The organism is Prolixibacter denitrificans (assembly GCF_003014495.1).
In the GTDB taxonomy this organism is placed as follows: Bacteria; Bacteroidota; Bacteroidia; order Bacteroidales; family Prolixibacteraceae; genus Prolixibacter; species Prolixibacter denitrificans.
The window spans coordinates 57,672-288,357 of record NZ_PYGC01000003.1; the positions used below are offsets into that span (position 1 = coordinate 57,672).

Sequence of the window (230,686 nt, forward strand, 5' to 3'; positions counted from 1 at the left end):
TTGCTTCTCCGCCTGTTCGTGGTAACCGTGTTGGGCCAGTACCTTCCGAAGTGTTCCGACGATATTTTGCACATTGCCTTTTCCACCGAACTCGGCCACCAGGCGGCCGCCCGGTTTCAGGTTGCGGTACATGCATTTAACGGCTCCCTCGTAATCGGTTACCCAGTGAAGCGCCGCATTCGAGAAGATGGCATCAAACCGTTGGTTGAACTCAAAATCGGACGCATTTCCCACCTCGAAATCGATGCTGGGATATTTGCTTCGTACGTCGGCGATCATTTCAGGCGAGTTATCCATTCCTACCACCCATGCAGCACTCTCTTTAATCTGACTGGTAAGCTGTCCCGAGCCGCATCCCACGTCGAGAATACGTTCATTTGCTTTGGGTTCCAGCCAGCTGAGGATTCCCTGGCCATATTGGTACACAAATGCGTGCTTGTCGTTGTATAATTCAGGATTCCAGTCTTTTGCCATGTTGTTATATCCCGTTACTGTAGAGACGTAGCATGCTACGTCTCTACCACCACCTAAACAAATAAGCACGCATTGGGTTGAGAGTTTTTGTACTTGCCGGTTATTTACCACCTGTTTTCGTCCGTCAGTCGTTCGACATTTTCCTGGTGTAGATGTTTTTACCCAATGAAACCGGGCGTTATTTGTCATAATTCTACGGATTTTCGCCGGTGACACAGTTTAATGAATACTCCCGAATACTCCCAAGGTTAACAACAAAAGGAATGTCTTTTCCCACAAAAGGAACTCCTTTAACAACAAAAGGAACGTCTTTTCCCACAAAAGGAAGACCTTTAACTACAAAAGGAACGTCCTTTCCCACAAAAGGAAGACCTTTAACTGCAAAAGGAACGTCCTTTCCCGCAAAAGGAAGACCTTTAACTGCAAAAGGAACCCGTTAAACGTGAAAAGGAAGGCATGGATCGCCAAAAGAGTCAGCTATAATACCAAAAGAATGTCGTTGAATGACAAAAGAGAGCAGTTAAATTTAAGATGAACCCGAGCAAATAGCAAAACAGACAGGGGCATTGAGCCGTAAAGACGCCCGAGTCGGGCGTCTTTACGGGCGCATTGATGGTGAATAATTGTCTGAACCTGGATTACGCAGATTAACCAGATTACACAGATGGGGGCGGCGGCGGTGTTTGATGGGTGAATCATTAGGGGAATGTTTTTTGAGGCGCAAGGCGTTGCGGCTCTGCGGTGCGTTGTTCATGGGTGTCAATAAATTGAAATTAACGGAAACGTTGTTGGGTGTAGCGCGTTCATCATCCGGGAAATCCATTAATCTGCATAATCCGGGTTCTGACGGTTTTTGAGACGCAAAGCATTGCGTCTCTACGGCGTGTTGTTCACGGGTGTCAATTAATTAAAATTACCGAAAACGTTTTTGGGTGTAGCGCGTTCATCATCCGGGTAATCCATTAATCTGCGGTTTCCGGGTTCTGACGGTTTTTTGAGACGTAGCATGCTACGTCTACGAGCACATTAATGGGGGTTTTTGAGACGCAAGGCATTGCGTCTCTACGTGCGCGTTGATGGAGGGCGGGATGAGGGCACCGGCGGTAGAGACGCCCGAGTCGGGCGTCTCTACCGTTAAAAATCGTCAATGCGTCCACACCCAACGTTATTCTGGTTATCTTTGCCGATGATATTTCAACCGTTTGCCTCATGATTCAGGATATTTTTCCCCACCGTTTCGACAATCAATACCGCGCTGAACAACACATCGGAGACGAGGACATTGTGCTTTGTTACCGGGACAACACGTTGTTGCTGAAAACCGACGGGGAGACATTCGGGCTACCGCGAAAGAAGGATTTCCCGGAGATTTCGGAGCAGACGGAAAGCACGTTCCTGTTTTCGCTGAACGATGTTTCGTGCTTCCTGGTGTGGGATGAGCTGGCCGCGAAGGAACCGGATTTTGCTTACCAGGAAATCAGTTTCTTCCGGACGATTGAACAGCCGGAAATCGCGTGGGTGAGCATTGCGGGGTTACACCTGGTGAACTGGTACACGCAGAACCGTTTTTGCGGGAAATGCGGGAGCCGGACCGAACACAAGTCCAACGAACGGGCGCTGGTGTGTCCGAATTGCCATACCACCGTTTATCCCAAAATTTCGCCGGCCATTATTGTGGCCATTGTGAGCGGCGATAAACTGCTGCTGGCGCGCAATGCGAATTTCCGCGGCAACTGGTTTTCGCTGATTGCCGGGTACGTGGATGTGGGCGAAACGCTCGAGGAGGCGTTGGCACGCGAGGTGAAAGAAGAGGTGGGCCTCGATGTGACAAACATTCAGTATTACAAGAGCCAGCCCTGGCCGCTGTCGGGTTCGATGATGATTGGTTTTGTGGCGGAGGCCGACGAACACCAGCCCATCCGCGTCGACGGCAACGAGATTGTGGAAGCCGCCTGGTTCTCCCGTGGTAACCTGCCCAACCACTCCTCCACCATCAGCATTGCCGGCGAGATGATCGCCCAATTCGAGAAAGGCGAACTGCAGGGATGCGGAGCTGTGAAGAAGGTTAGCGTTTGATGAGGTTGCTGTAACAGTTTGGCTATGTGGAGTGCAGGAACTGAGGAAATTCAATTTCAAACTGCGCAGAGCCAACTCGTTTATTCAGATTTTCATTTTTATAGCCAAATCGTCAAAGACGAATTGGCGGTGTTCCAACAGAGAGCTGCGCTTGAATTACCCATGAACTTATACTACGTATACCTTTTGTTAGGCGATGTATTTTGACGAAGGCGCCGATAAATTATTTTTTACATTTTACAAATCAGACAGGTCATAATTATGTTGAAATATTTCGTCAGAATCATCAAAATCATTTTCAAATTGTTGTCTTGCTGCAATGAGTGAAAATAGTTCATTTGCAGATATCTGCACAGAACCTACGGCTTTGGTTTGTTTTTCTTTGCTAAATTTCAATTCCATATATGCTTTTTGAAATGGGTTACTGAAAAAATATTCTTTTGAATCAGCATTTACTCTCAGTACCTCTTCTCTATCAATGGATGTTAGATGATTCAAATATGTTGTTAAGGTATTTGATGGGTAATCGTGTATGTCATTTCGCAACTCATCTAATATTTCTTCACTACTTACTTCACTTTTGTTAAGTCTGATAATAGCTTTTAAAATCTCTTTTGTTCCATATTTACTCTTTTTAGATGTTTTAGTCGCTTTTTCGTAAGCTGATTTAAGAGTTGCATATTTTTGGTTCAAATAATCCTCAATTGATAAATCTAAATCTGTCTCTAGAAATTTATGTCTACTTTCTGCAGTTTCGTAAATATTATTATTAGTACACATTGAAAGGCAAAGTTGATGGCATATAGCCCCTAAACCATTTGAATATGCAATAATTTTATTTTTCAAATATTTAGGAAAATGAACATTTAAAAGCTTTTCTCCCTTTGTTATAATATTTTCAAGTTCTTTAGGGGACATAAGAGGGACAAATATTTCTGAAATTCTTTCGCTCATTTCATTGTCGTACTCAACTATCTCTTTGCCTGTGCCAACCGCACCTATTGCAATAATCTTAGTAGTTTTGTATACTTGGGAAGTATCCATGAAAACTTTCATTATTTGCGCTAACCTCTGCTTATGTTCTTTACCTACTTTGTGAAAGTCTTCAATTTTCCAGCAAGCATTAGATTCACCAATAAATTCAGCTAATCTTTTATCTGTTAATTGTAAAGGTACAACTCGTGTATATTTTTCTCCTTTTTGAACCTTTGATGCTGCCCTAATTTCTGCATATACAGATTTCAAACTAGCTGAAATCTCAGAGCCATTCGTGTTAGATACTTCTGATATGTAATATTTATCTAACGCATCAAAAGCTTCTAGCTTTAGTTGGTCAATTGTTGTCCCCTTTGTACACTGAGATTCAATAACTTCAGAATAAAGCTGATTTAATTTGTTATTTATTAGTGTTGTTTTCCCCGAACCGCTAAATCCAAAGATTACTAATTGTCTGCCGGGAGTTCTAATGGAATCAACTAATTGCTTATTGACCTGCTCTCTGTCAACAAAGGTTAGCTCAGCGGGTTGCGAGGGAGTAAAAACACTATATGTTTCATAATTCTTTCTCATGGCTCATTGTTTTTGTATTGTCTCTTTTCCTTTTTTGCCTGTGAATATTTTAAGCTCCAATTAACATATTGCTTAATCGCCAAGTGTATAGCAAAGCAGTAGATTACGGCTTCAATATTTTCAAACCGCAAGAAGATCTGAAGCAGATTACATCTCTTGATTTTATTACTATTTCGCCTATTTTACATATCCAAAGCTATTAATCTGCAAATTGAAAACAATCTATCGGGACCTTTCGAATATATCCCTCTTCTGTTTCTATAACCACAATTGTTCTATTTCTCCAATTTCATTCTAAATGATTCTATTGATAACCTAAATAAATGTTTGATTTCTGTTAATGCTGTCTCTGTGAATCCTTCAACGTCGGCAACTGAACCATTGTAGTATGTATGAAATTCGTCATTATCTATTTTATACATTAAAGCTATCTCGCTCAAAGTAGCTTCAATTTTATGATGGAGAACCACAACTGGTTTCGGTATTTCTGGTCGATGGATACCGAAATGAACTTTATGTATAAGGTCTGTTTCTTGAAATCCACTGCTGCCATATGCTACTAAACCAGCTTGAGATAAATATTTACTGAATTCACCACTCAGTTTCTCTGTCAGTTTTGATATTTTGTTACTTATCTCAGTTCTATAAGCAACATCAGAGTTCTCAATTGTGGCCCTGAGATTCTCGATGTCATTAATAAATTCATCACCTTCATTTTCATTTGGGTCAATATTCATAATCGCATTTCTTAAGGATTCACAGTTTTGAAAACGAAGTTCTAACCTAGGTTGAAAACCTACATAAAATATTCGTTTCAGCTTACTCCATCTTAAATCAGATAATGTGTCCTCTGTGAAAATACTAAGGTTTCTTTCATGAGGTAATTTACCTTCAAAATCCTGGAGTTGTCTTGGTGCAACTCCCGTTAGCACATAAAAAAGAACACCTAAAAGCATTGTTAGATCTGTTGCTTGTGCCTTAATTGAACTGCCTGCGCTTAATTCAGGCATTCTCAAAAAACGATTACCCAATTCTTGACCTAGTTTGCTTTTAAAATCCTCTTCATCGAAATATGCTAAACCAAAATCAACCAGAACAGGATTATTTATATTTTGATTTAGAAGGATAATATTGTCAGGCTTTATATCTCTATGAAGCACATTTAACTTATGAAAACTATTTAAGGCATCAATTAATTCCAACGTAACACAAATAGCATCATCTAAACATAAATTCCCATTTCTTTGAATAAATTCAGTTAATGTTGGACCTTCAATCCATTGCATTATAACCCAAAGTTTTTCCGATGCGTCTTGCCAAGAATTTACATTATGCTCAATAACCTTTGGAGTATACTTACCATCAAGCATCAACAGAACATTCGTTTCTCTGTGGAATCTAAATCTTCTTTCGGTTGACTTCAAATGCTCAGGATGTAATTCTTTTAAAGCACCAACACTTTCATTATTGATGTTAATAACCTTTCTTATCGAACCTTGTCCACCCGAAAAAACTTTATCATCTTTAATTTTCCAATTTTCTTCCCAATTCATTTTCTGTCTTCATGTTGTTGGATTTTATGGTGCATCCAAGTTAACAAAATCTTTTCGGTTTTCGATGGATGGAGTTTTGGAGTGGTGAGATGGTTGGCGTTTACGATTGACGATTCTTCGGAGCCGTTTGATAGATAACGGGCATTTGTCCCTTCCACTTACTCCATACGTCATTGTTGGTAATCAGTTCAGCCATAAAATGACCGACATTGATCCGGCTGACCGTTCCGGCATTAAAAATCGCACTTCGTGTGGGTGAAGGATGAACCTCGTATCCGGTGACCTGGTCTTCGTTTACCAAACCATCGGGACGAACCGCTACCCACTCGATGAAACTGTTTATTTGCCCCATCTTCGTCCGTAAATAATCGGCTGCCTTTTCATTATCGACATGTGGAGGTAACAATAACCGGAGGATGGCGATGACCAACCGTTGCCCCATCGAAACGGGTTCGTTTAAGTCGCGGTTCCGGTTGCCGGTCGTGTTCATCAATACAAATTTCACGGGCTTACCCGGTGCGTTCTTTTCAATGGCATGACAAAGGAGGATGACAGCGTCGGTCACCAGTCGTCGGGGTTTTCCGTATATCCCTTTCCAATTCGGATGATGGCCTAAACACGAAGCGACGGCATCACAATCGCGGATGTATCCGGCCATTTCATCTACCGTGATTTCGGATACGCTGGCTTGAATGACGGACAGTTGGTCGTTGGTTTTCCATGTCTCGGGCAATTTCTCAGGCGAACGAACAATCACCTTTACTTTTTGCCGGGAATTGAGCAGTTGCTCCACCAGATGTTTTCCGGTTGCTCCCGTTGCTCCAACGACTAATGTTGTCATATCGTATGTTTATTCATTCATTGAAATAAGCGTCCTATTCTACCAGACACCATCAAGTTAAGGAAATTTGCCGGGTTTTGGGTGGGTGGGGGTTTGGAGGGAGCGGTGTAGGTTGGCAGTGATAAATTGTAAGTTGTCGTTGCCATTCAAAGCCTAGGGTACGAACGCTGCAAGACAACTTACAAGCAATTTTATTCTTTTATTTCGGCTATAATATCTTCAGGCCAAACAATGAATTTTCCATATGCACCTTCTTTTTGTTTTGCTCCAAGCTCATTCCCTTTTTTTGTAGCAAACCAATCTTCTTCCTTTTTATACATTAATTTATTGTCCACTAGCCATGAATTAATTTTTCTACTACTAATTCCAATTGCTTGAGATATTTCTTTAGTTGTTAACAATTTTGAATTTGAGAAGACTTTCTTGATTTCAGAATCATTTTGTCCATTCATAATTCCGTCAGGTTCATTCTGATCAAGTGTCTTTTGCGGAGCTTGCACGTAAGAAAAATCTTCACTGTTATGCATAATTGACTCAATATCATTTGAGGCATCTTCATAAACTTCTTTATCATTCTCATTTGCTGTATCAATCAAAATCCCCATTTCTCTATTATGTTGCTGAGAGAACTCATATAAATTCATTGAAGCAATTATCATTTTATTCTCATTTAAGTAACATTTTGCATGAAGATTCTTTGAAAAATATAGTCGAACATATTTTAATTTTTCCAAATAACTCATTTCCGCTGGGGCAAGTTCTTGTTTGCCAAAAATAATTCTAACGTCTACTTTCTCTCTTTCCTTATCATTTAGTAACTCTTTCATGTTGTCAGAGAGTTTTAAGTACGGACTTATTATATACAATTCTTTTCGTGCTTCTCTAATTAAGTTTTCTAATTCTGCCGTAATACTAGAGGTTCTTAAATACTTTGCCATTTTTTAGTTTTTTATCTGATTTTATTTTTAAACCTTATCTGTTATTGAATTTAGCGATTTGTCAATTTTCTTGAAATACACTGGTCCACTTAATAGATTAGCTCTCACTGCAAAATTGTTTACACCGATGTGGCAAATCGTCGTGCACTTATTTTTCTTTTAGCTAGATGAAAAGATCTTCGTTCAATGCAAATGGGAAATTCTTTTTCTGTAGTAAAGATCGGATGTTGAGTGGTCAGATTCTCTATCTTCATTTTGTTGGCTGTTAGGGCTCGCTATTTAACAAAATATTTTGGGTTTTCGATGGCTGGGGTTTCGGGGTGGAATGGGTTCGGTTGATAGATCGAAAAAAGCTTCGCTGTATATGACAATTTGTTTTGCATAACTTATTAATCATGTTGTATAGAAGAAATACCAACCATCTTTAAATTTAATCAGTCGAACAATTACAAATCCATATGGTGGCAATTCATCTCCTACTTTTAATTTCTTTTTAAAGGATTTAACGTAACCATATTCGTTATCAACAAATCCGTCTACTGTCAAGATTAAATAATCATCTGTCCGATTCAGTGAAATTATATCTGAATCGATCATCCTCCTTTGAATATCTACAATCTCATCAATATTCAGGTTCTGTTTTTTGATATAACCTCCAAACGCATTTTCAATCTCTTTCTTCGTTATATATTTTAAGTCATTTGATAATGATTCATCATTTAAGCTTTTTTGGTAACGAAGCATATCAGTTAAATCATACACATTAGCTTTAGTACTTTCTTTTTCAATAACTTCTAAATTGCCCTTATTCATCAAATAATGAATATGGTGCCCCAAACTGAGCTTAGGAAATGCAGCAGTAAAGCTAAAAGCAACAATAATCAAAGAGAGTGGTAGATATGAATAAAGTTTCTTTGAGCCATTCAGTGGGATGGTAACTATGGATAAAATCATCCCAATTACCGTTAATCCCATTAGCAACAATACATCTAAAAAAGGTCCAATAAGTATCGAATATTGTAAATCAAAAACACAAGCCAACAAAATCACCAGGCTTACTGCCATTGCCATAGATTTTACAATGTTACTAATCACTTTTCTTATGGTCATATTTCATTGTTCATTAATAATTACACACAACGGTTTGTGTAAGTTGCGGGGCGGATTTCGGAAAGCGTCCCTGTCCGAAGGACACGGAACTGCGAAACGAGCCCCGAAGCCTCGGGGCACAGTTGGCGCACCACTGAACCCCGACCTGCAATATGTACTGTGTTAGACATAGTTTTTTTATTTTGTCACGGTAAATTCTTTATAAAACTTAAATCTTTCAAGTTCTCCACTTGAATTAGGTATCTGAACTACTCCTTTGAATCCATGTTTTCCTAGTTTATTAATTTTCTCTCTGTAAATACCTTTACCGTCAATCGCATCAAGATAAAATGTTCTTTTATTGTCTGGTCTTATTGCATTTAGCACACTGTCTGGCTGTGAAAAGTCTGTAACTATCATAGATGGACAAATTGTTGTGTCTTCGGCTGCAAGAATTATACTGGCTTGATATATATCGCCAACTTTAATATTGTCCGAAGAATCTACGACAACTACACTTAGTTTATTGAATTTATAATAATCAGCTTCAATTCTATTAAATAAATAACTTACAAGTTCATTCTCTAGGTTGAGAAGGTCTAATCTTATTATTTTTTTATTGTCTAATGATTTGAATGTTTTGAATCGATTAGGGATAATAATCTCTTTGATGTATTCAGAATTGAAGTATGAAATCGATTTTATGGATTCATTCAAATTTATTAAGCCATCATTAATTGCTTTCAAATTTCCTTGGTCAACAAAATGCAGTAAGGAATCAAATGTCGTGTCCAAAAAAGAAGCGACCTCAAAATATGGTCTAGCCATTTCAGGATTTAATAGTAATTTCTTCTGAATCTTTGAAAGATTATACTTAATCTTCTCATTTACAATCTTCGATTCATTTTGAAAATACCGACTCTTATTATTCTTACACGAATAAAAAATTGTGAATCCGATTGTCAATATTAAAATATACTTTTTCATGTATGTTCTTTCAAAATTATGGCTTACTAGTGTGTATCAACATTGCTGTTACGCGCCCTTATTGGGAAGTATTGCGTACGTTATAATTTGGCGTTGCCAAAAGCATTATTGATTGCTGCTTCCCCATACAATCAGGAAGCAGTCCTGCTACGTCACAAGCCTGATGGTAATTGGTCGAAATTACTGTCTTCATTTTGTTGGATGTTTGGTGCATCCAAGTTAACAAAATCTTTCAGGTTTTGATGGGTGGGGATTTAGGGAAAGGGAACAGCTTGAATTAGCAGAACCGGAAGCACGGGCAGAACGCTTCATTGTTGACATCAGTCTACCTACCTATGCCTTTTATTCAATAATTAGTTCAATCCTAAAAAGCCGCGCCACAACTTTTGTTGAAGATCAGTTTTACCCAACTCATGAATTAATCGCAATTGTTTATTATTGGTACTTGCCTGAATTCCGGCAAACTCCAGGTATTTATTTAATGGAACTTCGTCTGTTCCATTTATATAGGCATTCATAAATCCAGTGAAGTCAGTATGAGCAAGTAAATTGGCTTGATTTAGTATGTCCTGGTTGCCAATTAAGGTATCGGTTCCTGCTGTTTCTTTGTAGAAAAATTGCATCAGGTTATCTAAACTGTGAGCATTCTCGGTGTTATGCCTAATTTGCATATCGATACAGATTCCGGCAAACAGACCACCTCCATAAACAAGTCCCCAATGGTTATCCTTATCAAAACCTGAAGCAGCATCAGCCGGAGCAATCTTTCCCAAACCTTTGTCATTGATATATCGCTTATAAAACAATTGATTCAAGACGCCTTTAATTGCTTCTTCATTTACTAGTTTGGCATTATATAGTGCTTTGAGTGTGTAGTAATTTGTGATCCCTTCCTTAAACCAATCCGTACGGGTGTCTTTAAATCTAATTGATTTGCCATTCCAAAGGTGAAAGAATTCATGAGCAAACAGAAACCAGCTTATTATCTGTTCTTGTGGAGCAGCTTCCGGGTTTAGAAACAGACTAATGTTATCACCGATTACTTCACCATCCATTTCTTTTGATTGATTGATGACGACCAATACATTGGATAATTTACCCCCGGAGGAATTTTTGGGTAAACCTCCCATAAGATTTATGTAATAATCTAATATTTTGTTAGCCGCATCAACATAGTGCTCTTTATTCTTTGCAATGGTATCACCTCCAAGTACAAAGTTTAGATTAAATTCATCGCGGGCAATTTTAACTTCCTGTTGAGTACCGGCAACTATGAATGATTCTAAAAGTTGGGTTTGATTGGCGACCATATAGGTTGTGTTCTCCGGATCTACGCTTTCCCAGGGAGTGGATATCTCCCAATCGTCAGGTTTCTTAAAGAGCACTTCTATATCTGTTTTAACGTCACCATTGATAATAAACAAAGAGCGACCAGATGCCGTGATACCCCAATCTCTTACGAATGCCACCCCATCGATTCCACCAGGCCAATTTTGTTTTTCATGATCAATAAGTACATGATAACGGATGATGATTTCCTGCCCCTTATGCACATTATTCACTATCCAGGCAGTTGAATCTCTTTTGTGTAATTTAAGCTGCTTTCCATTTTTAACATAAGCACACAAATCATGAATATACTGGGGCCATCTATAGGGCATTGGTCCATTATCACTCATTTTCAAGAGTGAATCCTTAAGTGTTATTTGTGCTTCAATTTTTACAAGTTTCGGGGTTGTTTCAGAAAACTCCAGACGATATTGGTCAGGTGAATTATTGGGTTTTTGCACCGAATGGGAACCATTATGCGGCACTAAAATCACATTTGCCTCCGCAAAATGGGTACTCAAGGCAAACCCGCTTAGAATCATTAGAAATAGTAATTTCGTTTTTTCCATTTTCGGTAGATTAGCATTTCTTACTTAGACCACGTAATTGGAAAAATGGTTACAGCATTTCTTGTTAATTGTTGCACAACGGTTTATATCTACTAAAACGACGCTATATCTTCCATATGGGCGTGATTGGTGTACCACTGGTGCTGAATTGTCAAGTAGTCAGTTTTTCAATTCTCATTTTGTTGGTTGTTAGGATACATCCAAGTCCAGGAAATCTTTCGGGTTTCCGATGGATGGGTTTCGGGCTGGGGAGATGGTCAAAAGAGGGAGTTCCCAACCCCCAAATTGATTGGGGGTGAAGAATGATTTATCCGGCGTTGCCGGAAAAGGACTACAAAAGAAATAGTTGTTTTTCAATGTGGCTAAACCACCATTGCGCTCGAAACAGCAAATGTATTTCAATCATGTCCGTCACACGATCGCAATCTCACGCACGTTTCCCTACCCGGGGCTCATCCCTCCGGGATTTAGTCACCTAATTGGCAGGTATGTTTACAGTTCATTCAACACCGATACCTTTCAAAAATGTATTCCAATCCCAATAATCCCGGTTTTTACTGATTCGGTTATTTTCTATGTCCATTACCGATACGCCTCTCACTTCGAAATGCTTATTGGTGGCCGGAATATTCATATTCGCCCACCCCACGGTATTGGTACCGGTCCAAACCCATTCCACCATCGCCATATTTTCACTGGCTATCACATCAACTATTTCGAAATCAGAATCAGGAACTCCTGCTATCGTGCGATCAAAATAATCAGCGATTGCTCTTTTCGTATTAAATTTCCTTCCGGTAGCCACTTCTTCATACAAACAACTGTCGGCAAAAAGAGCGGTCAGGTTACCCGAATCGTGGCTTGACCAGGCATCAAGAGCGGCTTTGGCTAAAGCTTCATTATCACGAATCTTCTGACTACTTTCATTACACCCGAACAAAAACATCAGTATGACAACAGCGATGGGGAAACTAATTTTTCTTTTCATTTTATTATCGTTTTAAGTTAGGATTCACGAAAGCTTGTTAACCAGCATGTATCACACACAGCTGCGATTTTTCTTTTAACCAACTTTTGGGTGTCATGCTACTGTCAGAACCAAGGGCACGACAACACCTGGTATGCTGAGTGGTAAAAAACGATGGGAATGGCTGCTCCTCCACGCCAACGGGAAGGAGTTCTGCCAGGTCGCAATCCCAGTGATGAATGGTTGGTTTTTCTGCTCTCATTTCACTGGCTGTTAGTACAGTTACAAGTTAACGAAATTTCTCCGGTTTTCCGATGGGTGGGCGGGAAAGGGATGGTGAGGATGGCCAAAAGGGGGCGTTCCCAACCCCCAAATTGATTGGGGGTGAAGAATGGTTTATCCAGCTTTGCCGGAAAAGAACAAGCCAAAAGAAATAGTTGTTTTTCAATGTGGCTACACCACCATTGCGCTCGAAACAGCGAATGTATTTCAATCATGTCCGTCACACGATCGCTATCTCACACACGTTTCCCTACCCGGGGATTTAACTCAGGCGGCGCACTACCCCACCCCGATATTTCGGGGCCTAAAGGGGCTTTTGGCATTTCATATCAATGCCATTACGTGCCGCGCAGGGAAATACAAGCATTATTCGGTTTGGAACATGCGCCTCTTTTCCATTAGGGGCAATGACTCAGGTGGCGAAAAATGCGTGAGTCAGTTCCGGATGCACATCCCGGGCAGGAGGAACACTTTGACTTGTTCCGACAGCTATCGGGGTGAACACTAGGCAACGGTGTTCCTTAGTAGATTCCCGGAAACAAGCGGTAACGTACGCGGCGGGTATAATCGCGATATCCCGGCAGTTCTTCCTGTAGCGTCCGGTCTTCCAGGCGGGTCCGTATCACGGCAATGATCAGGGCCACTATCACTGGAATGATGGTCCAAACGGAGCCCAATGCCAGTACCATGCCGGGCAGCGCCAGGATATTCCCGGCATACCCCGGATGCCGCACAAAGCGGTACGGACCGCTGTCACACACCCGGTGTCCCCGGTCGGTCTGAATACGTACCATGGTTGAAAAGAATCGGTTTTCGACCATGGCCCATCCCCCGAATGCGTAACCCAACGCAACCAGGAGGAAGCCTATGATGTTGAGCCATACCGGAAACTGGGGTGACCACCCTAAGCGGTGATCGAGTCCCGCCACGATGTATAAGGGGAATGATATGGTCAGTATCATTAACGGAGCCAGTACTTTGTCCCATGATTTCACATCCTGGTCTTTTCCAAATTTGCCCCGTTCGGCCAGCAATCCCGGATGCTTTCTTTCTGCCCACAACCGCGGACCGATGGCCGCTACCGTTATCAGCGCTGAATACAACCACCCCTGCCACCACCCCCAATCCCATCCGCTTATCATGAGCACCAGCGGTACCAGGAGATACGTGATGATTAATCCAGCCAAATACTGGGGGCTTACTGATTGAGGTGCCTTTTGATCGACTGTTTTCGGTGCCATAGCGATTCCTCCTCATTCAACGGTGTGTCTTTGCAATCCAGACAGAACGATAACCGGTCAGTTTTTTCGTTCTCATTTCGCTGGTTGTTAGGACATAACTAAGTTAACGAAATCTTTCGGGTTTTGGGAGGAGGATTGGACTGGTGAGATGGGGAAGATTGTGAATATAGCATCCTAAGATGGCAGTACGGTCCCAACGCTGACCAAGAGAATTTTGTTCCACGCAAAGGACGCCAAAGAAATTCGCAGAGAAAAGAAATATCCATGGATACACTCGGTTACGATTTTCTTTGTCTTCTGATAATCCTGACAACACGGTTGTAGATAATTTCCGCTAAATTCCAGTCATATCCATCAAAGTTAGTCGTATTATTGAATTGAATGACCACCGTGTCGATGTCTTTGAAGTATTTGGCAATCGTCTGGTAGCCGGGAACCAGACCAGTATGGTTATAACGATAAATGGAGGAATAGATTTCCTGCTCCTTTTTATCGGTAAACAGAGAGCCATCGTTTAACGCCCGTAAGAATGTTCCCACATCCTGTGCGGTAGCTATCATGGAGCTATAATCGGTATCTTTTATATCCTGCTTGACACCGACATAATAACCACTCATCAAATCGTTCATATTCACATCATGAATTGAACCGAACGTGTGTTTTAATCCGAGCGGATCCAGTATGCTCTTCTTGATGTATTGGAATTTGCTCTCTCCCGTCACCTTTTGAATGATTTCACCTATCAACAGATAATTGGTATTGGAATACTCATAGTCTTTTCCCGGTTTAAAGTCTGCCGGCAAGTCGAGTACCCTTTGAAGCGCTTCCTCACTGGTTTTGGGTGGATTGGTCCAAAAATTAGGCGTGCTGGTCAGGTTGGGAATTCCACTCCGATGCTCCACCATCATTCGTAAGGTAATTTTATCGGCATATTGAATTCGTCCCACCAGTTTGGGCATGTAATAAGCCAACGTACTGTCCAATGACAAACGTCCGGCATATACCAATTTCGTGATAGCAACGGCATCATATAATTTCCCGACGCTGGCAATCTTGAACAGGGCGTGCGGGTCGGCCGGTATCTTCTTTTCCCTGTCCTTCCAGCCGGCTGCATAAAATGCCGGTGGTTTGCCTGCCTCGTCCACATAGGCAATCATCCCGTCAAATCCATATTGAATGCCCTCCTCCAGCTGTTCCTGAATGGTGTCGGGCAGCGGTCTTATCCAGGCTCTGACCAAAATCCAGGGTACAAAAAACAAAGAGATCGCGGTTCCGACAAATAATAGGATTCTGATAATTCGTTTGGTTTGTTTCTTTGTCATGTTGTCAAATTGGTCAGTTATTGAATTGCCTCAAGATAAAACATTTTTGCTTATGAATGCTGAATACCCTGCGTTCCGACCATTTCAGCAGTAACAATAGTAACAATCATCCCTTTCGCCTCCAGCAAGTCAATCTGATTCTTTGGCACCGGATTTCCAATCAGGTTCACATACTCCAGATTTTCTAGTTCCAAAAGCGGCGATATATCATCAATCTGGTTTCCTGACAGGTCAACCACTTTCAGATTGACCAGGTTGCTTAGCGTATCGATATATCCAATCTGGTTATTGGCCAAATACAATTCTTCCAGACTTTTTAAATTCCAAAGATTTTCAATATCGGATATCGAGTTGTTGGAAACATCTAGTATTTTCACATGAATACAGTGTTCGACACCATCCAGCGTCTCCAATCCACTGTAAGCCATTTCAAATTCTTCGAAATCTTCGAGGTAATAAAACGGAAATTCGATGTTTACCCTTCCATACTCGCGCATCTTCACCAGGTTGTAAAACGACCTTTCGTAGTCAGCGGTCCCGACTTCATACGCTTCCTCATTCTCCTCATCGGCATCTTCAAAACCAAAACCTTCGTCCGGATTCACATCCCAGGCATATTCCGGATGGTAGTCAATATCTTCATCGATTTTTGTAACGACAACAGAATCAATATCGTCCATCAATAGGATATGAGAATGTCTGCGGAGCCTCGCGTAGTCGTTTTGCTCGTACAGTTTTTTAATCTCCCGGCGAAACTGCTCTCCTCTGTCGGGATGATACAACATGACCAGTATGGAGAAACACCGGGCATCTTTCTCCTCGTCAATGGAAACATATTCCGATATCCGGTTGGCCATTTCCCGGATCTTACGGTAATTCCGGTTTTTATAAAGCACAATGAGTTTCCCTGTAATGACGTTCAGGTTTTCGTTGGAATATGCTTTTACCAAATTGTGATAGAGTTCTTTTATGTCCATATTTGGCTGTAGGTTGCGGGTTGGGTTGGTCTTCGGGCCGGTGGAACGATTGAAGTCTACTTTTCTAAGTTATCTTTGTCAATCTGCTCTTTGATACTATTCTGAAGTCGCTCCTTCAAATCTTCATTTCTCTTCATCAAGGATTTCGTCTTTTCAATCTCTTTGTCATCCTTCAAGTCCTTCAGTTTATCTTTTAATGCTTCCTGCTTTTTCTCTATCTCTTTAATATAGTCCTTTTTAGTTTCAATTTTTCCCGATTCGATGGCTTCATCAAATATCAAATCTTCCGGAGATTTTTCTTTAACCGGTTCTATTTTCTTAATAACCTGCGTAGGGATGAATTCTTTTTCGTCCACACGTCGTTGGTTCATAAAAGTCGGTGATACAATTTCTATTTTTTCTTCGTGAAGTCTATCCATGACATGCGCGTTAAGAAGTGAACTCGTGCTGAAATAGCTACTACTGTCCTCTAAAAAACCATGAATTTTGTATACGACTGAAAAATCCCCCAAACTGGTAATATAGACATAAGGGTCAGACAGTCCGGCTGAAATCGCTGCCTCTTTTAGTGCCTTTTCAATATTATCCCGCGATATATCGTATCCTAATGAAACGGACGCGGAAATCACAGTGTTTGTCTTGCGTATCAATTTAACAGGATTGCTGGCAACATAGAGATTGGGAATCGATATAAAATTGCTGTCTTCGAGTTGGATTTCCGTATGAAAAACACTTTTCTTAATCACCCTACCCTGTAAGTCTCCAATTTTTATCAGGTCTCCATTCCTAAAACGGTTCATGGATTTGTTCATAATCCCAGCTATCAGGTTGCCTAAAACGGTGGTTGAACTTAAAGCAATCCCTGCACTAATAATTATTCCAAGAAAGCCCAAGATTTGTCCTTTCAGTGATTTATCAATTGGCAAGACCAGAATAAAAACCAACAGACCGATGAGAACCAGGAAAAATGAAATAGCCCCTCTGGTAATATTTCCATTTGATGCCGTTGATTTCATTCTCTTAAAAATCCACGAGTTGAAAACCAAAAGGACGACTAAAATCAGTAAAACAACTGTCGGTTCAATAAATGATTCAAATATGTTTTCCATCTTCTCCATTCTTTTTTACTACTGTGTCCCTTTTCCTTCAACGCACCTGTTCATACCAATCAAAAGTTTTCTTTTCTTATATCTTGGATGTTAGGGTTGTAACAAGTTACCAAAATCTTTTCAATTGAAGGATATTGGGTATTTCAGGTAAAACAACGGTTGGCGATTTATTTTTCGATATGATTTACATCCTGCTTTATGTTGTTATCAGGGTGATACCGTTTACATCGGCTTTCCCGTTTTTCAGGAATGCATAGGTTATTGGATCAGCCTGGCAGTCAACAAACTGAATCCTTTTCAAGCTTCGGTTTTTAAAGAACGTGTTGACGATGGTTACGTGCTCGAATTTTACATTTTTAAAGTGACAGTTTTCAAAGGAGCAATCCTCCATAGTGCCATCAAAAACGATATTCGTCAGTGATGTATCGTGAAAGGACGTACGACTCCAGCGAGCATGAGAAACCGTATTTTTTTGGAAGTCGCATGATTTCATCGTCGTTCCTGACATATCAGCGCCGGAAAAATCGCAGCCGCTGATGTGGCATCCTGAAAATTCAGCTTCTTTCAGCACACAACGATTAAAGATGTTGTTATCCAAGTGGGAACCCCGGATATGACTGCTGTTGAAGTCTGAATCAGAAAAATCGCATCCAACAACATGATTGCCTTTCAGGAGAAGTCCTGACAAATCGGAACCATTAAACATACAGCGCTGCATGTTGGAGCCACTGAATTTCTCGTGCAGATTCTTTAATCCCGAAAAGTCAGCGTCAACCCAGTTGCCTCGTGACATATTCCAGCCAGGCTTCTTCTCAGGCCCACCAGATGAGGTTTCGTGCGATGAATCCCCCGTTGCTGTTTCCGTTTCTCCCACCGGGAAGCTTTCTGAAAAGTAATTCAAGTCGACACCCAGAATCACTGCCAGGCGGTTCAGTGTAACAATGTCGGGCATCGATTCACCACGTTCCCATTTCCCAACGGCCTGTGCGCTGATAAACAATTGTTCAGCAAGTTGGGCTTGCGAAATGTTTAGCTTCTTTCTGGCTTCAGCAATCTTGTTGCCAATCATCTTTGTTTCCATTTGTGTCATTTTTATTGTTTTTAATCGACACCACAAAGATATTTTGCGTTATCTCCGGAATCAGCCAAAATATAGCTACTATTCGTTGTAATGACACTACTTCTGGTTGTTATTCAGCAACCCTTGGTTGTTTGTGTAGAATTGGACAGTGCAAAACAGTTATTTCCAGATGGTCGGCTATTGGTGGTTCAGAGATTGAATATGGGCATTTATGAATTCATCTAATGAATCGTATTTTCGGTTGGTACCGAGCTTCCTTTTCTTCCTTGATTCGAATGGAGTTGATGATAATCAGAATGAAGTTGTAGGTATACAGGAAGCCGTACACGACATATTTGATGGTTGGATTGATCATCAGCGCGGGCGACATATCCTGGGCTTGAGCAAACCGGTAGATCGTTATGCCCGTAAAGGTTACAAAAGCCAATACCAACAACAGCGTCCAGGTTATCTGGAAGTTTAGTATCTCCCGGATCAGGCTTTTCAGTCCGGCGATTTTCCCTTTTTTGAAAATCCACAGGAACAGCGGGATGATAATCCCCAGTAAGGGAAAAAGGATAAACCCCAGCGACGAAGCGTTCAAAGCTGACAAAAAGCTTTTATCTGTCTGTTCTTCCCAATCGATTATCTCGTCAGGGGTCACTTTTAATGTATTGGCCAGCTTCTTTAACGTGTCGCCTCTTGGCTCGGTCTGCCCGCTTTCAATTCGTTGAATGGTTCGAAGGCTTAACCCGGTTTCGTCCGCCAGCACTTCCTGCGACAACCCGCTTTTCATTCGAATCTCTTTAACTCTTTCCGACAAATTCATGTTTTTCATTTTCATTGATTTGGTTCAGCTTAAAAATAGGTTGGAACCCTTACGCTGCTTGCGACTATCATGTGACATGTTTACGACAAGGGTGTCATTTTTATTAGCGATAAAGACTACTTGTCTGTAGTTGCACTTATTTTATCATATTCACGTTTCGTCATTCGGTAAATCACTCCTTTTTGCCCGTTGAAGTCAAATTGTTGCTTGAATGTCATTCCTATTTTTTCGAGCACCTGGATTGATGCCTTGTTTTCCGTCATGGCCCGTCCGACTATCTCCTCAATATTCAAGTCTGAGAAACCAAACTCCAGGCACCTGCCGGCAGTCTCGGTGGCGTATCCTTTGTTCCAAACGTCTTTGAAAAACCGAAAGCCAATATCATACTCATCGATATCAGGACTGTATTTCAGCCCGCACCACCCGATAAAAGCATCTGTTTCTTTATCAATGACCGCCAATCGCCCGACTCCATATTTTTCATACTGTTCGTATTGTTTCAAAAATCGCCGGGCCCCATCAACGGTTTGGAAAGGAACATCTCCAGTATATTTCAACACATCCGGGTCCAGATTCAGACGATAGAAATCTACTGCATCATTGACCGTCAGATTTTGCAAATAAGTTCTTTCTGTTTCAAGTTTTATCGTTTTCAATAGGCTTATTTATGTTTGTTCATAGACCTCAAAGACTGGTTAGTAGTTGTCATCCTATGAGACATCACCATCCATTATCTTTCGGCCAGTACTGCTCTTATTTTATCAAATCAAGATATCTACTACTCATCCACCCCAGAGAATAAGTGGGTTCCTTATTATTATCTCCAACTGCATTCCAATCTCTATGAACACCCGAAGTATTGTTATCTATTTTCACAAACCACCAAATCCGGCCAGTAACATCTTTTCTCTCAGCTATTGCATAACCTATTGTGTTTTTGGAATAAACATCTATCGTATTACCATAAGCATCAAAGGGTCTGACAATCTCTGTCGTATCATCAATTACAGGTGAGAATCTAAGTTTGTATTCCTCATTTCGGATTTTGAACGCAATGGGTCTATCAAAAAAAACGGTTGGAAAAACCATTTCAGGGACATACTCTTCTTTTGACTGTAATGAGTATTTTATTTTTCCTCCCTGAAGAGTTAGTACGTAGTTTTCGAATACATTGGTGAAGCCTCCACAGCAAGCATAATTATTTATTCTAAGTACCATTTTCTCTCCTGGCTGGTAGGTTGATACATCACAAAGTTTGCCAATAACAGAGAGAATACATTCAAAACTGACACCATTTGAGCGGTAAACCTCAGTTATCCCTCCATCTATACCTCCCTCTCCTGAAAATAATATATCTTTCAATCCATCCTGGTCAACATCAACGATGTGCAACTCGTTTAGATCAAAAAACCTGAAAATATTCTCGGACTCGGTTAATGATTTTATTCGTTCTACATATTCTTGTTTTTCATTCTTATCAGAAATCAATTCCCAGTCTTTAAGTTTAGATAGCGTTTCGCCATAGTTAAATTGAGCGAAGCAGTTAGTGCTGACCAGAGTTAATAAGATGAATAGTTTTGTCCTCATAGTTTGGCCTTTAACGGTCGCTTTACTTGGCAAAGATTATTGACTTCCGGCGCATTATACATGCGCGATACAATATACAAATTGTGGACGTATGATGATTCACTCTCCCTTCAAATCAAAGTTTACCGGCTTCTGTTCTAGTCCATCAACTCCAGGTAATTTCTCACAAAATATACCCAATTATCCAGACGATCGTATAATTGTTCCGTTGTAGGATAGGGTATCATCACATCCGGCGAGATTCCGATGTTATCAATGGGATGTTCGGGTAATCTTTTTGAGCGAGTCAATGGATACGTCAGTTTGTAATTCCCGGAAGGGAGTATGACCGGCACTGCGTTTGAATAATCCAGAACGCCGGCCGTATGTTGATTTCCAAATAACGTCACTTTTTTGCTGTTTTGGGCAGCCAGGAGAAATTGTTCGGCAGAAGACGCATTTCCATCGTTAATGATGATTCCCACCTTCCGGGGATACCGGTATACTGTATCCCTGATTACTTCTTCATCTCCGCCGTATATGGCGTCGGTTACAAAACCACCCACATTTTTCTTCATGGCCCGAAGCAAGGCTTCTGCCCATTTGATTCCTTCTTCTCCATCCCTGATGTCCCCATTTTTCAATTCATCTTCGAAAAACTGTATATTTCCTTTGGTTGCATAATACTCAACATCCTTGCTTTCATATGGATGGGTGTAAATCAGCTCGGCCAGTTTCTGGTAATAGGTGTCCTGACCACCTCCATTGTACCGGAGATGTCGATGATTAAATTGGGACGGCTTGTGATCTCGTTCCAATGCCGGATAACCACATTATTTGACTCCTCCGTTTCAAAACCGGGAATGCGCAAATAATAGGTACTGTCGTTTAACGCGGTAGCTACGGGATAGATATTCATCCCGTTGGGATATTCAGCGACATAAGAGTAGAGAAGCGCCCGGTCTGATATTTCATTGGACGTCTGCCTGACAAACTTCGTATTGTCGTGTATTTCCAGGACGTTGTTATTGATATGCAACGATGCTTTCCCTTTCAGGGTACGGGAATTAGTTGGATTAAAGGAAGTCATTTCAAACTCATTATTTTCCTGTTTCGAAAATTCAAACATCACCTGATTGCGCTCGTAGTTTCGATACTGAACTGCCACTCCAACGTAACGGCCCTCTTCTTTTTGAACGATGGCTATCTTTCCCCGAAAGCCGATCCAAATTCCTTCGATTGATTGGCCGGTGTTATTGATACTGTCCAAATGAACCGGATAAAAACGGATTTGCGTCTCTGCTTTTTCGTTGTTTTTTCGATGCATATTCGCCCGGGTACCGCTTACCCGCAAATGATAGTCTTTGAACCATTCGGTATAAAGATTGAAATATTTCCGGCAGGAATCGGGATACTGAACAATCCGTTTTCGCAGGTTTTGCTCCAGCTGCTTCAGGTCCGGCAATGTTTCTTTGTTCACTTTATCGTTGTAACCCGGATAATCGTTTTTAATCTTTTCAACGAGGTAATCGAAGTCTTTTAAGCATTCATTTTTCTGTGCGTGTACAACAAATGAGGTTAAAATGCCCATCATTAAAAACAATACTTTTTTGGTCATAGTTTGGTGGTTTGAAAGTTGTCGAAAGTCTTTTTTGTCGTCTGTTAGTTAAATGAATATCAGGGCTGTCAATCCATCCCAAAACTTCGAGGGATTCCTGACTTTCATTGGCTGTACTGACTTCTGCCCAGACTCCTTATTCTATTTTTAATGGAAATGTCAAGATGGTATTCACTTTATCTTTTCCTATGATTAATGGTTCAAAACGTTCTTTCATCACACTGTTAGCTATATTCAACTCATTCTTTTTCCCGAGGCTGCCAAGCCATCTAATCCTAATTGGTTCTCCCCCCTTATCGACGAATATTTGAATATGTGCTTTTCCCTCGTTCAATTCATCCAGCGCATTTATCACTCTCGATATCTTTTTAGCATTTATTCGAAGAAGTGCAGAGTCCGTCAGATTGAAGAATTCACTTCTAAATCTGGGCCTGTCAAATGGGTTCGCCGGGTAATCAATAATCTCGTTCTTAAACTTCACTCTCACAGCGCTATCCATTACAGCTCTGTAGCATTCAATCCCTGCTGTTACAGTACACCCCCGATAAATAAGTTCAATCCCCAGTTGCCTGATTATTAATCTATTTGTGTCAGGTGAAGAAACAATCCCAAATTCATATAATTTGTATTTTCCTGCTTTCAGGTCGTTAATCGCCTGAAGCTTCATTTTATTGCAGATGCTATCATCCGAATTCGTGATAACGGATTTTGTTGTCACATTTTCCTGTGAAGAATTCGCGCAAGACAAAACAATCAGAAAGGCAAGTATTATATTCAAGTATCTTCTCATTTCTTATCATTGGTCGAATTCGTGTGAACCAACATGATTGTTATACCCTCATTCTGAGTTGCATTGAATGTCTTTTTGTGTTGAGTTGTCAAAAACCTTATCCGTTGTTCTTCTCCAATACAGGTGGGAAACTCTTCATCTGTTATAAAGAGCGAATGATAGCTGTTCAAATTTTTAGTCTTCATTTTGTTGGTTGTTAGGTCAGTCCCAAGTTACCAAAATCTTTCAATTTTTTGGTCGTTCAATACGAAATTTGGAGATGAGATCTTGTTTTCTCCTTTAGATAAAACACTGCTCAATCTTCGGGGGCTATTCCGCTTGAATTTCCCCTTATTATTTACATCCTTCTAATTCACAGTCTTTCCAATCGATGGGTTGACATTCGCCTCTGATGAGCTTTTTTATCCGTTCCACTCTTTCCCTGTTTCTTTCCGGGTACTTGTCGATCCTATAGCGGTTGGGATTTAACAACATAGCGGTTAACGATAGGTATTCGTCGTGTGTTAGTTCACTGAAATTCTTTCTAAAATAGAATTTAGCGCCATTGGAGAAACCGTGTATCTCGCTTCCGTCATTGTAATTCCCCAAATACGCGTAGCTATAAAACAATTTTAATTGGTCTGCTTTCGAAACGGAAGGATCGAATACCAGCCGCGTGATGAGCATCAACCGGATTTTCGACAATCCGGGATGGAACTGCTTAAAGTAGAACAGCTTGACCAATCCCTGACTTATCGTCGTCCAACCGGCACCCGGAGAACGAAAGTCCAGGCCTTTATGCGAATAAAAGCCGGGGTCTTCCACCATTAGCATATCAGCAATTCGCTGTTCACCTATGGAATCAAGTTCGAGCGTACAGTTTTTGGAGTTCAGCAATCCCTGAACCAGACGATCGGTTTTGGATTTGGCAATGATTAAGTCTATTCCCGGAATTCCGATGATCAAAAGTCCGAGGACAACAAGCGATATTTTTAACCGTTTGTTTTTCATATGAAGTAACTGGTTGTTAGGCTTCACAACAAGTTAAGGAAAATTCTTCAAGGACCGCTCATTGTTAGCTCCGAGACGCTTATACCCTATACCTTACGCCGTAAACCAGACAGAACGCCACGGTCGCTCATGCTATGCGATCTCACAATGACAGCGGTTGATCGATTCTCTCAACACTTAAAACTTATTCTCCACAACAATAAAACACTGCATCTCAACGTTTTTACATCAAAATATCCGGAATATAGTTATTAGGAAGTTGCGAAAGCAACCATAGCAAGATTTTAACCGGTACCGGTCGTCGGGCGATCTAACCCCCCAGGTCTTTCGTTTAAGATGAAAGGGCTGCTGAAGAACGCGAAGAAGGTGGACTTTGCAGCATGTCCCCGGCGACCGGCCGGTTTCCGGATACTCTCCTGGCATTTTCAACTGAATTATTTTGGTTTCTTATACCTTGGGTAGCATTTCCAACAGTGAAGGAACCTGTATAAAGGGCATAAATTCCTTCCATCCCAGTAACGAATAGAGTATGTGAGACACCGGCGCCGCCAGGATCGTGAGCAAAAAGTAGGTAAGGGCTTCACTTCGTTTCATACGGAACCAGAAAATGGGAAACAACAAGGTCAGTAGTAACGGAACCGGGTAATATATCCACCAGGGCAGTCCAAAACCGGTTGTGTATCGTTCCCATGCCATGCAAACTATGGCCAACAAACTTAAGACCAACAATACCATCAACTGCTTCGTTGGATTGGGATACCGCTGACGCAACGAGAATCGTACCATCAGGATGATGACGATGACAGATACAATGGTGAGCGAACTGAATTCCATACGGTTGGTTTTTGGTTAATGGTCATTTGAAATCCTGCCTCGTTGAATAAGTTACGGAATTTCAATGAAACGTTGTATGAAAGTCACTCTTGGGATCGTCTTTGTCACGATTTGATCATATTACGTAAAGAAACCGGTTGCCTATTTCCGGATGGAGATCACGATGCAGAAACCATCTGGATCGACATACGTCATTCCGTTTGCTTTCCAATAAGGGTTGGCCGGTTCTACCGGGTGAAAACCTTTGGTTTGGATTTGTTGGTTCAACTCTGTGTATTCCTGCCCCGTTTCTACATAAAATACCAGCAGGTCATCATCGTCGGGATGATGGTTGGGCGCCTCACCTGATTTCGTGTATTCGAGGTGCCAATCGGCTCCGTCCTTTCCCAGGAAGATGCCATCGTATCCATCGTGATCATGGAATCCCCCTAATTGTGCCAATCCCACCGCATCGCAGTAAAATTCAATAAGCGGTGCAAAATCGTTCGTGTGCCGGGCTACGCGTAGTTTCATCTGTTGCTAAGTTATTTTATGGGAGTAACAGATGAGAGAGTTGGAGGTTTCAGGTTATGCTTCGCTGTTTTTATTGTTCCTGTAGTTTCTGTTGCTAGAAGAGTTTTAAGTTTTAGGAGTTAAGTTTTAAGACCAGAGACGCCAGAGGAAAGACATTAGACTTTAGACCTCTTTATTGTTCATTACTCATTGCTTTGAGTGTTTTACACCTTTTCCTTCTCCAGCTTAAATAATTGAAATTCCAGCAAATCGACATTGTAATTCGGATTGTACGGATTACTCAATGACAAATACAATCCATCTTTCGTGATGAAATACCCATTCATATCGTATACATCGGTCGGGAAAACCGTTTCCCCGATGACGTTCATATCTTTGTCCAGAATGATAATGGAAAAATCAGGAGGATACCGGATGAGGTCCGTAGACGATCGTTCTTCGGTTACGCCATGTTCCTGCACCGCAAACCGGTAAAAGACATCCCGGTAGGGATCGGCCACCAATTTTGAATAATGAGGATTCAGTCCTTTCATGAAACGATATTTACCTTTTTCCACATCGATGTATTTGCTTTTGGCCGGATATGACTTCCAGTTTTTCGCATCATCGGAGACGAACACATCGTCATAATACATGAAATTCAGATAAAATCTGCCCTTCTCAATAAAGAACCCAAAGAACGGCGGATAATATTTGCTGGTCCAAAAGTCTTTCGGTAAACCAACATCCACCATCCGGGCAGTCTTCGCAGCCGTATCGAGCTCAGCAACCATCCGGACTTTTTCCGGCGCAATGCTTTTATAATTGCTTTCGTCAAAACCCGGATAAAAAGGGATATATAATTTCGAATCCTTAAAGCCCATGCGCATATTCTCCAGCGAACGAGAATTGGGGGCATACACCATTTGGTCCTGCTGATACTTTGAATAGTCAATCGTCGAAGTTCGCTTCCCTTCCTGGTTGATGATGAACAGCCTTCTCTGGAAATTGGATGTTACGCAGATACTGTCATAACTCAGTACCTCGAAGCCATTAGCATCTCCCACGCCATTAGGTCCCCGTGGTTGCAGCTTAATGATGTTGACCAGCTTTTCCGAGTCGAGATTAAAAACGCAGATCTGGCTGGTATAACCGCTCAGGTAAAACAGGTAGTGGGAAGAATCGGGCGAGGTGTAGGGCTGTAAACAAACGGACCGATTAACTATCCATTTGTTCAGTTGAAAGGTGAGCTTTTTATCGGCCGCCTTCAGCTTAGCGACATAATGAGCATTCTCCGAAGCATCATTCTTTCCTGCCCGATTTGAATGGCACGAAACAAAAATCAAAAGGATTAGGATGATAAATAATGGTTTCATTGGTTTTCTGGTTTGAGGTTATATGTTGGTAATTTCACGGTTACACCATTTCAGGTTTCAAGTTTCAGGTTGCGCTTCGCGGTTGCAAATGTTCCTGTGGTTCCTATTGTTACTGTTGTTCGGTTCTTACCATTAGCATTGTTATTGCGGTCGCAAACAACACCTGTTTTTCAATCCACACCATCTCACGACTGCTTCCCTGGGTGCGTAACTTCTTTTTCTACAATCCTGCCATCCCATCGGGATTTCTCACTTTCCCATCTTCTCTCCCTCTCAACTTCTCCTATTCAGCGTTTCGTGGTTCTATAATTCCGCTAAGGAAATACCCAACAATACATGGCTGTGTTGCGCAAAATACATCTCTACTTCGTCGCCTTCGCTGACTTTATCGAAAAATTCTCTGGAAACATCATAAGCTGCCTGGTTGATAATCAACTGAAATTTATCGATGGATTTCATTTCCTGATTCGATAACGTACCACTTCCGGCTTCATGACCGGTATGTTTCATTTTTCCGGTGACTTTCTCTATCCTGACGGTTCGGTAGCCCGCTTCCAGGTCCCGGTTCAAATCACGGTTGACCCGATGCAATGTCATCCAGCTCAATCCGATAATAACCATATCAACAGCTACTAACACGGTATGCTGATGAATGATATCTGTCATCGACAAATCAATGAAGTTAAACAGGATTCCTGCCAATAAAATCATCCCGGCAAAAACATAGCCGTTTCGTTTTTCATACTTCAAAAAGCGGATGTCTTCTTTGGTTAGTCTTCTTTTCATGGGTTAGCAATTAGTTGGTTTCTTGATTGAATATTTATAAAACTGCTCTTCTGGATTTCGGCAAAGCTTGTACCCGTTTATCTTTTTCTATTATCTCAGAGAATTGCTCAAAGAGCTTCCTTAGATTTCTGGCTGCTTTAGTTTCCGACCAGGTGTTTTCCTCCCAATTAATTGTGCACGTAACGGTGTCAAGTGTAAATTTCAGGTTAAAATCCGGACTTGGATCGACAATCACCTTTGAGGTTGGTCCATAGTCTTGAGGATATTGATAGATATCAATATCACACATCACATCGTAGATATGCTTCTTTTCTTCATTCGTCAATCGAAAGGGAAGAACTGTATCCTTATTCCAGTCCAACGCAACAGTTAACTTTTGATGATAGGTATCGAGAATGTATGCTCCCTCGTAGTAGTTCGCTACAAAATTAAAGTCTTTTGGCATTTGTGACTTGTAGTCAAAACTTTTCTGTTCCACTAAGAGGAGTGCGATGCCGAACAACGTAAGGATGCTAATCAAAATTATAAGCCAACGTTTTCTTGCCCTGGAATTCATAGTTGGTTAGTTTAGGCTATTGAAGATAATAAATTTTGAGAAATACATGCGACTTCTCGTGAAAAATAGTACTTCGGCCACAGCCTCCAGACGACGAGATACATGTGCTGCAGTACTTTTCTATTGAAAGCGATAGATTACCAGCAGCAGTATCACAATTCAATTTGACAAGCAAAAGAGTAATAAGTTGGCAAGCGGTCTCCGTTAGACGGGGAATAAAAGGGGAATCAATCAACACGCTTCTTTCAATTCACATTCCGGTACTCCGCCGGGCTCATTCCGGTTTTGGACTTGAATATCTTGCTGAAATGTTGCGGGTATTCGAAACCGAGACTATAAGCTATCTGGCTGATGGATTCCGTCGAATTGAGTAAGCGGGTTTTCGCCTTATCGACCACGAAATAGTGAATGTGTTCCTGCGCGTTACGGCCGGTTTCTTTCTTTAATAAGTCACTCAGGTAGTTGGGCGACATGCCCATTTCGGTGCCACAATACCTGACCGTCGGGATACCTCCCTCAACCGGTTTCTCTTCATTGAAATAGCTTTTCAGCAATTGCTCGAAACGGGTCACGATATCTTTGTTCAGGTTGGTTCGAACGTAGAACTGCCGATCGTAATACCGTGTACAGTAATCCAGTATCAACTGAATGTTGGAGATAATCAGCTTCTGGCTATGTTTGTCGATGTTTTGCTGATACTCTTTTTCGATTTTGCTCACCAGCTCCTGAATCGTTTTCTTTTCATCATCCGAAAGGTGCAGGGCTTCGAACACATCGTAGGAGAAAAAGGAATAATCATCGATGCTTTTGCCCAGTTCCGACTTCCGTATCAAATCGGGATGAAACAGGAGCGTCCATCCGTCGGCGGCATCACCCTCCCTAATTTCATGAATGGTAAAGACTTGTCCCGGGCCGGTGAAGATCATTGTTCCTTCCCGGAAATCGTACGAATTACGTCCGTACTCAAACGAGCCGGGCGAACACATCTTCAGGGTCACCTGGTACATATCGAGCGACACGCGCTGGTTGGCGTACTGATTCTCCCGCCACTCGGTATCGTGGTGATGCAGCACCGAAACCAACGGGTGTTTCGGCTTGTCGATTCCCAGCAGCTCGTGTACCTCACTTTTCGTCTTTACATGGATGATGTCTTTCATTGGGCGGCTAATTCGTTCAAATCCTTATTCGTCAAATATTTATTTTCCCGGGGAAACCGAAGCGTATTGATCATCGCTTTCCCAAACTTTGTGGTCGTGGTGATGTTTTTGGATTTCTTCAGCAATGGAAAAAACGGGCTCAGGATGACATGCATGTAACTGTACCAATTCGTCCTCGATTTGATGCCTTTTTCAGGCAAAATGGTTCCCAACCGCACAGCGTAAGCATCCTTAAATCCTTTACCCAACACCATGTTCTCGGTTTTCCCCTTCACCCGTGCCCACATGATCTTTCCTTTTTCGCTGCTGTCGGTACCGGCACCTGAAACGTAATTAAAAACCATGCCGGGATTAATTTCATACAACACATCAGCGAAAGCTTTGGTGACGTTAAAAGTAATTTGATGATAAGCTTCTTCACTCATACCCAGCGCCGAAACACCCATGCAAAAGAAACAGGCATCATAACCGTTGAGCTGGCCTTTGATGGTTTCCACCCGCAGAAAATCCGGTAGCAACAGCTCTTCCAGTTTTGGGTGCTGCATCTCCAGCGAATGCCGGTTAACGACCAGCACCTTTTCAATATGCGGACTTTCGAGGCATTCCAGCAAGACAGCCTTACCGACCATGCCCGTGGAACCGGTGATGATAACGTTCATTATCTTTTCTGTTTTTTCATCTTAAAGATCGTTTATTTCAGGGTAACCTGAAAACAGTTACTTCACCTCCTGCATCTGGCGGATTTGTTTCAATACCATCTTTTTGGGCAAAAAGGGAATCATGGGCAGCATCATTCTCATGGTAAACGGCAGTCCCGAAACAACATCCAGCTTACCCTTTATCATTCCGCTGTAACCATCTTCCGCTACTTTCCGCGCACTCGTTGCATTTTTGAACATCTCCGTTTTTTCCAGTCCCGCAACTCGCCCAAATTCAGTTTCGGTAGCACCGGGCATCAGGGCGGTGACCGTAATGTGGGTATCACGCAGTTCTTCGGCTATCGCGTTGCTGAAGAACGTAACATAGGCTTTGGTAGCAAAATAAACGGCTTGCATCGGACCGGGCATGAAGCTGGCCGTTGACGATACATTCAAAATCTTACCCTCGTTTCGCTTGACAAATTCCGGTAAGAAAAAGCGGGTTAAGGTGGTGAGAGCAACGATGTTCAGGTTAATCATCGACAAGTCCTTCTCCCACTCCCGCTCGTGGAATTTACCTCGTCCGCCAAAGCCGGCATTGTTGATTAAATAATCGACTTTCCATCCGGCGCTTCTCACCTCTTCGTACACTTCCTCCGGTGCACCGGGTTGCGTCAGGTCCTTTGCTATGACCAGCACATTGCTCTGGTGTTTCAGTTCCAGGTCACTTTTCAGTTGTTTCAGCTTGTCCTTGCTACGCGCTATCAGAATAACGTCGCCGCCTTTTTCGGCGTGAATGGTTGCCAACTCTTTTCCAATACCTGTCGACGCTCCGGTTATTAAGGCTACTTTCTTCATCTCGAATTCTTTTTAATGATTACAATACAAAAGTAGCCCAGCCAAATTTTTGACGACGTATACGTATTCCTGATTGATGAATATATTTTACAGATGTGAAGAGGTTTTCAGGTTGGGCTTTGCAGTTTCAGGTTGCGCTCTGAGGTCACTGTCGTTGAATTTGTCTATGTAGCTTCTGTTGTTCGGATTCGATGGCAGATTCTTCACGAAATCTTCCCGAACCATCGGTGCTTCCTTTCTCATCTTCTCCCCCTCTCATTTTCTCAAATCCATGTTTTCCGCTCAATTTGCATTCACCAAATGACTGGTTTCCCGAATCGATTTAATGGTACTGATGAATTCCTCTTCGTATTTGGGCGCAACACTTTTGGTCATATCCATGTAAATCTGAACTCCTTTATTCTCCTGCGTGATAATGTATACCATGTAGAGTAAATGTTCGAGTTCCGCGCTGGACGCATCGGTATAATGGCATTTGAAGATGTATGAATTTTTAATCGACAAAGGATAGTCTGCGTCATTTTCCTGGGTTAGTATTTCTTCGGTTTCAACACCCTGCTCCTTTATCGGTGTTTGCTTTTCGATGGAGAATTGGGTGACATCCTGTTTGTACTGACTGGCGTCTTCTATATAAACCATTATCGAAGGAGTGATGGGCCTACCGACCGAATCAATAACGGCTTCCCTTCTGAAAACATATTGTGTTTTAACACCCGAACGCTTATCAGCCAGACTCCAATGCGAATTGGGAAGCTTGATGTATAGCCCCGCTTCCTCCAACTGATACTCTGTTTTAAATTCATGGGTACCGGCCATATCTCCTGCTTCAGTAAAAAATTTCCAGGTTCCCGTGCGGTCCCCATCCCTAAATTCTCCTTCGGCGAACAAACTACCTTCATGCCGGTAAATCCGGGTCAGGCCTTCCTGCAAGTCGTTCCGGAAAAAGGTTTCCATCGAAAGCTTTCCGTTGTCGTAATACTCCTTGTATTCCCCTTCCAACTTACCGTTCTCATAATTCTCGATAGCTTCCAGGTTGCCGTTTTCATAATACCAGGTATGTTGGCCCACCTCTTTATTGTCGTCATAATTTCCTTTGTGCAAAAGCTTTCCGTTGGGATAGTAATATTCAAAAAACCCGGTCTTTATCTCTGGCTCGCGGGACGACACGTGCCCAACCATCTGCACTTGGTTATTTTCGCGGTAATAATCAGTGCGCAGCCATCCATTCTTCTCTTTCTTATCGATTCGGTAAAAGGCGCTGTTGTTGTGGTTGGATACCTTCCAGTTGGCATCGAAATAGATGGTATCTGCCTCCTGCCCCGACGCCCAGAGGCTCGTAACAAATAACAGCAATAGGGTTATTAGGCGGTTCATGTTGTTTCACAATTAGGTGATAGGTTCATTGACACACTTGCCGACAGAATCGGATTTGCTTCTTTATCGTCGCACACTTAGGTTTTCACTCCTTAAGATACTAAAATATTGAGGGGAATAACAGACGAGAGTGACTGTTTTACAATATGATAAGATAACCAAGAGAGGTTTCTGTTGGTTCTGTTCTTCGGAAGGATGCGCACTTTTCATCTCATAGTCCTTTTGGTTTCAGACCAGATTCAGGGTCTAATGAAGGACATTATCTGCCTTTTGGGTGATGAGCGTCATCGCTTTGTTCTCCTCCTGAATGTCCACCACTTCGAAACCGGTGAGTTTCAGGAAGAGCAGGATTTCGTCTTTGGTGAAGGCCCGCAATGTGGTCTGGTCATCATGTTCGGTCTTTTCACCGTTACTCTCGATGATGTACCGGGCCTGCCAGTTCCAGGTCCAACCGGTTTCGAGGTTCTTTTCGAGCTTGCTGATTCGCTGAATCGTTTTGTTCGGCAACTCGATGGTTTGCTCAAAATCGCCGAAATTCTCGAAGATACCTTGGGCTTCGAAGACACCGAAGACGAACAGCCCATTTTCTTTCAGTGCGCTGTGAATTCCGGTAAGAGTGTCGACGATTCCCTTGTTGTCGGTGACATAGGCCAGCGAGCGGCCAGTGATAAGCACCGCGTCGAACTGTTGGTCAAAACGGAGGTGGCGCATGTCGCTTTGAACGAAAACATCCTGCTGCACTTCTTCCCGGGCAATGTCCAGCATCTCTTTGGCTACATCCAATCCGGTGTAATCGTATCCGTTGGCTAGGAACCGGCGGGCCAGCATGCCCGAACCGCAGCCTACCTCGAGAATCTTTTGGCAATGATTCTTTCGCAGGAGGTCATCGTAGAAACGAAACTCTTCATCGTAATCGAAGATGTGTTGGTACATCTCGTGGTACACGCGGGCCAGTGTGGTATAGAGTTGGGTCATGGTTTTTGGGTTGTTCTTCCTGGGAAGGAGAATAAAAAGCATAATATCCTGTGCAATTAAGTTGTAATTGCACAGGATATTACAGTTGAAATAAGATACTATGAAATAGTCTCCTACTTTAATCGAAATTGATAAATTTTGACTTGTCTGTCATACAGAAGGCACATTTATCATCCACATTTGCCATATCGTATGTGTTACCACAAACAGGACAAACAGCGTACCCCGTAGGCAAACCGCTTTCCGATTCCGCGTTTAAAGCGCTCAGTGCATTGGAATAAAAATCATTGTGTTTCTTTTCCGTGTCCAACGCCCAGGTAAACGACTGTTCCGCTTTCTGAACTTTTTCGGCTTTTGCATCGGCCAGAAATTGAGGATACATTGTGGCGACTTCATACGACTCGCCTTCTATCGCTGCCTGTAAGTTCTCTGCCGTTGTTTTCACTTCAAATTCCGGTGTAAAATCATCCATCTTTTCGCCTAATGATTCCAAAACCTTGGTATGATTGGCTGCATGTACTGCTTCCGCGTTTGATGCGGCACTAAAAAGCATCGCAATTGCATCATGACCTTCTTCTTTTGCTTTCTGAGCAAAGGCTTCATACTTTTTGCTTGCTGTTGTTTCACCGATTATACCTGCTTTGAGGTTTTCTATTGTTTTAACCGGCTTGGATTGATTACAACTTGTAAAAGCTATTAGACTTGTAATAGCCAATACTAAAAATATGCGTACTTTTTTCATTTGAGTTTGAATTTATATTGTTTATTAAAGGGGCATCATATAGTTATAAACCAGCGTTCCGCCAAAGAAACCTGTTATACCGACTGAAATGGCGCCAAGTCCGTAAAGCGCAAAGGCAAGCCATTTTAAGTCTGAATGTTCTCTTTTCTTAACAACAAGAAAAATCCGAATAACGGAAGTAAGAAATAATAAACCCAACGTTATCCAGGCAAACAACTCGTGGGTAGCCTTAACTTCTCCTGCGGCACCTGACATATCGGAGGTAAATAAAACACCGGCCAGCAAAGCAAAAACGGCCGAAAGTGTACCAACGATTAGCAAGTAAAAACCGGTCTTCGATAAACATGCTTCTTTCTTAAAGACCAGCGAAGCAAAATCGGCAATAAATCCAATCAAAATTAGTGCGATTGGAAAATGAACTAACATTGGATGAATGTGGCTTACTGAAATCATAGTTAATTAGTTTTTAAGTAAATATAACAAATATACTTGTCTAAAGACGGTGATGAATCAGGTTAGTTTTTTATTTAAAATCATTCTTCATTTACCAATGTCCGATACAGGAAACACTCGTTGACACCGGGGTGCTGCCAACGAGTGTAGCGGGTTATTTCAAGCGGCAGGTTGCTCTAAAAGCGAAACGCTGCATCGTCATTGAAGATGTGTTGGTACACCTAGTGATACACGCGGGCCAATGTGGTATATAGTTGGGGCATAAATTTTCGTTTTGTTTGATAAAATTCAAATAATCAACTAAATAATTTTTATAAAACTCGTTTCTATTCCAAGTCGGCTGATGTGCAATCGGATAAATTCTTCTTTGCAAATAGTTTTCAAAGGGTTCGTTACATTTAAAGTCTCTTCCGGATTTTGTGTCACCAATATAATTCCAGTAATATTTTACTTTCTTGCTATTTGTGTGTATCAATTGAGCTATCAAAGGCTCACCTAGCGTTATTACAAATGGATTCCCGAACACAGCGATTTCATTTATAAGAAGATCTATCCAGATTTTGAATTGTCGGGTTAATATTGTCTGGTCGTCGGCTGGAGGAAATCTAAAAAAGTATTTAAATAGATTTGTTGCATAGATTTCTTTTTCGATATCAATCTCTAAAATATCACACACCTTTCTCAAATATGTCTTTAGACTATTATCTTTATCCAGATTCAATGTCAAGTTAATATCTCCACGCGATTCTGCTCTTCTTACGGTTGGGTCTTGCCCAATGATAATTAATTTGACATCGTCAGTCCTATCCGCTTTTGAGAAGGGAAGTAAAAATTCAAAAGTAAAATCTATATCGTTTTTCAAAACAGAATCATCTAACAACGTCTTTACTGCGATACCCAATTCTCTCTTTATTCGTAAAATATGGCTTTCCATTGTCGCTAAATTTGAGTTCCTAGATCAAGTGAAACGGCTTCCTATATGGCATCGCTAGCGATTTTGAAGTACGTCCTTATCAGAATACAATTTACTTAAAATAGAATTAAAAATATTTGCAACTTGCCAGCCCCCAATGCGTCAAATACAGTGTTATGACCTGGCCTTTTTATTTCCAATTGTTTTTATGTATTTCAAAATGAATCTTCATGGAGTCTCTTCGTCGGTTTTAGATGCATTTAGAGAGTTAAGATTTAGATAAAGGCAAATGCAAAAATACCCTGCCGGCGATTGTATGCTGACAGGGTTTATATGAGGATGAAAATGCTTTGTATTCTTATTTGCTAATATGCCGGTTGATGCACGAAGTAGTTCCGCTTCACCTTCATTAAACCGTATTGCAGGAAAAGGTACGGCAGCATTTCGATGAACAGTACGGTGAGGCCTTCACGCAGGGTTAACGGCGAACTGAGTACGGCGCTGTCGGTGAAAATCATGAGAAACAGAGCCACAATAACGACCATGAACACCAGGATGCTGTAGAAGAACTGCAGGTAGGCGAAGTTCCGGAAAGCGGTTACTCCTACCCTTTTCAACAGACTTAGTTTTTGGGCCAGCCGGAGATAATGATAACCGTTCAGAATGAAGGCCAGTACCACTACCAGGATACCATAACTATACAGCGTGTTGTCGATAACGCGTCCCCGCTCGTAAGCCATCAGGATGTAGATGGGAATGGAGGTCACGATGACCCAGTTGACATTGATCGCGGGCTTCCTGATTTCGAGGTGCAGTGAGAGGTATTTCTTCATGCCGGTCAACAACCGGACGAGCGCCAAGAGACTCAAAAACAGCACGAAGCCGTAAAAACGGATATCATCCATGTCGAGCATCTGCAGCACGATTTCAACCACCAGCATCAACAGGAATATCCACCCTGATAGAATGTCCGCCCGAATGTACCGGAAAGCTTCGGTCTCCCGTCCCAGCTTTTTGTCTTCCGCGGGAACGGGTGGCAAGATATCCCGAAAGAGACCAGCCAGCTCTTGTACCTGCATGGCTTTCTCCCATCTGGACATTCCCTTTTTCCAGACTTTGGTCGTCTCCTTTATTCTTCCTTCCAGGTCATCCAGGCTAAACGGGCCGTACCGGTCATCGTCAGCTATGTAATACCACTCTTTCATAAATCTTCATTCCTTGTTCCCGGTCAGTTTTTTCATCCATAATACCGGAGCGCCTGCCCAAAAGGCGTCTCCATTTGCCAGTTTTACCAGGAAAGGTTTGCTCTAAATTTACCCTGACGTTTTATTCAAAAACGAACAGTATCCGCAATTAGTACACGAAAGTAGTATTTCTAATCTAATTTATTATTCATTAGGAGACATTTACGCCCAGGCAGGGAAAGCGCTTTTCTCCGTTCACGGAACAGATCGGTACTTTCATGGAAGAAATCGATAGGTTCATCACCAAAACCGGACTATTTAGAATGGATATAAAAAGGTTGCGATTTCAGGTTAAGGAGTTTCGGTCGTTACTGTTGTTCGGCTTCGATGAAGGGAGTCTTTGTGGCCTTCGTGAAAAATCCTCGTGTTCTTCGTGGTAAAGAAAAGGCTCCTCGCAAAATCCGCAAAGGTTTTCGCAAATAGCGCAAAAGGCTTTTCGAAGATGGTAATTGCAAAGCCCAAATCCTGAAACTCGGATTTATCCTTTTTTACCTCCTGTTTTTGGAGGATTATTAGCTCGTCCGCGCCCGGATGGTTTTCCGGTTGTGCTTGGTGCATTTTTTAATCCGCTTGATTTTGACATAACAATTAAATTGAAGTTTGTAATAGAGCGATTAACCGTTACAGACAACTAATTCGTATTCATCACGACTCCCGATCCGGTAATCGTTTGCGTAACGGTTGGGCTTCCTCTGTAGAAAACACTTCCCGAACCGCTGATGCTGATGTTCAGGGTATCGTTAACCGTGACGAAGCAAACACCGCTGCCGGGAATACTGATGTGGCAATTGTCCGAAACAATCGGGTAAGCGGCAAAATTGCCCGAACCGCTGATAACAACATCCAGGTTCTTCAAATCGGAAAAATCCTTCGTCCCCATCACGTTTCCACTTCCGGTGATGGTAACCGACAGATTTTCGCATCCGCCAAAAGCATTCATTTCAATGTTTCCGGAACCGGTAATGGTTAGCGCCAAATCATCCTGCCCGGTGAAATCGTTCACTTTGATGTTTCCCGAGCCACTGACCAGCAGGCTACTGATCGTTGGTACGGTAATGTAAATCGTCAAATCGTAGTTGGTGTAATTCCCGTCTTCGAGCTTTACGGTCCAAATGCCTCCCGACACATTAGTCTCCAACCGGTCGATGATATTCTGCTGAGCCGACACTTCCACTGTTTGTGTGGCTCCCTGTGTGATAATGATGTTGGCTGCCCCGGCCAAATCGATACCCGTGAAATCAGGAACCGTGATGGTCTTCGTGACCACCGGCCCTTCGCCGGTTATTCTAGTGGTGTCACTATCGCAGGAGATCAGCAACAGGATAGGCACCATCAGGGCTGTGATGAAAAGTTCAGGTCGTTTCATATTGGTAACGTTTCAGGTTAACAGCTCGTTGGTCTTTCCATACCTGAATAAAGTTACACAATCCGGCCTCGAAATGCATCTTCCAGGAGCTCATTTCCGGCTGCCGGGAAATGAAATGACGAGTTCCGGTTGGCTATTCCTGTGGGTTCTCGTTGAAGCTAATCATCCAGTTGACACCGAAAGCGTCGGTGCACATCCCAAAGTAATCGCCCCAGAAGGTGGAAGCCATGGGCATGGTCACATTGCCGCCCTTCGACAGCGCCATGAAAAAACGATCGGCCTGTTCTTTGCTTTCGGCCGAAACAGATAACGAGAAGTTGTTACCTACTTTCAGTTCGGGGGTCCAGCCACCGGTATCGCTTCCCATCAGGATATTTTCTTTATTGAGGGGCAGCGCAATGTGCATAATTTTGTTTTGATCGGCTTCCGGGATTTCCACACCATCCTGCGGCGGCATGTCTTTGAAACGTCCAACATAGGCAAACTCGCCACCAAAAACAGCTTTGTAATGGTTAAAAGCCTCCTCGCAGTTTCCTTTAAAAGTCAGATAGGGATTTACAATTGTCATGATCTCAAAGTTTGGTTACACAGATAGTTTTGTTCCGGATGATCCATCCGGTTTCATAACACCCTTATCGGATAAAAGTTTGCCGTTTAACTATTTATCCAGCAAACGGAGAAAGTTATCCATCAGAGTATTCAACTTTGCTTCAGTCTCCGCATCCGTGATTACACCATTCGGTCCGATTTTCCCTTTCGCTCCTTTGATCAACAAACTTCCATTCGCCGGAACTGTGGCATCCAGTGTGCTCATAATCAACCGGAGTGATTCGATCGCTTTCTCACCGGAAGCAGCCGCCACAATCAGTGCAACCGGTTTTTTGCTGAAAATGGTGGTGGAGACCGTCCATTCAATGGCGTTTTTCAGACTTCCCGGCAGGCTGAAAACATACTCTGGTGTACAAATGATAACACCGTCGGAGGTGGCAATGCGATTCCTAAAATCGACCACGCTTTCGGGAGGTGTGTCAGTATCTTTGTCGGGATTGAAATGCGGTATTTTATCAATGCCGTCATACAAATCAACCGTTATTCGACCGCTGTATGTTGCCGCTATTGCTTTCAGCATTGCAAGGTTCACCGATTGCTGTTTGGTGCTTCCTGATATAGCCAGTATTTTCTTTTTAGAGCTGGTCATGCTTTACTACTTCACATCAACAAGATGCAAAACAGTTTTGACGAGTAAAGGTTGGCCGGGAATTCTTTAATGAAACTTCTCTCCTTTGGCCATCATTTCCAGAATCTGTTGCATACGTTTCTTACGGGTTTCCGGTCTTTTCGCGGTACTCAAACGGTATGCAATGGCATACAGATTGGCTTTGTTCAGTTTTCGGAAAAACGCCAGTGCCTGTTGATTGGCCGATAAAGCTTTCATAAAATCATCAGGGATGGTCATGTTGCTTTGTGCTTCATAGGCTTGTTGCCATCGTCCATCGGCTTTGGCGCTTTCCACTTCTGCCAGTCCGGTCGGTTTCATTCGACCCTGTTTCATCAACCGTTCTACATGCCCGGTGTTCCGCTTCGACCATTTGCTTCCATTCCGGCGCGGAGTGAATCTTCTCAGCCACGATTCTTCGTCGTATTTCTTCAACTGTCCGTCTATCCAGCCATAACAAAGTGCTACATCCAGCGCTTCGTCATAAGTCACGGTTTCCTTTCCCGAGTCTTTTTTAAACAATCGCAACCAGATGCCGTCCGGGTTGGTATGGTTCACGGCCATCCAGTCTTCAAATTCTTTTCCCGATTTGAACGGCAGGATGGGTAGTTCGTTTGGCTTTTCTTTCTTCATTCTGACTTCTCTCGTACCTTCAAAAATAAATGAAATACATATTCATACGAGCAGAATCCAGACTGGTTCCGTTCATAAATTAGCAGAGACAAGGTAATTTCCCTGTCTCTGCTATCAAGGAGCATTACGGTTGAACCGCTTCAATCCGGCTGGCTGCACCCGAGACGATTCCTATCCGGTTCCAGGCGTTGATGGTGATAATACCCATGATGATTTGGGCCAGGTACGTTTCATCAAAATATTTGCGTGCGTTGACGATTAGTTCCGGTGGAACATCTCCATGTATCCGGGTAACGGCATCTGTCAGCGCCAGAATGGCTTTTTCTTTTTCATCGAACAGGTCAGTTTCTTCCCAGGCATCCAGCAAAAAGATACGTTGTGGAGTTTCACCATACTTCATGGCATCCGTGGTGTGCTTGTCGATGCAAAAGGCGCAACCATTAATTTGCGATGCCCTTATTTTAATTAACTCACGATGGATATCGGTCAGTCCGCTGTTTTTGAAGTAGTGTTCCAAACCGAGCATGGCCTCGTATGCTTCCGGGTGTACTTCGGCGATCTTTACATGTGCTTCCATGACATTTGCTTTTTGTTCGTCACAAAGTTGGCCATGAAAACACGGAAAAAACTTAAACAGGTTTAAGAAACGGATGAATCAGTCTTTTTTCTGAGTTCACTCAGATATTCAGGCGTCATACCGAGCAAAGATGCCAGCATATATTGCGGTACCCGTTGCACAAATTCCGGGTATTTTAGCTGAAAACCGAAAAACATCTCCTCTTTGGAACGACTGTACAACAAACCAATGCGGAATAACGACGCAGCATAGGCCCGTTGCAGTATTTTTCGAAAATAGGTCTCGAATGCAGGTACCGTGGCGAATAACTTCTCACTGGTTTCATTGTCCAGCGAGATGACCATCGAATCCTCAACAGCCTGGATACTATATTGGCTGGGAACGTTTCTGTCCTTGCTCGTATAATCGGTCATCCACCAGTTTTCGATGGCAAACTGAATAGTCCTTTCCATGCCTTGCTCATCGGTGAAAAACATCCGCAAACATCCGGACACCACAAAATAGTTGACCCGGCAGATGTCGCCGGTAGTCAGCAACAACTCCTTTTTCAGCACCTTTCGTTCGCTAACACTTGCCGTAATGAAATCGGCCTGGTCGTCCGTCAATTCGGTAAACTGGCGAATGTGTTGGATCAGCTCCCTGCTCATGGATTTTATTTTCCCATTACGGAATTGAGAGGGAGAAGGTAACAGAAATTGTTATTGATTGGATTCGGCTAACCGGTACGTGTGCCTCAACAATTCGGGGCCGCCGAATGGTCCGTGTCCGGGAATGACAATGCGGGCGTCCGTGAATTTGTCGATCACCTTTATAATGGTGGCCGGATAGGCTTTCAAATCGCCATCGCCCGTATTGCCCAACGTACGCGAATTCATACTCTTTACCAAACAACCGGGAAACAGGATCTTCTCTGACGGAATCCAAACCACAATGTTATCGGTCGCATGGGCCGGCCCCAAGTAATAACATTCGATGGTTTTATCTCCTAGTTTCAATTGCAACGAATCTGTGAATCTATGATCGGGAACAGGCAAGCCTTTTACTTTCGCGCTGTCGACGGTTATCTGGTTCGCCCACGACGGAATATGCTGCTGTTGCAAATAAGCTAGTCCCCCCATGCAGTCAATATGCCAGTGGTTGGGAACAAAACCGACGACTTCGACCTCCATCGAACTTTTGAGCCAATCGACCAACGTCCGGGTCTCTTCTTCGGTTACCGGTGTGTCAAACAGAAATGCCTCCTTTCCGTTAACAAATATCAATCCGTTGGAAGAAACTCGTCCAAACGGTGGAATCTCTGCCTGTGAAATATGTACATATGCCCGCTCGGACAGTTTGACCAACACAATGTCATCGGACACTTTTAGCCGCTGCGCAATTTGCTGCGCCCATACTTGTCCCTGTAAAAAGACCATCAGGGAAATCACCAACCACTTTTTCATATTTATCATTGGTTACCATTAGGAAGTTCATTTCTTATGCCAGTGCCTGATGAATGGAATCGAGCCGGGCTTTGGCATCCGGTTCCTGACCGAAAATGGAATCAAGCTTTTCGCACGGATAATCACTGCAATGAGCGCAATTATCCAGACCTCTTTCCCGGGCACAATTCCGAATATTGCAATTCCGACAACCGGAAAACAGGCGACCTGTTTCAGCCGTGCAGCCATCACAGTCGGTTACATCGCGCAATTGTATATCGATTCCATACTCCATGGCACATTGTCTGACAATATCTTCGTGCATGGCCTGTTTCCGAATCAAATCCGTCTCGAGCGTGGCCATTTGAATAGGGCATCCGTCGCAGTGCAATCCACAATAAGCCATCATGATCGTTCTTGTTTAGGTCTCGTTTCTTTTTCCCGAAAAGGGAAAGCATTTGTTTATTTCAGACGGAGCCGAATTCCTATCTGTTCCGCCCGCCGAATCCTTTCGTCGCTTCGTTTCCCTGCGACTATGAGATGGAATAGCTGCAGGTTTTCGTTGATCTGTTGTCAGCCATTCCATTGAAAAAGTTACGTAAAAACTTTGCATTTATCCTAACGGGAATCGGCTCAGTGTTCTTACTTTTTCCTTCCGGAGATACCAGTCGTTGGTTACCAATTCGATTTCCTTCACCTGAAACGTGCCAAAGTCGAAATCCCGAAACTGTTCCAGCTTATCCAGGAAAGTATCTTTATGTTGGAGCGGTTTCCGGAAACGAATAACCGTAGAATGGGCAGTCTGCAGAACATACCGTTTATCGATAGATTGCTGCAGTTCTGATTTCCTGAATTGCTTTCGCAGACTTTCGCGCAACTCATTTAGCCGGTCGTTTTCACTGAATCCCTGAACCATCACTCCCGATGGCGAAGCCGTAATTCCTTTCATCCGAATTGAAAAAGAATCTTCGCCTGCCAGACTTTCACGAATCAGCTGATTGTAGGACGGTAAATCAATCTGTTCCGGGTGAAATCCGCTGTAGCAGGAAATAACCGACAAGAGGGTGATATGTAAATCGGAAGTGGGATAATAATACTGCTCAGGCTCTGTCTCTTTCATCATTTCCAGCCAGAGAAGAATGCGCTTCTTCACCTCGTTGTCCGGACGAATCAACAGGGTTATTCCGCGCCGGTCATCCGACGGAGCATCCAGCAATTCATCCGTAACAACTCCTTCTTCCCGAATCTTTGCTATCGAATCGGTGTACAATTGACGATAATGCTTTGTCAGTGCAGCTTCATTCATGTAATCTGGAAATTTAGGGGCTGGCGCTTCTGTCCAACCGAATCCGCGAACGGATTTTAAAAGTAGAAAAATTATCGAAAGCTCTCTGTAAAACCTCACACCTAAACCTGCTTGTTTTCTATTTGATTGGCAATTAAAGACAAAAAAGTATTTATCTATTGCTTTTCGGTCCTAAACAGCGTAACTTATTTATTCTGTATCGTTTAACTAATCATATTATCATGAAAGATCAAAAGATTATTGCTGTTGTGGGAGCTACCGGGGCACAGGGTGGCGGACTGGTTCATGCCATTTTAAACGATTCGTCGGGGGAGTTTAAAGTACGTGCACTAACACGGAATCCCAATTCCGATAAAGCAAAAGCACTGGCAGAACTGGGAGCTGAAGTAGTAGCTGCTGATGTTGATGACCAACAAAGTCTGGTGAAAGCCTTCACCGGAGCGTACGGTGTGTATTGCGTTACGTTCTACTGGGAGCACTTTTCTCCTGAAAAGGAGAAAGCGCATGCAAGATCGATGGCAGAGGCGGCAAAAGAAGCCGGGGTAAAACATGTCATCTGGTCAACGCTGGAGGATACCCGCAAATGGATTCCGTTAAGCGACAACCGGATGCCTACACTACAGGGGAAGTACAAAGTTCCACACTTCGATGCCAAAGGTGAGTCGGATGCTTTCTTTGTGAACAGCGGTATTCCTTATACCCTGCTGCACACAGCCTTTTACTGGGATAACTTCATTCACTTTGGAATGGGACCGCAGAAGCTGCCAGACGGACGACTGGCGATTACCTTCCCCATGGGTGACAAAAAACTTCCCAGTATCTCAGCAACGGATATCGGCAAATCGGCTTTCTACATTTTCAAGGCCGGAACAACTTACCTGGGTAAAACAGTTGGCATTTCGGGAGGCAACTTAACCGGGCAACAAATGGCTGACAGCTTTACCAAAGCACTCGGCGTTAAGGTCGTTTACAATGATGTACCTGCCGATGTGTACAGAGGTTTTGGCTTTCCGGGAGCCGACGATTTAGGAAACATGTTCCAGTTTAAAAAAGAATTCCAGGACTATTATTGTGGTTCGAGAGATGTGGATTTTACGAAGAAACTCAATCCGGAACTGCAATCATTTGATGAGTGGCTGGCTGAAAACAAAGAAAAAATCACGATTTAAAGGGAATGTTATCGAAGTAGTCTGGCCTTACCTTTCCCAATCTGTAATAGTTTTCTTCCTACCAGGAAAAACCAGAGAAGATACAATGGCCCGGCAACTGCCATCAACAATGTACTGGCTGCCGGGAAAATAAAGCCTGCGAAGATGTGCAAAAAATCGACCCCATGGGTTACCAGGCCGGTGTAGGCCGTGAGTTTGCTGAATACAGCACTTTTCAGCATCACCCATGAAATAAAGATGCCGCCCAGTTGCGTAAGGATGCTTCCCACAATGGCGCCGGTTCCGTGCCACATGTCGGATGCAAAAAGTACTTCCCCGGCAGCAATTAGGCGGCGTTGTTCTTCCGGTGTAACGGCACCGGCATACCGGTTACTCAGGTATAACCATGAGAATACCGAGGGGGTAGCCAGAAAAAGGGTCACACCAATAAATACCATGATAACCGATAAGGTCGTAATTCCCCGGTTGGATTCCTTCAGACCAAAATAAAGTCCGGCAAACAGGACATAGTAGAGTGGAATAAATATGACCGTTAGTATGTCAAGGCGAAGCAAGCCGACCAACTTATTCTCCTGCAACATGGCAAAACATTCTTCAACCGTCAGTGGTTGGGTACCGATGGTGACCAGCAAAATCATGGTGACTACCGAGTATCCAATCAGAATAAAGGCTGCGATGCCGGCTATTCTGCAGAGCCTTTTTACCCCTGCATGTCCGGCGATCCATTCCAGTGTCGTTTCTTGTCGGGGCATCATGGTATTGGCTTTTGCGCTATTCTTGAAGTTTCCTTTGCGGATAACCACTCGTTACATTAGATCCAGCTTTCGACGGGATGTGGCAATTAGTGCCAGACCAACAATTCCGATGGTAATTCTCGCTCCTGTTGGCAGCAAATCAAAAAACATCATCGCCGCTCCTGTTAACGCCAGGACGATACCAAGATAAAACTGAATATTGTTGATAGTCTTTCGTTTCATTTTCCTCAGTTTAAGTTTCGGATATGTCGTTCGTTAAGCAATGATTCCCAAATGAAATCTATGATCAAGTTACCAAAAAATGACCAATCCTCTTAGCGACTTCCCTGAAAACTAACGATGAGTAGCCTGCACTTGTTCCCTTTCTAAACTGAAAGATTCATTCCGCTGCAGCGTAAGAATAACCTGGCCTATCAGGAAAATACGGTTTTGCAGCAAAGGATAGTTGATCTTCTCCGGTGTGTCGGTCGGTTTGTGGTAGTCTTTATGCAAACCGGAGAAGAACATCACGGCCGGGATACCTTTTTCATAAAACTGGTATTGGTCGGAGCGCATGTAGTACCCGGTTAAATCGTGCGAATTGTTGAAAGTATAATCGAAGGAACATTCAGGAACCCGTTGGTCAACCTTTTCAAAAAGCGCAGCGAGCTTCGGTTGCGTGTCGGTTCCAAGGGAATAGAGATAAGCCTTTTTCCCGATATGTTGAGAATCGATGCGTCCAACCATATCAATATTCAGGTTGATCAATACTTTTCCCGGTTCGAAATCCGCTCGTTTTACCTGGTATTTAGCGCCCAACTCTCCCACCTCTTCACCCGTGGTCGCCAGGAAAATCAGGTTGTATTTCAAGTCCGGAATACCGGAAAACAATTTAGCTAACTCCAGCATGGAAGCCACGCCGGAGGCATTATCGTCGGAACCGCGGAAATAAAAACGTCCGTCAGTTCCCAAATGATCGTAGTGCGCCATGATGTAAATGGAAGTATCGGATGTTCCCTTCAGCATCCCGATTACATTTCGTCCCGTCGTTCGGTTCACTATCCGCTCACATTTCACCCGAACAGTGTTCACCGGACAATCAGCAATCGCTTTAGTTTCGATCAATTGATTGAGGTCTCTGGCAGACATCTTCATCAAATGGCGAATCTGCATATTGGGAATAATAAATTCCACAAAACCAATACTATTATTTTCAAGCTGTTCACTATCAGCAAACGTATATCGTTTCCGGGTCATGAAGTTCTTAAAAGTTCTCCGGATGGATTCGAATTGCTTATCGTTGTAGGGATTAGCTAAAATTAACCCTGCGGCTTTTCTTTTCTCCAGTGCGGCTTTAATATGGTACGCTGAACGCAGGTTCTTTGTAAAAACCAAAACCATTCGGTTTTTTACATTGATTTGCTCCAGATCTTCAAGTGTTCCGTTACCGCCGAAGACGAGCTCCAGTTCCGTTTCCTCATCTATGGGTTCACGGCTCATACAGGCCGTCTCCTGGAAGTCATCGAGCTTTCGGTTACGGGCCGTCTTCAAATACGTTTCGCCCCGATAATACTGCACCAGCTTAAAATCGTCGAAGTAGCCGTTGTCTCCTGCTTCAGAAAGGCCGTACTTTGCAAACTCTCCGGCAATATACCGTGCCGCTTTCATCTGCCCGAGCGTTCCGGTCAGGCGTCCTTCCATCGAGTCGGACGCTAATACTTTAATGGTCTGCTTTAGCTCATTTTTATCAATTGAAAATCGCTCCGCATCAAGTACCGCTTGTCCATAGACTTGAGTTGACAGGGCAACAAGAAAGAAAATAAGAATTTGTTTCATCGGTCGTTTAGGTTAGTGAAAAAGTAAAGCTGGCTCCTTGAGAAAAACCAGCTTTCTAAAACTACAAAACTATTATCATATCTAAAAAGATATCTTGCATATGCAGATTGAAATACACCGGCAAAAAAACATTGCTTACATGTAAACTGTTAAACACAACAGACAGACTTATCTTTTATTGAATATTAGAATAGCAATCATATGATAAAATTAGGAAATACAGATTTACAGACTGCTCCCATCGTATTCGGGGGCAATGTTTTTGGATGGACACTCGACGAAAAAGAGTCGTTCAGGATACTGGATGAATTTGTGGATGCCGGCTTCAACACCATCGATACAGCCAATGTATATTCACGCTGGGTCGACGGCAACCAGGGCGGCGAATCGGAAGCGATCATCGGAAAATGGATGAAGGAAAAGGGAAACCGCGATAAAGTAACCGTGATTACAAAAGTAGGCTCCGATATGGGGCAAGGACATCGCGACCTTTCGGAGAAACACATCATGGAAGCAGTAGAGGACTCATTGCGCCGGTTGCAAACCGACACGATCGATTTATATCTCACCCACTGGGACGATGAAAATACACCGGTGGAAGAAACGCTGGGAGCTTACGAAAAACTTATTAAAGCCGGAAAGGTGCGCTTTATCGGCGCCTCCAATCTTCCGCCCGAAAGGCTGAAAGAATCGATGAGAGCCAGTGCTGAAAACAATCTGCCTCGCTACGAGGTATTTCAGCCCGAGTATAACCTGTACGACCGCCGGGGATTTGAAGAAGGCGTCGATCCCGTTTGCCGGGAAGAAGGGTTGGGCGTTATTACCTATTTTTCGTTGGCCAAAGGTTTCCTTAGCGGGAAATACCGAAGCAAGAATGACCTCCGTAAAAGTGTGCGCGGTGGAGGGGTTGAAGGCTACCTGAATGAACGAGGTTTCCGTATCCTGAAAGCACTGGATGAACTAGCAGCCAAACACGAAGTTTCGCAGGCAGCTGTGGCACTTGCCTGGCTTATTCATCAGGAGGACGTGACTGCACCCATTGCCAGTGCGACCAAAAGCAGCCATCTGAAAGCATTCTTCGAAGCAGTGCAAATGAAACCGGAACCGGAAGATTTGCAGTTGTTACAATCAGCTTCAGCATATAAATAATCTTAAGCCAAGAATTTGAATCCCATGCCATACGGTTTCGTATGCTAAAAAGAAATCCATCAAACAAAAATTGTATATGATTAGAAAATTAATGCCCGTCCTGCTGTTTGGACTCCTGTTAAGCAGTTGTAGCCAAAAGCACAAGGACCATTCGACAAATGACGACACTGCCGCTAATGTGAAAACGGAAAAAGCGGCCAAACCAAAAATCCTGTTCGTGTTGACCAACCACGATCAGAAAGGTGACACCGGCAAGAAAACCGGATTCTTCTTATCGGAAGCTGCTCATCCGTGGGATGTCTTAAAAGACAAATACGTCATCGATTTTGTCAGTCCGAAAGGCGGGAAAGCACCTGTTGACGGATTCGATTTGAACGATCCGGTGAACAAAGAGTTTTGGGACAATCCCGAAATTCAATACAAAATCAATCACACGTTGAAACCATCGGAAATCAACCCGGACGATTATGTGGCCATCCACTTTGTCGGGGGGCATGGTGCCATGTGGGACTTCCCTGAAAGTAAGCAACTGGCAGCCATTGCCGCGAAAATTTACGAACACCATGGCGTGGTAAGTGCCGTATGTCACGGTCCTGCCGGTCTGATAAATATCAAGCTGGATGATGGCTCCTATCTTATTGCCGGGAAAAAGGTAACCGGTTTTAGCAACGAGGAAGAAAAAGCAGTGAAACTCACCAATGTCGTTCCGTTTTTATTGGAAAATAAACTCAAAGAGCGCGGTGGAATCTATTCCTGCTCATCCAAGTTCACTGTGCATGTCGTGCACGACGGACGATTGATTACCGGGCAAAACCCACAATCGGCTAAAAAGGTGGGCAAAGAAGTACTAAAAGAATTGCAGAAGGATTAACTTCCGGATACGATAGAATATTAATTAAAGCTCTTGCATTTCCCCGCAAGGGCTTTTTTATTCCCATCCATATTATCTAAGATTAGCATATTACCTCATTTTTTTTTTACGTTTTGATGATATTTCGTACAGATTGAAATACTAAAAGGACGCCTCCAAACGTATTCCTGAGAAATCGATTAACCTAAAAAAACTATCCAAAATGAAAGTAAAGAATCTCTGGAGCGTCCTGTTCATCGTTTCGCTTTTGATAACAAGCTGCAGCGATGACAACAACGGCGTCGATGAAATTGAACAAAAGAACAGCGAAGAACTTCTCACAGCTCATCCCTGGAAATTTAAAAGTCAGGAAATTAACGGTCAGACATCTGATTTTATTACAAGTAGCCACATTCCATATATTGCTATTTTCAATTCTGATGGAACGTTTGCCATGGCCAATTTTTATCACTACGAAGACAACCTTCCCTGGACTTTCAATGAAGAACAAATCTATGTAGATGAGCAACTGCTGAACATTGATGAAATCTCGGAAACGAACCTGAAGATTAGTTACACCGACGAAGAAGACGGCGATGTGACACTCTACTTCGAATCGGAAGAACCAGCCGACGCCTTCGAGGGAGATGCAATCTATGGCAAGCATTATAAAGTAGCCGAAGCTGTTTTTAATTCGGAAACTCAAACCATGGAAAATAACCTTTCGCTCTTCCGGTTCCGCGCTTTGATTGAAGATGGAATGGCGACAGCTACCTATGAGAAAGCAGTTAGTCTGCCCTACACCATTGTCTCCAAGACATTTGTTTTTGTGGAAGAAATGAGCGAAGGATACGAGATGAAAGTGGACACAGAAGGTGATTTGCACCTGTTGTCAATGGAATATGTTAGTTCTGTTCCCAAATCGACCAATGTAACAGGTACGACTGAGACCGACAACGTTTACACCATGTCATTTCGGTTTACCGAATGTGAACTCTCCGACTTTCTTACCGGTCCCGACTGGAAACTGACTGAAGTTCAAAAGAACGGACAGGTAACCACCCAAGACTTGCCCATTGACCTCGGTACCATCTGGTTTATCAACCCGCTCACCCAAAAGATTGAGGAACGACCAACCGCATCGGATGATGTAGCCGAATATTTACTGTGGGATTTTATTGGTACGCCTACTGCCGATAACATCCAGCTGGAAGTTACCATCGATGGCGGTGAAGTTTTAACGTTTACAGTTATTCAAGTCAGTTTAACCGAACTGGTTTTTGAAACAGAATATGACACAGATACGTACCGTTTTACGTTCTCTGTGGAAAACGAGCAGGACGTGTAATCTAATAGTGACTTTCTCAGGTTACATGTTTTTTCTTCAATAATTCAATCACCTTAACACCAAACATTTTCCTGCAAAGTGTTTGGTGTTATTTTTGGGATAGTCAGCAACCGCTATTTCGTGAAATGCTTCGTCAACACGTCAAATAAATTATGGTTGAATGCAGTATCCAGTTCCGGAAGGGTCTTCAAACCAAAGATAAAAGCAATGGCAACCGGGTCAGTACGGTAAGCCGTGTGTCCCTCATAGAATCCGTACCGCATAATATAATAAGGCGCCATTTCGCTAAAATGCAGCGAGGTGAGTTTTGCTTCCAGTTCTTTTCGCTGAGCAGTAGATAGCTGACTGTAGTGCTCGTCCAGGAAGGTCTTTTCTTCAGGAGTCAGAGGGCGACTCACGGTAAAATCGAAACTTCCCTGAATTTCATCCTGAAAGATGGAAACCTGCCAGCCTTTGCTTCTCTCCCCCTTGAAACTCAATTGATGGCCGTTATAGAATATCACCGATATGTTGTCGTAAAATCGTCTCCAATGCCCTAACTCAACTTCCTTCAAGACAAGATTCCAGACATGAAAAAGCGGCTTAGCCATCTGCGGATGCGTCAGGCCCATCGCACGTACTGTTTGATTGTCTCCTTTCAGCACCGAGAGGATATTTTCATCCTTTGCCATAAAACCGGCATAAGAGAACCCGTTGGGCCGACCAATTACGTCAATAATTTCTACCGGGAATCCCGTGATCCTATCCTTGCCTTCTAACTCTGCTTCATCGTGCAAACCATTCTTGGCCAGCGCCGGGAAATCGCCCTGGTCAACTCCGAGCTGTTGGCCCTTTCCCATCATCCATTTAATTTGATTGCTGTAAAGAAGAGGAGTTCCGTTTTCCACCGTTACCCGAACAATCCCGTAGGTCGAATCTTTTTTCATTACCAAAATCGCTTCAGTCCCGTCTTTAAAAACCGCCGGAGAGACAATATCCGGTTTCGACAGATAGCTCAACGGATAATAATACCAATCCTTGACTTTCAATTTCGACTGCTTCTCCCGTTGTCCGAACAAAGCTCCGGTTGACAAGACAACGACCGCTAAAAGCAGGCCAAACCGACGTTTCCACCCAAGATGTAAAATACTTTTCATGGTTCTATTATTTTCAATTCCATTAGAATGTCCTTCGTAATTTTATATCTGGCCTGACTGGTCCCGTTAAAATCATCGGATACGAAATTCATGGCATAGAAATAAGGATGGTTATCCTTTTCAACATATCCGACCAGCCACATGATGTAGTCGTTATCATTTAAAACTCCACCACCTGTTTTTCCGCTGAGTGTCCAGTCGTCTCCTTTTTCCAGCACGATGAGTTTCCTGACCTTGTCAATGGATTCCTTCGAAACCGGTAAATCATCGTAATAAAACTTCCGTAGAAAAGCGATTTGCTGATTGGCGCTAATGCGAAATTCTCCGGCCAGCCAAAACCGGGTAGGAGGACCGTTCAGATTCTTATTTCCATAGTCAAACGCCCGCACATATTTCCGGTATTTGTCTATCCCTATCTTTTCGGCAAAGCCGGTATAAACCCATACACAGGAGTATTTTATCGCTGTTCTCAAAGTCTGATCATGGTTCCATTTCTTAACAGGCCACTCGTGTCCATTCCAGGGAATCACTTGCTCGGTGTCGGAAACAACACCTTCTTCCAAAGCTATCACCGAGTGGGGAATTTTGAACGTCGAAGCGGGAATAAACCCAGAATCGCATATTGCAGGATTGTAGCGGATTAACTCATTGTTCGCTTCATCAAACAACACAAAACATCCGTTGACACCATACCGGTCGAAGAAAGGTTTGAAATTTCGTTCGGTTATCTTTTGGGCGTAACCTAAAGAAACAAGTGATAAAAGGAAAAGCAGGCTCAGTAAATTTTTCATGGTAAGTCGTCGGTCTATTCAACTTCTGGTTATTCCTTCAGTGGATCATCTTCCAGAATGGCATAATGATAATTGTCGATCCATTTTCCCCGAATAGGCAGGATCTTACGGCGTAAACCTTCGCGGACCATGCCGCACTTTTCCAGTACGTGGATGGATTTGATGTTTTCGGTGGCCACACCGGCTTCCACTTTGTGTAAGTGGAAATCTTCAAAGCCGGCTTTTATCAACCTTTTCGCCACTTCCGTTGCATAGCCGTGTCCCCATTGAGCCGGAAGCAGTTTGTAATATATCTCACCCAGGCGGAATTTATCTAACGACAGCGAAAAACCGGCTAGTCCAATGAATTCGCCGGAGTCTTTCAATACTATTTTCCAGGTGTATGATTTACGCGGTTTGTCCGTTTGCTCTTCAATTGCCGGACGTATCAACTCTTCGGTTTCCAGCCTGTCTCTGGGTATCCCGATGGTGTTGAACTCATCGACAGCAGGGAAAGAGTGCAACCGGTGAATATCATCCAGATCACTCCAGTTAATTTCCAGCAATTGCAATCGTTGCGATTCGAGTTTCATGATTTACTGTTCAGTTGAAAGGTTTGATTTGCTTAAAGATAATCAGGAAAATATGGATATACAACGGAGGTTCATCATTCATTTACTGCGCTTGGTAGGAAATTCCGTATTTATCGAACAATTGCTGCAGATAGGCCACGCTGCCAATGACGCCTAATTTTCCTTCCTGTCCGGAAATTAGCCCCACCAGGTAGCCGTTTCGGTCAATCACCGGAGAACCACTTCTTCCTTCCCCTCTCACATTCCGGGTGAGTGTCTGCACATAAAAGTAGTTTCCCATGTTCTTAAAACACTGCATTTTTATCAGCTTCGGATAACGATTATCCTTTTGCAGTGCTCCCCAGCCTACCGCAAAAACAACCTCGTTGGGACGGACCGGTGTATAGCGAATTTTGAGTGGATAAATATTTTTGTTCTTTTCCTGAAGAGAAAACAGAATCCAATCCCTATCCTTCAGTGTATTAAATTGTCCGATGGGTTCATTAGATGACTGATTGATAAGCTTTTTTATTTCTACCTGCTGCTCCGGCCGGTTTTTCCGATACATTTTCCATGACACAAATTGAGGCCCCAAATCGATGGAAGATAGTCCCTGGTTGATCTCAAAAACCATGAACAGGTGTTTACAACTAACGGCCAGCGTATCTTTTCCGGTGTCAACCAGAAATGCATTGGCAATTCCATGAAAGGTGGTGTCGGTAAAGGCGATGTCATTGGTCAGGGCAAAAGCTGGCCAATCTTTTACGGGTTTCGCCATCCAGCTTTCTTTGGCGACCTCTTTTTTTTCATTACATCCGCTAAAAATAACCGACAATAGGACGGACAGAACGAGCAAGTAAATAGGTTTTGTTTTCATTGGTTTGACATTTTTCTGAATTCCCGGCAGGGATCTATTCGTTATCTCAGATTATCCATAAAGAAAATGGCTGTTGTACTTCGCAAATAAAATTACGAAAGCATAACAGCCATTCCAAGTTTTATTGTCGATGCTCTTTAATGCGTATCCTGAATGAATTTCGCCGTGTTATCGTGTAGTTCCTTCAGGGAAGGAATATGCAGATAAACCATGTGCCCCGACATGTAGTAATGGTAAGAGATATTCTTCTGTAAAGCTGCAGGCATGGGCAAATGCCGCATTTCGTATACTCCTTCGAAGTACGGCGTGGCCAAATCGAAATAACCCATGTTCAGCATCACTTTCATTTTCGGATTGTAAATCATCGCCCGGGCCAGGTCTGGCATCACGTTGGGGAAAATTTTCCTGCCGCTTCCCGGTGCCTGATGACGTGAATCCCACTTGCGACCGATTCCATCGCCAAACGGCTGATAAGGTACATCTTTCCTGAATTTCAACGTCGAATGCAAATAAGTGTTCGCAGTAGCGATGTAGATCCCGGAAATGGCTTTGTCCATCGGGTCGAAGGCGGGACGTTTGCTCAACGGATCGACCATATAGCCTGAGAAGCGGGTATCCAAACGTCCGGTTACCTTATCTTCCTTTGCCAGCAGATTCTTTTCAAATCCCGGTCCGGTTACACGCAGGTTGGCTTTCTTAATGTAATCGACCGGAAGGCCTGTATATTCGTGCAGTTTTTCTGCCGTTTGGTTGAAGGTTGCAGAATCAATCGTCACACCTTTGCTGAGTGCAGATGCAAAATCTCCGAGTGCGAAGTCTTCTACCTTCCGGAGAAGCGGTTCCAGCTTTTCGGGCTGATTGGGAAGTTTGTGATGGTACCAGGCTGTAGCCGTCATACTCGGCAAAACCAGTTGGTGGGCAATTTCGTTACCGGGATTCAGGGCAGCCATCCCCGAAACGTTATCGTAGTTCAAAATCTGCGAAAGCATGATCACACCATTCAAATCGATGCCATGATTCTCGCCCAGGTAGTAAGCAACCACTGCCGAACGGAACGTTCCGTAACTTTCGCCGAACAAATACTTCGGAGAATTCCACCGGCTAAAAGTGGTCAGGAACTGTGTAATGAACGAAGCAAATGCATGTCCATCCTGGTCGATGCCATAAAAATCTTTCGGATCGCCGACTCCTCCTTTGTCTTTCCCGATAAGCTGGCTATATCCGGTTCCAGGAGCGTCGATAAACACCAGGTCGCTGGCATCGAGCAAGCTGTAGTCATTGTTTACCAACGAATAAGGCGCTGAAGTCCGCGCTGTGTCAGCCGCATCGACACGCTTGGGTCCCCATGCACCCAAATGCAACCATACCGATGCACTTCCAGGGCCACCGTTATAAATAAATGTCACCGGCCGGTTAGCAGGATTGCTTTCGCCCGACTTAAAATAAGCCACGTAGAACATGCTGCAGGTTGGTTCCTCTTTTTTGTTCTTCAGGACCAGTGTACCAGCTACCGCCTTGTAATCAATCCGCTTCCCCTCAACGGTCACCGTTCCACTCGTTACCGATTTCTGCGGGCGGGTCAATGTTGTGTCTGGTTTTACAGGAGTTTGGGAATGTTTGGACTCATTTGGATTTTGAGCCGACAAATCCATCGCTGAAAGCATCACGACAATCAGGACGGAAAGAATCAAGTTAAACTTCATTTGTATCTGTTTAAGTTAGCAATAAGCTTTTGTCAAAAAAGGTTGGTGGTTAGTTTCCCGATGATTTAGTTCTTTAAAAATAGTTTTTTTGCCGAATAGTGTGGCATCCAGTTTCAGCGAAAGCAAATTAAGCACCCCATTCACACAAAAAAAGAGGACACTAAAAGCATCCTCTTTCTCTATATAGTCAACAAATACTGTTCAAATCAAACGTCGATGCCGAACATGATCCGGACAAGATAACCCAGACCGAACGATATCAATCCAACCACGGTACTCAGGATAACCATTTCCCAGAAACGTTTCCGGAAAGGTTGATCGTTGGCGACCGAGATGTAATAACTATAGAGGAACACCACCAATACCGAATCGACAACGGCGACTATCAGTGCCACAAAAGGTGAGGTAAACAGCAGGTAGGGGACTACCAGGAAAACAACAGCAAAAACATAGGCGATACCGGTAAAGATGGCAGATTTTACAGCACCTTCATGGTTACCTTCCGACTTATTCGACAGATATTCCGACGAAGACATCGACAGGGCACCAGCCAGTCCGGTGATGATGCCGGCCAACGCTACCAAACGGGTATTCTGCAGGGCAAAAGTCAAACCTGCCAGCGTTCCCAGAATTTCCACCAAAGCGTCATTCAATCCCAATACAATCGAGCCGATGTACTTCAGCTTATCTTCCTCCAGTAGATCGATCAACTGAGCCTCGTGATCATTCTCTTCTTTACTGATGATTTTGGCCTCAGGAATTTCAGCCGCAATCTCGTTGTAGTTGACCTGCGCGTTCTCCTCCCCTTTTTCCATCAGCTTAATGCCGAATGTGATGCCAAAAATCCGGGCTATCCAGTAAAATTTCCAAATCTTCCACTTACTCGGAGCCACTTTCGTTTCGGTGTACTCCTTCCAGATTTCATAATGCTTGTGCTCATCGTCGGCAATGCGATTCAACACTTCGGCATTATGCGGGTCTCGCTGTTTGGCAGCCAGCTGCTTGTAAATATGATATTCGGTAATTTCGTTTCCCTGGGCGACCAGCAATTGGCTTCTGGTTTCGGAGGACAATGGTTTACGTTTCATCGATGTTTTTGGTTCTTTTGATTTGAGGCAAAACTACATAATGTTTGGAAAAAGCTGCTGTGTTTTCGGTTTCGTTTCGCTAAAAATCTCATTAAAAATCTCTTCTGATTTAAGGATGTCATCCCTTCGAAGGGATGACATCCTTAGCTCATTCAAGCATCAATGCTTTCTTCTCTTCATGGTAATAATTATGGAAGCTCAGGAAATTCTCCTTCCCACCAAACAGGTCAAGGACTAATCGTCGGTTTAAATTTGTTGGCAAAGAGCTTGTCAATGCCTGGTAGGAACTAAAACGGTAATTCAGGAACTGCTCACTAAGTCCATGCTTCACTGGATTATGATGAATGTAAAACGTTACATACTTCAAGTAGTCTTCATCTTCAATCAATAACCTTTTAAAGGGGCGTGAGAAAAGACTTCCTTTTATTCCGTTTTGCTTTTTTATGGCCTGAGAATAGGTAATAAATAATCGCCGAAAGTGTTCTGAAACTACTTTTCCTACAGTATTTGAATCACTGATCCTTCTTTTGGTCTTTATGAGTAAATGAAAATGATTGGGCAGTAAGCAATACGCCAATGTATCACAATACGGCCCTAAATACTTGCTATACTGGTTCAGAAAATATTGGTAGTTGTTAGGAGTATAAAACAGGTTCAGGGAACCATTCCCCCGGTTAAAAATATGATAATACCGATCGCTTTCAATAGGTGTGTTTATGTTGCGGACAGGCATTGTCTTTTTGTTATTCAATTTACAAAATCTGATTCATTAAGGATGTCATCCCTTCGAGGGATGACATCCTTTTTCGCCGGCGTTTTTTTAATGGCGCGTTTTTAGGAATCTTCTCAGACTTCAACATAAAAAGGCTTACTTTTCTTCGCTTAAGTCATTAATCCGATAGGCGAAGCTATGGCCATAGCGTCCCATGAACGTGCCTCCGAAGTTCTTATCTGCTACATTAAATAACCGAGGCAACTGAAGTAAGCCAGCTCCTTCTGCTTGTTCAATATACAGATGAAGCACAGATACGTATAGACCTGCTACAGAATTCAAACAATTTTTTAATGAAGCCTGCTTAAAATGCTCATGACGCTGATGCTTCACTTTATTATTAGCTGTCCACCATTCAGGAGGACCAGATTTTTGCCACGACTCCCACGGGGTTAATTCCAAGCCTTGGGTAGGTATTATTACCTTAAAATCTTTGAAGTCCGCAAAATAGCTAGTAATCAAATCATGGTATTGATTAATATTTCCCGCTGTAGAATGTTCATCTATGGCAATGCACAATTGCTTCAAAACAACATCAACCTCGGCGCTTGCAGCCATAAGTATTCTTGCAATCTCTAAAGAAAAAGTCGAGTCGTTATCTTTCGAAAAATCTACATATCGCTGTAGCTTATATAAATCCTCTTCTATAGAAAGAAAATAATTCCAGTGAATCAGTGTTTTCTGACGTTTTATACCCATTTGTTTTATTAAATTTTATGACTGAGTCAGTTTTCTGTATTCCTACAACTTAGTCTAAACGACCATAATCAGGTAAGAATCTCTTAAAAAAATCTCTAACCATAAATTCTGCATTTCTTTGTATCTCCTCTGCCCTATCTTCCTCTTCTTTGAAAAGCACATAGGTAACTCTTGGCTTTACCTTTGATACTTTGTATTCTCGACTACTAGGTTCCATATGAATGAAAATCCACGGTTCATGGTCATGATTATGTCCACTGCCATAATCCTCCGGTGCAAATTTCTTCCGTTCTACTAAATATTCATTCAAATCGTACACAGGGATTTCAATTTTTTCGTGCAATGAAGTGTGGCATTTTTTGCATAAAGTAATCAAATCGTTATCACAATATTCCCATACCTTTCTATTATCGATATACCGTTTGTGATGAATCTGCATTACCGGTAGAACCAACCAATCTAGCCCAAATTCCATTTCTATCGTTATACCAGTTCTTTGAGATGATAAACGATATAAGCTATGTCCCGGACTTGATTCATATTCATGTAATTCTACAGTCCCATCTCCATATCGACAAGTTTCCACCGTCCCCAAAGAGGGATTAAAGGTTCCGCAAATCTGACAGGTAAAGTTGTCTCGTTTCAGAATCTTTTCTCTTTTTAACAACCATTCTTCTGACGCAAAATCATTTTTATTCATCATTGAAATATTTATCGATGATATTCTGCAGGTCTGGTATTTGAATAAATGCGTTTCAATTTAATCAATTTATGAGTCTACTGAAATAGATTAACCTGAAGCAAATGTGTTTTTCCCTTCTTCCCAATAGATTATTAGCCAGGAAAAATTGCTGCAACCTAATTTAGATAAAAAGCTTTCGAGCAAACCCGTTTGCCTTCTCTTCTAAATAAATTGTCGCTGAGCAAGTGTGTTTCGTCGATATTCTAAACAGATTTCTGACGAGCAAACCTGTTGAGCGCAATTTCTTAATGAACCATACCTAAAACATGACCGCTGAAGTATATACCAGAAGATATTTCATAAAACCACTCCCTCTTTCTTTGTAAAAGAAAAAATTAATACCATTTTATTTTAACTGAGAATAAATTAGCAAATGATACTATTAATTCCGGCCAAGTATACTATCTTTAATCACGACCTCAAACCAATGACCATGACAAGACCGACAATTAAAGACCAGACTATCAAATCTATTGCAAAAATCTCCAATTCAATAATCACTAACAGAAAACTATCTGTTCAACTTCTGCCTGACTAAATTTAATCTCATGAGTCAAATTAATCATTTATTAACCTCGGCTATCGTCGCCGAGACGGCTGATATAGCCAATCACGTAGGCATCGCAATTGATAATGCCACGTTAACTGACGAATACCTGAATGGTGAAAATGTAAAACTAAAGGCAAATTCGGTTTTAATGGTTCAGGGCATAGGCGCTGAACGCGGAAAAGAGCTGAAAGAAGAATTAGATGCCGCCGATGCCCGCAGGGATGCATTGTTTTCCGCATTGATGCATTTTCTCAGAGGGTATCAGCGATGGAACAAAAACTCGACGGGCGAGGCAGCGGATGTTCTCTATTCGATTGTCAAATCGCACGGTTCCAATATTCCCCGACTGAGTATTGAGAAAGAAAGTGCCATGCTTGATTCTATCCTAAACGCGTTTCAAAAGGAAGAAGCCGCGCAGGCTATCACCACACTAAACCTAACCGAACTGGTTACAGACCTGCAAAGTGAGCAGGCACATCTCCAGGAAGTTTATCAACAATCGGCCGAACTGGAATCGGAAAAGCCGGAAGTAGTAGCCCCGTCCAGTATCAAACGCGAAACGCAGGTCATTCTGAATGGCATCATCGACTATTTGAATGTAATGAGTAAAGCCAACGCTGCCGTTTATGGTACGCTGGCAGCTACTGTGGCAGAGTTAGTGAATACTTTGAATGAAAAGATCAAAGCTCGTTACAATTCGAACAATACATCCACCGAGAATAGTTAAATCAATTGTTTAACCGGCAGAAGTAAATAGTGGATTGGAAAAGTAAGGATGTCATCCCTTCGAGGGATGACATCCTTTTCACTTAATCATAAAATTGGAATTTCCTTATTACCTTAGACTCAAACAAAAAATTGAAAACCTCATGCCTTTATTAAGATTTTCCAAAGACGATCCATCTCATACTATTGAAATCAATCAGGATGATCCTTTTCTGAAAATAACCAAAGCAATAATAACCAATCGCTCTGATGACGGTGAAATCCCCTCTGGTATCTCAGCACAGCTTTTCAATCACACACCAGAAGGTTCCGGGACCGAAAATATTTCATTAAACGAATCGACCGACGAACAAAATGTTTTTCCAATTAATCAAGTACTCGTTGAATCAAACGATTTCCAACACCAGAAGGTGAAACTGGAAATTGATGAGAACGAAATTAACGGCGCAACTCTCGAACTCCATTATGAAATCAAAAATCTGGATGTTTCCATTGAAAGTCCGTGGAGAGAATTTAAGAAGCATCTGGAGGAAGGCGGTAACAACCGGATTCTCTTTTCTGCTCCTTACGGACAGGGAAAAACAACTTTCCTGAAAGAATTCTTCAAAAAGGAAAATGAAGATAAAAAGCTATATGAAGTTTTCCATCTCTTTCCAGTAAATTACGCTATTTCGGCTAACGAGGATATTTTTCGCTACATCAAAACCGAAATACTGTTTCAATTGCTGGGGCGCGATGTTGAGTTTGATAAGGAAAGGTTCACCTATTTGCAAACCTTGCCCAAATTCGTCTTCAAAAATGCAGACCGGATTTTAGCTCCGTTCTTAAAAGCGATACCCAAGATTGGCGAAAGTGCCTTTGGAGTTTATGAAAATCTGCGTGAATTGACACAGGAATATTTTTCAGAGCATGACCGACTTCAGATCGACGATAAAGATGCCGCCGAGAAATTTATTCAGAAAGCCTATGAAGAGGAAGGTTCCATCTACGAAGACAACTTTTATTCCCAGCTCATCCGCCAATTACTGGAGCAACTGGGAGAAAAAAGGATAAAGACCGTTCTGATTATCGATGACACCGACCGGATGGACCCGGACCACATTTTCCGGATACTAAATGTTTTTGCTGCACATTTCGATTCGCCAAATTATGAAAATGGAGATTCCAATAAATTTGGCTTCGATAAAATTATCGTGGTTTGTGACTACGACAACCTTCACAAAATTTTCTGCCATAAATATGGCGCCAGCACTGATTTTGCCGGATATATCGATAAGTTCTATAGTAAACAAATTTTTCGCTACAATAACGTTGATGCCATAATTAACTACGTAGAGAAAATTCTTCCAGGTCAATATAGAAATGAGGAAAACTTCAAATTTCTCTTGTCCGAGTTAACCAAAACCAATTCGATCTCGCTCAGAGAAATTCTCAATCAAAATAAAGTCAAAGATGTGTCCGACATTGACTCTCTTCTCAGTGTTCCAAGAATGACTGCTGAAATTAAAAATACATTCATGATAGGCTTCTTTCCGGCTATTACGTTCCTTTCAATCATATTCAGCAAAGAGATACTGATAGAGAAACTAATTAAATGTCAGAGTTCAATAATGAAAACTGATCTCGTAAATGAGAATATCTATAATTATCGTTCAAAACGACTAATAGCAGAAATTATATTAGCAGAAAATATGCCGGGAATAAGTGACAAGAAAACATATCAATTTAGTACGAATGGCAATACATTTGGGGCGAATATAATGCTAACGGATCTAAATCAAAATTACCATAGTGATTATTATGAATATTATAGCATAAATCAAATTTGGGAAAATAAAGAGCAGGAAGAGGATAAAGAACAAGAAAAAGTATTCAATGGAAAAGAATTCTACGATTTGGTTATTCTGGCTGTTGAACGTTTTTTTGAACTTAACATTCAGTTGAAAAGAAATTCACTTCGTTAATTAGCTAAAGGATGTCATCCCTTCGAGGGATGACATCCTTTTTTATACAAACCTTCCTCTAATTGCCCAACCTGAAACATGAAACTTTCCAACCTGAAATCTCTCTTGTCCGATTTTGTCGGATAATTGTCCTTGCGGACAGGATGGAACGATGTATCTTTAGCTTGCCATATGAAAAGAGAAGGCCATGAAGAAGGAAGAGAACACCCCCGTTAAGCATATCGTTATCCTGGCGTCGCCCAACACGTCGCTGCTGGATGTAACCGGTCCGATGGAAGTTTTCGCGAAAGCGAAACAGTACCTGCCCGAATTTACCGACCAGCCGCCGTTTGTTTACCAGCTGCATGTGGTGACCAACACCCGGGAATTGCAGGTGACCACCTCCACGGGCCTGCCCATTGGGTGCGAAAGTACCCTCTTCGATATCAGTTATCCCATCGATACCTTGCTGATTGCCGGCTATACTACCGGTTTGCAACTGCTCGACCAGCGCATCGAGGCAGATGAGCTGCCGCCGCACATTTCCGACGTCAGTCCGGGCAAAGAGACCGTACACTGGTTACGGACACACTGGAAAAATATCCGCCGCATTGGCTCGGTGTGTACCGGCGCTTTCCTGCTGGCCGAAGCCGGTATCCTGGATGGCCGGGAGGCTACCACTCATTGGCATCGTTGCCAGCTGATGGCTACCATGTACCCCGAAGTAAAGGTGAACCCTGATCCCATCTTTGTGAAAGACGGTCCAGTGTATACTTCGGCCGGGATTTCCACCGGAATGGACCTGGCCCTTTCGCTGGTAGAAGAAGATTACGGCCGTGACGTAGCGCTTTACGTCGCGCGCATGCTGGTGTTGTATCTCAAGCGGCCGGGCAACCAGTCGCAGTTTAGCGTGGTACTGGCTCAGCAGGAGGTCGATTACAATCCCATCCAAACCATCATCGATTGGATTCCGGAACACCTGAATGATTCCCTTTCAGTAGAAAAACTGGCCGAACAGGCATCCATGAGCCCGCGAAATTTCTCCCGTGTCTTCGCCCGAAAAACCGGCATTACTCCGGCACGTTATATCGAAAAGGTGCGCGTGGAAACAGCCCGGCGCCGGCTCGAAGAATCGAACCTGACGCTGGATGAAATTTCCGGCGAATGCGGTCTGGGAAGTGCCGATACCCTTCGGCGCCTGTTTCTACGGCATCTGAAAACCTCGCCCAGTGCCTACCGGCGAAGTTTCCAGACAGCTGTACGATGAATTTACCCCGGGCAGGAAGCGCTTTTCAAGGCTACTTGCTTTCTTCGTCCCCGCACGAACGAGACAAACACGATGCTGATGCCGCCTACTAAGATGAGGTCGTACCAGGCAAGGCTCATCAATTCCGTCACGGGAATAAAGAGCAGCAACAGGTAGGTGATTCCCGAAAGGAGAATATAGGTAAACCCGCCGACCAAACCACCAGCTATCCCGGCCATTTTGGGGAACCGGCTCAAACTGTAGGTAAATGAGTTATTGAAGATGAAAGCCGACGCCATCACGATGAAAAAGGTAAACCCGATAAGCGTATACAAGTTGGGCGCTATCCGGAAGAACAGTATCATCAGGGCGAGCGTGGTAAACTGTACGATGTTGGCAATGAAAATCTTTTTGTTCAAATCGATTTTGATCAGCGCTTTTCCCAACAAATTTCCGCTGAGCCATCCCAGTCCGACAACCAGCAGCGAATAGCCTACCGTGACCGAATTGTAGTGAAAGGTATGCTCAATCAGGAACGGACTGGTGAGCGTGAATATCATCGCGACTCCGTATGCGAGACCGGATAAGGTGATACTTAGAATAAAATCGAACGTTCCCAGCATCTTTGAATAGTTCGCGGCTATTTGCCGGAAATGAAATTTGGCAGGCGCATGCAAAGTTTCTCCGCTGAAAATCCAGTCGAGAATAAAGCCCACCATGGAAGCAGCTCCCAGGAAATAAAAGTTGTACTTCCATCCAAAGCTGGTTTGCAGGTAACCGCCGATAAACGGTGCCGTAATCGGGCCGATGGACCATACGATAGTCAGCACACTGAGGGCATGTTTCAGTTTGTCACCATTAAACATATCCACCAGAAAAGCTCGTTTGGCAACCAACACAATGCCAATACTGACGCCTTGAATCGCCCGGAGAATATAAATAACGTGAATATTCGGGATGGCTGCAATAGCGAAGCTGGAGAGTGAAAATATCAGCAACGAAATCAGATTGAGCCGGTGCCGGCCAAAGCTGTCGAGCAAAATACCGACAAAGAGCTGGCTAATGCCATAAAACACCAGGTAGATACTCACCGAAGCCTGCATGTTTAATACACTAACGTGTAAATCGCGGGCCATGGCCGGCAACGAAGGGGAATACAAATCAACCGCGATTCCCGACAGCGGTGCGATGGCGTATGCCAGAACGGTGGCAAAGCCTTTATATTTTTCCTGAATCATTTTCATATCTGTAAGTTGGCTGGGCTGAACGAAATCATTGCGTATTTGAGAGCACGATCCGGTCAGTCAGCGAAGTCTTTGGTTTATTGTAATGTCACTGAAATGTTGCACAGAAAGTGCAATGTCGTCTTTACTGTTGTCTGCTGTGCTTATTGCCCTTCTAAAAATTGACTCGTTGTTTTTACGGTCGCATAAAAATAGTTGAGAGCTGCCAGGAAACTGTTATGAACTTCGTCTGCTTTTACTACTTGTCCGTTGATCTCCTGGTCCCTCGTTGCACAAGCATCCCCTATTAATGTGATGTTAAATCCGAAATCTTTTGCTGCCCTGGTGGTCGAGTCAACACACATGTGAGTCATCATCCCGCAAATAACTAAATCTGTTATATCGTTACGCTTCAAATAATCAAGCAACTCTGTTTCTCTGAAACTATTGGGAAAATGTTTAACGATTACTTTCTCGTTTTTTAATGGTCGTACATTTTCATGAATCTCAGCCCCTGGTGTATCGGGCAGAAAAAATGTAGCTGTCGGTCTTGTCGCTATATGCTGAATATGTACGATTGGTAAACTTTCTTCCCTGAATTTCTCAAGAACCAGCCTGGCATTTCTACTGGCTTCAACCGAACCGACGAGTGACATAGTGCCTTCGTCAAAATAGTCGTTCTGAATGTCAATAATTAACAATGCTGTTTTCATATGCTTTCTGTCATTATCCTGTCATCCTGATTTCCCGCAACGAGGTGCAGAAAGTCATTAAAAAATACCAGAGAAACGGTTAATGCTTCCCTGGTACCTGTATTCCGTTTGCTTTGAGACTGAATTGACTAAACGCCATTTCAGACAAATTGTTTTACAATGCAGCAAAGTAGGCTGCCGTGCGCACCATCTGCGATACAAACGACATTTCGTTGTCGTACCACGAAACGGTTTTCACCAATTGCTGACTTCCGGTGGTCACCACCTTCGTTTGCGTAGCATCGAAGAGCGAACCATAGGAAATTCCGACAATATCGCCCGATACTACCGGGTCTTCGGTATAACCATACGATTCGTTGGCTGCGTTTTGCATGGTCTGATTAATTTCATCTACTGTTACCGGTTTTTCCAGCACCGTATAGAGTTCAACCACCGAACCGGCCGCTACCGGAACGCGTTGTGACGAACCGTCCAGTTTGCCTTTCAGCTCCGGAATCACCAACCCGATGGCCTTGGCTGCACCGGTGGTATACGGCACAATGTTGTTAGCCGCCGCCCGCGACTTTCGGTAATTGACTTTCGGGTCGGGCGTGTCCATCAACGGCTGCGAGTTGGTGTATGCGTGAATGGTACTCATTTGTCCGGCTACAATACCGAAGTTCTTATTCAGCACATCCGCCATCGGTGCCAGGCAATTGGTGGTACACGATGCACAACTGATGAGATTATCGGACGGCTCCAGAATATCGTGATTCACATTAAATACAATGGTTTTCAAATCCGGTCCGGCCGGTGCCGAGATAATCACCTTTTGGGCTCCGGCTTTCAGGTGCGCGGATGCTTTTCCCGGCGAAGCAAAGAATCCGGTACACTCGAGTACCAGGTCGATGTTCATCTCTTTCCAGGGCAATGCTTCCGGATTGCGCTCGGCCAGTACTGTTATGCTTTTTCCATTGATCACCAGGTTGTCGTCACCTGATTTGACATCGGCATCGAAAGTCCCCTGGGTCGAATCATATTTCAACAGGTAAGCCAGCATTGACGGTGCGCTGAGATCATTTACCGCCACCACTTCCAGTTCCGGGTGGTTCTGCATTTTGCGGAAGGCCAATCTCCCGATTCGACCAAATCCATTGATAACAACTCTAATCATACCTTGCTCATTTTTAATAGTTCAACTCAACGGATTCACTGTGTTCGTCCGTGTTCTTTTTACATCCGCAAGGTATGCTGTTCTCGACTTGTCTGCAATGACAACTTTCCGACAGATTCAGCCACAAAAGGTTTCAAGTTACGCTAGCAGTTTCTGTTGTTGTAAATGTTTATGTTGTTACTGTTGTTCGGTTCTTATCAGCAACACCTTCTTTGGATTTTCAATGAAAACTCCGCAACAACATCCTGCAGAACGATAAAAACAACAGGAACTATAGGAACAATAGGAACCTTTTATTCCTTTCGCGCTTTGAGCTCGGCGGGAACCAAACAGGAATAGACAAACTGATTGACCGGCACATCGACATTGAACTGGCTGGCGAGTTTAACCACTGTGCCGTTCTGGTATTCCAGTTCTGAAGGATTGCCGGCCCAGATATCACGAGCTAGTGACGTTGTGGAATCAGGAGCGAGTGAGTCGATAAAACCAACATTCTTTTTCACGAAATCTTCACCGAAAGGAATTCCCGCTTCACGCGCCAGGGTCACAATCTCGTTGAGCAAGTCGACCATGAGTTTTCGCGTTTCGGGTATCGAACGAAGCTCACCGTAGTTGGTATTGGTGATGGCCATCAGGCCGCTCACACAAATAAAGATGAACTTTTTCCATAGCTCCATTTGAATATTTTCAGCAACGGTTGCCTGGATGCCGGCTTTCTGCATCACTTCCTTTAGTTGCTGTACCCGTTTCGATTTGGTATTATCAGCCTCACCGAATATAATTTCGGGGGTATGCGCAAAGTGATTGATGACTCCGGGAGCCTCCACCTTACTGATGATTTTGCATAAACCGCAGATTACCGGTTCTGCTCCGATGGCTTCGCGCAGTTCGTCGTACGTTAGTAAACCATTTTGCAAGGGCAAAATGACCGTCTGTTCGCCAATGAGACCATCCAGCTGAACCGCCATATCTTTCACCTGCCAGGCTTTCAGTCCGATGATAATGAGATCGACTTTCCCGATTGTTTCGATATCGTCTGTAGCCTGCACATTGTCTAAGTGAAAATCGCCCAGCACACTTTTCACCGTCAGACCAACGGTCCGCATGGCTTCGAGATGGGCGCCCCGGACCAGAAAGGTTACCTCATTACCGGCCTGGGCCAGCCTTCCACCAAAATATCCTCCAACTCCTCCTGCTCCGATTACCGCAATCTTCATCACAGCTGTCCTTTCTGTTTTACTTATTTGGTTGGTTAAATACCACTTTGAAATCTTTTTTCATACTAACAATGTTCCATCCGTGTGTCGACATGGAATCTTTCCAAGCGGGACAAGGTGTACCGTGCCATGGACTATATTTATATTCCCGTTTGGCATCGTCGTGGTTCAACATGAACGAAATGTTGGGCAACGGATTGGCCGAAGCCATGCGGAACATGCCCCAATCACCGGTGGTATTTCCAAAAGCAAAAACAGGGGCCTTCCCAATGTGACGATAGATGTTTACCGCTTTGCCGTTGTTATTATTCGATGGCTTAAATATGGCAGGTTCCAAAACAAACTCTGTTCCTTTTCCGGGGTGAAAGACGGGCTGCATCGCCTGGCTGGTACCAATCAAATGGTTGCGATCGAAGCCCAGCGCTTTGGGACAAACGCTCCACATGAGTCCCTGCAGTGAGCCCGAAACGACATACACGTTAAACTGGTTAACTTTCAAATACGAAATCAGTTCCAACATAGGTGGATAAAACATTTTGGCCAGCGGAATATGATAATCGCGATTCATGGCCGTATCCAGGTAGGCTTTGGTGAACTTCACATACTTTTCATTATCCCAACCTTTAAAGGCATTCATGATCATGGGCTGAATAGTTGGTCCCCAATGATTGGTTACAGATGTATCTTTCGGATTGACTCTCAGTTTTTCAGCATAACGATACACCGGATTTTGCAGGAGCGAACTGTCTTTGTCTGCCTGTAGGCATAAGCCCTGTACAGCACTGTACATCTCAAACCAAAGTGGAGCCTCACAAGCGAGCGTTCCGTCCATGTCGAAAACCGCAATACGATCCTTTACCGGAATTTGCGGCACTTTATTCGTGACAAAGTCAATAATTTTCGCTTTTTCGGGAGTGTTGTTCCACGATGGCAGCGGATCGGTTTTGGTTGGTGCACAACTAGTGGCCATTCCTAGTAGCAGGATGAATATCCAGGCATTTCGGTACATCAAAGTTTTCATATGTTATATACTTATCTGATTTCTTTAGTCTCTTATTTTTGCTAAAATACAGATACACGTAAAGATTGACAGACCTTTTATGTAAAATTTATATAAATAATCATGCACCGGCCGCGGGCGGGTATTTCCTAACGGAATAAGAATGAAATTATCACATTTTTCTCGGATTGTTTCTATACTTCGGGTAGCTTTCCACCCATGTTTCCCGGAAGAAACATTCATTTTAACCGGTTATAAATAGCCGAAAGTTTTTGTCTGGCTGAGCGTTCTCTCATATTTAATACTATTTTTGATCGTGTTACTAATTACCTAATTGTTGTTACCATGGGAGTTTCTCGTTTTGGCATATCTATCGAACAGGATTTGCTCGATTCACTCGATGAGTACGTGAAGGAAAATCAGTTTTCGAACCGTTCGCAAGCGATCCGTCATCTGATAAGCAAAAGCATGGTGGAACATAAATGGCAATGCAACAACAACGTGGCTGGTTCGGTCACCTTAATTTATGATCCGCATAAGCGGGAACTTCTGCAGCTGTTATCAGCCATTCAGGAAGAATTTTTTGACGAAATCTTATCAACGCAACGTTTCATGCTGGAAAAAGATAAGTGTCTCGAAATTGTAGCAGTGAAAGGGATTGCCCGACGATTGACTGAGTTGTCAGATAAGCTTATTAGTATCAAAGGGATGCAACATGGGAAATTAACGATGACCCGCGCCGATTAATTATTTTTTTGCTCCAATAGTAACACGTTTTCACAAAAGAGTATTACTAACTAAATTATAACCCGAATGACATTATCGCATAAAACAGTTGAAAAGCTCGAGGCACTGGAACAATGGTTTCGAAAACGGGAAGGCTCTATTGTAGCCTTTTCAGGAGGAATTGATTCTTCGCTGGTGCTTTTCCTTGCCCGAAAATTTCAGGAAAAAGAAAAAGCTATTGGAGTGATTTCCAATTCCGAAAGCCTGAAGAAGAAGGATTTCCTGTTAGCCAAAGATTTTTGTGAACAGTTTGATATTCATCTGGAAATCATCAAAACGGAAGAACTGGTTGACGAACGCTATAACCAGAATCCGGTTAACCGATGCTTTTTCTGTAAAGAGCATCTCTTTCACGACTTAAGTCAAATCTGTGAAAAATACCCCGGTTATCAGGTTTTGAGTGGTACCAATTATGACGATTTGGGTGATTTTCGTCCGGGAATTGACGCGGCTAAAAAATATGAGGTGCTGTCGCCCATGGTTGATTGCCAGGTAACGAAGGAAGAGTTGCGCGAAATAGCCCGGCATTTTGAATTACCAAACTGGGATAAACCCGCCAGTCCTTGTTTGAGCTCCCGTATTCCTTATAACCAAACGGTTACACTGGAGAAATTGAAACAGATTGAAGCTGCTGAAGATATTCTGAACGGCTATGGTTTCGAAGATGTGCGGGTACGCCATTACGGAAATTACGGGAAGATTGAGGTTAGACCGGATGATTTGCAGAAACTCACACTTGTTCAGGACGAGGTGGTGGAGAAAATCACTGCTCTGGGGTTTGAACGCTGTGAAGTCGATCCGGAAGGACTTGTTTCAGGCAAACTGAACCGGGGAGTAGCCCGCCAATAAAAACACGACAATAATACATTGATAAAAATCCAACCATGAAGATTCTATATTACGATTGTTTTGCCGGAATCAGCGGCGACATGAACCTGGGGGCGATGATCGATTTGGGGGTCGATGCCGGTTACCTGACAAGTGAACTGGAAAAGCTTCACATCGATGGGTTTCACCTGGAAATTACAAAGGATATTCGCCGGGGAATTTCAGGAACCAAAGCAACCGTGGTTATTGAAAATCCGGAAAATGAGAAGCATCGTCACTTGCGGCATATTGAAGAGCTTGTGAATCAATCTTCCCTTTCGGAGAACGTGAAAAAGAATGCGCTGAATATTTTCAGGAGAGTAGCCGAAGCCGAGGCCAAAGTGCACAATATCGATATCCAGAAAGTTCACTTTCATGAAGTGGGAGCACTCGATTCCATTGCGGACATTGTCGGAGCGGCTATTTGCCTCGACTATCTGAATGTAGACAAGGTGCTTTCATCACCAATCCAGCTGGGGGGTGGAATGGTTCAATGTGCGCATGGTTTAATGCCGGTCCCGGCGCCGGCAACTGCACTTATTGTGGAAAATATTCCAGTGAAAACCGGATTGGTGCAGCATGAGGCCACAACCCCAACCGGAGCAGCGATTCTCGCTGCCATGGTAGACGAATTTACGGAGAAGATTGATTTTCCGGTTACCCGAACCGGTTACGGTATTGGTCAGCGCGATGTGCCGGACGTACCTAATGCCTTGCGTTTGTACCTATCGGAAACGAAAGGCGACATGACTGATGTAAAAGTGGAAACGGCTACCATGCTGGAATGCAACATTGATGACATGAATCCTGAGCGGTATGGTCATCTGCTGGATTTGCTCTTCGAAGCCGGTGCCAGTGATGCCTGGCTAACCTCACTGATCATGAAGAAGTCAAGACCGGCCACGCAGTTGTCGGTGTTATGCCCCGAAAATCTGGGTATGGATATGAAGCAAATCATCTTCGAAAATACCACATCGATCGGGTTGCGTGAATATACTGTTCAAAAAAGCATGTTGCGGCGTGAAGAGCGAAACATGGAGACAGAAATCGGAACGATTCGGGTGAAAGAAAGTTTCTACAACGGAAAAAGGATTCATGCCAAGCCCGAATTCGAAGACTGTAAGAAGCTGGCGGTCCAGCATAATATCTCTATCAGCGAAGTAGAAAAAGTAGTAGCTAAACATCTTTGATATGACAACAACCGAGATTCTCGAACAATATAAAAGCGGCAACCTCGAACTGGAAGATGCGCTCAGGCATCTTTCCGGGAACGGGATCGATGAGATGGGATTTGCCACGTTGGATACCGACCGTATGCGGCGTACCGGACTTCCCGAAGTGATTTATTCTTCGGGGAAAACAGTTAAGCAGGTAGCCCAAATTGCTAAGAGAATGTATCAGAATGGGATGGATATTCTGGCGACCCGTGTTACCGATGCCATGTTTGATGCGGTGAAAGAGGTTGTGCCCGGGGCGCAATACAATCCATTGGCAAAAACCATTACTTACAAGCACTCGGAAAAGAAAACAGGGAAAGGTTATGTTGCCATTGTGGCTGCCGGCACATCGGATATGCCTGTTGCCGAGGAAGCGGCAGAAACGGCCCGTTTTCTTGACCAAAAAGTAGAAACGGTATACGATGTCGGGGTGGCTGGTATTCACCGGCTATTTCACAAGCTTGAAGTGATTCGTGAGGCTCGTGTAATTATTGTGGTGGCCGGGATGGAAGGAGCGTTAGCCAGTGTGGTTGGTGGATTGGTCGATAAGCCGGTTATCGGGGTTCCTTCCAGCGTTGGCTACGGTGCCAACTTCGATGGTCTGTCGGCTTTGCTTTCGATGCTGAACAGTTGTGCCAGCGGTGTTTCGGTGGTGAATATTGACAACGGTTTCGGAGCAGCTTGTCAGGCTGCACTAATCAACAAACTTAACTAATTTTGAAAATGGATGGGTTACATCTGCTTCTGATTACAGCTGCGACACTGGGTTTTGTTCACACGGCTCTGGGTCCCGATCACTATCTGCCGTTTATCGTATTGAGCAAGGCTCGAAACTGGTCGCAGACCAAAACGCTTTGGCTCACCTTCATTGGTGGTGTAGGACACATCAGTGGCTCGGTGGTTCTGGGTATTGCCGGCGTGGCGTTAGGCATTAGTGTCCATAAGCTGGAAGCCATTGAATCTTATCGTGGAAACATGGTTGGCTGGTTGCTGATTGCTTTCGGAGTACTTTATTCCCTTTACGGGATATACAAATACCTCAAAAACGGTGGACACATACATCTGCCACACTTCCTTGTTCCTAAAAAAATCAGGGAACTGCCCCATCTACCCATGTCTGACGGACAAAATAAGGAAGACAACACCAAATTAACGCCGTGGATTCTCTTTCTCATTTTTGTTTTTGGCCCATGCGAGGTACTGATTCCTTTACTTATCTATCCGGCCTCTCAACACAATGCCTTCGGAGTGTTTGCGGTTAGTATTATTTTCGGTGTTGCTACTATTATTACCATGCTTACGGTTGTTTTATTAGGATACAAAGGAAGTTCGCTGATCAAAATTAAAAACCGCGAGAAATACCTTCACCTTTTTGCCGGCGTGATTATCCTGATAGCCGGACTGGGCATGCAATTTATGGGATGGTAAGTAACTGTTGACTAAAACGATGAGCATTCAAGTTCAAGCTACGATGATTAATCAAATTAATACTGCAATATCAAATCGATTAGATTATCGTCGTGGCTGAGTCCCATTTTCTTCCTCAGCCGGTAGCGATGATTTTCAACGCCTCGAACGGTAATTCCCAAAAGCGGGGCAATCTCTTTGGAAGATAAGTTCATTCGCAGGTAGGCGCACATCCGCAAATCCTTGGTCGTTAAATCCGGGAAATCGTCTTTGATCTTCCGCAAGAACTGCTCATGCGCCTGCTCGAAGTTGGTTTCAAAAATCTGCCAGTCATCATGACTCGAAATATTCTTGTCAATCTTCTTCACGATGTCGTTAAAATACTTATCCGGATAACGGGTGCCCAACTGCTCTTTCTGACGCGTCAGCAATTGCTTCAGGTCGAGCAGAAACTCGTTCTTTTTAATCATCGACATAGTAGAGTTCGCCAGCTCTTTGCTTTTGTGCTCTACCTCTGTCCGCAAGTTTTTGTTCCGGAGCAAAATCAACTCGCGTTCCCTCTTTTCGATATGGATGCGCTGCTTTTTCTTGGTACGCCTTGCTCCCCACGCCTGGAATAGAATGGAAAAGACCACCAGCAAAACAAAATACCCGACCTTCGCCAGCGTAGTACTGTACCAGGGTTCCTGCACTTCCAGTGTAAGCGAATTAACCCGGCTTTCGTTGTTCCACAAATCGGTTGCTTTTACCTGTAACTGATAGGTTCCCGCCGGCAGACGGTCGAAACGGAAGACAGACGATTCGGACTTATCGGACCACTTTTGATCGATTCCTTTCAAAAAAGCCTGGTAAAAAACCGGTTCGGCGGAGTAATGCGGAAATGAATAGCGAACCTCGATGCTGTTGCGGCTGTAAGTCACTTCCAGCGCATGGTTAACCGGAACCTCATTGATGGCGTCGTTCCTTCGGTTGATGAGTTGGAGTTCGCGTATTCTCGGTGCAAAATTGGCAATGGTTTGCAGTGTGTCGTTCTGGGATGCATTCAACCAGGCGATACCGTTTTCCAAACAAAGAATCCCTTTATCTGCCGTTACCGGCAAAATATTCTCAAAATCATCGAATAACGGGTTTTGTTTGAAATAGGAAGTCGGATAGGACTTGATCAAATGCACCTCGTTCATGGTAATATAGAACAAGCCAATCTTTTTCGATGAAATCAACCAATAGTGATGATCGGGAGCTTTGACAATTTTGTGCGCTTCGCGGTAATCTCCGATGCGCTGATTCAGATAGGTATAAGGGATAATCGTATCGTTCAAATCATCATAGGTAAACAACTTCTCCTTGGTCGTGAATACAATCCGGTCTTCCACTTTAAACACATTCAGCGAATGCTCCTTTCCAAACACCGATGATTCGCCGTAATACTTCTGCCCGACCACTTTGTCGCGTTTATCATTCAACTCCAGTTTGTATATCCCGCGGTGCATATGACTGGCCCAGACATTTCCCAAATGATCGATTTCGATGTACCGGATTAAATCGGTAAATCCCTGAATGATATTTTCCATCACAAGGTGACGGTTCACTTCCTTATAGGAAATTAAGCTATTGTATGTCGACTGGATATAATGGTCTCTTCTCTTGATGTCTTCCTTAATGGAGAAACCACCCGAATTACGGGAGATAAATCGCTCCTTTCCGTTCTCAACAACAATGGTCCCTTCGTTATGCCCAACCACTAACTGGTCACCAATAACGCGCAGATCCCAGTTTTGCGACTGTGTGTTAGGGACCAACTTATACTTCGCGTCAGAATCGGATAAATCTTTGGAGAAAAGGCCCTGGTTGGTACCTAAATAAATGTGATTCTGAAAGATAGCCGCCGAATAAACCGCCCCAATATTCGGGATACTTTCAATCCGGACGCCATTACTATGCCGGTTCCCGATAAAATCAATTCCATGATCAAGTGCCAGCCAGATATTGTTGAACTGATCGCCGGCGATTCCCAAAACAGTGTTATTCTGGAGGCCATTGGAATGGTTGTACTTTCGAATTAGGTTCTCCGACTTATCGAACACCACAATTCCATCGACGATGGTTCCGATGACCAGGTTCCCGTTCGGCATAAAAAACCCACGGTTCAACTCATTTTCTCGGAAGTAAGGGGTCAGGTTGGGTTTCCATTGTGTTAATTGCTTACCATTCCATATAACGATACCGCCGGAAGCGGTTCCAATCATCAGTTGATCCTCTTTGTAGGGAAGAATAAACCGGATAATCTTACCAGCAAAAAACGGATCGATGGCTACAGGAGAAATTTTCAACCCGGATAATTGGTAAATTCCTTTATCTCTCACTCCTATCAATATCTTGTCCCGAACCCGGTTCATCACATTCGTGAACCCAGGCAGACTGACGGATGTAACCGAATCATGTTGATATAGAAGAATCCGGTTAAACGAATGAAAATAAATCCGATGCTTATCACTGGCTATATTCCAAAATTCCTCGTTCTTGGAGAAATAATGCTCTGCCTGCGGATTGAGAGAGTGATAAACCAATTCACCCGATGGTTGTCTTTTCCAAACTCCCATTTCGCGGTAGCCGCTGGTATAAATCAGGCTATCGTTCACTGCGAGCACAGCCCGTAAAATCGTTTCGTTTGGCAGCCGATGCAGCCTCCAGCTCGTACCGTCGAATTCCAGCAAACCATTGTTGTTGGCAAAGTACATCATCCCATCGCGCCCCGCACTTACCCCCCAGTTTTGTGCAGCGGCACCGTATTCCATCTTGCTAAAGTTATTGATATCTTCCACCACCATATGTCGCTGACTGGCAGCGGTCCATATAGAATCCTGTTCCTGACAGTATACAGATAGGTGAGGTAAAAACATCAAACAAAACAGAAAAAAGCAAGTTCTTCCCATCGCCTGTCATTTAAATTCTTATTGCTTTCAAATGCCTGTTATTCCCCCGTTTCTGCCCAAATATAACGATGTAACAAGCTCCTTTTATCATCATTCTGCATGATTTTATCAAAACATGTTGTACATCATATTAACATTTTTTTACATGTTTTAATAATTAGGAACACACTTAAACCCTGACTATAAGACACTTAATCATTTAAACATTATGATATGAGTAGCAATGATGAGGCGATTTTTACACTTCACTTCACGATGAGAATAAGTAGTGTGGAAAGATTTTAAACAGCTAAAGAGAACCGGCCTAATTTTAATTCCACAAACTGTTACAAAAAAGTGAACCTATGAAAAAATTAACGATTCTCTTTTCTTTATTAATTTCGGTTGCAACAGTTTTCGCCCAACAGCGAATAACTGTCTCCGGTACGATTACCGAAGCTGCCACCGGAAACCCCATCCCGGGGGTAACTGTTCTGGTCAAGGGGACGACCACAGGAACTGTTACTAATGTCGATGGCCAATATACCATCGAGGCAACCGGTGATGCTGTACTGACTTTCAGCTTTGTCGGAATGGAAAGTCAGGATATTGCCGTTAATAACCGAACGAATATCGATGTTTCGATGCAGCCTTCCACCCAACAGGTCGACGAGGTTGTAGTAGTAGGTTACGGTAAATTAAATGTAAAAGACCTGACTTCATCTATCGCTACCGTGAAGTCAGATGAGTTGGTCAAAACACCCACAGGACAGGCCATGCAGGCTTTGCAGGGGAAGGTTGCCGGTGTACAGATTATCAACTCGGGAGCTCCGGGTGGTGCACCAACCGTTCGAATCAGGGGAATTGGTTCTTTCCCCGGCAGCAGTGATTCAAGTCCTTTATACGTTGTCGATGGAGTATATTTTGACAACATCGACTTCCTTAACCCGTCTGACATACAAACTTTATCGGTATTGAAAGATGCTTCAGCTGCTGCAATCTATGGTGTAAGAGCAGCCAATGGCGTTGTATTGATTACAACCAAAAAAGGTACTTTGAATACCAAATCGCAGGTAAGTTACGACGGCTACATCGGGGTTCAGGTACCTCAGAATGTATTGAAAATGGCCAATGCAGAGCAGTTTGTCAACTACGTTAATCAAACGGGAGCAGCTGCTGATATAAGTTATATCGCCAATGCCATGCAGCGCTACGGCAGAAGCCGTATCAACCCGAATGTACCGGATGTCAACACAGACTGGTATAAAGAGATCATGCATTCAGCATCACGCCAGCAAAATCATTCTCTCTCTATCACCGGAGGTGACAAAAACACCGATTATTCACTGGGAATGAGCTACTTTGAACAACAGGGACTGTTAAAAACCAAAAACTCGTATGAACGACTGAACCTCAGGGGTAACCTGGATCAGGAGGTCAACAACTGGTTGAAAGTTGGACTGAACCTGAATTTAAGTAATGGAATTAAATATATAGCGGATGACGGAGCCTGGTTTGCAGCCTATCACGCTGTCCCGGTCTTACCTGTATATGATCAGGATAATTACGATCAGCTGACAGCAGATAATGTTGCCTATGCAAGCAATTATGCAAGTGCACAATTGTTAGGTTATCGTGGGGCACAAAACCCGTTCTTTAACCTTGCTTATACGAACCACCGGCAAGATATTAAGAAGGTATACGCAGGCGCTTACAGTGAAATATCCATCATACCCCAAAAACTAACATTCAAAACAGATTACAACGTGTCGTGGATGTTCTTGAGGGACCGTAACGTTGGATTACCGTATTATGTTACTACGAACACGAACAGACCTCTTTCAACTCTGACTACTTCCAGAACGTTGCAAGCCAATAAATATTTAGACAACGTACTGACCTACACGGATAAATTCGGTCGTCATAACGTCACGGCCATGGCAGGAACCTCATACCGCGACGAGTGGTACGACTGGTTGAAAGGATATGCGGAAGACGTACCGCTCCAGCCTAATTCATGGTATATTGGTCAGTCCCGTTCCGAAGACTCCAAAACTGTTGATGACAATGCAGAAAGAATTTACGGAATGTCCTATTTTGGCCGTATTGCCTATAATTACGGAGGTAAATACCTGGCATACTTCACGCTTCGTAGAGAAGGCACCTCCAAGTACCAGGAGAAATGGGGTACATTCCCTGCGTTCGGACTCGGTTGGGTCGTTTCTGAAGAAAACTTCTTCAAAAATGTGAGATTCATTAATTACCTCAAACTTAGAGGTGGTTGGGGCCGACTCGGAAATGACAAAATTGCCCGTCAGGATGGAGCCAATACGACTACTCCTGTTTACATCGCTGTCGACGACACCAAAACTGATGGTACCACAACGACCAGTACATTTGGTTACCTGGGATGGGAAATCGTCGAAGGTAAAAACGCTGGTCTGAGTGCCCGTTTATTCGACAGCCGTCTGAATATTGAGTCTGACTACTATATCAGGGATACCAAAGACGCAGCCATTCCCGTTCTCCTCAAACTGCAGCCCGGAAGTGTTCTGAAGAATGTGGGTGTTATCCGGAACTCAGGATTTGAACTCTCGTTAACCTGGAATGATCAAATATCAAAAGACTTAAGCTATACAATCGGTGCCAATATATCCACACTGAAAAATGAAGTACGAGACCTTTACGGACAGCAATATCTAGATGGTGGAAGTGCTGAATTCCGTCAACGGTCGCAGGTGGGTGAACCGCTGCTCTCATTCTACGGATATCAGGTTGCCGGTGTATACCAAAACCAAGCCGAAATAGATGCCGATCCGATCGCAACGGATAATGGTCTTGTTCCCGGGGACTTCAAATTTGTTGACCAGAACAACGACCAGGTAATCGACGATAATGACAAAGTATTCTTAGGCTCTTATTTCCCGGATTTGACATACGGTGCAAATCTTGGCTTAACTTATAAGAACATCGAATTCTCGATGAGCATCATGGGACAAAGAGGAAATAAAATCCTGAACCGAAAAAGAGGCGAGATCATTTGGACCAATGACACGAACATCGATGCTGACCTTGCCAACGGACTATGGCATGGAGAAGGAACTTCCAATAAGTATCCTTCAGCTGCAGCCCTCAGACGTGGTTGGGACCAGAACTTCAGCGATTACCTCCTTGAAGATGGCTCATTCTTCCGGATTCAAAATGTCCAGCTTGCCTACAATATCAAAGGCTCGAAATTGTTAGGTGCCGGTATGCCCGATGCAAGGGTTTATGTAACCGCAGAGAAACCTCTGACTGTATTTAACTACAACGGCTTTAGCCCGGAAGTTCCCAACGGTATCGACCGTCAGTTCTACCCGGTTCCGGCAGTTTATACGATTGGACTTAATCTTAAATTCTAAATTCTCCGAAAGATGAAATTAAACAAGATAAAAATACGCTATTATCTGCCTGTTCTTCTCAGCGGGCTGTTAATGCTACCGGTATCCAGTTGTACCGACAAATTAAATGCACCTTTTGAAGATGAATCATTTACAAGTGATGTGGATTACTCGAAAGGGCAAGACATGATTTTGCCGCTCATTGGGGCATATTCCAAATTCTATGATCAGTCATGGGATGGAGCTATCACCTACAGTTTACGCGGTGACGATGTTGATGCAGCTGGTGACCAGGCTCCTATGCAGGAGCAGGACAACTATAGCTACCAGGCCAGTCACTGGAATATCAATGCATTATGGCAACACCAGTATGATGCCATTGTGAATATTTTCACCGAAATCGATGAAATCAACAAGTACCGGCCTGCTGCCAACAATGATGCGCTGGCAGATCAGTATATTGCTGAATGCCGCGTCATGAGAGCGTGGGAATACCTGACGCTGGCCAAAACCTTCGGTGGCTGTATTATCATCGACCAACTGGATAACATTCAGAATACGCCGGTGAGCAACAAGCAGGAAGTAATGCAGTACATCGTGGATGAGATGAACGAAGTGATTCCGGATTTACCGGCGGTAAGACCTAACGAGCGCACCGACGTAAAAGGTGGAATTACTCAATTCACAGCATACGCCATCCAGGCAATGGCTTACCAGGAAATGGAAAATTACCAGGGAGTTGTTGATGCCACTTCGGCTATCATCAATTCCGGTAAGTTCAGTTTGTCAAATGACTTTTACCACCTGTTTAAAACAGCCGGTAAATTGAACGATGAAAACATTCTGGAATTCCAGTTCTCAGACTTTGGACAAGGACAGGGCGATAGTTTTAATCACCTGTTTGCGCCATATGGTACCGGAGCCTGGACACCTGTAGTTGCTGGAGCTGGAGCTGGATGGGGATTCTATGCACCATCGCTGAAATACGTCGAATTCATGCTCGACAGAGGTGAAACCGTTCGCTTGGAAACATCCGTTGTTTTCACACCGGACGGCATCACTCAACTTCAAAACGACTACGGTACACTTCCCAGTTGGATTAGTAATACAAACAGGGAAGGCGACGTGTTTAACAATACTCCCCGTTTGAATTTCGGAAGTGGTAAGTTTATCCAACCGTCTACTGAATTGATACCTGGAAGAACTTCTCCGGGAAGCAATAAGAATTTTATTGTTATCCGGTATTCCGAAATGTTGCTGATGTATGCAGAAGCCCTGACCAGGGGTGCGTCGAGCAATATTAGCATGACCGCCGACCAGGCCGTGAATATGGTAAGAGAACGTGCAAATTTGGGAGATCTGAGCGGTGTAACCACACAACAGGTTCTCGATGAGAAATTTGCAGAGCTTGCCACTGAGTGGGGTATCCGTTTCTTCGACATGGTACGGACTAAAAATACAGCTGAACTGAGCTATGGAGGCAGAACATTTACCATGGACAAGGCTTATTTGCCTTTCCCGGCAGCTCAGGTGTCTACACTGCCGCAATTGGCAGACGGAGTCCAAAACTAAAAAACGAACCGAAATGAAAATATACAGTAAATTAATCGTTTTTGCATTGACACTCTTCCTGTTCAATGCATGTACGCAAGACTATATCGACTCAATCACTAAGGTAGATCCGGGAACCGATGAGTCGGCACCGCAGATAACGGTAAACTTTCCACCGGACGGATACGAGCTCCAGACAAATGAAGCGGTTACTTCTATCGATATTGATTTTAAGGTAACAGATGACATTGAAATCAAATCGATATCTCTGAAGGTTGACGGAGCTGAAATCAACAATTACAGCGAGTTCAAAGACTACCGGGTAGCTATGGAGAAGTATACATACGATAATGTAACGACTGGCTCGCACGTTCTTACCGTTGAAGCAACCGATACGGATGGAAAAACGTCAACGACGAATGTCAATTTCACCAAAGCTCCGCCTTACGTTCCAAAGTATGCTGGAGAGACATTCTACATGCCGTTTAACAACGAATACCGGGAGATGAACAGCCTGACACTGGCAACTGCTGTTGGTATGCCTGGCTTCACCGATGGTATTCAGCAAGGAACAGCTTACCAGGGAGCGGCTGATTCGTATCTGACGTTCCCGGCAACAAGTTTACAGGGAGACGAATTCAGTGCGACATTCTGGCTGAAGCTTCCTTCTACGATCGATGGTCCAGCCGGACTTTTGGTAATGAGTCCGGAAGACACGAATAATCCGGATGCACAAAATGTGAGAACCAGTGGTTTCCGACTCTTCTATGACAATTCTGGAGGACTGGCCCAAATTAAAGGTAATGTGGGCACCGGCGACGGCGAAACCTGGGTTGACGGTGGCGATGCTGCCAAGTTCGACCCGGCAGTCAATAACGGTTGGCTTCATGTTGCGTTCACGATTTCCAAAACAGCAGCTACCCTTTATGTGAATGGTCAGCTCATTAAGCAAAGTGCTACTACCGGAGTTGATTGGACCGGTTGCGATCTGCTTTCTATCATGTCGGGTGCTCCGCGATTCACCGGTTGGGGACATTATTCCTGCACGGGAGATATGGACGAGTTACGACTCTACAACAAAGCACTTTCCCAGGCGGAAATTCAAACCATGATGTTGAAAGAGGAATCAATGTTCCACATGGGCTTTGACGGAAATTACAAAGATGCCGTGAGCGGCGATGCTGCAACAGTCGTGGGCTCACCTGACTATGCCTATGGCGACGGTGTTTCCGGCGATGCTTACCAGGGAGCGACTGATTCTTATCTGACATTCCCGACAACCGGCTTGCAGCAAAGTAATGAATTCAGTGCGAGCTGCTGGCTGAAACTGCCGTCAACCATTGATAGTAACGCTGGTATTTTGGTGATGGGACCGGAAGACACCGCAAATCCGGATGCACAGAACGACAGAACAAGTGGTTTCCGCTTCTTCTATGATAATTCGGGTGGTCTGGCCTATTTCAAGGTAAATGTCGGTACCGGTTCCGGAGAAACCTGGGTTGATGGTGGCGATGCAGCTAAAGTTGACCCGGCTGTTAACAGTGGCTGGATCCATCTGGCGATGACGATTTCAGGAACGGACGTGGCCTATTACATCAACGGGCAACAGGTAGGAACCGCTACGACTACCGGAATTGACTGGACGGGTTGCGATTTGTTCTCCATTATGTCAGGAGCGCCCCGGTTCACCGGATGGGGACACTTGTCATGTACAGGAGAGATGGATGAATTGTACCTGTTCAATAAAGCACTTTCAGCTGATGAAGTAACACTACTGGCAAATGAGTAGCAGCAATACAGTGGTATTTTATACTTACACCAACTGTAAATCCGCTGCGTTCTCAAACGTCATTTTTCATAGATTAGATAGGTTCTTCTGACAGTGGGAATGGCTGCCCGGAAGCATCCGGGCAGCTTTTTCTATCTAAACAACCTGCCAGACAAGGCATGATCTGTCTCTTCTATCCTTTTGGAAACAATCTTTTTTTGACATCCGAATAAACCAAACAAACAGGGATTCTCTGCCCTGAAAGAGCACCGAGCATATGAAAATATTGATGACAAGCCTACTCCTGCTCCTAATGGCTGGATGCGTTCATTCCGGTAAAAAAGATGGGAAACAGGAAGCAAAAAAGGGGAGATATGCTGACCTGACCGACAATCAACTGCTGGATACAGTTCAATACCAAACCTTTCAATATTTCTGGGACGGAGCCGAGCCCAATTCCGGGATGGCCCGCGAACGGATTCACATGGACAATGAATATCCGCAGAACGATCAAAACGTGGTAACATTGGGAGGTTCCGGCTTTGGAGTGATGGCTATCCTGGTAGGCGTCGATCGTGGTTTCATTACCCGCGAAGAAGCGTTTGCCCGTTACCGGAAGATTGTCGATTTTCTGGCAAAAGCCGACCGGTTCCATGGCGCGTGGCCGCACTGGTTACATGGCGAAACGGGAAAGGTAAAGCCTTTCAGCAAAAAAGACGATGGCGGCGATCTGGTCGAAACGGCTTTTATGATACAAGGCTTACTGACAGTCGCTCAATACTTTAAACATGGCGATGCCGCCGAGCAACAACTCGCTTCTGATATTCAGAAATTGTGGGAAGAAGTGGACTGGAACTGGTACACCAAAGGTGGCGAAAACGTTTTGTACTGGCACTGGTCGCCCGATTACGGCTGGGACATGAACTTCCCGGTAGGCGGTTACAACGAATGCCTGATTATGTATGTGCTGGCAGCTTCGTCACCCACCCACCCTATTCAGCCGGCCGTGTATCACGAAGGCTGGACCTGCCACAGAGCCATCGAAAAAGACACAGTGTACTACGGACTTCATACTGTCCTCAATCATTACGAACACAACAATGATCCGGTGGGGCCGCTGTTCTGGGCACATTACTCATACCTGGGACTCAATCCACATGGATTATCCGACGAGTACGCCGATTACTGGAAACTCAACCGCAACCACGCGCTAATCAATTACCGTTATGCGCTCGACAATCCGAAAGGATACAAAGGATACGGAAAAGATCAATGGGGACTTACCTCCAGCTATTCCATGAAAGGATATGCTGGCCATCATCCCGGTGAAGCGGATCTAGGTGTGATTTCTCCAACCGCTGCACTTTCGTCCTTCCCATACACGCCCAAAGAGTCAATGCAATTCCTGAAATATCTCTACCTGAAAGCCGATTCATTGGTTGGAGAGTACGGTCCGTACGACGCCTACAGCGACACCTATCATTGGTATACGCCTCACTACCTGGCTATCGACCAGGGACCGATTCCGGTGATGATTGAAAACTACCGGACCGGTTTGCTCTGGAAATTATTCATGCAAAATGAAGATGTTCAAAATGGACTGAAGAGACTCGGCTTTACCGTCGCACCCGATTCCGCAAAAGCGGAAGATTGAATTACAACCATTAACTGAACCGAAAATGAATAAAAGCAGGCTAGTCGTTCTCATCATTTTAATCGGACTTTTCCGCACCGGATGGGCGCAGGAAGTAACCTTCTTTTCGGAAGGAACGGACGCAACTTACTATGACCAGGGACTGGTGGATGTGGCCAATCTGGGCGAAAGTACCTTCGAGCATACCTATCCGCCGGGAGCACCGCAATACGACGATAAAGTTCCCTGCTCAACCACGGCTTACCAGGGAGCTACTTCGCTGAAATTTAACTACACCTCCTCTCCTAACGGAAACTGGAAAGCAACGATCTTCCGTAACGATTGGTCCACAGCCGATATCTCGGGAATGGATTCCATTTCGTTTTACGTTTACACGGATAATGCTTTCCCGGCTTCGGCCTTACCGCTAATTGGCATCAGAGCCATTCAGGCTGGTGGCACTTCCGAAGTTTCTTCCCAGTTATACCCGTTAGCCGATTACAACAACGACCTGCAAACCGGACAATGGAACCGGGTTACCTTTCCGCTAAGCGTAATCTTTAACGATTCAAACAACAGCACACTCGATTTCACGAAAGCAAAAGGAATTATTTTCAATCAATCGGAGAACGATAACAGCTCGAGGCTGATCCTGATTGACCAAATTACCACTTTTAAAAGCATCACTGACGTACCGGCAGTCACCGGACTTACTGCTACCGGTTATGACAGCCATGCCGAGCTGACCTGGACAATTCCCATGAACGATTTGTCCTACCGGGTTTATGCTTCATTCGATGGCGGGCAGAACTTCGAACTCCGGGGCGAAACGACAAAGAATTACTACCTGGACTTCGTTCCCGCAAGTGCAAAAAATTCAACCATTACGTACCGTGTCACTGCTACGACCCAAGGAAAGGAGTCTACCCCTGTTGAACAAACCGCTACCCTCAGGGACTTTACCGATGATGAATTGCTGGATATGACCGAACGGTATGCCTTCCGCTATTTCTGGGAAGGTGCGCACCAGGCGACCGGGATGGCACTCGAACGCTCCAATGGTAATGGAACAACAGCTGCTTCAGGTGCTACCGGGATGGGATTGATGGCCCTGATAGTGGCTTATGAACGGGAATACCGTCCACGCGACGAAATCAAAGACCGGATTCTAAAAATCCTGAATTTTCTCGAAAACTGCGATCGACATCATGGAGCCTGGTCGCACTGGTATAATGCCGATACATACAAAACGCAGCCGTTCACTACCGATGATGATGGTGGCGATTTGGTCGAAACGTCGTATGTAGTGCAGGGACTGATTGCCCTGAAAAACTACTTCACGGGAACGGATGACAAATCGGTTCAAATCAGGCAAAAGGCTGACCTGCTATGGAAAGGCGTTGACTGGGACTGGTACCGGCAGGATGGACAAAACGTACTGTATTGGCACTGGTCGCCCAACTACGGCTTTGCCAAAAACATGAAAGTGCAGGGCTGGAATGAGTGCGTCACAACATACCTGATGGCTGCCGCCTCTCCTACACATGGCATTCCCAAAGAAGTGTATGAACAGGGCTGGGCCCGCAACGGTAGTATCGTTAACCCACGCACATTCTACAATTTTCCCATCAGTTTGTCACCCGACTGGGGCGGTCCGTTGTTCTGGATTCACTACTCTTTCCTGGGAATCAATCCGCACGGGTTGAAAGACCGGTATGCCGATTACTGGCTGGAAAATGTCAATACGGCAAAGATTCATCACGCCTACGCGGTCGACAATCCAAAGAATTTCCCGAATTACAGCGACAAGTGTTGGGGTCTCACCGCCAGCGACGACCCGGACGGCTACACTGCGCACAGACCATACGATAACGACAATGGAACCATTAGTCCGACGGCTGCTCTGGCCAGCATGCCATACACGCCCGAAGAATCTTTGAAGGCATTAAAATATTTCTATCGCGAACGCGGACAGGAACTGTTTGGCTTGTACGGACCTTACGATGCATTCAATGATGTTGTAAACTGGGTTCAGCCAGCCTACATTGGAATTGACCAAGGCCCGATTGTGGCGATGATTGAAAACTACCGGACCGGTTTGCTTTGGAACACCCTGATGAAGGACAGCGACGTGCAGGCCGGATTGGATAAGCTCGGCTTCCAGTACGAAACCTCAACCGACGTTAACGATATTCTCAGCAACAGACAGGAATTCGGTGCATATCCCAATCCGGGAAACGGACAGGTATATATTGACTTTCCGGCTATCAATACACAGCGCGCTGTAGGAGTGAATGTTTTCTCTCTCGACGGCCGGTTGGTTTTGAAGAAGAACATAACAAGCTCCGGTGCTGAGATTTTTGTCGACTGTTCTGCTTTGCCCGACGGAATGTATATCCTGCAGCTAGTCAACGGCAACAACTATGGCCAAACCAAACTGGTCATTCGGAAATAAGCCAAAAAACATAGTTTGATAAATAAGGAAAACCGATAAAGACCCAATAAACAATGAAGCAACGAGTGAACATGCCCATATCGCTTTTGATATGGCTAACGCGATGGACGAAACAGTTAAAACGGAAACTTTATCTGCCGGTAATGCTGCCAATTCTGGTAGCAGCCTGCACGTCGACAAATCATCAGTCTCCCATGGACCGGAAGATTGATGGTCTGATGAAGCAGATGACACTGGAGGAGAAGATTGGCCAGTTGAACTTACCCGGAGCGGGTGATATCACCACCGGCGAAGCAACCAATTCCGACATCGCCTCTAAAATAAAGGCTGGTGAAGTGGGCGGTCTTTTCAACATCAAAACGGCCGAAAAAATTCTGGAAGTACAAAAAATAGCTGTTGAGCAAAGCCGGTTGAAAATTCCGTTGATTTTTGGGATGGATGTCATTCATGGTTACCAAACGGTATTTCCCATTCCGTTGGGACTGTCCTGTAGCTGGGATATGCCGCTGATTGAACAGTCGGCTCGCATTGCAGCGATTGAGGCCAGTGCCGACGGGATCTGCTGGACTTTCTCTCCAATGGTGGATATTTCCCGCGACCCGCGCTGGGGACGAATGGCAGAAGGAAGTGGAGAAGACCCGTATCTGGGTTCTGAAATCGCCAAAGCCATGGTCAAAGGCTACCAGGGTGACTCGCTGACCAAAAACAACACCATCATGGCGTGTGTAAAGCATTTTGCTTTGTATGGTGCTGTAGAAGCCGGACGTGATTATAACACCACCGATATGAGCCGTATCCGGATGTACAACGAATATTTTCCGCCCTACAAGGCAGCGGTGGACGCCGGCGCGGGAAGTGTGATGACGTCCTTCAACGAAGTCGATGGCATCCCAGCCAGCGGCAATAAATGGCTGATGACCGATGTTCTGCGCAAGCAATGGGGCTTCAAAGGATTCGTGGTAACCGATTTTACAGCGATTAATGAAATGACCGCCCACGGAATGGGTGACCTGCAAACGGTTTCAGCACTGGCTTTGAAAGCCGGAGTCGACATGGACATGGTAGGTGAAGGCTTCGTCAAAACGCTCAAAAAGTCGCTGGAAGAAGGAAAAGTCACACAGGAGGAGATCGACCGGGCCTGTCGCCTTGTTCTCGAAGCGAAATACAAGCTGGGACTGTTCGACGAACCGTATCGCTACTGCGACACGCAGAGAGCAAAAACAGAGATCTTCACACCTGAACACCGCAAAATTGCCCGCGAAACAGCAGCCCAAAGTTTTGTTCTGCTCAAAAATGAAAAACAGGTTCTGCCCTTGCCGAAAAAAGGCACCATCGCCCTGATTGGACCATTGGCAGCGAACCGCGAAAACATGGATGGTACCTGGAGCGTCGCCGGCGATTTCAAAAAATCGGTTTCGTTGTTGGATGGTATCCGAAATGTGGCTGGCGACAAGGTGAAAGTGATTTACGCTAAAGGTGCTAACGTGGTTGCGGACTCAGCGCTGGAAGCACGCGTAAGCATATTTGGCAAACCCACCTACCGGGATAACCGCCCGGCTGATGTAATGATTCGTGAAGCGGTGAATGCTGCCCGCAAAGCCGATGTGGTGGTGGCCGCTCTGGGCGAAGCCGCAGAGATGAGCGGTGAAAGCTCCAGCATGTCGCACATTGAACTGCCGGAGAACCAGCGTGAATTGCTCAAAGCACTGCTTAAAACCGGAAAGCCGGTCGTCATGGTACTCTTCAACGGACGACCGATGGCCATCAAATGGGAACAGGAACATGTTCCTACCATCCTCGATGCATGGTTTGGTGGAACCGAAGCGGGTAACGCCATTGCTGATGTGCTGTTCGGCGATGTCAATCCTTCCGGGAAACTGACTGCCACCTTCCCGCAAAACATGGGACAGGTGCCCATTTTCTACAACCACAAAAACACCGGCCGTCCGCTTCCGAAAGGAAAATGGTTCACCAAATTCCGCTCCAACTACCTGGACGTTTCCAATGCTCCGCTGTATCCGTTTGGATTTGGATTAAGCTATACGACTTTCGACTACGGTAAACTAAAACTGAGCAGCGCTTCCCTTACCGGAAACGAGACGCTCACTGTTTCGGTTCCGGTCACGAACTCCGGTAACCGGGAAGGAAAAGAAGTAGTTCAGCTTTACATCCGCGATATGGTGGGAAGTGTTACCCGTCCGGTGAAGGAACTCAAAGGATTTCAGAAGATCGACCTGAAAGCCGGCGAAACAAAAACAGTGACCTTCCACATCACGCCCGACGACCTGAAATTTTACAACTACGATTTGAATTACGACTGGGAACCGGGTGATTTTGAAATCATGGTGGGCGGTAACTCACGCGATGTACAAACCTCAACAGTCAACTGGAAAAAGTAACAAGAAAAAAATATAAATCGGAGATTATTCACAACATAGAAATAGATTGTCCTAATCAATCTTCATAGAAGATTCACGGCTGTTCCGGTGCATCCGGAATGGTCGTGAATCATGCCATCGTGCAGAACTGTTAATTTCTTCATTTTAAATACAGAAAGAAAGATGTTAAATTAGGAAGGTTGTGACGTGACGAAACAAGGGACAAACCGGGGAACAACTCCCTTTAGCACACGTGACTATTTGCAGAAGCCTATCTGAAAGCAAACCGCTGTCTAACGAACGAAAAGATTCCATCATGAAACTAAAAACCAACCTTACCTGGATTTTACCTTCCGTTTCTTTGTTGTTTTCGTCATGCCAGCATCAGCAGAAGGAGGAAAAGCTCAACTTTCTTCTCCTGACGTGTGAAGATATCAGCCCTGACTTAATCATGTACGGCGACTCCACAGCCAACACGCCCAATCTGGACAAGTTGGCAAGCGAAAGCATGATATTCACACACGCGTATACTACGGTTGGCGTTTGTGCTCCTTCACGTTCGTCTATCATCACCGGGATGTATCCCATTTCCATCGGGACCCAAAACATGCGTACCGGCAAAGACTACGTCGGCTGGGGAATGAGAAAATATGGCGCCCCGTCGAATGCAACGGATTTGGAAGGAAACCATGTACCGCTTTACTCGGCGGTGATACCTCCCTACGTGAAATGTTTTACCCAATATCTTCGAAAAGCGGGCTACTACTGCACCAACAACTTCAAAACCGACTATCAGTTCGCTGCGCCGGTCACCGCGTGGGATGCCAACAGCAGAACAGCCAGCTGGAAGAATCGAAAGCCGGGACAACCTTTCTTCGCGGTTTTTAACGATATGGTGACCCACGAGTCCCGAATCTGGATGAATGCCGATCTGGAGCAAACCGTGAATCCGCAGGCCGTCGCTGTTCCATCGTTTTTCCCCGATAATGAAATTGTAAGGACCGATATGGCCCGCAACTATTCGAACATTGAATTACTGGACAAACACATTGGAAAGAAACTGGAAGAACTGAAAAAGGCAGGCTTGCTGGACAAAACCGTTATCTTCTTTTTCAGCGACCACGGCGGTCCGCTTCCGAAAGAAAAACGGGAATATACCGAAGACGGTCTGCACGTGCCCTTCATGGTCCGCTTTCCGCATGGCAAAGGAGCCGGTTACGTCAACGACATGATTTCGTTTGTGGACATTGCCCCTACTATTTTGTCGCTGGCCGGTACCCCGATACCGGATTATATGCAGGGACAAGCCTTTTTAGGTGACCAGAAAGCGAAAACTCCCCGCAAATACATCTTTGGTTCTGCCGACCGCTTCGATGAAATTGCGGACCGGTGCAGAAGTGTTTCCGATGGCCGTTTTTACCTCGTCAAAAACTTCCATCCCGAATTGCCGGCTTACAAAGACCTGGCCTACCGGAAAAACATCCCGATGATGCGGGAACTTCTTCGGGAAAGAGATAACGGAGAATTAAATGCCGATCAGATGTACTGGTTTCGGAAACACAAAACACCGGAAGAGCTATATGACACGAAAACCGATCCGCATTGTATTCATAATTTGATTGACGACCCGCAATACGCTGCCAAAATTGAAGAATTAAGGCCGGTGTTACTAAAATGGATAAAAGAGTCGCATGACCTCGGCGCCATGCCGGAAGCCCAAATGGTTGAGAGCATGTGGCCTGATTTCGTTCAGCCAGTCACACTGTCGCCCCGGGTGAATATGGAAAACGGAAAAGTCTCGATAACCTGCCAGACCAAAGGGGCGTCGCTGGCTTACATTCTCTCTGACGAGGAGATACAACCCAATCTGAACAGCGATTGGTTACTTTATTCCCAACCCATTGAGAAACCCAAACACAAATATTTGTACGCTCTGGCTACCCGCATTGGTTATCGCGATAGCAAAGTGCTGGAGGTAAAAGCAAATAAAATGAAAGTAGACACGCTCGACGCAATGAAGCCAATACAATGAACACCCAAAATAAATTTATACAACTTAATCTAGGAGACTATGAATAAATCAAGACTCTCAACCGTTGCACTGACTTCGGTTGGGTTGGGAGCTTTAAGTTTGTTTTCTGCCTGCAACCAAAAGGCACCGGCGCCTAAAAAGCCCAACATCATTTTCATCATGAGTGATGATCATGCTTACCAGGCGATTAGTGCGTACGATCAAAAGTTGATTCAAACGCCCAACATTGACCAGATTGCCAACCAGGGAGCGCGTTTCGATCATTGCTTCGTCACGAATTCGTTGTGTAGTCCCAGCCGTGCGGTAATTCTAACGGGGCAGTACAGCCACCGGACCGGTGCGCGGGACAACTCCTTTTCAATGAGAATCAAACCGGACATTACGACTTTCCCCATGCTGTTGCAAAAAGCCGGTTATCAAACAGCCATTGTTGGGAAATGGCACCTCCTCAACAAACCGAAAGGTTTCAACTACTCTTCCATCCTGATTGGACAGGGAAATTATTATAATCCCGATTTTATTACGAATGGCGACACGGCCCGGGCGCATGGTTATGCGACTGACATTACCATGGATAAGGCGCTTAACTGGCTTTCGAATATGCGGGACAAAAGCAGTCCATTCTGTCTGATGATTCACAACAAGGCGCCGCACCGCGATTGGCTGCCCGATACGACCGATTTCCAGGAATTCAGCAAAGACCTTCCTTTGCCGGCCACGTTGTTCGACGACTATTCCGGACGGGGGAAAGCCGCCCACGAGCAGATGATGGAAATCGACAAAAACATGCACCTGTATAATGATTTGAAATATAATGCATCGGGGCCGATACCCAACGACGCACCTACCGACCTTCGTCGTGAGCTTGACCGCATGGATAGTGCTCAACGCGCCACCGTACTTAAATTCTACGCTAGCGAAGATGCAAAGGTAGATACGTCCAAAATGACGCACCGGGAATTCGTTATCTGGAAATATCAGCGGTACGTAAAAGATTACCTCCGCTGTATTCGTTCGGTTGACCGGAACGTAGGCCGGTTGCTCGATTATTTGAAACAGGCGGGATTGCTCGACAATACCCTGATTGTTTATACTTCGGACCAGGGAATGTATCTTGGAGAGCATGGCTGGTTTGACAAACGGTTCATGTACAAACAGTCGTTCCGGACGCCGTTGTTGATGCGCTATCCGCCGAAAATCAAGCCCGGCACCGTAGTTGATGCGATGGCCATGAATCTCGATTTTGGTCCAACCTTCCTTGACCTGGCTGGTGTTCCGAAACCTGATTACATGCAAGGCACTTCACTGGTGCCGTTGTTCGGTGGACAAACGCCGCCAGACTGGAGAAAGGCAGTTTACTATCATTTCTATGAATACCCCGGCTGGCATGCGGTAAAACGTCATTATGGTATCCGGACACAGCGATATAAGCTCATCCATTTTTATTACAATGTGAACGAGTGGGAGTTATACGATCTGAAAAACGATCCGGAAGAGATGCAGAATGTTTATGACAAGCCGGATTACAGGCTAGTCAGAGATTCGTTGACGACACAGCTGCGCTTGCTGCAGAAGAAATACGGGGATTCCGATTCACTGGCAGAGAAATTTTTGGAGCATGATAAACCCATGATGGATAGATTTAAGAACGTCTATTAATGACGATGAGACATTGGACTGATTCTAACTGAAAGCGAACTATCCATCCAAATGTAGAGTTCCCCGCCTGATGCTAAGCAACGGGCGAGGATATTCTTTTATTTCAAACTTTCAATTTCGCCTACGAGACGTTGCAGTGCTTTTTTGCTGTTTTCCAGCTCCGCTAAAATGCCGGCTTTGGTGTCTTCAAATTTCTCTTTCGCTGAACTGAACAGTCCCTGGTAGTAATTAATTCCCTTTTCGAGGTTACCGGCAAACGACGACAGGTATTTTTCCTGCTTAACGGTCACCGATTTTTTAGTTTCTTCTACCTTATCCTTCAGGTAATCGATGTAAATCTTCAGCTCTTTCACAAACATATTGGGACGATCGGCGCGGGCCATCATGTTGCCGCGGCCATAAATGTGATCGGTAATTTCCTTCAGACTAACCACTTTATTGAAATAAGCCATGTTAGGTCCGGGACAAACGGATACGCCCTCCCCTTCGTCTTTGGTATCCATATGATGCGCTTTCAGGGCCGATGTTCCCAGTCCGACGCAAATGCAGGATTTATCAATCACCGCGTTCACTTTTTCCTGGTAGGTCTCTTCGGACATTCCTTCTTTTTTCAGCTCTTTCAATTTCAGCAGCTGGTAATGCCGCGAAGCCGGACAAATTCCCTTTTCGGTGAATTCGTTGTTCAACGCCACGTATTTCTTCGGGCACGGACTTCCCGGCTTTCCACCCTGGGCCCAGGCCATTTTCTCTACGTCTTTCGTGTTACCACGAAGATTATTAAACGGCACGCCCAGCGGAGAAATGTTACTCAGGTACAAATCGTCTTCTTTGGCTTCCGCCAGTTTATTCATGGTTTCATCATCCACGGTAGTGGCTTCCGGAACCAACAAAAACGGGGAGCCCCAACCGACGGAATCAATCTGGTAATGCTCGATAAGGAACTGGTGCTCTTCAGCCGTTCCAACACCTCCTTGTGCGGTAATTTTCAGCGGAAGCGTATGTTCAGGAACAACCCGGTTCTTCGCGGCCAGCGCCTGTACCATGATGTCATGTACTTCCTGAATTAGTTTTTCCCGGTTATCCCGGAATTCGGCGAGAATCGGTCCCATCAGGTTACCTTCGGTGGCAAAAGCATGCCCCCCGCAGTTCAGGCCCGATTCAATCCGGTACTCCGAAACCCACAGTCCTTTCTTAGCCAAGAACTTTCCCTGGATAAATGCCGAACGGAAATCGCTGACTTTTAAAACGATTTTCTTTTTGACGTACCCATTTTCATCGGGAAAGAAGTCGTCGAAATGTTCCAGGTAACTGTACAAGCGCGGGTTCATTCCGGCCGAAAGCACGATACTCGAATGCAAATCGCTGTTGGCAAAACCGCGCAACGCAGCGTGCGCATCGTTAAACTCAACCGGTAATTTCTCTTTATGCTGATAGTTGTCCTTATCAATTTTGGTCATGATGTTGACATCGATGCTACCCATCGAGAGGTTTTCCCGGAGCCAGTTACCAACTTCATCCCAATTGATGTACTTTGCCGTCCGCTTCTTGAACTCCTGTTTAATCATCGAGCTATCGGGCAGCATATTGATGTATTCCCTGATTTCGTCTTTCTTTTCCAGTGCAGCGCTCTTCAGCTCTTCGAGCTTGCGTTCGGCCACGCTGTTCATCAGGTTAAGATAGGACGTGATCCGCTTGGCACGAAAGTCCTCAATCTTTTCGGAAATTTCCTGGTAAGGCATTTCGAACTTTTCGCAATACATCTTCCGCAGTTTCTCAAGCAGCATGTCATCTACCAGCGAAATGACAGAATCGATGCCCAAATGCGCAACCTTCAGCGGTGTGTCAATGGTATATCCGATTCCCATAACGGGAATATGAAACGAGTGAGTGTTGGCCATAATGATATTTGTTATTCGGTAAACGCTGGAATGGGCTGCAGTGGCTTGCGGGTATTTTTTTCGACCTTGGGAAAGTTCCGGCCGGCGGGAGATTATCTGTTCTTCCTCTTCAAATCCTTCTCGTCATTGCTGCCTCGAAGGCAACGTTTAACTCTTATTTTCTCATGCTATTGTCATTCAATCGGCACAAGATAACGGAAATTTGAGGGCTTCGACGATATGGGGCCTTATATAGATTTCTTCTGTATTACGCTTAAAGGTTTCAGGTTGGAGCTAAGATGTTCCGTTAGATGCTGGTCTGGGAGGGTCACGATATATCGTGACCGGGCATTAACCCGTTACAGGTTGTACGACGATATATTCATTGTGAAGGATTGACGAAGACTTTAGGTATAAAAAAAGGATGTCATCACTCAGAGTGACAGACATCCTTTTGCATATTTTAGAATAAACGTTCTAGCTGAACTTCAGCCACGAACTGTCTTCACGGTAGTCGACTACCGGAACGGTTTTCATTTCGAATTTGTATGAACTGACCAGCATCGCGATGTCGTGCCGGATGGTTTCGATGCTTTCTTTAATCAAATCACCACGGAAACCTTTTGTTCCCAGATCGACCACGTGATTGGCTGCAATCACCTTGCTGATAATCTTACCCAAATCAACAACCTTCCGTTGCGGTAAATCGAAATCGACTTTGAAATTGACCAGCGACTTGAAATAGTCGGCTGCCCGCTCGGTCAGATTATACGACTGGAAGAAATCCAACAGGTTCACCTCTTTCTTCTTCCGCATCATCTTCAGAACACCTTCCGATATCTGCGTGTACAGCATGTCGTTCGAGCCTTCGAAAATCTGGAAGGGCCGTGAGTCCATGATTCCCCGCGAACCTACGTTCTCGGCCTTGTAGCCGTTCGCTCCCAGCAGCTGTGTGAGCGTCTGTGCCGACTCCTGCATCAGGTCGGTAATGAAAGCTTTCATGCTACCGGCTTCCACAGCATCGGGCGACAGGTCATGTTCGATACCACTGTGTTCTGCACTGCGCGAGCACATGGCGGAACTAATGGTAAATGCACTTTGAATCCGCGTAATCTGGTGTTTCACCTGGTCGAGGGACATCAGCGATTTCCCTCCGACAAAACGCGAAGTCACCTGCTCAATCGCCTCATCCATCATCCGGTGAATAAAGCCCATACCCATTCCCGGGAACTGGAACCGGCTACGGTGCAACAGGTCCATCATCAACTTCAATCCGGTGGTTTCCGGCTTCAGTTTATTCTCTTCAGGGACTTTAATATCGACGATATTCTTCCCGTAAGGAATCGGGTACAACCCGATGTTGTTATAGTATTCCTGGACTTCGATACGTTGTTCGGGCTGGTGCGCGTCGCAAACAAAAAAGTCGATGTCGCGTCCTAACCGGCCGTCTGCCGTTTTGGGCCGCGAGGTCATCAGCCAGTAATCGGCCATCCCGGTCAGGCCTTGCCAGTGCTTGGTCCCCTGAATATGATAGTGTGAGCCTTCTTTTACATTAAAAGTCTGCATATTCAATGCATCGCTGCCATAATCCGGTTCCGTAATCATCAGTCCCCCCATGTTTTGCTTATTCAGGAACCGTTTGAAGATATCGCCTTTGACCGAATCCTGGGCATACTTAACCACCGGTTCCAGAAAAAGAGCGATGTTGATGCCAAAAATCAACGACAATGGCAACGACTCGTACGACGCAGTTTCCAATACGCCCAGACACTCCTTTACCTTCACTCCCCTGCCTCCATAGGCTTCGGGAATGGCAACCGATAACGGATTCCGGGACATGATGTCGCGCAATACGACGGCAGGAAATCCCCTCTGCTGAATAAATTTCTCAATGTCATCCCGCTCATAAAAAACACTCTTCAATGTCTCTTTCAACGAGTTGAGAAACGTGCTAAACGGAATTTGACCTGTACTTTCAGAAATAGTCATTATTGTATTTTGTTTGATGTAAATGCCATGCTATTTAAAACGTCTCTAAATTTACGCTTAATCATGCAGATTCCATAAAGGAATATCAACATACAACAGCAAGCAAAGGGCAAATAATGTTCACAGGTGGGAATAAAAAACAGTATAACTGTCGTTATGATCAATACAATCGTCTTGTTCAATCACCGCAACAAGCTCTTCGCTCCTGATCCTTCTACTTGACCGATATATAAATATCGACTTCAGCCTTGTTCCAATCCAAACTGCGCTCATCATATATTTCGTAGTCGGCATTGTACGCCCGGTCCATATCCGAACGCCAGATATATTGCCAGGCTTCTGCTATGCAAGCCGGCATCTGTCCCCGGGCAGTCACTTTCTCAAAAGGTCCACCCGGAATCACCAACTCATCCATCTCTTCAGGGACCGGAACTCCTTCTTCCACGGGGCAGCCAATAAAATAGGAAAATGCCTGCGTGTAATCGCCATCGTATTGATGATATACCGCTATAACATTCTCGTTTACCTTTCCGGGAACACGACTGGCTACCGCTTCTTTTTCAAAACGCTGCCAGAGACTTCCGCAATCGACCATCGACTGGCCATTGTCGTTGGTGGTTTTTCCGGGCAATGCCAGCCCAATCAACCGTATTGGTGTCTTCACCGTATACTCTGTCACTTTCATCATGGTCTTTAAGGTTAAATGTACCAGATGGTACGAATTTTAGGCAAGGACGTTCCACGATTTGACCAAACGAACCTGTTTCCCGGTAATCGCATGAAGATCATCGGTTACCGAAGCCCTTTCCCGAAGAAGCGGGACCTGTTCGGTTTGATAATGGTCATGATGCACTGCTGTGTCCCAGAAAGTGGAAACCAGGTAACGATTGGATCCATCCTCTGCTTTGGAGAACATTCCACGTAACATGCCCTCCGCTTGTTGCATCGCCGGCAACCAAACCGATTGTTGTACCGACTCGAAATGTTCGGTTCGCCCGGAATGTACCTCACAGTCAGCAATACGTAACAACTCGCCGGTTCTCACGGCTTCAACCAACGAAGCCGCTTGTCCTTCCATTTCCAACAGGCCATCGAAATAAGCAACGTTAATAGCGTGATAAGTTTCCGATTGCCGGTTTTCCTCAACGACCCGGTCATGCAGACTGACCATGAACCGTTCGGCGTGCCCCCGGCTCTCCCAAAAGGCAATGATGCAGGCTTCATTCTCCGACTGGACATTCCATCCACCCACCTGCGCAATAAAACCTTCAGCTTGTCCAGTCGATATCCATTGCTCCTGCGCACGGGAAAAAGCGTCCTTCATTCCCTCCTTCACCTGGCAAACAATCCATTTGATGTACATAAGCTTGCTTTTATCGAAGCATCACTTGATACTAAGTTATTATGGGAACAGAATTTATTACCATTCAGTTCTTGTTTAATGCATCTCCCGGTGGAAAGTGAAGGAACCCAGCCGAAGAAAATTTCATAACTTTACTTAGATAAAAACAGAGACTATGGATATTCAGGCTTTAAAACTCGAACTGGTTGAAAAGATATTGCAGACCGATGAACCATCTCTTTTGCTGAAGATTGAAAAGCTATTTCGCAAAAATGAGAATGATGATTGGTGGGAACAACTTCCCCCGGAAGTTCAGGATGCTATCGCTGAAAGCCTGGATGAAATAGAGGAGGGCAAAGTTTTTACGCACGAGCAAGTGATTCGGGAAGCAAAAGAACGTTATGGATTCTGATATCCAAATTATCTGGACATCCAAAGCAAAGCATACCTATTTCAAGGTATTGGATTACCTCGAACAGAATTGGACTCAAAAAGAAATCATTCAATTTAACCGGAGAATATCTATTGTCTTACGAGCCATTCAAAAAAATCCGTCCATTTTCAAAGCTTCCACCAAGTATCCCAACATCCGAAAAGCAATTGTCGATAAGAATAATTCAATCTTCTATACATACGACAGTTATCGATATACCATTTTTCTGTTGACTTTTTTCGACAATCGTCAAAATCCGAAAACTTTAAGATTTAATAGCTGAGACCGCGAAGCCAAACCTGAAACTTAAAACTTATTTAACTCCACGCAAAGACCGTAAAGATTCCTACAGAGAACGCAAAGACGATACCTTATCGAAGCCTAACAACAGTAACTATAGTAACAACAGAAACAGCAAACCTGAAACATGAAACCTGTCCCTCTTTACTCGTTTCCCTCCTCATTGACCACCACAGCTGCTTCAGGAGTCGTTCGTCGTTGCTGGTGCCAAACCACGAGAACGATGGCTGGGATAATCAACATCGTGCAAATGAGCGAGCCTTCGAAACCGAAACTGCCGCCGTTAATCAATTGGTTCCCCGTATCGACAACCTTGAAGATTCCGTTTGAAGCACTTCCGCTTACTTCGTATCCGATAACAGGCCCCTGAATGAAGTTCCAGAACAGGTGCAGACTGATGGGAAACCAAAGATTCCGGGTGTAGATGTATGAAGCTCCCAACAGGATTCCCGCCAGGAAAATATTCGTTAATCCCAGGAACGAAACATTCGGATTAAGCGAATGAGCAGCGGCAAACAGAACCGCACTGATGACCAGGGCCAGAAATTTGTTCATAGCTCCCATCAGGGTATTCAAAACATATCCGCGCATTACTACCTCCTCGTTGAGTGCTACCAGGATAAAGAGCAGAAAACTTAATCCCAGGCTTTCCGTTCCGCTTCCGGCCTGTTGCAGGCTAATATGACCGGTTGCATAAAGCAGTAAGGTGCCGCCGCCAATAATAACAACGGCAAACAACAATCCGTAGAGGAGCGAACGGGGTCCATTCTGAAACGAAAAACCCAGCGACTTAATACTTTTCTTATCGATCGCTTTCCTGAAAATCCATACAACCAGGAACACTCCGATGACGGTCAAGCCCATGATCACCAGATTTTGCCCCGTACTCAACGATTGCATCGCATCTTGGTCGGTAAAGGGAACCTGCATGGCCAGCAGTCCCATCGCCTGCATAAATACGCTGGCAACGATGTAAAGAACAAGAAACAATACAATTTTCCCGACCACCAGAAAGGTGTTGGCGGTTTTACTTTTGGCAGACTTTTCGTTCATAACGTCACTATGTTTCTGATTGTATAATTATCTAAGAAAATGAAAATTTTAATTGGTCACACTACCTTCTCTTCGCTACGGTATATGTAACACCCCGTTTCCGATGGATGATCCTGTACCCAACTCTCACGACTCTCCTTCCGGAGCAGATGCACCATCAGGAAATCGCCGGCTGCGGCCACCGTGAAGAAGATAGCAAAGATTAATAACGGCAGATTACCTTTAATCAATGCAATGATGGCGGGCAAGACTCCCACCAACAGCCCAGGCATAATAGCACCCAACACGTAATGTTTTACTTTGAGTGGCTCTTTGCAATGACAATAAGGAGTGATCATTTTCCACATCACACCAAACCGGATCGATTTAAAACCGCGCTTTGTAAAAAATGACCAGGTGATGCCGTGAATCAGTTCGTGCAAGATTATACCTGCCAAGATTATTAAAACTAACGGCATAATATGAACCGAAAGATTATCCATATACTCGCCAATCCGATCTGCTGGGTATTGATGCCGCCAGATGAAATAAAAAGGAATTCCGTAAACAAATACGACGGGTGCGAGCATTAAGAAGCCAAACAGGTTGGCCCAAACAATATTGATAGTGAGGTTTTCTTTCGTGAGATTTTCGAGTTCTTTCATAATGTTTAGTTGTGGTTAATCTGTTGATTGGTGCCCGAGAGTGGTCAGGCGTTACACGATGATTCAAAAAAAAAGGCATAGCTGTTTCTTTCTGTTATTGAAACAAAAATCCTGACAGACAACCGTACATGCCAAGCTAATGTTTAGCCGAATCAGGTTCTGCGCGAAGCAATGTGTTCTTGTGATAATCCGACTTCCAAACACAAAAAAGATCCTCGTTTTCGGGCAAATTCAATAGCCTGACAACGTCTTTAAAATCCTTTTTGCGAATATTGGCAATGCGGTTGTCGATGATTTTGTAATTCTTCAGAAAATACTGAACGGATAACGAATCATTCTGCACCTGCCTCCGGATATGATTTAAAACCACATGACACTCGCCTTCCATCATGAAAACAATGTTATTCTTCTTCTGTCCAAAACCAAAATGCACAGAGAAGACAACCAATAAAGCTAATACTATTCTTTTCATCTTCGTTAGGTTTATTGGAAAGTATATCGCAAGCCAATCAAACTCCGGAGTTTGACATCATCGTCGAAGACATACTCCGGTGCCAACTCGAGTACAACCGAGAGTCGCTTGAATTCCTGTAACGGGAAGACTTCCAACTCCATTGGAAACACCAACGTGTTGCCTACACCGCCATCGGTGAACAGATCGGTTTTAAAACCAACCCCAACCGAGAAACGATGGTACTCCCGCGCTTTCAACCGGTAGAACAAATCCAGTTCCGTGGAAACATCTTTGATAGCCCGGTTAGCAAAAACCTTCAATTCACCCGCGATAGCTTTACCATTCAGGGTACGGACGGGCAGGTTGACCGATATAATACCGGTGTTGTAGTACGTTAGTCCCACCTGGGAATAGGCGCTCCCGCCTGCCAGGAGACTAACCAACAAGCTGGTCAGTAAGAGGAGTCGTTTCATTTTCACGACTCCGTTGGTGACACCCAATGTATCTTCGTCGTTTCGTGTTTGACCCGTTGGGCCCGGTAACTACGGATATACAGGACCAACCCCAGCAGGAACAACACCGGCCCCATCCGCAGATGCTGGCCCGCATAGGTTAAATTGATGTCCTGCATCAGCGACGTCCACTCGAAGTACGTAGCATATAAGGTGATGAACAGAAAACCCAACCACAGCCTTCTCTGTAGCTTATTTTTTCTGGTTTCGAGGAACCATAACACACCTGACAGCAGGAAAAACAGGTAGCCAATAATGGTCGAAGTCAACGATAAGTCGCCCGATTGTCCTTCGTAATCGAAGAGCGGCAACGGGATGAATTTGGTCATTACGCCGTGGGAGACAAACCCGTCGGAGAGGTTAAACTGTAGCCGTACGAGGCTGGAAAAGACGAGGCCCAGTATCAGGAGGGCGAGTAAGATTTTTGGTTTGGTATTCATGGTAGTTTGGATTTAAAGGTTCCCGTTGTGTGAGACAATTCGAAGTGGAGAAAAATCTAAGTTTGATACCCTTCCCCGGGAATTCGGAGGTAAAGGAACACTTTGATTTTTCAGGATTCACCCTTTAGGGCCGGGGTGAAAAAGACTGAAAAATCTTCACCTCATTCATTCTCACACAACGGTTCACATAATTCATTAGTTGGTTATTGAGTCAACCGGTTGTTGCCGGTTGTTATTTATCAGTAAAGGTCATATCGTTGTGCATGGTCATCGGAATTTGCATGTCGTTCGGCATTTGTGCATTGGCTTTCACGGTGGTGGTGCCCTGCATTTCCTGCTTCAGTTTGGCTTCCTTTATCCAGCCCGTTGTTTTGTCAACGCGTATCTCCGATGTCATGGTCCCGTCCATGTTGTATTTCATCTGCATCCCGTTGTTTTCGACAAACTGGTCGGGATTCGACGTCTGGAGCTTCGAATCACCCGTAATCAGGTAATCGTTGGCCTCGTCGGCTTTGTAGGTGTAGGTCGTGGTGATTTCCACCGGCATGCCCGATTTCTGTTTGTTCTCCACCACCCACGTATCGCCTTTCGATACCGGCTTGTCGGGATAAATCGCCAGGGTCATCTCCACATTGCCTTTAAAGGCATCCTCACCGTACGAGCGCACCAGCTGCGCTTTCATTTGCGCCTTCTGTTGCTCGGGAAGCTGCGGAAAATCGGCAAACATCGATTCGAACAGCTTGTCGAGGTTCTTCACCTCGGTAATTTTTCCCTTCGGCGTCATCTTCACCTGGAACGGACGGTTCTTCATCGACTTGAGAATCGACGAGAAGATATCCGACGGATCATTGCTTTCCGAGCTGAAACTCCGGTTTCCCATGGGCATCTGCATCGACATGCTCAGGCTGTCGTATTGCACATCCATGTCGTAGCCGGCAGCCGTTACCGCCGTTACATGGTAGGTCATGCTGCCTTTGATGTCCATCTGGATTTTCATTTGCCGGCCCTGCACCTGCTGGTCGATGTTGATGTGCGAGTTCATCACCTGCGTGTACGACTTCCCCTGCTGCAGGTGAAGCGACAATTCCGTTTTCTTCGCCTGGCAGCTAAACGCTACCGACAGGGCTACAATCGTTGATAAAATCAGTTTCTTCATGGTATTTAATTTATGTTATTCAAAGTTAATGACGTTGCCGGATTAAGAGACCGACCGCGGTAATATCAGGCGTTGTTATCCTTGCTTTCCATGTTTGCCGGTATCGCTTTTATCCTTTGCATTTATTTTTCTTTGTTGATTTTAAAGCCAATTCTTGGCCTGTTTTTATCAAGCAGTTCCCGCTTCATTAGTTCTCTTATTGCTTCAAAAACCAATTTGAATTGACTGTCGTATTTTGATTCAAGTTCAAAAATTTTGCGTTCAATTTCTTTATGATTTGAAAGAAATTCCCTCAACTTAACAAAAGCACGGACAATGAGCACACTGGTCTCTATTGCAGTAGGTGTATTCAAAACATTCGCCAGCATAATTGTTCCGTGTTCAGTAAAAGCATATGGATTTGTACTCGAGAACTTCAATTTCTCGAGGTGATCGCAATTTGCGATCACCTCTTGTTTCTCTTCGTTGGTCAACTGAAACATGAAGTCTTCCGGAAATCGCTCTCTATTCCTTTTTACCTGTTCATTTAACCTACTCGTTCTCACCCCGTATATTTCAGCCAGGTCGCTATCGAGCATCACTTTTTGTCCTCGGATGACCAGAATTGCCCTGTCAATTTTCTCTACCGGTATGATACTTTTATTTTTCATCATATAAGGTGATCGCATTTTGCGATATCCTCTGAAAATTTAATGAACTTCTCTTCTAAAATGCCTGGCAGGTAAACACTACCGACAAGGTTACAAGCGTTGATAAAACAAGTTTCTTCATTGTGTTTCTAATTTGTATGCTTATTTATCTGTTTTTGCAAACTGCCTCTTTTAAAGATGAAAACTTGCATGAACTAAGTTCGGAAAAGCGGGCCTATACTCAATAATCCAAATAAGTTTTTTTATTTACTATTCATTTGGATCTTAGTTGTGCTACCAATAGAACTATTTTTGTAATTCCCATTGCAATGTTTATCATTTAAATCTACTTACCACCAAATTTCTTTTGAACTCTCTTCCCATTTATCAGCCTTTTCCAATAGTTTTTTTGCAGACTCTTTATCTCCATTACCCAATGGGTCATCGTCATACTGAGAGAAATAAGTTGCACAGAATGTCCATTTGCCATCTACTTTTCTAAACCATTGGGCTCTTTTCTTTATTTGTGACGCAACAGAATATGAAAAAAGCACAAGACATAAATCTGAACCTTTAACTTCAATCTTTTCTTCGACTTTCAATGTTTTTAAAATCTCATCTCTATGTTGATGCCTAAAATAATCTACGTCATTCCAAAAATATCCGTTGATTGGGACCAAACCTGTTTTTAGCGTTTGTTCTATAGTGTCCTGTGGAAATTGTGTTCTAAGATAATCACAACTAGATAAAAGGAGAATAACTCCTACCAGATTAATGAATAATAGTTTCTTCATTCCTATATAATATTTGATTTAGTTATAATTTATTTTCCTATTTTCGCCAACTATACGCTCCGAATGGATCAACAATTTCTCAGCGTCAGAAATTGTTGAAACAAAATCCTTCCATTCTAAATTTTCAGTAATGGAACTCTGACTATGAGCCAATTGATTTCTTATATCTTCAATGTGCCTCATTAGTTTTTCAAATCGTCTAACTGAGAATGTGAATTTTTCTAAGAATTCTTTTGTCGAACTTAAAATCGTCCTTTTGTCACAGAATTGCAAGCATTCAAGAAGAGATAGTTCGTCGTTCCTTTTCTTTCTACTTTTATATATTCGCAAAGCCTCATCAATACGTGATTCTTTTATTATTCCCTTCCAACCTTCATCTTTATAAAGTTCATTTATCCAAAAATTCAAATGAAGTTCAACCTGAGAGATTATTCCAAATAGATATATCCTAACTATTGGTTTATTAATATCTGCTCTTGTAACAATTCCAGCAATACTATTTCTATAGAGAACAAAGACAAATGAATTTTCAGATAAAATGTTAAGTAAAGCTGAAATTGGGGTTGAATCCGAAATCAAATGCTCTACACTAATTTCATGTGTGTGAGATCTAATTATGTCGTCTTCAAGTTCTTCTCTTTGGGCGTAACCAATAATGTTTTTATCATCATCCATAACGCCAACAATATCGAAATCTCGATCTTCCAACGCATATCTAACATGGTATGCAGAATCTTCAAGCTTACAGCAATAAATCGGTTCAAAAATAAATTTTGTCGTTATATTCTCGATAAATAAACTCTGTAACTCTTTAAAGGTCGTTCCTTTTCTCCTAATTCCTGTTTTCGATGATATCCAAAGTTCGTATCCCATATTTTTAGTGATTTAACCTTTAGGAGGAAAAGGATCTGACTTCTTAGGATATGTCCTCTCCTCTTGAAAATTTCCATTTCCTTTATGAATCTTTACAGCAGCTTTTCCTTGTCTTTTAGCTAACTCAATCGTTTTCTTTACTACCTCAGTTTTTGTCTTTCCTGTAACAGACGCCCTTTCTCCTCCTTCTAGTTTTCCCTGCCATCCATCCTCGGTCTTTGTCACATCATATGTTTTTCTCTTTTTCATGATATTTAATTTTTAGCTTTTACGATACAAAAATTTGAGGCAGGATAATTGTCACCTTTCTCTCTGTTGTTCTGCCATTGGAGAGGTTGCAAATTCGAAAGTTCATCCCCACCTCCTTTAGCTACAGGTCTTATATGGTCAATCTCCCAACCAGTGCCATTGTGATTAGTAACGCCATAGTGGTTCCATTCGATCCAAGCTCCACAACGATCTTTTCTTTTTCTGTGAGAATCTATACCAGAAACAACAAAAGCTTTTTCCCAAACTTGTTGTTTGGTATGTTCTGAAAAATGATTCCCATTTCTGTCTGTACTATGTTTTCTTGCCATGATTTTAGTCTTTTGATAATTTGTCATTCATCCCACTCCTCACATTCCTCGCCCAACCGTCCGCGGAGTTCATCCAACACCTGCCGGAGTGCTTCCAACCGTCGCAGTTGATGTTCCAACGACCGGCGGAGTAGTTCCAACACCTGCCAGAGTAGTTCCAACGACCATAGAAGTAGTTCCAACCGCTTGCGAAGTAGTTCCAACGGGGTGCCGGGTTCGTCCAACTGCCGACGGAGTAGTTCCAACGGCTTGCCGGGTTCGTCCAACCGCGGACTGAGTAGTTCCAACCAATGTCTGAGATGTTCCAACGCCCCGGCTACCTCTTCCAACCGTTCGTCGGGTAGTTAAAAACCCCCGGTGACTGTCTCCGGCACAGCACCGGGAGAATCCTTCTCTCCTGTTCGTTCGTCCTGTCGGGGCCGGGAAGGGGCTTTACTCGTTTCACCTCATGCGGCGGACACTAATCAACAATTACCCGCGCACGGGTGTACTCCTCATAAAAATCCTGGTCTGTAAACTGGAACCGAATCATCAGCTTGTCGAGCTGGTTATTCAGCAGGTTATTCGCTTCGTCGAACAAGTCGCCCAACACCGTTTTAGCAGCAAACGCCTGGTTGCGAATGGTGCGCGGCTTCCCAATGAGCGCCTTGAAATTATCGAGGCTCGTTTCCACCTCCACTATCATATCCTCGGTGAGCATGTAATCGGTCAGGTTCGCCAGATTGTTCCGGGCCTCGGCTATCACCGGCGTAACCATGGTTTCCACTTCCGTCTCGCGGCAATTGCGCAATTCCGAAGCAGTTATTTTCACTTTGTCGGCCAGCACCGGGTCGTCGTTCATGGCGGCGTAAGCCTGCAAAATACCCGATATAATAATGGCTTTCCCTGCTAATCCGTTACGCACATCGCCTTTGTTCTCGGTGACCGCTACACTGGCGGGGTTGGTTTTTTCGTTCTGGGCAACAATCCGCTGAATAATTTCGTCGAACTCGTTCTTCCGGGCTAAAAACACGGGAATCGCGTTCCATTTTACGGAATGGTTGTCCATCGCCGTCTGCGTATTGATGAACATGCGCAGATGACTGTTTTGCTTTGCATCCATAGGCTAAATCATTTTTATGGTTTGATATTAGGTTAATCCCGGTTGCCTGTATTTTGACAGTTTGTTTTCCCCTACTGCCGGCGGCAAATCCGGAGGTTTAATCGTCTCGGTTAATGAACACGGATTTCTCTTTTTCCACCTAATGAATGCACAATGGTATCGAAGATAATACATTATGATCAGGAATCATAACATTTGAAAGCTGTTTTACAATAGAAGAAAGTGTTAAGTGTTAAGATTTAAGTTTTAAGACTGACCATGCCAGACCAGAAGCAAAAGGGAGAGGACAGTGTACTCCACTCTTTAATGCGTTTGTGGACTTTGCGCTCGCTTTGTGTTCATTGTGGTTTAATTTTCTACCATTAAGGACACAAGGATTTTTCACGAAGAACACAGAGAATCCCATCATCGAAGCTGAACAGCGGTTACAGGTTAGAAGGGTTTCTGTGGTTTCTGTAGTTCCTATTGTCAGGCTTCGATGTTCCTTTAGCGGCAAGTCATTCATTAATGCGTTTGTGGACTTTGCGCTTGCTTTGTGTTCATTGTGGTTTAATTTTCTACCACTAAGAACACCAGGATTTTTCACGAAGAACACAAAGAATCCCATCATCGAAGCTGAACAGCGGTTACAGGTTAGAAGGGTTTCTGTGGTTGGGCTTCGCGGTTTCAGGTTTCAGATTTCAGGTTTCAGGTTTCAGGTTCGGCTTCGATGAAGTTACTCCCTTTGCGTTCTCAGCGAAAATCTTTGCGGCCTTTGCGTGGAATAAATGAAACTCTCGGGCTACGGTTGCGCGTTTTCGTACGGCCTATCGAAACGCTTCTCCCAGGCCCCGTTTTTCTTCAGATGGCTATTCCAATAGAAGTTGGTGAGTCCGGTATGTTTTAGCAGGTTGAACATCATCCGGCGCCTGCCCGACAAGGTGTAAGGCTTTCGCAGGACTTCCATGATTTCCGGCGAGAACTCGTCGTGTTCGGCAAAGTACCGTCCCAGCTCTTCGAAGTGGCTGAACAACTTCCGCGTCATTCCCGGGGGCATGATTTGTATCCCCTCGACGCCGCCCCGGATAACCGTTCCCAGGTATTCCCGTTTCAGGCGCTTCACGAATTTGGCGAGGTAACGCTCCACATACACCGAGTGAATGGCTTCGGGGAACCCCGACTGCACGATGAACCCGATACGCCGCGGACGGATAATCCCCGGTTTCGACACCTCTTCGAAAAACTCCTTCACCATTCCCGGCATGCAATCGGTGTACAGCGGGAAAACGACCAGCACCGTTTCGGCCTGTTCGAACAACGACAGCGCTTCCTCTTTCCGTTTCTGTCCGGCCAGGTAATGAACCGGCACTTCGTCGGTGCATTCCCGGTAGTAGCCTTTCAGGAAGCGCTCGATTAATATCTTCGAATTGCTCTTCTTACGCCTCGGCGACCCGTTGATAATGGCTAGTTTCATGGACAACCTCCTTCACGTTACTGGTTTCAATGCATTTCAGGTATCGCTGCTGCGCATGGAAGTTCAGGGCAAACCGATCGTAGATATCACGAACAATTGCCAGGTCTTCTTCATCGGTATCGGGCTCTTTGGCCAGAATCACCCCAAAGTCGGGATAGTGTGGGTACCGCTTGATGTGATGCGACTCGCCGTTCCGCATTTCGATGTACGGATGAAGCAATCCGACAAACCGGTCGGTCATCCGCTTCAGCAACGAGCTGACGAAGCCGGCCATCAGTGGCGATGCGAAAATCACAAAGTCGGAATTGATGACCGCCCGAAGAACCTGTTCGGCGTCATCGTTGGTATTGCATCTGCCGGGCGTTTTCCACCAGCAGTTCCAGCATCCCGAGCAATGCTGAATATTCATTTGGTTCAGGAGAAAGAGGTTGACCCGGTGCTCTTCGCGAAGCTTCCTGGCCAGCTTTTGGATATAAGCTGAGAAGTCGCCCGAAGTGTCCGACATATCTCCGTTCAGGATGGTAATATTCATCACAGGAAATTGAACAGGTTAAAAGCCAATCGATTTTGCTGTTCAAGTTACGCAATTCCCTGAAGGTCATCAATGCTGTAACCGAAATGTAACATCGGGTAGAGCTCCCAACTGGTAGGGTCAGGACATGTCCTGACCGTGCTTTCCTCCCCTGTTGCGCCTTCTGCGTGCGGCCACGATATATCGTGCCCCTACTACCCCGGCAGCTAACGGAACTGTGAGCAGCAAGTCATTCATTAATGCCTTTGTGAACTTTGTGCTTACGTTGTGTTCATTGTGGTTTAATTTTTTACCACGAAGAACACTAAGGACTTTTCACGAAGAACACAAAGAATCCCCTCATCGAAGCAGAACAATAGTAACCATAGAAACAACAGAAACGGTGTAGTCCAACCTGTAACCGCTCAGCGTAACTGGAACCTTTCTTTATTCCACGCAGAGGCCGCAAAGATATTTGCTGAGAACGCAAAGAGCCTACTTTCATCGAAGCCCAACAATAGAAACGATAGGAACATTTCTAACCACAGAGACTGGTTAGCAGGCAGCCACGATATATCGTGACCCTACCGCCGCAGCAGCTAACGGAACTGTGAGCAGCAAGTCATTCGTTGATGCCTTTGTGAACTTTGTGCTTACTTTGTGTTCTTTGCGGTTTAATTTTTTACCACGAAGGACACTAAGGACTTTTCACGAAGAACACAAAGAGTGTACCTTCATCGAAGCCCAACAACAGTAACCATAGAAACATTTCTAACCACAAAAACTGGTTAGCACACGGTCACGATATATCGTGACCCTACAGCCACAGCAGCGAATAGCTCATCGAAGCCAAACAACAGAAACAATATTAACGGCGAAGCCGAACCTTAATCCTTCTTTATCCCAAAATTCCTGTCAATCTTAATCAGTTTGGCCATGATGAATCCGGGGATGGTACACAACATCACCCATACGAAGAAGTGCTGATAGCCGACTGTTTCCTGTATCCAGCCCGACACCATGCCCGGCACCATCATTCCCAGGGCCATGATTCCGGTGCTGAAAGCAAAATGCGCCGTCTGGTATTTCCCGGCCGACACGTACAACATGTACAGCGTGTAGGCCGTAAATCCGAATCCGTAACCCAGCTGTTCCACTCCCACTGACGAAATGATGATCCATGTAGCCGACGGCTGAACATACGACAGGTACACGTACACCAGGTTCGGCAGGTTCATCGATAATACGAAGATCCACAGCAACCGGCCAAATCCCATTCGGGAAGCCAGCCAGCCTCCGAGTATTCCACCAACCGTCAGAGCAATGATACCCACCGTTCCGTAGGCCAGTCCCACCTGCTCGGTCGACAGCCCCAGGCCGCCCACACTCTTCGCGTCCAGCAAAAACGGCGACGCCATCTTCACGAGCTGCGATTCTCCCAGGCGAAACAACAACAAAAATCCAAGGATGGTCCAGATTTCCTTTTTCACGAAATAAGCCCGGATGGTTTCTCCGAACCCGGATAAAATCGTTTCAATACTCACCGATGCCTTCTGAACATCCTCATCGGGATGCGGCAGGAAGAACTTGTGATAAATGGCAAACAGCACAAACAGGATGGCCAGTACGATAAAGGTAAATGCCCAGGCATAAGCGATGCTCTTCTGCGACTCCGGTTCCCCAAAGTACGACGAGCCCTCGAGGTAGCCGGCCAGGATAACCAGTATCCCCTGCCCTGTCACCATGGCTATCCGGTAAAAGGTATTCCGGATACCCACAAAAAAGGCCTGCTCGTTTTCGGTCAGTCCCATCATGTAGAAGCCGTCCACCGAGATGTCGTGCGTGGCCGAGCTAAACGCCAGCAACCAGAAAAATGCCAGTGTTCCTTTGAAGAAAAAAGTGGTGGGAAGCGTAAACGCCACGCCGGCCAGTCCCGCCCCGATGAACAGCTGCATGGTGACAATCCACCAACGCTTGCTCTTCAGCAGTTCCACGATGGGGCTCCAAAAGGGTTTAATCACCCACGGGAGATAGAGCCAGCTGGTATAAAAAGCAATTTCGGTGTTCGAAATATTCAGACGTTTATACATGATAACCGACACGGTCATCACAACGATGTACGGCATCCCCTCAGCGAAATAGACGGTAGGAATCCAGCTCCAGGGGTTTTTCTTTTTCTGCGGCATGCTATTCTTCGGTATTAATGGGCCGTTCGAGGTACGGATAAACAGGTTCGGTGAAGTGATATTTCCGGTACAGCTTCTCGCCGTCCTTCGACGTGTGCAGCGCCACCTTGCTGATGCCCCGTATCTTTGCTTCGTCGAGCAACGCCTCCAGAATAACCGACGATACCCCCTGCCGGCGGGCTTCCGGAACGGTATACATGTTCAGGATATCGCCCTCGAGGTACATGGTTTTGTATCTGTCGCCCGGAATCTCCTTGATGACCATCCCGCCAAAACTCACAACCCGTTCCTCCAGCTCGGCATAAAAGGCAATGAACCGGCCTTCGGTCAACGCCCGGTCAAAATAGCGCGTAAGGTCTTCCAGCAGTTTCAGTTTGTACCGCTCGTCCATTTCTCCCTGGAGCTCGGTGAGGTACCTCATCCGGTAAGCAACCAACAGCGGCACATCGCTGACGTCTGCTCTCCGGACAATCAGTTGGGCAGGATCGATTTTCATCATATTTGGGTTCAGATTCCGTAAGTTTTGTTAAACACATAAATGTAACACAGTTTTTCGGATGTAGGAGGAAGGATGGTATTCAATTTTCGCACAATAACGATTTCATTAGATTGACAGAAAAGCGAGATGGATTTCAAACTGCTCATCCCAAACCTCAAGCTCGTCAACAATAGAAACATCAGGAACCACAGGAACAACAGAAACCTCTTCCCAACCTGAAACCTGGATACTGCACGGCCACGATATATCGTGGCCCCACTCAACCAGCACCAGCGGAACATCGAAGCCGAACAACAGTAACGATAGAAACAATAGCAACAACAGTAACGGCTCAGTGTAACCTGAAACTTCTGCCATCTAACGCATCTCTTGAACCATCTAACCCGTCTCTTGAGCCAACTGCGGCGCTCCTTGAACCAACTCACCCCCCATCCTTGAACCAGTTGCGGTGGTCCTTACGCCGGTTAAGCTACGACTTGAGGTCACTAAATAGAAACTTGAGCGAACTAACCTATTCCTGACGCCGGAAACTTTTAGCCTTATGCAGGAAACATTTAGCCTTACGCCGACAAAAATTAGCCCGGAGCAAAGAGAATTTAGCTTTATGCCAACTGGTTTTATCCTTATGACGGTAAAAATTATCACAAACACGGAAAAATATAGCCTTGAATGGGTTGCGGAAAGCATTTGGGGTGTTGTTCTTTTCCCCGGGGGCATTGACCGGGAAATTACCAGGCATGGGTTGGTCGGTGAAGGTGAAGAAACGTTTCTTCCGTCGTCCGGAGATTGCCGGGGCATTTGGTGGGATACCGCTAAGATTCTGTCACCCCTTCGGGGTTCGGAATGATTAATTCCAGCCGTTTGTCCAACAACCCTGCCATCCCTTCGGGATTGTGCAGTTGCAAAGATTTGTTCCTTTGAAGGATGAAACAATTACAGAAACTAAATATTCATTTAGCTTTTTCTATGCTGGGATATTTTAAAATCCCGAAGGGATGACATGATTGTAGCAGAGCGATGATAGCGATTGGGCATGAACCCCGAGGGGGTGACAGAATATCCAACAATCCGCTAAAACTTCACAATCGGATAGTGCCCGCAGCCTGCGAGGCTTTGATACCATGCATTCCATAAGTTTTATTGGGTAAACAATAAGTTCTGAGAAATATTTTCTAACTTGAAAAACCCTAACGCTCAATAAAGATGGACAAATATTTACATACAAAGCGTTCTCTACAGGTGTGTTTTCCACCCTATATCGGTTGGAAAGAACACCTTTTCGTGAAGCTAAAAGAAAAATAAACGTATTACGCATACAACAACATTCTGCATAATTTAAACGAATCGAAGCAAACTAAACTTAGAATGAGAAATTTAATCTGTTTGATTTTTTTAATTATTTCATTGACAACGCAAGCGCAAGAACCTAAAAAGATTTCTTATGACTTGTATTTGAAATATTCTTGCGACAGCATGATGATTAAATCGAATGGATTTTGGTTAACAAAAAATGAGAACGATTCTACTTATAGCTTCATGCCTGATTCAGATGGGACATGCATACTTCCAGAGAAAGGGATTTATAATTTAGAGTTATATTCTCCAAAGGGAAATTTAAGGAGAAGTATTGAAATTGATTCCGATAAAATTGACACCTTGATTATTCCTCCAATTTATCTTTCCTCAACATCAGAACATATTGGACCAACTTATTATTTCTATGTTTATTGTGGTGAAAAATGTCATGGAAAATACATGATTTATAGAAATACTGGAGAATTATGGCAAAAAGGAAGATTTAAAAATGGGCAATTAGGAAAGTTGACAACTTATCTAAAGAATGGACAAATTGAATCCTTAAAAAAGAACGGATTTCTAAACGATAAAAATATTGAGTACGATGAAAATGGGAAACTACTGATGGAGTTTAAGTTCTTCCTGCTTTATTCAAAAGTTAAACTATATAACCCAAAGACAAATGATTATTTATCAAGAAGTTTTTGAGGACATTATTAATAAAATACGTTTGCTAATACATTGTAAAAGGCATTTAAGCCAAACTCAAACGAACAATGAATCCTGGTATGACAAACCATCAACCTGACATAAAACTTAGACCAACGAAGATTCCGGACTTAGATATTTTGTTTCAATTTCAAACTGACAAAGAAAGTGGATACTTAGCTGCATTTATGCCAAAAGACCCAACGGACAAAGCTGCTTACATCAGCAAATACACAAAATTGCTGGATGACCCAACCGTCAATAATCAAACCATCACCCTTAATAATATTATCGTAGGAAGCGTTGCTAAGTTTGTCATGGAAGGTCATACCGAAATTACTTATTGGATTGACCGAAAATTTTGGGGACAAGGCATTGCCACAAAAGCACTAAAAGAATTTCTGACCATTGAAACCACCAGACCAATTTTCGGACGAGTTGCATTTGACAATTTGGGTTCACAGAGAGTATTGGAAAAATGTGGTTTTTACAAAGTCGGCACCGATAAGGGATTTGCCAATGCCCGACAAATGGAAATAGAAGAATTTATTTATAAACTTGAATCCTAACGCTCAATGAAGATGGACAAAGACTTACATACGAAGCGTTCTCTGAAAGTGTGTTTTCCGCCCCATATGGGTATGGAAAGAACACCTTTTCATGAAGCTCAAAGAAAAATAAACGTATTACGCTTACAACAACGTTAACGTTCATTTTAAAAGACAAGAAATTAGCATGATTGAGAAACTGAAAATATTCAAGAATAAACTATTCATATTAATGATTGTGTCTTTTGCAGTGACTTATCTTGGCGGACAAGATGCAATAACTTCAACAATTTTATACAATAAATTGGATTTGACTAATCCAATCAAATTTCAAATCGAGGATAAATACAATAAAAAAGAGAACGGACAGAGTTTCCCTGACTTGAATTTTAGAGGTAAAATTGTAGGAACAGACGATGAAAAAGAAATTAAAGTTAGTAAAGGAGATTTTGACAAACATGAGATTGGACAAATCATAAAAGTATACAAAACAAAATCCGACGAATTTATGACAGAACATGAAATTGACAATCAAGGGATAATTCATATTGGAAAAACAGGATTTTCATTTGTATTTATTCCTACTATTATCTTTTTCACGTTAGGACTTTTTTGTTTGATAGTAATTTTAAAAAAATAAAAAAACGAAACGCTGACACAGTACATATTGCAGGGCGGGTTCAGTGGTGCGGCATCCTCGGATTCTCTCATCGCCGTTCAGTCCTACCGGATGTAAACACGCTCCGAAATCCGCCCCGACAACATTATCAGACATGTCAACTTAAAACTCAACGATGAAATTTAATAGAAAATCGATATTGAATTTATTAGTGGTTTTATTAATGCTTGCAGCTATTTATCTATATGATAGCCACAAATTGCATAGTGTTAAGAGAAATTCTCTATATTCGATAGGCATCGTAACAGGTGTCCATGGTTTGGCACGAGGAGGAAAAGCAATAGAATATGGATTTTCATACCAGAAAAGGAATTATAAAGGAGATTTTCCAACAAACCTTCCAGATGAACAAACATCAAGATTAATTGACAAAAGATTTTTAGTTGTTTTTGATTCAATTCGTCCATCATGGAATAGGATAATTTTAAAGTATGAAATAAACGATAGTAGTAAGAATCCTACCAATGGGTGGAAAAAGATTCCATCACAAGTAATAAAAACAACACATAACAATTAATCAACGGCATAGCGGGCTGATAAGTTTGCATTTCAAAATGCGCAACGTTTCATACCACCGCCGTTGGGCATAACCTAAGAAAAATGAAAACTACGTTTTACATATCAACCTTTTTGATTTTCCTTTATTCTTGTTCAACTTCAAGAAAAGAGACGAATCGCGTTAATGACATAGAACCAGGAATGACAGTTGAAAACGTTATTGAAACCTTGAATATTGAAACCTCTGATTTATACATCATTCAGGAACCACCTTTAATCTATCGTGGAATTACTGCGACTTTAGATGACTCAACAGAAATCGCAATTTCATTTGAGAGAACGCCAGCCAATCACCATGACATTTCAAAAGAAAAAGCGTTGGAAACAATAAAGAAATTGAAAATAGATGGATTCGCCTGGAAAGAGAAAAATGGAAATGGTGGAATAAAAGGAAATAGACCAATATTCTGGGTTGAATAAAGAACGTGTAAAACAAACAGCCGCAATCAATCCTCCCGCCCCCGAAAGGGAAATAGGACATCAAACAATCCGTTAAAATTACGCAACCGGATGGTGCCCTCCCCGAACTATTGTCCCTTGAATTTACAGTTGCTCCAAACATGATTTTCACAGGTGAACAATAAGTTTTAAGGAAATATTTTCTAACTTGAAAAGCCTAACGCTCAATGAAGATGGACAACAATTTACATACGATACGTTCTCTGCAGGTGTGTTTTCCACCCCATATGGGTATGGAAAGAGGACCTTTTCCTGAGGTAAACGTACTGCATTTACAACTACGTTAGATGGCATTTAAAATGAAACAAATCGTATCAATCATACTTTTAATTTTAGTATTGACTTCTTGCCAAAATGGAGACGCCAAAAAAGTACGTCCTGAAATTCAAAAATCAGAAAAAAAGGTATTTCCATATTCTGGCATAGTGCTTTATGACCACTTTGACAATGAACTGCTTCTTGATACAATTACAAACCATTTCGAAGCACAATTTTCACCAGTTTACATTGGAAATTTAAAGGACTCAATACAATTGACTTATAAACCTTCCAAAATTGAAAATCGAACACCTGATTGGGATAAATACAAAAGACCAGCCCCAAATGATTTGCAAATCTATATAGACACTACTAAAACAATAGGTTTTCCAATGAGCGTTTGGGAATACTACAAAAAACCAGAATATCGAGTGGGTAAAAAATCCTATCCTATTTTTATTGAAAACAAAAGTTCTGACACTTTAAGTATTGGTCTTGGAGATATTTTGCCAATGATTACGGAGACCAAAGACACCCTTGGAGAATGGACAGAAATTGAAAGACCTTTTATTTACGACTGTGGAACAGGACTAACTGAGCTTTATCTGCCACCAAATGAAATTGTTATAACAGCATTAAGACAGAACTTTGGAACGACAAATACTAAGTTTAGAGTAAAATATGAACTCGCTGATAGTGCTGTTTATTCGAATGAAATAAATGGAAAAATACAAATTGAATAAAAAAACGACAACCGCTAACATATTGTCAGATGGCAGGCGGGAGATCGGGACCGTCCGACCACATACAAGTGAACGTTATGGGCATTAAACTACACAACAAAAATCGTCTTCAGAATAATTAATAAAAACAGGCCATGAGAAAACTAATCATCCTTTTAATAGCTAGTTTATTATTCTCTTGTAGCAGTAAAAAAGAAAATAACAAAGGAAATTCGACCAAAACAATAAAATCTGAAAATATTAAAATTAAGAAGCATATTACGAATAAAAAGTTTGCAGCACTTTTAGATAAACTCGACACATTAAGTCTGCCATATAAAAATGGCTGCTTTGGAGAATATAAAGGCAATAATATACTTGATACATCAGAATATTCATTCCTGGTCAGAAATGTTTGGGAATGCCCATATAGGAAAATACCTACTAAAAACAACTTTGAAATTATAATGTACCTTGTTCCTGCAGATGTATTATTACCAGTAATTAGGACTTATGACCTAAATGGTAAAGAAATTGATTCAGAACAAATGTTTTTTGGTTATTGTGGTGGTGAACCTAGTTATTATCATACGGAACACTTTGAAATAGATAAGCGTTTAAATATACACCACATTGATTCAACCTGGACTTGTGAGGTAGATTCATTATATAACGATATTGACAGCACGAGAGTTTTAAAAGTCAAAACATATCAATGGAAAATCCAGGAAGACGGTCAAATAGTAAAAGAAAAAAATAACGCCCCATAACAAAGAACTGAGCTAAAAAGCAAGCCTCACCCCATAATTTTTCTTTTAAAACAACCTGTTTTTTGGGGGCTGTTCCAAAAGAAAAATTATTGACAAACAATACGACTTCGATAGGCCGGATCGTATGGTATTCCTGATTGGGCAACGGCAAATGATTGCTTTATCAGTTTATTGCACACTGCAATCAGGGCTAGTTTTTTCGACTTTCCTTTATTTACCAGGCGTTGATAAAGCAACTGACACTGCGGATTACATTGACTCGCTGTAAAACTACACATAAACAACTGGTTGCGGATATAAGGATTACCTCGTTTACTGATACGTGAACGACCTTTTATGCTGGTCCCCGATGAATGCTCTGTGGGAGATAAGCCACAAAATGAAGACACCTGCCGATAATTATCAAAATCACGGAAGCCATTGGTTAAAATGATAAGAAAAGCTGCTGTCTTCTTACCTATACCCGGGATGCTCGATAAATTAACAAACAAATCTCCATCGTATTGATGAATCAACGATTGCATTTCAGCTTCCATCAACGCAATTTCCTGGCGCACTTGTTTTAGCTGCCGTTTGAGCGAACGAATCAGTACTCCACTTTTAACTCCCCGACTTTCCAAACTCTGGATATGGTTCTTTAACGAGGTATTCTGTTTTAAATAAATAACAATCACCCGCTGAAGCTGCTTGCATTGAGTGATGTACTCCGGTGCCGGAATCCATGGTGATAATCCGGGCTGTTCCTGTCCATATAAAGCAATCATGCGCGCATCACTTTTGTCGGTCTTGTTTTGCTGTAACTTCATCTGGATAAAACGCTTGATGGAAATAGGATTAACTACGGCCAGGCTGATCTTGTGCCCATATAAATACATAGCAAGCTGCTGATAGTAGCTGCCGGTAGCTTCCATAACGCAAAAACTATTGGATGATAATTGTTTGGTAAACTCTCGAAACCCTTTGGGTTGATTAGCAAAAGAACGATGTCCGGCTTTACTGTCCCAAACATCAAATTTGTCTTTCGATATATCAACTCCCACAAAATGATTAATTTTATTCATAATATTTTGATTGCGAAGGAACGAAACTACGGTAATATAACTTCCTAAAAGCAGGCTTAACGGCCCAGAGAACTGACCATATTTCTGTAGTAAAAGAGTGGGGATAATCTTTGTTGACAGGCTCTGGTGGCCTAAATTGCATCTCAACCTTATTCCACTCTTTCGTTCTTTCTGTTAATTTTAAAAAGATAAGAAAATGTAAACTTAGGAATTGTCAAATGCCATGGCGAGCGTAGCACAAAGTTTAGGGTATCGGTTCTCGTCTGATTCCCGTGTCCTTCGGACAGCAGGAAATCAAAAGAAAATCCGCCACAACTCATACACGAGCCGTTAGTCACCATAAGAAGAGAAATCATCAAAAATGAAAAGCAATCAAATCAATACAGATGCAGCTTCAAAAACGGGAGACCAACCCACCTTGACAGTGGCTATTGAGCAGAGTTTCCCCAAAAGCGAACGGGTTATCAACGACGAGCTGGCTCCTCTTCTTTTCACGGGTCTGAACCGCTTTTGGATACGGTTGTCCAAATTGCCGTTTATTCGAAACGGCTTCGTGAAATTGACTGAAAAATATATGACCGGTGGTTGGAGTAGCTTCCTGGTTCGTAAGCGATACATTGATGAAAGACTTGTTGAAACCATTCAAAAACAAAACATCAAAAGTATTGTGAACCTCGGAGCAGGATTCGACACTCGTTTATTTCGTCTTCCGGAAGTTCAAAACATGAAAAGCTGGGAAGTCGACCAGCCTGAGAATATCAAGGCAAAGCGAAGTGCTATTGAAAGAGCTTTGGGATCTTTCCCGGTTCATGTACAACAAGTAAGCATCAACTTCATCGAACAAGACATCACCAGCAAGCTGAAGGAAAATGGCTATCAACCGGAAGAGAAGACCTTTTTCATATGGGAAGCTGTATCTCAATATGTGGATGAATCATCGATTCAGAAAATGTTTGAATTCTTTTCCCATGCGCCTACCGGAAGCTACCTGGCATTTACCTATGTACCCATAGACTTTATCAAAGGTGAGAATCTCTATGGCCAGGAATTCTTGTTCAAAAAAACAGTGAAAGGTAATATCTGGCATTTCGGATTTGACCCAAAAGAAATAGGACCACAGCTTGACAAGTACGGTTGGAATTTAATCGAGGATTTAGGCTATGAAGAGCTGAATAATCGATATGTAAAGCCAACCGGAAGAAAACTGGGCGTAATGGAAGTAGAACGAGTGGTTTTTGCAGAAAAAATGAAATAAGAACAGGGCCTGACAATGTGTTAAGTGCATAGCACCGTAGGTGATGCGACGAAACCATACACCAACCGTTATCAGCAACTAAACAATGATAAAGATGCCATACATAATTATGAGTTTATTGATACTAGGATTCAATTCTATTATCAATGATGAAAAATCTGCGGCTTTTGATTTAAGAAAAGACTTAACACACTTTTCGTATAGTATGAATGAATCCGACTCAATGATAATTGTTGCTAATTTATCAGCCTGTTCTTCCAGGTGGCATGAGACGAATATATTGACAAAGAAGAATAATCAAATTTTAATTTCTACCTCAGCTAAAGGTGATTTTGTTGAAGATGATGAGAAACAATTAAAGTCTACATTTTATCATTTCGCCCAAAATGATTCATTAAATTTCGAAAATCTCTTTTCGTATATGGAGAAAAAAAATGTACAAGGCAAAAAAACAAAGTCTAACGTTTTTACAATCATCTTCAAACAGGATACAGTCACATTTTATTCTTACGGACTAAATGACCATTTGAATAATATTAATTATTACATAAAAATTAAAAGGAGAATTTATCCTAGCGTTAAGATGTATCAGCCGTTGGAAATTCCGCCAAAACCAGATGAACAAAAAGAGTAAAACTGCTGGTAACAAATTGCCACTTCTTGCAGGTTTGGCAACCCCGATTCGCATCGGGACCGCCCGGCCACATACAAGTGGCTGTTAGGGGTAATTATGGAAAAACCAAACAACAATATGACTATTCCGGAAAGCGAGACACTGAAACAAAAAAGAAATCGAAGAGAAAGGATAATAATCGGTGGACTGTTTCTGATTTCTTTTATCATTCAACTCGTTTTGACTGATTTTGAACTTAAACAAAGCTTTTTGAGTGCATTGGTTCAATTGCTCTCATCTTGGATACTGAGTTTCGTTTTCGTTCAGTTTCGTAGAAAATATTTTGAAACGAATCTGTTAATTGCGTGGAGAAACTGGTACATAGCAATAATGGTTATTTCTATTATTTCATCCTTATTTCTTGAGTCATGATAAAAAAATTTAAAAATCGAACGCATAAGAATTTGTCATATGGCAGACTTTCGCTCGCCACATGCAAGTGACCGTTGTACGCAACGATTAAAAGCATAATTACACATCAATAAACGACTATAAATTTGAAAAATGGAGGTTCTTGTCATATGAATAGCAAACTTATTGAAGCGTTGAAATTGAAAATGCAACCAGTGGCGATTATACTGACTGACGATAACCCGGAAGACGGACTTCACTTCAAGGAAGGAAATATGCGCGGCTGTGTGGCTTCCATGTTGGTGTCGGCAAGTAAGAAAAACCGCCTGGCCTTTTTTGATCGTAAAACCTTCGGTTGTCCCGGAGGGGGCACCGGTCTGGGATTTGGCGACCGATACGGAAAATTTCCGATTGATTGCCTCCTCTCCACGGGGAATGAGGAGATGGCCAACCAAATGGGCCGCCAAAGCTCATACATGCTGGAGGGTGAACGGTTTTACAAAAGTCCTGAACAGGCAAGAAAATGGGTTGATTCGCTCCCGATGACCGATGTTCCTACTCAATATGTCGTGTTTAAACCCTGGGAACTGCTCACGGAAGAGGATAAACCCGAATTGATTGTCTTTTTTGCCAATGCAGATCAGTTGTCGGCCCTGGTGGTGATGGCAGATTATGACCGTGGTACCAATCGGAGTATTACAGCGCCTTTTGGTGCGGCATGTCAACCCATACTCTTTGGCTATGAAGAGGCAAAGAAAGAAAATCCCAGGGCTGTGATAGGCTTTTTTGATATTTCAAAGCGTTCTATTGTCGACAGGGAGACTTTGACGTTTACGGTTCCATTCAAGATGTTTCAGGAGATGGAAGGTAATGTGGAAGGCAGTTTCCTGGAGTTGCACGCCTGGCAAAAATTGCAGGAGCGCCAGTGATTTCATCTCGTTCTATGGATGAAAAGAGATGCTCTGCCTTCTTCACAACCGACTAGTCACTAGTAATATGAAAGCGAAAATTGTTGAATTCTTAAGTAAAGGTCGGGGCGGATATATCATATATAAAGATGAAACTGGGCATATAAAGTTCTTTTTTGAATTTGGAGGTGGAGATTGTATTGCAATCATTTACGTACCGACAACCGATGAATGGAAGTCGAAAACAAACCGTGAAATTGCACAGCGACAATCAATATTAACCTTCATAGCAGAACAGTCAATAAAAGTTCAGGCGCCCGACTGTTATTACGAGATATCGGAAAACTATATTGAAATATTAAATAAAAAGACCAGCTAAAAGATGCTATATTAAATAGCGTTATCAGCCGCAATGGCAACTAACAACCTACCGATATGAACAATATTCAGAAAAAGACAAATGGCAACAAAGACATGAAATGGTATGGGCTACCTTTTATTGTTGTGGGGCTCTTAATTACGGTAACAATCATATATACATCGGATAAAAAGTCGAGTGAAATACAGATAAGAATCAACGACTTAGTTAACGAACAAATAAGTGGCATCGTTTCCTCTGTTTCTCAAAATAGAGGCACCATTACATTGAGGCTAAAAAACAAAGTAAACATACCTTACTACTTTGAAATCACAAGAAATTACTCTCTGTCACCTTATGATTTAAATGAATTTCTTCAAAGAGGAGACTCAATATACAAAGCCAAAAACTCAATGCGACTGGAAGTTTTCAGAGGAAACAAGAGTTTCTACTTTATCTTAAATGAAAGAATAAATCAAGGGAATTAAAAAAGCATCTGCTCATTACATTGTACAAATAACATTGCTGAATCCGCTCATTTCTCTGATAATAAATTGAATCCCTACCTAAAGCCCATTACTATAGCAACCTCTATATAACAATCAATTAGTGCCCTCCGTCCCCTCTTCCACTTCTTTTTCTTTCAAAACATTTGCGTAGTTAAATGACTACACATATATTTGTAGTCAAATAGCTACACAATAAACACCAAAGGATGTACCGATGAACTTAAGACGAGACGTATTTCAAGCCATAGCCGATCCCACCCGCAGGGCGATACTCCTGCTGGTGGCATCGCAATCGCTCACCGCAGGTGCCATTGCCTCCAACTTCGATACGGCCCGACCGACCGTTTCGAAACACCTGCAAATCCTAACCGAGTGCGAACTGCTGACGCAAGAGCAAAACGGCAGGGCCATCTATTATCATCTGAATCCGCAAAAGATGAAAGAGATTGCCGACTTCATCGAGCCATTCAGAAAGCTATGGGACGACCGGTTTAACAAGCTGGAATCGATCATGAAGAACTATAAATCTGATAAATAACCAATGATGGAGAGAAAGACAAAAGTCGATGCTAAAGAGGGCAAACACGACATTCTGATTACACGGGAATTTGATTTGCCGGTAGAACTGCTTTTCAAAGCTTACGAAAAACCCGACATTTTAGCGCAGTGGATGGGAACCAACGTGCTGAAACTGGAAAGCAAAAAGCATGGCAGCTACCAGTTCGAAACAACCGATGCCCAGGGGAACGTTGTTTTCCGTGCCAACGGGACCATCCATGAGTTTACTCCGAACCGGCGAATCATCCGCACATTTGAAATGGAAAATACACCTTTCCCAGTTCAGCTGGAGTTCCTGGAATTCAAAAGCCTCACTGACGAAACCAGCCAACTCACCATGCACATGGTGTTTCGCTCAGTTGCCGATAGGAACCAGTTGCTGCAGATGCCGTTTGCTCAAGGCATCAACATGGCACACGACCGGTTACAGGATATTGTCAGCCAATTAAAATAGCCGTCTATCGCCTTAAGAGCTAAGACACTCGTATGCAAGTCTTGAAAAGACAAAAATGATTCAATCATTGTGTGAAACGAATCAAGTGAAGATTTTTCAGTCTTTTTACCCCGGCCCTAAAGGGTGAATCCTAAAAAATCAAAGTTTCCCTTTAGCCCCGAATTCTCAGGGAAGGGTAAAAAATCTGGGTTTTCTTCACGACAGCTTGTTTCACGCAAAATATATAATTCGTAAATCTAACATTCAAAAGAGATAAGCTATGAATATTCTATTATGGGTTCTTCAAATACTGCTCGCCCTGCACACTATCATGGGCGCCATCTGGAAATTTACCAATCCCGAACAAACCGTACCTTCTTTGCAGGCGATTCCTCACGGGGTCTGGCTCGCATTGAGCGTCGTTGAGTTTCTTTGTGCCCTGGGGCTCATCCTTCCGGCATTTATGAAACGCCTGACTATCCTCACTCCCATCGCCGCACTCGTTATCGTTGCTGAAATGCTATTGTATATCGGATTGAATCTTTTCTCGGGCAATGCAGTATACAGTGAAATAGTCTACTGGCTGGTGGTAGCAGTTATCAGTGCATTTATCGCTTACGGCAGGCTGGTGCTCAAACCGCTTTAATATTTTTCAGGAATAAAAAATCATTGAATCAGAAGATTGTAAACAGACCGACATGAATCCGAAAGTTGACGAGTTTTTAAGCAAAGCCAGGAAATGGCAGGACGAGATGACCAAATTGAGAAGCATCGTGCTCGATTGCGGACTGAACGAAGAAGTGAAATGGATGCATCCCTGCTATACGTACCAGAACAGTAATGTGGTGTTGATACATGGCTTTAAGGAATACTGTGCGCTGCTGTTTTTCAAAGGCGCATTGCTGAAAGACACCAACGGCATTCTCATTCAGCAAACGGAGAATGTACAGGCAGGACGCCAGATTCGGTTCACCAACCTGCAGGATATCGTCGAACAGCAAGCGACCATCAAAGCCTACATCTTCGAAGCGATTGAAGCGGAGAAAGCCGGCCTGAAAGTGGAGATGAAAAAGACGAAGGATTATCCGGTTCCGGAAGAACTCCAAACAAAGCTGGATGAAAGCCCGGCCCTGAAAACTGCTTTCGAGGCTTTAACTCCCGGAAGGCAACGGGCCTATCTTTTTCATTTCGCTCAACCCAAGCAATCGAAAACCCGGACGGCCAGAGTGGAGAAATGCATTCCGCAGATTCTGGATGGGAAGGGATTGAATGATCGGTAGTATGACACAAAAAAAGCAAACAAAAGAGCCGGATAACACTGCCGTCAGAACAGCACTTTGGAGAGCCTTGCATGTGCAGGTAGATGCTGAACCTCATATCCTCGAAGATGGAATCGGATTGAAATTGGTCGCTCCGCCCGACGGCTGGCAGGAACGCCCTGATATGAAATATACACAACGCCTTCGGGCTTCGGTGGTAGCCCGTGCCCGTCTGATTGAAGACTTCGTTGTGGAACAGAATCAACAAGGAATTGAGCAGTATGTTATTCTGGGCGCCGGCCTCGACACCTTCGCCCAACGCAGACAGGAGGCTGTTTCCCCGCTTCATATATTTGAAATCGATCAGCCCGACACGATGACGTGGAAAGAACAACGTTTAAATGAAATTGGATTGGACGTTCCGGACAATTTGCATTTTGTACCCGTCGATTTTGAGACTTCTTCGTGGTGGGAGCAACTCCTGGCGGCAGGATTTAACATCAGCCAACCGGCAGTTGTCGCCTGTACCGGTGTGAGTTTGTACCTGACCGAAGAGGCCATCGTGGCGATGTTGAAACAACTGGCGGGGCTGGTAGCAAACTCTCAGTTGATCATGTCATTTTATCTTCCGCTGGAGTTACTGGATGAAGAAGACCAGCAGATGCAGCAAATGGCTGAGAAAGGTGCCCGCGAAGCCGGAACACCCATGGTGAGTTTCTTTAACCCGGATAAAATATTGAACCTGGCCCGTGAAGCCGGCTTTAAGAAGGCAAAAACATTATCGACAAAAGATATCGTAGAAGCCTATTTTGCCAACCGCACCGACGACCTGGTGCCTGCCAGCGGTGAGGTCTTTCTCATTGCAACAATCTAAATAAAACAGGTCAGTTTTATGTCACCCCCTCGGGGTTTGGGAACAATATTGTGATTCCCATTCTACTCGATATTCTCTACAATCCTGCCATCCCTTCGGGATTGTTTCTCTTAGCCACGCATCCTGGCTTTAAAAGGCAACACTTCAATCACGAATCAGATGGGGTGAGTAAAAAACATAAGATATCTACTCACCCAACCCTCTCGAACATAGAGAGGGTTTTGCCGCTGCAAGTAATCAGCAAAAAATCTAAAAAATGCCGTCTGGCAAACCTATTACCTATTGTGAACAAACGTTGATGCTATCGCCAGCATCGCCCCTCTTTACTTGTAGAGAGGGGAAATCTGACCGCAGCTCGGATGGGGGAGTAAAAAACACGAAATATCTACTCACCCAACCCTCTCTAACATAGAGAGGGCTTTGCCGCTGCAAGTATTCAGCAAAAAATATAAAAAAATTCCTTCCAGTAAAGCGATTGTGTGCAAACGTTGATTCTACCACCACACTGCCGCTCTTTACTCGCAGAGAGGGGAAATTCAGACACAGTCTGAATGGGGTGAGTAGTCTGAGTCTTGATGACACTAGGAACAACAGAAACAATCGATAGAAACCACAGTAACCACCACCCAACTGCTGATACCCTGGGGAACAATACCGGTCGTTGTAACACTGAATTTAGTGCCGTTTTTACCCATCATTTTATTTCCTTCTCCGCTTCGGAATGGCCGTTTAGTTTAAACGCCAGTTTGTCGATGGTAAGTCCCTGAACCATTATTGAGAATACAACGACCATGTAGGTTAATACCACCCACAGATGGTTGTGTAATCCTTTGGGCAGCGAAAGTGCCATGGCAATTGAAATACCTCCCCGTAACCCACCCCAGGTGAGCAGGAAAACACTCGAACGACTGTATCGTCCCTGCAAACGAGTGAGTTGCCCGGGAATCCAAATACTAATGTACCGGCTGGTTAATACGACGAGTACAGAAATAGCTCCAAGAATAAGATAATTTGTACTAAATGGTATCACCAGTAATTCGAGACCAATAAGTACAAACAGGACAGCATTTAGTATATCATCGATTAATTCCCAGAAACCACTTACATAATTCCAGGTATTGTCAGACATTGCGCTTACTCTGCCTTTGTTTCCCACAATGATGCCGGCGGCTACCATGGCAAGCGGGCCGCTTAGTCCGAGTTTACTGGCCAGGGTGTAACCGCCCATTACTACGGCCACCGTGAGCAGTACTTCAACCTTGTAATTATCGATGCTCTTCATTAGTAAATACGCACCATAACCGATAACGACTCCAAGTAAAAGCCCCCCCATGGCCTCCCGTAGAAAAATTAGTCCAATATTCCACCACAATAGCTCTTTAGAATGATTGGCTATTTTCAATATGGTAAGAAAAATAACGACAGCCACGCCATCGTTAAAAAGCGATTCGCCTGTTATTTTGGTTTCAGTTGATTTTTTAATGCCTGCCTCTTTTAAAATAGCAAGAACTGCGATTGGATCGGTAGGGGAAATGATAATACCAAATAAAAGGCATTGTACATATGAAACATGGAGATGGAACAATGGCAGAATCAAGTGCAAACCGGTTCCAATAATAAAGGTGGAAAGTAACAATCCAAGGATAACGTAAACCGATATGCTGAACCGTTCCTTTTTCATTTCCGAGGCTTTTACATGAATGGCCCCGGCAAAAAGAATAAAACTCAGCATGGACCCCAACAACAACTCTGAAAAATCAAAATTGTGCAACAGTTTAGTTGTATCTTTCATGACCACCGGGAAAAAGGTAGCCACCACAAACAGGATGAGTGAAGTGATGATAGCGATCAGCATTAAACCTATGGTAGAAGGTAATTTTATAAACCTTAAATTGATATAGGCAAACATCGCAGACACGACAATAAGTATAGAGAAGGTATCGTAAAGTGTCATATTTCGTTCATTATAACGACTCTATTGGTCTAGCCACCATGCGCAAAATCCGCAAAAAGTTCCATCCCCCCATCAACAAACAGGGTTTCACCCGTTATGTATTCCGCCTCTTCGGAAGCAAGCCAGGCGACTGCCGAAGCGATGTCTTCGACTTTTCCCGGACGGCCGAAAGGAATCTTCCGCATAATTTTTGCCCTGGCTTCGGCATCTTCAAAATTTTCCCTGTTTATGGCGGTTTTTACAGCTCCCGGTGCAACTGCATTGGCCCGAATTTTATAGGGAGCCAGCTCTTGTGCAATGGTTTCCATCAACATGGCGGCACCTGCTTTGGCTGCACAATAATTCGCCCGCCTGGCCCACGGAATATTCTGGTGGACAGAAGTGATAAATACCATCGCCCCCGGCGACTGACTCTCACTGTCAGCCTGTTGTTCCATAAAAATACGGGCAGCTTCGCGGGCACACAAAAAATGACCGGTTAAATCCACCCCAACAACAGCATTCCAGTCGTCTAAGGTCATATCAACAAATTTTTTATCCTTCTGGCGTCCTGCATTGTTCACTAAAATGTCGAGCCGTCCAAACTGATTTTTTATCCGCGAAAACATATTTTCAACTTCCTCTTCGCGACTGATATCCGCCAGAAATTTGGAAGCACTGCCTCCTTTCTCCTTGATCTTCTGAACAACCTCATCAACCGCCTCACTATCCTTAAGGTCGTTAATGATTACGTGGCTTCCTTCATCACCAAAACGCAGAGCGATGGCTTTTCCAATACCCGATGATGCACCGGTTATCAGTGCTATTTTATTTTCAAGTCGTTTCATCATTCCTTTAATTTATCCGTCCTGTTCCTTTTAACATGTTGTTTTGTGCCATCAACATTCGGAGCTGATGTGCTGCACTAATGAGTCCGAGGTGCGTAAATGCCTGTGGAAAGTTACCGAGAAGTTCTCCTTTTAAACTGATTTGCTCGGAATACAAACCGACGTGATTGGCATATCCCAGCATTTTTTCGAAATAAAGAATGGCTTTGTCCATTTCACCCGATTTGGCCAAACACTCGATATACCAAAATGAACACATCGAAAATGTTCCCTCTTCGCCGGAAAAACCATCACTTCCTCCGTCCTCCAGTTTGTATCGATACACCAGCGAATCGGTTACCAGCTCTTCTTCAATAGCCCGTAATGTGGAAATCCAGCGCGGCTCTTTCGGACTAAGCATACGCACCAGTGGAATAAGGAGTGCCGATGCATCGAGTGTGTCACCCCCCCGATATTGGACAAAGGCTTTTCGCTTCTCACTCCAGAAGTTGTTAAAAACATCATTGAAAATTTCGTTCCGCGTTTTGCGCCAACGTTCAAGGGGAGCAGGGAACGAACGGTCTTCGGCAATCAAAATTCCCCGATCGAGAGCTACCCATGACATCACTTTTGAAATCAAAAACTCTCTTTTATCATCCCGTACCTCCCAAATGCCCCGATCTTTTTCTTTCCAGTTTTCACCTACAAAGTCGATAAATTTCATCAAGCTTTTCCAAAATTCATAACTAATCGGTTCGGCATTTTTGTTATAAATGTATATGGTGTCAACCAATTCTCCGTAAATATCGAGTTGAAACTGGCTGAACGCGCCGTTCCCGATGCGAACAGGGGCCGATTTTTTATATCCCTCGAGGTGTTTTAGCTGAATTTCCCGGAGGTCGGTTGAACCGTCGACCCGGTACATCAGTTTAAGATCGCTGGCTGATTCGATTTCGAGACTGCGTTGCTGAATCCACGAAATAAAACGACGTGCTTCTTCGGTGTAGCCCAGTTGCAGGAAACTGTACATGGTAAAAGCAGCATCGCGAATCCAGGTAAACCGGTAGTCCCAGTTTCGTTCACCGCCAATGAGTTCGGGTAATCCAAAAGTAGCCGCTGCCACTGTTGAACCGTATTTCCCCGAGCTAAGCAGTTTCAACGTAATTGCCGAGCGGTTTACGACATCCTGCCAGCGTCCGCTGTAGGTTGATTTGTTAATCCAGTTTCGCCAAAAACGAACGGTTTTTTCAAAACTCTTTTCCGCATAATATTCCAGACTTTTGGTTTTTGCCCTATTATCCGATTCTTCATCCGCTACCAATGCGATATTGAGTTCGTCTTTCGATTCTAACTCTACTTCGGCCCAGATAAGATTGTTCTCAATATTGAAATTCAATTCACTATGCAGCTGAAAAGCGGATCTTTCTTCGCCTTTGCTTTTAACCACAAGCACTCCGTTCTCATTCTCAGCCGTAAAACCATTCTTTCCGTAGTTGAACTGAGGATTTATTTCGATGCGGAACGTATGTTTTCCTTTAATTATTTTAAGTTTTCGAACCAGAACCAACCGCTTTTCTTCTTCAGCCAGCGGCATAAAATCAGTCAGTTCGGCTATTCCGTCTTTGGTATGGTAACGAGTAAGCAGTACGGCGGTGTCGGGCAAATACAACTGTTTATGATTCACTTCGCCATCTTTCACCTCAATCGAGAAGAATCCCCCTTTTTCTTTGTCAAGTAACGCGCCAAATACCGTGGGCGAATCGAACCGGGAAAAGGGCATAAAGTCAATTGAACCTTGTTTGGACACCAGCGCAGTGGTATTCAGGTTTCCGATCAATCCGTAATCTTCAATCGGAGAATAATTTTTTGTTGTGCTCATGATGAATCAATTTAATGAGTAGAGAGAAAACGATTGTTTCCGAACCTCGATGTTGCTGATTCCTGCTTACTATTGATTTTGCAGATCGTTTTGGAAATGCATCACAATCTATTTTACAAAATCTATTGTATTGCCTTTTCGCCAACACGTCACCAAACTTTTTATTAACTCTGCTTTTTGGCTAGTGATGGTGCATTCGGGTTAATATCCAACGGTTCGGTAAAAGTATGCCAGTAAAAACCATCGTGTGCAATCAGTGCTTCAGCTTCCGGCGGCCCCCAACTTCCCGATGGATAGTTGGGAAACTTCTGAGGAGGATTACTCGCCCAAACGTCAAGAATAGGCATAATAATACTCCACGATTCTTCTATCTGATCGGACCGCATAAAAAGGGTAGCGTCGCCCAACATAACATCGTTGAGCAGTGTTTCGTAAGCATCCGGCGGATCGTTACTATAGGAATCGCTGTAGTTGAAAATCATATCCACGGGTTTCAGCTGCATATCGAGCCCGGTTTTTTTGGCCTGAAAATGTATCCGAATACCCATTTGCGGTTGAATACTTATCACCATTAAGTTCGGATGTACCAGTTCCCGAACACCTGACGGAAAAATTTTATGTGGAACTTCCTTAAACTGAATAGTGATGTATGACGTCGTTTCCTGCAGGCGTTTCCCGGTACGCACAAAGATGGGGACCCCCTGCCAGCGCCAGTTGTCTATAAAAAAACGAAGCGCAGCGAAGGTTTCAGTTAACGACTCCTTATTAATGTTATCTTCTTCGCGGTAAGCTTTTACCTTATTGCCTTCAATCCAGCCCTTATCATATTGTCCCCGTACGGCATTTACATATACATTGTCTTCCGAGAAATGACGGATGGCATGCAGCACTTCCAGTTTTTTATCACGAACACTGTTGGCCTGCAGATCAACCGGAGGTTCCATTCCGATCAAACAAATAAGCTGAAGTATGTGGTTTTGAATCATGTCGCGTACCGCACCCGCCTGTTCATAATAAGCAGCCCTGTTTTCGACGCCAACATTTTCAGAAACTGTAATTTGAATCTGTTGAATAAAATTACGGTTCCAAAGCGGCTCAAAAAGGGCATTGGCGAAACGGAAAGCCATTAAATTCTGCACTGTTTCCTTGCCCAGATAATGGTCGATACGGTAAATCTGGCTTTCGCTGAAAATCCCTTGCAACACCTTGTTCAAATTCTTTGCACTTTCCAGGTCGTGTCCAAAAGGTTTTTCAACCACAATGCGGTGTTTCTCACTGTTCCCTGCAATACCAGCTTTGTTCAGATGGTTGGCAAGCACTTCAATGAAATTAGGAGAAACCGCCATATAAAAGATTCGGGAAGCCTCAACTTTCCATTCTTTGTCGATATCGCTAAAAATGCTTTTGAGCTGATTATACGATTTATTGTTTGTTATGTCAGCCTGCACATAGGTGATATATTGCTCAAACTCCTTCCATTTTTCCTTGTCAGCCTTTCCCCTGCGAGAGAATTGATTAACTCCCTCGTAATGTCTTTTATTATAATCGTCTTGCGATACATCCCTCTGATCAACACTCAGAATTTTGAACTTCCCGGGAAGAAATCCGTCGATGTATAAATTGTACAATGCCGGAATCAGTTTACGCCTGGTCAGATCACCGTCGCCACCAAAAATGGTTAAAATAGTGGGTTGAAGTTCTGATATACTTTTCATTTTCGGTTTTTTAAAAGGTCCTGAATAATATTCATTCGTCATTCACTAATCTATCGGCTTGTTTGCCCCTTTCAGACAAGAACAGCAAAGTAATGGTCTCTTTTAACTGGATTTGAGTGCTACCAGTCGGTATGAAAAACACCTTCTTCTCCTTCCCTTTCGTAGGTGTGCGAACCAAAATAATCGCGTTGTGCCTGAATCAGATTGGCTGCCAGATGTCCGCTTCGGTAGGCATCAAAATATCCCACTGACGACATGAATCCAGGAACCGGATGACCAGCTTTTACTGCCTGAATAATCATATCGCGCACTTTATCCTGCTTTTCATTCACTGTAGCAGAAAGCTTTGTATCGAATAACAGATTGGGTAACTGGGGATCACTTTCGTAAGCTTTCATAAAATCGTCGAGCATGGCCGAGCGAATAATGCATCCACCTCTCCATATCCGCGCCACTTTGCTCAAACTAATTCCAAGGCCTTTTTCTTCTGAAGCAATGCGTAAGAGTTCGAATCCCTGGGCATAGGTGATCAACATTCCAAAAAACAGCGCATCTTCCAGTTTATTAATAAACGTTGCCTGGTCTTCGTCAATTCGCCCAACCGGACCTTTTAGGATGGAATCTGCTTCTAGCCGCTCGGTTTTGAATGCAGAAAGGTGTCGCATGGATACAGCACTGTCAATGACGGGCACAGGAGCCTGGAAATCCATAGCCAGTTGCGATGTCCATTTTCCGGTTCCTTTTTGTTTGGCACTGTCCAGAATATGATCGATCAGAAAACCGCCCTCCTTCTTGTCTTCTTTTTCCAGTATATCTGCGGTGATCTCTACCAGGAAGGAAGCCACAGCTCCCTGATTCCATTCGCTGAAAATGCCACTCATCTCCGGATTTTCCATAGACAACCCGTGTTTCATCACATCATACACCTCTGAAATCAATTGCATAATTCCGTATTCGATTCCATTGTGCACCATCTTTACAAAATGACCGGCAGATCCCTTTCCGAGCCAGGTAACGCAGGCTTCGCCTTTTACATGGGCCGCCGCACCGGTAAAAATATCCTTCACCAGGTTATACGACTCCTCGTCTCCTCCGGGCATCATACTGGGGCCGCGCCGGGCACCTTCAGCACCACCGGAGATGCCTACGCCAAGGTATCTGAACCCCTGGTCTGTAATTTCTTTTTCCCGGCGCTCGGTGTCATTCGGATGCGAATTTCCGCCATCAATAATCAAATCATCTTTTTCGAGCAGGGGAAGCAAATCAGCCAGCGCTTTATCGACCACCCCCGCCGGAACAAGCAGCATTACTTTTCGGGGTTTTGCCAATCCCGAAATAAAATCTTTCAGGGTATTTACCCCTTTAACCTTAAATTCTTTGCTCTCTTTGTTTAAGGCATCTACTTTCTCCTCATCCAAATCGTAGCCAAGCGCAGTGTGGCCATTTTCGGCAATGTTCAGAATAAAATTTCTTCCCATTACGCCTAGTCCGATCAAACCAAAATCATATTTTTCCATATCTGCGTTAAAACTTTATATTATATTTTTTCAGGCTTTCGCTGAGTTCGTCCACCTTTGTGAGATGGATGCAATTGATTCCCTCATTGCAGGCGGATTCAATATTTTCAATCCGGTCGTCAATATACAGGCACTCGTTAGGCTGGAGCTGAGTAATATGAATTACCGTTTTGAAAATCTGTGGTTCGGGTTTTCGCATGTGCAGGTAACACGAACTGAAAAAATTATCGAAATACCGCGTAAGGCTAAAATTCTTGATTCGAAACTCGTTCAACGCAAAAGATTCATTATTAATGGTCGCGAGCCGGTATTCACCATTTTGTTTTAATTTTTCCAGGATTTCGAAGGTCGATTGATAACTTTTACTCTGTTCTTTCATAAACCAAATGATGTCCTGTCTTGAAAGTTCCTTCTTCTGTTCCTGCGAAAGATAGACGGAGTCAATATAATTTTCGAGCGTTATGCCCCCGCGCTCAAAATCCTCAGAAATAGCATCATGAATCTTTTCGGTTTCCTGAAAGTTCAGATCAAAATCCTGCGCCAGTTTTTCCCTTGAAGACTCATCCCAACCGTTACTAAGGCATACGCCCCCCACATCGAAAAAGATTGCTTTTATCTTATCTCCTGTCTTCATTTTGCAACTCTTTAAAATAACCTGAAACCTGAATGCCATTCCATTAAAAAACCTCTTAGCATTGGTTTTATTTAGCTTCCTCTTCAACGGTTTTCAGCAACTCGTCGAATGGTTCTACAAATTTCCCGATACCTTCTTCTACCAATTGATCGGTAATGTCTTTTAAGCTGACTCCCAATTCTTTGAGGTCATCAAAAACACGGTGGGCATCATCCACATCTTTTTTCACGGTGTTGGGAAACAATCTTCCATGGTCTTTAAAGGCTTCGATTGTTTCACCGGGCATGGTGTTTACGGTGTGCGAACCAATGAGAGGCTCCACATAGCGCGTATCGCGGTAAGTATCGGTTTTGTTGCTGGTACTGGCCCAAAGCGGACGTTGTACCCTCGCGCCTTTCGATGCCAGTTTTTCCCATCTATCGCCACTAAATTTCTTTTCGAAACTTTGGTAGGCAATTTTTGCACTGGCAATAGCGGTTTCACCCAGCAAGTTCCCGGCAACTATTTTTTTATCACCCTCCACTTGCAGAATAACATCATCGTGCAGAATCTTATCGGCAAGCACATCAATCCGGCTTAGGAAGAAACTGGCAACGGAGGCGATCTTATCGATAGGTTTATCTTCTTCAACCCGGCGCTCCAGCGCTTTTAAATAAGCCTCAGTAACTGCTTCGTAGCTTTCAATGGAAAAAAGCAGGGTAATGTTGATGTTAATCCCTTCGTACAACATCTCTTCAATGGCCGGAATTCCTTCTTTTGTTCCGGGGATTTTAATGAGGCAATTGGGACGGTTTACTTCTTTATACAACCGCCGGGCTTCGGCTTTTGTTTTTTCTGTTTCCCTTGCCAAATAAGGCGAAACTTCCAGACTTACAAAACCATCTTCGCCGTTTGAAGCATCGAAAACGGGTCGCAACATATCGCAGGCTTTCTGAATGTCTTCAATGGCCAGTGCTTCGTAAATTTCTTCCGGTTTCTTTCCTTCTCCGGCCAATGCTTTTATCTGGTCGTCATATATATGACCACTGGAAATAGCTTTCATGAAAATTTTTGGATTCGATGTGATTCCCCTTAATCCTTCATTTTTAATTCTGTTTTCCAGTTCTCCGTTGGTAATGATTTCTCTCGATAAATTATCGAGCCAGTAACTTTGACCATATTCAAGTAGTTTATCAAACTTTTCCATATACTCTGTATATCTTTTTTCGACTCAATTATTCTTCTTTTCAGCGTTCGAACAAGCTTGCTTTCAAGATTGACTTTGGGCGATTGATTTTTTAAGATGTTCAACCACATTGTCAACCGTGAAACCATAATGTGCGAAGTTTTCCTGGTAAGGAGCACTCGATCCAAAACGGTCTACAGACACCACGGTACCGTCATCGCCAACCCATTCTTTCCATCCCAGGGCAGCTCCGGCTTCCACAGCGGTCCTTGCTTTTACTTTTTGGGGAAGTACTTCGTTCCTGTAGTTTTCATCCTGCTCTCTGAATAATTCCCAGCAAGGCATACTAACCACCCGGGCATCAACATTCATGTCTCGCAACTTTTCCTGAGCTTCCAGTGCAATTGAAACTTCCGAACCTGTCCCCATAAGAATGGCATCCGGAGCATCGCCTTTTTCTTTCGAAAGTACGTAGGCCCCCTTTAGAACACCGTCGGCTGAAGCATATTTGCTTCTATCGGCAACCGGAACATTTTGGCGTGTCAGAACCATCATCGACGGACCCTTTTTTCTTCGGAGCACGGCTCTCCAGGTATAAGCCACCTCGTTGGCATCGGCCGGACGGAACACAAAAATGTTGGGCATGGCCCTGAAAGAAGCCAGGTGTTCCACAGGTTGATGGGTAGGTCCATCGCCTCCCAGACCAATTGAATCGTGCGTGAGCACATAAATGGTGGGCAGTTTCATCAGGGCTGCCAGCCGAATGGCCGGTCGTGCATAATCCGAAAAAATAAAAAACGTAGCGGCAAACGCCCTTAGTCCGCCGTGAAGCGTTATTCCTGACGTGGCTGCTGCCATTCCGTGTTCCCTGATCCCCCAGGGGATATTTCGGTTCTGATAATTGCCTTTGCCAAAATAGCCCCAATCTTCCATTAATGTTTTGGTCGAAGCTGCCAAATCTGCACTTCCCCCCAGAAGGTAAGGAACATGTTGGGCAAATGAATTGATGATTTTTGCCGAGGCTTTACGCGTAGCCACGGGACCATCATCCGGTTTAAATTCAGGAATATCTTTATCCCAGTCTTTGTCGGGTTCGAGCGCTTTCCCCTTTTCCAGTAATGCATGCCAATCAGGATGCTTTTGCTCGTAACGTTCATACATGGCATTCCATTCCTTCTCCAGCTGTTCACCTCTTTCAATGGCCTGTTCCATGTGTCTTTTCACTTCTTCCGGAACATAAAAGGTTTTATCTTCCGGCATGCCGTAAACCCGCTTCGTGGCTTTTACTTCATCCTCCCCCAGGGCTGAGCCGTGTGCTGCCGCCGTATCCTGTTTGTTAGGCGCTCCGTGAGCAATGTGTGTGCGCAAAATTATCAGTGAGGGCCTATCTTTTTCCTGCTGAGCAGCCTCGTATGCTTTGGTTATCTTTTCAATATCATTGGCGCTTTCACCCAAATCCTGCACATGCCAGTTGTATCCTTCGAAGCGTTTTTTTATATCGTCGCTGTAGGTAATTTCAGTATCTCCATCAATGCTGATATGGTTGTCGTCATACAGAAAAATCAGTTTTCCCAGTCCGAAATGACCGGCCAGAGAAGCTGCCTCGCTGGAAGCCCCCTCCATCAGGTCGCCGTCGCTGCAAAAGCCATAAACGTAATGATCGACCACCGGAAAGTCAGGTTTATTAAACCGCGAAGCAAGGTGTGCCTCTGCCATGGTCATTCCAACCGCAGTCATAAATCCCTGCCCCAGCGGTCCGGTTGTGGTTTCAATTCCTTCGGTTAATCCATACTCCGGATGCCCGGGCGTTTTACTTCCCCATTGCCGAAGATTTTTAAGGTCCTCCATCGACACATGATAGCCGGTTAAGTGTAGCATAATGTATTGAATGATGGAAGCGTGGCCGTTAGATAAAACAAAGCGGTCGCGGTTAAACCAGTGTGGATTTTTAGGATTGTATTTCATGATGTTGTTCCATAAAACATAGGCTGCCGGTGCCAGAGACATAGCTGTCCCCGGGTGTCCGGAACCCGCTTTCTGTACAGCATCCATTGCTAAAGTTCGTATGGTGTTAATCGAAACTTTTCTAATGTTATCGTTATCCATAATATTAGTTTTATGTCGTTGTCTTTGTATTTCAAACAGAACGAACAGACTTAATGTTCGTTTGCTAACTCCGGGGATGACATTTCTATTCCAATAAATCGAACAAATTCGCCCATTGCATGCTATCCCGAGGCCCCTTCAAAAACGCCACTCGGCGCCCCATCTTATATCCTCACAATCAACCACTACGCCGTCTACCAACGGGCAAATCTCATCTGTAAATAAAAGTCTGAGGAAAAGAATCAGGCTTTGTTTCGCTATTCCGATAGAATTACGAATTAACAACTTATAACATTCTACTTACGAATAGCACCATCATGTAGACTGGAGCTAGTTCAACATCCAGCGTTTGTAGTTATATGTATATAAGTGATTTATTGATATGCTCCCATCAGGTGTGCTACGTTTTTTTACAAATAGGTTCTAACTTAAAAATTCTGAAAAGAACCCAAAACATATTAAAAGAATTCGAGACAAGTTGGAATTGGCGTAACGAAAAGAAGCAAACATCAGATATTGCGATGACTGCCCAACCAGGATGACAAAAATTCAAATAATACTACATACATACCGGGTATGGAAAAAACCCGTTGGAACGGGCTATAAATTTGGCTACTTCCGTTAGTGGTGTTTCGAGTTTACGGAGAAGTATAGCAGAAGCAGCGGACTTCCACTTATTGACACTGACGAAATTCACAAATAATCACAGATGATGGGAAAATTTTAAATGATGAATGATGCCCAGAATAGTCGGGGTTGAATTATGCTTCGAGATCGTTGTGGAGAAAGGGTTCACACGTTTCTTTTGCCACCGTTGCGAAAATCTTTGCGCTTTTTGCGTGAAACTTTTCTAACCACTAAGGCCCCTAAGAATTCCACAACGGGCACAAATAAAAGTCACCTCGAAGCCTAACCATAGTAACAACAGTAACGATAGGAACCACAGAAAACGCGCGGCGCAACCTGAAATCCTTCCAGAATTAGCTCATTTGCCCTAGAACCGATTTCAACACAAGCGCGTGGTTGTGAATCGGGTCCTTCGCCGCATAAACCAAGACAAGGTGGCCATATTGAGCCTCCAGCTTTTTCAATCGCTGCAGCTCATCTTCCTTTTGTGACAACTCCCGTGCATAATACTGCGAAAATTCGTCCCACCGTCTTTCCTTATCCTGATGAAACCACTGCCGCAATTCCTTCCCCGGGGTAATTTCCTTGTTCCACTCATCCCAGAAGGCTGCATCCTTCGAAATTCCGCGGGGCCAAAGCCTGTCAACCAAAACACTGTAGGAACAGCCGGGAACTGCTCCTTGGTATACCCTGCGAATCGTAATCATGGATTATCCTTTTTCACGACAGTATTTCGCGATGGCTTCCACGTGAACCTTCGTCGTATTCAACACAGGAACACCTGCATAGCGCTCCTCATCCAGAATCAACGGTAGTTCGGTACAACCAAGGATGATCGAATCGATGCCCTGTTCCCGAACCATCTTTTCAATGATATTCACCAATAACTGTCGGGTTTCCTCTTTGAAAATACCCAGTTCAATCTCGCTGAAGAGCTTGTTGTCGATTACGTTTCGGTCGTTCTCACCGGGCAACACCACTTCGAGGTTTTTTCGACTGAAAACATCCGCGTAAAAGGTCGCTTTCATTGTTAAGCCGGTACCAAACAGCCCGGGACGCTTCAAGCCTATTCGCTCCACTTCATCGCGGGTCGCCTCCACAATGCTGAGCAGAGGAATGCCCGACCGTTCCCTCAATGCATCGAATAACTGATGAGGGGTATTGGCACTCAGGGCGGCAAAATCGGCCCCCGCCCTCTCCAGCTTGTCAATCTTTTCGGCCAGGTAATCCGTTGCCTCCTCGTACCGCTCCTCACGCATCAGCCCAATGAAAAAAGACATATTCACACTGTAAACAATGATCTCGGGGTAATTCAGATCGCCATCGCCTGTCTTAAATGCATCGATGAGTTCTTTGTAATAATCAACCGTTGCTTCCGGTCCCAGTCCTCCGATAATTCCTATTTTCTTCATGAATCGATGATGGTCATATGTTGATTGGCTACCGCCCCCCGGGTATCTTCGGCCGCAGGACTCGGTTTGCAAAATCATTCAATTTTTACCGTAAAGGTATCATTTCAGGAATAAAGGACAATAAAGTCTTTTATAAAAAGAACGAAATCCTAAACAATAATCAAACGGTGGATGGTCAAAGGAAAATGGAGAGAGAAACGGAGTCCCAAAGTGTTCTGAGCATGATTTCCATAACAGACTTGCCCACGGAGTCAAATAACAGGAACCAAGGATAAAAATGTCAAGGTTAAAGACTTGTCTCATTTCTGGAATCTCATGTCCGGAGTCTTTTCTTAACCTGCTCCAGCAACATATCATCACCATTGACTGTTAACCTGATATCTGTATGACAAATAAATGTCCATGAAGGCTTCAACCAACCACAAACTGCTTTACTACCTCAACAATTGGGTGGATATCACCGAACAGGAGGAAGCGATTATCCTTTCGGCCTTCGAACCAACTTCGATCAAAAAGAAAAAGGATCTGTTGGTTCCCGGCGAGGTTTGCCGATATGTCTATTTCGTAACGAAAGGTGGTTTGCGGTCTTATTTCGTCGATTCGAAAGGGGTAGAACATATCTATCAAATCAGGCTGGACAACAGCTGGATTTCAGACCTCGAAAGTTTCTTTTCCCAACGTCCGTCCAAATACTACATCGAGGCGATGGAAGATACGCAAATGCTCCGCATCTCGCATGAGCGCCTGGAACAGCTTTACCACGAAGTGCCCAAACTGGAACGCTACTTCCGCATCCTGTTTCAGAAAGCCTACATCAATGCCCTGGAACGACTGAACGCCACCATGTGGGAATCGGCTGTTGAGCGGTACAACGATATGCTGAAAGAACATTCCGACATCTTCCAGCGCGTACCGCTGACCTACATTGCCTCCTACCTGGGCATCACCCCGGAGAGCCTGAGCCGTATCCGAAAGAAGAAGTAGACCGACAAAAAACGAGGCCCTCACTCCTTTTTCCTAACCTGCATCAAGTTCATTTCTTATCATAGATCAAGTGTACGAGGCCTGTACCCGCCGTACCTTTGTACCTGATGATTGACCATCGGACGATAACATTTTTTAGAAAACGTCACCGTTGGTCAAACCGTAAAGAGAATATGAACAGGAAAGCATTCGTCAAACGACTTTTGGCAGCAATGCCAATAACATTTACAGCAATGAAATTAAATGCACTACATAACATCACCGATTCGTTGGAGAACACGCCCAAAATGCCCGTTCTTTTCGTGGGGCACGGCAGTCCGATGAATGCGATTGAGGAGAACGAATTTGTCAGCGGATTTCGAAAAGTGTCGACCGGGATCGAAACGCCCAAAGCCATTGTGGTTGTTTCGGCCCATTGGGAAACACAGGGAACCCGGGTAACCGCCATGGAACATCCGCCTACCATTCATGATTTTGGCGGCTTCCCGAAAGCGCTCTACGAGGTGCAATATCCGGCACCGGGGATGCCACAACTGGCAGAGGAAGTAAAAGGGCTGGCCCATACCACCGATGTCCATCTCGACGATAAATGGGGACTCGATCATGGCGCGTGGTCGGTTATCCGGCACATGTACCCCAAGGCCGACATCCCGGTGATACAAATCAGCCTCGATTATTACAAGAATCCGCAGGAACATTATGCACTGGCCAAAGAGTTGGCTCAACTGCGGCAAAAGGGTATCCTGGTTGTTGGAAGCGGTAACATCGTGCATAATCTCCGGATGGTCCGTTGGGACAAGCTGAACGAGAACTACGGTTACGACTGGGCCCTTGAGGCAAACGAGAAAATGAAACAATGGATTCTGGACGGGAATCACGCCGCGTTGATGGACTTTTCGAAACAGGGTACAGCCTTCAACCTCTCGATTCCGACACCGGAGCATTTCCTGCCCTTGCTGTATGCGCTGGCCCTTCAGGATAAGAAAGACGACATCACCCTTTTTAACGATGAACCCCTTGGCGGTTCGTTATCGATGACCTCGGTAAAAATCGGGTAAGAGGGAAACAAATAATAGTAACATTAAAACGTATCAGAAAATGAAAATAGCAGTAACAGGAGCAACAGGCCAGTTAGGAAGCCTGGTTGTTGAACAATTGAAGAAAAGAGTAGCAAGTGAGAACCTGGTAGCCTTGGTACGCAGCCCTGAAAAGGCAGCCAAGCTGGGTATTGAAGCCCGTGCGTTTGACTATAACCAACCGGAAGGTTTGAGTGATGCATTGAACGGCATCGATCGGCTGGTGTTGATTTCAGGTAGTGAAATCGGGCAACGGGCCCGGCAACATGCCAACGTAATTGAAGCGGCTAAGAAAGCCGGCGTACAATGGATTGTTTATACCAGCCTGCTTCACGCCGATACTTCGTCGCTGAACCTGGCGGGAGAACACATCGCCACCGAGAAAGCGCTGAAGGAATCAGGTATTGCACATACGGTTCTTCGCAACGGATGGTATACCGAGAACTATACTGCTTCCATCGAAGGAGCACTGGGGGCCGGAGCATTTGTCGGTAGTGCCGGCAATGGTAAAATTGCCTCTGCCACCCGTGCTGACTATGCCGAGGCAGCAGCAGTTGCCGTTACCGACGAGCGTCACAAGGGAAAAGTGTACGAACTGGCCGGTGACAAAGCGTACACATTAACCGACCTCGCAGCTGAAATTTCAAAGCAAAGCGGAAAGGACCTTCCGTACAACAATCTGCCGGAAGCCGAATATGCCAATATCCTGAAGCAAGTGGGCTTACCCGACATGTTTGCCGGGGCCATCGCCAGCTGGGATACCGGAGCATCGAAAGGTGATTTGTTCGACGACTCCCGTCAGCTTTCCCAATTGATCGGAAGGCCGACCACTCCGCTCGCTGATGCCGTGAAGGCTGCGCTGAAATAATCTTATTCATAAAGTACTTGATCAATTCTGTTTGCCTGATCTGGTTTCCGGGGATGGCAGACAGAATTGTTGTATGAAGCTATCTGAGAGGAAGAAAAATCATCGCTCTTCTCAATCTTACACCAACAGATATTACCATGAAAGACCAGGAACGAATTCAGAAGATTACAGAGCAATATGCCGGAGCGGTTCGCCTGTTGGCTATCGAAAAGGAGATTCTTCGTTTTCAATTCCTGGTAAATCATTCGTTACAGAAAGAAATCACCCTGGAAGCGGGATACCAAACCATTGCCAACCGGTTTTTCCAACAAGACATTCCCACCGAGGCCGAAACCGAGTACGCCATTAACTACATCGAAGATGAGTTGATGAGCAGCAAAGATTTGTTGAACAGGAATGAGATACTGATTTCTTCCGATGAACACATGGCAGAAGTATTCCGCAAAAACGACTTCGCTCAAAGCAGGTACTCCCGCCGGGAAGTGGAAAGTCTTTTCAGCCAATATGCATCCATCATCACGGGGCGACCGTCCTCACTAAACCGCCAGTCTGTTACCCGGGAAGATTTTGCCACCATTCTCCTGCTGCGCGAAATCACCCATCACCTGGGTTTTGAAGCCATCGATCTGGTTGGTTAAGACAGGAATGCCAGAAAACACTTCTAGCAAATTCAGAAAGTTTTTTATTACCTTGAAGTGCCTTAACAAACCAACTAAATGAAAATTGACCGAAGCAAATTGAAAAGATCAAGAAGCCGTTAGATGACATATTTAATAATGAAGAAAAGACTTAAAATATATACTTCAATTCTTTTCACCATTGTAACTCTCCTACTAATAATAAGTTGTAGTCACAATAAAAAATTCGATTCAGCTAAGTGGAAACAAAAGGGATTGGATTGGCAGATGACTGATGTAAGAGAAAATATAGTTGATGACCTAATAAACAGTGACACGATTATTGGAAAGAGTAAGGAAGCGGTTATTGAACTATTAGGACAACCAGAAACCCAAAGTAAGAATAAATTAAAATACTTGATAAGAGAAAAGTACAGCTCCGATATTGATCCCGATTACATTTCAAATTTGAAAGTTGAATTTGACAACGATGGACGAGCAACAAAATGTGAAATTGAGAAATAAAAACGAGACCTAACAATTTTATCATATGCAGGCTGGGCCTTTAAATCTTAGGGCCGAACGAACGCATACAAGTGATCGTTAGGGTGAATAAGCACTAAACCACTAGCAATAAATTAAATGAAAAACATTTTCTTTATATCAACTTTTCTTCTATTGACTTCATTTCAAGGTGAACGTAGAATGTCGATCGCAAAATTTGTAACGAGTCAATTTGATCAATATGAACTAGAAGAAAGCTATATGTCAGATAATTTTGTGAAATCAATTGAAAAACAGAATCTACACTTATATAGCGACAGAATTTTATTAAAAGCTAAAGAGTCTCACAAGAATAAAAATAGTTATGACAAGCCAATTTTTACACGTATTCAATTGTGGCAATTTTACTTTGAAAGTAAAGAAAAATGCAATCAAGCATTTGACTCTTTATTGAAATGTTTTCCCAATGATTGTGCTGAAATCGAAAAGGGAAAAAACCAATCGATAAAAGTGACTCCATCTATATGGGTATTTTGTGACAGCGAAATTTACGTTGCAAGAACATCGTGCGAACATGTAGATGAAAAATGGGAAGCATTTAAAAAAGACTTTGCATTCACATTCGCAGAAGAAAATTCTAAGATAATAGTAACTGAATGTGGAAAACTCAAATGGACAACAAAAGAAGAAATTAAAAACGCACCCTAACAAATTTATATGATAGGCGGGACCCCGAAGTCTCGGGGCGGTTTGACAAGTCAAATCAATGTTGCCACCTCCTGCGGGTCTGACTGGATTTCTGTTGGAAATCCCGCACGACCACATACAAGTGACCGTTACCAACACTTTAAATATGGACAAACTACTACAAATAAAACCAGGAAAATTACTTCTATTGTATTTTGCAATAATCTTTATCTCGATTTTACTATTTATCGCTTGGGGGACAATCGTTCCAGAGAAATTAATCTCATTTGGATTTACTCTTGTTGTTTTAAGCTGTATTGGAGGATACTTGTTTTGGATATATTTGATTTTATACGGATTTAAAACTATTGATAATAAAAATGGAATTGATAATAATCTGAAAACGTCCATTATAACTTTGCTGACAATTCTATTGAGTTTTATTGCATTTACGGTAATAAATATGATTGATTTTGGAGAGAAGAATAAAGATATTCCTACTCTGATCAGTCTGATTATATCTCCAATATTGACGATGGCATTTATTCATATTATTACCAAATTGACAAAAGGCTTTAAATTTTACGACAAAAATTCAAAACCAAATCTGTGGGACTATTTTGGAATAATATTTACATTAGGCTTCGGCCCACTTGGACTTTTAATGATGCACTCACATTTGAGGTTGATATTGAAAGACCAATACATGTTAAGATAAAAACAGATTTAAATATTTGATGAGAAAAAAGCCAAAAACTATTGGCAACAAATTGTAAATGGCAGGCGGGCCTCCGAACTCTCGGGATCGGTTTGACAAGCCAAACCAGTGTTGCCACTAAAAACGACATACATTTATGACAATAATTTTGACTAATCTAAACTGACAAATAAAATGGAAATAGAATATACACTAAGTCGGACAGACTATATAGAATTTCAATTATTTGCTGCGACAAAATCAGAAACAATAAGAAAAAGCAGGAGAAAAGCAAGAAGCCGATTACCAATTATCTATTTGATACTTGGGACTATTCTGTTAGTGCTTGCAGACAAAGTCTTCTCAATATTATTCTATTTGATTGGAGTTTTATGGTATTTGTTATATCCAACTTTGTCAAAGAAAAGATATCTGAGATACTATGAAAAATATGCTGATGAAAATTTTAAAAACCGATTTGATACATTGATAAAAGTGAGTTTTCCAGATGATCAAGAACTAATTGAGACTGTAGACCTTGAAGGTGAATCGAAGTTTAAAACTTCACAGATTGAAAAAATATTTGAGATAAATCGATTTTTCTACATCAAAATGAAATCTGGCTCTCACCTTATAATTCCAAAATACAAAATCGAGAATATTGACAAGCTCAGAGAAGAACTGACAATGATTTCAGAGACAAAGAATCTTAAATTAGAAACAAATTTGGAAATTGATTTTTCTGATAATTAAGAAATAGTTGCAAATACGCAGTATTAGGCATGGCGAAGCCCCGAAGTCTCGGGGCGGTTTGACAAGTCAAACCAATGTTGCCAACTTCCTGCAGGTCTGACAGCCCCGATGCCTACCAGGATCACCCGACCATATTCAGGTGACCGTTGACGTTAATTTTCTGAATACAACAAAAGCTTTCATGATAAAAAAAACAATCATATCAATAATCACACTCTTAATTGGACTTATATCTTTTGGTCAGAATACAACATCTATCCAGAAAAAACAAGCATTAGTTTTTACAGATCATAAACACGATAGAGAATTGAAAATCTTTCTGGATATAAATAGACAGATTATTAGCATGAGTTGTAATCCTAAAATAAATGAAAATCTTATTGATTCATTGAATTCAAAGACGAGCCAGATTATTGATTCAAGTAATGTTCATATTTATCTAAAGTCCGATAGTACCTGGATTTACTTAAAAAACAGTTATAGTTGGAATATTCACAATGAGCTTCCCAAAGTTCCCAAAACATCAGTGATTAAATACATTTTCAAAAATCAAGAAAAACTAACAGAAAAGGAGAAAAAATTACTGCATTACATGATTTTTTACTCCAATAGGAATTACGAGGATATAGATAAATTTACCTATTACCAGAATTACGAGGTTGAATCGAGACTTTTTCAATTCAGATTTGATTGTCATTTTGATGATATGAATAAACCAATAATTAAATTAACTGGGTTTAAAGAAATAAAAAACTAACGCGAACAAGTTGTTACCTCCTGTGGGTCTGACAGCCCCGACCGCATACAAGTGACCATTATAGCACTCAAAATGAAAAAGCTACTTACATATGCAGTGATAGTCCTGGTTGTTTTGCATTCCTTACCTCATTTTTGACAGTCTTAAGCAATTTGCTACTTTAGGGGCTTTTGCGACGGAATGGTGCTGTTTGATTGGCTTAGGCGTGACAACACCATATTTAAAAACGCTGGTACATGTACATAAAAGATACTGCTACCGCAAAATAAATATTATAAGACGTATGATGAGGAAAATAGTCAAAGTTTATTTTTTGTTCTTAGCTTTTATGATTCTGACAACCGGATTGAGATATTTCCAAATGGATATTTTCAATTTGAAAAACGTTGGAGAAATTTCGCCCATATTAATCTCAGTGATATTTATTTTGTTGATCAAGAAGGATTCATTCAAAATGCTAGCCTTCAACAAATTTGAACTTAAACCTTTATTTCTGCCCATTGTGGCAATCATTTTTGTCATTGCCATAGATTTCATTGTTCAGTTTAGATTTCATCTTATTCAGCCACCAGTATTCAACATGTCATTTCTGGTTAGCTTGCTGATTTATTCCGTCCTGTTTACTATTATGCTTGGAGGATTCGAGGAAATTGGTTGGAGAGGATATCTAACCAGTAAAATCATTCAGTATAAACTATCGTGGAGTCAATTGATAATTATTACAAGCGTAATTTGGTCAATTTGGCACTTACCAACCCATTTCGCAAAATTTGAGCATCACTTTTATATCCAGTATTCAATCTTTGTCATAAGCTGTTTCGAATTTAGTATCATCATGGCTTATTTGAGAATTCGAACCAACTCAGTAATTCCGGCAATTATTATGCATTCATTGATCGCTTTATTATATGCGAGTTTTTTCAAGCCAACCTCCAATCATATGGACTTATATTTCCTGACGTTTCCAAGTATTGTCATGATTCTGATTTTATTGCCGGTTTCAATATATTACTATAGAAAAGGTCATAAGATATATTCAGATAATTATTTGAAAACGCCTGCACCCGAATATGTAGGATAGCTCATAAAATATGAGCTTTAGCGCACTATTTGGGGAATTCAGGTTTAAATTGATTCTGACTTTTGCAATTGGTGCATACCAATACGTTTAACCATGTAATTGACAATAAAAAAAGACAAAGACTGGCCACAGCATATTGCCACCTTCTACGGGTCTGACGGGACCATTTAACCACCGGATTCTTATTTGCTCGTCACATACCGCTTCAGGTTTTTGGCGATTTCAATCCGGTCCAGGAATGAATCGATGACCATATCGTAGAGTTTCTCTTTTAGTATCTCATCCTCGATGCCAAAATCGATGTTCGGGTTATCGTTCACCTCCATTACATACACTTTTCCGGCAATCTCCTTCAGGTCGACACCGTAGAGGCCGTCACCAATCAGGGCAGCAGCTTTCAATGCCGTTTCGAGCACATGGGCGGGTACCTCACTTACCGGCAACGTTTCCGAATCGCCCGACTGCTCCTCGGCTTCTCCCTGCCAGTTATAAATCTGCCAGTGGTCCCGGGTCATGTAGTATTTGCAGGCAAACAGCGGCGTGTTGTCGATAATACCTATACGCCAGTCGAACTCCGAGTAGGTAAACTCCTGGCAAATCACCATGTCCGATTTCCGGAACAGCGTATTCAGCACCTCAAGAGCTTCCTCTTCATTGTTCACTTTCGTGATACCTAACGAAAAGGCGCTGTCGGGTTGTTTAATCACAGCCGGGTAGCTCACTCCGTCGAGGTCTTTGGGATGGAACAGGTTCTTGGTAAACACCGTGGTCTGAGGTGTTAGAATTTTATTATTCCGGAACAGCTCGTTCTGGTATATCTTGTTGGAGCAACGCAGAATCGACCACGGGTCGTCAATCACCACCAAACCTTCGGCGTAAGCCAGTCGCGACAATTCATACGTATGGTTGTTCACGCTGGTGGTTTCGCGGATAAAGAGCGCATCGAACTCGTTGATTTTATCGAAATCGTTCTTCGTGATAAACTCGGTATAAATTCCTTTCCGGTTAGCCGCCTGTTTGAATAGTTTCAACGCCGTGTTGCACGACGGTGGCGTCGTTTCCTGCGGGTTTACCAGTATAGCTAAATCATACTTATAAGCGGTTAGCCTCGATTTGTTGAAGCGTTTCTTATCGAAATATTCCCGTGCAAATTCATTGACCACCATCAGCTCATCATCGCTGATTCTGTTCAGGTTCAGTGGCTGTATCTTTTTGATCATCCACTCCCCGTTCCGGATGAAGTATACCTTGAACAATGGCGTTTCAAACAGCTGGTATAGTTTCGGTGCGAGCCTCTTCATACCCCGCACGTTGGTGTGTCCGAAGTATACGTTCATGCTGAACTCTTTCTCCTTCACGTTTCTCAGCGCTACTTGCAACAACTCATTTATCTCAGTGGTGATGGAACGAATCACGCCCGTGCTGCTAAAATCACGAATGGTGGTCACGTTGGGAATAACCCGCTGTCCGCGGGCCGATGCCAGCAGCGACACATAGTAACCGTAGCTCTGGTACTGATACGAGCTGCACAGGTTAAAAACGCGCAAGCTGTTGTCGGTATGGTACTCCGAATTGTTGATGTATTCCTTCACTGAAATGATTTTGGCATTCACATCGGTAAAGTGCCAGGTACGCGGCTGGTTCACCACGATGATATTCTTCATCCGGTTTTGATAGAGAGAAGCGGGTAACAGATACTCCAGCTTCAAACAATCATATCCTTCCGCGTAGTAATCCTTCACGGTCTTAACAGGTTGAAAACCCCATTGCTGATACCATTCCAGCAACTTCTCATTCGACGCGTCCGCTTCCAGTATCAGCTTTTCCTGCTTCCGCGAAGTCGCCAAATTCAGCGCGTGAGTCAACAGAAAACGCCCCACCCCTTTACTCTGGAACTCAGGTAAAGTAGCAATAGAATAAATACGCAGTGATTTCTTGTGCAGATGCAGGACCATCGCTCCCACCGGCCGACGCCGGGATTTTCCTTTTTCGGCTATCCAAACCTCCTGGAACGGGCTGGAGAGGCTTAGTGCCAAACTCCGACGGTTGTTTCGCTGGAAAGCAGGAAATGATTCTTTCTCCAGTTTTTCCAGGAAAATCAAGTCTTCCGGCGAAGACTTTCTAATGTGCAACGTCATGTTGGTTCATCAAGATATTTTGCCAAATAAACTAATTTTTCAAACAGGTTATTCAGCTGCCACCAACGAAATACAGTATTTTGCCAATAAAAATCGACACGAAGCACACATGCACTGATATACTGCTATTTAAAACTAAGACAAGACGCGAATTTATCCATTAATTCGTACTCATCAGGGTTGAGATATGCTCCGCGCTCACCTCATCAAAATCTTTGATAGTTAACGATGCTCCTATTGCATTTAATTCCTCAGCCGAATGACTGGTGGTTACCCCAATAACTCTTAAGCCCGCCCCTACAGCCGATTTTACTCCTGCAAGAGAATCTTCAAATACGACACAACGGTAATCAGGAATAGCTATTTGCTCCAATGTCTTCAGATAAATTTCCGGATGTGGTTTACCATGAGTTACCCGGGTCCGGTCGATTATGAATTCAAAATACTCTCTTAGTTGAAGCTTGTTCATCACCATATCGACATTCTTAGTCGGTGCCGACGTAGCCACAACGATTCTGTGACCAGCAGAACGCATTCGTTCCAGGAAATTACGTAATCCTTTCACCGGGCCTACATTCATCTCAGTTAACATACGGCGAAATTCAGCATCAACTGCCTCATTGAAATTATTTACCTCATCCTGTGTCAGCTCCCTTTTTAGTAAGGTACGAATTGCTGTGTCACCTGTTGTGCCTGAAACAATATTGGAGAAGTCGTCATCGCTAATAAAAACATTCTCTTTCTCAAAAACAGATCGCCAAGCCTTTATATGTAATGGATTGCTGTCGATAATCACACCGTCCATGTCAAATATAATCCCCATCTGCTCAACGTTTTCTCTGCTTTCCATAATCATCAAATTGACAAGTTTCTAGAGGAGCAAAATTACGGTTTTAACTGACCGATTGAAATTATTCAAATTAAGAAAAAATGAATTCTTCGCCCGGCTATCTGATTACTGAAGACTTCTCATAATGAGAATGATAAAGAGCCCAAAAATTTTCATTCTACTGAGTCTTATCGAACTAATATCTATTTCTCTCGCTAGTCGATATACAAAAAAAGAGACCCGGAGCATTACCGGGTCTCTTCCGCAATTCACCTATTAAAACGGGCTTATGTATTCCGGAGGCAGCTCCGGCACAAGCCAAATCAATATCCAAAAATATCTTCGAGCGCCAGCTCTTCAACCGGCCCGACTGTTTTCAGTGCATTCAAATCGGCATCATTCCGGTTACCCAGTACCAGGTATGTAAAGTGCTGGTTCTTCATATGGTCGTTAAAGAAATTCTGCACATCGGCAATGTCCGATTTCCCGACCTTGTTGTAAACATCCTCGCGGATATCCTTGTCGATACCCAACCGCTGGTTCCGCAACCAAGTCCAGAAAATGTTCGTTTTGTTGATGCGTTCCGTCTGGATATTCTTCATCACGCTCTCGCGGGCGATTCCAAACAGACGATTATCGGAAATCATGTTATCCAACAAACCGTTCATGGCACCAATCGCATCCATCATTTTATCGGCTTGCGTGTAAACAGCTCCGTTGATGTAGAAAGGTTCTTCTTTCTTCGATGGCGCACTGTAACCAGCCCAGGCAGAATAAGCCAATGCTCTCGATTCACGGATTTCCTGGAATACAACCGAACTCATCGAGTTGCCGTAATATTCATTGAACAGCTGCGAGTTAACGTACGTATCGGGCGAGAACGGCAGACTTTGCGACATCATCCGGATATCGACCTGCGATTTGTCGTAGTTCACGAAGAAAACCTTATTCTCATTTGTCGGCTGCATCACAAATTCTTTTTCTGCCGGGATCGATTTCAACTCGGCCGGAATCTGGTGCCCTTCCTTCACCATCTGGAAAACCTGATCGGAAGTCGTCGGACCATAATAGAACACGCGATGTGGGTAATGACTGAACTCGTGCAGTTTGGCAACCAAAACAGCCGGATCAACTTTGTGGAGTTCCTCTTCCGGAATCACATTCGTGAACGGATTCTCCTTGCCGTACTGTCCATAATACTGCAGAGCACGACGAATCTGATATTGATTCAGTTTGGCATCGGCACGCTCTTTCAAAAGACCATCCACCATTTTATCATAGGCTTCCTGATCGGGTTGGGCATTGGCCAGCAAATGCTCCAGCAATTCCATTCCCTTCTTCGCATTCTTATCCAAACCGGAAATGAATACATACGAACGGTCGTTACCGGTGTTCACATTCAAATCGACTCCCAGCTTATAGAATTCCTTTTTCAGGGCAGCAGCCGGATATTTATCGGTTCCCAGGTAAGGCAAATATTTAACCGCCAGTTCGAGTAACGGATCGTGATTCCGTCCCATGTCGACTACATAATCCAACTGGAAGAGCTCATTGGTTTCATTGGGAATATAGTCCATCTTCACTCCTTCTGCCAACGGCTTCTCATCGATAGCCTCCTCAAAGTTGACAAACCGGGGCTCCAGGGGCTCGACTTTCTGAGCCGTAAAATCAGTGAAGAACTTCGACTGATCCTGACGGTTGATGGAGATAGGCGTGATTTCCGGCTTCTCTACCTTCACCAGCCCTTTCGCTTCTCCTGTTCGTTTATAGGCCAACACATAGTTATCTTTATAATGCTCGCGGGCAAAAGCCACCAATTCATCTTTGGTGATTTTCTCCATCTCATCGTAGAAAGCCAGTTCGTCGGCCCAGTTGGTTTTCTTGATAAAGGAATTCAGATAATTGAAGACTCTCCATTTACCTTCGTTCTGACGGATGGCATTTAAACGCAATTGATTGACGGTAGCCTGAATCAGCCAATCGTCAAACTCTCCGTTCTTCACTTTTCCAACTTCTCCCAGCAACAGGTCACGAACCTCGTCAAGCGATTGTCCCTGTCGTGGTGTTCCATACAGCCGATGTTCGCCATACTCGTTGTGGAAGTCACTGTAGCTACCCGCTTTCAATACTTTCTGGCTTTGATTCAAATCGAGGTCGATCAAACCAGCCGTAGAGTTCGTCAGGATATAATCAATCATCGTCACAAATTTCCTATCGGGCGAATGATAGCCATCAAAACGGTATGCCAGCATCACTCTTTCCGCATCAGGACCATATACATCCTTCACAATCGGCTTCTCAATCGGTTCCAGTTTGGCGTGTTTTACTTCCGGAAGAGGTTTCGATTTATACTTACCGAAGGTAGCGTCGACCATTTGAATTGTTTTATCGTAATCGAGATCTCCACTAAGAATAACGGCCATGTTGTTCGGAACATACCAGGTATGATAGAAATTCATGATGTTAACCATCGAAGGATTTTTCAGGTCTTCGGGCCTTCCTATCACATCGGTTCCCAGCGGATGTCCGGGATAGAGGTTACTAATGATAGCCCGGTTCAAACGGCGTCCGTCATTGTCCTGCGACATGTTGAATTCTTCGTACACTGTTTCCAACTCGGTGTGGAACAAGCGAAGAACCGGGTCGCTGAAACGCTCGTATTCCATGTTGATCCACTTATTTAGTTCGTTGGATGGAATATCGTTCATATAAACAGTAAACTCATATGATGTACCGGCATTGGTATATTTCGCACCAATCGTGGAAACCATTTTGTCGTACTCGTTTGGAATCGCATATTTCGAAGCCTCCTGCGATACCTCGTCAATCTGTTTGTAAATGGCTTTCTTCACTTCCGGATCGGTCGCGGCTTTGTGCGCTTCGAATAAGCCGGATATGGAGTCGAGCAATACCTTTTCTTTTCCCCAGTCATTGGTACCGAATTCGTCGGTTCCCTTGAACATCATGTGCTCGAAATAGTGAGCCAGTCCGGTTGTTTCTCTCGGGTCATTCAATGAACCGGCACGCACGCCGATAAAAGTAAAAATACGGGGTTCGTCGGTGTTCTGCGACAAATAAACCTTCAATCCATTATCCAGCGTGTAAATGCGGGTTTTCAACGGATCGTTGGTTACTTCTTCGTACTTATAACCGTTGGAATCGGTTTTCTGAAGGGTTACATACTTCGATTTCTTCTCACTACAAGAGAAGAACAGGCTAATGACGGTCATCACCATCAGCACTTGGAAAAGCTTTTTCATAAGTAGGTTAATTTAAATATTGATGAAACATTTAGCTGTCTGGTTTAATTGGATATCAAGTTACTAAAAAAACCATACAATTCAATTGAGCTATCTTTAAGACGAGTAAAACGAGCTGATAAGTTGCGTGATAACTTTCGCTTTATACAACCTGCTTTCGCTGTATTTACAAATCCTCCCCAACCATCCGGCGTCTGTTTATCCCGACAATCGCTCCTAATAAATATGTTGAATAGCAGAATTATGTTACTGTATTTTTTAAGATTTTAACTCCAGGTTGATGAAAAAGAGGGTAACATTTTATAGGCCATCGGTTACAAACCGTAAGAAAAGAGCCAAATGAAAATGGAAGTTGATGAAGAGAATCTTCAATATGGAGGACAATTGAGATCATATCTACATCGTCTAAAACCAGCTTTGATGCCGGAAACGGCGTCCGAGGACATAAAAAAACTGCCGGGTGGCGGCCCGGCAGTTAGGAGTTAACGTGCGTAGTTATGAAGAAACTACAGCGTGGACAAAAAACAAGTTTGGGCAACTTGTGCGTTAAATATCTTACATCAGAAATTTTACATCTTTAGCTAAAGCCGGGAAATAGGCTGCAATCAAACCAAGCGCTTCTTCTTCGCTCAACTGGTTTGTCGAAAGTTTTCCCTGACCTTCCAGTGCCTTTTCATTCAGATAATATCCGTTAACCGTCGGGTCAAAACGTTGGAATTTAGCATTCACCAACTTAGCGCCAAAACCGCGTTTATTGCAGACATACCTCACTTCAAGATTTTTGGAGCGAACAATGTAGTTACGGCATTTCGAGGTCTTATCAACCAAAATGGTAATCGGATTCTCTGAATTTTCGTAAGATAACTGATAGGCTTGCAGTTCCTCACCGCCTGCTTTAACCGGAGCGATTTGTTTTATTTGGTAAGTTCCCAAAGTACTATTCGACTGCCCCTGGATGGTCTTCGCAGAAAGCGGTCCTACAAACAGAATACTCACAATAAAAAGCAAAGTTGTTGCGATAGATAATTTTTTCATGGCTTAACAATTTTTATTTCCTGTTACAGTTATACCATTCAGTTATCAATCCACATGCCAAAGAACTCAACAACCTGATAACCTACACCAATAGCAAGAACCAAGCCATACCTGAGGAAATCATTTCTGTTCGTTTTCGGAAAGAGAATTGAACGGATACGAACAAAACAAAAATATATGTTAAGCTAATCTATCTTCACATAAAAAGCCCGCTCAATCGGCATGAGCAGGCTCCTATTTCTTCAAAAGTCGGGCTTACTTCAGTCCCAGAACAGCTTTTCCCTGCTCAAACACAATGTCTTTGGGAATACCGGCTGCTGAAATCCGATCCAAATCGCTTTGTAGTTCCGGACGGATGTAACCGTTTTCTTTTATCAATTTGGCAGCAGCGTTATAATCACCGTCGCCCTGAATCTTCAGCAAATCATCCGATAATGCAGTCATTGCCTTCTTCATCTTCTCAAAATCGACGCGGTACGTTCCGGTTTCAGTATCACGGGTAAAAGCACCTTGCTGCTCAAAATAATAGAAACGAATCATGTTGGCTTTGCCATGTGCACTGGCTGCTCCAAAACGCACAGAACGGAAAATTCCAGCCATAAACGTCACATAATTGTCCATTAGGTCTTCACCGGACAACTCGCCCATGTCGTGCAATTTGGTGATTACCCACAGTCCAAGGATGTCAGCTTTGCCTTCTTCAATAGAAGTATAGGTATCTTTCAATGCTTCCCGAACTGTTTGTTTTCCGTCGATGGTTTTTCCAAGCCCCAATCCGTGAGCTACTTCGTGGAACATGGTATTTTCGAAGAAAGCGTCGAACTTGATGTGTGAACGCTGGTCGGGAGCAATCAACAGATCGGAAATCGGTACCAGAATCTTGTCAAACTTGGCACGCATGGCATTTTTCAACTGCAGTTTCCGGCTGCCTTTGGCGGCACGAACCCGCTCGTCATTCGGCAGGTTGATAGCAATGGTTTTGGAACCGGCATTGCAATCGCCTGCGTAATATAACACGTCGTAAGCATTCAAGTCGGAATCGGATCCCGGCATCTCTGCTTTGTACTCGGGAGGACAAGGCAATGCCCGCTGCAAATCTGGCAAAAGAGCGGCAAATTTAGCCAACCGCCGACTCCATACTTTGTCTTTTACCAGGATAAACGCTTCGTGCGACGTTTTGTATCCGAAAAGCTGATCTTCATAATTCTCGATAGGTCCCACTACAAAATCGATGGAGTTGTTCTTCATATCGAGCCACGCCATATCGCTGTCGTAATAGTCATCCGTCAGCAACGCATCGGCACGCAGTTCCAGGTATTTTTTCAGTCCCGGGTCTTCAGCGAATTCGGCAGCTTGACGAATCAACGAAGCAGCTTTCTCAATTTGGGCTTTAAAATATTCATGGTAAGGAATTGATATCAGCTTACCATCTTTATCCCGACGAATCATGGTGTACTGACTGGTTTTTGTCGAATCCTTCCAGTCGTTAAACTCCTGTTCCGTCATGTCCTTAGGATAAAAGTTGGCTCCTTTGGGTTTGGGACCTACTCCTTCGACAAACGGCTTATTATTATTCAGACGTTCCCACGGGCCATAGTTAATCATGGCGAAATCTCTCTCAGCCTGTGTTTTCAGACTGGTCAACAAAGCTTCTTTGTCGCCGTAGGCTTCCTGCCAGAAAATGCCATCCATGATATCCGCCGCATCAAACATCAACGACAACATTTTCTTCTGGTTCTCGTCGAGCTGGCTCATATCGGTAGTCAGTTTAACCTTCGCAAACTCTTTTACTTTTTGCGCGACAACATCCTCCTGCTCAGACTCGCTTTTGGAGGAATTCTTGCATCCTCCCGCCATTAATAATACAATCATCAGTGAAAACAAAGAGATTAGTTTCATACTTATTAGTTTTTTGGTCATATAAATTTCTGTTATTCAATCATTCAAACACTTTTCTCATTTCATTCAGGCGTACCAAAGCTATGAAAAGTAAAATAAAAAACCCTTGACATTCCACCATGTTAATCAGTGGGATTTTATTACTTTGCCCCAAATCGACGGATATGAAGTTCAATCTACTTTTTTATATCGCTGTTTTGTTCCTGATGAGCTCCTGCGCTTCCACCCGGCTCCCCTGCCCTTGCGAAGCCTCCAGTGTCATTCTTCTGGATGATACAGAACTTCATATTCATTCGGAAGTCATTCTGGAAACTGACTCGGATTCAACCAGTGAGGGAATCAAAATTATTGCGCAGATAATTGCTTCGGGAGGCAAACCACTGCCCAAAGGACTCCACGCCGAAATATATGCCATCCGCCCCAGCGACATGAGTTTTGATGGATATGAAGGCAAATTCGATAAGCAGTTAACCGACGTGCCGGGTGGTTTTATGGAGCTCACCGCTCTGAACGGCCCGGATTGGAAAGTCGGAACACAGGTCGACGTGGCCGTAAGACTTGCTGACGATGCGGGCGACCGGAAATATATCAAAGAGGATAAAGTGGTCATTCGGAAAGAACAGTCTTCCCATGCCAATCAGTAAACTATCGGGACCGGGCTTTCTTTCAGGAAAAATGTTTTGGGAATAAAAAAAATCTCCTACTTTTGTGCCCCGAAGCCTCGCTATGCGGCGTGCTTCAAACCATACGGAGAGGTGCAGGAGTGGCTGAACTGGCACGCCTGGAAAGCGTGTGAACCCCTAAAGGGTTCCGAGGGTTCGAATCCCTCTCTCTCCGCCACCCAAGCGTAATCAAAAAAATGATTACGCTTTTTTTATGCTCCTAAACGGATAATTAATTTCGCCGAAACATCTATCGTTACTGCAATTTCTATTTCCTATAATAATTCACAAATCATACCAATTACCCTATCCTATTGTTATAAAACAGTTCAGCAAAAGCTTGCTAAAAACCAATTTTAATGTAACTTATATATAGGAAAAGAGAAAGCCGACAAACGTTCTGACCAAGACAACAAAACATTATTAACCTAAAAACCAAAACCTTTTATATCATGAAAAATATCTTTACACCTCTTTTCCTGATCCTATTAATTACTATCTTCTCAAACAAATCATTCGCACAAACCGGTCCGCCAACGCCGCCTGATCCGGATAGTAATGATACGGAGAATGCACTTTTTGATAACGACCCAATCCCCGAATTTGGAAGCGTGACGTTCTCTCCTTCTCCGATGACGGATACCGAAGTTACCGGAAATAATACCATTTCTGCTTCCATCTCCGATGATGGCGAAGTTATTTCTGCCCTCGTACTTTATGGAACAACATCCGGTGATTTGACGAAATCATTTGCATTGAGTTATTCGTCGGGTACTACCTGGAAGGCTGATTTGCCTGTTCTGGAAGATGGCACTTACTATTACCAAATCAAAGCAGCTGACAATTCGCAACAAGAAGTGGTTAGTACTGAAGCCTCATTTGAAATTACGGCCGGGACACCCGTTGCCCCGGCAGATTTACAGGCCAGTGCTATCGATTACAACCGGTTTACCCTGGAATGGCAACCCAGTTACCAGGCTACATCCTACTACCTGATCATTAGCACAGAAGAAGATTATTCAAATCCGATTGTGGATGGAGACATCGGAAATGTCACTTCATACGAAGCAACGTCCGTTCAATTCTCAACAACCTACTATTATCAACTGAAGGCTATACGTTTGATGGACGATGACGCGGTGATGGAAAGTGAAATCTCCAGTGGGGAAGTGACTACGTTGGACCAACCTGCACCTGAAGTAACGGTTTCAGTCGAAAGTCTTCCGGATTTTGGTGACGTGGTTTCAGGTGAGAATTCTGCGACATCATCTTATACCGTAACAGCTCAATATTTGAGGGACAACCTCGTTGTTACGCCTCCTACCGGATTCGAAGTTTCCACCGATGAAACCAACTGGCAGGGAAATGCATCTCCACTTTCACTCGCCGGAACAGACGGCGAATTATCCACAACCATCTATGTCCGCTTTGCTCCGGACACTCCCGGGGCTACCAGTGGAGACATCACGCACGAAACAACCGAGCTACCGGAAACTGTTTTGGTCGCACTTAGTGGAACTGCCCTGGAAACAGAACCGGCTAACCATGTAAGTAACTTCCGACTCGCGGGACAAAACGGTAATACTTTTCATCTATCGTGGGATGAAAACAATGGAGAGGAAGCAGCCGAAGGCTATCTGCTGCTCTTCACGCAAACAACAGTTCAAACGCCGGTAGACGGAGAGACTCCGATAGAAGACATCGACTTCAGCGACGGTGAGGCTTTGATTGTCATCGATAAGGATACGACCGCGGCTGAAGTCTATATTCCGGGAAGTGAAACGCGATGGTATACGCAGATCATTCCCTATCGGGGAAGTGATGAAACCACCAATGTAAAAACGGATGGAACCGTTCCGGAAATAACACTCATCACACCATTGGATGACCTACCTAATGCCTGGATTAATGAGTTTCATTATAGTGACGATGGCGATGACCATGCTCAGGTTGAAATTGTCTTAGAGAATGCCGACAATTATTCCCTCGAAGATTTTATTCTTATTCACTACAACGGAGCAGGAGGTACCATAATCGATGAATTTAATTTTGCAGATAATGCATCGGTTTCGGTTCAAGGTGCTTTCTCTATCATTCTTATTGATTGCGGAACATTGCAGAAGGGGCCAGATGGACTAGCAATCTCATATCAACATAGGATTGTGCAGTTTATCAGCTATGAAGATTCATTTATAGCCACCGAAGGTGATGCTACAGGAATTACATCAATCGAAATTGCTCCCCAAGAGACCACTACAACCCCACCAAATTTTTCTATTCAACTGACTGGCTCAGGCTCTTACTATGAAGACTTCACCTGGCAGGATCCTGCAGAATCGTCATTTGGTGCGGTGAACGCCGGGCAAATATTAACGGCATCTCCCAACCTGGAAACAACTTGGTTAGGAACACAGGACAATGATTGGAACAATGCAGCCAATTGGAACAACGGAGTTCCGGATGAAACGATGAAAGGCATCATTCCCGCCGGCGTTGACCATTATCCAGTGCTTACCGCAGGAGTGACTCCCAAAACACTGGTACTCGAATCGGATGCTTCACTGAGTGGTCAGCAATATCTTCCGGAAAGCTGCATTCTATACGCCAAGCGAGCGTTGACCGCAGAAAAGTGGCTCTTCCTAACTCCGCCGGTAGAGGATAACATAGCTGCTATGTTCGAACCGGTCTACGGCATGGTCTACCTGATAACTTACGACAACTCTCAAGCGGCTGATGAAAGTGCCTGGAATTATGTGTCGGACCAAACACTGCCGCTGTCCCCCATGACTGGTTACGGCTTTTACAGTACTCGCGAAGAACTCGAGCTCGTTTTCAATGGCAGTCCTATTTCCGGAACTCAGTCCGTTCTCCTGAGTTTTGAAGATGCCGGCAATAACTTCAACTTTGTTGGCAATCCCGGACTGGGAGCCATCGATTGGTCGACTTCGAATCAGGCCAATACAACCGGAACGGCTTATATGTTCGACCCGAATGCCAAAACATACCTGACAATCGCTTCCGACGGAACCGTCACCAATCCCGAGTTTACGGATATGATTCCTCCCATGCAGGGATTTTTTGTGGAAGCAACCAATGCCGGTAACTATTCAGTGAATCTGGACGATTGCGTTCCAACCGACCAGTATTTTCTGAAACAGGGAGTACCCGAAGATTATATTGTCCGGCTGAAAGTGACCGGTCCTAATGGACATGATTTCGCTTTAGTTCGATTCGATCAAACAAACAACGATGAACTGGATTTTAATGAAGACTCGCGAAAGCTGGTTTATTACGATATCGGAGTACCACAACTTTGGTTCAGTCAGGAGGGTGAGAAACTGGCCATCAACCAGGCACGTACCTATCCGGCAAGCTTCCCGTTAGGACTATACATTTCCGATGATAGTGAACTGAGCATTACCGGCACGGTTTCCGGGTCATTCAGCGATGGAATCACCATGTCACTGGAAAATACAATCACCGGAGAAACACTCGATTTGAGAAGTAGTGATACATTGCGATACGATGCTTCGGCAGGAGAAAACAACAGCTTAATCCTGCACCTGAAAAACGGCACCGGCTTCGATGAGTTCACCAACGAGAAGGTTCGTATCTACAGCTCCGGCGAAATCCTTCATGTCACGGCATCACAGATTCTGAAAGGAAAGCTCGAAGTGTTCAATTTTATTGGGCAAAAAATAACTGAATACTCAATCAACCACACCAATCACGCCCGGGTGCAACCCGGGACCGGAATCTATCTTGTTCGTTGGACTGACGACGAACAAGCTGTCGTTCAAAAAGTCAGTTTGCGGTAAAAACCAAAAAAATCCCCCGGCGTCTCTCAACCGGGGGATTTAATTTATTTAGTTTCTGAATACCAGGGTATCATTTTCCACATCCACCAGGATGGGTTTGTCTTCTGAAATGCTCCCTGCCAGCAACTGTTTCGACAGGTCATTCAGAACGAACCGCTGCAACGTCCGTTTGATCGGGCGGGCACCAAACTGCGGGTCGAAGCCCGAAGCAGCCACCCATTCCACTGCCGCGTCGCTGATGGAGATTTCGTGATTGCTTTTCTTCAATCGCTCCATAATCAGGTTGAACTGCAGACGCACAATCTCCTTGATCTCTTCATGATTCAACGGCGTAAACACAATCGTTTCATCAATACGGTTCAGGAATTCCGGACGAATGCTCTTCCGCAAGAGATTCAACATCTCGTAACGAGTCTCCTCCAACACCTCTTCACGGTTTTCATCTTTCAGATTCTCAAACCGCTCCTGAATAATGTGTGACCCGATATTCGAGGTCATAATGATGATGGTGTTCTTGAAATTGACCAGACGTCCTTTGTTGTCCGTCAACCGGCCATCATCGAGTACCTGGAGCAACACGTTGAAAACATCGGGATGTGCTTTTTCGATCTCGTCGAACAACACCACCGAATAAGGCTTCCGCCGAACCGCTTCGGTCAACTGGCCACCTTCGTCGTAACCAACGTAGCCCGGAGGCGAACCAATCAAACGTGTTACCGAGAATTTCTCCTGATATTCCGACATATCGATTCGAGTCATCATATTCTCATCATCGAAAAGATATTCAGCCAGCGCTTTCGCCAATTCGGTTTTTCCAACACCTGTGGTTCCCAGGAAAATAAACGAACCAATGGGCCGCTTTTCATCCTGCAAGCCGGCACGCGACCGGCGAACTGCATCCGACACGGCTGCAATTGCCTCATCCTGACCAACAACCCGCTTGTGCAACTCATCTTCCAGCTGCAGCAGTTTTTCGCGTTCACTTTGCATCATCCGGGAAACCGGTATTCCGGTCCACCGGGCAACGACTTCAGCAATGTCCTCTGCTCCCACTTCCTCTTTAATCATGGAAGATTCGCCCTGAAGCTTGGTCAATTCCGTCTGCAAACGCTGAATTTCTTCTTCGGCACCTTTGACTTTACCGTAACGGATTTCGGCAACACGACCGTAATCGCCTTGCCGTTCGGCCTGTTCAGCTTCCAGTTTCATTTCCTCAATTTCAGACTTGTTGCGCTGAATAGCATCAATGACATCTTTCTCGGCTTGCCAGGAAGCACGATACTTCGTCTGCTCTGCTTTTAAGTTGGCAATTTCCTCATCGAGGTTGGCCAGCTTTCGGGTATCGTTTTCCCGACGAATGGCCGCCCGCTCAATTTCCAACTGCTTCAGCTTCCTCTCGATTTCATCCAGCTCTTCCGGAAGAGAATCCATCTCCATCCGCAGTTTAGCTGCGGCTTCATCCATCAGGTCAATGGCTTTATCCGGCAGGAAACGTTCGGTGATGTAACGCTGCGACAGCTCAACGGCCGAGATAATCGCATCGTCCTTGATACGAACCTTGTGGTGACTTTCGTAGCGCTCCTTCAATCCACGAAGGATGGAAATCGCACTCAAAGTATCCGGCTCATTCACCATCACAATCTGGAAACGACGCTCCAACGCTTTATCTTTCTCGAAGTATTTCTGGTACTCATTTAAAGTTGTTGCACCAACCGCACGCAAATCGCCACGGGCCAACGCCGGTTTCAAGATATTGGCAGCATCCATCGCACCTTCGCCTTTACCGGCACCAACCAGCGTATGAATCTCATCTATGAAAAGAATGATCTCTCCATTCGCTTTCACGACCTCATTTACCACAGCTTTCAAACGTTCCTCGAACTCACCTTTATACTTAGCTCCAGCCACCAAAGCGCCCATATCGAGCGAGAAAATTTGCTTGGTCTTCAGGTTTTCGGGTACATCCCCACGAACGATACGATGAGCCAAACCTTCAGCAATTGCCGTTTTTCCTGTACCCGGTTCACCAATCAAAATCGGGTTGTTTTTGGTACGGCGCGAAAGAATCTGCAAAATCCGGCGAATCTCTTCATCCCGGCCAATCACCGGATCAAGCTTACCGGAACGGGCACGCTCATTCAGGTTGATCGCAAAACGGTTCAGCGAATTGAATGTATCCTCGGCTGTCTGACTGTCCACCTTCGACCCTTTGCGCAAGTCCGCGATAGCAGCTTCCAGTTCCTTCTTGTTGATACCGCTGTCTTTCATCATCTTGCTCACAGAATCACCGGCATCGAGCAAACCAAGCAGCAAGTGTTCTACCGAAACAAACTGATCGCCCATATTTTGCGAATAACCGGTCGCTTTTTGAATAACCGTATTCGCTGCCGGCGACAAATAGGGCTCGCCGCCCGACACTTTCGGGTAACCAGCGACAATCTGATCGAGTGCTTGTTGCAAAGTAGAACTATTGACTCCCAGTTTCTTCAAAAGAAAACCGGTGACATTTTCAGCTTTGCTAAACAAACCTTTGAACAGGTGCCCGGTGTCGATTACCTGTTGGTTGTTTCCCTGCGCCACCTGAATGGCATGCTGCACAACCTCCTGCGCTTTAATGGTAAAATTGTTAAAGTTCATGTCTGTATTTTTAATTTTTTATTGTTGCCCAAATCCAACTTGCCCCGTTGTAGCATTTATCCAATAGAAAGAAACCGACCGGGACCACTTCAGGTCTCTCCCATTTTTCTCCTCACGAATATCAAACTTATTGCCAAAAGACAACAACAGACAAAATGTCTTCAACCATCTGTTTATCAGGAATTTTTGACATGCAAATCTTTAAAAATGATGAAAATATGTCAGTCAATTCACTACTAATCCAATATCCAATTATTTTCAACCAATAATTACCCCAAACTATTTACCATAGTGTAAACGTTTGTTCGCAATCGTTCACAGAAGCTTTCATATGCGGACACTAGCCCGTGGTCATTCGTCCCTACAAAAATCACCAAACATCTATCATTCTGACATTTACAAAACGTGGCACCGTCGTTGTACTTTGTTAGGCGGAATCGAAGAGGATTGTTAAGCATTAATACTGTTAACAGAAGTTTAGTCCATATCACTGGTTTATACAGTGAACGAAATATTTACGCATCAAACAGTATTATGTCTAATTTAAAAACAAGAAGCCATGAAAACAAAACTCTTCTTACTATTCGCAGGATTACTTCTTTCAGTAGTTGCATTCAGTCAGGAAAACATTGAAGAAGTAAGAGTTTCTCCACCGGAATTTGCCGGATTCAAAGGCGCCGCTCTTTTGATAAACGAAGCTAACGTTGAACTGCAATCACTCAATGACTACGTAATTAAACGATTGGAATATCCGACAACCGATGCCCAGGATTTTCGGGAAGGAAAAGAAGTCATTCAGTTTACCGTTCAACCCGATGGAACATTGAGCAACTTTGTTGTTATCAATAGTGTTTCTTCCGCTATGGACGAAGAAGTTATTCGTGTTCTAAGAACAACCAGTGGTCTATGGAAACCGGGATGTAATAACCGGGAAGCTGTCGCTATGGACAAAGAATTTGCTGTTACCTTTAAACTGGCAGAGTCATCTGATTTGAAATCCCAGGCTACGAATTACTTTATCAAGGGGAACAAACAGCTCTTGTTAAAACAAAATCCCAAGCGTGCCATCCGCCATTTCAATCGTGGAATCGTGTTATTGCCTAACGAAAAATGTCTGTTGCTGGCACGAGGCATGAGCCGCTATGAAGTCGGTGACAAAGAAGGTGCCTGCCGTGACTGGAACCGTATTAAAGCTTTAGGAGGCTTCGAATCCGACGAGCTGCTTGACAACTATTGTGAAATGTCGGGTTACGCCGATATGCTGAAAACAGTGAAAGAATGAAAACAAAGCTAACATCACGTTAGCTCAAAAAGGAACCGGTTCTCTTCCCGGTTCCTTTTTTTGCATCAAGTTTACCCCCCATTTTTACTTCCCCCTATATATCAATCAACTTTTCCTATCCCGATTGCTGCTGTAATCATTTTCTCCTTTACGAAGAATTGAACTTTCTATCGGGCACTTCGTTATGCCTCAATGATAATCAACCTTTTCTTAAAGAAAATAAAGAGTGACAACCTGAGAGCAGATAATCATCGTTGCTAAAAAACACTTATTGATTGATAATAAACCACTTATACAATTCGGTTTACTTCAGGAGTTCGCTTTTAAGAAATTCTGACACTCCGGCAAATAAGCCTTAAAGCAAAAAATTGTTGTATAAATTGCTTTAACACTTTAATTTAGATTTACTCTATTAGAATATAGCGATATGATATCGTCCGGTTCAAACTCGATTAACATGACTAAAAGACAAAAAAATGGAAAACCTGAATGATTACTCCTATGCAGCATGGGGCCTGATTCAAACCTGGGGCCTGAAACTCGTTTATGCTGTTGTTATTTTGATTATCGGTCTGTGGATTATTAAACGGATTGATAAACTGGTAAGAAAAACACTGGGGAAAAGAGAAATAGAGCCTTCCCTTTCTTCGTTCCTGATTAGCCTTCTCGATATCACTCTGAAAATCCTGTTGGTGATTACCATTGCCAGTATGCTTGGAATTCAGATGACCTCGTTTATTGCTATTTTGGGTGCCGCTGGTTTGGCTGTCGGCATGGCCTTGTCGGGAACGCTGCAAAACTTCGCCGGAAGCGTTATCATCCTCATATTTAAACCATTTAAAGTAGGCGATTTTATTGAGGCCCAGGGACACATGGGAACCGTTAAAGAAATTCAGATATTCAACACAATTCTGAATACACCCGATAATAAACAGGTTATCATTCCCAACGGAGGACTGGCAACCGGAAGCATGACCAACTACTCAGCTATGCCCACACGTCGTGTCGATATGAAGTTTGGTATTGGCTATTCCGACGACATAGACAAAGCCCGTGATATACTGAAAAGGTTACTGGAAGAAGACGAGCGGGTACTCAAAGATCCGGCTCCTTTTGTTGCCGTACAGGAATTGGGTGACAGCTCGGTGAATTTTGTCGTCAGACCATGGGTCGAAGCAGCCAATTACTGGGGCTTATATTTTGACTATACCGAAAAAGTAAAAAAATCATTCGATGCAGAAGGTATCTCTATCCCATTTCCACAAAGGGATGTACACCTTTTCAATGAAAAATAATGGATAACCAAACGAAATTTGACAACATGCTGAAAAAATTATCTTTCCTCATCATTATTTCAACAGGAACATTGGCTCTTCAGGCTCAAACGCCGGCTGATACCACTAAATACTGGACCATTAACGGAAATAGTTCACTCAACTTTTCCCAGGTTTCGCTTACCAACTGGGCCGAAGGTGGTGACGGATCTGTTTCCGGGACTTTTCTTTTTAACATCAATGCCAATAAGAAGAAAAATAAACACATCTGGGATAACTCCTTTGACGTACAATATGGTTTAGTCAAGAACGCCAGTGAGAGCCTACGCAAGAGTGTCGATAAACTGAGCTTCTCGTCGAAGTATGGCTATAAAATCAACGGTAAATGGTACTTGTCGGCCCTGTACGATTTCAGAACGCAGCTGGCCAAGGGGTATAATTACCCGAACAAGGCTACATACATTTCCAACTTTATGGCTCCGGGCTACATGAATTTCGCGCTCGGTTTCGACTACAAGCCCAGCGATAATTTTTCGGCGTTTTTGTCACCGATCAGTACCAAGTTTACCTTTCTTGCTGATGACTCACTATCCACTGTTGGAGCATTCGGCGTAAGTCCGGGCGATAAGTTCCGCGCTGAATTCGGTGCTTATGTCAAGCTTGCATACACCCAGGAAGATTTGTTGAAAAATGTAGATCTGGAAACAAAACTCGATCTCTTTTCCAACTATTTAGACAAACCACAAAACATCGATGTTAACTGGGATGTCCGATTCAACATGCAGGTTAATAAATATCTGACGGCCAACTTCGGTACCACATTAAAATATGACGACAACATCAAATATGTCGATTCCAGCGGTGTGGAACACGGGCCCAGGGTGCAGTTAAAACAACTCCTCGGTGTCGGACTCACTTACAATTTTTAAATGCTTTAATTGTTAAAAAAAGGAATAAACACACAACCCGTTCGAATCGGCTTTGTCATTCGGACGGGTTTTTTATACTTTGCACCCTGTTAGAGAATTCATCGATGGAAATATTAAGCTTTCAAGAGTACACTCAGCCGCAGCACAAAGAATGGATTGTTTTCATTCACGGTGCCGGAGGAAGTTCTAAAACATTTGGCCGCCAGATTGCTGCTTTCCGCAGCCATTTCAATCTGCTCCTTCCAGATTTGCGGGATCATGGTAACTCGAAAGAGCTGACCAAACCGGAAGATGATGAATTTTCTTTCCGGATGGTTGCCCACGATGTGCTTACGCTAATGCGTGAAAAAGGAATCGAACGGGCACACTTCATCGGGATATCAATGGGTTCCATCGTCATTCGGATTATTGAAGATATTGCACCGAAAGTAGTCTCATCAGTCATTATTGGTGGTGGCGTGATGAAACTAAATCGCCGGACGCATCTGCTGTTTAAAACCGGAGTTTTCTTGTCAAGCTTTATCCCCTATCACAAACTTTACCAGTTGGTTGCCTGGATTTTGATGCCCTACCGGAATCATAAAGTGGCCCGGCGGCTTTTCGTTAGGGAAGCGGCTCAGATTAAATCGGAAGCCTTTAAGGTTTGGCTGGGTTTGCTGGCTGACCTGAAGAAGAACCTGGATAGCTATTTCAATAAGCCATTTAAATCGCCGATGCTAATGATCATGGGCAGCCAGGATTTCAACTTCCTCGATGAATCAATCGACTATTGGAAGAAATTCCCCTTTACCAACCTCGATATTTTGCCCAAATGCGGGCATGTTTGTAACATCGAGCAGGCGGATGAATTCAACCAACGCAGCCTGAATTTTCTGCTCAAACTCTCCAAATAGGTTTTCTACCGAATAATGGGTTTTTGTGGTTAAACTTTGTATCTTAAGCGAAGTACATTAACCAGCAAAGCTATCATTATGCCAGATCTATCGACGAAGTTCATGGGACTTTCTTTGAATAATCCCATTATCATTGCCAGCTCAGGGCTTACCGATTCAGTTGAAAAAATAAAAGAACTGGAAGCGAACGGAGCGGCTGCCGTTGTTTTGAAATCGCTCTTCGAAGAAGAGATTATCCTGGAAATGAAGGAAACCGAACACCGTATGACCGGCCGGCCTTTCCTCTTTCCCGAAACCATCGATTTTACAGAGGAAGAGTTATACGAAGACTCCGTCCGGAAATATATTCGACTCATCAAAGAAGCAAAAGAAGCCGTTGAGATTCCGGTCATCGCTTCCATCAACTGTGTCTCCAGTCAAAAATGGATGTACCTCGCCAAAGAGATTCAGGATGCCGGTGCTGACGCACTTGAACTCAATCTTTTTTTCCTTCCATCGGATGACGATAGGGAACAACTGGACAACCTCGTTATCACCGATGCAATTATTCACCAGGTAAAAGAAATTGTTTCTCTTCCAGTTTCCCTGAAAATAGGCTATTACTGTTCCAATCTCGCATCCTATATCAGTAGGATTTCAGAGGCTGGAGTGCAGGGCCTTGTGCTCTTCAACCGTTCATGGATGCCAGATATCGATACCGAAAATCTGACGGTCACCTCCGGCCCCATTCTTTCTTCACCGGGCGATTACAACCAAACACTTCGCTGGGTATCGTTGATGTCGGGAAAAGTAAAATGCGATTTAGCTGCCTCAACTGGTATTCACTCAGCCGACGCCATCGTAAAACAGTTGCTGGCCGGTGCCAAAGCGGTTGAGATTGCTTCAGTAGTATACAAACACGGTCCGAAGCACATTAAAGTTTTGCTTGAAGAGCTGAAGAAATGGATGGCTGAAAAAGAATTTGAATCAGTCGAAGATTTCGTTGGCATGCTGAAGCATTCATCGACCGGAAATCCCGCAGCCTGGGAACGGGTTCAGTTCATGAAGAACTTCAGCCAGTTTGTATCGTAAAACCGGCTGACGAACAATATGCTATTGGGGAACGAAATTATAGGTAATCGTTCCCCTTTGTTTTTCTGGAGCATTGGGGGCGACATTGAACTCGGTATTCTCGGCCGCTTTCTTCGCATATGCGTACAACATGGTATCGGTGACATTGGGATTGGGACGAGGTGTAGCGCTCAGTACCCGGCCATTTCGGTCCACCACAATATCCACTGTTATTTCGCCACCGCCCTGCGCAAGGTAAATGGGAATCGGCAACCGAACATGATACCGGTCCTTGAGTGAGTAATGAATATTGCTTTTCCCCTTGTAAATGGTATTCTTAATATCCTCCGGCTTCATGCCTTCAGTCGTTTCCTCGGGCATTTTCACATCACCTATTTCCGGTATTTTCTGCGAAAGCGTTTTATTCACATCATTCACCAGGGCCTTGGCTTTTGCAATCTCATCCCGGTAGGATTTATCGAAAAACTGATCTTTCGTCTGCTTTTTCTTCGATGCATCGTTTACGGCGCGATTCGATCCCCGATCAGCGGATTCGGTCGGCGAAGTATTCGCTTTTTTCTCTTTCTTCACTTCCGGCTCCGGCAATTTCGGTGGTGGTTGTTCCGTAAAATCGAGAATAATGCCTTCGTCTTTCGGCATTTTCGAAGTTTTTAATTCAGCCAGCAAGAAAATAGTCAATAAGATGAGGTGAAAGGCAAGCGTGCCAATCACTCCATAAATATGCCGCCGATATAATTCCTTTAATTTCTTCATTTACGAACGTGAGCAAAATTAAGAATTTTATTGGCGCTGCGAATAGTGGGAAAGCTTTGTTAACACCTTTGGGAAAATAATCGGGAGGGACTTCTTCAGAAAAGTATGGGCAAAAAAAATGTCCCTTGAAGGGACAGTCTCAACTTACGTTTCTCTTAATCTCTTTCCACGATTTCTTTCAATTCATGAAGGCGCTTATCAATCTCGCGCATCATATCATCTTTCGATTGTTTTCTGAAAAGAGGATCATCATTTTCTTTAATTAAAAGTGATTCTCTGAGCAAACGCAAATCTTCCAAACTTTCAAAATATTCTTTTCTTCCCATAAATCTCTCGTTTTTGTGATTTGCACTTTTACACAACGTCAAAAATGCTAAATTAATTCCACAATTATATTAAGCATATTTTAAAACGACGTTAATAAAACAATTATTGTACCGTATTACTTTTTTATGGAAAGATTTATTCAATCACGATGGCTTCGAAGACAAACAGCTCGGCTGTCCGCCAGCCATCCCATCCCAAATGGGCCTTATTTTTAGAGCAGTAGCCCAAAAATTCTTCGACTGTCCAATTGTGTTCTGTGGCTACTTGCGGTAGAAATGTACCTGTGTTTAAACCGTTACGAATGTAAATACCATGCATCCCCAGAATGATTTCCGACGGATCGTGTATCCGCCGAAGTGGTGTTAGCACAGAAATTTGTACTCTCATATCTGGTAGTTCGCTCGCATCCAACGGTTCAAAACGGGTATCCTTCGTTGCAGAGGCAATAGCCAAATCACGGACACGTTCATACAACGGCTCTCGCTCATCGAAACGCCCAAGGCATCCCCGTAATTTATTCCTGACATAAACGGTGACAAATGCGCCCATTTTCGCCCGTAAAGCAGGAGGAAGATATGCCGGGTCAATATCATCGCGGCCTCCCCTTTCAAAATATTGCCAGATGGCTTCTTCCGCCAGTTTTTTCAATTGCAATTGCTCCTCTTCGCTCAGGTATTTTTTTTTGTCTCCTTTCATCACGGCTTCCAGCCCGCCATAGCCAACAACTCGGTCATGACCACCGTAAACGGAATCACCGGAATTCGAATAATCGACTTTCCGAATAGTGACATTTCCCATCTGTTCCGTCAGGTACAGAAATGTAAGCACCGAAGTCCATCCACAGCATGAGGTATGCAGGTTCGAAATATGCTTGTCATTGTTCCGGTCCAGACCGTCAAGAAATCTTTCCGGATCGCCGGAAATGATGCCTTCAATGGTTTCCGCATCAGCTGTGCGGGCATCTTCGTAATTGGGGTAATGTGACAAATCGGAGCTAATGATAAACAGCGTCTGTTCATTTGCCAGAGACAAGAGCTCGTCAGCAATCCGTTTGGATTCATTCGGACGAACGTGACCTAACAAAATGGGGATAATCCGAAAATCTGACTTCAGTTTTTCCTGTAAAAAGGGCAATTGAACTTCGAGACTATGCTCCTCGGTATGTGCCGCCGGGTGAAAACTGAACAAATCATTATTGGCAATGAGGCTTTCGCATATTTCTAAATCAACAGGAACAATTCCCAGTGGCGTTTCATAGTTGCCAATGTTGTACACCGAAGCTCCCTGAAACGATGCATAATGCGAGGAACCAAGCAAGATAACTCTTTCAATATTGTTCTCCTCAGGAATACGTGCGTAGCATTTCCCGGCGGTTCCACCAGAAAAAACATATCCGGCATGTGGGACTATCAGTCCGAGTAGTCGTTCGGATTCGGGTAAGGGAGTTCCGGCCTGAAGGAACTCGTGAATTTCTCTTTGTAGCGTGTTCGGTGAACCGGAGTAGAAGCGCCCGGCCGCTACCGGAACACGGTTAACCGTTTCAGCCATGTCCTTTTTCTTTTAAAGGTATAAAAAACGGGGCGCAAGGCCCCGCTTTCATCTGATAATCTTTTGCTTATTTCTTTAGTTCAAACAGCTTTCCAGTCACTTTAAATCGTCCGGTTACCACTGATGTTGTTGCAGCATCGGCTCTACCCTTAAATCCAGGTTGCTTACCTCCTACCGAGATGGTAAACCAGCCGGGTTCTATCACCAGATTGTCCTTTTTGTTAATCATCGATAGTTCACGTGGGCCGAGTTTGAAATTCACGACTTTGCTCTCTCCTGCTTTCAGGTTGATACGGTTGAATCCTTCCAGTTGCCTGATAGGACGCGGCGTAGATGCTTTTTCATCCGTAATGTACAATTCGACCACTTCATCACCGTCGCGACTTCCAGTATTGGTCACTTTTACGGAAACCGGAATCGAATCGCCGGAAGCGACCGTTTGGGGAACCTGCAAATCAGAATAACCAAACGTGGTGTAGCTTAATCCGTAACCAAAAGGGAATAGCGGTTCACCGGTAAAATAACGGTATGTCCGGCCTTTCATATCGTAATCCCCAAAAGGTGGCAACTGATCAACCGACTTGTAATAAGTAATCGGTAATCTTCCGGCCGGGTTGTAATCGCCGAATAAAACATCAGCAACGGCATTACCACCTTCCTGGCCTGCATAACCTGCCGAAACAATGGCATCCAGGTTATCAGTAGCCCAATTGATGGCCAGTGCACTTCCGTTAAGTAACACCAATACAACCGGTTTGCCGGTCGCCTGAATCGCTTTCATCAAATCGCGCTGAGGTCTGGGAAGCAACAGGTTGGTGCGATCACCACCTTTAAATCCATCGACTTTGATGGGCATCTCCTCTCCTTCCAGGCGTTGAGACAATCCTAGTACTAGCACGACGGCATCAGCTTTTTCGGCAGTAACAACTGCATCTTTTAACATGTTTGGATTTGGCACAGCCCATACCAGTTTGGCATCTCCATCACCGTACCAGTTCTTGTACTCGTATACCACTTTATAGCGCTTACCAGCTTCCATTTGCACGTCGGATTCATGGTAGAATGCATGATGTTCCGAATTATGGCTTAATATCTTCTTCCCCTCGAAATAAACATCCAGCGTAGGCATTCCCCAGCAGCCCAAATGGTAAGTTCCGGTTACCGGCGGAACAATGTATCCGGTCCAACGTACAGAGAAATCATCATCGGGCAATTGAGGAGATGGCGAATCGGCTCCCCAGTAAAAATTGATTTGATCGTCCACACGAGTGAACTCCGGCTTACCTTTTAATTCTGCATTCGCAAAATACTCACCGGTTACGCCCTGGTGACCATCTTCAGTTTGTAGATAAATGGATGGAACCGGGGTCAGGTCATGAATGCCATCAGCCAAATCGCTTCCCTGGGCGTAGGTAATCTTCACCTGTGGTTCCAGCTTGTTCTCAATTCCCTTCAATACCGTTACCGGATGTTTCGGGATGCCATTGTAATTTCCGATTAACGCTTCCCAGTTGTTGGCATTAGGCCCGATAACAGCTATTGTCTTCAGCTTTTTGCTCAACGGAAGTGTTTGGTTTTCGTTCTTCAACAGAATGATGCTTTTGCGTGCCGCTTCACGGGCCAGTTGGTCATTCACATCGGAGCAATTAGCACTGTACGGTATTTTTGAATAGGGAACCCGATTAGGCGGATCGAACATTCCCAGTTTGAACCGGGCACGAAACAATCGTTTCACTGCTTTGTCAATATCGGCTTCCGTAACCAAGCCGCGTTTGATAGCTGTATCCAACCGGGAAAAAGCAACACCACAGTTCAAGTCGGTGCCGGCCTTGATAGCAATCGCAGCTGCTTCAGCAGCATCTTTCGCCGTTTTCTGGAATTGGAAAAAGTCACTGATAGCCCAACAATCGGAGACCACATAACCGTCGAACCCCCAATCATCTCTCAATATATTCTGCAACAGAAACGGATTTCCACAGCAAGGTAATCCACGGAAGAGGTTGTAAGCTCCCATCACCGAGTAGGCCTTTCCATCGACGACCAGCTTACGGAAAGCAGGAAGGTACGTTTCGTAGAGATTGCGATCGGAAACTTCCGCATCGAACTTATGACGCAATGGCTCGGGTCCGGAGTGAACAGCAAAGTGTTTGGCTGTTGCCACCGTTTTCAGATAATGAGGATTATTTCCCTGCATTCCCTCTACGAACTCCGTCCCCATCATTCCGGTGAGGTACGGATCTTCGCCATACGTTTCGTGACCTCTTCCCCATCGCGGATCACGAAAGATGTTGATGTTGGGGGACCAGAAAGTCAATCCCTCGTATATACCGTGTTTTCCACGACGAATCCATTCGTTGTACTTTGCACGGGCCTCGGTGGAAATAGCTGTTGCTTCACGATACATCAGATCTTTATCCCACGAACCGGCGATGGTAATGGACTGTGGAAAAACAGTGGCATAACCGGCGCGTGCAACGCCATGCAATGCTTCGTTCCACCAGTTGTATGCCGGTATTCCCAGGCGGTCGATAGCCGGAGCCTGATATACCAGCTGACTAATCTTTTCCTCGAGAGTCATGTGCGAGACCAGATCATTAACCCTGTCTTCCAAAGGCAAATCCGGATCACGAAAAAGAAAATGTGTTTGGTTCTTTTGCGCCAGAATAGAAACCGGCAACAATAACAAGATGAGTGCGATTCTCAGTTTTCTCATTGATTAGAATTAAATTGGTTAAATCGTTCCCCCTAAATTAAACAAAACATCTAAAAAGGCTGTGTCTTCCGGAATTCAATCCAACTGGTTTTCTGTAATTTCTCGTATAAGTGTTACTTTTACAATCCTGACTTTTTTAAAAACCAATGTTCCAAACCATGAATTGCTTTTCTACCCAGTGGAAATACGCCATACAATTAATGCTGGTAGCCCTATTTGCTGCTACAACAGCCAATGCACAGGAAACCATTGTCAAATACCTTTCGGGAACGGATAAGGAACATACGGTCAACTGGAATTTCTATTGCACTGATGGACGAAACAGCGGTCAGTGGACAACTATTCCTGTCCCGTCTAACTGGGAACTTCAGGGATTTGGAACCTACAATTATGGTTTGGACCCGGATTCTATTCGGGGAAAAGAAAAAGGAATCTACCGGTATAGCTTTAATGTTCCAAAAGATTGGAAGAAGAAGCAAATCAACATTGTCTTCGAAGGTTCCATGACGGACACAGAAGTTAAAATAAACGGTCAGAGTGCCGGCCCCGTGCATCAGGGAGCTTTTTATCAGTTCAAATACAACATTACCCGGTTGCTGAAATTCGGTTCGGAGAACCAGCTGGAAGTAACTGTCTCCAAACATTCAACGAACGAATCGGTGAATGAAGCCGAGCGCCACGCCGACTATTGGATTTTCGGAGGAATTTTTCGTCCCGTTTATCTCGAAGCTTTACCACAACAGCATATTGTTCGCACTACCATTGACGCCAAACAAAATGGCAATTTTACGGCAAACGTGTATCTGAGCGATGTGAAGAATGGAGACGAAATAACAGCGCAGATTCTCAATTCGGCAAATCAGCCGGTCGATGAGGCGTTTTCTGTTCCGGTAACCAAAGGAAAATCTGATGTCCGGCTGACAACTCATCTTGAAAACCCAAAGCCCTGGACCCCCGAATTTCCCAACCTGTACAAAGTGGTTTTCGAGCTAAATAAAAACCAGGAAGTCATTCATCGGGTCGAACAAAAATTTGGATTCCGAACAGTGGAACTTCGCCCGCATGACGGGATTTATGTCAACGGTATCAAAGTAAAGTTCAAGGGAGTGAACCGGCATAGTTTCTGGCCAAATTCCGGCCGGACAACCAGCAAAAAGCTGAGCATCCGCGATGTGAAACTGATGAAGCAGATGAATATGAATGCAGTCCGTATGTCTCACTATCCGCCGGATCCTCATTTTCTGGATGTGTGCGACTCGTTGGGGCTGTTTGTTCTGGACGAACTGGCTGGTTGGCAATCGGCTTATGACACACAAGTTGGAACAAAACTCGTTGAAGAAATGGTGAACCGTGATGTGAACCATCCGTCCATCGTTATTTGGGACAACGGCAACGAAGGAGGCTGGAATACGGCTCTTGACAATTTGTTTCTGATATTCGACCCGCAACATCGCCCGGTGATTCATCCGGGACAACTGTTTCAACACACCGATAACCGGCATTACATTGATTACGACTACGGAGCCGGAACTTTCTTCCATGGCAATGAAATCTTTTTCCCAACCGAATTTCTGCACGGATTGTATGATGGTGGCGCCGGAGCTGGTCTCGAAGATTACTGGAACCTGCTGTGGCATAATCCGCTCTCAGCGGGAGGATTCATATGGGATTTCTCCGATGAAGCAGTGGTTCGAACCGATAAAGACAACGAGCTAGATACCGATGGTAGCCATGCTGCCGATGGAATTCTCGGCCCCTACCGGGAAAAAGAAGCTAGTTTCTATAGCATTCGGGAAATTTGGTCACCAGTCTTTTTTGAGAAGCGAATCATTACGCCGCAATTCAATGGACAGTTTCATATCGAAAACCGATATTCCTATACCAATCTCTCACAATGCAAAGTCGATTGGAAATGGGTGAAACTGCCGCCGGTAACAGGCGGAATGCAGGAGACAATTGCGTCTGGCGAAAAGGAAATGCCTGCAATTTCGCCCGGAAACAATGGAGTTTTATCAATCGATGTTCCGGGAAACTTCCATAAAGCAGACGTTTTATACCTGACCGTTATCGATCCGCACGGGAAGAAGATCAATACGTGGAGTTGGCCGGTGAAAACACCCGCCGAAATTACCGCAGCGATGTTGCCGCCAGAAGGAAAACAACTCATTAACGTAGATGAAAAAGATACGATCCTCGAAGTCACATCCGGAAAAATGGAATTCGAATTCTCCAAAACCACCGGCTACCTCGGAAAAGTGATTTCCGATGGAACCGAGATTCCGTTTAATGATGGTCCCATATTATCCGGTCCGAAACCGACCTTCAAGTCGGTGAGCTATCATCCAACCGAAGATGGAATGGTGATTGAAGCGAAATATGCCAACCGTTTCCGGGAACTAAAATGGACTGTTATGAAAAATGGTTTGCTCAAACTGGAATCCAGTTTTTATCCGCCTCACGAAAGCAATTTCATGGGAATCAGCTTCTATTTTCCAGAAGACCGCGTAACCGGAATGACCTGGATGGGCTACGGTCCTTACCGTGTTTGGAAAAACAGGATGAAAGGTAATACGCTCGCAGTATGGCATTCGTCGTATAATAATACGATAACGGGTGAAACATATCAGTATCCTGAATTCAAAGGTTATCACAAAGACTTTTACTGGGCATCCATCGAAACGACGAACAAGGATTTCAGCATTTTGTGTGCTTCGCCGGACATTTTCCTCAGAATGTTTACACCTGAGCCACCGCATGGAGCGTTCAACGATAACACGGCACCGGCTTTCCCGAAAGGGAATATATCCTTCATGCATGCCATCAGTCCTATCGGGACCAAATTTAAAAAGCCCGAACAGTTAGGCCCTATGGGACAGCCCTCAAAATTTGACAACCAGCGTCATGAATATTTTAAAAGCCTGATTCTTTACTTCGATTTCAGGTAATTATTTCGGGAGCGAAATACCCATCGTTGAAAACTTCGTCGTCGATTTGTCGTCGAATTAGGTTGAGCTGACTATTTTTGGTGACAAATCTATAAACGCGTGAAAGTCTGCATTGCCGAAAAACCAAGTGTTGCCCGTGAAATAGCGGAAATCCTGGGCGCCAAAAGCCGCCGTGATGGCTATTTCGAAGGAAACGGATACCAGGTCACCTGGACGTTCGGCCATTTGTGCACGCTGAAAGAACCCCACGATTATACTTCCCGTTGGAAATGGTGGGATCTGCGCACGCTTCCCATGCTTCCGCGGAAATTCGGTATCAAACTCATTGATGACGACGGCGTGAAGAAGCAATTCGATACCATCGAAAAACTGGTAACTGAAGCAGAGGAAGTCATCAACTGCGGTGATGCCGGCCAGGAAGGAGAAGTTATTCAGCGCTGGGTATTGACGAAAGCAAAATGCCAAAAGCCCGTCAAGCGGCTCTGGATTTCTTCGCTAACCGAAGAAGCGCTGAAAGAGGGGTTCGAGAAGCTTTACAACGGAACCGATTTCGACCTGCTCTATGCCGCCGGAAGTGCACGGGCCATCGGCGACTGGCTGCTGGGCCTCAATGCAACGCGACTGTACACCCTGAAATACGGACAAAACAAACAGGTACTTTCCATCGGGCGTGTGCAAACGCCAACCCTGGCACTTGTGGTTCAGCGGCAGCTGGAAATCGACAACTTCAAGCCGGAACCATACTGGGAACTGAAAACGACCTATCGGGAAACGGTTTTTAGCGCTACCAGCGGAAGGTTTGCGGTAAAGGAAGAAGCGGAAAAGAAACTGGAAGAAATAAAAGGGCACGACCTTTTCATCTCTTCCGTGGAAACAAAAAAAGGAACCGAGCAACCGCCAAAGCTGTTTGACCTGACTTCGTTGCAGGTAGAAGCCAACCGCAAATTCAGCCTTTCAGCAGACGAAACCCTGCGTGTCATCCAAAGTTTGTACGAGAAAAAAGTAACAACTTATCCGCGAGTCGATACCACGTTTCTCCCCAATGATATCTATACCAAAGTTCCGGGTATCCTGAAAAAGCTGAAGCCATACGAACAACTTACGGAACCGCTGCTGAAGGATAAAATCCGGAAATCGAAAAAGGTTTTCGACGATAAAAAGATTACCGACCACCACGCCATTATTCCCACAGGTGTTTTTACTTACAACCTGACGCCGGATGAAAAGCGGGTGTTCGATTTGGTAGCCCGGCGTTTTATCAGTGTTTTCTACCCCGATTGTAAAGTGTCCAACACCACCGTGCTGGCTACCGTCAACAAGGTGGATTTCAAAGCGACCGGAAAACAAATACTTCATCCGGGGTGGCGGGTTGTGTACCAAAGCGATGGAGGCAAAGCTCAAGCAGACGAAAACATTTTACCAGCGTTTGAGAAAGGTGAAAACGGCCCACACGAACCGGATTTAGCAGAGAAAATGACGCAACCACCGCGCTACTACTCGGAGGCGACGTTGCTACGCGCCATGGAAACAGCCGGCAAGCAGGTGGACGATGACGAACTTCGCGATTTGATGAAAGAGAACGGTATTGGCCGGCCATCCACCCGGGCGAATATCATTGAAACGTTGTTCCGGCGCCGCTACATCCGGCGGGAAAAGAAACGCATCCTTGCTACACAGACGGGAATCGACCTGATTAGCAGCATCGAAAATGAGCTGCTGAAATCGGCTGAACTGACCGGTCAGTGGGAGAAAAAACTTCGGCAGATTGAGAACGGCGAATACGAAGTAGCTCAATTCATGGAGGAGATGAAGCAGATGGTGTCGGAGATTGTGGACCAGGTAAAACGCTCGCCCAAGAAAGAAATTGCCATCATTGAAGACGAAAAAGAGGAAAAACCTTCCGGGAAAACCGATAAAAAGGAAAAGTCGGATGACCCAGACCTGACTTGTCCAAAATGCGGAAAAGGAACGATACTGAAAGGAAAATCCGCATGGGGTTGCAGCGCTTTCCGAGATGGCTGTGATTTCCGACTTCCATTCGAATTGCTGGAAAAGAAACTGACTGACAACCAAATCAAGCAGTTGATTGAAAAGAAAAAAACCGGTGTCATCAAAGGATTCACCCGGAGTGGTGAAAAAGTAGACGGTAAGTTGGTGTTGACAGACGATTTTAATATCGAACTGGAAGAAAAAGAAGAAGAGAAACTTATTTGCCCAAAGTGCAAACAGGGAACCATTGTGAAAGGAAAAACGGCCTGGGGATGTACCAACTTCCAGAACTGCTCTTTTCGAATTCCTTTTTCTTTCATGAACAAGGATGTAACCGAGAACCAGGTGAAACAACTCGTTTTAAAAGGAAAAACGCCGAAAATTAAAGGTTTCGAAACACCAAACGGTTCCAAAGCCGACGGAAACCTTCAATTCGACGAGAATTTCGAATTGAAACTGGTGTAAGTAAGAAAACCTTTCGGGCAAAAGGCTGTTTATCAATAAAAAAGTCATTTATGCTAATTGTTATATCCCCCGCAAAAACCCTTGATTTTGAGGCACCGCTGGCAACGAAGAAAAACACCCAGCCGCGCTTTCCACGTAAATCGGAAGAACTCGTGCAACATCTGCGCAAGCTCAGCTCCGACCAGATTTCAGAGCTCATGCACATCAGTCCCAAGTTAGGACAATTGAACTATGAGCGGTTTCAACTATGGCAAGCCAAATTTGAATTTCCGGAAGCAAGACAAGCGATATTGGCTTTCCGCGGTGATGTGTATACCGGGCTGGATGCCGACACGTTAAACGAGAAAGATTTTGAAAAGGCACAAAAACATCTCCGGATTTTGTCGGGCCTGTATGGCGTTTTGCGCCCGTTGGATATGATGCGCCCCTACCGGTTGGAAATGGGAACCAAATATTCATTCGACGATTTCGAAAATCTTTACGATTTCTGGAAAGATACCATTACCAAAACCATCCGGAAGGATTTGGACGAAAGTGGCTCGAATGTGTTGGTCAACCTAGCATCGAACGAGTATTTCAAATCCATCGATACGAAGAAACTGAAGGCGGATATTGTTACCCCTGAATTTAAAGACTGGAAAAACGGTCAGTATAAAATGATTTCCTTCTGGGCGAAAAAAGCCCGCGGCATGATGACCCGCTTTATTCTTCAGCATAATATTACCAAAGCCGAAGACTTACATGCTTTCGATATGGATGGGTACTATTTCAATCCCGATTTATCGAAGCCCAATAAACCGGTGTTCACACGCGATCATTAAAAAACGACACTCGTCATAAAAAAACCGGAGCCTTTGGGTTCCGGTTTTATATTTTTAATCCGATTAATCGAGAAATATCGAGCGTTCCATTTTCGGAATGATGCCCAACTCTTCAGCTTTCCTATAAAGCGTCCGAACAGCCTGTTTCCCTTCTTCACCCAGATTCCGGGTAAATTCGTTCACATACAAATCAATGTGGCTACGCATGACCGATTCCTCCATTTCCTGCGCATACAGTTTTACGAATGGATAGGAAGCATCGGGCTGTTCATATGCATATTCTACGCTTCGTTTCATCACCCGGTTGACTTTCTCCTGCACTTCACGTGGAAGGTTGCGGTTCACCACAATTCCACCCAGAGGGATCGGAGATCCGGTAGTTTCTTCCCAATATTCACCCAAATCGAGAATCTTCTTCAAGCCTCTCTTCTGGTAGGTAAAACGGTTTTCATGAATAATTAAGCCGGCATCCATTTCTCCCGAAAGGACCACTTCTTCAATATCCGAGAAGAGATATTCCTTTTTCTCTTTCACGTTAGGATATGCCACGCTAAGCAGCAAATTAGCCGTAGTATGTTCGCCGGGAATAGCGATCCGTAAATTGGGAACCTCGTCTGGATAAATCTTTGTTTTGCTAATCAGCAACGGGCCGTTATTCCGCCCCAGCGCGCTTCCGGCATCCAGCAAAACGTATTGGGAAGTCAACTGCGCATAAGCCGCGTAACTTAACTTGGTGATATCAATTTCGCCGGCAAATGCCAGTCGGTTCAACTCCTCAACATCCGCCATAACCGTCTCAAAAGTCAACCCTTCGGTATCAACCCGGTTATGGACCATCGCATCAAAAATAAACGTGTCGTTCGGACACGTCGAAAATCCAAGTGTTAAGTTCATGATTTATGAAATCTGTGGTACGGTAGCAAAGTTGCGAAGAATTTTCAACAATTCGTCCGTCAGATTCTCCAAAGCCGTTGGAATGTCCCATTTGGTGGTATCGCGCGACTCGACAAAATTAGAAATGGCTCGTATCTCGAGGAAAGGCACATCTTCCATCAGGCAGACATAAAAAACGGCAGCACCTTCCATCGATTCCACATCGGCATCAAAATTAATCTTGAGCTGGTCGATGGTCTTGTCGCAACCGTGACTCACGTTCACACTCAAACCATTCACATTCGGAAGTTCGATACTTTCGTTGAAATGTGGGTTTAACAGCTTTCCTCCCCGAAACGGAAATTGATCTTCCTTCAGGAAACCGGCCTGAAACAAGGTCTTGAAACCGCCCGGTTCTTCGATACCCAAATCGCCAAACTGCTCAGAAGTAATATTGACAACCGTCCCAATGGAGAGTTCGTCGTAAAAACTTCCGGCAATACCGGCATTAATCACCAAATCGTATTTCTCTTTCTGAAGGAGACGGGTTAATTGATAAGTGGTGAAGGAGAGTCCAACTCCGGAAACGATTAGGTCTATCTCCAAATCATGCCAGCGGTAATGCGACACCGGGGAATTTTTACCTTCTATTTCCTCCAGATTTTCCAGGAAAAGCTTGAGTTCAAAACAAGTCGCTGCTACAAAAAGAATCTTCATCCGATTATTTCGTTGGATTATGCCAAATTAATCAATCGACAAAGGTAATGATCCCATCCATTTTGGAAATTACCTTTTACACATTCTTACTCACTTTTGCCGAAAAGGTTAAAATTTGTCTTTAATTTGTACTCAGTTTAATTAAAGATGCTGTAAATCAGGAGATGGATCACTGTTTTTGAAGCCTGTTTTTCTTTCTTTTGCACGAAATCTAATAAACATAAATTGTGCAAAGACGGAAAGTTTACAAACAATCGAAGACGTGAACGGTTATATATCTCCGCCACACAATAAATAAACAGAGTCAGAAATCAGTAACAGAAATACCGAAAGGAACACTATATGAAGTTTTCGCTTAATAAATTAGACAACGGAGGATACAGCAAAGTAGAACACTACAATACCGAGAATGTAGAAAAACTGGCTACAAACTACCAGGATATTTTGGGCTTGCTGGGCGAAGATCCAAGTCGTGAAGGTTTGGAGAAAACCCCCGTGCGAGTGGCCAAAGCCATGCAATTTCTGACCCAGGGTTACAACATGAATCCGGAAGAAATTCTGAGTTCGGCCAAATTCAAGGAAGATTATCGCCAGATGGTAATTGTGAAGGACATTGAACTGTATTCACTCTGCGAGCATCACATGCTCCCGTTTTTCGGGAAAGCGCACGTGGCATACATTCCCAATGGATACATTACCGGACTGAGCAAAATCGCTCGTGTGGTAGAAGCATTTTCACGCCGGTTGCAGGTCCAGGAACGCCTGACACTTCAGATTAAAGAGTGTATTCAGAACACATTGAATCCGCTGGGAGTAGCAGTAGTCATCGAAGCAACCCACATGTGCATGGTGATGCGCGGCATTGAAAAACAGAATTCTGTAACGACTACCTCCGACTTTACCGGAGCATTCGAAAAGGTAGCCACCCGCGAGGAGTTTATTCGACTTATTAGTTCTGATCTTTCATAAATTGGAGCTTTTTTAACGCTTCATGACCAGAAACCAGATGAACTTTCGTCTGGTTTTTCTCTTTCGGAGACACAATGTTTATCTTTGCCACGCATTTAATTTTTAACAAACTGTATTGTAACCACCCTGCCAATTGATGCCAAAAAGGCATATTTAAAAGGGTTGTGTTCTGTCAGAAAATTGAAGAACCAAGATTGAGCAGATGAAACAAGTCTCGAAGCTTCGGGGCGCGTTCCATGTGGCAATTGAAAAACAAAAATGAAACACATGAAAGCATTCGTTTTTCCCGGACAGGGAGCCCAGTTTGTTGGAATGGGAAAAGACCTGTACGACAATTCGGATTTGGCCCGCGAACTTTTCGAAAAGGCCAATGATATTCTCGGTTTCCGCATTACCGATCTGATGTTTGAAGGTACTGACGAAGATCTCAAGCAAACCAAAGTTACTCAACCGGCCATCTTCCTGCATTCGGTATTGCTGGCCAAAACGTTGGGCAACGACTTCAAACCTGATATGGTTGCCGGTCACTCATTGGGAGAATTTTCGGCGTTGGTTGCTAACGGAACATTGTCTTTCGAAGATGGACTGGAACTCGTTTCAAAACGCGCCATGGCCATGCAGAAAGCTTGCGAAGTGGAGCCGTCGACCATGGCGGCTATCGTGGGTTTGGAAGACGATGTTGTGGAAAAAGTTTGTGCTGAAATCGACGATGTAGTGGTTCCGGCCAATTACAACTGCCCTGGTCAGCTGGTTATTTCCGGTTCGAACGAAGGCATTGATAAAGCTTGTGCCAAGTTAACCGAGTTGGGCGCCAAGCGTGCTCTCAAGTTGATGGTTGGCGGCGCTTTCCACTCTCCGCTGATGGAACCGGCCCGCACCGAACTGGCTGAAGCGATTGAAGCAACGACCTTCAACCAACCGAATTGTCCTGTTTACCAGAATGTAACTGCCTCTGCCGTTACCGATCCAGACGAAATCCGCAAGAACCTGGTTGCACAGCTAACCGCTCCGGTACGCTGGACACAAACGGTGAAAACCATGATAGCAGACGGAGCTACTTCATTCACCGAAATTGGCCCGGGTAAAGTTCTTCAAGGACTGGTTAAAAAAGTGGACCGTGCAATGGAAACCAACGGCATAAACGCCTACCAGGGATAAGAAACAAGAACATCTAAAAATAGAAGAGACAACCGAATTTCTCAGTTGTCTCTTTTTTTATGATTAAAAATTAAATTATCGTGGTTCCTAATCAAAGAAGTGACGGTCGAGAAATTGCTTCTCCACGGGCGAAACATTCTTCAAAGCCAACGTGTGATGTGCCATTCGGGCTACCGTTTCCAAAACTACTGTATGATCTAAAGCCCTGATGACATCTTCGCCCCAACAGAAAGGACCATGTCCGTACACCAAAACACCAGGAATACGCGAAGGATCCAAATTCATCCTGTCAAATGTCTCTACAATCACACTACCGGTTGCCAGCTCTGGATTGGCATCTTCGGGCCTTTGTTCTACCGGCGGCGTGCAGGGAATCTCTCCGTTAAAATAATTGGCATGCGTAATGCCCAATGGAGGAATACCCAAGCCTGCCTGAGCCCAGGCTGTTGCATATTCGGAATGTGAGTGAACAATCGCTCCGATTTCGGGGAAACTCCGGTATAAAGTCAAATGAGTTTCCGTATCTGAAGAAGGCTTCAACTCACCTTCAATGACGTTTCCATCAATATCCACTACAACCATATCTGCGGGAATCATTTCGTCATAAGAAATCCCGGAGGGCTTAATCACCATGAGCCCACTTTCCCTGTCAATGGCGCTAACATTTCCCCAGGTAAAAATAACCAGTCCCTGCTCAACCAATCGCAGACTCGCTTTGTAAACCTGGTGTTTTAAACTTTCAAGCATACTTGAAAACCAATAAGTTAAATATTTACAATTTATAATTCAATTAACAAATAAAATTTCAATTCTGTCATATTCACCATGTGTTTTTAATCATTATAAATTATTTAGAGGTTTTTGCTTTAACTATATCCGCAAAGCGGAAATTATTCTGCAGACACATGAAACCTGTTTACAACAAAAAAATCCTACCTCAATGAAGAAGTAGGATTTTCAATATATCCTATGTCTGTTACTTACCAGATAACAGCTCTTTTATCTTCAGGCAAATACATGTAATCGCCTGGTTTTACATTGAAGGCTGCATAGAAAGCCGGTAAATTCCGCAACGGGCCAATCACCCGGTAACGACCAAGAGAGTGTACATCTTCTTTGGTACGACGCAGTGCTTCTTTGTCGCGAATATTCTGTGCCCAAACGTGTGCATAGGCCAGATAGAAACGCTGGTCAGGAGTGAAACCATCGATCTTGCCGGTTTCTTTACTTCCCATTTTGAAAGCGTCGTGAGCAATATTCAAACCACCCAAATCGGCGATGTTCTCACCCAAACACAGACGACCATTGGCGTGAACGGTATCAGTGTCCACAACCAGGAACTGGTCGAATTGATGAACCAATACATCTGCACGTTTATTGAAACGCTTGGCGTCATCGTCTGTCCACCAGTCGTTCAGGTTACCGTTCTTATCGAACTTACGTCCCTGATCATCGAAACCGTGGGTCATTTCATGACCTATAACCACACCGATAGCACCATAATTCACAGCATCATCACCATTCATGAAGAAGAACGGAGGCTGCAGAATTGCTGCCGGGAATACGATCTCGTTCATGCTTGGACTGTAATAAGCATTTACCATCTGAGGCGGCATGTGCCATTCTGATTTGTCAACCGGCTTGTTTACTTTGTCACGGTTATATTCGAAACCAAATTTCCGTGCCCGCAGAACGTTCTGTACATACGAGTCGTCTTTGATTTGCAAACCTGAATAATCACGCCATTTGTCAGGATAACCAACTTTTACGCCAATAGCTGCCAGTTTTTCTTCGGCTTTCTCTTTGGTTTCGTCGCCCATCCACTTCAGGTTCTTGATGCGGTTTGCCAACGATTTGCGCAGATTTTCTACCAGGTTCTCCATCCGCTGTTTTGCTTCCGGAGGGAAATATTTCTGTACATACAGCTGACCGATAGCCATGCTCATCGCACCACTAACCGAACGCTGAACACGCTTCCAACGTGGACGCATAACCTCTACCCCACTCATGGTTTTTCCGAAGAAATCGAAATTCTGTTTTACGAAAGCGTCGGTAAGATAAGGAGCAGTTCCATCAATCAACGACCAACGGAAATAAGTCTTCCAGTCGTTAACCGGAACATCTTTAATCATGGCGTCAACCTCTTTCATAAAGGCAGGCTGTTCCACGTTAATGTCTTCCGGTTTTACGCCAATACGCTGGAAATAATCAGCCCAGTCAATATCAGGGGCCATTTCAACCAAACCTTTCAAATTGGTTTTGTTGTAGGTTTTATCCGGATCACGCTGCTCCAAGCGAGTCATAGCAGCGTCAGCCATCCGGGTTTCCATGCGCATTACCGTTGCAGCATTTTTCTTTGCCGTTGCCTCATCGTCACCCATCAATTCGAACATTTTGGCAACATGGTCAACGTATTCAGCACGGAGCTTTTTCGCATGGTCGTTGTCATCAGTATAGTATGAACGATCGGGCAATCCCAAGCCTGACTGATAGATTTGAGAAATCACCAAATCGCTGTTTTTAGCATCGGGTGCAGCATAGAAACCAAACGGAGTAGTAAAACCGTAAGTTTCGAATGTTGCCAGTGTTTTCTGAACATCTGCCGGAGTTTTGATGGCAGCAATGTCATCGAAATAAGGTTTCAGCGGTTTCAACCCCTGCTCTTCGATTTTTGCTGTATCCATACCCAGATTGTACATGGTACCAATCTTGTAAGCCACGGTTCCGGGCTCATTGGTTTTGTTCGCAGCCTCTTGTACAACTGTTTTTACCTGCTCTTCGGTTTTGTCACCCAACTGATCGAACGAACCGTAGCGGCTCTTTTCGGCCGGAATCGGGTGTGATTTTTTCCAACCACCGTTGGCATACTCATTAAAATTCTGAGTCGGACTGACTGTCGTGTCAAGATCAGCCAGATTAATTGCCGGTTCAGCTGTCTCCGTCTTACTTTTTTCGTTGCATGAAGTCATAGAAAAAAGCAAGCCGGCACAAAGTGCGCATGAAAGCACAACCAGTTTGTTTTTCATCTTTTTGATATTGTTAAAGTTAACACTTGAATTGTATGTTTTCCGTCTGGTTCATAAACGTAATCAATGGTAATAGGTATAAACAGGACCTTTATCATTACAGACTACATTTAATATTTTTCGCAATATGAAATTTATGCATTGACAATACAAACACCATTCTAACTAAATTGTTGACTGACAACAACTCGCTTCCGGACACGAAAAAAGCCGGCTCAATAAGACCGGCTTTCTTAAGATGATTTCTGCGCTAATTTTTTCAACCACGCATTGTTTCTTCCACCTCATCGGGTGTAATGGGAAGACGTTTCCCCAGAATCCGGGCGCCTTCGGCTGTTACCAGCAGGTCGTCTTCCAGGCGGATGCCACCAAAATCAGCATATTCCATCACTTTGTCGAAGTTGATGTACTGGGTATTGATGTAATCTTTCTTCCACTTTTCAATCAGAGCAGGGATGAAATAGATACCCGGTTCGTTGGTTAATACAAAGCCTTCCTGCAAGCGACGGCCCAAACGTAAACCGGCCGCTCCTAAACGTTCCATTGGGCGGGTTTCATCGTCGTAACCAACATAAACCTGCCCGTAATCTTCCATATCATGAACATCGAGTCCCATCATATGACCCAGACCGTGTGGCATAAACAAGGCGTGCGCTCCATGACGAACGGCTTCGTCCACATCGCCTTTTATTAAACCCAAATCTTTCAAGCCGGAGGTAATCACACGAGCTGCATTCAGATGCACATCGAGGTACCGAATGCCCGGTTTTACCATAGCAGTTGACTCGTTGTTGGCTGCTAAAACGATTTCGTAAATATCTTTCTGCTTTTGCGTGAATTTTCCACCTACCGGGACCGTGCGGGTAAAGTCAGACGCATATCCCATTCCGGTTTCAGCTCCCGCATCGGTGAGCATCAGCATGCCTTTTTTCAACTTAAGCGAGTGGTCGTGGTTGTGCAGTGTTTCCCCGTGCTGAGATAAAATAACGGGAAACGAAACTCCGCCTCCGCCTCCCAGGGCAATACCTTCGATGATACCGGCAATCTTCTGTTCGCTTTCTCCTTCTTTTGCCATCTTCATTGCCGTCACGTGCATTTCGTAACCGGTAGCACACGCTTTTTCAATTTCAGCAATCTCATACTGATCTTTTACCGAACGCATATCGACAACGTGCTTAATCAGTTCGAGCGATACATAATCCGGCAGTTTGGCGGTATGAATACCTAACAATTCTTTCAGCAACAGCCGGTTGTTCGCCCGGTACGGAGGCACAAAGTGCACCCTGCGGCCCTGCCACAAAGCCTTGTTCACATACGCATACACTTCATTGAACGAATCGGTGCATTTAACCCCCACTTGAGCAGCTTGTTCCCTAAGTGTCGGCTGCGGGCCCATCCAGATGATATCGTCGATGTCAACATCGTTGCCAAAGAGCATATCGGTTCCTTCATCTACATCGATGACCCCGAACAGGCCGGGCTTATTAATGCCAAAGAAATAAAGGAAAGTACTGTCCTGCCGAAAATGGTAGGTATTGTCCGGATAATTCATGGGTGCATCCACGTTTCCGGGGAGCAAAACCAATCCCCCGCTCATTTTCTCGCGAAGGCGATTTCTCCGCTCTATGTAAACGTCCTTTTTGAACATATTTATATGATTTTTATGGATAATTCTTCTTCATGCAAGTTACGAATTATTAACCGCCATGACAGGATTTTCAGGCAGTTTCCTGCGCATCGGCAGCCGAATATCAATTGTAACATTTTACATATTACAAGAGTTCAGACAGATATCTCATCCCACCCCGATTGACCTTACCGGGATGTTGTTTGGCATATTCTGTCTTTATTCTGAAAACAATTTAGGCCGCTCAGGCTTTTTCGGCGAGTTGACGTATCCCGTCCAGTCGATATCTTTTTTTAAAGCCTCGAATGGATTGACTTTACCAAATAAGAAGTCACTGTCCCGGCCGGGTTTGTCGTAACACATCATGGGATGTTGGGTGTGATAAGCGTGTTTCAAGTCGAGTCCGGCAACTGCTTTTTCGGCGTGATTTCCCCAAATGAACCAGCTGACCGAAGGCTGTGCCGCAGCCAGAAATGCCAACAACCGCTCGGTGAATGGTTTCCAGTAAGCACTGTGACTTCCCGGTTTTCCAACCTCGCAGGTGAAGGCGGTATTCAGCAACAAAACGCCCTGACTTTCCCAATGCTGAAACAGTTTTCCCGGAGGAAGTACCTGAAAGTCTTGACCTAATTGTTCTTTCAGTTCATTGAACTTAACGACCTGGCCATTGTAGGTTTTATACAGTAACCGAAGAATATTCTTCAGGGAAACATTCCGGAAAGGTTCCGACCATAATTTCAACGTGCCCACTTCGAATGCCCTTCCGGTTGCCACTCCTTCCTGCGGATATGGATCCTGTCCCAGGATAATCACCTTGATTTCGTTCAGCGGAAGCGTTAAAAAGCGCAAGACATTTTCCGACAACGGTGTATAATGTGAGGAAGCTATTTTCTCCTCAATTTCTTTCAGAATGCCGGTTATTTCGTCAGTTAGAAAAGGACTCCACGAAGGATGAATATCACCGGGAAGTCGATTGAGTAATTCAAGGTTTTCCATGGATTCAAAAATACGAAGAGATTGAAAAGTGTGCCATTTTACAAAATATAATTACGTTCCACAAAGAAAAGAGGGACAAAAGTCCCTCTTTTTCAGAAATGTAACCAATCTTTGCACATGTGATAAATTAATGAAAAAATTCTCGTAGTTGACTGTAATACAGTTAACCCGTAATTTTTTCAGGTAATCCGTTTAATTGTACCTTCTTCTTTCCGGCTGGCCGGGGTACAAACATATCTTTGGGTGTTAAATCTAACGAATCTGCGACTTCTAAACAATACTCCAGCCGCCCTAAATCGTTGGCTGCATTGTTTGTCCCGAAAGTGAACTTCAATCCCGCGTCTTTAGCCCGCTTGATAAATGCCATGTTCGGAATACGATAACGCGCATTGATTTCCAGTGCCACTTCATTATCTTTCAACACCTTGATGACCCGATCCATCCGTTCAGGTGTCCATAGTTCATCATACCGGGTAGCCAATTCATCCGGCAGGAACGTCGGATTGACATAAATATCTACCGGCTCCTGGCTCATGATTGACTCAATGCGACTGACGAGCATTTCCATAAACTGCTGATCGTTATCGACAAAAGTTTCTTCCGGAATCCACAAGCGCATCCGCCGTCCTTTATCATCGGTCCACGTCATCGCGTCGGTGAAAATATAGTCGAACTTTGCCACAGCTTCCGGCGAGAAGAGCGTTACCCATTCACGTCCCTCACATTGCATGGCTTTGATTACCGGCTCATCTTTGATGCTTTCCAGGTATTCGTTTAACGTCTTATCATCCGTTACCGGGAATTTCAATCCGCAATTGGCGGCCACTCCGTAATTGATGCCCAAGTCGCGACCGTGACTGCGAAGCTCATCCATCGTCAGTCCGCCTTTCAAGTGCGAATGATAATCGATGACCGGAAATCCTTGCTGGTTCAGCAACGTAAGCTGACGCGTAACAGCATCCTCATGTTCAGGCTCCGTTGCTGTTTCCTCGCTCTTATTCAATGGCATCACCCGAACTTCACTGACAGCAATATCTCCATCAACGGAAGTTTTATAGAGCGCCAATGTGCCTTCAGAAAAAACCATATTAGAACACTGCTTACTGCGCATGGGCAATGCCGGCTCATTGTACTCAGTTACTTTTTTTCCGTTCACACTAACGACAATATGATGTCCTTCGACCTCAACGCCTAGCTTGAACCACTGGTCATCATCCGCTGTGCGAACAAAGTTGTTCCGGATATGACTCAGACTTCCGGTTTTCTCCTGGTTACCGATTCTGTAGTCGCTGTTATTAATGAAAATATGGTATCCCGAATGCTCGGGAATATTGGCATCCTGTGGAAAATGAACGCAAAAAATTCCTTCAGCCCCGGCGCTTGTTCTTACATTCGCCTCAACTTTGAAATCCTTCAGGGAAAACTTACTGTGTATTCCGGAATTATTATCGGCCAGCACATAATTCGAGTCGTTGTGCTGAACATCTTTCAGTGTCCAATATTTTTCGAAGTTACCGGAATTCGTGACCAGCCACTCCCCTGTTCTTGGCTTTTGCTGACAGGAGAATGTGATTAGAGCAATTAGGGAAAGTCCCAATCCCAAGGGGAATGAATATCTTTTCATGAAAACAAGCAGGTTTAATTCGGTTTTGTTAGTATCAACGGAATGAGCAGCAATTTAGCAAAAATGTTCTTTTTCGCCACAAGGCACGCCATAAAAAAGGCGCTGATTATTAGCGCCTAAGTTTATTCATCTTTTGTCTTATCCTAAATAATGTGCCTGTTTTTCAGAACACTCACAATGGCATCCACAATGTGGTCGTCCAACATGGTAGAGTAATTGAAAATCAGATCGAAATCGGAATTATTTACCTTGCGGCCGGCGATGTGCTCAACAAACAAATCGCGCTGCCGATCGATTTCAATCACATAATCGCGGGCATCGGAATGCGACAAACTACTGATTTGCATGATGCGGTTCACCCGCCAGTCAAGCGGCGCTTCAAGCCGAATCGCCAACCGATCGGTAATTCCGTGACTCAGAATTTCACCCCCGCGACCAACAATGATATGATGTCCGGCAACGGCAAATGAACGAATGACCGTTCCAACCGTTTCAATCACCTTTTGGTCGTCCGCGTCGTACACCTTCTCGGTAGAGAAGGCACTGGTTACCTCTTCGAGCGGCACCTTTTTCTCACTCAGAAATACATTCTTCACATGATTGGGGTCCATTTCCAGTTCATGAGAAGCCTCCTCGAGGATTTCTTTACTAATCCAACGCCACTCTACATCCGTTTTCGTTTCGGACAGGTAACTGTACCCCGTCAGTATTTTCGACAACTTAGTAGCAATGCGCTTAGCCGAACATCCGCATTCGCGCGAAATAGTGATGACGGGCCCCGGGGAAATATGTCCTTCCAGTTTCTGCTGTCTGAAAACCTCTGAATAATTACTTAGAATATTTTGTTCCATAATCGAAGTTTTTACACCCTGAATAAGACAGAATCTGAAATCCGGGGTTCATAATGAATGATTACTTTGCTTAAAGTTATGGCTTGAGTGTTCAGCTATCAAGGCTTTATGCTCAAGGACACAGATGTTTTACAATATGTTTAACTGAAACTTTTTCAAAACCAGCATTCTAAATCAGAAATCTTATATTTGAGTCACCGTTATATATATTCGTTATGGAAAAAGTCATCAAAACAGCACTGGCATCATTCGGAATGTCGGGTCAGGTTTTTCACGGCCCCACCATTAAGGTAAATCCCCATTTCAGCATTGACAAGATTCTGGAAAGAACAAAGAATCTCTCCGAGAAGGACTATCCCAATGCTACAATTGTTCGTTCGTACGAAGAGATCATCAATGATCCGGAAATTGAACTGGTCATCGTCAACACACCCGATCCCTATCACTATGAAATGACTATGAAGGCGCTGGAAGCCGGGAAACATGTGGTCGTTGAAAAACCTTTTACCAAAACAAGCGAAGAAGCGGCCCGACTGATTCAATTGGCCCGGGAGAATAACAAGATATTGACGGTTTACCAAAACCGACGACTCGATAGCGATTTCCTTACGGTGAAAAGTTTGCTTGGTGCAGGCATGTTGGGACGTTTGGTTGAATTTGAGTCACATTTTGACCGTTACCGGAATTTTGTCCGTGAAGGCAACTGGAAAGAGACCGGTGATGAGCGAACCGGTGTGCTCTTTAATTTGGGAGCGCACATGGTCGATCAGGCATTGGTTCTTTTTGGCGATCCCGATGCAGTTACCTGTCATTTGGCTGCCCGCCGAACCGGAGGTGAAGTTCCGGATTATTACGACATCCGATTGCATTACGACGGATTCAATGCGATTCTGAAAAGCTCGTACCTGGTGAGAGAGCCCGGACCACGTATGATTTTGCACGGAACAGAAGGTTCTTTCCTGAAATGGGGAATCGATCAGCAGGAAGCCATGTTAACAGAAGGCCGTTTACCCGACGAGCCAGACTGGAATGAAGAACCGGAAGAATGGTGGGGAACGCTGCATACCACCATCAACGGTGTTGAATACAAAGGCAAAGTGAGAACCATTCCGGGCAATTTCAAGGTATTTTACGAAAACCTGTATGAAGCGATCCGGCATGGAAAAGAATTGCTGGTAAAACCGGAAGAATCAAAAAAGGTAATCGATGTATTGGAGGCTTGTATCGAAAGTAACCGGCAGCGAAAAACCATCGATTTTAATCCGTCCTGAAAATAAAAAAGGTAAGTGCCCCGAATCATGGGAATCCACTTACCTTCTTCTTTTTATCACGATGTCAGAAAAACCTTTCCTGCATCTTCGTATTCTTTCAATAAATGACCTATTGGAGAATGCTATCTCTCTTCCGTCAGGCTGTCTTTCGGAATACTTTGAGGATTCCGAAAATACTCAGCCGGATGATCCCAATAAAAGCATATAGCACAAAACTGATGAGCAAAACAATGTGCAGCTGCGAATACAATTCGCTCCACGAAGTATTGTATCTAACAATGCCGTAGACGTTCATCAGAAATGCGACGATAAAACTGATTCCCCAGAACATCAGTTCCTTTCTTCTTCTTTGCCGGGTTATAATCCAATCACTCACAGGTTCTTATTTTATTGATTCTCGACTTCTCTGTTTTCACACAAGTGCTCCGTTCTTCTTCCAAACATATTCTTCGGGCCATTCAATGATACGACCTTCCTGCATCGCTTGTAGCCCCAGTAAAACCGCTACGGTCGCATTGTAGCCTTCCCGTAACAATCCCGGATAAGGTCGTCCGTTCCGGACAGCCAATACAAATCCCTCCATTTCCAGTAATGTATCATCGTACTGATAATCTTCCACCAGGTACTCTCCCTTGTATTGGACAGCCGTTTCAGGCACCCAACTGGCACCGCCAATGGGAATCGTCTCGAAAATATCTTTTTCCAGGTTATTTATCAACTGAAGGAAACCGGGTGCGGGAGGCGGATTTTCCGAATAAATCTTACGCACCTCGGGTTCAATCGTTCCGAGGTGCCCCATGATCTGTTCTTCCAGCCCGTATTTTCGGTTACTGATGACTGAATCGTATATGACCTTCACTCCTTTCGGATAATCGTAAACACAAGCCACATTGTCGTACACTTCACGGCCGTCTTTCCAGAAACAAATGGAACCGGAGCCCATCACCCGTGTTGGTGTTTCGCCCAAAAACCAGTTCGCCACCTGAATCTGATGGGAAGCCAGCTCAGTCATCAATCCGGCGGAGTACTCGTCGTACATGCGCCAGTTGATTTTCCTTTCCAATTCCGGATGACCTTCCGGAACCGGCCGCCGCCAATCGTTGTTTCTGTGCCAGTAAGCCCTGATTTGAGTTATCTGTCCTATCTCACCGGAAGCAGCCCGTTCGTATGCCTTCAGATAAGCTGGATTGAACATGCGCTGATGACCAATCTGCAGGATCTTTCCCGTCTGGTTCGCCGCCCATGCCATGGCTTTTGTATCCTCCAGTGTGCGGGCCATCGATTTCTCACAAAACACATGAATCCCGCTCTCCAGAAAATCGATGGTTATATGAGCATGTTCATGAAGCGGAGTAGCAATGACAACTGCATCGAGGTTATCAGCTTCATCAATCATTTTCCGGTAATCGTAAAATGCCTTGGCTTTGCCGTTAGTTAGTTCAATGGCTCGCTGGTAGTGTGGTTCATAATTGTCGCAAACGGCGACAATTTCGACATTCTCCAATTGCTGGCAATTAAGCAGTAAGGCCCGCCCGCGATCACCCACACCAACAAATCCGAGACGGACCCGGTCGGAAGCACTGTTTCCAACCTGCGATTCATCGGCCATGGCTTTTAACCAGGGCATCGACGCTCCAAGAACAGCTGAGCTACTGAGTAACGAAACGTCGCGGATAAATTGCCGTCGTGTCCGTTCGTCTTTCATATCAAAAGGTTTGGTTTAGTTAGGTCATTACAAAGAAATTGTTTTTTCTGAATTGAAGCCTCTGAACCCAATGGAACTACCACAATTTCATCATATTCAAATTCATTCAAAACAGCATCATACTGTTCCGGTAAGAGCAGCATGAAAGCAGTCGACAGGATTTCGCCTTCTACCGGAGATTTGCACAGAACCGAAACCGACCGGCCTTCGTTGACTGGTTTTCCGGTTACCGGATGAATGATGTGATTGGACTTTCGACTCCAGCCATCATCTGCCAGCAACCGATTTGAAGAAGTGGTCAGCGAATGATTATTCATCCTGAATTCGTGGAGTATTTCTCCCGATTTCAAGGGATTTCGAACCGACATGGGCCAGTATTCACCGGAAGGATGTTTCCCGAGCGTTAAAATGGAACTATCACCAAAATTGATGACGGCTTGCCTGACTTCGTGAGCATGCAAAATCTTCCGGACCTGTTCCAGTGCGTATCCTTTACCATAAGCGCCGAAATCAATTCCGGGTTTCCCCGAAAGAAAGCGGATGCAATGGCGACTCTCATCAAATTCCATCTCCTTCATACCCGAAAAACGAAATTGTTCCGCTACCTCATTTTCTGTCGGCGCTTCCTTTCCATTTTTCCACAGAGCCGCCACTTCGCCCATGTTGATGTCGAAAACCCCCAGCGTTTTTCGATGATACTCACGACAAGTCAGAAATACCTGCCAAAGCTCTTCTGAATCGACTTCAATCCATTGGGCATGACGTTGCTGATTGATTTTCCAGACTGGTCCGTCTTCCCGGAAACGGCTGAACAAATTTTCGATTCGGTCAACCTCCCGATGGATTTCCTGGAATAACAGTTCCCCCCGTTCATTCGCTTGCCCCAGAACGAGCATATCAAACCGGGTTCCCATGGCCGGGAAAGAACGAACAAATATTTCTCTATCGGGATTCATCTTGTACAATGGATAGAACAGGAAAGTAGCCATCCTCGCGGACAGCTACTTTTACCATCACTCTATGCTATATTGAAAAAATAATCGCTTTCACTTTTCAGATTTTGGGCTCCCACCCTTTCGCATAGGTTCTGCCCCACATCGCCATCGCCTCCTTATCTTTCAAAATGTGACCATTTTCTTCGTCGCATGTAAGCGGTCGATTCATCTTCCAGGCGATATTCGCCAAATGGCATAACAAAACCGATTTGTGTGCCTCGTCGATAGGAGAATGTTGCTCGACGTGCTTACCCCGAACGGTATCGAGGAAGTTGTTGATATGATTCAATGCCATCACATCGCCGGTCCCCACGGTATCGGATGTGCTGGATGTTTTGCCGGTTTTCTGTTCCCGGATTTTATAACCACTCAAATCATACACCTCATATCCTGCCCGGTCGATTATAACAGAGCCTTTTGTCCCGAAAATCACCGAACCGCGATCGCGGCCATACAATTTCGCCGCATTGCAACTCTGACCTTCCCACGTAATGGTTTTGTTGCCCTTAAATTCAAAGTGATTGAGCAACGTATCGTAAAACTGCCAGTCGTCGTCTTTATCGAAATAGCGACCGCCGGTGGCTTTTACCTGCTCCGGGAAATCGACCTGCAGCGCCCATCGGCACACGTCCAGTTCATGTGTTCCATTGTTACACGTTTCACCCGTTCCCCAATTCCAGAACCAGTGCCAGTTGTACGGGTGGTAATTATCGTGATAGGCAACCCGCGGCGCCGGTCCCTGCCAAAGTTCCCAATCGAGATAATCGGGTACCGGAACGGGTTTGCCTATACCAATGGTTCCCCGCTTGTTGTTGTAAAATGCTTTTCCGAGATACACCTCACCAATCAGGCCGTTGTGGATTTCCCGAATCACTTCGATGGTTTCGGGAGCCGATCGTTGCTGATTTCCCATCTGAATAACCTTTCCGTAACGGGATTGAAATTTCTTCAGCAACTCTCCTTCTTTCGGATTATGTGAGCAGGGTTTCTCGACATATACATGTTTACCGGCTTCCATGGCCATCCACGACGCAGGTGCATGCCAATGGTCAGGTGTCGCAATAAATACCGCATCAATCGATTTATCTTCCAGCAACCGACGAATATCCCGTTCACCTTTGGGCGTATTTCCGGTAGCCTTTTTGATATTGGCAATGGTTCTGTCAACGAACCGGGCATCGACATCGCAAACATGGGTTACCACTGCACCGGCTGCTTTACTGAATTCGCCGGCCAGGTAATCACCACGGCTCCGGATTCCGATGCCGGCTACGTTCATCTGTTCGTTCGCTCCAATGATTCGGCTGTAACTTTTGGCTGACATGCCAATCCCGCCAATTGTGATGCCCACTGCACCCACTGACGATTTCTTCAGGAAAGTTCGTCTGTTTTCCGCCATGTTGGTTAGTTCGTTTGGTTTAGTTGTAGTACCGTGTTCGGTACCGACACGAATATAAGGAAAAAATAAGTGGCTTAGGTATTGATAAACATAAACATACAAACATTGGCCTCCTGTTTTAACCTCCAACGACCCAATAAAATGATCTATCTAACTTTTAAAATATCTCTATAAATGAACTGTAATTAACGATAAATCCGTTTCTCAAATTCTGTTTATTTCCCTTCAATATCCCTAAATTAGAGCCTTATTCACCCAAAACGACAATCCATGGACATCAATGCATTTTTCAAAGTAAGCTATGGGCTATACCTTATTTCGACCAAAGCTGGAGATAAACTGGGTGGTTATGTTGCCAATACGGCTTTCCAGGTAACAGCAAAGCCACCACGCTTCGCCATCAGTTGTAACCGCGATAACCTGACGTCGGAAATGATTCGCGAAAGCGGTATTTTCGCTTTTTCCGTATTACGGGAAGATGCTTCGCCCGAAATCATTGGCAATTTTGGTTACAAAAGCAGCCGTGAGATTGACAAGTTTGAAAAGGTGAACTATATCACTGCACAGAGCGGGGCTCCCATCGTCACCGATTCTTCGGTAGCCTGGTTCGACTGCAAAGTGGTTGAAACACACGAAATCGGCACACACATTCTTTTCATTGGTGAAGTGCTCGACTATGATGTAATTGACGCGGAGGCCAATCCGATGACCTATGCCTATTACCATGAAGTAAGGAAAGGATTGTCACCGAAGAACGCCCCGACGTACATTGAAGAGGAGAAACTCGAAGAGGCCGGGGAGGAGGAACCAAAAGAAGAAGCCTCTGGCAAAAATGAAACCTGGACCTGCCAGATGTGTAATTATAATTATGATCCGGAAACAGGTGATCCGATTACCGGAATTCCGCCGGGAACAGCATTTGAAGATCTTCCGGACGATTGGGTTTGTCCGCTTTGCGGAGCCACCAAGGACATGTTCGAGAAAGATTAGTCAGACCAAAATAAACCAAAAATCAATTAACACATGGAGAAAAGTATCAAAGGTTCGCAGACTGAGCAGAACCTGCTGAAAGCTTTTGCAGGAGAGTCTCAGGCGCGGAACCGCTATGAGATGTATGCAAAAATCGCTAAAAAGGAAGGTTACGAGCAAATTGCTTCCATTTTCGCGGAGACAGCGATGAACGAAATTGCACATGCCAAACGCTTCTTCCGTTTCCTGGAAGGAGGAATGGTTGAAATCACCGCCTCCTACCCTGCCGGTGTAGAAGGAACAACAGACGAGAATCTGCTGGCGGCTGCCGAGGGCGAAAATGAAGAATGGACCGATTTGTATCCGGAGTTCGCGAAAGTTGCCGAAGAAGAAGGTTTCAAGGCTGTGGCCCTGGCTTTCCGTAAGATTGCTGAGGTAGAAGCCGAACATGAAAAACGGTACCGGAAACTGCTCGAAAATCTGGAAAACGATTCAGTCTTTAAGAAAGAGAAAAAAGTTCGCTGGAAGTGCCGCAACTGTGGTTATGTGCACGAAGGTGAGAAAGCGCTGGAACGTTGTCCTGCCTGTTTGCATCCAAAAGCTTATTTCGAAGAAGAAAACGAAAATTATTAACCGGGAATACCCGAACGAATCAAGGCCCTTTGTTGGGCCTTTTTTTATGTGAAAACTCAAGGTAAAGGCAAAGAAAAAGGGCGGTAAAGATACCGCCCTTAATTTTCCACCAACAAAAATTATTTAACCTCAAATCCCCCCTGTAAGAAACAGACGACCACTTCTCTTTCTACAGGGTTCTACAAATATATATATTTTTTTTAACTGTCAATTACCCTTGTTTGTTAATGAATGTTAATTTCAAATATTCACGTAAAAAAGTGACCGCTCCACGCACCAAAATCTACACATAAATCACTGTTCTACTAGCCATTAAACACACAGCAACACAATCAAGAATACCGCCAGTTACACAATTAAAATTTATTCTAAATAAAATTTTTCTCCTTGTTTAAAACATAAAAATTCATAAAACATAAAAAAGGTAACCGAATGACTCCCATTTCATTTTTACCCAGCCATAAATTTAGACTACATCGCCAAAAATCCTAATTTTGCCTCAAATCAGAAACAGAGTCCATGGAAAAAATTTCAGTGGTGGTCACCGTTTTTAACGAGGAAGATAACATCCGGCCACTGGTTGAACAAATAACTGCAGCCTTAACCGATTACCCGTTCGAGATTGTCTACGTTGACGATGGTTCGACCGACAATACCGTCCAGGTCATCAAATCGATGAATAATCCACACCTGAAGCTGGTCGAACTAAAGAAAAACTTCGGACAGTGCCCGGCGTTAAAAGCAGGCATAGACTATGCAACCGGTGATTTCATTGTGACGATGGACGGCGATTTGCAAAACGACCCATCCGACATCCCTATGATGGTCGAGCGGGCCAAGGAAGGCGATTTCGATTTGGTTGCCGGTATTCGCGAAAAGCGGAAAGACGGGTTCATTCTTCGGAAACTTCCGTCGAAACTGGCTAACTGGCTGATTCGTCGGGTGACGAAAGTAGATATCAAAGACAATGGCTGCGCGTTGAAGGTTTTCCGTGCTGATATGGCCAAAAGCATTCCGTTGTACGGCGAACTGCACCGCTTCATTTCGGTGCTGGCTCACTATGAAGGAGCCAAAATTGACCAGGTAAATGTGAAGCACCACGCGCGTATTCACGGCCAATCGAAATATGGTTTGTCACGTACTTTCCGGGTGCTCAGCGACCTCATCCTGATGCTCTTCTTCCGTAAGTACATGCAGAAACCCATGCACTTCTTCGGAACGTTCGGCATTCTCACCGGCATGGCTGGTGGCGCCATCCTCTTCTACTTCTTTATCCTGAAACTGATGGGTGAAAACATCTGGGGACGTCCGTTGCTGTTGCTCGGAATCATTTTGCTATTCATCGGCTTTCAGATTATCACGCTGGGATTGCTGCTCGACTACCAGATGCGCACCTACTACGAATCACAACATAAAGCACCCTATAAAGTAAGACGGGTAACCGGTGGAGAAGAAGCAAATTAAAAAGATTGGAATTAACCTGCTGAAACTGGTGATTTCGGCAGGAGCCATTGCCTGGGTACTTTCCAAAATTTCCTTCCGGGAAGTACTGCATATTTTCGGGCAATCGGCGCCGGGATACCTGTTGCTGGCTTTGCTGTTTTTTGTGCTATCGAAAGTACTGGCAGCTTTCCGGCTCAACCTCCTTTTCCGCGAAAGCGGGGCACACCTCTCATGGTGGCTCAACCTGAAGCTTTACTGGATGGGCATGTTTTACAATTTGTTCCTTCCGGGAGGAATTGGTGGCGACGGCTACAAGATTTACCTCGTGAACAAATTCCGGCAAAACGGCCTGAAAAAGAATTTTGGCGCTGTGGTTATCGACCGGGTATCCGGACTCGTAGCTATCGGACTTATTACCATTACGCTCTATTTCTTTTCGGCCATCCAAATTCCGTACGGACAATGGGCCTGGGTTGGATATTTTCTGGTATACGGCGGATTTTTGCTGTTGCTAAAGCTCTTCTTTCCCCTGCTTCTGCGCATTCATCTACCATTGACCGGTTGGTCTCTGGCACTACAACTCGCGCAGTTGCTTTCTGCCTTGTTCATTTTGCTGGCCTTCCATCAGCAGGCTAATTTGGTCGATTACCTGTTCCTCTTCTTCCTTTCTTCGGTTGCGGCGGCATTACCGATTACCATTGGAGGAGCCGGCGCCCGCGAACTGGTTTTCCTGTATGGCTCGCAGCAATTGGGACTGGCAAGCGACCTTTCGATTGCGCTCAGCTTCATGTTTTATCTCATTACTGCCTTTGCATCGCTTTGGGGAATTGTCTGGGTATTTCGTCCTCCCTTCCGGGAAGAAGGTGAAACTGATGAAGCAACCGAGCCTGTTTCCTGAAAAATAGACTGCAAAGCAAACCATTTGGGCAGAACGATATTTTGTCCGATTTTTGCACCACATCAAAACGTTCGGCTGCATGATTAAATACGTTTTCCTGGTACTTTATCTGGTCATCATGATTTGGGTGGGCATTCGGTCCTCCCGGAAGATCAAAACTACGGGTGATTTCTTCGTTGCCGGGAAACGGGGCAGTTTGTGGCAGGTAACCGGTTCCATGCTGGCTACCATTTTGGGAAGTTCAGCTATCCTGGGAACGGTCAACTTAGCGTACGTGCAGGGCTGGGCGGCTTCGTGGCTGATGCTTTCGGCGGCTGCCGGATTTATCGTTCTCATACCATTGGCCAAATATGTCAGCCGGTTCGGCAAGTATACACTCCCGCAGTTGGTGGGCGACTTTTACGGCCCAAAAGCCAAGACACTCGCCTCCATTATTATTCCACTGGCGTGGATTGGCATCGTGGCGGCACAAATCATAGGTGCAGCCAAAATCATGAACAGCTTCTTCGGTCTGGGCTATGGCTACGGTGTGATAGGAGCCGGACTGGTTTTCGTTTTCTATACCCTCATCGGCGGACAGGTTTCCATCCTGAAGACCGACCAGTTTCAGGCGCTATTTATCCTCACCGGAGTATTGATTTCAGCCATCTACATTTTCTTTCATTTTCCGGTTTCGCCGGTAAAGATGACACCGATGGGATTTCCGTTTAACCAGCATTTCGATGTGTTGGACCTGCTGGTACTATTGCTCTCCTACTCGACAACCTTTGTGGTAGGACCGGATATCTATTCGCGGCTGTTTTGTGCCGACAGTGAGGAAACCGCCCGTAAAAGTGTCAGGCTTTCGGCCATTATCCTCATCCCGTTCGCTTTTCTGATTACATTCCTCGGTGTTTTCGCCAGCTACCAGTATCCCTACCTGGATTACCACACCGGTTCGGCTTTGATTCCGGTTATTATTCACGTCATGCCCGAATGGGGCATCGGATTAATGATGGCGGCATTGCTTTCAGCGGTGATGTCATCCGCCGATACCACCTTGCTAACGGCCTCCATTATCATCAGCGACCCCATTTCCAAAGGACTCGATACCAACAATTCATTACTAAATACCCGGCTCATTATTCTTGGTCTGGGCGGACTCAGCATTTTGCTGGCGCTGGAAGTCACCTCCATCATCCAGGTGCTGCTGATTGCGCTGGCTGTATTCTCCGGTGCGTTCATTGTACCAACAGCAGCCGGATTACTCGGCTTCCGCACCAGCGAGAGAAAAAGTACCATGGCCATGGCAGCCGGAAGTATCCTGGCATTAGCCGGAAAAGTTTACAGTCTGTACGGCGACCGGATGATTGGCAATTGGATCATCATTTCCGCTTTCGCTGTGAATGCACTCATCCTGTTTAGCGGTAGAAAGAAACGAGACGTTAGACATCAGACACAAGACGCCAGACAATAGATACCAGACATTAGATTTTAGACATCAGAAAAGAGACAGAATCCATTGCGGTCGAAAGAACCTTTGCTTTTCAATCATCATCATCGCGCGACCGCGGTTCCCGCGCACTATGCCAACCATTTGTTAAAACCGGTGGCTATTCAACTCCAATCCCGCCGGGATTAATACATACATTTCTATTTCCAAACATACCTCTCCAGTCTTGCATCCCGGAGGGACAGCTTAATTCAGCCCAATGGCAACGCCTTGGGAGATGAATATGTCGCGAAATACATATCGCCCTGTAAGGGCAGATTAATAGTAAGTTTAATCTCTGATGATGTTTTTCCCAGTTGCGGTCGCAAACAATCATCAATTTTCAATCAACACCACCTCGCGACCACTATCACTTTTGCATAATTTTTATCCCCGGGTTAACACACTGAGCTCATATCCTTTCATCCTTTTGGGATTTTTTAGTCTGGGGAATGTCTGTCTCCTGTCTAAAATCTATTATCTCTCCTCTTTTCTTAAAACTTAACACTTCCCACTTAAAACTACAGACAAAAAAACAGGCTCCCCAATTGCTTGAGAAACCTGTCTTGTTAACGTATAAACTATACTTATGGCTACTAAGTCAACGTCCAGGGTGAGCGATATTCGTAATGCAATTTCGCGGTAGCTGCACCGTCTTCGTCATCCACAAAAGTTTCCGTATCCGGATCCCATTTGATGGTGCGTTTCAGGTCGCAGGCAATGTTACCGAGGTTACAAACCGTAGCACTACTGTGTCCGATTTCTACCGGAACAACCGGGTCTTTCCTTTCGCGAACGGCTTCGATGAAGTTTACCTGGTGCGGGATTTTGGTTTCGTACGGACCGTCATCCGCTACCGATTCCGCCGGCATAAATTTCTCGTCAGAAGCATTGAAATAACCACGGGCTACTTCAATCCAGCCGGTTTCGCCCCAGAACTTCACTCCCTTGGTCAGCTTCTCATCGAAAGGCTCGGAAGTCATCACGGCTCCGTCGGCATACTTGAACTGCATGAACTCGGTGCCGTCGCCAATGGGCGAAATCTCGATAGGACCGCTACCATCCATGCCTAAGCCCCACTGGGCAATGTCGAACATGTGAGCGCCCCAGTCGGTTGTGAAACCACCACCGGTTTCCTTGTACCAGCGCCAGCCTCCCCAGAATTGCTCATCCTGTGGCGGGTCGAGTGAAATAGGCGGATTCAGTTCGTTGTTGAAATAAATATCACCAGCCAACGGGCCTAACCAACGGTCCCAGTTCAAATCTTCAGGAATCGGTTCTTCCGGAAGCGTATACGGAGTAGGCGGTGCACCTACGTAAGCATTGATTTTCGTTATTTTACCCAGCTTGCCCGATTGTACCAGCTCGACAGCATGCTGGAAGTTGGGATCGGAGCGTTGTTGACTACCGATGGCCAGTACGCGGTCGTTGTCGCGAACGGCCTGACGTAGCACTTGTCCTTCCTTGATGGTGAAGGTCATCGGCTTCTCGAGGTACACATCCTTGCCGGCTTTACAGGCAGCCACAGCAATCATGGCATGCGCATGGTCCGGGGTGGCAATCACCACCGCGTCGATATCTTCGCGAGCCAACAGGTCTTCATATTTTTCGTACGTTTTCACATCCGCTTTCTGACCGGCTTTGGCATAAAAATCAGTCACGCGTTGTTCGAAACGTTTGCGTTTTCTTCCATACACATCGCAACCGGCTACTACTTGCGTACCCGGAATCTGCAGAAATCCGTTGAGCAGGAACATGGACTGACGGCCCATACCAATGAAGCCCATGCGGATGGTTTTGTCTGTTGCAGCAGGTTTTTGTTTACAGGAGGAAAGTCCCGGAAGTACGGCTAATCCCGCCATTCCGGCAGCGGTAGTCCCCAAAAAGCGTCTGCGGCTGACGCCCTTCTTCGCATCTTTTTCCATAGTTTACATTTAATAGGTTAAGTTACAAGTTCGGCGTTTGGTGTCCGAAAAACTGGCTACAAATTAATGAATATATGTTAATTGTACAGTATGGGTGGAGAATTTCTTCGACAGAAAGCAATCCTGACAGGTTTTGAAAACCTGTCAGGATAGGTATTCCAATCACACAACCTATCCATTGCGGTCGAAACAACCTTTCTTTTTCAATCAATATCTTCCGGCGACCGCGATTCTCTCGCTTCATTCCAACCCCGGGTTGGCACCCGGGGCTAACAATATTTGACCCACTTCGGAGTCATAATTTCTCACGTTCTGAATTCGTCAAACCCAAAACCTTTCAACAAAACCATTGAATTACGAACGCTGATGGAACCGTCGGCTCCGCCCCTCTTTACTCGTAGAGAGGGGCAATTCAGACACCCTCTGAATGGGGTGAGTAGTAAAACCTTCGAATAAAATCCATGCATTAATTTCTACTCATCCCAACCCTTCTCTAATCATAGAGAAGGGCTCGCGTCACTGCAAAATCTCAACGACCTGATTCAAAAACGAAAATCCAACCAGCATCGCAATAAAAAACGGACGCTGAATGAACCGCTGCCCCCTGGTTCCGTGCGACCATCCTTCGCGACCGCTCTCCTCCCCAGGTGGGGAGGCCGGGAGGGGCAATAAAACCAATTCAACGCATCACTCCAAAATAAACCACTGACAGGGTTCCATCCACAAAAAGAGCCGCCGGACAACAGCCCGGCGACTCACACTTAACTAAAATCTAAACTTATGAGTGAAAAACTAACCAATAAAACACAATTATTCTTCTTCCACCGACGACTTCCGGGTGGCATTGGCCCGGGCGGTGGCCATGGTATTCGCGATTAACTCGTTCACCTGTCCGATGAGGGTGGACAACTCTTCCGATTTGTTGAACTGCTGCTGCACTTCCAGCCACGACAGGCTCATCTCTATTTGATTCTGCAAAACTTTTCGCAACCGGTAGGCCGACGTGGTCGTATCAGCTGCTTCGGCGGTTAGCTTTTGCTGGTAGATAGCTTCGAAAGCATCCGCGGCGGTCATCAGGCGTTCCAGCCAGGCCGTTCCCCCGACGGTGTTTAGCAATGCAGCATTTCCCTCCTGCTGCAGTTCGGCTATCAGGTTGCCCAGCCGCGATGACTCGGTCTGGTACCCTTCATTCTGCATCGACCAGCCCAGCCTTTTGAAAATGCTCAGCAGCGTATCTGCTGCAGCAGAATACCCGTCCAAACTGGCATACGAGCAAGCCACCAGGTAATGACGCAACGCCAGGTATGCCCGGTCGCGCACTTCGTCGGCCGTCGCTAACTTAGCGGTATATTCACTTTTCCGCTCTTTCTTGTATGCCGATTCAAAATCGAGAAATACGGCCTCAAGGGGAGTAATAACGGCTGTCAAAACGAGGGTTTCGGAATTGGCAGCTTTCAAGAGTTCCAGGAAACGACTGGTCACATTGTACACAGTATCCTGATCCAGATAACGATACGCAAATTTTTCCATAATATATTTATTTAGTGAAATTAGGGTTAGTATTTTATTGAGCCTGACCGATTGCCTGCATCGCCGGTTATCTGCCCGCACCGGGGAAAATCCTCCGGACATAAATTGTTACGCCGCGACGCCGAAATAATCATCTCCCCAGGACGGAAGCATCTCATTGCAACGCGACGAGCTGCTTCCTGAAACTGAGACACCTCATTGCAGTGTAATGAACACCTTCCCGAAACTGAGGCACCTCGTTGCAGCGTGACGAGCAGTTCCCCGGAACAGAGCCACATCTTTACGCCGTGACAAGCTGCCTCCCGAAATTGAGGCACATCGTTACAGCGTGACGAACAACTTCCCGAAACTTAGCTATCCCGTTGCAGTGCAATGAACAACTCTCCGGAACAGAGACACCCCGATGCAGCTTGCATGAGTTGACTATCTCCGCACAGGTACTTCATTTCACGTGCATGAATACATTCTACAGCTACAGGAAATTTGCCGCCCGGAGTGGACATACTACAGGTACATTTGGTCAATGAACGCCACAACGGTTCATTCACTCCCAACATCTTTCTTCACATATATCCAGCTAAAATCTGTCTCTCGAAAACCGTATAATCAATATAAATTAAAAATTTTAGCTAGCTCGATTTTTTTGATGAACGTATCAATCTTTTTGATGAACGTGCGGATCTGGTATGTGAACGGAAAATTGGGTGGGGTGAAATGGGGTAGTTTGAAAAAGTGATGAATGGGGTTTTGGGGGAAATTTCCTACTTTGAGAGGCCGAAACGACCAATGAAATGAAAACAGATTTGATCTTTTTAAAATTAGTGTTAGTTAAAACAACAGGGATTTATACTCTCATACCTCAATCATTGCTTGCAAAAACAAAAACTCTTACTGAGAAGCTTTACAATGTAAAGATGAGATTTTAAATGAACTACTCTAAAAACGCATATAAGGAATATCTACGCAATTGTTATATACATACATTTTGCTTCTTGCTGAAAAACTAAACCAATGGAATCATTAAAGGACTTAATATACTTCGACATTGAAAAGGCAAAATCACTAATCAGTCAGTTAAACGAAGGATTAATAAGTGAAATTTCAAGGGCCGTAGAGGATGAAAGTGAAGATAACGCTGGACTTGGTTTTGATGTAAAAATAATTAAAGGGAATCTTGGCGAAAAATCTCGTGAGAAGACAATTAAAACTGAAAAAATTAGTCTTTACCATGAAATGTTGAATTCTATTGAAGCAAACTTATCAAACAATAAGTTACTTACTCATTTGAATGAGAAATTTGGCGAAACAGGCCTTTCTTTTAATGATTTTATGGAAGAAATTCCAAATTACAGTTATATAAAAGCAGCAGGTTGGGGTGGATTTGAAGACTTTGAGAGATTTAAGCGAATCCTCTCGAATTTTAACGACATTCAAAGATTGATTTATGAGTCTCAATTATTAGAAAATCCAGAACTTATTGCTCTCCAAGAACAGCTTGCAAATGCTAAAAAGGCTGCGAACCTGAATAATGAGAGGAATATCAGAGCAAAAGAATTAGCGAAAATAAAAGCCATTGAAAAAAATCTCGATAGACTCCTTAAAGAGGAAACCGAGATACACCTATTCGATGAAGGATGGATTGAGAAGGTCAAAACTTTCTTGGACACCTTTTCCCCGAATAGGCTAAACTTTAGATTATTACCATTAGATGATTTTAGCGAATTTCAAATTCTTGCAAACCTCAAGGCCAAGTATATGCTTGACGGCTCCTTTGAAAATACGATATTTACATATGGATCAAAGCCAAATATAAAACTAACCATACTAGGAATAATAACTTCTTGTCCCAGAAGAGAAGATATAAGGGTCAATCATAGCGATGAGTTTCTTGCATTTGATGAAAGTGAATTAAGTGACGAAAGCCATTTTGATAAGGCTTTTAGAAATGTCTTTGATTCATTCGAAGCATTTGAGAAATTCTTCTTCGTTCCTAATTATCCAAAGATTGCGATAAGTCCAATAGCAATTTACCGAGAAGTAAAAATAAAGGGAAACACAATAACAACATAGTGATATCCATCAGAATAACGTTATTGATTTGTAAATACCTACACTAAAATTATTTCAATATAATACACGAAGATTAAGATGGCAGAAATCAAATTCTCAATTAAATATACTGGCGGAAAAGCAGACGAACACAAATTAGATTTATATGATGCGGGAGCTTCAATACATGGATTAGCTAAGGCACTAGCAATTTCAACACATGCACTTATAACTGAAGGTGAAGTAAGAAGTAAAGGTGATTCTATTCCTAATGTAAAGTTTTATTTACATCCCCCCCAAAAAGGAAGTTTTGTAGAATTAGTTTCAGTTTTCTTTGAAAACACGGCGGTACAAGTAGTTGGAGCAAGTGTCATTACTGCTGCATTTTGGGATATGATAGCTTACACCTGGAAATCCGCAGTAGGCAAAGAATATCAGCCCAAAGAACGAATTCCCAAAGAGATATCTACAAAAAATGAGTTATTCACTCAGGAAATAGCTAACGTCCTTGAAAGACCGTTACAACAGTTGCACAGACCGATACTTCATAATCACGACGTAAAAATCGAAATACGTCGCCCCAGAATTGGAAAAATAATTGAATTTGACAATGACACACTGAACTATGTGTATTCAAAAAATGAAGTAGGTATACAAGAGAACATTTCAGGTAATGTCACAAAATATAATATTTTGAGTGGATATGGCAGATTCTATGATGATGAGGAAGGAAGAACTATACCTTTTAATCTAAGTAATGATTTAAGTGTGCGAATGAAAGAACTTCTTACATGGTCTTTGCATAATACAGTTAGAGATAATAATGGAAAAATACTGTTGGATGCCGAAGTGATTAGTGACAATTTAGATAATATAAAACGATATATCATTGTTGGAGTAAAGAATTATGTTGAGAATTAAAAAGAACTCTTTCAAGAAAATAGGGAACTTTATTAAGCATCCCATAGTACTGCTACTCTTGGGTGGTTTGATAAGTTTTATTTTTTACAAATTAGGCACAAAAGACAAAAAACCATCTTATTATATTTCAAAACAAGAATTGGTTGCTAAAGTCACTGAAGACGCAAGTAAAATGTCAATTCTCTGGGATAGTACCAAATATGAGAATCTATATTATATCAAATTAATTGTTTGGAATAGTGGGAAGCAGTTTATTGATGCTAGTGATTTTATACCGAGCAATCCAATGACACTATCCAATGATGGGAAAATCAAAATTCTATCAGTTAGTACAGAACGCTCAAGTAGAGTTGGTGTTAAATTTGGATACAAAATATACAATAAAGATTCCAGTGATTCTTATGTTAATTTTTCGCTCTTAAACAATGAAGCACTCGAACAAAATGACGGCATAATAATTCATGTTCTATATTCTGAGATAGAGAAAGGAAACTGGAATTTCAAAGGAAGGGTCAAAGGTGCTGTCAATGGCTTTGAATATGAAGATTTATCGAAAATGGGAATAACCACGGACCGTACTTCAATATACATCTTGTGGGGAATAATATTTGTTTTGATTATAAGTAGAGTGATCGTATTCCTTGTTAAGAAGAAGGAAGTGGTTTTCAGAAATCATGAAGTCGTATTTCTGGTCGTTTTAATAACGTTTACAATCTATCTAACCTTCAAGCAAATATATCTAAGTATTTATTTGCCTTGGTATTAAAATCATTCAATTTTTATGAAAGCACTCTCACTGACCCTTATAGCTTGTCTATTTGCCATAACCGCTGCAGCACAAAACGCAACGGAAGGTGTTGAAAAAAAGATGACCAAAATAAATGCGTTATATCCTTCATTTGAACAAGAGTTTAGAATTTCTCCTGTAACAACCTGGAGTTATCGTGCCGGATTTAATATTTCTCTTGCGTATGGAGATTCTTATTCCTACGATAACTCTTTCTTTGGCTCAACTTCTCATGTAGAATATTTTGAATTTCTGCCAACAGCAGAAGTTAACTACCGCTGGTACTACCGGTTGTTAAAACGACAGGAAAAAGGAAGAAAAACAATCAATAATAGTGCTGCTTACTTTTTTGCCGGAGCAGAGGTTACGACCCCCGGAATCAAACTACAAACGGTTAACAACGATGGATTACATGACGTTATTTCCGGAATATATGCGGGATGGGGGTTTAGAAGAACCATCGGGAAGAGAATTACGATAGACCTCAATTTACGTTACTCTCTGCTCATGAGAAATGTTGAGGAAACTGCCTTCTCAAACATAATTCCGGGCTTTAAAGTCGGGTATCGAATTAAATAGTAGTGATGTTACCAGGAATTTTGTAAGATTCATTCCAATTCTAACAGCATTGCCCAAAATACCATAAAAAAGCTGGAAGCTAAGATTCCGCCGGTTGATGATAGAGACATTTTTTAAAACTATACTATGAAAAAGACTTACCTACTATTCCTCGGCATTCTCATCGTCCAGTTATCCAGCTGTCAGAATCAGAATATTTCGAACCGGGAAGCGGATTTGGATTCCCTGGCAACGGAACTTCCCCAAAAGCATTGCAACTTTTTCGCAGTAAAACCGGAGAAAGAGTTCCGGGAAGGCATCCAGGCCATCAGGAAACAATTGAACGGTTTAAGCGACTTAACCTTTGCCCTGAAACTACAACAACTCGTGGCCAGCTTTGGAGATTCGCACACAAAGGTTAACTGGACACAGTTTATCGACAAAACTCAGATACTGCCGTTGAGATTGGACTGGTTCTCCGATGGCATTTATATCCTACAAACCACACCGGAATATTCCGGTATGCTGGGTAAGCAACTGGTATCCATTAACGGTGTGCCTATAAAAACCGTTCAAGACAGTCTGAGCACCTTAATCACCGTCGATAACCAGTCTATGGTCAAGAAAGACGTTCCGAGCCTGCTTCCTTTGGTACAAGTACTCCAGTTTTTCGGATTTGCCAGTGGCACAGATGTCGAATTAGGAATAAAAGATGCAACTGGCAACGTTGTCCAATATGCCATCGAACCAGCGGCATTGAATAGGCAAAAGCTGTCAATGTTCCGCCCCGATTCTTTTGCTCTTTGTTATCGAAACCAACGGAAATTTTTCACGGGACGCTATCTCCCCAGGGATAAAGTTCTGTATATGCAGTATAACCAGTGCCAGAGTAAGGAGATGGCCATTAAATTTAACCACGGGAAAAATGCATCCCGACTTCCTTCGTTCGACGAATTTGAAGAAAAGGTATTTGATGCGCTGAAATCAAAAGATGTCGATAAGTTTGTTTTTGATGTCCGGTTTAACCCGGGCGGAAACTCTGACCAGGGTACGGAGTTTATTAAAAAGCTCTCGAAATATATCCGGGACCGGCAACCGAACCTGAAGACCTACGCGATCATCGGGCGGAAAACCTTCTCGTCGGCCATCATCAATGCCATCGAATTTAAAAGGATGACCAAGGGCATTTTTGTGGGCGAAGAAACCGGTGGTAAACCCAATCACTTTGGCGAAGTCAGGAATTTCAAGCTGCCACATTCCGGCTTGCAAATCTACTATTCCACCAAGTATTTCAAAGAGGTTTCGGAGGATACCAACACCATCGAGCCGGATGTTACCGTAGCGAGCAGTTTTGAGGATTACGCTCATGGCATTGACCCGGCATTGGAATGGATTATTAAACACTAACAAAACCATAATAACCTATTTATCATAGCTATGAAAATAGAAGACATCCCTTTGAGAACATCGCAAAAACTAATGTATCTCCTTTTCTTCTGGGGGGTATTTACGCTGGTGATGGCCAACGGCTACAAAGAAAACGGCTATACACGGAAATACCGCGAAGCCTGGAAGTTCATGAAGATTGGTTTTAGCATTTCAGTCGCTTTGCTGATATTGGTTGTCGCTGTGTTTTATTAATTGCTGATACCGGGGATGGTTTTGTGTATCCGCTACGCGGAAAATGCGGGTTTGGGAATGGCAATTGCTACAATACTTTATCCGCTACGCGGAATTTCGCTGCAGGAAATGCAGCATAGGTAGGAGCTTTTCCAAACTCTGGAAACGTCGCGATACTTTCTCCGCAGGAGATTTAGTATTGTAGCTGAAAACCTCTCCAGCCTCAATGCGACCTCGTAGAGGTTGTAGAAGAGTTGATTCTCATTAAAACGTTTTTTAATTTTAATTTCAAACAGCAATAAAAAGGTATAAATGAAAACTGGTGGAGTTTTGTTTTTGATATCAATGGGCTTATTGATTTTAAGTCCTTTCATTCTAATGTATGCAAAAGCTCACTTCCATTTTGAATATTTGAAATCTATTTTTCCCAAAGAATTACAGAAATACGCCAATATCATTGAAACTTCCAGAGACCGAATATTATATAACAAATACGCTGTACTATTTCTTCCCTTTTTTAAACGGTACATTGACAAGGAAACAACTCCTGAAGCAAAGAAATTAGCTCAGAAAGTAATTTTATACATCCGACTTATATACTTCGATATTCTTTTCATAATCATCATCGTCATTTCTTTAGTACTCCTATTTGGTAATTTCTGAATTTTCTCCGGAATAAAACATGTGTCACTTATTTAAACGATTCACTTCTGCGTATTCCTTATATTTACACCTCACGAAGCAAAACACCTAATCGTAATCAAACAAAACATCCCATGAAGAAAACTTATCTGCTGCTCGCCCTGGTGCTTTGGGTGACATCGGCATTCGCACAGAAGACCGAATACGTTACCCAAACCAACATTCCGTATTACAGCGATTCGCTGAATAAAGCCGACGATTACCTCTGGCAGCAATGTGTGCTGGACCTGTATTACCCAAAGAATGTGAAGCATTTCCCGACCATTGTCTGGTTTCACGGCGGTGGTTTAACGGGCGGACACAAAGAAATTCCGGAAGCGTTGAAAGAACAAGGAATGGCCGTGATTGGCGTAGGATACCGGCTATCGCCTCACATCAAAGCGGAGCATTGCATCGACGATGCAGCAGCCGCTGTGGCCTGGGCGTTCAACCACATCGAGCAATATGGCGGCGATTCGACGCTGATTTTCGTCTCGGGGCACTCGGCCGGTGGTTACCTCACCCTGATGGTGGGTTTGGACAAAAATTACCTGAAGAAATGGGACATCGATGCCAACCGGATTGCCGGGTTGATTCCCTTCAGCGGACATACCATCACTCACTTTACCATTCGCGCCGAGCGGGGCATTCCGGGAACACAACCGGTAGTCGACAGCCTGGCACCGCTGTACTGGGTGCGGAAAGATGCACCGCCGTTGTTGCTCATCACCGGTGACCGTCACCTGGAAATGCTGGGACGCTACGAGGAGAATGCTTACCTAATGCGCATGATGAAAGTGGTGGGCCATAAAAACACGCAGCTATACGAAATGCAGGGCTATGGCCACATGATGCTCACACCGGCCTTTCCGTTGCTACTAAAAGATGTGCGAAAAATTGTGAAGGAGAAGCGGGCGAACGATTAACCTTCGTTACGCCAGCTCCACCACCGTTATACCGGCACCGCCATGTTGGACGTGTTCATCATGGTAGTGCCGCACCATCGGTTCGGTGCGCAGGTAGTTTCGAATGAGTTCACGCAGAACGCCGGTACCTTTTCCATGCAGGATACGAAGCTCGGCGGCCTCCACCATGATGGCTTCATCGACAAACTCCTGAATTTTTTGCAGCGCTTCCTCGGCGCGCATTCCGCGCACATCAACTTCCGGTTTGAAGGTCATTTTCCGGTCGGCAATGGCATCGTTGATCCGGGCGATGGTCTTATTCTTCTGCACACCCTCTTTCTTCAACTGGCTGTTCGAAACCAATTCCAGCTTATCGCGTTTCACGGTAGAGCGTAACGAACCAAAAGCTACCACAATGTTTTTGCCGTTAATTTCGAGCACCTCGCCGGCTGCCTGCTGTCCCAGCAAGCGGACCTTTGCTCCCACTTCCAGTGTGGGCGTTTTCGGTTGAGCCGGTTTGGCCTTCTTCTTCTCCGGTTCTTTGCGGGGAGATTTCTCACGACGCTTTTGCTCCTTCTGCCGCAGCTTCTCCATCTTCCGGGCTATCTTTTCCTCGTCCTCGGTAGCTTTTTTTTCTACCTCACCGCGGAAATCGTCCAGTTCACGACGCACCTTGCGGGTTTGTTCTTTCTCGGCATTGGCCTCTTTAATCTCGCGAATGGTTCGCTCAATCATCCGGTTGGTGTTGGACAAGAGCTCATCGGCTTCGCGTTTGGCTTTCGCCAGAATCTCTTTCCGCATCCTTTCCGTCTCTTCCAGGTCGGACTCGTACTTGCCGGCCATGTCGTCAAGTTGACGTTCCACCTTCCTGATGCGCTGCCGCTTGCCTTCCCAGTATCGCTTGTCGCGGACAATGTCGCGCAGGTGCTTGTCGAAATCAATGTGCTCTTGCCCGATTTTATCACTGGCTTCCTTCAGAATGTCTTCCGGAAGACCGATTTTGCGGGCAATCTCAAAAGCGAACGAACTTCCCGGTTTGCCAATCTGCAAACGGAAAAGCGGTTCCATCCGGTGCGAGTCGTACAACATCGCGCCATTTTCGATACCCTCCGCCGAACTGGCAAAATGCTTCAGGTTGGTATAGTGCGTAGTGATAACACCGTAGGTTCCTAACTGATTGACACGGTTGAGCACGGCCTCAGCAATGGAGCCCCCCAGCATTGGCTCGGTTCCTGTTCCAAACTCATCGATGAGCACCAGCGTTTTAGGCGTACAATTCTTCGTGAAGAACTTCATATTGGTCAGGTGCGAGCTGTACGTACTCAGGTCGTTCTCCAGCGACTGGTCGTCACCGATGTCGATGAACATGCGCTCGAAAATTCCGGAACGACTGTCCGGGCTCACCGGGACGGGCAAACCACATTGCAACATGTATTGCACCAGGCCTACCGTTTTCAGGCAAACCGATTTACCACCGGCGTTAGGACCGGAAATGAGCAGGATGCGATTCTGTTCTGTAAGCGTAATATCGAGCGGAACAATTTTCCGGTTCTCCACCTTCAGGTTGCGCTCCAGCAACGGGTGACGCGCCTTGAACCATTCCAGTTCCAGTTTCTCTGTCACTTTCGGCTTCACCGATTCGCTTTCAATGGCCCAAAGAGCCTTGGCCCGAATAAAATCGAGTTCGGCTAAAATGCCGTACGAAAATGCCAAATCTTCAGCATACGGACGGATTTCGTCGGTGAAGTGAATCAGAATCTTCACGATTTCGCGTTTCTCAGCCGATTCCAGTTCCCGGATGCGGTTGTTCACTTCCACTACTTCTTCCGGCTCCACATAAGCCGTGCGCCCTGTAGCGGATTCGTCGTGCACAATTCCTTTCAACTTCCGCTTGTTTCCGGCAGCAATGGGAATCACCGTGCGGCCATCACGAATGGATGTGGAAACGTCCTTTTCCACCAGGCCCTCTTTCTGTGCTTTCCGCAGAACGCTCTGCATGATTTTGGAAACACTGGCCTGCCGGGAAAAGATTTCGCGGCGAATATGCGCCAGTTCAGGAGACGCGTTGTCCTTAATTGTTCCGTGCTTGCTGATGATTTGGTCGATGCGGTCGTACACAAATGGGAATAGCTGTACATCGCGAACCACATCGCGCAGCCTGGGGAATTCCTCTTCTTCCCGGGAACGGAAAAAACTAACGATGGCACGAATGGTTTCCAGAGAACGTTTCAGGTCGAACAGCTCGTGTACTTCGAGAAATGTTCCGGGCACTTTAATTTTCTGCAGCGCCGGACGAACATCGAGATAGTAACCTGTGGGGAAATTGGTTTCCTCGGCGATAATCTGCATGAATTCCACGGTCTCGTCGAGCTGACGGACAATATCCTCCTGATTGGACGAGAAACTAAACTGCGCAGCAATCTCCTTCCCGAGCGTGCTCAGGCACCGCTGACTCAGCAAGTCGCGTATTTTGTCGAAACCAATTTTTGATTCAAATCCCGCAGGATAAATTTCCACCATCGTTATTCATTTTCGAATTGCAAAAATAACAATCGAAAAGGGATATACGAAAAGCGGGAGTAAAGTTACTTACCCCCGCCCTGAAATATTATTTGAAAAGTGATTTAGATGCGTACCATCGTTGAGTCCTGCACCCAACCTTTGTTGCCGTCGGCCAGCTGAATTTCCTTCCAGGTACCCAGGCTGTCGGTGAGTTTCACTTTCAGTCCTTCGTGAATGATGAAGAGTTCGGTTCCCGTTTCACTAGGTGAACCTTTCACGGTAACGGTCGGTGCCGTGATAATGGCCGTATTGCGGTGCGTCAGCTTACTTTTCTGACTCGATGCAAACGAGAATGTAAATCCCGACCAAATTAGCGCCAAAATGGAAACCCAGAATGCGAGCTTTTTCCGGCGCACCGTTTGCGCAAAAAGAAACAAGGCAAAGATGATGAGGAAGATGAAGAATGCAATCATGCTTTGTGTTCCCCACTCATCCGCTGAATGCGTATTAATAATGCTGTGCCACCATTTGGTCAGAAAAAATTCGGGCAACGGCTGAATGTTGTCGACTACGTGGGCTTGTGCCAAATCGAGGTTGTATTTGATGTCGTCATCATTGGGAGCCAGCAAACGGGCCCGCTCATAATTGATGATGGCCTTGGTTACCTTTCCCGATTTGTAATAGGCATTTCCCAGGTTAAAATAGAGGTCTGCCGATTCGTATCCGCGCTTCAGTATACCCGAATAAACACGGGCAGCCTGCGGATAATGGCCCTGAGCATACAATGTATCCGCCTTGGCGATGGAATCCTGTTCTGCTTTCTGTGCGAATGTAGTGCCGGACACCAGTACCAGCGCCAACAATCCTATGATGTATAATACTTTTTGTCTCATCGAATCCCTGTTCTGTTGATTCTCTTTCATCGTTACTTAATCTCTTTTTCCATGCGGCTCATCACCTCAACAGCCTTGTCGTACATTTCATTCATGGCTGTTGACGTGCCTCCGCCCGGTGCGAAGCGGGCAAACTCGCAAGTGTCGAGCGTTTCGATAAAGCGATCGACCAGCTCCTGCGAAACACTGCGTTGCAGCAACGCTTCTGCAGCGCGCTCCTTGTTCAAGTCGGCTACCGGAATGGTCAGCTTATCGCTGAGATAGCCCCAGAATGCGCGGGTTACCGCTTCGTAGAATGTCTCCGCATCGTTTTGCTTCAGAACGCCGCGGGCCACTTTCAGGTGTTTCATGGCTACCTTGCTCGCTTTCCGGTTTTTCACCCGGGCCAGGTTGGCATTCTCGCGGATGCGCTTCATGTTAAAGAGATAGAATATGAGTACGAGGAATGCTCCTCCGAGATAAATCAGGTAGAAGTTCACCGAACCAAAGAACGTATCGTTTCGTTGGAACAGTTGGTTGTTATCCGTCTTGATATAACGAATATCCTTTCCCAGGAACTTCACATCTTCTTTGGAAAGTCCGCTGCTGACAACCGTGTTCGACTGGTTACCAGCTCCTTTTTCCACATGCAAATCATACGACTTGGTGGTCTTGGTCACGTATCTTCCCGTTGCCGGATTGAAATAGACAAAGTTGACAGCCGGAATGGTGAAATCGCCGGCGTGACGCGGAATGACCAGGTATTCGAACGAGGTGCTTCCTTCCAGACCACTCTCCGTTGCTTTGAAATCGCTGGTATTCTTCGGATCGTATGTGTCGAAATCCGGCGGGAAATCAACCTTGGGCGCGTCAATCAATTTCAGGTTACCGTTACCCGAAATCTTCAGCTTCAGCGTCACCGCATCGTTGGCTTTCACATCCGTCGCCGTGATAGACGATTCAAGCCGGAAGTTCCCCACTCCACCGGAATAATTGGCCGGCGCTTTGGGCAGCGGTTTCACATCGATAGTGACCGGCTGACTAAATACCGTAGCTTTCACCGTCGAAAACTGATCGAAGAAATCATCGAAAACACTCTGTGGCTGCTGAATCCGTTGACGTACCAATGCCACAATTTTTACGGGCTTGATAGTGATATTCCCGGTTTGCTGCGGGAAGAGAATCGTTTTCTTCAGTGTTCCCACATTGTATATTTCTCCGTTGTAGGCTTCCCGGTGTAACGAAATCTGTTGTGGGATATCGATATCCTGCGACCAGAATCCTTCGAAGTTCGGGAGTTCAATATCGTCGAATCCACTCAGGTTCACCCGTGAGTAAATCTTAATGGTCGCAACCAGATGCTCTCCTTTGTAAACCGATTTCCGGTTCACGTCCACCTTGACAAACAGATCCTTCGAATCGATATGTCCTGGTGTAGCTGCCGGCTTATCGACACCTCCTCCCGCTGGTTTCGACGAACCTTTCACAACCTGAATCGTCACCGGGTTTGACGTGTATGTCTTTCCATCCGCGTCAATGGTGGCCGGTTGAATGGTGAACTTTCCCTCTTTTTTTGCCTGCAGAATGTAGGTGTAAGAGAAAGTAACCGAACGGGTAGTTTTACCGTTGATCATCTGGATGGATGTGCTGTTGGAAGTCGAGGGTCCCATCAATACATCGAAGTCATTCAACTCCGGAAGTTTCAGATTCTCTCCCTCTGTGTTTAGCACAAAAGAGAGCCGGAACTGACTTCCCAACTCTACCACATTGGGCGCCGACATCGAAAACCGAACGTCGTCGGCGCGGGCAGTTAAGCCGGCAAAGAGCGTAAACAAGAGAAGAAACAGGGTCTTTTTCTTCATCATCTGTATGCCTGTATATTTCGTGATTAATCTGTATTGCATTGTCAACATGCCTCAAAATTAGCAAAACCCCGGAATTTTTCCGGAGGGCAACCGGTTATGTTAATTTACAACGGCTACCAATCCTTTTCAACCTTACGCTGCTGCGCCTTTGTCGCTTTCAGCTTACGCACTTTTTCCTGTGTTTTTCGCTCGTCGTTTTGTAAAGCCTGCAACATCTGCTCTGCGCTCTGTTTCGAAATTTTGTTCTGCTGAGGCTGCTGTTGTTGCTGCTGATTCTGATTTTGGTTTTGGTTCTGTTTATTCTGGTTTTGCTTGTTTTGATCTTGCTTATTCTTGTTCTTATCCTGATTCTGTTTGTCCTTATTGTTCTTGTTCTGGTCTTTGTTTTGTTTGTTCTTATCCTTGTTGTTCTTATTATTTTTGTCTTTGTTGTTTTTATTCTGCTGGTTCTGTTGATTCTTCTTCTTATTCTTTTCCTGCTGCTTCAACTTCTCAGCGTAAGCGAGATTGTACTTGGTTTCCATATCGTTCGGATTCAACCGCAACGACTTTTTATAGGCATCGATACTCTCGTCAATCTTTTTCTGCGCCAGGAACGAATTCCCCAGGTTATGGTAGACCATTGCCTTATCCTTGGTATTGTCGGTCTCTTTGGCCAGCTGCTCAAACTGTTCGGCCGCTTTTCCGGGCTTGGCCTGCTTGTAGGTGGCATCCGCCAGATTGAATTTCCACTTGAAATCGTTTGGCTTCTCCTGCAGCGCTCTGCGATAAGCCACTTCGGCCTTGCTGAAGTTGACTGTGTCGAGACTGGCCGTATCCTGTAATCCTTTCTCGAAAAAACTATTTCCTTCCCGGATGTATTTCCGCTCTTTCTGCGCAAATACCGGAACCGTGAGGAATAGAATCATCACCATGAGAACGATTTGCCTCATCCGCATTTTATTTTCCGACATGAATGTTTTCACGTTCATTATATCTAAATCCTTCTCTGTTACTTAAATAAACTGTAATTTTTCAACCACCTGTTTTTCCTGTCGAGCACGAGGAAATCGATCAAAATCAATGCCAGAGCCATGATTAGGAAATACCCATATTGGTCTTCATAATCGGAATACACCCGCGATTCAATTTCCGCTTTTTGCAGCTTGTTCAACTCGTCGAACAATGTATTCAATCCGATCTGTGCATTGTTGGCCCGGATATACGTTCCTCCTCCGGCATCTGCAATTTCGGTCAGCATCTTCTGATCCAACTTCGTAATAATCGTGTTCCCTTGGCTGTCCTTCCGGTAACCTTGTTCTCCGTTGGGCAACGTAACCGGAATCGGTGCACCTTCGGGAAGTCCCATTCCAATGGTGTTGACAGTGATTCCTTTTTCGTACGCCGCTTTAGCTGCTGCTACCGGATTATCTTCATGGTTTTCACCGTCGGTAATCACAATGATGGTTTTATTTCCCTCGAAATTCGGCGAGAACGAACGGGCTGCCAGGTTGATGGCTGCTCCAATGGCTGTTCCCTGCACCGGAACCATATTCGTGTTGACCGAATTCAGAAACAGCTTGGCCGACGCATAATCGGTAGTAATGGGTAACTGAATATAGGCCTGTCCGGCAAAAACGATCAACCCGATTTTGTCCTGATTGAGCCGGTCGGTCAATTTGGCAATCGCTCTTTTCGCCCGGTCCAGCCTATCGGGTTTGATGTCCTGCGCCAACATACTGTTCGACACATCGAGGGCAATCATGATTTCGATTCCCTTGCGTTTTACCGTTTTCAGCTTCGAGCCAAACTGCGGGCGGGCGACTCCGACAATTATAAATGCCAAAGCCAACATCCATATCCAGAATTTCACTACCGGACGGCCGTTCGACACGTTGGGCATCAAACCGGCCAGCAACTCCGGATTTCCGAATTTGCGAATGGCTCTACGTCGTCCTCTTCTGGCCAGCCAAAAGATGATGGCAAATGCCGGTATCACCAGCAAGAGATATAAATATTCGGGATTTGCGAACCTAAATGATTCCATTTTTCCTTTTAATTTCTTGACTAAAATTCTTCAACACCACCGGGCTATGCCCTTTTCCTCTCAAGCTTCTTCCCTTACGGGATATTCCTGAAAATCGTGTTCTTCAGGAACACCAGCAACAGCGTCAGTAACAGGGCCGGAAGAGCAAAACGTTCGAATTCTTCCGTCTTCCTGCTGAACTGCTTCACATCAATTTTCGATTTTTCCAGCTTGTCAATCTCTTTGTAAATTTCTTTCAGCTTAGCATTATCGGTGGCCCGAAAATATTCACCCCCGGTAATCGATGCGATTTGTTTCAACATCGGTTCATCAATCTTCACCTGCATTTGCCTCATCTGCGTACCGAAAGGAGTCTGTACCGGATAAGGTGCCGTGCCAATTGAGCCTATTCCGATAGTGTAAACACGAACTCCAAATGTTTTGGCAATTTCGGCTGCGGTAACCGGCGCAATTTCGCCGCGGTTATTCTCACCATCGGTCAACAGAATCACCACTTTGCTTTTGGCTTTGCTGTCCTTCAAGCGGGCGACAGCCGTAGCCAGTCCTTCACCAATCGCTGTTCCGTCCTCAATCATTCCGGTATGAATATCCTTGAACAGGTTAATCAATACTGCGTGATCGGTTGTCAACGGGCACTGCGTAAAACTCTCGCCGGCAAAAACCACCAGGCCAATCCGGTCGTACGGGCGACCGGAAATAAACTGAATGGCAATATTTTTGGCTGCATCCAACCGGTCGGGCTGAAAGTCACGTGCCAGCATCGAACTGGAAATATCCAGCGCCATAACAATATCGATCCCTTCGGTGGTGGCATTTTCCCAGCTGGAAGTCGACTGCGGGCGAGCCAGTGCCATAATCAGCAAGGATAACACGCCTAACTTCAATACAAAAAGCAGATGACGCAAATAATGCTTCCATGTGCGGGGTGCCCCCTCAAAACCTTTCAGTGTCGATAATTGAATACTTGCCCGCGATTTCTTCTGCTGCCACACATACCAGACAATCATCGGTATGAACAGCAGAAAAAGATAAAAGAATGCGGGATGTGCGTATGTTATCTGACTCATGATTTTCTTCTTCCCTTTTTATCCGACAAATCAATGGTTATCTCCTCATCGCCGTTGTCTTCATCGTTTTCTTCTTCCTCTTCCTCGGGCGATTTCTCTTCTATTTTCGTCTGGTTGACGAAGAAATAGGCATTGGCCAGCGTCATCTGGTTATCATCTTCCACCGGAATGAATTTGGCAAACTTCACCAAATCGGCCAGTTCCAGAATTTCCTTGAGCTGTTTGTACGATTTCTCATCCAACTTCACGGTATCGTACTTCAACGCAACCATGATTTCATCGGTTGTTTTCTCCATGGCCGTCACGTCGAAACGTCCTTCCAGGTATTCCCGCAAGGTATCGGTAATGCGGCTGTAGTATTCTTTTACATGGTCATGCTGCCAAAGTTTCTGTTCTTTGATTTCGTCCAGCTTGCGCAAAGCAACGCGATAAGGAGGCTCTTTCGGCTTCGGCGGTTTTTGGAACAACGGCAGCTTCTTCTTCCTGCGGCGAATCGCATAAATCAACAGGAAGATGATGGCCAAAATCAGTATGCCACCGAACAACCACGGGGCAATTTCCTTCAGCGTTACCGGTGCGTCGAACGGCTTCTTGATATCGGCCGGCCCCTTTTTCAAATCCACTTTCGGAACCTGTACAAACAGACTCAAACTATTGGTATGGACCGAATCGGTCAACTGATCGTACTTCAGTTTGAACCAAACCGGTGGAATTGGATGTGGTCCGCTGTCAAATGCCGTGATCAAAAAATCCTGCCGCAGCATAATCCGACGGCCTTCCATCTTGATGGTATCAATCGGGGTGCGTTGCAGCACTTCGATAGATTTGCCGATGCTGTCGGGTATTTGTGGAAACTGTATTTTCGGACCGATATTTTGTTCCAGCTCCAGGTTCAGGTGAATCTGGTCGCCCAGTAGAATCGTATCACGGTCGAGCGTGGCACGTGCCTTTATTTCCTGCGCCTGCACACCCGATGCTACTATCAGCAACAGGGCCAAGACGAAGGTTATATGTTTCATCGTTCGTGTAACGTTCATTGATTATTGTTCTCTTTTCTTAAACAGTGAAACAAGCGATTTCACATAGTCATCACGGGTGTTGATTCCGACATAGTCGACACCAGAACGCTTCATCATGATGTCGAGCTTCGTGCGGTAGTCGTTCCACCATTTCTGATAAGCTTCCCGCACTTTCCGGCTTGATGAATCAACCCACAGGTATTCGCCTGATTCGGCATCCTTGAATTTCACCATACCAATGGAGGGCAACTCCGTCTCCCGCTCATCGTAAATCTGCAGTCCCACCACATCGTGTTTGCTGTTGGCAATACGAATCGCTTTTTCCAACTCCGGATTATTATCCATGAAATCGGAAATCACAAATGCCGTCACCCGGCGTTTCATCACGTTAGTGAGATATTGCATTGCCTGAGCGATGTCGGTTTGCTTCGATTCGGGCTGAAATTCGATGAGCTCCCGGATGATGCGCAACGTATGCGTCCGGCCTTTCTGCGGCGGAATGAACTTCTCGATTTTATCGGAAAAGAAAATCACGCCAATCTTATCGTTATTGGAAATAGCCGAGAACGAAAGAATTGCACCGATTTCGGTAATCACATTCTTCTTCAGCTTTTCGGCTGTACCAAATTCACGCGAACCACTCACGTCAATCATCAACATCACAGTCAGCTCCCGCTCTTCTTCAAAAACCTTAATAAAAGGCTTGTTGTACCGGGCCGTTACGTTCCAGTCGATGTTCCGCACATCGTCGCCAAACTGGTATTCACGCACTTCACTAAAGGCCATACCGCGGCCTTTGAAAGCACTGTGATACTCCCCGGCAAAAATGTTGCGGGACAATCCCCGTGTCTTTATCTCAATTTTCCGAACTTTCTTTAACAGGTCCGATGTTTCCACAGCACAATAACTTGTTCGTTCTTAATTCATCAATTAATTCTCTATTCCCTTTCCGGGAAACCGTTATTACTACGGTACCTCAACGGTATTGAGAATTTCGGAGATGATTTCTTCGCTGGTCAGGTTATTGGCTTCCGCTTCGTAACTCAGCCCGATACGGTGACGCAACACGTCGTGGCTGACGGCACGGATATCTTCCGGAATCACATAACCACGGCGCTTGATGAAGGCGTACGATTTGGCTGCCTGTGCCAGGCTAATCGATGCACGCGGCGAGGCTCCGTAAGTAATCATCTCGGCATATTTCGGCAATCCATGCTCAGCAGGCTCACGGGTCGAATAAACAATATCGACAATGTACTTCTGAATCTTTTCATCGATATATACATCTTTTACAATATCGCGTGCGCGGATAATATCTTCCGGTTTCAGAATCGGCGATGCTTCCGGGAATTTCTTCAGCAGGTTTTGCTGAATGATCATCCGCTCTTCGTCTTTCTTCGGATAATCCAGTACCACTTTCAGCATGAAACGGTCGACCTGTGCTTCGGGAAGCGGATAGGTTCCTTCCTGCTCAATCGGGTTTTGCGTCGCCATTACCAGGAAAGGCTCTTCCAGTTTGTAAGTATGATCACCGATGGTAATCTGGCGCTCCTGCATCGCTTCCAGCAATGCCGACTGCACTTTGGCAGGCGCCCGGTTGATCTCATCTGCCAACACAAAGTTGGTAAAAATCGGGCCTTTCTTCACCATGAACTCTTCGTTCTTCTGGCTGTATATCATGGTACCCAGTAAGTCGGCCGGCAACAGGTCGGGCGTGAACTGGATGCGGGCAAATTTGGCAGCTACAATGTGCGAAAGGGTGTTAATCGCCAGCGTTTTCGCCAGACCGGGAACACCTTCCAGCAGAATATGTCCGTCGGATAACAATCCGATCAGCAAGCTGTCTACCAAATGCTTTTGTCCTACAATCACTTTATTCATCTCCATGGTAATCATGTCGACGAATGAGCTCTCCTGTTGAATCCTCTCATTGAGTTCTTTAATATCTACTGACTGATTCATCCGAATATGATTTGTTTTTAATTGTCGAATAGAACTAACATGTTGTTACAATTATTCCCGTCAATGCTAACAATAATTACACCATGTTCGTTACATACTTCCGAAAGGTTATTTTTTTAATTGAAAACTTCTTTTTTTGAATGCTTACGAAATTAATGGTTTACCGATGATTAGCCAATAACATTTTGTTAAAAATCGTTAACCCTAAAAGCTTTGAAAACTTCCTAAAATACTTTAATTTAAGATGCTGGAAAAATATTTTTTTACTATGACCCAACGTAAAGTCATATTAACCCCTAAAGCCGAAAATGAGTTCAGTCAACTCCGGAAATTTTTGTCCGGAGAATGGTCGCCAAGAGTCGGTACCAATCTTGAGCGAAAAATCGACTGGCTCCTGGAAGAACTGGTTCAAAATCCCGAAAGCTTTCCAACGACAACTTCCGGTGATTATCACGTTGCCCGTCCGGGACGAACAACGTCAGTTTTTTTTACCTTTGACGACCGGGAAATCTGCATCCAATCCATTGTGGATACCCGCTTAAATCCGAAGGTAAACAATTCCTGATGCAACGATATTTTATTCAACTCGCATACGATGGAGCAAACTATCACGGCTGGCAAATCCAGCCCGGCTCTATCAGTGTGCAGGAAGTTCTGGAAAAATCAATCTCGACCATATCCCGCGAAGAAATTCACGTAACAGGCGCCGGCCGCACCGATACCGGCGTACATGCCAGCTTTTTTGTGGCTCACTTCGATGCCGAATCAGAAAACCTGGACGATCAGCATTTCACTTTCCGGTTGAACCGGTTTCTTCCGCCAGATATTTCAGTGCAGAATATTTACAAAGTGCACGACAAAGCGCATGCCCGTTTTGATGCGACCTACCGTACATATCAGTATTTCATCACCAAGCAAAAGGACCCGTTTAGCCGGGCTTTTGCCTATCACCATTACCGGCTGCTGGACACGGAAAAAATGAATGAAGCAGCTCAACTTCTTTTCAACTATTCCGATTTTACCAGTTTCAGTCGCACCGGAGCGGACGCGAAAACCGGCATTTGTAAAATGATGGAAGCTTATTGGACAGAAGAGCCGGATCGGTATATTCTGACCATCAAAGCGGACCGTTTTCTGCGGAATATGGTTCGTGCCGTGGTGGGCACCATGCTCGATATTGGTATGGGAAAAATGGAGCCGGAGGAAATTGGACGCATTATTGAAGCGAAGGACCGCCGGGTAGCTGGCTCCAGTGCTGCCGCCCGTGGTTTATTTCTGGTCGATATCGGTTACCCGGAAGAAATTTCGCAGGGACTAATTAGAAATCCCGGTTAATCCCGATTCCAGATTTCCCAGGCTGCCAGTGCCTGTCCATGCAGCATGTCCAGACCATTTTTAATGGTTGCTCGCTGCTTTTCTCCCTTCTCCAGGAAACGGGTTTTTTCGGGGTTGTAAACCAAATCGTACAACAGGTGCTTTTCGGTAATAAACTGATAAGGAATATCCGGCAAACCTTCTTTTTTCGGATAGGTTCCCAGCGGCGTAGTATTCACAACGACCGTATATTCTTCCATCAGACTCTCATCTAAATCGCGGTAGCTAATTTGTCCTTCACCCTTTGGGGAACGGGAAACCAAGACCGTAGACAATCCCAGTTTCTGCAATGCCCAGACAACCGCTTTGGAAGCGCCGCCGGTTCCCAAAACCAGCGCCTTTTTATGATGCGCCATCAACAAGGGGTGAATGGAATCGCCGAAACCGATGACGTCGGTATTAAATCCGCACAAGCGATAAACCGCTCCTTCCCTTTCAATCCGGATGGTATTGACGGCACCGATTTCCTGCGCCGCCTCATCTACTTCATCCAGATAGGCAAAAACATCCTGCTTATACGGGATGGTAACATTCAGCCCTTTCAGTATCGGATTCTCACGGATGACAGCCGGCAACTTATCGATGTTGTCGATTTCGAAGTTTTCGTAGACCGAGTCAATCCCCTCCCGGGAAAACTTTTCGGTAAAGAATTTCTTCGAGAAGGAATGCGTCAGCGGATATCCAATGAGGCCGAATGTTTGTTTCATGATTCCTCGACAGTTTGAGCAGATTTCTCCAACAAGTATATGGTAAAGATTCCGGCAACCATTAGCAGTACGGCTACAATCACTGCCGTTGACCATGATTCGGGAATGTACCAGTCGTAACCGGAAACCACTTTCTCGCCACTTTTCTTTAACAGGATATTTCCCAGCGCATCGAGTTTATACACCGGATGTTTCCAGGGCCACAAAATTCCCATGGAACCTAAAATGAAACCGGTAAGCAACGCGATGGTTTGATCTTTGAATTTTTTGAAAACCCACGATAAGACATGCGAAAACGCGACCAGGCCAACGACTGCTCCTACTACAACAGGCGACAACACCATCAGGTTGAGTTCGTTAATGGAGTCGATCATCACCAGTTGGTAATTACCCAACAGAATGAGCACGAATGAGCCGGACAATCCCGGAAGAATCATGCTACAAGCCGCCACGATACCGCAGATGAAAAGGTAGAGTAGCGATGAATTTTCCGATGCCGGGCTCAAAACCGAAACGGAGAAGGCAAACGCTGTTCCCACAATCAGGCTGATAACGACGGACAGGCGCCACTTTTCAACTGTCTTCCCAATAAAATAGACCGAAGCCAGAATCAAACCGAAGAAAAACGACCAGATGTAAATCGGGTAACTCTTGAACAGAAAATCGAACAACCGGGCCAGCGTCAAAATGCTGATGGCGACTCCGGCAAAAACAGCCAGCAGAAAGTCGAGATTGATATGCTTCGCCAACTGACGGAATTTACCACTCAGCAAGAGTTTCAGCGCTGTTAAATCGAAGGATTTAATGCTGTCAATCAACTTCTCAAAAATGCCCGTTATTAGGGCCACTGTTCCTCCCGAAACACCGGGAATGACATTCGCGGCCCCCATGGCCAAACCTTTTGTGAACAGGTTTAAATATTTCTTCATCGCTTATGTTAATATTTTCAGACTTCCGGTTGGCTAAAATAGACAAAAAAACGGCCGAAATCGCTTCCGGCCGGATTCTGTCAGTATTTTAAAAGTTAATCATTGTTAATGATAATGATTAATCGTCTTATACTTATCAATCAATCGGTTGACCGGTTCACTTTCCACCGCTTTCGGACAAAAGTCGAACAAATCATGGTACTGGCTAAAATCTTCGCTCAGTGCCTGTTCCAAATAGTGCATCGCCAGATGTTCGTCACCATTCTCGAGCAAATAGGCTGTCAAACGGTAGTTCAATGTAGCACTCACTACATGTTGCTTTTTGGCTTTCATCAGAGTGTCGATGGCCATGGCCAGTTGATCGTACTCGTAATAGAAGTCGGCAAACGAAAGCCAGCTCTCAGGATTGTTCACGTCTAACTGAAGCGCTTTCTGGAAAGCCTGCTCAGCCTCTTCGTAATCATTCAGCGTGGAGTTAACCTTGCCAAAGGTCAACCAAAAATCGGCATTATCTTCTTCAAGCTTGATGGCCTTTTTCAGGAATACCAGACTCTCCGGTACTTTATCCTCAACCAGCAATACCACCGAAGCGCCATACCAGGCTTCGGCATTATAGGCATTTAACTGCAACGCTTTCTTATAATAATCAAATGCTTCTTTAAATTTCCGCTGATGGAAATAGCATTCAGCAATGTAACAGTAAGTTTCATCCGACTCACCATCGATTTTCAGGTACTCTTCATAACCGGCAATCGCTTCTTCGAACCTTTCGGCATTGGCAAGCGAGTTCGCCCGGTTAAACAGTGCCGAGGCATAATTATCATCGAGCGCCAGCGCGAAATCGTATGCTTCAACTGCCTTGTTGAAATCATTCACCCGGTTGTAAGCAATTCCCAGGTTGTACCAGACAAATTCCGAGAACGGATCCAAATCGAGGTATTTGTTGTAATACTGAATACACTTATAGCTCTCACCTACCTTGTCGTAGCTGAAAGCCAAATCGTAAATCACGTTCTCGTTTTCCGGATTTTCCTGGTAAGCTCTTTCAAAAAACGGAATAGCCCGGCTGTATTCGCTGTTCTGGATAAATGCTACCCCAATGCTGTACAGGACTTCGTCTTTTTCTTCGTAAGCAAACCGTTCTGCCTCTTCGAAGTAATAAGTGGCCTTTTGACTCTCGCCCAAAAAGTTGTAACAAGAACCAAGCATTAGCAAAATCTCCGGATTTGAAGATTCGATTCCAGCTACCATTTCGAGCATTTCTCTCGCCTCGTCTACTTTTCCCTGTGTAAGCAGAATACGGGCCTGCCGCACTTTCAGGGAAATCGCCTGGGGGTGCTGCCGCAATCCGCTCCTCACCGCCTTTACCGCATGGGAATGATGTCCCCTGTCGGAATAATAGTCGATGATGTATTCAAACTCTGCTACATCAAAAAACTCAACACGCTCCTCGTGCTGCATCTTCTGATAACGTTCAATTAGTAAAGCAATTTCGTTGCTTTCGTAGTCGTCCTTAGCTCCTTGTTCCATAAAATTTACCTGTCTGCGTATCTGTTAAAAATACCCAACGCAAAATCATCCCATCCTTAGGAGTCCTGGTGTTCTTTTCTCAATAAATCGTTGACGGTTTTCACCGGATTAAAGGTGATGACCGGAACTTCTACAAAGAGAGTAATCCAGTCGGCCATGGCTCCGTTCCAAAGTCCTGGCAGCTCCTGTGCCTTCAGCGGCTTTCCTTCTTTCGATTTATGAGAAATAAACCCGGTATTCGGATCGCGGTACTTCAACAAGTCAAATTTTTCGCCTTTGCTGTCGCGAACCCCACACACCAAATCAACCGGATTAAAATGTGTCGATTGTCCGACTATTTTTGTTTGCTCCTCATTTTCTTTATCAATCTGACTTCCTTCCACAATCTGCAACGAAATGGTATTGTCTGCGTTGCGTGCCCAAAACGGACCGCCGCCCGGCTCACCTCCGTTTTTCACCATACCGCAAACCCTGATGGGGCGGTTCAGTTTATTTCGCAGATAAGGAATCAAATCTTCCTTCTCCGTATAATACTGGCTTTCCACAGCCTCAACGCAAAGTTCCTTTGTCAGAAAATCCGAAATCTCTGCGATGAGTTTGTCCGGCACTGCCGCTGAATTTTTTTCCAGCTCGCGAAGGTAATTAAAAACCCTTTGCCGGTAATACAGTAACACACCAGCCAACGCTTT

General features: G+C 44.3%; 211 protein-coding genes and 1 tRNA gene (2 of these 212 only partly in view). 78 read left to right on the top strand and 134 right to left on the bottom strand.

The annotated features are described in order from the left end of the window. Positions 1-663: the 5' portion of a class I SAM-dependent methyltransferase gene (locus CLV93_RS07025; protein WP_211297772.1), read on the bottom strand. It extends 312 nt beyond the left edge of the window; 663 of the gene's 975 nt are visible here — the first part of the coding sequence; its start codon is at positions 661-663; the stop codon falls past the left edge of the window. 1,020 nt (positions 664-1,683) lie between these two features. Here CLV93_RS07025 and nudC point away from each other — a divergent pair. Next, on the top strand, positions 1,684-2,550 hold the full coding sequence (gene nudC, locus CLV93_RS07035; protein ID WP_106541481.1) for an NAD(+) diphosphatase: 867 nt from the start codon (positions 1,684-1,686) through the stop codon (positions 2,548-2,550). A gap of 237 nt (positions 2,551-2,787) precedes the next feature. On the opposite strand, the gene CLV93_RS07045 is transcribed toward nudC, so the two are convergent. From CLV93_RS07045 to CLV93_RS20105, 9 genes are all read right to left on the bottom strand, one after another. Beyond that, a complete protein-coding gene (locus CLV93_RS07045) occupies positions 2,788-4,119 on the bottom strand; it encodes a P-loop NTPase family protein (RefSeq protein ID WP_106541483.1) in 1,332 nt (443 codons plus the stop codon). Between the two features lie 275 nt (positions 4,120-4,394). Continuing rightward, positions 4,395-5,672, bottom strand: a complete 1,278-nt coding sequence (locus tag CLV93_RS07050) for a protein kinase domain-containing protein (RefSeq protein ID WP_106541484.1) — start codon at positions 5,670-5,672, stop codon at positions 4,395-4,397. A gap of 100 nt (positions 5,673-5,772) precedes the next feature. Next, on the bottom strand, positions 5,773-6,513 hold the full coding sequence (locus CLV93_RS07055) for an SDR family oxidoreductase (RefSeq protein ID WP_106541485.1): 741 nt from the start codon (positions 6,511-6,513) through the stop codon (positions 5,773-5,775). Positions 6,514-6,704: 191 nt separating this feature from the next. After that, positions 6,705-7,451, bottom strand: a complete 747-nt coding sequence (locus CLV93_RS07060; RefSeq protein ID WP_106541486.1) for a phospholipase D family protein — start codon at positions 7,449-7,451, stop codon at positions 6,705-6,707. A 393-nt stretch (positions 7,452-7,844) separates the two neighbouring features. After that, on the bottom strand, positions 7,845-8,516 hold the full coding sequence (locus CLV93_RS07065) for a hypothetical protein (RefSeq protein ID WP_146141970.1): 672 nt from the start codon (positions 8,514-8,516) through the stop codon (positions 7,845-7,847). Positions 8,517-8,738: 222 nt separating this feature from the next. Continuing rightward, positions 8,739-9,368 (bottom strand): hypothetical protein, encoded by a 630-nt coding sequence (locus CLV93_RS07070; protein WP_153637065.1) that lies wholly within the window; start codon positions 9,366-9,368, stop codon positions 8,739-8,741. Positions 9,369-9,880: 512 nt separating this feature from the next. Further along, positions 9,881-11,425: a M61 family metallopeptidase gene (locus tag CLV93_RS07075; RefSeq protein WP_106541489.1), complete on the bottom strand. Its 1,545-nt coding sequence runs from the start codon at positions 11,423-11,425 to the stop codon at positions 9,881-9,883. 499 nt (positions 11,426-11,924) lie between these two features. Continuing rightward, positions 11,925-12,413 (bottom strand): nuclear transport factor 2 family protein, encoded by a 489-nt coding sequence (locus tag CLV93_RS07080; protein WP_106541490.1) that lies wholly within the window; start codon positions 12,411-12,413, stop codon positions 11,925-11,927. A gap of 37 nt (positions 12,414-12,450) precedes the next feature. Continuing rightward, on the bottom strand, positions 12,451-12,654 hold the full coding sequence (locus tag CLV93_RS20105; RefSeq protein ID WP_146141971.1) for a hypothetical protein: 204 nt from the start codon (positions 12,652-12,654) through the stop codon (positions 12,451-12,453). A 129-nt stretch (positions 12,655-12,783) separates the two neighbouring features. Here CLV93_RS20105 and CLV93_RS20110 point away from each other — a divergent pair, with 129 nt between their 5' ends. Further along, positions 12,784-13,182, top strand: coding sequence for a hypothetical protein (locus tag CLV93_RS20110; protein WP_146141972.1), 399 nt, complete (start codon positions 12,784-12,786; stop codon positions 13,180-13,182). 13 nt (positions 13,183-13,195) lie between these two features. On the opposite strand, the gene CLV93_RS07085 is transcribed toward CLV93_RS20110, so the two are convergent. The 36 genes from CLV93_RS07085 to CLV93_RS07260 form a co-directional block, all read right to left on the bottom strand. Further along, entirely contained in the window at positions 13,196-13,915 is a 720-nt protein-coding gene (locus CLV93_RS07085) for a methyltransferase family protein (protein WP_106541491.1), read from the bottom strand. Between the two features lie 278 nt (positions 13,916-14,193). After that, positions 14,194-15,237, bottom strand: a complete 1,044-nt coding sequence (locus tag CLV93_RS07090) for a serine hydrolase domain-containing protein (protein ID WP_106541492.1) — start codon at positions 15,235-15,237, stop codon at positions 14,194-14,196. A gap of 50 nt (positions 15,238-15,287) precedes the next feature. Further along, positions 15,288-16,214 carry a leucine-rich repeat domain-containing protein gene (locus CLV93_RS07095; protein WP_106541493.1) on the bottom strand — a complete coding sequence of 309 codons (927 nt, stop codon included), beginning with the start codon at positions 16,212-16,214 and terminating at the stop codon, positions 15,288-15,290. A gap of 56 nt (positions 16,215-16,270) precedes the next feature. After that, positions 16,271-17,323, bottom strand: coding sequence for a mechanosensitive ion channel family protein (locus CLV93_RS07100; RefSeq protein ID WP_170108885.1), 1,053 nt, complete (start codon positions 17,321-17,323; stop codon positions 16,271-16,273). Between the two features lie 196 nt (positions 17,324-17,519). Next, the gene (locus CLV93_RS07105; RefSeq protein ID WP_106541844.1) at positions 17,520-18,404 is read right to left on the bottom strand and encodes a pentapeptide repeat-containing protein; all 885 of its coding nucleotides are present in this window, start codon (positions 18,402-18,404) and stop codon (positions 17,520-17,522) included. 217 nt (positions 18,405-18,621) lie between these two features. Continuing rightward, entirely contained in the window at positions 18,622-19,221 is a 600-nt protein-coding gene (locus tag CLV93_RS07110; protein WP_170108886.1) for a helix-turn-helix domain-containing protein, read from the bottom strand. Between the two features lie 107 nt (positions 19,222-19,328). Continuing rightward, positions 19,329-19,868: a GNAT family N-acetyltransferase gene (locus CLV93_RS07115; protein ID WP_106541496.1), complete on the bottom strand. Its 540-nt coding sequence runs from the start codon at positions 19,866-19,868 to the stop codon at positions 19,329-19,331. 97 nt (positions 19,869-19,965) lie between these two features. Then, positions 19,966-20,799, bottom strand: a complete 834-nt coding sequence (locus CLV93_RS07120) for a hypothetical protein (RefSeq protein ID WP_106541497.1) — start codon at positions 20,797-20,799, stop codon at positions 19,966-19,968. A gap of 137 nt (positions 20,800-20,936) precedes the next feature. After that, on the bottom strand, positions 20,937-21,596 hold the full coding sequence (locus CLV93_RS07125; RefSeq protein ID WP_106541498.1) for a S41 family peptidase: 660 nt from the start codon (positions 21,594-21,596) through the stop codon (positions 20,937-20,939). After that, positions 21,500-22,396: a hypothetical protein gene (locus CLV93_RS07130; RefSeq protein WP_106541499.1), complete on the bottom strand. Its 897-nt coding sequence runs from the start codon at positions 22,394-22,396 to the stop codon at positions 21,500-21,502. Before CLV93_RS07130 ends, CLV93_RS07125 begins: the two co-directional genes overlap by 97 nt. A 136-nt stretch (positions 22,397-22,532) precedes the next feature. Further along, positions 22,533-23,186 (bottom strand): hypothetical protein, encoded by a 654-nt coding sequence (locus CLV93_RS07135; protein ID WP_106541500.1) that lies wholly within the window; start codon positions 23,184-23,186, stop codon positions 22,533-22,535. Between the two features lie 333 nt (positions 23,187-23,519). Then, positions 23,520-24,176, bottom strand: coding sequence for a transglycosylase domain-containing protein (locus CLV93_RS07145; RefSeq protein ID WP_106541502.1), 657 nt, complete (start codon positions 24,174-24,176; stop codon positions 23,520-23,522). A 447-nt stretch (positions 24,177-24,623) separates the two neighbouring features. Beyond that, on the bottom strand, positions 24,624-25,010 hold the full coding sequence (locus tag CLV93_RS07150; protein ID WP_106541503.1) for a hypothetical protein: 387 nt from the start codon (positions 25,008-25,010) through the stop codon (positions 24,624-24,626). Between the two features lie 141 nt (positions 25,011-25,151). Further along, positions 25,152-25,523, bottom strand: a complete 372-nt coding sequence (locus CLV93_RS07155) for a VOC family protein (protein WP_106541504.1) — start codon at positions 25,521-25,523, stop codon at positions 25,152-25,154. A 203-nt stretch (positions 25,524-25,726) separates the two neighbouring features. After that, positions 25,727-26,878: a DUF4221 family protein gene (locus CLV93_RS07160; protein ID WP_106541505.1), complete on the bottom strand. Its 1,152-nt coding sequence runs from the start codon at positions 26,876-26,878 to the stop codon at positions 25,727-25,729. Between the two features lie 303 nt (positions 26,879-27,181). Next, positions 27,182-27,664 carry a hypothetical protein gene (locus CLV93_RS07165; protein WP_106541506.1) on the bottom strand — a complete coding sequence of 161 codons (483 nt, stop codon included), beginning with the start codon at positions 27,662-27,664 and terminating at the stop codon, positions 27,182-27,184. A gap of 34 nt (positions 27,665-27,698) precedes the next feature. Next, complete coding sequence (locus tag CLV93_RS07170; protein WP_106541507.1) at positions 27,699-28,220, bottom strand: hypothetical protein; 522 nt, start codon at positions 28,218-28,220, stop codon at positions 27,699-27,701. Positions 28,221-28,465: 245 nt separating this feature from the next. Beyond that, on the bottom strand, positions 28,466-29,377 hold the full coding sequence (locus CLV93_RS07175; protein WP_106541508.1) for a helix-turn-helix domain-containing protein: 912 nt from the start codon (positions 29,375-29,377) through the stop codon (positions 28,466-28,468). After that, positions 29,374-30,036, bottom strand: coding sequence for a Rossmann-fold NAD(P)-binding domain-containing protein (locus tag CLV93_RS07180; protein WP_106541509.1), 663 nt, complete (start codon positions 30,034-30,036; stop codon positions 29,374-29,376). The genes CLV93_RS07175 and CLV93_RS07180 overlap by 4 nt, the downstream gene beginning before the upstream one ends. A 57-nt stretch (positions 30,037-30,093) precedes the next feature. Next, positions 30,094-30,873 carry an SDR family NAD(P)-dependent oxidoreductase gene (locus tag CLV93_RS07185; protein ID WP_106541510.1) on the bottom strand — a complete coding sequence of 260 codons (780 nt, stop codon included), beginning with the start codon at positions 30,871-30,873 and terminating at the stop codon, positions 30,094-30,096. Between the two features lie 87 nt (positions 30,874-30,960). Further along, a complete protein-coding gene (locus CLV93_RS20235) occupies positions 30,961-31,116 on the bottom strand; it encodes a hypothetical protein (RefSeq protein WP_153637066.1) in 156 nt (51 codons plus the stop codon). Positions 31,117-31,155: 39 nt separating this feature from the next. Then, complete coding sequence (locus tag CLV93_RS07190; protein WP_106541511.1) at positions 31,156-32,247, bottom strand: toxin-antitoxin system YwqK family antitoxin; 1,092 nt, start codon at positions 32,245-32,247, stop codon at positions 31,156-31,158. A gap of 246 nt (positions 32,248-32,493) precedes the next feature. Further along, positions 32,494-33,222, bottom strand: coding sequence for a class I SAM-dependent DNA methyltransferase (locus CLV93_RS07195; RefSeq protein WP_170108887.1), 729 nt, complete (start codon positions 33,220-33,222; stop codon positions 32,494-32,496). Positions 33,223-33,340: 118 nt separating this feature from the next. Further along, positions 33,341-33,964: a rubrerythrin family protein gene (locus CLV93_RS07200; RefSeq protein WP_106541513.1), complete on the bottom strand. Its 624-nt coding sequence runs from the start codon at positions 33,962-33,964 to the stop codon at positions 33,341-33,343. A 24-nt stretch (positions 33,965-33,988) separates the two neighbouring features. Beyond that, positions 33,989-34,417: a DUF2231 domain-containing protein gene (locus tag CLV93_RS07205; protein ID WP_106541514.1), complete on the bottom strand. Its 429-nt coding sequence runs from the start codon at positions 34,415-34,417 to the stop codon at positions 33,989-33,991. A gap of 154 nt (positions 34,418-34,571) precedes the next feature. Further along, entirely contained in the window at positions 34,572-35,351 is a 780-nt protein-coding gene (locus CLV93_RS07210) for a uracil-DNA glycosylase family protein (protein ID WP_106541515.1), read from the bottom strand. A 344-nt stretch (positions 35,352-35,695) separates the two neighbouring features. Then, positions 35,696-36,535, bottom strand: coding sequence for a DUF4339 domain-containing protein (locus CLV93_RS07215; protein ID WP_106541516.1), 840 nt, complete (start codon positions 36,533-36,535; stop codon positions 35,696-35,698). A gap of 670 nt (positions 36,536-37,205) precedes the next feature. After that, complete coding sequence (locus CLV93_RS07220) at positions 37,206-37,940, bottom strand: head GIN domain-containing protein (RefSeq protein ID WP_106541517.1); 735 nt, start codon at positions 37,938-37,940, stop codon at positions 37,206-37,208. 133 nt (positions 37,941-38,073) lie between these two features. Next, positions 38,074-38,508 (bottom strand): VOC family protein, encoded by a 435-nt coding sequence (locus tag CLV93_RS07225; protein ID WP_106541518.1) that lies wholly within the window; start codon positions 38,506-38,508, stop codon positions 38,074-38,076. Between the two features lie 90 nt (positions 38,509-38,598). Then, positions 38,599-39,138 (bottom strand): NADPH-dependent FMN reductase, encoded by a 540-nt coding sequence (locus CLV93_RS07230; RefSeq protein ID WP_106541519.1) that lies wholly within the window; start codon positions 39,136-39,138, stop codon positions 38,599-38,601. A 66-nt stretch (positions 39,139-39,204) separates the two neighbouring features. Beyond that, entirely contained in the window at positions 39,205-39,789 is a 585-nt protein-coding gene (locus tag CLV93_RS07235; RefSeq protein WP_106541520.1) for a YdeI/OmpD-associated family protein, read from the bottom strand. Positions 39,790-39,913: 124 nt separating this feature from the next. Next, a complete protein-coding gene (locus CLV93_RS07240; protein WP_106541521.1) occupies positions 39,914-40,366 on the bottom strand; it encodes a carboxymuconolactone decarboxylase family protein in 453 nt (150 codons plus the stop codon). 62 nt (positions 40,367-40,428) lie between these two features. Beyond that, positions 40,429-41,013: a Crp/Fnr family transcriptional regulator gene (locus CLV93_RS07245; RefSeq protein WP_106541522.1), complete on the bottom strand. Its 585-nt coding sequence runs from the start codon at positions 41,011-41,013 to the stop codon at positions 40,429-40,431. A 51-nt stretch (positions 41,014-41,064) separates the two neighbouring features. After that, positions 41,065-41,808, bottom strand: coding sequence for a subclass B1 metallo-beta-lactamase (gene bla, locus CLV93_RS07250; protein ID WP_170108888.1), 744 nt, complete (start codon positions 41,806-41,808; stop codon positions 41,065-41,067). Between the two features lie 34 nt (positions 41,809-41,842). Next, the gene (locus tag CLV93_RS07255) at positions 41,843-42,196 is read right to left on the bottom strand and encodes a DUF3795 domain-containing protein (RefSeq protein WP_106541524.1); all 354 of its coding nucleotides are present in this window, start codon (positions 42,194-42,196) and stop codon (positions 41,843-41,845) included. A gap of 204 nt (positions 42,197-42,400) precedes the next feature. Beyond that, entirely contained in the window at positions 42,401-43,093 is a 693-nt protein-coding gene (locus CLV93_RS07260) for a 2'-5' RNA ligase family protein (protein WP_106541525.1), read from the bottom strand. A gap of 221 nt (positions 43,094-43,314) precedes the next feature. On the opposite strand from CLV93_RS07260, the gene CLV93_RS07265 reads away from it, so the two are divergent. Beyond that, entirely contained in the window at positions 43,315-44,262 is a 948-nt protein-coding gene (locus tag CLV93_RS07265; protein WP_106541526.1) for an NmrA/HSCARG family protein, read from the top strand. An 8-nt stretch (positions 44,263-44,270) separates the two neighbouring features. Here CLV93_RS07265 and CLV93_RS07270 read toward each other — a convergent pair whose 3' ends face one another. The 3 genes from CLV93_RS07270 to CLV93_RS07275 form a co-directional block, all read right to left on the bottom strand. Next, entirely contained in the window at positions 44,271-45,017 is a 747-nt protein-coding gene (locus CLV93_RS07270; protein WP_106541527.1) for a hypothetical protein, read from the bottom strand. Positions 45,018-45,068: 51 nt separating this feature from the next. Next, positions 45,069-45,239, bottom strand: coding sequence for a hypothetical protein (locus tag CLV93_RS20240; RefSeq protein ID WP_153637067.1), 171 nt, complete (start codon positions 45,237-45,239; stop codon positions 45,069-45,071). Between the two features lie 111 nt (positions 45,240-45,350). Next, positions 45,351-46,832 (bottom strand): M20/M25/M40 family metallo-hydrolase, encoded by a 1,482-nt coding sequence (locus tag CLV93_RS07275; RefSeq protein ID WP_106541528.1) that lies wholly within the window; start codon positions 46,830-46,832, stop codon positions 45,351-45,353. 201 nt (positions 46,833-47,033) lie between these two features. Between CLV93_RS07275 and CLV93_RS07280 the strand changes: the two genes are divergently transcribed. The 3 genes from CLV93_RS07280 to CLV93_RS07290 all read left to right on the top strand — a co-directional run bounded on the left by CLV93_RS07280 (position 47,034) and on the right by CLV93_RS07290 (position 50,179). After that, positions 47,034-47,981: an aldo/keto reductase gene (locus CLV93_RS07280; RefSeq protein WP_106541529.1), complete on the top strand. Its 948-nt coding sequence runs from the start codon at positions 47,034-47,036 to the stop codon at positions 47,979-47,981. A 76-nt stretch (positions 47,982-48,057) separates the two neighbouring features. Then, the gene (locus CLV93_RS07285; RefSeq protein WP_246187267.1) at positions 48,058-48,852 is read left to right on the top strand and encodes a type 1 glutamine amidotransferase domain-containing protein; all 795 of its coding nucleotides are present in this window, start codon (positions 48,058-48,060) and stop codon (positions 48,850-48,852) included. A 202-nt stretch (positions 48,853-49,054) separates the two neighbouring features. After that, positions 49,055-50,179: a hypothetical protein gene (locus tag CLV93_RS07290; protein WP_106541531.1), complete on the top strand. Its 1,125-nt coding sequence runs from the start codon at positions 49,055-49,057 to the stop codon at positions 50,177-50,179. Positions 50,180-50,292: 113 nt separating this feature from the next. On the opposite strand, the gene CLV93_RS07295 is transcribed toward CLV93_RS07290, so the two are convergent. The 9 genes from CLV93_RS07295 to CLV93_RS07335 all read right to left on the bottom strand — a co-directional run bounded on the left by CLV93_RS07295 (position 50,293) and on the right by CLV93_RS07335 (position 58,499). Next, positions 50,293-51,315, bottom strand: coding sequence for a hypothetical protein (locus CLV93_RS07295; protein ID WP_106541532.1), 1,023 nt, complete (start codon positions 51,313-51,315; stop codon positions 50,293-50,295). Beyond that, positions 51,312-52,106 carry a penicillin-binding transpeptidase domain-containing protein gene (locus tag CLV93_RS07300; RefSeq protein WP_106541533.1) on the bottom strand — a complete coding sequence of 265 codons (795 nt, stop codon included), beginning with the start codon at positions 52,104-52,106 and terminating at the stop codon, positions 51,312-51,314. Before CLV93_RS07300 ends, CLV93_RS07295 begins: the two co-directional genes overlap by 4 nt. Before the next feature lie 29 nt (positions 52,107-52,135). Further along, complete coding sequence (locus CLV93_RS07305; protein WP_106541534.1) at positions 52,136-52,678, bottom strand: GNAT family N-acetyltransferase; 543 nt, start codon at positions 52,676-52,678, stop codon at positions 52,136-52,138. Positions 52,679-52,760: 82 nt separating this feature from the next. Next, entirely contained in the window at positions 52,761-53,534 is a 774-nt protein-coding gene (locus CLV93_RS07310) for a trypsin-like serine protease (protein WP_106541535.1), read from the bottom strand. 137 nt (positions 53,535-53,671) lie between these two features. After that, positions 53,672-55,237: a S10 family peptidase gene (locus tag CLV93_RS07315; protein ID WP_106541536.1), complete on the bottom strand. Its 1,566-nt coding sequence runs from the start codon at positions 55,235-55,237 to the stop codon at positions 53,672-53,674. Positions 55,238-55,443: 206 nt separating this feature from the next. After that, positions 55,444-56,325, bottom strand: coding sequence for a VIT1/CCC1 transporter family protein (locus CLV93_RS07320; RefSeq protein WP_106541537.1), 882 nt, complete (start codon positions 56,323-56,325; stop codon positions 55,444-55,446). Positions 56,326-56,473: 148 nt separating this feature from the next. Next, positions 56,474-57,058 (bottom strand): transposase, encoded by a 585-nt coding sequence (locus CLV93_RS07325; protein ID WP_106541538.1) that lies wholly within the window; start codon positions 57,056-57,058, stop codon positions 56,474-56,476. A gap of 135 nt (positions 57,059-57,193) precedes the next feature. After that, entirely contained in the window at positions 57,194-57,796 is a 603-nt protein-coding gene (locus CLV93_RS07330; RefSeq protein ID WP_106541539.1) for a hypothetical protein, read from the bottom strand. Positions 57,797-57,845: 49 nt separating this feature from the next. Continuing rightward, a complete protein-coding gene (locus CLV93_RS07335) occupies positions 57,846-58,499 on the bottom strand; it encodes an HNH endonuclease (protein ID WP_146141973.1) in 654 nt (217 codons plus the stop codon). A gap of 587 nt (positions 58,500-59,086) precedes the next feature. Here CLV93_RS07335 and CLV93_RS07340 point away from each other — a divergent pair. From CLV93_RS07340 to CLV93_RS07350, 3 genes are all read left to right on the top strand, one after another. Beyond that, the gene (locus CLV93_RS07340) at positions 59,087-59,815 is read left to right on the top strand and encodes a DUF6261 family protein (protein WP_106541541.1); all 729 of its coding nucleotides are present in this window, start codon (positions 59,087-59,089) and stop codon (positions 59,813-59,815) included. A gap of 142 nt (positions 59,816-59,957) precedes the next feature. Then, positions 59,958-61,778 carry a P-loop NTPase fold protein gene (locus CLV93_RS07345; protein WP_106541542.1) on the top strand — a complete coding sequence of 607 codons (1,821 nt, stop codon included), beginning with the start codon at positions 59,958-59,960 and terminating at the stop codon, positions 61,776-61,778. 187 nt (positions 61,779-61,965) lie between these two features. Continuing rightward, positions 61,966-63,024 (top strand): GlxA family transcriptional regulator, encoded by a 1,059-nt coding sequence (locus CLV93_RS07350; protein ID WP_106541543.1) that lies wholly within the window; start codon positions 61,966-61,968, stop codon positions 63,022-63,024. Positions 63,025-63,026: 2 nt separating this feature from the next. Here the strand turns inward: CLV93_RS07350 and CLV93_RS07355 are convergent, their stop codons facing one another. From CLV93_RS07355 to CLV93_RS07375, 5 genes are all read right to left on the bottom strand, one after another. Then, complete coding sequence (locus CLV93_RS07355; RefSeq protein ID WP_106541544.1) at positions 63,027-64,247, bottom strand: MFS transporter; 1,221 nt, start codon at positions 64,245-64,247, stop codon at positions 63,027-63,029. A gap of 143 nt (positions 64,248-64,390) precedes the next feature. Continuing rightward, the gene (locus tag CLV93_RS07360) at positions 64,391-64,939 is read right to left on the bottom strand and encodes a cysteine hydrolase family protein (RefSeq protein ID WP_106541545.1); all 549 of its coding nucleotides are present in this window, start codon (positions 64,937-64,939) and stop codon (positions 64,391-64,393) included. A gap of 154 nt (positions 64,940-65,093) precedes the next feature. Beyond that, positions 65,094-66,092, bottom strand: coding sequence for a type I glyceraldehyde-3-phosphate dehydrogenase (gene gap, locus CLV93_RS07365; protein ID WP_106541546.1), 999 nt, complete (start codon positions 66,090-66,092; stop codon positions 65,094-65,096). A gap of 293 nt (positions 66,093-66,385) precedes the next feature. After that, entirely contained in the window at positions 66,386-67,309 is a 924-nt protein-coding gene (locus CLV93_RS07370) for a ketopantoate reductase family protein (protein WP_106541547.1), read from the bottom strand. 19 nt (positions 67,310-67,328) lie between these two features. Further along, entirely contained in the window at positions 67,329-68,330 is a 1,002-nt protein-coding gene (locus tag CLV93_RS07375; protein ID WP_106541548.1) for a haloacid dehalogenase-like hydrolase, read from the bottom strand. Positions 68,331-68,654: 324 nt separating this feature from the next. On the opposite strand from CLV93_RS07375, the gene nikR reads away from it, so the two are divergent. The 5 genes from nikR to CLV93_RS07400 all read left to right on the top strand — a co-directional run bounded on the left by nikR (position 68,655) and on the right by CLV93_RS07400 (position 72,607). Continuing rightward, entirely contained in the window at positions 68,655-69,056 is a 402-nt protein-coding gene (nikR, locus tag CLV93_RS07380; protein WP_106541549.1) for a nickel-responsive transcriptional regulator NikR, read from the top strand. Between the two features lie 66 nt (positions 69,057-69,122). Next, positions 69,123-69,944, top strand: a complete 822-nt coding sequence (larE, locus tag CLV93_RS07385; RefSeq protein ID WP_106541550.1) for an ATP-dependent sacrificial sulfur transferase LarE — start codon at positions 69,123-69,125, stop codon at positions 69,942-69,944. Positions 69,945-69,979: 35 nt separating this feature from the next. Then, positions 69,980-71,152, top strand: a complete 1,173-nt coding sequence (larC, locus tag CLV93_RS07390; protein ID WP_106541551.1) for a nickel pincer cofactor biosynthesis protein LarC — start codon at positions 69,980-69,982, stop codon at positions 71,150-71,152. A gap of 1 nt (position 71,153) precedes the next feature. Beyond that, positions 71,154-71,894: a nickel pincer cofactor biosynthesis protein LarB gene (gene larB / locus CLV93_RS07395; RefSeq protein WP_106541552.1), complete on the top strand. Its 741-nt coding sequence runs from the start codon at positions 71,154-71,156 to the stop codon at positions 71,892-71,894. A gap of 8 nt (positions 71,895-71,902) precedes the next feature. Continuing rightward, the gene (locus tag CLV93_RS07400; protein ID WP_106541845.1) at positions 71,903-72,607 is read left to right on the top strand and encodes an urease accessory protein UreH domain-containing protein; all 705 of its coding nucleotides are present in this window, start codon (positions 71,903-71,905) and stop codon (positions 72,605-72,607) included. A gap of 56 nt (positions 72,608-72,663) precedes the next feature. Here CLV93_RS07400 and CLV93_RS07405 read toward each other — a convergent pair whose 3' ends face one another. Then, entirely contained in the window at positions 72,664-75,519 is a 2,856-nt protein-coding gene (locus tag CLV93_RS07405) for a helix-turn-helix and ligand-binding sensor domain-containing protein (RefSeq protein WP_106541553.1), read from the bottom strand. A gap of 344 nt (positions 75,520-75,863) precedes the next feature. Between CLV93_RS07405 and CLV93_RS07410 the strand changes: the two genes are divergently transcribed. The 8 genes from CLV93_RS07410 to CLV93_RS07445 all read left to right on the top strand — a co-directional run bounded on the left by CLV93_RS07410 (position 75,864) and on the right by CLV93_RS07445 (position 92,354). Next, positions 75,864-78,899 carry a SusC/RagA family TonB-linked outer membrane protein gene (locus CLV93_RS07410; protein ID WP_106541554.1) on the top strand — a complete coding sequence of 1,012 codons (3,036 nt, stop codon included), beginning with the start codon at positions 75,864-75,866 and terminating at the stop codon, positions 78,897-78,899. Between the two features lie 12 nt (positions 78,900-78,911). Then, positions 78,912-80,450, top strand: a complete 1,539-nt coding sequence (locus CLV93_RS07415; protein ID WP_106541555.1) for a RagB/SusD family nutrient uptake outer membrane protein — start codon at positions 78,912-78,914, stop codon at positions 80,448-80,450. A gap of 13 nt (positions 80,451-80,463) precedes the next feature. Continuing rightward, a complete protein-coding gene (locus CLV93_RS07420; RefSeq protein ID WP_106541556.1) occupies positions 80,464-82,218 on the top strand; it encodes a LamG domain-containing protein in 1,755 nt (584 codons plus the stop codon). A gap of 268 nt (positions 82,219-82,486) precedes the next feature. Beyond that, positions 82,487-83,851, top strand: coding sequence for a glucoamylase family protein (locus CLV93_RS07425; protein ID WP_246187268.1), 1,365 nt, complete (start codon positions 82,487-82,489; stop codon positions 83,849-83,851). 25 nt (positions 83,852-83,876) lie between these two features. After that, complete coding sequence (locus tag CLV93_RS07430; protein ID WP_106541558.1) at positions 83,877-86,285, top strand: glucoamylase family protein; 2,409 nt, start codon at positions 83,877-83,879, stop codon at positions 86,283-86,285. A gap of 53 nt (positions 86,286-86,338) precedes the next feature. Next, complete coding sequence (gene bglX / locus CLV93_RS07435) at positions 86,339-88,684, top strand: beta-glucosidase BglX (RefSeq protein ID WP_246187269.1); 2,346 nt, start codon at positions 86,339-86,341, stop codon at positions 88,682-88,684. Between the two features lie 295 nt (positions 88,685-88,979). Beyond that, on the top strand, positions 88,980-90,695 hold the full coding sequence (locus tag CLV93_RS07440; protein ID WP_106541559.1) for a sulfatase family protein: 1,716 nt from the start codon (positions 88,980-88,982) through the stop codon (positions 90,693-90,695). Between the two features lie 39 nt (positions 90,696-90,734). After that, the gene (locus CLV93_RS07445) at positions 90,735-92,354 is read left to right on the top strand and encodes a sulfatase family protein (protein WP_106541560.1); all 1,620 of its coding nucleotides are present in this window, start codon (positions 90,735-90,737) and stop codon (positions 92,352-92,354) included. A gap of 98 nt (positions 92,355-92,452) precedes the next feature. Here CLV93_RS07445 and CLV93_RS07450 read toward each other — a convergent pair whose 3' ends face one another. The 4 genes from CLV93_RS07450 to CLV93_RS07470 form a co-directional block, all read right to left on the bottom strand. After that, entirely contained in the window at positions 92,453-94,252 is a 1,800-nt protein-coding gene (locus tag CLV93_RS07450) for a hypothetical protein (RefSeq protein WP_106541561.1), read from the bottom strand. Between the two features lie 456 nt (positions 94,253-94,708). Continuing rightward, positions 94,709-96,220 (bottom strand): acyl-CoA dehydrogenase family protein, encoded by a 1,512-nt coding sequence (locus CLV93_RS07460; RefSeq protein WP_106541563.1) that lies wholly within the window; start codon positions 96,218-96,220, stop codon positions 94,709-94,711. 214 nt (positions 96,221-96,434) lie between these two features. Continuing rightward, the gene (locus tag CLV93_RS07465; RefSeq protein ID WP_246187270.1) at positions 96,435-96,908 is read right to left on the bottom strand and encodes a GyrI-like domain-containing protein; all 474 of its coding nucleotides are present in this window, start codon (positions 96,906-96,908) and stop codon (positions 96,435-96,437) included. Between the two features lie 36 nt (positions 96,909-96,944). Then, a complete protein-coding gene (locus tag CLV93_RS07470; protein ID WP_106541564.1) occupies positions 96,945-97,583 on the bottom strand; it encodes a DUF4937 domain-containing protein in 639 nt (212 codons plus the stop codon). 154 nt (positions 97,584-97,737) lie between these two features. Between CLV93_RS07470 and CLV93_RS07475 the strand changes: the two genes are divergently transcribed. Both CLV93_RS07475 and CLV93_RS07480 read left to right on the top strand, forming a co-directional pair. Continuing rightward, on the top strand, positions 97,738-97,974 hold the full coding sequence (locus tag CLV93_RS07475; protein WP_106541565.1) for a hypothetical protein: 237 nt from the start codon (positions 97,738-97,740) through the stop codon (positions 97,972-97,974). Next, positions 97,964-98,278: a type II toxin-antitoxin system RelE/ParE family toxin gene (locus tag CLV93_RS07480; protein ID WP_106541566.1), complete on the top strand. Its 315-nt coding sequence runs from the start codon at positions 97,964-97,966 to the stop codon at positions 98,276-98,278. Before CLV93_RS07475 ends, CLV93_RS07480 begins: the two co-directional genes overlap by 11 nt. A 161-nt stretch (positions 98,279-98,439) precedes the next feature. Here the strand turns inward: CLV93_RS07480 and CLV93_RS07485 are convergent, their stop codons facing one another. From CLV93_RS07485 to CLV93_RS07575, 18 genes are all read right to left on the bottom strand, one after another. Next, positions 98,440-99,348 carry a CPBP family intramembrane glutamic endopeptidase gene (locus CLV93_RS07485; protein ID WP_106541567.1) on the bottom strand — a complete coding sequence of 303 codons (909 nt, stop codon included), beginning with the start codon at positions 99,346-99,348 and terminating at the stop codon, positions 98,440-98,442. A 56-nt stretch (positions 99,349-99,404) separates the two neighbouring features. Beyond that, complete coding sequence (locus CLV93_RS07490) at positions 99,405-99,992, bottom strand: DUF3267 domain-containing protein (protein ID WP_106541568.1); 588 nt, start codon at positions 99,990-99,992, stop codon at positions 99,405-99,407. A 136-nt stretch (positions 99,993-100,128) separates the two neighbouring features. Next, positions 100,129-100,464 carry a hypothetical protein gene (locus tag CLV93_RS07495; RefSeq protein ID WP_146141974.1) on the bottom strand — a complete coding sequence of 112 codons (336 nt, stop codon included), beginning with the start codon at positions 100,462-100,464 and terminating at the stop codon, positions 100,129-100,131. Positions 100,465-100,475: 11 nt separating this feature from the next. Beyond that, positions 100,476-100,919 (bottom strand): hypothetical protein, encoded by a 444-nt coding sequence (locus CLV93_RS07500; RefSeq protein ID WP_146141975.1) that lies wholly within the window; start codon positions 100,917-100,919, stop codon positions 100,476-100,478. Positions 100,920-100,921: 2 nt separating this feature from the next. Continuing rightward, a complete protein-coding gene (locus CLV93_RS07505; RefSeq protein WP_106541571.1) occupies positions 100,922-101,398 on the bottom strand; it encodes a hypothetical protein in 477 nt (158 codons plus the stop codon). A 232-nt stretch (positions 101,399-101,630) separates the two neighbouring features. Then, a complete protein-coding gene (locus CLV93_RS07510) occupies positions 101,631-102,554 on the bottom strand; it encodes a DUF6263 family protein (protein WP_106541572.1) in 924 nt (307 codons plus the stop codon). A 122-nt stretch (positions 102,555-102,676) separates the two neighbouring features. Next, positions 102,677-103,207 carry an ORF6N domain-containing protein gene (locus CLV93_RS07515; RefSeq protein ID WP_211297773.1) on the bottom strand — a complete coding sequence of 177 codons (531 nt, stop codon included), beginning with the start codon at positions 103,205-103,207 and terminating at the stop codon, positions 102,677-102,679. 326 nt (positions 103,208-103,533) lie between these two features. Then, on the bottom strand, positions 103,534-103,977 hold the full coding sequence (locus CLV93_RS07520; protein WP_106541573.1) for a hypothetical protein: 444 nt from the start codon (positions 103,975-103,977) through the stop codon (positions 103,534-103,536). A gap of 18 nt (positions 103,978-103,995) precedes the next feature. Further along, the gene (locus CLV93_RS07525) at positions 103,996-104,850 is read right to left on the bottom strand and encodes a CBS domain-containing protein (RefSeq protein WP_106541574.1); all 855 of its coding nucleotides are present in this window, start codon (positions 104,848-104,850) and stop codon (positions 103,996-103,998) included. 12 nt (positions 104,851-104,862) lie between these two features. Continuing rightward, the gene (locus tag CLV93_RS07530; protein WP_106541575.1) at positions 104,863-105,099 is read right to left on the bottom strand and encodes a DUF2188 domain-containing protein; all 237 of its coding nucleotides are present in this window, start codon (positions 105,097-105,099) and stop codon (positions 104,863-104,865) included. 5 nt (positions 105,100-105,104) lie between these two features. Next, positions 105,105-105,428, bottom strand: coding sequence for an HNH endonuclease signature motif containing protein (locus CLV93_RS07535; protein ID WP_106541576.1), 324 nt, complete (start codon positions 105,426-105,428; stop codon positions 105,105-105,107). A 23-nt stretch (positions 105,429-105,451) separates the two neighbouring features. Further along, positions 105,452-105,757, bottom strand: a complete 306-nt coding sequence (locus CLV93_RS07540; protein ID WP_106541577.1) for a hypothetical protein — start codon at positions 105,755-105,757, stop codon at positions 105,452-105,454. 131 nt (positions 105,758-105,888) lie between these two features. Further along, entirely contained in the window at positions 105,889-106,530 is a 642-nt protein-coding gene (locus CLV93_RS07545; protein ID WP_106541578.1) for a hypothetical protein, read from the bottom strand. Between the two features lie 781 nt (positions 106,531-107,311). Further along, the gene (locus CLV93_RS07555; protein WP_106541580.1) at positions 107,312-107,983 is read right to left on the bottom strand and encodes an NAD(P)H-dependent oxidoreductase; all 672 of its coding nucleotides are present in this window, start codon (positions 107,981-107,983) and stop codon (positions 107,312-107,314) included. Then, the gene (locus CLV93_RS07560) at positions 107,946-108,515 is read right to left on the bottom strand and encodes a flavodoxin family protein (RefSeq protein ID WP_106541581.1); all 570 of its coding nucleotides are present in this window, start codon (positions 108,513-108,515) and stop codon (positions 107,946-107,948) included. Before CLV93_RS07560 ends, CLV93_RS07555 begins: the two co-directional genes overlap by 38 nt. Before the next feature lie 866 nt (positions 108,516-109,381). Then, positions 109,382-110,680, bottom strand: a complete 1,299-nt coding sequence (locus CLV93_RS07565) for an MFS transporter (RefSeq protein ID WP_106541582.1) — start codon at positions 110,678-110,680, stop codon at positions 109,382-109,384. Between the two features lies 1 nt (position 110,681). Continuing rightward, entirely contained in the window at positions 110,682-111,179 is a 498-nt protein-coding gene (locus tag CLV93_RS07570; protein WP_106541583.1) for a GNAT family N-acetyltransferase, read from the bottom strand. A gap of 105 nt (positions 111,180-111,284) precedes the next feature. Continuing rightward, positions 111,285-111,536, bottom strand: coding sequence for a hypothetical protein (locus CLV93_RS07575; RefSeq protein ID WP_106541584.1), 252 nt, complete (start codon positions 111,534-111,536; stop codon positions 111,285-111,287). A gap of 1,008 nt (positions 111,537-112,544) precedes the next feature. On the opposite strand from CLV93_RS07575, the gene CLV93_RS07585 reads away from it, so the two are divergent. From CLV93_RS07585 to CLV93_RS07615, 7 genes are all read left to right on the top strand, one after another. Further along, on the top strand, positions 112,545-113,183 hold the full coding sequence (locus CLV93_RS07585) for a toxin-antitoxin system YwqK family antitoxin (protein ID WP_106541586.1): 639 nt from the start codon (positions 112,545-112,547) through the stop codon (positions 113,181-113,183). Positions 113,184-113,251: 68 nt separating this feature from the next. Then, entirely contained in the window at positions 113,252-113,752 is a 501-nt protein-coding gene (locus CLV93_RS07590) for a GNAT family N-acetyltransferase (protein WP_106541587.1), read from the top strand. 166 nt (positions 113,753-113,918) lie between these two features. Beyond that, complete coding sequence (locus CLV93_RS07595) at positions 113,919-114,371, top strand: hypothetical protein (RefSeq protein ID WP_106541588.1); 453 nt, start codon at positions 113,919-113,921, stop codon at positions 114,369-114,371. A gap of 154 nt (positions 114,372-114,525) precedes the next feature. Continuing rightward, positions 114,526-114,927 (top strand): hypothetical protein, encoded by a 402-nt coding sequence (locus CLV93_RS07600; RefSeq protein ID WP_106541589.1) that lies wholly within the window; start codon positions 114,526-114,528, stop codon positions 114,925-114,927. 83 nt (positions 114,928-115,010) lie between these two features. Continuing rightward, positions 115,011-115,388, top strand: coding sequence for a hypothetical protein (locus tag CLV93_RS07605; protein ID WP_146141977.1), 378 nt, complete (start codon positions 115,011-115,013; stop codon positions 115,386-115,388). A gap of 338 nt (positions 115,389-115,726) precedes the next feature. Further along, positions 115,727-116,428: a hypothetical protein gene (locus tag CLV93_RS07610; protein WP_146141978.1), complete on the top strand. Its 702-nt coding sequence runs from the start codon at positions 115,727-115,729 to the stop codon at positions 116,426-116,428. 134 nt (positions 116,429-116,562) lie between these two features. After that, positions 116,563-117,177: a hypothetical protein gene (locus CLV93_RS07615; RefSeq protein WP_106541592.1), complete on the top strand. Its 615-nt coding sequence runs from the start codon at positions 116,563-116,565 to the stop codon at positions 117,175-117,177. Positions 117,178-117,263: 86 nt separating this feature from the next. Here CLV93_RS07615 and CLV93_RS07620 read toward each other — a convergent pair whose 3' ends face one another. Then, positions 117,264-118,238: an IS110 family RNA-guided transposase gene (locus tag CLV93_RS07620; protein ID WP_106541593.1), complete on the bottom strand. Its 975-nt coding sequence runs from the start codon at positions 118,236-118,238 to the stop codon at positions 117,264-117,266. Between the two features lie 361 nt (positions 118,239-118,599). On the opposite strand from CLV93_RS07620, the gene CLV93_RS07625 reads away from it, so the two are divergent. From CLV93_RS07625 to CLV93_RS07675, 10 genes are all read left to right on the top strand, one after another. Beyond that, the gene (locus CLV93_RS07625; protein ID WP_106541594.1) at positions 118,600-119,493 is read left to right on the top strand and encodes a class I SAM-dependent methyltransferase; all 894 of its coding nucleotides are present in this window, start codon (positions 118,600-118,602) and stop codon (positions 119,491-119,493) included. 94 nt (positions 119,494-119,587) lie between these two features. Next, positions 119,588-120,127, top strand: coding sequence for a hypothetical protein (locus CLV93_RS07630; protein WP_146141979.1), 540 nt, complete (start codon positions 119,588-119,590; stop codon positions 120,125-120,127). 560 nt (positions 120,128-120,687) lie between these two features. Then, a complete protein-coding gene (locus tag CLV93_RS07640; protein WP_106541597.1) occupies positions 120,688-121,446 on the top strand; it encodes a DUF169 domain-containing protein in 759 nt (252 codons plus the stop codon). 67 nt (positions 121,447-121,513) lie between these two features. Further along, on the top strand, positions 121,514-121,804 hold the full coding sequence (locus CLV93_RS07645; protein ID WP_146141980.1) for a hypothetical protein: 291 nt from the start codon (positions 121,514-121,516) through the stop codon (positions 121,802-121,804). 56 nt (positions 121,805-121,860) lie between these two features. Continuing rightward, positions 121,861-122,271, top strand: a complete 411-nt coding sequence (locus CLV93_RS07650; protein WP_106541599.1) for a hypothetical protein — start codon at positions 121,861-121,863, stop codon at positions 122,269-122,271. A 235-nt stretch (positions 122,272-122,506) separates the two neighbouring features. Continuing rightward, entirely contained in the window at positions 122,507-122,830 is a 324-nt protein-coding gene (locus CLV93_RS07655) for an ArsR/SmtB family transcription factor (protein ID WP_106541600.1), read from the top strand. Positions 122,831-122,833: 3 nt separating this feature from the next. Then, entirely contained in the window at positions 122,834-123,304 is a 471-nt protein-coding gene (locus CLV93_RS07660; RefSeq protein ID WP_246187271.1) for an SRPBCC domain-containing protein, read from the top strand. Between the two features lie 259 nt (positions 123,305-123,563). Continuing rightward, a complete protein-coding gene (locus CLV93_RS07665; RefSeq protein ID WP_106541602.1) occupies positions 123,564-123,929 on the top strand; it encodes a DoxX family protein in 366 nt (121 codons plus the stop codon). A gap of 52 nt (positions 123,930-123,981) precedes the next feature. After that, positions 123,982-124,563 carry a YdeI/OmpD-associated family protein gene (locus CLV93_RS07670; RefSeq protein WP_106541603.1) on the top strand — a complete coding sequence of 194 codons (582 nt, stop codon included), beginning with the start codon at positions 123,982-123,984 and terminating at the stop codon, positions 124,561-124,563. A gap of 1 nt (position 124,564) precedes the next feature. Then, positions 124,565-125,416, top strand: coding sequence for a class I SAM-dependent methyltransferase (locus CLV93_RS07675; RefSeq protein WP_106541849.1), 852 nt, complete (start codon positions 124,565-124,567; stop codon positions 125,414-125,416). Positions 125,417-126,110: 694 nt separating this feature from the next. Here CLV93_RS07675 and CLV93_RS07680 read toward each other — a convergent pair. From CLV93_RS07680 to CLV93_RS07725, 10 genes are all read right to left on the bottom strand, one after another. Beyond that, positions 126,111-127,370 (bottom strand): cation:proton antiporter, encoded by a 1,260-nt coding sequence (locus CLV93_RS07680; protein ID WP_106541604.1) that lies wholly within the window; start codon positions 127,368-127,370, stop codon positions 126,111-126,113. Between the two features lie 29 nt (positions 127,371-127,399). Beyond that, positions 127,400-128,200: a glucose 1-dehydrogenase gene (locus CLV93_RS07685; RefSeq protein WP_211297774.1), complete on the bottom strand. Its 801-nt coding sequence runs from the start codon at positions 128,198-128,200 to the stop codon at positions 127,400-127,402. A 4-nt stretch (positions 128,201-128,204) separates the two neighbouring features. Beyond that, entirely contained in the window at positions 128,205-130,055 is a 1,851-nt protein-coding gene (locus tag CLV93_RS07690) for a glycoside hydrolase family 15 protein (protein ID WP_106541605.1), read from the bottom strand. A 164-nt stretch (positions 130,056-130,219) separates the two neighbouring features. After that, entirely contained in the window at positions 130,220-131,770 is a 1,551-nt protein-coding gene (gene zwf / locus CLV93_RS07695; protein WP_106541851.1) for a glucose-6-phosphate dehydrogenase, read from the bottom strand. A gap of 119 nt (positions 131,771-131,889) precedes the next feature. Then, on the bottom strand, positions 131,890-133,287 hold the full coding sequence (gndA, locus tag CLV93_RS07700; RefSeq protein WP_106541606.1) for an NADP-dependent phosphogluconate dehydrogenase: 1,398 nt from the start codon (positions 133,285-133,287) through the stop codon (positions 131,890-131,892). Between the two features lie 7 nt (positions 133,288-133,294). After that, entirely contained in the window at positions 133,295-133,921 is a 627-nt protein-coding gene (locus CLV93_RS07705; RefSeq protein WP_170108889.1) for an HAD-IA family hydrolase, read from the bottom strand. Positions 133,922-133,988: 67 nt separating this feature from the next. Then, the gene (gene tal, locus CLV93_RS07710; RefSeq protein WP_106541608.1) at positions 133,989-135,107 is read right to left on the bottom strand and encodes a transaldolase; all 1,119 of its coding nucleotides are present in this window, start codon (positions 135,105-135,107) and stop codon (positions 133,989-133,991) included. A 63-nt stretch (positions 135,108-135,170) separates the two neighbouring features. Beyond that, complete coding sequence (tkt, locus tag CLV93_RS07715) at positions 135,171-137,192, bottom strand: transketolase (RefSeq protein WP_106541609.1); 2,022 nt, start codon at positions 137,190-137,192, stop codon at positions 135,171-135,173. 980 nt (positions 137,193-138,172) lie between these two features. Further along, the gene (locus CLV93_RS07720) at positions 138,173-138,526 is read right to left on the bottom strand and encodes a DUF488 domain-containing protein (RefSeq protein ID WP_106541610.1); all 354 of its coding nucleotides are present in this window, start codon (positions 138,524-138,526) and stop codon (positions 138,173-138,175) included. Positions 138,527-138,529: 3 nt separating this feature from the next. Continuing rightward, the gene (locus CLV93_RS07725; protein WP_170108890.1) at positions 138,530-139,231 is read right to left on the bottom strand and encodes an aspartate/glutamate racemase family protein; all 702 of its coding nucleotides are present in this window, start codon (positions 139,229-139,231) and stop codon (positions 138,530-138,532) included. Positions 139,232-139,633: 402 nt separating this feature from the next. Between CLV93_RS07725 and CLV93_RS07730 the strand changes: the two genes are divergently transcribed. The 9 genes from CLV93_RS07730 to CLV93_RS20645 all read left to right on the top strand — a co-directional run bounded on the left by CLV93_RS07730 (position 139,634) and on the right by CLV93_RS20645 (position 147,255). Then, positions 139,634-140,215, top strand: coding sequence for a Crp/Fnr family transcriptional regulator (locus CLV93_RS07730; RefSeq protein WP_170108891.1), 582 nt, complete (start codon positions 139,634-139,636; stop codon positions 140,213-140,215). A 173-nt stretch (positions 140,216-140,388) separates the two neighbouring features. Then, positions 140,389-141,273 carry a 4,5-DOPA-extradiol-dioxygenase gene (gene ygiD / locus CLV93_RS07735; protein ID WP_211297775.1) on the top strand — a complete coding sequence of 295 codons (885 nt, stop codon included), beginning with the start codon at positions 140,389-140,391 and terminating at the stop codon, positions 141,271-141,273. A gap of 40 nt (positions 141,274-141,313) precedes the next feature. After that, on the top strand, positions 141,314-142,159 hold the full coding sequence (locus CLV93_RS07740) for an SDR family oxidoreductase (protein ID WP_106541613.1): 846 nt from the start codon (positions 141,314-141,316) through the stop codon (positions 142,157-142,159). A 137-nt stretch (positions 142,160-142,296) separates the two neighbouring features. Next, on the top strand, positions 142,297-142,797 hold the full coding sequence (locus CLV93_RS07745) for a hypothetical protein (RefSeq protein ID WP_106541614.1): 501 nt from the start codon (positions 142,297-142,299) through the stop codon (positions 142,795-142,797). 138 nt (positions 142,798-142,935) lie between these two features. Continuing rightward, entirely contained in the window at positions 142,936-143,301 is a 366-nt protein-coding gene (locus CLV93_RS07750; protein ID WP_146141981.1) for a hypothetical protein, read from the top strand. Positions 143,302-143,418: 117 nt separating this feature from the next. After that, positions 143,419-143,988, top strand: a complete 570-nt coding sequence (locus CLV93_RS07755) for a hypothetical protein (protein ID WP_106541616.1) — start codon at positions 143,419-143,421, stop codon at positions 143,986-143,988. A 145-nt stretch (positions 143,989-144,133) separates the two neighbouring features. Further along, positions 144,134-144,685, top strand: a complete 552-nt coding sequence (locus CLV93_RS07760; RefSeq protein ID WP_146141982.1) for a hypothetical protein — start codon at positions 144,134-144,136, stop codon at positions 144,683-144,685. A 174-nt stretch (positions 144,686-144,859) separates the two neighbouring features. Then, the gene (locus CLV93_RS07765; RefSeq protein ID WP_106541618.1) at positions 144,860-145,417 is read left to right on the top strand and encodes a YcxB family protein; all 558 of its coding nucleotides are present in this window, start codon (positions 144,860-144,862) and stop codon (positions 145,415-145,417) included. A 1,337-nt stretch (positions 145,418-146,754) separates the two neighbouring features. After that, positions 146,755-147,255 (top strand): CPBP family intramembrane glutamic endopeptidase, encoded by a 501-nt coding sequence (locus tag CLV93_RS20645; RefSeq protein WP_371864373.1) that lies wholly within the window; start codon positions 146,755-146,757, stop codon positions 147,253-147,255. Between the two features lie 182 nt (positions 147,256-147,437). Here the strand turns inward: CLV93_RS20645 and CLV93_RS07780 are convergent, their stop codons facing one another. The 5 genes from CLV93_RS07780 to CLV93_RS07800 all read right to left on the bottom strand — a co-directional run bounded on the left by CLV93_RS07780 (position 147,438) and on the right by CLV93_RS07800 (position 156,416). Beyond that, complete coding sequence (locus tag CLV93_RS07780; protein WP_211297776.1) at positions 147,438-149,387, bottom strand: GNAT family N-acetyltransferase; 1,950 nt, start codon at positions 149,385-149,387, stop codon at positions 147,438-147,440. Positions 149,388-149,553: 166 nt separating this feature from the next. Next, positions 149,554-150,243, bottom strand: a complete 690-nt coding sequence (locus CLV93_RS07785; protein WP_170108892.1) for an HAD family hydrolase — start codon at positions 150,241-150,243, stop codon at positions 149,554-149,556. 302 nt (positions 150,244-150,545) lie between these two features. Then, positions 150,546-153,482 (bottom strand): M16 family metallopeptidase, encoded by a 2,937-nt coding sequence (locus CLV93_RS07790; RefSeq protein WP_211297777.1) that lies wholly within the window; start codon positions 153,480-153,482, stop codon positions 150,546-150,548. Between the two features lie 555 nt (positions 153,483-154,037). Next, the gene (locus CLV93_RS07795; RefSeq protein ID WP_106541623.1) at positions 154,038-154,517 is read right to left on the bottom strand and encodes a hypothetical protein; all 480 of its coding nucleotides are present in this window, start codon (positions 154,515-154,517) and stop codon (positions 154,038-154,040) included. A 255-nt stretch (positions 154,518-154,772) separates the two neighbouring features. Next, complete coding sequence (locus CLV93_RS07800) at positions 154,773-156,416, bottom strand: dipeptidyl-peptidase 3 family protein (RefSeq protein WP_106541624.1); 1,644 nt, start codon at positions 156,414-156,416, stop codon at positions 154,773-154,775. Positions 156,417-156,580: 164 nt separating this feature from the next. On the opposite strand from CLV93_RS07800, the gene CLV93_RS07805 reads away from it, so the two are divergent. The 3 genes from CLV93_RS07805 to CLV93_RS07815 all read left to right on the top strand — a co-directional run bounded on the left by CLV93_RS07805 (position 156,581) and on the right by CLV93_RS07815 (position 160,896). After that, complete coding sequence (locus CLV93_RS07805; protein WP_146141983.1) at positions 156,581-157,060, top strand: hypothetical protein; 480 nt, start codon at positions 156,581-156,583, stop codon at positions 157,058-157,060. A gap of 105 nt (positions 157,061-157,165) precedes the next feature. Then, positions 157,166-157,256, top strand: a tRNA-Ser gene (locus CLV93_RS07810). A gap of 274 nt (positions 157,257-157,530) precedes the next feature. Further along, positions 157,531-160,896 (top strand): hypothetical protein, encoded by a 3,366-nt coding sequence (locus CLV93_RS07815; RefSeq protein ID WP_106541626.1) that lies wholly within the window; start codon positions 157,531-157,533, stop codon positions 160,894-160,896. Positions 160,897-160,944: 48 nt separating this feature from the next. On the opposite strand, the gene clpB is transcribed toward CLV93_RS07815, so the two are convergent. After that, a complete protein-coding gene (gene clpB, locus CLV93_RS07820) occupies positions 160,945-163,533 on the bottom strand; it encodes an ATP-dependent chaperone ClpB (protein ID WP_106541627.1) in 2,589 nt (862 codons plus the stop codon). 559 nt (positions 163,534-164,092) lie between these two features. On the opposite strand from clpB, the gene CLV93_RS07825 reads away from it, so the two are divergent. The 5 genes from CLV93_RS07825 (at position 164,093) to CLV93_RS07845 (ending at position 168,982) form a co-directional block, all read left to right on the top strand. Further along, positions 164,093-164,815: an energy transducer TonB gene (locus CLV93_RS07825; RefSeq protein WP_106541628.1), complete on the top strand. Its 723-nt coding sequence runs from the start codon at positions 164,093-164,095 to the stop codon at positions 164,813-164,815. A 476-nt stretch (positions 164,816-165,291) separates the two neighbouring features. Then, positions 165,292-166,110: a mechanosensitive ion channel family protein gene (locus CLV93_RS07830; RefSeq protein ID WP_106541629.1), complete on the top strand. Its 819-nt coding sequence runs from the start codon at positions 165,292-165,294 to the stop codon at positions 166,108-166,110. Positions 166,111-166,136: 26 nt separating this feature from the next. Next, positions 166,137-167,018 (top strand): DUF3078 domain-containing protein, encoded by an 882-nt coding sequence (locus tag CLV93_RS07835; RefSeq protein ID WP_106541854.1) that lies wholly within the window; start codon positions 166,137-166,139, stop codon positions 167,016-167,018. Between the two features lie 104 nt (positions 167,019-167,122). Further along, on the top strand, positions 167,123-167,911 hold the full coding sequence (locus tag CLV93_RS07840) for an alpha/beta fold hydrolase (RefSeq protein WP_106541630.1): 789 nt from the start codon (positions 167,123-167,125) through the stop codon (positions 167,909-167,911). Positions 167,912-167,989: 78 nt separating this feature from the next. Continuing rightward, complete coding sequence (locus CLV93_RS07845) at positions 167,990-168,982, top strand: dihydroorotate dehydrogenase-like protein (RefSeq protein ID WP_106541631.1); 993 nt, start codon at positions 167,990-167,992, stop codon at positions 168,980-168,982. Positions 168,983-169,003: 21 nt separating this feature from the next. Here CLV93_RS07845 and CLV93_RS07850 read toward each other — a convergent pair whose 3' ends face one another. The 4 genes from CLV93_RS07850 to CLV93_RS07860 all read right to left on the bottom strand — a co-directional run bounded on the left by CLV93_RS07850 (position 169,004) and on the right by CLV93_RS07860 (position 174,323). Then, positions 169,004-169,735 carry a hypothetical protein gene (locus CLV93_RS07850; protein WP_106541632.1) on the bottom strand — a complete coding sequence of 244 codons (732 nt, stop codon included), beginning with the start codon at positions 169,733-169,735 and terminating at the stop codon, positions 169,004-169,006. 155 nt (positions 169,736-169,890) lie between these two features. Further along, positions 169,891-170,061: a hypothetical protein gene (locus tag CLV93_RS20245; RefSeq protein ID WP_153637068.1), complete on the bottom strand. Its 171-nt coding sequence runs from the start codon at positions 170,059-170,061 to the stop codon at positions 169,891-169,893. Between the two features lie 136 nt (positions 170,062-170,197). After that, positions 170,198-171,610: an AmmeMemoRadiSam system protein B gene (amrB, locus tag CLV93_RS07855; protein ID WP_106541633.1), complete on the bottom strand. Its 1,413-nt coding sequence runs from the start codon at positions 171,608-171,610 to the stop codon at positions 170,198-170,200. 67 nt (positions 171,611-171,677) lie between these two features. Continuing rightward, a complete protein-coding gene (locus CLV93_RS07860) occupies positions 171,678-174,323 on the bottom strand; it encodes a glycoside hydrolase family 3 C-terminal domain-containing protein (RefSeq protein WP_106541634.1) in 2,646 nt (881 codons plus the stop codon). 158 nt (positions 174,324-174,481) lie between these two features. On the opposite strand from CLV93_RS07860, the gene CLV93_RS07865 reads away from it, so the two are divergent. The 3 genes from CLV93_RS07865 to yaaA all read left to right on the top strand — a co-directional run bounded on the left by CLV93_RS07865 (position 174,482) and on the right by yaaA (position 180,543). After that, positions 174,482-177,268, top strand: coding sequence for a glycoside hydrolase family 2 protein (locus CLV93_RS07865; protein ID WP_211297778.1), 2,787 nt, complete (start codon positions 174,482-174,484; stop codon positions 177,266-177,268). A gap of 99 nt (positions 177,269-177,367) precedes the next feature. Further along, positions 177,368-179,722 carry a type IA DNA topoisomerase gene (locus tag CLV93_RS07870; RefSeq protein ID WP_106541635.1) on the top strand — a complete coding sequence of 785 codons (2,355 nt, stop codon included), beginning with the start codon at positions 177,368-177,370 and terminating at the stop codon, positions 179,720-179,722. Between the two features lie 50 nt (positions 179,723-179,772). Beyond that, the gene (yaaA, locus tag CLV93_RS07875; protein ID WP_106541636.1) at positions 179,773-180,543 is read left to right on the top strand and encodes a peroxide stress protein YaaA; all 771 of its coding nucleotides are present in this window, start codon (positions 179,773-179,775) and stop codon (positions 180,541-180,543) included. A 63-nt stretch (positions 180,544-180,606) separates the two neighbouring features. On the opposite strand, the gene CLV93_RS07880 is transcribed toward yaaA, so the two are convergent. Together CLV93_RS07880 and mqnB are read right to left on the bottom strand one after the other, a co-directional pair. Continuing rightward, entirely contained in the window at positions 180,607-181,437 is an 831-nt protein-coding gene (locus CLV93_RS07880; RefSeq protein ID WP_106541637.1) for a 1,4-dihydroxy-6-naphtoate synthase, read from the bottom strand. A gap of 3 nt (positions 181,438-181,440) precedes the next feature. Beyond that, a complete protein-coding gene (mqnB, locus tag CLV93_RS07885; protein ID WP_106541638.1) occupies positions 181,441-182,133 on the bottom strand; it encodes a futalosine hydrolase in 693 nt (230 codons plus the stop codon). A 342-nt stretch (positions 182,134-182,475) separates the two neighbouring features. Between mqnB and folE the strand changes: the two genes are divergently transcribed. Next, a complete protein-coding gene (folE, locus tag CLV93_RS07890) occupies positions 182,476-183,102 on the top strand; it encodes a GTP cyclohydrolase I FolE (RefSeq protein WP_106541639.1) in 627 nt (208 codons plus the stop codon). Between the two features lie 267 nt (positions 183,103-183,369). Then, on the top strand, positions 183,370-184,260 hold the full coding sequence (fabD, locus tag CLV93_RS07895; RefSeq protein WP_106541856.1) for an ACP S-malonyltransferase: 891 nt from the start codon (positions 183,370-183,372) through the stop codon (positions 184,258-184,260). A gap of 87 nt (positions 184,261-184,347) precedes the next feature. Here the strand turns inward: fabD and araD are convergent, their stop codons facing one another. The 6 genes from araD to CLV93_RS07925 all read right to left on the bottom strand — a co-directional run bounded on the left by araD (position 184,348) and on the right by CLV93_RS07925 (position 192,384). Further along, positions 184,348-185,007 carry an L-ribulose-5-phosphate 4-epimerase AraD gene (gene araD / locus CLV93_RS07900; RefSeq protein WP_106541640.1) on the bottom strand — a complete coding sequence of 220 codons (660 nt, stop codon included), beginning with the start codon at positions 185,005-185,007 and terminating at the stop codon, positions 184,348-184,350. A 233-nt stretch (positions 185,008-185,240) separates the two neighbouring features. Beyond that, complete coding sequence (locus CLV93_RS07905; RefSeq protein WP_106541641.1) at positions 185,241-187,286, bottom strand: M13 family metallopeptidase; 2,046 nt, start codon at positions 187,284-187,286, stop codon at positions 185,241-185,243. A gap of 259 nt (positions 187,287-187,545) precedes the next feature. Further along, positions 187,546-188,934: an aminopeptidase P family protein gene (locus CLV93_RS07910; protein WP_106541642.1), complete on the bottom strand. Its 1,389-nt coding sequence runs from the start codon at positions 188,932-188,934 to the stop codon at positions 187,546-187,548. 198 nt (positions 188,935-189,132) lie between these two features. Continuing rightward, a complete protein-coding gene (locus CLV93_RS07915) occupies positions 189,133-189,909 on the bottom strand; it encodes a uracil-DNA glycosylase (protein WP_106541643.1) in 777 nt (258 codons plus the stop codon). Between the two features lie 163 nt (positions 189,910-190,072). Next, positions 190,073-191,533, bottom strand: a complete 1,461-nt coding sequence (locus CLV93_RS07920) for a 3-keto-alpha-glucoside-1,2-lyase-like domain-containing protein (protein ID WP_106541644.1) — start codon at positions 191,531-191,533, stop codon at positions 190,073-190,075. Positions 191,534-191,676: 143 nt separating this feature from the next. Next, positions 191,677-192,384, bottom strand: coding sequence for a cytidylate kinase-like family protein (locus CLV93_RS07925; RefSeq protein WP_106541645.1), 708 nt, complete (start codon positions 192,382-192,384; stop codon positions 191,677-191,679). 215 nt (positions 192,385-192,599) lie between these two features. Here CLV93_RS07925 and CLV93_RS07930 point away from each other — a divergent pair, with 215 nt between their 5' ends. Then, the gene (locus tag CLV93_RS07930; protein WP_106541646.1) at positions 192,600-193,655 is read left to right on the top strand and encodes a Gfo/Idh/MocA family oxidoreductase; all 1,056 of its coding nucleotides are present in this window, start codon (positions 192,600-192,602) and stop codon (positions 193,653-193,655) included. Between the two features lie 136 nt (positions 193,656-193,791). Here the strand turns inward: CLV93_RS07930 and CLV93_RS07935 are convergent, their stop codons facing one another. From CLV93_RS07935 to CLV93_RS07950, 4 genes are all read right to left on the bottom strand, one after another. Then, entirely contained in the window at positions 193,792-194,031 is a 240-nt protein-coding gene (locus tag CLV93_RS07935) for a hypothetical protein (protein ID WP_106541647.1), read from the bottom strand. Between the two features lie 36 nt (positions 194,032-194,067). Further along, complete coding sequence (locus CLV93_RS07940) at positions 194,068-195,360, bottom strand: Gfo/Idh/MocA family protein (protein WP_106541648.1); 1,293 nt, start codon at positions 195,358-195,360, stop codon at positions 194,068-194,070. Beyond that, entirely contained in the window at positions 195,357-196,349 is a 993-nt protein-coding gene (locus tag CLV93_RS07945; protein ID WP_106541649.1) for an FAD:protein FMN transferase, read from the bottom strand. The genes CLV93_RS07940 and CLV93_RS07945 overlap by 4 nt, the downstream gene beginning before the upstream one ends. A gap of 64 nt (positions 196,350-196,413) precedes the next feature. Then, positions 196,414-197,754, bottom strand: a complete 1,341-nt coding sequence (locus CLV93_RS07950; RefSeq protein ID WP_106541650.1) for a Gfo/Idh/MocA family protein — start codon at positions 197,752-197,754, stop codon at positions 196,414-196,416. 270 nt (positions 197,755-198,024) lie between these two features. Between CLV93_RS07950 and CLV93_RS20590 the strand changes: the two genes are divergently transcribed. The 5 genes from CLV93_RS20590 to CLV93_RS07975 all read left to right on the top strand — a co-directional run bounded on the left by CLV93_RS20590 (position 198,025) and on the right by CLV93_RS07975 (position 203,153). Then, complete coding sequence (locus CLV93_RS20590; protein WP_106541651.1) at positions 198,025-198,744, top strand: flavin reductase; 720 nt, start codon at positions 198,025-198,027, stop codon at positions 198,742-198,744. A 33-nt stretch (positions 198,745-198,777) separates the two neighbouring features. Beyond that, positions 198,778-199,356 carry a rubrerythrin gene (rbr, locus tag CLV93_RS07960; RefSeq protein ID WP_106541652.1) on the top strand — a complete coding sequence of 193 codons (579 nt, stop codon included), beginning with the start codon at positions 198,778-198,780 and terminating at the stop codon, positions 199,354-199,356. A gap of 519 nt (positions 199,357-199,875) precedes the next feature. Next, positions 199,876-200,820, top strand: a complete 945-nt coding sequence (locus CLV93_RS07965; protein ID WP_106541653.1) for a glycosyltransferase family 2 protein — start codon at positions 199,876-199,878, stop codon at positions 200,818-200,820. Then, positions 200,801-201,697 (top strand): lysylphosphatidylglycerol synthase transmembrane domain-containing protein, encoded by an 897-nt coding sequence (locus CLV93_RS07970; protein ID WP_106541654.1) that lies wholly within the window; start codon positions 200,801-200,803, stop codon positions 201,695-201,697. Before CLV93_RS07965 ends, CLV93_RS07970 begins: the two co-directional genes overlap by 20 nt. 79 nt (positions 201,698-201,776) lie before the next feature. Further along, positions 201,777-203,153 carry a sodium:solute symporter family protein gene (locus CLV93_RS07975; protein ID WP_106541655.1) on the top strand — a complete coding sequence of 459 codons (1,377 nt, stop codon included), beginning with the start codon at positions 201,777-201,779 and terminating at the stop codon, positions 203,151-203,153. A 611-nt stretch (positions 203,154-203,764) separates the two neighbouring features. Here CLV93_RS07975 and CLV93_RS07980 read toward each other — a convergent pair. Then, positions 203,765-205,093 (bottom strand): Gfo/Idh/MocA family protein, encoded by a 1,329-nt coding sequence (locus tag CLV93_RS07980; protein WP_106541656.1) that lies wholly within the window; start codon positions 205,091-205,093, stop codon positions 203,765-203,767. A gap of 810 nt (positions 205,094-205,903) precedes the next feature. Next, a complete protein-coding gene (locus tag CLV93_RS07985; RefSeq protein WP_106541657.1) occupies positions 205,904-206,623 on the bottom strand; it encodes a DUF6261 family protein in 720 nt (239 codons plus the stop codon). Positions 206,624-207,634: 1,011 nt separating this feature from the next. Between CLV93_RS07985 and CLV93_RS07990 the strand changes: the two genes are divergently transcribed. The 7 genes from CLV93_RS07990 (at position 207,635) to CLV93_RS08020 (ending at position 214,165) form a co-directional block, all read left to right on the top strand. Further along, entirely contained in the window at positions 207,635-208,693 is a 1,059-nt protein-coding gene (locus CLV93_RS07990) for a DUF6414 family protein (RefSeq protein ID WP_106541658.1), read from the top strand. Positions 208,694-208,771: 78 nt separating this feature from the next. Next, the gene (locus CLV93_RS07995; protein ID WP_106541659.1) at positions 208,772-209,593 is read left to right on the top strand and encodes a DUF7946 domain-containing protein; all 822 of its coding nucleotides are present in this window, start codon (positions 208,772-208,774) and stop codon (positions 209,591-209,593) included. Continuing rightward, the gene (locus CLV93_RS08000) at positions 209,580-210,359 is read left to right on the top strand and encodes a hypothetical protein (RefSeq protein ID WP_106541660.1); all 780 of its coding nucleotides are present in this window, start codon (positions 209,580-209,582) and stop codon (positions 210,357-210,359) included. The genes CLV93_RS07995 and CLV93_RS08000 overlap by 14 nt, the downstream gene beginning before the upstream one ends. Before the next feature lie 15 nt (positions 210,360-210,374). After that, positions 210,375-210,959, top strand: coding sequence for a hypothetical protein (locus CLV93_RS08005; protein WP_106541661.1), 585 nt, complete (start codon positions 210,375-210,377; stop codon positions 210,957-210,959). A 126-nt stretch (positions 210,960-211,085) separates the two neighbouring features. Further along, positions 211,086-212,345 (top strand): S41 family peptidase, encoded by a 1,260-nt coding sequence (locus tag CLV93_RS08010; protein ID WP_106541662.1) that lies wholly within the window; start codon positions 211,086-211,088, stop codon positions 212,343-212,345. 30 nt (positions 212,346-212,375) lie between these two features. Continuing rightward, positions 212,376-212,579 carry a hypothetical protein gene (locus CLV93_RS20115; protein ID WP_146141984.1) on the top strand — a complete coding sequence of 68 codons (204 nt, stop codon included), beginning with the start codon at positions 212,376-212,378 and terminating at the stop codon, positions 212,577-212,579. Between the two features lie 755 nt (positions 212,580-213,334). Beyond that, on the top strand, positions 213,335-214,165 hold the full coding sequence (locus CLV93_RS08020) for an alpha/beta hydrolase (RefSeq protein ID WP_106541664.1): 831 nt from the start codon (positions 213,335-213,337) through the stop codon (positions 214,163-214,165). Between the two features lie 6 nt (positions 214,166-214,171). On the opposite strand, the gene CLV93_RS08025 is transcribed toward CLV93_RS08020, so the two are convergent. The 9 genes from CLV93_RS08025 to CLV93_RS08065 all read right to left on the bottom strand — a co-directional run bounded on the left by CLV93_RS08025 (position 214,172) and on the right by CLV93_RS08065 (position 225,457). Next, positions 214,172-216,664: an endonuclease MutS2 gene (locus CLV93_RS08025; RefSeq protein WP_106541665.1), complete on the bottom strand. Its 2,493-nt coding sequence runs from the start codon at positions 216,662-216,664 to the stop codon at positions 214,172-214,174. 104 nt (positions 216,665-216,768) lie between these two features. Beyond that, the gene (locus CLV93_RS08030; protein WP_170108893.1) at positions 216,769-217,539 is read right to left on the bottom strand and encodes a tetratricopeptide repeat protein; all 771 of its coding nucleotides are present in this window, start codon (positions 217,537-217,539) and stop codon (positions 216,769-216,771) included. A 32-nt stretch (positions 217,540-217,571) separates the two neighbouring features. Then, complete coding sequence (locus tag CLV93_RS08035) at positions 217,572-219,383, bottom strand: BatD family protein (RefSeq protein ID WP_170108894.1); 1,812 nt, start codon at positions 219,381-219,383, stop codon at positions 217,572-217,574. Positions 219,384-219,496: 113 nt separating this feature from the next. Further along, positions 219,497-220,315, bottom strand: coding sequence for a tetratricopeptide repeat protein (locus CLV93_RS08040; protein ID WP_106541857.1), 819 nt, complete (start codon positions 220,313-220,315; stop codon positions 219,497-219,499). A gap of 59 nt (positions 220,316-220,374) precedes the next feature. Further along, complete coding sequence (locus CLV93_RS08045) at positions 220,375-221,409, bottom strand: vWA domain-containing protein (RefSeq protein WP_106541668.1); 1,035 nt, start codon at positions 221,407-221,409, stop codon at positions 220,375-220,377. Positions 221,410-221,483: 74 nt separating this feature from the next. Then, a complete protein-coding gene (locus CLV93_RS08050; RefSeq protein WP_211297779.1) occupies positions 221,484-222,476 on the bottom strand; it encodes a vWA domain-containing protein in 993 nt (330 codons plus the stop codon). Then, positions 222,473-223,495, bottom strand: coding sequence for a hypothetical protein (locus tag CLV93_RS08055; RefSeq protein WP_106541669.1), 1,023 nt, complete (start codon positions 223,493-223,495; stop codon positions 222,473-222,475). Before CLV93_RS08055 ends, CLV93_RS08050 begins: the two co-directional genes overlap by 4 nt. Positions 223,496-223,516: 21 nt before the next feature. Next, on the bottom strand, positions 223,517-224,335 hold the full coding sequence (locus tag CLV93_RS08060; protein WP_246187272.1) for a DUF58 domain-containing protein: 819 nt from the start codon (positions 224,333-224,335) through the stop codon (positions 223,517-223,519). A gap of 126 nt (positions 224,336-224,461) precedes the next feature. Continuing rightward, on the bottom strand, positions 224,462-225,457 hold the full coding sequence (locus CLV93_RS08065; protein ID WP_106541671.1) for an AAA family ATPase: 996 nt from the start codon (positions 225,455-225,457) through the stop codon (positions 224,462-224,464). 268 nt (positions 225,458-225,725) lie between these two features. Here CLV93_RS08065 and CLV93_RS08070 point away from each other — a divergent pair, with 268 nt between their 5' ends. Both CLV93_RS08070 and truA read left to right on the top strand, forming a co-directional pair. After that, positions 225,726-226,022 carry a type II toxin-antitoxin system RelE/ParE family toxin gene (locus tag CLV93_RS08070; RefSeq protein ID WP_146141985.1) on the top strand — a complete coding sequence of 99 codons (297 nt, stop codon included), beginning with the start codon at positions 225,726-225,728 and terminating at the stop codon, positions 226,020-226,022. Next, positions 226,022-226,792, top strand: a complete 771-nt coding sequence (gene truA, locus CLV93_RS08075; protein ID WP_106541673.1) for a tRNA pseudouridine(38-40) synthase TruA — start codon at positions 226,022-226,024, stop codon at positions 226,790-226,792. The genes CLV93_RS08070 and truA overlap by 1 nt, the downstream gene beginning before the upstream one ends. On the opposite strand, the gene CLV93_RS08080 is transcribed toward truA, so the two are convergent. The 4 genes from CLV93_RS08080 to CLV93_RS08095 form a co-directional block, all read right to left on the bottom strand. Continuing rightward, positions 226,789-227,538, bottom strand: a complete 750-nt coding sequence (locus CLV93_RS08080) for a shikimate dehydrogenase family protein (protein WP_106541674.1) — start codon at positions 227,536-227,538, stop codon at positions 226,789-226,791. The genes truA and CLV93_RS08080 overlap by 4 nt on opposite strands. Continuing rightward, a complete protein-coding gene (locus tag CLV93_RS08085; protein WP_106541675.1) occupies positions 227,535-228,467 on the bottom strand; it encodes a DUF368 domain-containing protein in 933 nt (310 codons plus the stop codon). Before CLV93_RS08085 ends, CLV93_RS08080 begins: the two co-directional genes overlap by 4 nt. Positions 228,468-228,572: 105 nt before the next feature. Then, entirely contained in the window at positions 228,573-229,997 is a 1,425-nt protein-coding gene (locus tag CLV93_RS08090) for a tetratricopeptide repeat protein (protein ID WP_106541676.1), read from the bottom strand. A gap of 56 nt (positions 229,998-230,053) precedes the next feature. Further along, a protein-coding gene (locus CLV93_RS08095) for a DUF4301 family protein (RefSeq protein WP_106541677.1) crosses the window boundary here: on the bottom strand, positions 230,054-230,686 show its end. The gene runs 912 nt beyond the window's last position; only the last 633 of its 1,545 coding nucleotides appear in the window; its start codon lies beyond the right edge, outside the window; its stop codon occupies positions 230,054-230,056.

Bases quoted from the DNA above. Each gene is read 5' to 3' on its own strand.
- CLV93_RS07755 (WP_106541616.1), top strand. From the start codon at position 143,419: ATGAAAAACATTTTCTTTATATCAACTTTTCTTCTATTGACTTCATTT.
- CLV93_RS07515 (WP_211297773.1), bottom strand. From the start codon at position 103,207: ATGATGAAAAATAAAAGTATCATACCGGTAGAGAAAATTGACAGGGCA.
- CLV93_RS07325 (WP_106541538.1), bottom strand. From the start codon at position 57,058: ATGCCTGTCCGCAACATAAACACACCTATTGAAAGCGATCGGTATTAT.
- rbr (WP_106541652.1), top strand. From the start codon at position 198,778: ATGGAGAAAAGTATCAAAGGTTCGCAGACTGAGCAGAACCTGCTGAAA.
- CLV93_RS07055 (WP_106541485.1), bottom strand. From the start codon at position 6,513: ATGACAACATTAGTCGTTGGAGCAACGGGAGCAACCGGAAAACATCTG.
- CLV93_RS07305 (WP_106541534.1), bottom strand. From the start codon at position 52,678: ATGAAACTCGAATCGCAACGATTGCAATTGCTGGAAATTAACTGGAGT.
- CLV93_RS07230 (WP_106541519.1), bottom strand. From the start codon at position 39,138: ATGACCAGCTCTAAAAAGAAAATACTGGCTATATCAGGAAGCACCAAA.
- gap (WP_106541546.1), bottom strand. From the start codon at position 66,092: ATGATTAGAGTTGTTATCAATGGATTTGGTCGAATCGGGAGATTGGCC.
- CLV93_RS07220 (WP_106541517.1), bottom strand. From the start codon at position 37,940: ATGAAACGACCTGAACTTTTCATCACAGCCCTGATGGTGCCTATCCTG.
- CLV93_RS07790 (WP_211297777.1), bottom strand. From the start codon at position 153,482: ATGAAAAAGCTTTTCCAAGTGCTGATGGTGATGACCGTCATTAGCCTG.
- CLV93_RS07940 (WP_106541648.1), bottom strand. From the start codon at position 195,360: ATGAAAGACGAACGGACACGACGGCAATTTATCCGCGACGTTTCGTTA.
- CLV93_RS07965 (WP_106541653.1), top strand. From the start codon at position 199,876: ATGGAAAAAATTTCAGTGGTGGTCACCGTTTTTAACGAGGAAGATAAC.
- CLV93_RS07105 (WP_106541844.1), bottom strand. From the start codon at position 18,404: ATGGAAACAAAGATGATTGGCAACAAGATTGCTGAAGCCAGAAAGAAG.
- CLV93_RS07805 (WP_146141983.1), top strand. From the start codon at position 156,581: ATGAAGTTCAATCTACTTTTTTATATCGCTGTTTTGTTCCTGATGAGC.
- CLV93_RS20115 (WP_146141984.1), top strand. From the start codon at position 212,376: ATGAAAATAGAAGACATCCCTTTGAGAACATCGCAAAAACTAATGTAT.
- CLV93_RS07470 (WP_106541564.1), bottom strand. From the start codon at position 97,583: ATGTACATCAAATGGATTGTTTGCCAGGTGAAGGAGGGAATGAAGGAC.
- CLV93_RS07620 (WP_106541593.1), bottom strand. From the start codon at position 118,238: ATGAATAAAATTAATCATTTTGTGGGAGTTGATATATCGAAAGACAAA.
- CLV93_RS07410 (WP_106541554.1), top strand. From the start codon at position 75,864: ATGAAAAAATTAACGATTCTCTTTTCTTTATTAATTTCGGTTGCAACA.
- CLV93_RS07175 (WP_106541508.1), bottom strand. From the start codon at position 29,377: ATGAAAGACATCATCCATGTAAAGACGAAAAGTGAGGTACACGAGCTG.
- CLV93_RS07430 (WP_106541558.1), top strand. From the start codon at position 83,877: ATGAATAAAAGCAGGCTAGTCGTTCTCATCATTTTAATCGGACTTTTC.
- CLV93_RS07850 (WP_106541632.1), bottom strand. From the start codon at position 169,735: ATGAAGAAATTAAAGGAATTATATCGGCGGCATATTTATGGAGTGATT.
- CLV93_RS07340 (WP_106541541.1), top strand. From the start codon at position 59,087: ATGAGTCAAATTAATCATTTATTAACCTCGGCTATCGTCGCCGAGACG.
- CLV93_RS07555 (WP_106541580.1), bottom strand. From the start codon at position 107,983: ATGAAACTAGCCATTATCAACGGGTCGCCGAGGCGTAAGAAGAGCAAT.
- bglX (WP_246187269.1), top strand. From the start codon at position 86,339: ATGAAGCAACGAGTGAACATGCCCATATCGCTTTTGATATGGCTAACG.
- CLV93_RS07585 (WP_106541586.1), top strand. From the start codon at position 112,545: ATGAGAAATTTAATCTGTTTGATTTTTTTAATTATTTCATTGACAACG.
- nikR (WP_106541549.1), top strand. From the start codon at position 68,655: ATGGGAGTTTCTCGTTTTGGCATATCTATCGAACAGGATTTGCTCGAT.
- CLV93_RS07570 (WP_106541583.1), bottom strand. From the start codon at position 111,179: ATGATGAAAATCGATCCTGCCCAACTGATTGTCCGGAGAGCAGACGTC.
- CLV93_RS07910 (WP_106541642.1), bottom strand. From the start codon at position 188,934: ATGTTCAAAAAGGACGTTTACATAGAGCGGAGAAATCGCCTTCGCGAG.
- CLV93_RS08070 (WP_146141985.1), top strand. From the start codon at position 225,726: ATGACCCAACGTAAAGTCATATTAACCCCTAAAGCCGAAAATGAGTTC.
- CLV93_RS07690 (WP_106541605.1), bottom strand. From the start codon at position 130,055: ATGAGCACAACAAAAAATTATTCTCCGATTGAAGATTACGGATTGATC.
- CLV93_RS08035 (WP_170108894.1), bottom strand. From the start codon at position 219,383: ATGATGAAGAAAAAGACCCTGTTTCTTCTCTTGTTTACGCTCTTTGCC.
- araD (WP_106541640.1), bottom strand. From the start codon at position 185,007: ATGCTTGAAAGTTTAAAACACCAGGTTTACAAAGCGAGTCTGCGATTG.
- CLV93_RS07725 (WP_170108890.1), bottom strand. From the start codon at position 139,231: ATGAAGAAAATAGGAATTATCGGAGGACTGGGACCGGAAGCAACGGTT.
- CLV93_RS07510 (WP_106541572.1), bottom strand. From the start codon at position 102,554: ATGAAGAAACTGATTTTATCAACGATTGTAGCCCTGTCGGTAGCGTTT.
- CLV93_RS07795 (WP_106541623.1), bottom strand. From the start codon at position 154,517: ATGAAAAAATTATCTATCGCAACAACTTTGCTTTTTATTGTGAGTATT.
- CLV93_RS07915 (WP_106541643.1), bottom strand. From the start codon at position 189,909: ATGGAAAACCTTGAATTACTCAATCGACTTCCCGGTGATATTCATCCT.
- CLV93_RS07245 (WP_106541522.1), bottom strand. From the start codon at position 41,013: ATGAGCAGGGAGCTGATCCAACACATTCGCCAGTTTACCGAATTGACG.
- CLV93_RS08020 (WP_106541664.1), top strand. From the start codon at position 213,335: ATGAAGAAAACTTATCTGCTGCTCGCCCTGGTGCTTTGGGTGACATCG.
- CLV93_RS07625 (WP_106541594.1), top strand. From the start codon at position 118,600: ATGAAAAGCAATCAAATCAATACAGATGCAGCTTCAAAAACGGGAGAC.
- CLV93_RS07750 (WP_146141981.1), top strand. From the start codon at position 142,936: ATGAAGAAAAGACTTAAAATATATACTTCAATTCTTTTCACCATTGTA.
- mqnB (WP_106541638.1), bottom strand. From the start codon at position 182,133: ATGAAGATTCTTTTTGTAGCAGCGACTTGTTTTGAACTCAAGCTTTTC.
- CLV93_RS07475 (WP_106541565.1), top strand. From the start codon at position 97,738: ATGGATATTCAGGCTTTAAAACTCGAACTGGTTGAAAAGATATTGCAG.
- CLV93_RS07060 (WP_106541486.1), bottom strand. From the start codon at position 7,451: ATGGCAAAGTATTTAAGAACCTCTAGTATTACGGCAGAATTAGAAAAC.
- CLV93_RS07765 (WP_106541618.1), top strand. From the start codon at position 144,860: ATGGAAATAGAATATACACTAAGTCGGACAGACTATATAGAATTTCAA.
- CLV93_RS07215 (WP_106541516.1), bottom strand. From the start codon at position 36,535: ATGAAAGAGTGGTATTACATAGCTGACGATGACCGGTACGGCCCGTTT.
- CLV93_RS07680 (WP_106541604.1), bottom strand. From the start codon at position 127,370: ATGACACTTTACGATACCTTCTCTATACTTATTGTCGTGTCTGCGATG.
- tkt (WP_106541609.1), bottom strand. From the start codon at position 137,192: ATGGATAACGATAACATTAGAAAAGTTTCGATTAACACCATACGAACT.
- ygiD (WP_211297775.1), top strand. From the start codon at position 140,389: ATGAACAGGAAAGCATTCGTCAAACGACTTTTGGCAGCAATGCCAATA.
- CLV93_RS07425 (WP_246187268.1), top strand. From the start codon at position 82,487: ATGACAAGCCTACTCCTGCTCCTAATGGCTGGATGCGTTCATTCCGGT.
- nudC (WP_106541481.1), top strand. From the start codon at position 1,684: ATGATTCAGGATATTTTTCCCCACCGTTTCGACAATCAATACCGCGCT.
- CLV93_RS07615 (WP_106541592.1), top strand. From the start codon at position 116,563: ATGAGAAAACTAATCATCCTTTTAATAGCTAGTTTATTATTCTCTTGT.
- CLV93_RS07545 (WP_106541578.1), bottom strand. From the start codon at position 106,530: ATGGATGCAAAGCAAAACAGTCATCTGCGCATGTTCATCAATACGCAG.
- CLV93_RS07345 (WP_106541542.1), top strand. From the start codon at position 59,958: ATGCCTTTATTAAGATTTTCCAAAGACGATCCATCTCATACTATTGAA.
- CLV93_RS07240 (WP_106541521.1), bottom strand. From the start codon at position 40,366: ATGGAAGCACATGTAAAGATCGCCGAAGTACACCCGGAAGCATACGAG.
- CLV93_RS07835 (WP_106541854.1), top strand. From the start codon at position 166,137: ATGCTGAAAAAATTATCTTTCCTCATCATTATTTCAACAGGAACATTG.
- CLV93_RS07490 (WP_106541568.1), bottom strand. From the start codon at position 99,992: ATGAAAGAACTCGAAAATCTCACGAAAGAAAACCTCACTATCAATATT.
- CLV93_RS08025 (WP_106541665.1), bottom strand. From the start codon at position 216,664: ATGGTGGAAATTTATCCTGCGGGATTTGAATCAAAAATTGGTTTCGAC.
- CLV93_RS07270 (WP_106541527.1), bottom strand. From the start codon at position 45,017: ATGATGCCCCGACAAGAAACGACACTGGAATGGATCGCCGGACATGCA.
- gndA (WP_106541606.1), bottom strand. From the start codon at position 133,287: ATGGAAAAATATGATTTTGGTTTGATCGGACTAGGCGTAATGGGAAGA.
- CLV93_RS20645 (WP_371864373.1), top strand. From the start codon at position 146,755: ATGTCATTTCTGGTTAGCTTGCTGATTTATTCCGTCCTGTTTACTATT.
- CLV93_RS07500 (WP_146141975.1), bottom strand. From the start codon at position 100,919: ATGAAACGACTCCTCTTACTGACCAGCTTGTTGGTTAGTCTCCTGGCA.
- CLV93_RS07950 (WP_106541650.1), bottom strand. From the start codon at position 197,754: ATGGCGGAAAACAGACGAACTTTCCTGAAGAAATCGTCAGTGGGTGCA.
- yaaA (WP_106541636.1), top strand. From the start codon at position 179,773: ATGCTAATTGTTATATCCCCCGCAAAAACCCTTGATTTTGAGGCACCG.
- CLV93_RS07520 (WP_106541573.1), bottom strand. From the start codon at position 103,977: ATGAAGAAACTATTATTCATTAATCTGGTAGGAGTTATTCTCCTTTTA.
- CLV93_RS07235 (WP_106541520.1), bottom strand. From the start codon at position 39,789: ATGAAGAAAGAAAAGCCAAACGAACTACCCATCCTGCCGTTCAAATCG.
- CLV93_RS08065 (WP_106541671.1), bottom strand. From the start codon at position 225,457: ATGAATCAGTCAGTAGATATTAAAGAACTCAATGAGAGGATTCAACAG.
- CLV93_RS07180 (WP_106541509.1), bottom strand. From the start codon at position 30,036: ATGAACGTTATCATCACCGGTTCCACGGGCATGGTCGGTAAGGCTGTC.
- CLV93_RS07290 (WP_106541531.1), top strand. From the start codon at position 49,055: ATGAAAGTAAAGAATCTCTGGAGCGTCCTGTTCATCGTTTCGCTTTTG.
- CLV93_RS07300 (WP_106541533.1), bottom strand. From the start codon at position 52,106: ATGAAAAATTTACTGAGCCTGCTTTTCCTTTTATCACTTGTTTCTTTA.
- CLV93_RS07210 (WP_106541515.1), bottom strand. From the start codon at position 35,351: ATGGAAAGCCATATTTTACGAATAAAGAGAGAATTGGGTATCGCAGTA.
- CLV93_RS07745 (WP_106541614.1), top strand. From the start codon at position 142,297: ATGAAAGACCAGGAACGAATTCAGAAGATTACAGAGCAATATGCCGGA.
- CLV93_RS07160 (WP_106541505.1), bottom strand. From the start codon at position 26,878: ATGAAACCATTATTTATCATCCTAATCCTTTTGATTTTTGTTTCGTGC.
- CLV93_RS07660 (WP_246187271.1), top strand. From the start codon at position 122,834: ATGATGGAGAGAAAGACAAAAGTCGATGCTAAAGAGGGCAAACACGAC.
- CLV93_RS20240 (WP_153637067.1), bottom strand. From the start codon at position 45,239: ATGAAACGAAAGACTATCAACAATATTCAGTTTTATCTTGGTATCGTC.
- CLV93_RS07670 (WP_106541603.1), top strand. From the start codon at position 123,982: ATGAATCCGAAAGTTGACGAGTTTTTAAGCAAAGCCAGGAAATGGCAG.
- CLV93_RS07645 (WP_146141980.1), top strand. From the start codon at position 121,514: ATGAAAGCGAAAATTGTTGAATTCTTAAGTAAAGGTCGGGGCGGATAT.
- CLV93_RS07150 (WP_106541503.1), bottom strand. From the start codon at position 25,010: ATGGAATTCAGTTCGCTCACCATTGTATCTGTCATCGTCATCATCCTG.
- CLV93_RS07495 (WP_146141974.1), bottom strand. From the start codon at position 100,464: ATGAAAAGAATAGTATTAGCTTTATTGGTTGTCTTCTCTGTGCATTTT.
- CLV93_RS07320 (WP_106541537.1), bottom strand. From the start codon at position 56,325: ATGAAACGTAAACCATTGTCCTCCGAAACCAGAAGCCAATTGCTGGTC.
- truA (WP_106541673.1), top strand. From the start codon at position 226,022: ATGCAACGATATTTTATTCAACTCGCATACGATGGAGCAAACTATCAC.
- CLV93_RS07880 (WP_106541637.1), bottom strand. From the start codon at position 181,437: ATGAACTTAACACTTGGATTTTCGACGTGTCCGAACGACACGTTTATT.
- CLV93_RS07920 (WP_106541644.1), bottom strand. From the start codon at position 191,533: ATGAAAAGATATTCATTCCCCTTGGGATTGGGACTTTCCCTAATTGCT.
- CLV93_RS07145 (WP_106541502.1), bottom strand. From the start codon at position 24,176: ATGAAAAACAAACGGTTAAAAATATCGCTTGTTGTCCTCGGACTTTTG.
- CLV93_RS07195 (WP_170108887.1), bottom strand. From the start codon at position 33,222: ATGACCCAACTCTATACCACACTGGCCCGCGTGTACCACGAGATGTAC.
- CLV93_RS07930 (WP_106541646.1), top strand. From the start codon at position 192,600: ATGGAAAAAGTCATCAAAACAGCACTGGCATCATTCGGAATGTCGGGT.
- CLV93_RS07120 (WP_106541497.1), bottom strand. From the start codon at position 20,799: ATGAGGACAAAACTATTCATCTTATTAACTCTGGTCAGCACTAACTGC.
- CLV93_RS07110 (WP_170108886.1), bottom strand. From the start codon at position 19,221: ATGAAAAACATGAATTTGTCGGAAAGAGTTAAAGAGATTCGAATGAAA.
- CLV93_RS08055 (WP_106541669.1), bottom strand. From the start codon at position 223,495: ATGAAACATATAACCTTCGTCTTGGCCCTGTTGCTGATAGTAGCATCG.
- CLV93_RS07370 (WP_106541547.1), bottom strand. From the start codon at position 67,309: ATGAAGATTGCGGTAATCGGAGCAGGAGGAGTTGGAGGATATTTTGGT.
- CLV93_RS07705 (WP_170108889.1), bottom strand. From the start codon at position 133,921: ATGAAGACAGGAGATAAGATAAAAGCAATCTTTTTCGATGTGGGGGGC.
- CLV93_RS07445 (WP_106541560.1), top strand. From the start codon at position 90,735: ATGAATAAATCAAGACTCTCAACCGTTGCACTGACTTCGGTTGGGTTG.
- CLV93_RS08010 (WP_106541662.1), top strand. From the start codon at position 211,086: ATGAAAAAGACTTACCTACTATTCCTCGGCATTCTCATCGTCCAGTTA.
- CLV93_RS08000 (WP_106541660.1), top strand. From the start codon at position 209,580: ATGTTGAGAATTAAAAAGAACTCTTTCAAGAAAATAGGGAACTTTATT.
- CLV93_RS07595 (WP_106541588.1), top strand. From the start codon at position 113,919: ATGATTGAGAAACTGAAAATATTCAAGAATAAACTATTCATATTAATG.
- CLV93_RS20235 (WP_153637066.1), bottom strand. From the start codon at position 31,116: ATGAGAAAGGAAGCACCGATGGTTCGGGAAGATTTCGTGAAGAATCTG.
- CLV93_RS07740 (WP_106541613.1), top strand. From the start codon at position 141,314: ATGAAAATAGCAGTAACAGGAGCAACAGGCCAGTTAGGAAGCCTGGTT.
- CLV93_RS07130 (WP_106541499.1), bottom strand. From the start codon at position 22,396: ATGACCAAAAAAGTATTGTTTTTAATGATGGGCATTTTAACCTCATTT.
- CLV93_RS07090 (WP_106541492.1), bottom strand. From the start codon at position 15,237: ATGACAAAGAAACAAACCAAACGAATTATCAGAATCCTATTATTTGTC.
- CLV93_RS07415 (WP_106541555.1), top strand. From the start codon at position 78,912: ATGAAATTAAACAAGATAAAAATACGCTATTATCTGCCTGTTCTTCTC.
- CLV93_RS07980 (WP_106541656.1), bottom strand. From the start codon at position 205,093: ATGGAAAAAGATGCGAAGAAGGGCGTCAGCCGCAGACGCTTTTTGGGG.
- bla (WP_170108888.1), bottom strand. From the start codon at position 41,808: ATGAAAAAGTGGTTGGTGATTTCCCTGATGGTCTTTTTACAGGGACAA.
- CLV93_RS07225 (WP_106541518.1), bottom strand. From the start codon at position 38,508: ATGACAATTGTAAATCCCTATCTGACTTTTAAAGGAAACTGCGAGGAG.
- CLV93_RS07535 (WP_106541576.1), bottom strand. From the start codon at position 105,428: ATGGCAAGAAAACATAGTACAGACAGAAATGGGAATCATTTTTCAGAA.
- larB (WP_106541552.1), top strand. From the start codon at position 71,154: ATGACAACAACCGAGATTCTCGAACAATATAAAAGCGGCAACCTCGAA.
- CLV93_RS08090 (WP_106541676.1), bottom strand. From the start codon at position 229,997: ATGGAACAAGGAGCTAAGGACGACTACGAAAGCAACGAAATTGCTTTA.
- CLV93_RS07315 (WP_106541536.1), bottom strand. From the start codon at position 55,237: ATGAAGTTTAACTTGATTCTTTCCGTCCTGATTGTCGTGATGCTTTCA.
- tal (WP_106541608.1), bottom strand. From the start codon at position 135,107: ATGGAAAAGTTTGATAAACTACTTGAATATGGTCAAAGTTACTGGCTC.
- CLV93_RS07505 (WP_106541571.1), bottom strand. From the start codon at position 101,398: ATGAATACCAAACCAAAAATCTTACTCGCCCTCCTGATACTGGGCCTC.
- CLV93_RS08040 (WP_106541857.1), bottom strand. From the start codon at position 220,315: ATGAGGCAAATCGTTCTCATGGTGATGATTCTATTCCTCACGGTTCCG.
- CLV93_RS07575 (WP_106541584.1), bottom strand. From the start codon at position 111,536: ATGGCAGAAGTTTCAGGTTACACTGAGCCGTTACTGTTGTTGCTATTG.
- CLV93_RS07075 (WP_106541489.1), bottom strand. From the start codon at position 11,425: ATGGAAAAAACGAAATTACTATTTCTAATGATTCTAAGCGGGTTTGCC.
- CLV93_RS07065 (WP_146141970.1), bottom strand. From the start codon at position 8,516: ATGGCAGTAAGCCTGGTGATTTTGTTGGCTTGTGTTTTTGATTTACAA.
- CLV93_RS07400 (WP_106541845.1), top strand. From the start codon at position 71,903: ATGGATGGGTTACATCTGCTTCTGATTACAGCTGCGACACTGGGTTTT.
- CLV93_RS07280 (WP_106541529.1), top strand. From the start codon at position 47,034: ATGATAAAATTAGGAAATACAGATTTACAGACTGCTCCCATCGTATTC.
- CLV93_RS07985 (WP_106541657.1), bottom strand. From the start codon at position 206,623: ATGGAAAAATTTGCGTATCGTTATCTGGATCAGGATACTGTGTACAAT.
- CLV93_RS20105 (WP_146141971.1), bottom strand. From the start codon at position 12,654: ATGAGAGCAGAAAAACCAACCATTCATCACTGGGATTGCGACCTGGCA.
- CLV93_RS07170 (WP_106541507.1), bottom strand. From the start codon at position 28,220: ATGAATTCCAGGGCAAGAAAACGTTGGCTTATAATTTTGATTAGCATC.
- CLV93_RS07905 (WP_106541641.1), bottom strand. From the start codon at position 187,286: ATGAAAAACAAACTGGTTGTGCTTTCATGCGCACTTTGTGCCGGCTTG.
- CLV93_RS07760 (WP_146141982.1), top strand. From the start codon at position 144,134: ATGGACAAACTACTACAAATAAAACCAGGAAAATTACTTCTATTGTAT.
- CLV93_RS07815 (WP_106541626.1), top strand. From the start codon at position 157,531: ATGAAAAATATCTTTACACCTCTTTTCCTGATCCTATTAATTACTATC.
- CLV93_RS07610 (WP_146141978.1), top strand. From the start codon at position 115,727: ATGAAACAAATCGTATCAATCATACTTTTAATTTTAGTATTGACTTCT.
- CLV93_RS07165 (WP_106541506.1), bottom strand. From the start codon at position 27,664: ATGAAAAGAAGACTAACCAAAGAAGACATCCGCTTTTTGAAGTATGAA.
- CLV93_RS07285 (WP_246187267.1), top strand. From the start codon at position 48,058: ATGATTAGAAAATTAATGCCCGTCCTGCTGTTTGGACTCCTGTTAAGC.
- fabD (WP_106541856.1), top strand. From the start codon at position 183,370: ATGAAAGCATTCGTTTTTCCCGGACAGGGAGCCCAGTTTGTTGGAATG.
- CLV93_RS07450 (WP_106541561.1), bottom strand. From the start codon at position 94,252: ATGGCCAACACTCACTCGTTTCATATTCCCGTTATGGGAATCGGATAT.
- CLV93_RS08045 (WP_106541668.1), bottom strand. From the start codon at position 221,409: ATGGAATCATTTAGGTTCGCAAATCCCGAATATTTATATCTCTTGCTG.
- CLV93_RS08005 (WP_106541661.1), top strand. From the start codon at position 210,375: ATGAAAGCACTCTCACTGACCCTTATAGCTTGTCTATTTGCCATAACC.
- CLV93_RS07600 (WP_106541589.1), top strand. From the start codon at position 114,526: ATGAAATTTAATAGAAAATCGATATTGAATTTATTAGTGGTTTTATTA.
- CLV93_RS07100 (WP_170108885.1), bottom strand. From the start codon at position 17,323: ATGGAAAACATATTTGAATCATTTATTGAACCGACAGTTGTTTTACTG.
- CLV93_RS07350 (WP_106541543.1), top strand. From the start codon at position 61,966: ATGAAGAAGGAAGAGAACACCCCCGTTAAGCATATCGTTATCCTGGCG.
- CLV93_RS07995 (WP_106541659.1), top strand. From the start codon at position 208,772: ATGGCAGAAATCAAATTCTCAATTAAATATACTGGCGGAAAAGCAGAC.
- CLV93_RS08080 (WP_106541674.1), bottom strand. From the start codon at position 227,538: ATGAAACAAACATTCGGCCTCATTGGATATCCGCTGACGCATTCCTTC.
- CLV93_RS07335 (WP_146141973.1), bottom strand. From the start codon at position 58,499: ATGATGAATAAAAATGATTTTGCGTCAGAAGAATGGTTGTTAAAAAGA.
- CLV93_RS07330 (WP_106541539.1), bottom strand. From the start codon at position 57,796: ATGGGTATAAAACGTCAGAAAACACTGATTCACTGGAATTATTTTCTT.
- CLV93_RS07925 (WP_106541645.1), bottom strand. From the start codon at position 192,384: ATGGAACAAAATATTCTAAGTAATTATTCAGAGGTTTTCAGACAGCAG.
- CLV93_RS07190 (WP_106541511.1), bottom strand. From the start codon at position 32,247: ATGAACCGCCTAATAACCCTATTGCTGTTATTTGTTACGAGCCTCTGG.
- CLV93_RS07530 (WP_106541575.1), bottom strand. From the start codon at position 105,099: ATGAAAAAGAGAAAAACATATGATGTGACAAAGACCGAGGATGGATGG.
- CLV93_RS07565 (WP_106541582.1), bottom strand. From the start codon at position 110,680: ATGCCGCAGAAAAAGAAAAACCCCTGGAGCTGGATTCCTACCGTCTAT.
- CLV93_RS07155 (WP_106541504.1), bottom strand. From the start codon at position 25,523: ATGAAACTACGCGTAGCCCGGCACACGAACGATTTTGCACCGCTTATT.
- CLV93_RS07185 (WP_106541510.1), bottom strand. From the start codon at position 30,873: ATGAAGAAAGTAGCCTTAATAACCGGAGCGTCGACAGGTATTGGAAAA.
- CLV93_RS07675 (WP_106541849.1), top strand. From the start codon at position 124,565: ATGACACAAAAAAAGCAAACAAAAGAGCCGGATAACACTGCCGTCAGA.
- CLV93_RS20590 (WP_106541651.1), top strand. From the start codon at position 198,025: ATGGACATCAATGCATTTTTCAAAGTAAGCTATGGGCTATACCTTATT.
- CLV93_RS07255 (WP_106541524.1), bottom strand. From the start codon at position 42,196: ATGATGGCTTATTGTGGATTGCACTGCGACGGATGCCCTATTCAAATG.
- CLV93_RS08085 (WP_106541675.1), bottom strand. From the start codon at position 228,467: ATGAAGAAATATTTAAACCTGTTCACAAAAGGTTTGGCCATGGGGGCC.
- CLV93_RS07630 (WP_146141979.1), top strand. From the start codon at position 119,588: ATGCCATACATAATTATGAGTTTATTGATACTAGGATTCAATTCTATT.
- CLV93_RS07685 (WP_211297774.1), bottom strand. From the start codon at position 128,200: ATGATGAAACGACTTGAAAATAAAATAGCACTGATAACCGGTGCATCA.
- CLV93_RS07205 (WP_106541514.1), bottom strand. From the start codon at position 34,417: ATGATTTCAGTAAGCCACATTCATCCAATGTTAGTTCATTTTCCAATC.
- CLV93_RS07730 (WP_170108891.1), top strand. From the start codon at position 139,634: ATGAAGGCTTCAACCAACCACAAACTGCTTTACTACCTCAACAATTGG.
- CLV93_RS07095 (WP_106541493.1), bottom strand. From the start codon at position 16,214: ATGGACATAAAAGAACTCTATCACAATTTGGTAAAAGCATATTCCAAC.
- CLV93_RS07275 (WP_106541528.1), bottom strand. From the start codon at position 46,832: ATGAAACAAATTCTTATTTTCTTTCTTGTTGCCCTGTCAACTCAAGTC.
- CLV93_RS07640 (WP_106541597.1), top strand. From the start codon at position 120,688: ATGAATAGCAAACTTATTGAAGCGTTGAAATTGAAAATGCAACCAGTG.
- folE (WP_106541639.1), top strand. From the start codon at position 182,476: ATGAAGTTTTCGCTTAATAAATTAGACAACGGAGGATACAGCAAAGTA.
- CLV93_RS07945 (WP_106541649.1), bottom strand. From the start codon at position 196,349: ATGGCTACTTTCCTGTTCTATCCATTGTACAAGATGAATCCCGATAGA.
- CLV93_RS07845 (WP_106541631.1), top strand. From the start codon at position 167,990: ATGCCAGATCTATCGACGAAGTTCATGGGACTTTCTTTGAATAATCCC.
- CLV93_RS07420 (WP_106541556.1), top strand. From the start codon at position 80,464: ATGAAAATATACAGTAAATTAATCGTTTTTGCATTGACACTCTTCCTG.
- CLV93_RS07990 (WP_106541658.1), top strand. From the start codon at position 207,635: ATGGAATCATTAAAGGACTTAATATACTTCGACATTGAAAAGGCAAAA.
- larC (WP_106541551.1), top strand. From the start codon at position 69,980: ATGAAGATTCTATATTACGATTGTTTTGCCGGAATCAGCGGCGACATG.
- zwf (WP_106541851.1), bottom strand. From the start codon at position 131,770: ATGAAAAGTATATCAGAACTTCAACCCACTATTTTAACCATTTTTGGT.
- CLV93_RS07360 (WP_106541545.1), bottom strand. From the start codon at position 64,939: ATGAAAACAGCATTGTTAATTATTGACATTCAGAACGACTATTTTGAC.
- CLV93_RS07655 (WP_106541600.1), top strand. From the start codon at position 122,507: ATGAACTTAAGACGAGACGTATTTCAAGCCATAGCCGATCCCACCCGC.
- CLV93_RS07200 (WP_106541513.1), bottom strand. From the start codon at position 33,964: ATGAAAAAAGTACGCATATTTTTAGTATTGGCTATTACAAGTCTAATA.
- CLV93_RS08050 (WP_211297779.1), bottom strand. From the start codon at position 222,476: ATGAGTCAGATAACATACGCACATCCCGCATTCTTTTATCTTTTTCTG.
- amrB (WP_106541633.1), bottom strand. From the start codon at position 171,610: ATGGCTGAAACGGTTAACCGTGTTCCGGTAGCGGCCGGGCGCTTCTAC.
- CLV93_RS07465 (WP_246187270.1), bottom strand. From the start codon at position 96,908: ATGATGAAAGTGACAGAGTATACGGTGAAGACACCAATACGGTTGATT.
- CLV93_RS07295 (WP_106541532.1), bottom strand. From the start codon at position 51,315: ATGAAAAGTATTTTACATCTTGGGTGGAAACGTCGGTTTGGCCTGCTT.
- CLV93_RS07440 (WP_106541559.1), top strand. From the start codon at position 88,980: ATGAAACTAAAAACCAACCTTACCTGGATTTTACCTTCCGTTTCTTTG.
- CLV93_RS07265 (WP_106541526.1), top strand. From the start codon at position 43,315: ATGAAAGATCAAAAGATTATTGCTGTTGTGGGAGCTACCGGGGCACAG.
- CLV93_RS07720 (WP_106541610.1), bottom strand. From the start codon at position 138,526: ATGATTACGATTCGCAGGGTATACCAAGGAGCAGTTCCCGGCTGTTCC.
- CLV93_RS07665 (WP_106541602.1), top strand. From the start codon at position 123,564: ATGAATATTCTATTATGGGTTCTTCAAATACTGCTCGCCCTGCACACT.
- CLV93_RS07460 (WP_106541563.1), bottom strand. From the start codon at position 96,220: ATGACTATTTCTGAAAGTACAGGTCAAATTCCGTTTAGCACGTTTCTC.
- CLV93_RS07045 (WP_106541483.1), bottom strand. From the start codon at position 4,119: ATGAGAAAGAATTATGAAACATATAGTGTTTTTACTCCCTCGCAACCC.
- CLV93_RS07485 (WP_106541567.1), bottom strand. From the start codon at position 99,348: ATGAACGAAAAGTCTGCCAAAAGTAAAACCGCCAACACCTTTCTGGTG.
- CLV93_RS07480 (WP_106541566.1), top strand. From the start codon at position 97,964: ATGGATTCTGATATCCAAATTATCTGGACATCCAAAGCAAAGCATACC.
- CLV93_RS07785 (WP_170108892.1), bottom strand. From the start codon at position 150,243: ATGGAAAGCAGAGAAAACGTTGAGCAGATGGGGATTATATTTGACATG.
- CLV93_RS07070 (WP_153637065.1), bottom strand. From the start codon at position 9,368: ATGGCTAGACCATATTTTGAGGTCGCTTCTTTTTTGGACACGACATTT.
- larE (WP_106541550.1), top strand. From the start codon at position 69,123: ATGACATTATCGCATAAAACAGTTGAAAAGCTCGAGGCACTGGAACAA.
- CLV93_RS07080 (WP_106541490.1), bottom strand. From the start codon at position 12,413: ATGAAAAGAAAAATTAGTTTCCCCATCGCTGTTGTCATACTGATGTTT.
- CLV93_RS07310 (WP_106541535.1), bottom strand. From the start codon at position 53,534: ATGAAAACAAAACCTATTTACTTGCTCGTTCTGTCCGTCCTATTGTCG.
- CLV93_RS07135 (WP_106541500.1), bottom strand. From the start codon at position 23,186: ATGAGAAGATACTTGAATATAATACTTGCCTTTCTGATTGTTTTGTCT.
- CLV93_RS07975 (WP_106541655.1), top strand. From the start codon at position 201,777: ATGATTAAATACGTTTTCCTGGTACTTTATCTGGTCATCATGATTTGG.
- CLV93_RS07825 (WP_106541628.1), top strand. From the start codon at position 164,093: ATGAAAACAAAACTCTTCTTACTATTCGCAGGATTACTTCTTTCAGTA.
- CLV93_RS07860 (WP_106541634.1), bottom strand. From the start codon at position 174,323: ATGAGAAAACTGAGAATCGCACTCATCTTGTTATTGTTGCCGGTTTCT.
- CLV93_RS07605 (WP_146141977.1), top strand. From the start codon at position 115,011: ATGAAAACTACGTTTTACATATCAACCTTTTTGATTTTCCTTTATTCT.
- CLV93_RS07355 (WP_106541544.1), bottom strand. From the start codon at position 64,247: ATGAAAATGATTCAGGAAAAATATAAAGGCTTTGCCACCGTTCTGGCA.
- CLV93_RS07840 (WP_106541630.1), top strand. From the start codon at position 167,123: ATGGAAATATTAAGCTTTCAAGAGTACACTCAGCCGCAGCACAAAGAA.
- CLV93_RS07375 (WP_106541548.1), bottom strand. From the start codon at position 68,330: ATGAAAACTTTGATGTACCGAAATGCCTGGATATTCATCCTGCTACTA.
- clpB (WP_106541627.1), bottom strand. From the start codon at position 163,533: ATGAACTTTAACAATTTTACCATTAAAGCGCAGGAGGTTGTGCAGCAT.
- CLV93_RS20245 (WP_153637068.1), bottom strand. From the start codon at position 170,061: ATGGGAAGAAAAGAATATTTTGAAAGTTTGGAAGATTTGCGTTTGCTC.
- CLV93_RS07050 (WP_106541484.1), bottom strand. From the start codon at position 5,672: ATGAATTGGGAAGAAAATTGGAAAATTAAAGATGATAAAGTTTTTTCG.
- CLV93_RS07560 (WP_106541581.1), bottom strand. From the start codon at position 108,515: ATGAATATTACCATCCTGAACGGAGATATGTCGGACACTTCGGGCGAC.
- CLV93_RS20110 (WP_146141972.1), top strand. From the start codon at position 12,784: ATGGTTTATCCAGCTTTGCCGGAAAAGAACAAGCCAAAAGAAATAGTT.
- CLV93_RS07525 (WP_106541574.1), bottom strand. From the start codon at position 104,850: ATGGGATACGAACTTTGGATATCATCGAAAACAGGAATTAGGAGAAAA.
- CLV93_RS07405 (WP_106541553.1), bottom strand. From the start codon at position 75,519: ATGGGAAGAACTTGCTTTTTTCTGTTTTGTTTGATGTTTTTACCTCAC.
- CLV93_RS07590 (WP_106541587.1), top strand. From the start codon at position 113,252: ATGAATCCTGGTATGACAAACCATCAACCTGACATAAAACTTAGACCA.
- CLV93_RS07260 (WP_106541525.1), bottom strand. From the start codon at position 43,093: ATGAATGAAGCTGCACTGACAAAGCATTATCGTCAATTGTACACCGAT.
- CLV93_RS07650 (WP_106541599.1), top strand. From the start codon at position 121,861: ATGAACAATATTCAGAAAAAGACAAATGGCAACAAAGACATGAAATGG.
- CLV93_RS07800 (WP_106541624.1), bottom strand. From the start codon at position 156,416: ATGAAACTAATCTCTTTGTTTTCACTGATGATTGTATTATTAATGGCG.
- CLV93_RS07085 (WP_106541491.1), bottom strand. From the start codon at position 13,915: ATGGCACCGAAAACAGTCGATCAAAAGGCACCTCAATCAGTAAGCCCC.
- CLV93_RS08030 (WP_170108893.1), bottom strand. From the start codon at position 217,539: ATGAGACAAAAAGTATTATACATCATAGGATTGTTGGCGCTGGTACTG.
- CLV93_RS07865 (WP_211297778.1), top strand. From the start codon at position 174,482: ATGAATTGCTTTTCTACCCAGTGGAAATACGCCATACAATTAATGCTG.
- CLV93_RS07830 (WP_106541629.1), top strand. From the start codon at position 165,292: ATGGAAAACCTGAATGATTACTCCTATGCAGCATGGGGCCTGATTCAA.